Origin of the sequence: Corynebacterium pygosceleis, assembly GCF_016595275.2 — a bacterium.
Taxonomy (GTDB): domain Bacteria; phylum Actinomycetota; class Actinomycetes; order Mycobacteriales; family Mycobacteriaceae; genus Corynebacterium; species Corynebacterium pygosceleis.
In genome coordinates, this window is the sequence record NZ_JAENIQ020000002.1 from 461,374 (window position 1) to 692,059 (window position 230,686).

Sequence of the window (230,686 nt, forward strand, 5' to 3'; positions counted from 1 at the left end):
AGGCCCAGGCCACATCCATCATCGGCGCATACGGCGGGCTCGTGTACATGGCATCCCTCGTCGCGGCCCTCGTCGCCGACCGTTTCCTCGGTTCGGAGCGCACGCTCTTCTGGTCCGCCGTACTGGTCATGGCGGGCCACATCTCGCTCTCCGTGCTCCCCGGTGTCATCGGCCTCGCCGTCGGCCTCATCGCCATCGCACTCGGATCCGGAGGAATCAAGACGAACGCGTCCGTGGTGCTCGGCCAGCTCTACTCGCGCAGCGATCCGCGACGTGACGCCGGCTTCTCGATCTTCTACCTCGGCATCAACATCGGTGCGCTCGCCGGCCCGATCCTCACCGGCTGGCTGCGGGTGTCCAACGGCTTCCACTGGGGCTTCGGCCTCGCCGCGGTGGGCATGGCCATCGGACTCACCCAGTACATCCTGATGCGGAAGACGACCATCGGCGCAGCCGGACACGAGGTGCCGAACCCGCTGCCCAGACGCCAGTACCCGCTGTGGTTCGGCGCTGTCATCGCCATCGTCGTGGTCTGCGTGCTGCTCATCGGAACCGGCACGGTCAAGGTCCAGTGGCTGTCCGACATCGTCACGGTCGTCGCGCTGATCTCGGCCGTCGTGCTCTGGTGCCAGATGTACTTCTCCCCGCTGACCACCGCCACCGAGAAGTCCCGTCTCATCGGTTTCATCCCGATCTTCATCTCCGGATCGCTGTTCTTCGGAGTCTTCCAGCAGCAGTTCACCGTCATCGCGATCTTCGCCGAGACCCGCCTCGACCGAAACGTCCTCGGTGTGGAACTCGCCCCGGAATTCGTGCAATCGATCAACCCGACCTTCATCATCCTGTTCTCCGTCGTCTTCGCCACTCTCTGGACGAAGCTGGGTGACCGCCAGTGGTCGAGCCCGGTGAAGTTCGGTGTCGCCAACGTCATCATCGGCGTCTCACTGTTCTTCTTCCTGCCGTTCGTCGGGGGCGAGGAGAACTCGACGCCGGTCTACGCCATCGTCTGGATCCTGTTCCTGTTCACCATCGCGGAACTGCTCCTGTCGCCCATCGGCAACTCACTCGCCACCAAGCTCGCACCCGAGGCGTACCCGTCCCGGATGTTCGCCGTCTGGATGATGGCCCTCGCGACCGGCACCGCACTCGCGGGCAGCCTCGCCGGTCACTACCACCCGGACGACCCCTCCTCCGAGCCCACCTTCTTCCTCGTCATCGGTGTCGGCTCGGTCATCCTCGGTGTCCTGCTGATCGCGGCGAAGAAGTGGATCACGGCGAAATTCGTCGACGTCCGCTAGAAGCCAGCACCCGGGCAACGCTCCCGGCCCCACTACTGTGCCCCGGTATCTTCTCACCTGAGATACCGGGGCACATCCGTGTCACCCGCCATTTGCCGTGGGCACGGGACACCCACGGAATCGGCCCCCGGGTACGGCACCTCTTCCACACAGAAGTCCTCCAGTGCAAAATACTGGACAGTGAACGAAAACACGCTGAGAGGATGACAATGGGAAACAAGGCATGGGGGCACGGAAATCGTAAGGGTCTCAAGAAGGGACGTATCGAGGGTGCCGTGAGCGGGCTGGTGGTCGGAATACTCGTGACCCTGCTTCTCCTGGTCCTTCTCTAGGCCCGGAAAAGCGCCAGAGTCAGCTCAGGCGACCGGTCGCAACGACTACACCAGGATTTTTCTGCACGCGTGGACGGTCCCGTCAGGTACACCGTCACCCCCTGCCGGGCAAAACCTGACAGTCCCCTACGCAGTGGGGAACGGTCGCTGCCCTGTGGACACTCCCGCCCCGTCGTCACATGCGCCACCGGCCGGGTGCGTCCCGCATGCCACCGGGAACGGGAAAAGCCCGCCGCCACCGGTATTCGGTGGCAACGGGCTTCCGGCGCTCCGCCGGACAGGCGGAACAGGGGACGGCAGATTTACTCTGCGGCAGCGTCCTCGGACTTCTCTTCCGCCTCGTCCTCGGCCTTGACCTCGTCAGCGGCGGCCTTCTTGGCTGCCTCCTCCTTCTCGGCGCGGGACTTGCGCTTCTTCTCCGTGATGGCCTCGGCGGAGGGGCCCTCGTTCGCCTCGGCGAGCGCGGCGTTGAACAGGTCCAGCTTGCTCGGCTTCGGCTCAGCGACCCGCAGGGTGCCCTCGGCGCCCGGAAGACCCTTGAACTTCTGCCAGTCGCCGGTCACCTTGAGGAGGGCGAGAACCGGGTCGGTCGGCTGTGCACCGACGGACAGCCAGTGCTGTGCACGCTCGGAGTCGATCTTGATGACGGAGGGGTCAGCCTTCGGCTCGTAGATGCCGATGTTCTCGATGACCTTGCCGGAACGGCGGGTGCGGGCATCGGCGACGACGATGCGGTAGTGCGGGGTGCGGATCTTACCGAGACGCTGAAGCTTGATCTTGACGGCCATGTGAGGCTCCTTCTTGTAGTACGGTCACCGGGCAGTACGGACGCCCGCCGGATCGGCGGGCCGGTTCAGCCCTTGGATTTAACCTGCGCGTGACCACCGGCCGACCGGGGTCGGTGACGGTGTGACGCAGGAAAGTCATGTGTTCATCGCCCGGACCCGCCCCGCCACCGGTGACGACCAGCGACGACCGGATGTTCTGACAGATGTTCCGGGGACGGTCCCGACACCGGGGTACGGTGCTGCGACAACCCGTGAAACTATACCAGTTGTCCGGACAGGTATCCAACGGATACCGGAGGATGTCGAGCGAGTCTCCCCCGATGGTGCCCGGGGCTCTGGCAGAGTTGGCCGCATGAACACCAGTGAACGTGTGGCCCGGGATCTGCTCCGGGTTCAGCGGGCCAGCATCGAGGAGGTCGAGGCCGTCGAGCGACTCCGGCAGGCGGTCAGCGGGGCGATCAGAGCCGGGGCGTCCTGGGCGCAGGTCGCGACGCACCTCGGGGTGACGGAGCGGGCGGCGCGACGGCGTTTCGGCTCGCCGCCCGCTCCGGAGGACCAGACCGCACTGTTCTGACCCGCTCCCCGCACACGGGACGCTACTTCTTTCCCCCCTGGCCGAAGTCCAGGTTGTCGAGGTCGATGTTTTCCATCCCCTTGGGCATCTTCGGCATTCCGGGGAGTTTACCCAGCCCGCCGAGGCCGGGCAGCTTACCCCCGCCACCCATCTGTTCCTGCAGCGCCTGTAGTTCCTCCATGCTCGGCATACCGGCGCCACCCATCCCGGGCATTCCGGGCATGCCGCCCGGCATCTGCGGCTGCGAGGGGCCCTTCTTCGGGGGCTTGCGCTTCCCGTTCTTCTTCCGACGCCCCTTGGGCTTCTTCTTCGTCGCCTTCCGGCCCATACCGGGCATACCGAACTGGCCGGCCATCTGGCCCATCATCTTCTTCGCCTCGAAGAAACGCTCGACGAGCTGGTTCACCTCGGAGACGGTCACACCCGAACCTGCGGCGATCCGCTTGCGGCGTGAGGCGTTGAGAATCTTGGGGTCGGCCCGTTCCGCCGGGGTCATGCCCCGGATGATGGCTTGGATACGGTCCAGGTGCTTCTCGTCGACCATGTCGGCCATCTCGTTCATCTGCTTGCCGCCGGGCAGCATCTTCAGCAGATTGCCGATCGGCCCCATCCTGCGGATCATCAGCATCTGGTCGAGGAAGTCCTCGAGGGTGAGTTCCCCGGAACCGAGCTTCGCCGCCGTGGCCTCGGCCTTGGAGTGGTCGAGCACGGACTCGGCCTGCTCGATGAGGGTGAGCATGTCGCCCATACCGAGGATCCGGCTGGCCATGCGCTCAGGGTGGAAGACATCGAAGTCCTCGAGCTTCTCACCCGTGGAGGCGAACATGATGGGTTTGCCGGTGACCTCACGGATCGACAGTGCGGCGCCACCACGGGCGTCACCGTCGAGCTTCGTGAGCACGACGCCGGTGAAGTCGACACCGTCGCGGAAGGCTTCGGCGGTCTGGACGGCATCCTGACCGATCATGGCGTCGATGACGAAGAGGACCTCGTCCGGGTTGACGGCGTCACGGATGTTCCGGGCCTGCATCATCAGGGTCTCGTCGATACCGAGCCGACCGGCGGTGTCGACGATGACGACGTCGTGCTGCTTCGCACGGGCCTCCTCGATACCGCGACGGGCGACGTCGACGGGATCACCGTGGGATGTTCCCATCTCGTGGTCGGAGGAATCCACGGCGGTACCGGGGTCGGGTGCGAAGCAGGGGACGCCGGCGCGTTCGGCGACGATCTGAAGCTGCTGGACGGCACCCGGGCGCTGGAGGTCACAGGCGACGAGCATCGGGGTGTGCCCCTGCTTGCCCAGGTGGTTGGCCAGCTTGCCGGCGAGGGTGGTTTTACCGGCACCCTGGAGACCGGCGAGCATGATGACGGTCGGAGGGGTCTTCGCCAGCTGGAGACGACGGGTCTCACCACCGAGGATACCGACGAGTTCCTCGTTGACGATCTTGATGACCTGCTGCGCGGGGTTGAGCGCCTCGGAGACCTCCGCACCCGCCGCACGTTCCTTGATGCGCTTGACGAAACCACGGACGACGGGCAGGGAGACGTCGGCCTCGAGCAGGGCGAGCCGGATCTCGCGCGCGGTGGCGGCGATGTCGGCTTCGCTCAGTTTGCCCTTGCCCCGCAGCCCCTTCAGGGCTCCGGTCAACCGGTCAGACAGAGACTCAAACACGTTCCACTCCCCTATTGGGCGGCTCGACAACACTGGTAGTTTCACCATGGTAGCCCACCGGGTCACTGCACCCTACCTGCAGGTGACGGTCACGGTGCACCGGACTACGCGGCGTTGAGCACCCGGTTGACGTCCCGTTCGATCCTCGCCCGGTCCGCGTTCCCGCCCCGCAACCGGAATCGCGCGACCATCGTCGCCCCGGGTGTCGCGGCCTCCATCCAGTCGATCTCCGGCAGGACCCCCATCACGGCACCGATCACCCCGGGGCGGTCGATCGTGCGGACCTCCAGGGTACGGCCGGTCCAGGCGGTCGCCGTCGCCGCCGGCCGAACCTCCGGAAGGGTGGAGAACACCCCCGAGGCGTAGGCCTGGATGAAGGCACGTTCATCCACGTCCGCGGGACTTTTCGCCGCACGGGGCCGGACATCGAACTCGGCGCGGCAGCTGCCGTCCGATGAATCGGTGACCATGCGGGACCCCTGGATGTTCCAGCCCTTCGCCGCGATGAGCGCCAGTACCCGGACGATCTCCCGCTGGTAGCTGCCGCGCCAGTGCACCCGGAGTTCCCCGTTGTCCCGGACCGTCAGCCCGAGGGGGCTCGGGGCGGTGACGAACGGGCGGGTGGCGACGACGGCCGTGAGCGCCCGCCGGGCGCCGGCCGCGAGTCGGTTCACGGCCTGCTCCGCACGGGGCGTCCAGACACCGGGACCGGTGGACAGCGCGTCGGCGCGGGTGAGCTGCTGCAGCAGGTCGAGTGTGAGTAGGTCGTAGCCGACGGCGTCGAGAAGTGCCCGGACCGTGTCGGGATCGGTCGGGTCCCGTCGCAGCGCGAACTTCATCAGGGTCGTGTGCTGGGCGACGATGTTCTGCGCGCAGCATCGGTCCCGGAACCCGAGGCCCATACGGGCGGTCATCCGGGCGATGATCTCCGCCCCGACCTGGGAGTGGGGCCGGGAACCACCTTTTCCGATGTCGTGGATGAGTGCGGTGAGCAGCAGCAGATCGGGTCGGGGTACGTCGACCGTGGATTCGGCGCACCGGCGCACGGTGGCGATCAGGTGCCGGTCGATGGTGTGCACGTGGCTGCGTTCCCGGGGCATGAGCCCCCGGATCCGGGACCATTCCGGTACGAGTGGGGTCCACAGACCGTGCCGGTCCATGCCGTCGATGATGGTCTCGGTGTGTTCGGGGGACGACAGGAGTGCGACGAAGTCGTCGGCGGCGTGGGCGGGCCAGGGGTCAGGGAGGGGGGGAACCTTGCGCAGCCGCTCCCAGATCGCGTCCGGGACGGGGAGCCCGGTCCGGGCGGCGGCGGCCGCGACCCGCAGCACGAGGCAGGGGTCCTCCATGTCCGGGGAGCGCGAGAGCGTGATGTAGCCGCCCCCGTCGACGACGTCGACGTCGAGAGGGCGGCGGGGGGTGCGACGGATCCCGCCGGGGGTCGGGAGGATCGAGCGTGCGGTGGCGAGAGCGTTGGTGAGCGCGTCATCGGTGGCACGGGCGGCACGGGCGATCGCCCGTGCGAGTTCATAGCGGTCCGGGTAACCGAGGCGGAGGGCGATGTCGTGGGCGAACTCGGGGTCGAGGACGTCCCGTGGTCGACGGGACTCGTCGTGGAGCAGGGTACGGATGTCGAGGAGGAGACCGCGCTGGTCGGCCAGCGGCGGCGCGTCGCACAGGTTGCCCAGTGCCAGTGCGGCTATCAGTTCCCCGTCGCGCAGACCCCCGCGCCCGTGTTTCAGGTCCGGGTGGGTCATCGCGACGACGGATCCCGACCTGCGCCACCGGTCGATGGCGGTGTCGGTGATGTGGTTGAAACGTTTCGGCAGGGTCCGGCGCCACTGCTGGAGAACCCGGTTCCGGGTGTCGGCGACGAGATCCTCGTCGCCGGCGAGGTGGCACAGGTCGAGGAGCCCGAGGGCCGCGGTGGTGTCCTCGTCGACGATGTTCACGCAGTCGGTCGGGGTGCGCACCGAGTGGTCGAGTCGGATGTGGGCGTCCCACACCGGGTACCAGATGTCGGCGGCCTCGGCCGGTGCAGGACCGGTGTGCAGGAGCATCAGGTCGATGTCCGACTGCGGCGTGAGTTCACCGCGGGCCAGTGACCCCGTGGCGGCGAGGGCGCAGCCCGCGGGGATGTCGATGTCCGCGATGATGCCCAGCGCCCGGGTGAACGCGGTCTCCCGGAGCTGCGGGGCATCGGGCTGCGCGGGGTTGCCTGCGGAACCGTCCTGCATCGGTGATCTAGACCGCGTCGGTGCCGCGTTCGCCGGTACGGACGCGGATGATCTCCTCGACCGGGGTGACCCACACCTTTCCGTCGCCGATCTTGCCCGTCCGGGCGGCGTCGACGATGGCGGTCACGGCTTCCTCCGTGCGATCCTCCGTGGTGACGATCTCGATGCGGATCTTCGGGACGAAGTCGACGGCGTATTCAGCTCCACGGTAGACCTCGGTGTGCCCCTTCTGCTGTCCGAATCCCTGGGTCTCGGTGACGGTCATACCGTGGACACCGATCTGTTCGAGGGCCTGCTTGATGTCATTGAGGGTGAAGGGTTTGACGATGGCGGTGACGAGTTTCATCTGTTTCTCCTGGGATATCGCTGGGGAGCGTTTGGAGGGGCCGGCAGCTGGTTCTCCCGGCCACTCTACCGCCCGGGACAATCGGGATCGGTCGATCAGCGGATGGCGCCGCCGGCCTGCTCGTACGCCGACTCGCCGTGCAGGGCGAAGTCGATGCCGTTGTGCTCGGCCTCCGGGTCGATCCGCCATCCGATGGTCGCCCTGATCACGAGGGCGATGGCCGCCGTGACGGCACCGGAGAGCAGCATCGCGATGAGCGCGACGAGGATCTGGACGAGGAAGAGCCGGAATCCGTCCCAGCCGCCGCCGGTGAACCAGCCGGTGTCGGTGGCCAGCAGTCCGACGCCGACGGTACCCCAGAGACCCGCGACCAGGTGGACGCCGACGACGTCGAGGGAGTCATCGAACTTGAAGCGGTACTTGAGCCCGACCCCCAGAGCGGCGAGACCGCCGCCGACGGCCCCCAGTATCAGGGACGTGACCGGGGTGAGTGCACCGGCGGCCGGGGTGATGGCGACCAGGCCCGCGACGACGCCGGAAGCTGCGCCGAGGGAGGTGGCGCGGCCGTCACGGATGCGCTCGACGATGAGCCAGCCCCCGATACCGGCCGCTGCGGCGGCCGTGGTGTTGAGCCATGCGAGCCCGGCGATGCCGTTGGCGGCGAAAGCGGAACCTCCGTTGAAACCGCACCAGCCGAACCACAGGAGACCGGCACCGAGCATGACCATCGGGAGATTGTGCGGACGCTGGACGCTCCTGAGGAAGATACGCCGGTGCCCGACGATGACGGCGAGAACGAGGGCGGCCGTGCCCGCGGAGATGTGCACGACGGTTCCACCCGCGAAGTCGATCGGTGCGATGCGGGCGAGCGTCTCCCCCTCCTCGACGACGGTGCCGAAGATCCGGGCGGAGATGCTGCCGTCATGGTGGCTGAGCAGTCCCCCTCCCCACACCATGTGGGCGAGCGGGAAGTAGGCGAGGGTCACCCACACCCCGATGAAGATCAACCACGGGGTGAACTTCACCCGGTCGGCCAGTGCACCGGAGATCAGTGCGCAGGAGATGACCGCGAAGGTCAGCTGGAAACCGATGTCGATCACGTTCGCGTAGCCGGCGGCGCCCACGACGTAGGAGCCGTCCGGGTTCACGATCGAGTTCCGCAGCCCGAAGAACTCGAGGGGATCGGCGACGAAACCACCGAACGAGTGACTGCCGTAGGACATCGACCAACCGACGAGAATGTAGACGACGGTGACCACGGCGAGCGCACCGAAGGACATCATCATCATGTTGAGCACGGATTTCTGACTCGACATACCACCGTAGAACAGTGCCAGTGCGGGCGTCATGAGCAGGACGAGGGATGCGGAGATGAGGATCCACGAGGCATTTCCTGATGCTGCCATTGTCATGTCTGGGGTCACGGGGGCCTCCTGGTCGAACGCGGGTTCACTCGTTGGCGGAACCCTCGGTGTGTGGTCGGGTGAGAGGACGGACCTCCTCGACACAGAACTAACTATAGCGCGACAGGTTTAGTTTTCTATAACTGGACAGTTTTTACCCCCGTGCAGGTCACACCACTCCCGACACGGGTCCACCCGTCCCACCACCCACCACCCGGAAGTAGGCGGGGGGCCGCACACTTGCGACAGTGCACCAACAGGGCTAACTTGTGTCGTGTTTAGGTGAGGCTCATCTACATTCCGATGACCACTCAGACGCAACACATCATCCAAGCGACCCCCGGAGTTTCCTTTGACACACACACCGCTCCACACCCCCACCCGCCGGTTCGGACGCCGCGCCGTCGCCGCCGTCGCGGGCGCCGCCCTCCTCTCGACGGGAACGATCACCGTCACGGCACCTCAGGTCATCGCCGCAGAGAGCGAAGCCTCCGCGGCCACCGTCACGGTGAACAGCTCGTTCACCTACCCCGCCGGTGAACTCATCGCCTCCGTTTTCGAGGTCAAAGCCGAGAACCTCATCCCGGGCGCCACGGTCACCGCACTCATCGACGGCGAACCGGTCGGTTTCCACGGCGGCGGCCTGACCGTCAACCCGACCGCCACCGTCGCCGGAGACGGCACCTTCGAGGGACGTGTCGTGGGCATGGCGCCGGCGGTGGCCGGAGGCATCGACCACACCATCACGCTCTCCGACGGAACGAACAGCGTCAGCGCGGAGAGTCACCTCGATCCGCTCGTCAACTTCGGCAGCGCCGACGCCCCCGAGGTCAACAACACCGCGATCGGAACCACGGATCTCGTCGTCACCGTCGTCAACCTCAAACCGGGCTCCGTCGTCACCCGCATCGGCACCGACTCCGTCGACATCCTCCCCGACGGTGCGACCCCGACCGTCGACGCCAGCGGAAACCTCACCATCCCGGATCTCAAGATCCCGGACGACCCGTCCCTCATCGGCCGGGAACTCGCCGTCACCGTCAGGGTCGCCGGCTCCGACACCGACACAACCCTCGACAGCACCGCGACGATCGCACCCCGCTCGCCCCTGATGAACACCGACGGATACGCCCTGAAGACCGGGGAACTGGGCCCCGGCCTCTACCAGGTCAAGTACTCGGCCAAGCAGAACGCCCTGTTCGTGACCCGTTCCGAATTCGTCGGCTCCGACCCCACCTCCATCTACAAGGTCAACCCCGACACCCTCGCCATCGAGGCGACGTACACGCCCGCCACCGCCGACGGCACCACGGGAACCGACGCCACCAAGGTCTTCGGTCTCGGCATCGACGACACGCGCGACATTCTCTGGGTGACCAACAGCCTCAACAACTCCATCTCCGCCTACTCCTCCGTCACCGGGGAACTGCTCAAGGCGTTCCCCGCAGGCTCCGTCGCCCACCCCCGCGCCATCGCCGTCGATGAATCCACCGGACTGGCGTACGTCTCCACCCCGGTGTCCCCCGCGGAATCCATCGCGGTGTTCGACGGAAACACCCTCACCCAGAAGGAATCACTCGCGACCCCCGGATTCTCCGGCGCGATGGAACTGCTCCTCGACGCCGAGGGGAAGAACCTCTACACGGTCGGTTTCAAGAACGGTAAGGCCGCACGCATCGCCCTCCCCGACGGCACCACCACCGTCTACGATCTCCCCGGTGACGACGACCCCCGGGGTGGCGGCGTCGCCCTGGACACGAAACGGAACCACCTGTTCGTCGCCAACCAGAACCCCTCCACCGTCGATGTCGTCGACCTCGCCGACGGCTCCGTCATCTCGACGATCACCACCGGCGACACACCCCTCGACGCCATCTACGACGCGGTCCACGACCGGGTCTTCATCGCCAACCGGGGTAGCGGCACCGTCACGGTCATCGAGCCCGGGAACCTCGACATCGTCGGAAACCTCGACGTCGGTTTCTACCCCAACGACATGGCCACCGACGGAAAGGGCCACATCTACGGAGTGAACAAGCCGACCAGCGGAAACTACGGAGCCTCCGACTCCATCTTCATGATCGAACCGATCACCGAAGAGCCCGTCCCCGGCAGTACCGCACCCCACGGATCCACCACCGAACCGGGTGGTTCGTCCGGCGGCACACTAGGAATCATCGGGATTCTCGGGGTGGTCGGCGCGGTACTCGGCGGCCTGTTCCACCTCTTCATGTCCGGTGCGCTCCCCGATGAGCTCACCGCCCTCATCCCCGGGCTGAAGAGGTAGCCACCGCCACGAGTGGAGCACCCGCCCGGTCCCGCGACCACCGCCCCGGGCGGGTGGTTCCCACCCGTCTCCCCCCCGACACCCCAAAACGCCCGCGCCCCCTGTCCCCCGCTGTTACGTTGAGGTTCAACCGGCGGAAACAACCGGACCGGCCACCCGAACCAGCCCAGGGAGGACAGAACCATGAGCGACAAGATCCTGATCATCACCGGCGACGGCGGAGAGACCCTCGAGGTCCTCTACCCGTACGAACGCCTCCGCGAAGCCGGCTACACCCCGGTCGTGGCGGCCCAGACCACCGACCGCAAGATCCAGCTCGTCGTCCACGACTTCGCCGACGACTTCGACACGTACACCGAGAAGCTCGCCCACATGTGGCCCGCCGACATCGCCATCGACGACGTCGACCCCGCCGACTACGCCGGACTCATCATCCCCGGCGGGCGCGCACCCGAGTACCTCCGGCTCAACGAGAACGTCCTGAACATCGTCCGCGCGTTCTTCGACGCCGACAAGCCGGTCGCCGCGACCTGCCACGGCCCCCTCATCCTCGCTCGCGCCGGCGTCCTCGACGGCCGCGAGTGCGCCGCGTTCGGCATGTGTGAACCCGATGTCACCGACGCAGGCGCCACCTACGTCGACGCCGCCGACGTCACCTCCGGGAACCTCGTCACCGCACGTGCCTGGAACGACAACGGCCCGTGGATGGGCGCCTTCCTCAAGCTCCTCGGCTAGAGCGTGTCTCCTGTTCGGCGTAGCCGTGCCGGTGTGGCGCAGAGGGCAACGGCGCCGCGGTAGATGGCGGCATCTCCGCCACCACCGGCGGACACCTTGAACAACGAGAACCGCCCCGGGACTGTCCCGGGGCGGTTCTCGTTCGTCTGAGGCAGCGGTGGTCAGCCGAGCAGGGCGTCGACGAAACTCTCCGGTTCGAACGGCGCCAGATGGTCCGCGCCCTCACCGAGTCCGACGAGCTTGACCGGAACGCCGAGCTCCTCCTGAACCTGGAACACGATACCGCCCTTGGCGGTACCGTCCAGCTTCGTCAGCACCACACCGGTGATGTCGACGACGTCGCGGAAGATACGGGCCTGGGTCAGGCCGTTCTGTCCGACCGTCGCATCCAGCACGAGCAGGACCTCGTCGACGTGGGTCTTCTTCTCCACGACGCGCTTGACCTTGCCGAGCTGGTCCATCAGGCCGGTGGAGGTGTGCAGGCGACCGGCGGTGTCGACGAGCACCACGTCGACGCCCTCGTCGACGCCACGGGCGACGGCGTCGAAGGCGACCGACGCCGGATCCGCGCCTTCCTTGCCGCGCACCGTGCGTGCACCGACCCGGCGCCCCCAGGTCTCGAGCTGGTCCGCTGCTGCGGCACGGAAGGTGTCCGCGGCCCCGAGCAGCACGTTGTGGCCCATCGCCACGAGGACGCGGGCGAGCTTGCCGGTCGTGGTGGTCTTGCCCGTGCCGTTGACACCGACGACGAGAACCACGGCGGGTTTTCCGTCGGCGGGCATAGCGCGGATCGAGCGATCCAGTTCCGGCTTGCAGGCCTCGATGAGGGTCTCGCGCAGCATGGCGCGGGCCTCCGCCTCGCTGGACACACCGCGCGCGGCGATCTTGTCCCGGAGCTGGTCGACGACCCGCATCGTCGTGGGCGTGCCGAGGTCCGCCATGAGCAGCGTGTCCTCGATCTCCTCCCACGCGTCCTCGTCTAGGTCCCCGGCGGTGAGGATGCCGAGCACGCCCTGGCCGATGACGTTCTGCGACCGCGACAGCTTGCCGCGCAGTTTACCGAGCCGCCCCTCAGCGGGGGCGATCTCGTCGATGTTGCGCTGCGTGGCGGCGTCCACGGACTCCGACTGCGCGGGTTCCTCGGGGGCGGGAGTCTCGGCGCGCGCGACTTCCGCAGCCTCGGCGGCGGCCTGTGCGGACTCGGCCGCTGCGGCGGCCTCGATCACGCGCGGATCATCGTCGGTGGCTTCCTCGACGCTCTCCGGTTCCTCCGTTACATCGGCTTTCTGATCCTCGGCGGCGTAGGTGTCGGCGTCGACCGCATCGGTGTCGTCGGCGAGATCCCGGAAGATCGGGGCAGCGGGTTCAGTGTCGGACGGCTCATCGGTGGTCTCCTGATCAACGGGTTCCGTCGAATCTGGGACGGCCCCGGTCACGGATTCGGCCGTAACGGCGTCCTCGGCCCCGTTGTCGTCGGACGACCGTTCCGCCGCGCCGGTGGCCGTGCCGAGCTGGTCTACCGCCCTCTCGACGGGTTTCTGCTCAGCCGGAGCCGGAATCGGTGTCACGGACTCACCGGACTTCAGCGTCTCCGGGCGGCTATCCGGGATGACCGGAGGCTCTTCCGTGGCCTGGACGTCGGACACCGCCTCAGCTTCCACAGGTGGTGCTGGGGTCCGGTGCGGTTCATCGATGTTCTGCGCGGGCTCGACCTGCGCCTCTGTGTCAGGGGCGGGCTTCGTCCCGGTTCCGGGTGTGGTCTCCGCCCCCGGGGCGGGAATAGGGGTGACCTGACGTTCCGGTTCCCCTGCCACAGGCTTCTGCACTCCGGCCCCCTGTCCCCTTTCCGGGACCTGGGTGGGACGCGGGTCCTCCACCTGCTCCGTGGAGAGTTTTTCCGGAGTCGTCGAACCACCACGCTGAACCGGCTGCGGCTCAACCTTCTTCTCCTTCACCGCAGGGGTGAAGTTGAAGCCCCCCTGGGCGGTGTAGTTACCCGATTTCTCCGCCTGGGTGAGCTCCTTCGGCTCCTCGACCTCCCCCTCACCGAAGCTGATCGTCTTGGCCTTCTTGCGTTTCAGGCCCCAGACGATGAGGAGTATGACGAGGAGCAGCACCAGCACGACGCCGGCGATGATCTGGTAGGTCGGGTTCGTGGCGAACTGATCCATCACGTTCTGCAGGTTGTCCATGCATACATGGTTTCACATCCGGGAGACGTGCGCTCGTGGCGCTTCGCCGGAGAGATGTCGACCGATCACAGGCACCGATCATCTGATTCTGCGGATGGGGGAACGGCCCCTTCCGGATGCTTCAAACATCTCCCCGAAAGCACGTTCACAGCTCTATACTCTGCAAGGTGAGCACACGTGTACCCAGCAGGGACGATATTTACGACGCACTGCGAACAGGCAAAGCGCTGATCTGTGCGCCCGGCGAGAAACCCGATGTTGGGGCCTGGCTGGACTTCACCACAGCCCTGCTCAAGGTGCTCCGCGATCCCGACATCACACCCCACCCCGATGGGCTGATGATCCAGGGCGCCTATTTCGCCGACGGGCTGAAGCTAAATAACTACGCGATAAACCATGACCTCAGGTTCAAGGACTGCACTTTTCCACTCCCCGTGGAGGCGAAGTACGCGCAGCTTCATTCCCTATATTTCAGCGGATGCACAGTTTCATCAATCAGCCTGGAACTTTCCTGCGTCGATGGTTCATTCATCATTGAGAAAACCAACATCAATAGCGCAATCGAACCAGCACTCAATTTGACTGGCGTGAAGATAACAAAAGGACTACGCGCTTCAAATCTTCATATCTCCGGCGAGTTTCTTGCGTACCGGGCCGAAATTGACTCCTTTTTTATTGTCAAGCACTCAACATTGAGTAACCCGTTGCGGCGCGCCCTCTTACTCGACCACGCAACCATCACCGGCGGCCTGTTCGCCCAAAATCTCGAAACAGAAGGCGAAGTCCGCGCCCCTGGCGCCACCATCAACGGACAATTCAACCTCACCGGCGCAACACTGACCAACCCAGAAGGCGACGCCCTCTTACTCGACCACGCAACCATCACCGGCGGCCTGTTCGCCCAAAATCTCGAAACAGAAGGCGAAGTCCGCGCCCCTGGCGCCACCATCATCGGACAACTCGTCCTCACCGGCGCAACACTGACCAACCCACACGGCAACCCCCTCGGACTCGACGGCGCCACTATCGAAGGAGACTTGTTCGCCCAAAATCTCGAAACAGAAGGCGAAGTCCGCGCCCCTGGCGCCACCATCAACGGACAACTCAACCTCACCGGCACAACACTGACCAACCCACACGGCGACGCCCTCTTACTCGACCACGCAACCATCACCGGCGGCCTGTTCGCCCAAAATCTCGAAACAGAAGGCGAAGTCCGCGCCCCTGGCGCCACCATCAACGGACAACTCGTCCTCACCGGCACAACACTGACCAACCCACACGGCAACCCCCTCGGACTCGACGGCGCCACCATCACCGATCTGTTTCTTAACTACAAGACCGTTGATGGGACAATTAGCCTGGTGAATACCAGGATTTCACACCTTCAAACCCCCAACGTGATTGAACCCAGGCATGGAAAAATTCTGGCGACCGGCTGGAAGGTGGATTCAATAGAAGGAGCTCTACACACTAATCCGGAGACCGCCAAGAAGTGGCTCGACACAACACCGGACAATGAGTTCTCCCCTCAGCCGTTCATGGAGTTGGCGCGGTATTTCGATCGTGTTGGTCTCCCCCATCATGCGCGTCATCTTCGGGTGTATTCGCACAGTAAGGTGACGAACAATATGCCGCTCAAGTCCCGGCCGGGGCGGTGGATGCTGCATGTGACGAGTGGATACGGCGAACGTCCCTGGTGCGCACTGGCATGGCTCGTGTTTCTGTTCATTTTGACGTGGTTGTTGACGCGGTGGCAGGCCGACCATTTGGAGACTGCGGATCAGGTACGGGCCGTCTGCCGGGACGGGTGGCGGATCACCGAATACGCGGGAAAGAACGCGATCCCGAGTTTCCCCGGGGCGACAACCAAATGCTCGCTGGCTGATGACACCCCGATCTGGCTGCGCCTGAGTTTTGCGTTCACCGCCGGGCTCTCCTGGATCATGCTCACGATCTTCCTGGCCGGTGTCGCGGGTATCCTGCGCAAACCGGCGGATTCGTCCACGTCCTGACCGTGCACGAAGTGGTGGCGGTCAATTCTCGACCGCCACCACCGACACGGATGGACGTCCCTGCCCCTAGTCCCCGATCCCGGGGTTCGTGACGGCGAGGACCATCGCTTCGGCGGCGATGAGGTCTCCGGTGACGAGGTCCGGGGTGAGGTCGGCGAGTCGGCTCCATCCGGGGGTTGCCGCGGTGAGCAGTTTGGATTTACCCATCAGCCCGTGGGCGTGCATGCGGGCGGCGAGTGCGAAGACGAGGGAGACGACGGGGGCGAGTGCCCAGGTGTTAGCGCCGGAGTCGGTGTCCACGCCCTCGAGCTTGTCGAAGCGGACCCGGGCCGAGGAGTAGAGGCGCCGGTTCGCGCCGCGCATCGCCTTCATCAGGGCGGCGGCGGAGGTGACCATCTCGCGGTCGGCGAGCAGGGCGTTGAGTTCGTGGCGTTTGTTGAACGTCTCGAACACGGCGAGGAGTCGGGCGCTGTCGTCCATGATGGGTCCGGGGACGATTTCGGCCTGGGCGAAGAACATCTTGAGCAGTGATTCCTGCTGTGCCTCGTCCATCTGGGCGATCTGGACGGTGGACTGGTCGATGCACGCGGTGTCGAGGGTGGCGTCGCGTCCGGTGGACAGGGTCTCGACGAGTCGTTTTCCGGCGACATCCTCAAGCTGGTCGAGCAGGGCACGGAGCCTCGCGCGGGGTTCGCCCTCTTCGACTGCGGTGTGGACGGCGGGGAGCTGCGCCAGGAGTTCGAGGGTGCCGATCCAGGCGGTGCGGTGGATCGCGACGTCGGTGTCCCGGCCTACGGTTGTCCCGTTGTCCTCGCCGTCGGTGCTATTCTCCGTGTCATCGGTGGCGGGGGCGGCGAACGGTCCGTGGACGAGTCCGGAGACGACGACCTTGCCGGGTTGCGCTTCGCCGGGGACGAGGGACGCGGAGAGTCCGGCGAGTGCGGCCGCCGGGTTTGCCGCGAGTGCGGTGCTGACGGCTCTGCGGAGCTGTACGGCGGCTGCCTCGGCTTCCGTCTCCGTTTCGGTGGTGATGCCCGTCTCTGGGGTGAAGCCCGCGAGGAAGTCCCAGAGGACGGGCATGACGGAGGCGTCGGTGGGCGCGGTCTCCGAGTCACCGGAGAGGAAGGCGGAGAGGTCGTTGAGCGGGCCGCTGCTGCCGGTGTAGTGGCCGGACTGGGACGCGGTGAGTGCGGTCGGTCCGGGGACGACGGGGGCGCGCAGGACGGAGAACGGGTCGGCGGAGTGGAGTTGGACGGTGAGGTCGCCTGCGTCGATGAAGTCGGCGGGGAGTTCGGTGCGCTGGCCGGTGACGGGGATGGTGCGGGCGAAGACCCAGGGCGCTGCGGCGGGCCAGACCCACGCTCCGAGGGCCCGGTCGCGGGCGAGGCCCTCGAACACGAGGTGGCCGTCGTCGACGGTCACGCCGGTGGCGTGGGGTGTGGGGTCGATGAGCGCGAGGTTGACCGACACGCGGCGGTCACTGCGGGGGTCGGTCCACTCGAATTCCATGCGTCCGCCGGGCAGGACGGCGGTGGATGCGGCGAGCTGTGTCATGGGTGCGGTGTAGGTCAGTCCGTCTTCGGCGGTGAGCCGCACGGTGCGCAGTGGTGCGCCGTGGTGGTTGCGGACGGTGACCTTCGGGTCGCCGAGTTCCCCGGTCGCCCGGATGCGCAGTGTGCCGTCGGCGTCGAACTGGCGGGCGCCGCAGACGAGTCGGGTGGTCCGCCACATCGGGGGTTGGGTGGTCAGCGGTACCTCGAAGGTGAGGCGCGGTGGGGTGAAGCGCAGTGGCATGGCGTCACCCTCGTCGGTGGTGATGGTGGTGCCTGCACCGGCTTCGTCCGGGGCGACGTGGATGGTTTTCGGCTGTGCGGTGAAGGGTTTGTGCCCGGGGCGTACGGTGCAGCTGGCTTCGCTGAGGCCACCGGTGGCGGGGATGCGGACGGAGCGGCAGGCCCCGTGGATGTCGGTGCTGGCGGTCAGACCCTCGACGATGGCGTATTCGTGGCGGAAGGACTCGTTGCGGGGGCCGCGGAGGCGGACGAGGTACTCCCCGACCCACGGTGCGTCGTAGAGCTCGGGGTCGAAGATGTCGAAGACGCCACCTTCGGCCGGGATGATGAGTGGTTCGGCGGGCGCGACCTCGTCTCCGGCGTGTCCGGTGCCCGCGTACGCGGAGATGGACAGCCACCAGGTTTCCTCGCCTCCCGAGACCGTGGGTGGGAACTCGGCGAGCAGGGAGGCGGAGTGGACGGGGAGTCCGCCGAGGCTGCGGAGGTCGGCGACGGGTTCTCCGGGATCGCGGAACATGACGCGCTGCCGGGGGTCGACGCAGCGCACGTTGTGCATCGGCGAGGGGGTCTGCCCGGGGCGAAGAACCTGGAGGGAAGCGACCTGTGAGGTGTCGACGCGGCGGGCGGTCCAGCTGGCCCATCCGTCGACGGGGCAGGAGGCGATGACGGGGATGTCGTCGCCGGTGACGACGTCGACGAGCCGGGAGTCGTCCGGGGTGACGACGATCAGTTCGGGGTGGTGCAGGGAGGCGAGGTCGGTGAGGTTCTGTCCCTTGACGGAGAACACCAGGACCGGGTCGTCGGAGTCGACGACCGGGACGACCCAGGTGGTGTCGTTGGTGATGTCGGCGACGGTGACCTCGCGGAGCTGCCGTTCGACGTGGAGGTCGAGCAGCTCCGAGAATCCTCCGATCTCCCCCCAGCTGCGTCCGGTGCGGTAGATCTGGGTGGTTCCCTCGACGGAGACCCGCCACTGGACCTCCGCGTCCTGGCCTTCGGGCAGTGCCTGTTCGGGCAGTCTCAGGCACACTTTGCCGCGCGGCGCGTCGAAGATGATCCGGGGTGTGTGTTCCCGGGTGGCCACGCCCACGGCGGAGCCCCGGTTCGGGGTTCCCGCGGGGCGTTCCCTGAGTTCCGCCGCGACCGCACCGCGCAGGAGTACCGGCAGTGCCCCGGTGATCCGGTTGCCGGGGCCGGTGACCAGGGCCCGCCATCCGAGTGGGTCGGTGCGGGTGAGCTCCCGCAGCTCGATGACACGGGTGATGACGTCGGCGAGGATCCCGGGGGCTGCGGCGGCGACGGCAACGGTGACGGGCAGGAGGGTGTCGGTGTCGTCCGCGGGTTCGTCCCCCTCGTCCACCGCCGGGAGATACCCGGTGTGACGTCCCTCGGCGAGCATCGTGACCGTGTCCGGCCCGGTGATCTCCTGCCCCTCGGCGTCGAGGACGTCGAGGAGTTCGAGGAGGCCGGGGACCTCGTTGCCGGTGATCCCGGCGTGGGTGGCGAGCAGCAGCACCGGGTCGTCGAGGCCGTCCGGGACGCGGAGCCCGACGCGGCGGACCAGATCGACGGTGACGTCGGCGAGGTCGCCGGCTATGCCTTCCGCGGGAGCCAGGCCGAGACCGTGGAGGTACTCGTCGAAGAAGCTGGAGCGGTCGGTCATCCGGGCGGCGCGGGCGACGAGGGTGACCACGGCGACGGTGGGGGTGACGTCGACGAGGGCGGTGATCGTCGCGCCGGCGGCCATCTGGCGGGAGAGGAATGTCCCGTAGAAGCGTTCGATGCACTCGATGTCATCGGATTTCAGCCCCGTTCCGGTGACCCGGTCCCGGCCGGCGAGGACCTGTGCAAGTTTCAGTTCGGTCTGGGAGGCCCAGCCGAGGAGGGAGTCGTTCAGGTCCGCGATCGGATTGGCGCTGCCGCTCATGACGTGGTGTTAGCCCCTTGGAGTGTGTGTGCCGGTGTTGACTGGTTGGCCTGACGAGCAGACCGTTCGATTCTAGCGCCCCCGCCCGTGAGACGTGCGGGCACCGTCAAAACCCAGGGGTCACACCCGTATCCTGCGGATTCGTCCGCTCAGTCGAAGGTGTCGGCGGGCCCGCCGGTGTCATCCCGTGCGCGCGTGGTGGGGGACATCCGTTGGCTGATGACACGGGTGACGCCGTCACCGCGCATGGTCACCCCGTAGAGCACGTTGGCGACGTCCATCGTCGGCTTCTGGTGGGTGATGACGATGAGCTGGCTGGATTCGCGCAGTTCCTCGAAGAGGTTGATGAGGCGACGCAGGTTGACGTCGTCGAGGGCCGCCTCGACCTCGTCCATCACGTAGAACGGGCTGGGGCGCGCGCGGAAGATCGCCACGAGCATGGCCAGGGCGGTGAGGGACTTCTCCCCGCCGGACAGCAGCGACAGTCTCTTGACGCGCTTGCCGGGGGGCCTGGCCTCGACCTCGATGCCGGTGGTGAGCATGTCGTCCGGTTCGGTGAGCACCAACCTGCCCTCCCCGCCCGGGAACAGGGTGGAGAAGACCCGGGGGAACTCGTCCTCGACATCACGCCAGGCGTCCGTGAACAGCTGGAGGATCTTGGCGTCGACCTCCTCGATCACGCCGGTCAGGTCACGGCGGGCCTGTTCGACGTCGGAGAGTTGCGTCGAGAGGTACTCGTAGCGTTCCTCGAGCGCCTTGAATTCCTCGAGGGCCAGCGGGTTGACCTTGCCGAGGGAGGCGAGGTCCTTCTCCGCGCGTTTGAGTCGTTTCTGTTCGGCGGCCCGGTCGAAGTCCTCCCCCGGTGCGTGGTCGGCGAGGATGACTTCCACCGTCAACCCGAGCTGCGCGGTGATCTGTTCCTCGGCCTGTTCGATGCGCACCTGTGCCTGACTGCGGGCAATGTCGGAGGCGTGCGCCGTGTCCGTCAGCCGGTTGAGCTGTGTCCGGGCGGCGTTGACCTCGTCCCTGGCCCGGGAGAGTCGGGTGACGACGCCAGCGCGCGTGGTGCTGAGTTCATCTCTCTCCGCGGCGGCCCGGGCGGTGGCGTCCGCTGTACGGTCGGCGACCTCGCGGGCGCCGCGTTCCACTGCTGCGGCGAGTTCCGCCGCTGCCCGGCGCGCGGCCATCGCCTTCTCGTGGCGGGCCTTGGCCTGCCGTTCGTGTTCGGCCTGACGGCGCAGTGCGTCACCTTTTCCGCGCAGTTGTCCCGCGCGTTCCTCGGCGGTGCGCAGTGCGAGGCGGGCCTCGACCTCCATGGCCTTGACCTGCGCGAGGGCGGATGTGGCCTCGTCCCGGGCTGCGGTGGAGGGTTCATCGGGTTCGTCGGTGTCCTCGACGCGGGACAGACGGTCGAGGGTCTCCTCGAGTTGTTCCGCGAGTTCGGTCCGGCGGAGTTCGGCGGCGGTGACGCGTGAGGCCATGCGCTGGTGTTCGGCGCGGGCCGCGTCGTGGCTCCTTGCCGCTCGTGTCGCGTCGCGGTTGAGGGTCTCCAGGTCACGGTCGTGTTCGCGGAGGGCGGCTTTCGCGGCGGCCGCGTCGACGCGGGCCTCTTCTGCGGCGGTCGCGGCACCGGAGAGGGTGCCCGCCAGTTCGGCGAGTTCCGCCTCGGCGGTGGTGAGTTCGGCCCTGGCGGCGTCGATCTGCGCGGTGATCTCCACGGCGGTGCCGGTCCCCTGCCCGAGTGTGAGCCATCCGTGTCCGCGCAGGGTTCCGCCCCGGGTGACGGCCTTCAGTCTGGGGTCGTCGCCGACGGCCCGTCGTGCGGCCGTGTCGTCGTCGGCGAGGACGACGTCCACGAGAAGTCGGACGAGGGCGGGGCGGACACGTGCGTCGAGGTCGAGGTGGTCGAGGAGCCAGGTGCAGCCGGTCGGCAGGTCGGTGTCGAGGCGCCAGTCCCCGATTCCGGTGCCGGTGGTGTCGATGAGTGTGGTGCGGGGGATGTCCGCGCCGTTCAGTTGCCCGAGGACGGTGTCGTCGATGTCGCCGGCGACGGCCTCCGCCACGGATCCGAGTGCGGCGGCGACGGCCTTCTCCGTTCCCGGGGCCGGGCGGATGAGGGCGGCGAGTGGTGCGAATCCGTCACCGAGGATCTCCGCGGCGTCGACCGTGGGCACGGTGGATTCGAGGGTGTCTATCCGGGAGGTCAGTGACGAGACGCGGCGTTCCAGGGCACGTTCGGCGTCGCGCAGCTGGTTGAGCCGTGCCTCGGCGGCCTGTGCCTCTGTGGACGCCCGGGTGTGCGCCTGCTCCAGTGGCTCCCGGTCGGTCGATGAACTCTCCATGCGGGAGGCGATCGCCTCGGCCTCGGCCCGGGCCGCGTCCGCGCGGCCGAGGGTCTCCTCCAGTTGCTCGGTGAGCCGTTCGATGTCGGCGTCGGCGGCGGCGATCTGGCTGCGCTGGGATTCCTCGGCCGCGAGAAGCCTGACGACGCCCTCCCTGCGGTCGGCGATGGCGCGCATCTGTGCGAGGTGTTCCCGTTCGAGCTCGCGGGCGGTGTTTTCCCGTTCCTCGACCTCACCCCGGATGGATTCGAGCCGTTCGGCCGCCATCTCCACCGTTTCCTCGAGGCCCGCGAGTTCCTCGTCGGCACGCTCGGCGCGGCGGGCCAGCTCGTCGGGGTCGGGGCCGGAGTAGCTGATGTCCGCTCCCCTGTTCGCGGCGCGGTCGGCGGCGATGCGCACCGTCGCGGACACCCGTTCCGTGAGGGCGGACAGGGTGAACCAGAGGTTCTGCGCGGCCTCGACCTCGGGCGTGATCCGGGCGAGTTCCTCCTCGAGTTCGAGCTGCCTGCCGGTGGCCTCCTCCAGTCGTTCGGTGACGTCGCGGACCCGCGCGGCGAGCATCTCGGCCTTCGCGTCGGCGTCCTCGGCCTCGGCGCGCAACCGGACCAGGCGGTCCCCGGCGAGCCGGAGTCGGGCGTCGCGGAGTTCGGCCTGCACCGTCGCCGCCCGTTTCGCGGCCTCGGCCTGCCTGGCCAGTGGTTTCAGCTGACGTTTGAGTTCGCCGGTGAGGTCGGTGAGCCGGTCGAGGTTGGCCTGCATGCCGACGAGTTTGCGGTGCGCCTTCTCCTTGCGTCGCCGGTGCTTGAGCACGCCGGCGGCTTCCTCGATGAAGGCGCGCCGGTCCTCCGGTTTCGCCTCGAGGATCTGGGCGAGCCGCCCCTGGCCGACGATGACGTGCATCTCGCGGCCGATGCCCGAGTCGGACAGCAGCTCCTGGATGTCCATCAGACGGGCCTTCGCGCCGTTGATCTCGTATTCACTCGCGCCGTCGCGGAACATCCGGCGGGTGACGGACACCTCGGAGTAGTCGATGTCGAGGGCGCCGTCGGCGTTGTCGATGGTGAGGGTGACCTCGGCGCGGCCCAACGGTTTACGGTCACCGGCGCCGGCGAAGATGACGTCCTCCATCTTCCCGCCGCGCAGGGTCTTCGCACCCTGCTCCCCCATCACCCAGGCCAGAGCATCCACCACATTGGATTTACCGGACCCGTTCGGACCGACGACGGCGCAGATGCCGGGTTCGAATTTCAGGGTCGTCGCGGACGCGAAGGACTTGAATCCCTTGAGCGTCAACGATTTCAAATGCACCGGAAAATAGTAGCACCGGCTCCGGTCAGTGGTTTCGGGCGAGTTCCCCCGGGTCCAGCTCGTCGAGGAGCACGATCTTCCGGTCCCCCAGATCACGGGTGAGCGGGACATCGACGGCGGCGAACCTGGCCTCCCGGGTGCAGGGACCGTCCGTGCCCGGGAGAGTTCCGGCGACGAGTGCGAGCCGGACCTCGGTGTCGGTCTCGTCCACGACGGGTCGGACTCCGAAGCACCGCGTGGTTCCGGTCATCCCGGCGATCCGGATGGTCCGCCGGTCGACGACCGCATGGTCCCCGATGCGGGTGACGTACTCGTCGTACATGCCGTCGGTCGGCCCGTCGACGGGGTACTCCTCGAGGGGCACCGCACCGGTTCCCCGGTCACCGTCTTCGGCCGGGATCTCCGCGGTCGGGGCGTCCGGTGGTGCCGGATCGGTGACGGCACCCTGCGGCGAGCATCCCGTGAGCACCGCGACAACCGCAGCCGCAGCGGGAATGAACGGGCGCGTCAGTGGCCTCATCGTTCGGTGAAACCCGATTCCCCCCTGGGCTCGGACCACTGTTCGACCACCGTGTCGACCCGCCCGGGACGTCGGGTGGTGCTGGGCTGTTCGCCGAGTCTGCGCAGGAGAGTCAGGCACGCCTCCTCCGGTCCCTCGGCGACGACGAGGACCCGGCCGTCCGGGTAGTTCGTCGCCGACCCCGCGAGTCCCAGTTCCTTCGCCCGGGAACGGGTCCACCAGCGGAAGCCCACCCCCTGGACGTGCCCGTGCACCCACGCGGTGAGTCGCGTCCGGTTGTCCTCGCCCATCGCCCGCCGCCTTTCGTGATGATCCGTCGGAGAATCTGTTCCGCCGTTCACTGTACCGGGGTCCGGACGCACGTCAGAGGGGCACCGCCCGATGTCCCGGACGGTGCCCCTCTGACGGAGATCCCTGCGCCTACCTCACGCGGCGGGAGACCTCGTCGTAGCGCTCATCGCGCTGGAGGATCGCGTCGGTGCCGTCCCAGCACTCCATGTTCTCCCAGCCACGGAGCTTGGGCAGGTCGTCGCGGTGGAAGACGGGGTTGAGCCCCTTGGCGCGCTGCTCGGCGAAGTGCCTGAGCAGTGCGACGGCGACCCCGCCGAGCGGGATGATGGCGATGAGGTTGACGGTGGCCATCAGACCGGAGAACGTGTCGGCGAGCGACCACACCAGCGGAACGGATCCGAGTGCCCCACCGAAGACACAGAGGACGACGAGACCACGGAAGATGTTGAGGACCATCTTGGACCCGGTCATGAACTCGATGTTCGCCTCTCCGTAGTAGTAGTTGCCGATGACGGAGGAGAACGCGAGGAAGATGATGATGACGGTGAGGAAGTGGATGCCCCAGGTGCCGACGCTGTCAGCCAGGGCGTTCTGCGTCAGTTCCATACCGCCGTGTCCCTCACCGTACTCGGGCTTGGACAGCAGGATGATGAACGCGGTCACGGAACAGACGACGACGGTGTCGAAGTAGACGCCGAGGGTCTGGATGAGCCCCTGCTTCGCGGGGTGGGAGACCGTCGCGGTCGCCGCCGCGTTCGGGACGGAGCCCATACCGGCCTCGTTGGAGAACAGGCCACGACGGACACCGTTCATGATGACGGTGCCGATCGCGGCACCGGAGACCGAACGGAACCCGAAGGCCTCGGCCCAGATGTTGCCGATCATCGCGGGAACCTGACCGATGTGGATGAACACGACGATGAAGCCGACGATGATGTACGCGACGGCCATGATCGGGACGATCACCTGGGTGACGGAACCGATGCGCTGGATGCCGCCGAAGATCACCGCTGCGGTGACCAGCGCGAGGACGGCACCGACGACGACCTTGATGACGGTCGGGTTCGAGCCCTCGAAAGAGGTGCTCATCGACGCGGCGATGGAGTTCGACTGCACGGCGTTGAACACGAAACCGTAGGTGAAGGTGATGAGCACCGCGAAGACGAGCGCCAGCCAGCGCCAGCCGAGGGCCCTGGTGATGTAGTAGGCCGGACCGCCACGGAAGGAATCCTCGTCGCGCACCTTGTAGACCTGGGCGAGGGTGGACTCGACGAAGGAGGTGGCTCCGCCGATGACGGCGAGTGCCCACATCCAGAACACCGCACCGGGCCCGCCGATCGCGATGGCGATGGCGACACCGGCGACGTTGCCGGTACCGACGCGGGACGCCGCGGAAACGGTGAACGCCTTGAAGGCGGAGATGTTCTTCTTGCCCTTTTCGGCGGGGGCGCGCTCGGTGATCGACCGGAACATGTCCGGGATGAACCTCAGCTGGACCACGAGGGTGGTCCAGCAGAAGTAGAGTCCCGCTCCGACGAGCAGAACGAGGACGAATTGCCAGTAGATGTCGTTGAACTTGCCTATGAAGTTCTGAAGTTGTTCCATGCGGAGAAACGTTAACCTAAAACTAGGGAAAAAGTCAGTATCTGCGTTGACAATTTCCGCAGAAGTGGCTGGAACGGTTCATGAAGTGCTCGCGCTGAATGGGAAATCCGCAGCGTGGACATTCTTTTCCGGCACGACCGTAAACCATGAGCGAACGGTCAAAATAACCTGAATCACCGTTGACGTTCACGTACAGGGCATCGAAGGAGGTTCCGCCCTGAACCAGGGCCTCCCGCATGACCTCGCTCCCGGCGCACAGCAGTTCCCCGATGCGCCGCGACGACATCCGCGAGGCGCGCTGCCGGGGATGGACGCGGGCCCGCCACAGCATCTCGTCGGCGTAGATGTTGCCGACACCGGAGACGAGGTCCTGCGCGAGCAGCAGTCGTTTGATCTCCGTGTCCCGGCTCTTCAGTGCGCGGACGAGCGAGTCGTCGGGGTCGAGGTCGGTTTCGAGCAGATCCGGGGCGATGTGGGCGACCCTGAGGGGGACCCTGCGGGAGGTCCGCCCGGGTGTGGTGGCCCTGCCCTCCACCAGTGGCCCGGTGTTCCAGTAACCGAAGGTCCGTTGGTCGACGAACCAGACCTCACGTCCGTCCTCCAGTACGGCCCGTGCACGGAGGTGTCGCCGGTTGGGGTCGTCCGCCCCCGCACCGGGATCCTTGATCAGCATCTGCCCGCTCATGCCGAGATGGACGAGAAGTGCGTCGTCCCCAGGCGACAGGACCAGCCAGAGGAACTTTCCACGTCGTTCGACGGAGACGATCCCGCGCCCACGGAGGGCGGCCGACACCTCGGTGGCACCACCGGCGTTGTTGCGGGCGGCCCGTGGATGGAACACCTCGGCCCGGTCGATCCGGGAGGAGGTCACCAGGTTGGCGAGGCCCGCCCGGACGGTCTCGACCTCGGGGAGTTCAGGCATCGACGGTTCTCAGGACCGTTTCCGACCGGAGGCGGCCTCGCGGGCGATGGTCTCCGGGGAGTCGGGCCCGAAACCGAGTTCATCGCGCAGTCGTGCGTAGGCGACGGCGGCGGCGTCCTGCTCCGCGGTCTTCTTACTGGTTCCGTGGCCCGCGCCCAGGTCACGCCCGGCGACGGTGACGGTGGCGGTGAACTGGCGGTCGTGGTCCGGCCCCTGCGAGGTGACGGAGTACTCCGCCATCGGCAGCTTGCGCTCCGCGAGACGTTCCTGGAGGGAGGTCTTCCAGTCGTTGTGCATACCGGTGGCCGCGGCTGTCTCGATGAGGTGGGAGAACAGTCGGAGCACCACGGACCGCGCGACCTCGAAGCCGTGCTCCAGGTAGATCGCCCCCAGCAGCGCCTCCGTCGTGTCGGCGAGAATGGAGTCCTTGTCGTCGCCTCCACTGCCCTGCTCCCCTTTACCGAGGAGAATGAAGCGGCCGAGTCCGATCTCCCGTGCGACCTCCGCGAGCCCGTACCGGCTGACGATGGAGGCCCGCATCTTGGAGATGTCACTCTCCGATCTCGTCGGGTGCAGCTGGTAGAGCCGTGCGGCGACGGAGAGACCGAGAACGGAGTCCCCCAGGAACTCCAGGCGCTCATTGTTCGGAAGATGGCCGTTCTCGTTGGCGAATGACCGGTGTGTCAGCGCGAGGCGGAGCAGTTCCTCGGGGAGATCGACGCCGAAACTGGCGAGCAGCGGGGCGTGGTCGACCGCGTTGAAGGATTTCTGGAGGGCCGCCGCACCGGTCAGACGTTTCCGGGGGCTCACAGGAACTTCTCCAGACCGGCCCACCTGGGGTCCGGCAGATTCTTCTCGTCCTCACCGGAGACGCCGTCAGGTTCCGGGGTACGGTCCGAATCACACTCACCGATACCGAAGTATCCGCAGGTCGGGGAAAACGGCAGGTTGAGCCCGACGACGTCGGTGAGGCTCTGCTGGATGTCGAGTTCCGTCCCCTCGATACGGGGCGGATTCTCCTCCGCGTCATCGTCCGCGGCATCACCGCTGATGAAGTCGTCGGAGGCGGCGAAGACCTCGTTCACGTGAAAGGAATGCTCGACGTCCAGGGGGCGCAGGCACCGGGCGCACTCGCCGCTCAGGGGCGCGGTGACCGTCGCATCGACGAGGACGGCGTCACCGAGGGGGGACAGGAAGGCCTCTACGGTGACATCGGCACCCTCGTCTATGGCGACCAGCGGAAGCCCGATCCTCAGGGGACTGGGTCCTGTTTGGGTGCGCTGGGTCGGCGTGGCCGAGGAGCGCAGCAGGGTTGCGACATCAAATACAAATGGTGAGTTCATGGCGCCCCACAGCCTACCCTCTGGGCGGGTCACCGCCCAGATCACCTCACCTGCGGCCGCTACTCCTCGTAGCCGCGTGCGGAATAACGGGTACCGCGTTCCGGGCGTTCCGTCCGCTCGCGGTGCTCGGCACGGTCACCACGACCGGCGGCCCCGGCACCGCGGCGGAGAGCGGCACGGTCCTTGGACACGCTCCGGAGGGTGGCGGACAGTGATTCCTCGAACTCGGCGAGCTTCGTGTCGACGAAGGCGTCACACTCACCACGGAGCCGGTTGGAGTCGGCGTGGGCCGAATCGACGATCCGGTGGGCCTCCTCGTTCGCCCGGCGGACGACCTCGGAGTCACTGACCAGGCGGTGCTGCTCCGCGAGCCCCTCATCGACGCTGCGCTGGTAGGTCTCGTTGCCCTTGGCCACGAGACGCTCAGCTTCGGCGTTGGCCCGGTCGACGGTCGCCTCGGCCTCCCTGCGGGCGTCGACCACGAGACGTTCGGCCTCCTCCTCGGCGCGGGCGACGAGGAGATTGGCGTGGTTCTCGGCGTCGGCGACCATCGCGTCAGCGTCCGTGCGCGCGGCAGAGACCAGGGCGGACGCCTCATTCTCCGCTTCGGTGACCAGGTATTCGGCCTGTTCCTCGGCGCCGCGGATCAGGTCATCCCGTTTGTCGAGGACGTCCTGCGCGTCATCGACCTCCTGCGGCAGTGCCTCGCGGAGGTCATCGAGGAGGCGGAGCATCTCCGTCCGGGGCACGAGACAGTTGGAGGACATGGGCACGCCGTAGGCCTGCTCCACGGTGGCGTTGAGCTCGTCAAGGGATTCAAATACGCGGTACATGCCCCATACGGTACCCAACAATCGGCACTCCGGCGGGATGACACAGTACCGGATGTCCTGCACATCCCGACCCGGGAAAGGGCGACGACCCCGCCCCGGTTCCCGTCCATCACTGGCGGGTCGGGGCGGGGTCGTCGGACCACCGTGGGATCACAGAGGGGGTGTCCCGCTGAAATGATCCGGACTGCTAGATGACACCCTGGGCGATCATCGCGTCGGCGACCTTCTTGAAACCGGCGATGTTGGCGCCGATGACGTAGTCACCCTCGTGACCGTACTCCTTGGAGGTCTCGTCGCAGAGACGGAAGATGTTGCTCATGATCTCGTGCAGACGCTTGTCGGTGTACTCGAAGGTCCAGGAGTCGCGGCAGGCGTTCTGCTGCATCTCCAGAGCGGAGGTCGCGACGCCACCGGCGTTCGCGGCCTTACCGGGACCGAAGTGGACACCGCGCTCGCGGTAGACCTCGACGGCGTCGGCGGTGGAGGGCATGTTGGCGCCCTCGGCGACGTACTTGCAGCCGTTGTCGGCGAGCTTCGCGGCGTGCTCACCGTCGAGCTCGTTCTGGGTGGCGCAGGGAAGGGCGACGTCACACGGGAGATCCCAGATGGAACCGTCGGTGTGCAGGACCGCACCCTCGACCTCGTCGACGTAGGAGGAGATGCGCTCGCGGCGGACCTCCTTGATGTCCTTCAGCTTGGCGACATCGACACCGTTGGGGGTCTCGACCCAGCCGGAGGAGTCGGAGAAGGCGATGACGGTGGCGCCGAGCTCCTGCGCCTTCTCGATGGCGTAGATGGCGACGTTTCCGGAGCCGGAGACGATGACCTTCTTGCCCTCGAAGGACTCACCGTGGGCGGCGAGCATCTCCTTGGTGAAGTAGACCAGGCCGTAGCCGGTGGCCTCGGTACGGACGAGGGAACCGCCCCAGGTCAGGCCCTTACCGGTGAGGACACCGGACTCGTGCTGGTTGGCGAGACGCTTGTACTGGCCGAAGAGGTAGCCGATCTCACGGCCACCGACGCCGATGTCACCGGCCGGGACGTCGCGGTACTCACCGATGTGGCGGTGCAGCTCGGTCATGAAGGACTGGCAGAAGCGCATGATCTCGGCGTCGGACTTGCCCTTGGGGTCGAAGTCGGAGCCACCCTTGCCGCCGCCGATGGGCAGACCGGTCAGGGAGTTCTTGAAGATCTGCTCGAAGCCGAGGAACTTGATGATGCCGACGTTGACCGACGGGTGGAAACGGAGACCACCCTTGTACGGGCCGAGAGCCGAGTTGAACTGGACGCGGAAACCACGGTTGACGCGGACCTTGCCCTCGTCGTCGGTCCACGGGACACGGAAGATGAGCTGACGCTCCGGCTCGCAGAGACGCTCGATGAGACCTTCAGCGGCGTACTGGGGATCCTTCTCGAGGATGATCTTCAGTGAATCGAGGACCTCGGCGACAGCCTGGTGGAACTCGGATTCACCGGGGTTACGGTTGAGCACCGTGTTGTAGTACTGGGAAACCTGCTCGTCAACGTTCATGTGGCCATATTCCTTGTCTCCGCGACCCTGCTACGACAGGGACGGACGATGCCGTCCCGAGACCGGGCCCCGGTTCGCGGTGTGCGATCCGGGGAATCTCCGGAACCCCGTGGGTCGCGGTGGTGCGACGGGGTTTACTCCAGTCTTGACCGGCAATACCTGTCACGCAACTCAAAATTGTGTGTCATAGATCACACCCTGCCCATCATGTGGCACACCCTGCACTTTTCCCCGATCTGTCTCCACCACAGCAGCCGCCACCGACGCCCCCAGAGGCACCGGAACACGGTAAATCTCCCCCTCGCCACCCCCGGCCTGCCAATCGACCAACAGGTATTTGATGAGCGTCACCACGGTGGGGTTGCGGGGCATGTGCATGTGCCGTCCGAGATTCTCCCGACAGAGATCCTGAAGCACGATGTTGCGGGTCCGCCTTCCCCGGATCGGCTGGAGGTCCGACCTCCACGTCATCTCGTCGAAACGCGTGGACACCGTCACGTAGGCGGGCCCGGGAACCGTCTCCCCCGCCCCGTTCAGTTCCGCCTGGAACCGCGACCCGACGAGCAGATCCTGCAGCGCCGGAGAGAACACCGCGTCCCGGAACGGCTCCGGCAGCAGCGCAACCAGGTGGATCAGACCGTCCGGACCGCCGCCCCGGGGGTGAGGCCAGACCGATCCAGGTCGCGGTCCGCCTCCCGCCGTCGACGACGTTCGTCCGGTACCTCGTCACGGTCGCCCCCTGCGAGAACCCGATCAGGGACACCGCCCGGGCACCGGATGACCGGAGCGCGGCGGTGACCGTCGCGTCGAGCTGGGCCGCGGATTCAGCGATCGGACACCACCCGAAACCGTCGTCCGCACCGGGTCCCCTCCCGTAGTCCAGCCCGTAGACGCACCACCCCTCGTCGGCCAGCTCGGCACCGAGGAGCGAGTAGTCCGCGTAGAGCGTCGAATCCGTGCCGTGGACCTGTGACACCGACGCCGCCGGGAGCCCCGGGGACCCCGGCGGTGTCCGCCACCCCACCCACTACACTGACGACACCGGCGGTCAGTGCCGCAGCGACCATCCGCACCCAGACGCCGTCCAGTTGAGTCCCATGGATCCCACAGTGGTGCCCGGGCAGCTGGACCGGACCGATCCGAAGAGGTAGAAACCGTGGACACCACACCGAACACGCCAGATGCCCGCACCCCGCACCCCACCGTCGTCCTGGCACCCGACTCCTTCAAGGGAACGGCCACCGGCAGCCGGGCCGCGGAGTGGATCGGCGCCGGATTCACCGAGGTGTGCCCCGACTCCGAGGTGATCCTGGCCCCCATGGCGGACGGCGGTGAGGGCACCTCCGCCTGTTTCAGCGGCGAGGTGTGCACGCTCCCCACCGTCACCGCAGCCGGCCGACTCACCGAAGCCTCCTACGTCTTCGACGCCGACGGCGGCGGAACGGGCGTCCCGCAGGCCTACATCGACATCGCCGCGGCATCCGGGCTGCCCGCTGTCGCGGACTCGCCGGTCCCCGGGACCGGGGACACCTTCGGAACCGGTGTCCTGATCGCCGACGCGGTCTCCCGCGGGGCGGCCCACATCATCCTCGGTCTCGGTGGGTCCGCGACGGTCGACGGCGGAACCGGGATTCTCATCGCCCTCGGTGCACAACCCCTCGACGGCGGCGGACGCGCACTGCCCCAGGGCGGTGAACACCTCACCGAGCTGGCGGACATCGACACAGCGCAACTGAACGTACGTGCCGCCGCCGTGGAATGGACGCTCCTCGCCGACGTCACCGCCCCCGCCACCGGTCCGGAGGGCGCGGCGACGGTCTTCGGCCCGCAGAAGGGCGCGGATCCCGAACTGGTCGGTCGACTGGACGCCGGTCTGGCGCACCTCTGTTCCTTCGCCGGGATCGACCCGCAGACTCCCGGTTACGGTGCCGCCGGAGCGGTCCCCGTGGGACTGCACTGGCTCAGTTCCGTCGTCACCGGCGGAGAACCCCGGCTCCGTCTGCTCCCGGGTGCCCGGACCGTCGCGGAGTCGGTCGGGCTCCCCGGACTCATCTCCGGGGCGGACCTCGTGGTCACCGGCGAAGGTCGGGTCGACGGGCAGAGCTTCCGTGGAAAGGTCGTCGGCACGGTCCTCGACATCGCACGTGACACGGACACACCGGCGGCGGTGATCGCGGGACGGATCGACACCGCGCTACCGGACGGTGTGACCGGAATCCAACTGCGCTCTCCCGGAGCCGACGGCCACGACCGGACCGCGGAGCAGCTGCGGGAGGCGGGCCGACGCCTCGCGGAACGCTACCTGGAGACCCGCACCGACCACGGGTAGGTGGCCGGGAGCTCGTACAGTGCCTCCTGCTCCAGCATGACACGGTCACGCGGCAGGACCGCCGGTGGTGTCAGCAGCCGGGACAGGGTCATCGCCAACTGGTTCACCGAACCACGCACCCCCTCCAGCTGAATCCGGTACCGGCACACCGACGCGTCGTCCATGTCGAGGTCCGAGTGCTCCACCCGGTAGATCCTCCGCAGTTCGGTCTCCAGCTCCGGATCCACCCGTGGGGACGTGTCGACGGCGACCCGTGCACGCTCGACGTCACCGGCGACGATGAGCTCATCCGTCGCACGGGTGAACCGCTCGGACAGGCCTGCGACCTCGGCGTCGGGGACCAGACAGTCAAAATCAATCGTGGGCATGCCGCCACACTAGCGAATAATCTGGAGAATTATGACCCCCTCATACCCCACCCGCCGGGCACCGCTCACGACAATGGCCGACGGAACGATCAAGCAGGTCAACCCCTTTACGGGGACCGAGGTCTGGACGGTTCCCGGACGCGGCAACAGACCCCTGTCAGTTCCCGCGGCCGCCACCACCCCACTCGCCGACATCGACGTGGACCACCACTGCGCCTTCTGCCCCGGCAACCTCCTGCTCACCCCTCCGGAGAAGGCACGCATGGTCCGGCACGGGGGTACGGCCGGGGACGGAGGCGGCGGACAGCGGCGCGGCGGTGACGACTGGCGGATCATCACCGGGCTGCTCCCCCATCAACTGCACGACACGACAGCGGAATTTCGCCGTGTCCCCAATCTCTTCGAGATCGTCTCCTACGACTACTGGCGCGCGAACTACGGATTCACCATGGACGCCGACACCTCCGCGCGGATGGCCGCCTACATCTCCGATGACGACGGCCGCGAGCACGTCCGCCGGACCGTCGAGACCCGGCTCCGGGCGTCCGGCGCGCCGGACGCCGACGCGACCGCCGACCTGACCGAACCGGAACTCATCGAACGGGCCGGTGGTTTCTTCGCGGGCGGCCACGACATCATCATCGCCCGGAACCATTTCGCCCCCGGGGCCACCGACACCGGACAGCTGGCGTCCTCCGGGACGTTCACCCCGGAGGAGCACGCGGCGCTGATCCGCTTCACCGTCGCCGCGACGGCCGATCTCTACGGACGCAACCGGTACACACCGTATGTCGCGGTGTTCCAGAACTGGCTCAAACCGGCCGGAGCCTCCTTCGACCACCTGCACAAGCAGCTCGTCGCCATCGATGAACGCGGGGTCCAGGCGGACACGGAGATCGCCCAGCTGCGGGCCAACCCCAACATGTACAACGAACTGGCGGTGGACTACGCCGGGTACCACAACCTCACGATCGCGGAGAACGACCACGCGATCTGCTTCGCCGGGATCGGGCACCGGTACCCGACGCTGGAGATCTACTCGAAGTCCGCCACCCCGGAACCGTGGTTGCAGTCCGATGAGGAGGTCAGGGCGATGAGTGATCTCATCCACGCCTGCCACGCCGCGGCCGGACCGGAGGTCCCGTGCAACGAGGAGTGGCACCACAAACCGATCGACCTGGACATGCCCATGCCGTGGCGGGTGGTCATCAAGTGGCGGGTGTCCACGCTCGCCGGATTCGAGGGCGGCACGAAGATCTACCTCAACACCATCTCCCCGCAGTCGATCAGGGACCGGATGGTGGCCGCGATGTACCGGCTGCGTGACGACGGGGTGATCGCCCGGGATCTCCGGATAGCCACCGAGTGCCGTCTGGAGCGCAACAGTCTCCGGTACAACCCCTTCCTGACGGGCCGCTGATTCCCGGCGCGGCGCGGGCGCCCGGTTCCTCGACCGATACCCCCGGTGGCACCGGGTGCGGACGGAGGAAACGTCATTCCCCGCCCCACGCGGGTTGTTCCGGTATATCTGGACTATCGGGGACCGGCCGCTGTTCGGCCGGGCCCCCTAGCGACCATTCCCAGTTTCCGGCGTCGCCCGGGTCCGTCCCGGTTGCGGGCGGACACGACCGACACCGGCAGATTTCGATAGGAGCACTCCACACATGGCGGAGAACACGGAAAACGACTTTCCCACCACCACCGCGGCCCCGGCCTCGGTGGCTGCGCTCCTCGAGGCACACCGCAGTGACCTGTCGTGGCAGCGGGACTTCTACCGCGAGATGCACGCGCATCCTGAGCTCTCCGGCCACGAGAAGGAGACCGCCGAACGCATCGCCGCCCAGCTGACCCGGTTCGACGCTCAGGTGACCACCCACATCGGCGGGTACGGCATCGTCGCCGTGTTCACCAACGGCGAGGGGCCCTGCGTGCTGATGCGGGCCGATTTCGACGGTCTGCCCGTCAAGGAGGAGACCGGCGTCGACTTCGCCTCCACCGACATCCACACCCAGGACAACGGCTACGTCAGCCCGGTCATGCACGCCTGCGGGCACGACATGCACACCACCGCGCTACTCGGTGCCTGCCAGATCATGGATGAGCACCGCGACGCGTGGCGCGGGACGTTCATCGCCCTGTTCCAGCCTGCCGAGGAGAATTCCGACGGCGCGATCGCCATGGTCAATGACGGTCTCATGGAGGTCATCCCCCGGCCGCAGGTGTGCCTCGGACAGCACATCGTGCCGGGACCTGCGGGAACGGTCATGTCCATGCCCGGTGCCGCACTCGCGGCCTGCGACACGATCACGGTGACGATCCACGGCCGCAGCGCCCACGGTTCGATGCCGCACAACTCGATCGATCCGACGTTCATCGCGGCGATGGTCGTCGTGAGGCTCCAGGGGATCGTCGGCCGGGAGGTGTCCCCGGAGGATTTCGCGGTGGTCACGGTGGGGACGTTGAGCGCCGGGCACACGAACAACACCATTCCGGGTACCGCGACCCTGGTACTGAACTGCCGGTTCTACGACAACGACGTCAAGGACCGGGTCTACCGGGCCATCGAGCGCGTGGTCCGGGCCGAGTGCGCGGCCAGCGGCTGCGAGAGGGAACCCGACTTCGTCTACTCGGCGCACGGCGAACTCACCGACAATGATCCGGGCGTGTTCCGTCGTGTCAGGGCCACCTTCGACGCGGTGTTCGGTGAGGATTCCGTCGATGCCCGTCGGTGGACCGCGTCCGAGGACTTCTGCGACATCCCGAACGCGTTCGGGGTTCCCTACCTGTTCTGGACGGTGGGGGTCACCCCACGGGAACAGTGGGCCGCCGCCGCGGCCGCCGGCCGGATCAGCCGGGACATACCGACGAACCACTCGGGCACCTTCCTGCCCGACTACGCCCCCTCTGTCGACGCCTCGACGAGGGCGGCGACAGCAGCGGTGCTGAGTTACCTCGGACGCTGAGGTGGCCGGTGCCGCCCACGACGGCGCCCCACGGACCTCTCCGGTTCATCCGGATGGGGTCCGTGGGGCGCCGTTCCCGTCTGTGCCGTGGCGGAGTTCCCCGCCACCGGCGCGGGCGTCCGATCAGGGGTGGTGGGTGATCAGTCCGAGTTCCGCGGGGCTGACGAGCAGCGGATGCGCGGGGATCACACGGGCGGTGAACCCGATGTCCCCGGGGCGGTCACTGGGCAGCGTGACGGTGTAGCCGTCGTCGGACGGGGTCATGTCGAACACCTCGGGGTCGACGAGGGTCCCGTCCTGTCCGCGTTCACCGGTGATCAGCTGGACGGCGACGTCCTGCCGGGACAGACCGCCGAGGTCGGCGGTGACGGTGAACGTCATCGGTTCACCGGCCAGGACCCTGGCGTCGGCCTGCGTGGGGACCCCGTTGACCCTCAGGTCCCGCAACTGGACGGCGTCCCAGTTTCCACGGACGTGGGCCATCCAGTCCACGAACGCGGCGGCGTCACCCTCGCTCTCCATGATGCGGCGGGCGGAGGCGTCGGTCGGACGGTAGTACTCCTCCGTGTAGTCACGCACCATGCGGAAGGAGGTGACCATCGGCGACAGGGTGGTCAGCGAGCGGCGCACCATCTCGAGCCAACGGCGCGGGACTCCGTCGGTGTCCCGGTCGTAGAACATCGGCGCGATGTCGTGCTCGAGGAGATCGTAGAGCGCCTGTGCCTCGAGGTTGTCCCGGTACTCGAGATCCCCGGTCTCCACGGTCGGGATCGTCCAGCCGTAGCCGTCCTGCGGCATCTCGTCCCACCAGCCGTCGGAGACGGACAGGGTGAGGCAACCGTTCATGACGGCCTTCATGCCGGAGGTACCGGACGCCTCCTGCGGGCGGACCGGGTTGTTCAGCCAGATGTCCGCGCCGGAGACCAGGTAGCCGGCGAGTCCGATGTCGTAGTCGGGCAGGAAGATGAACCTGTCCCGCAGGCCCGCGTCGTCGGCGAACTGGATGATCTGCTGCATGAGCTGCTTACCGCCCTCGTCGTGCGGGTGTGCCTTACCCGCGATGACGAACTGGACGGGGCGCTCCGGGTTCGTGAGGATCCGACGCAGACGCTCCGGGTTGCGGAGCATGAGGGTCAGCCGCTTGTAGGTGGACACCCGACGCGCGAACCCGACGGTGAGAACCTCGGGGTCGAGGACGTTGCGGGTCCAGTACAACTGGGCCTCCTGCTGCCCACGGATCAGGCAGGAGGAGTGGACGGCTTCCCTGGCGACGGCGACGAGGTCATGCCGCAGTCCGTTGCGGGCGGCCCACAGTTCATCGTCGCTCACGGCGTCCGGGTGCTCCCAGACGTCCGTGGAGGTGAGGTCGGCGTCACCGGAGATCTTCGCGATGATCTCCGCCATCTCGGGTTTGACCCAGGTCGGAAGGTGCACACCGTTGGTGACGGAACCGATCGGCACCTCGGATCCGGTCCATCCCGGGTAGAGGGAGGCGAACATGCCGCGGGAGACCTCGCCGTGCAGCCTGGCGACGCCGTTGGCGTGCTGGGACAGTCTCAGGCCCAGGTGGGCCATGTTGAATGTGCCGGGGGCGTCCTCCGCACCGAGCTCCAGAGCGCGTCCGATCGGGACGCCCGGGCACAGGTGGCGGGAGGGCTCCTGCCCGTCGCCGAGGTAGCGGCGGACCAGGTCGACCGAGAAACGGTCGATGCCGGCGGGGACCGGGGTGTGGGTGGTGAAGATGTTCGCGGCACGGACCTGCGCGAGCGCGGCGTCGAAGCTCACGCCCTCGGCCATGCGTTCACGGATCCTCTCGAGTCCCAGGAATCCGGCGTGTCCCTCGTTGAGGTGCGCGACACGCGGACGGGCGAGTCCACGGGCGTCACAGAAGGCGTTGACGGCGCGGACGCCACCGACACCGAGGACGAGCTCCTGCTTGATCCGGTGCTCACTGTCACCGCCGTAGAGACGGTCCGTGACCTCCTGCATTCCGGGCGGATTGTCGTCGATGTTCGTGTCGAGCAGGAGCAGCGGGATCCGGCCGACGTGCGCGATCCACAGGGCGATGACGATGTCCCGGCCGTCGGGGTAGGCGACCGTCACCTTGATCTGCTGACCGTCGGCGTCCGTGACACGCTCGATGGGCAGGTCCTCGGGGTTGTGGTACTCGTAGCGCTCCTGCTGCCACCCGTCGGCGGACAGTGACTGGGTGAAGTACCCGAAGGAGTACAGCAGACCGACACCGATGAGCGGCACCCCGAGGTCGGAGGCCGACTTCATGTGGTCTCCGGCGAGGACACCGAGGCCACCGGAGTAGATCGGCAGCGACGGGTGGATACCGAATTCCATGGAGAAATAGGCGGCGACCGGGTCCGTGGAGGTGGCGGAGGTGTCCGCCGGATGTGTCTTCTGGTACCAGAAGTTTCCTGCGAGGTAGTCGTCGAGATCCGCGCTTTCGGCGTTCATCCGCGCGAGGAAGTCCTTGTCGACGGCGAGTTCCTGCAGCCGGGAGTTGTTGACCCGGTGCAGCATCATCTTCGGGTTCTCGCCCAGTTCCTCCCAGAGCCGGGGATCGATGGACTCGAACAGTTCGCGCGTCGAATCACGCCAGGACCAGCGCAGATTCAGTGCGAGACGACGCAGGGGCAGCAGCGCCGTCGGGGTGTTGTGGGATATATGGACGTTTCCTGAAGAAATCACCTGTTCAACCTTACGTTAGCAATCGTGTTTCCATGGGTGTCCGGGGTGGCGAGGGTGTCCCCGGGGCGCAGCGGCGGTGCCCTGACACCGAAGACCCGGCACCACTGTCAGCGGGCCGGGTCTTCGGTGTCGGGGTGACTCAGGAATTGGTGGCGGAGGTGTTCTCGCCGAGCAGGTGCACCTGGATCATGTTGGTGTTGCCGCGGATTCCGGGAGGGGTACCGGCGACGACGACCATCATGTCGTCCCGCTTGTACTCCGGCATGGCCAGAAGCGCCTTGTCGACCTCGAGCATCATGCCGTCGGTGTCCTTGACCTCGGGGCACAGGAACGTCTCCGCCCCCCAGGTCAACGCGAGCTGGGAGCGGACCGCCGGATCCGGGGTGAACACCAGCAGCGGCAGCTGCGAGTGCAGACGGGCCACCCGCTTGGCGGTGTCACCGGAGGACGTGAACGCCACGAGAGCCTTCGCGTTGAGCCGTTCCGCGATGTCACGGGCGGAGTAGCTGATGACGCCGCGCTTGGTGCGCGGTATGTGGCTGAGCGGCGGGACGCTGCCCGCGGATTCCGCGGTGCGGACGATCCGCGCCATGGTGCGGACCGTGTTCTGCGGATCCCGGCCGACCGAGGTCTCACCGGAGAGCATGACGGCGTCCGCGCCGTCGAGGACGGCGTTGGCGACGTCGGAGGCCTCAGCGCGGGTCGGGCGCGAGTTCTCGATCATGGAGTCGAGCATCTGGGTGGCCACGATGACGGGCTTCGCGTTCTCGCGGGCGATCTGGATGGCGCGCTTCTGCATGAGCGGCACCTCCTCCAGCGGCACCTCGACGCCGAGGTCACCGCGGGCGACCATGATGGCGTCGAAGGCGAGGATGATCGACTCGAGGGCGTCGATGGCCTCGGGCTTCTCGAGCTTGGCGATGACCGGGACGCGGCGTCCGACCTCGTCCATCACCTCGTGCACGAGTTCGATGTCGGCCGGTGAGCGGACGAAGGACAGGGCGATGAAGTCCACGCCGAGCTTCAGCGCGAACTTGAGGTCCGCGATGTCCTTCTCGGAGAGGGCGGGCACGGAGATGTCCATGCCGGGCAGCGAGACACCCTTGTTGTTGGACACCTCACCGCCCTCGACGACCTCACAGACGACATCGTTTCCGTCGACCTCGACGCAGACGAGACCGACCTTGCCGTCGTCGACCAGGAGACGGTCACCGGGCTGGGCGTCCTTGGCGAGGTTCTTGTAGGTGGTGGACACGCGGTCGTGGGTACCGACCACATCATCGACCGTGATCCGCACGGTTTCGCCGGTCGCCCACATCTGCGGTCCGTCGGCGAAGCGGCCGAGCCGGATCTTCGGCCCCTGGAGGTCGGCGAGAATACCGATGGCCCGCCCGGAGGCGTCGGTGGCCTCGCGGACCCACCTGTAGTTCTGCTCATGGTCCGGGTAATCGCCGTGCGAGAAGTTGAGTCGGGCGACATTCATGCCCGCGTCAACGAGGGACTCGATCCCCTCCTTGCTCGCGACGGCAGGTCCGAGGGTGCATACAATCTTGGTTCGTCTATCCACGACCCCGACTGTAGTCCCCCACGGTCTGAAGCGCCGCCGGAAAAGCCCCGAGAACCGGCGCCTCCGCACGTCACGGAGGGTCTGTGAGGCCTACCACAACGGCCCGGAAGCAGCTCCGAAACCCCGACAACCAGGCACGAACAGACATGTTCGGACACAAACGGTGGGTCAGGTCGACGCCGAATCCCGTTCTCCGCGATACTGCTCACACCACCTCATCGGGGGAAGAATTCATCTTCCCGCCACCCCACCGTCATCTCGGGGACGGCTCCGCGACGTGTCCGCACCGGTTACCGGGGTCGTCATCTCCGCGTCCCCGGACACCCGCACCGCGTTCCCACCGGGTTCGACCACGGCGCTCCCCGGCCGGGGAGCGTGCGGGTTGACCTCCTCCGGAGTCTCCCTCCTCCCGCGCAGGAGGAACAGCAGAGCGACACCCCCGAGGAAGAGCAGCGTCGACGTCACCGTGTTCACCCGGAGACCGAGAATGTGGGTCGCGGGGTCGGAACGCATGAGTTCCACCCAGAACCGCCCCGCCCCGTACGCCGCGACATAGAGGGCGAACACCCGGCCGTGTCCCATGCGGAACCGCCTGTCGGCCCAGAGCAGCAGCACCACGACACCGAGATTCCACAGCATCTCGTAGAGGAAGGTCGGATGGACCACGGTGAGCACCTCCCCCGTGGAACGACCGTTCAACGGCGCGACCGCCCCCGATTCATCGACCCTCCGGTAGATCTTCAGTCCCCACGGAACATCGGTCGGACGCCCGTAGAGCTCCTGGTTGAACCAGTTGCCGAGCCGGCCGATGGCCTGGGCGAGAATGATGCCCGGCGCAGCCGCGTCCGCGAGCGGGGCGAAGGGAAGACCCTTTCTTCGCATCATGATCCAGACACCCAGCGTCCCGAGGGCGACGGCCCCCATGATCCCGAGACCACCGTTGGCCACCTTGAAAGCGTCGACCGGATCACAACCCCGGCAGAAGTAGGAGTCGTGGTCGGTGATGACGTGGTAGAGCCTGCCGCCGATGATCCCCAGGATCACCGAGATGACGGCCGCGTCCATCACGACCTCGGGGTTTCCTCCCCTCGCGGCGTACCGCGCGCGGGTCAGGAAGATCGCCGCGATGATCCCGGTGACGATGCACAGTGCATAGGCACGGATCGGCAGGTACCAGACCCCCTGCGGCGGCGACGGGATGGTGGCGAGAAGTGTGGTGGTCACGAGAGGAAAACCTGTCTTCCGGTCCGAAAAACTGTGACGGCGGGGGTACCTCCGGCAGAAGGGGCCGCCTGGTTGACCAGACCAGTGTGCCTCATCCCACCCCGGTCCCCCAACAGGAGGAGGGCACGTCCGTCACCGGACGTGCCCTCCTCCTTCCACGGTGTCGTGGGCTAGCGCTGTGTCTCCTGCTCCGGCTGCGCCTGATCCCCCATGAGTTCGTCGAGGGTCGCGTCATTCGGCACCGGCACCATACGGACGGCGCGGGCCGACGCAGTACCCGACTCGAGCGCGGCACTGATGAGCGCGTAGAAACTCTCCTCGTCGGGATTCTCAGCCATCTCCGCGGCGGCGTCGGCTGCGGCGCGGTAGGTGTCCGCCAGCCTCGGGCGGTGCCAGACGAGCGGGCCGAGGGCACGACGCTCACCGTCGGTCGCGTCCTCCGGGATCTCCCACCGGTCGAAACCGTCGGCGATCTCGCCGATCGCCTCCGCGATCGCGCGGTAGTCCTCTGCCGTGAGGTCGGGCAGTCCCGAGCCCGGAAGCGGCGGATTCCCCAACGGGAGGAGTTCGATCGCCCGGGAGAACGCCTCGTTGTCAAGGGTCGTATCCCCCTGCGCGAGCCTCATGAATTCGACGTACGGGGTGACGACGGTGTCCTCGTCGACCTCGGGCGCGGCCTCGAATGCCCCGCACACCGGTACCGCCTCGAACGTCTCACGCTGCTTCCCCTCGAGATTCCCGGCGTAGGTGAAGAACGCCTCGACACCCTCGACGGCCCCCTCGTCCGCCATCGGCGGGAACTCCTCCTGCGTGGTCAACTGCTCCTGGATCGTCATGTCCGGCGTCGTGTCGACCGCCGCGTCGATGAGTTTCCTGGCGGTGTCGTACTGTTCGGTCTCGTCTCCCTCGGCATCACCGTCCACCGACTTCAGCGCATCCTGCGCCTCGACCAGGTAGGAGTGGGTTCCGGAGAGGAGCGGGCCACCGTCGGCGTCGATCCGCGCGGCGGCGAGACTGTAGTAGGCGTTGCAGAGGACACCGATGACGGTGTCCCCGCCACCGGTGGCCGCGGCGACGGCCGGGGAATCATCGCCGCTGTCCGGCGTCGAACACGCGGTGAGCGCCAGGACCGCGACCGACACCGCCGCCACGCGGGACCGGAGCGCCCTCCCGCTCGAACGACGTGGTGACATGGCTGGTTGAGGTGAAGTTGTCATGCGGTCCAGTGTGACCGTCACCGGGCCGGGCGGCAACCGCCGTCCCCGATCAGGGCCACCACGCCGAGGGGCAGGCGGGGTGTTGGCCAGCGGTGACGAGCTTGCGGCACATCCCGGCGGGATCCTCCGCTGTGACGAGTTCCTCACCGATGACGACGGCGTCCGCCCCGGAACCGGCGTAGCTCATCAGGTCCCGGGTCGTGCGAACCCCGGACAAGGCGACCCGGATCGTCCCGCGCGGCAGTCCGGGGGCTATCTCGGCGAAGGCCTCCCGATTGATGGTGAGCGTCCGCAGGTCACGGGCGTTGACACCGACGACCCGGGCGCCGGCCTGAATGGCGCGTGAGGCCTCCTCGGGGCTCCGTACCTCGACCATCGCGGTCATGCCCAACGACTGCACCCGGTCCAGCAGCGACTCCAGGCGGGGCTGATCCAGGGCACTGACGAGCAACGGAACCATGTCGACCCCGTAGTAGCGGGCCTCGTGGATCTGATAGGGGTCGATGATGAAGTCACGGCACATGACCGGCACCCCCACGGCGCTACGCACCGCACGGACGTCCTCCAGGGACCCGTGGAAACGCCTCCGCTCCGTCTGACAGCCGATCAGACGGGCACCACCCGCCTCGAACGCGCACGCCAGCTCCGCGGGTGACTCGATGAGCGCGATGGGTCCACGGACGGGATTGGCGCGCTTCAGCTCGGCGATCACCCCGCAGCCCGGCTTCGTCAACGCCGCGATGGCGTCGCGGGCGGGTTCGACGTCACGGGACCGTGCCTTCATCTCCGCGAACGGAACGACGGCCTCACGCGCGGCGACGTCCTCGACGACGCCGGCGATGATCTGGTCGAAAACCGTGGTCATGTCTGATCCGTCCGCCTGCGGTCCACCCGACGGGGCCTCCCGCCGCTGTTCAGGCACCAGGCTAATGGCTGTCCCGCTGTCCGGTGAAATTGGTGAGGTCCGCACAAGGATCGCCCGCACCCGGGATCACCCCCGTCACGGCGGAACCGACCATACGTCACCGTGCCGGGGCACCCCCGCCGTCCCCGTCCCGCCGATCCGTCGGATCGATGTCCGCGTCGAGTGCGTCCCAGAGCACCCTCCCGGAATCCGGGGACCTCTCGAGATCGTCCTCCAACCGTGCCAGCCTGGCACCGGGGGTGACGTAGCGGCTCGACACCGTCCCCGTTCGACCGCCGGGCCGCAGGACGAGGAGGACTCCCCCGACCAGGGCAAGGGCACAACCGAGGAAAGCCACGACAGGTCCGGCGACGTGCACGTCGAGTCCGGTGACCGTCGCCCAGTCACTCAACGTCACCGGGGAATCCGCCTTCTGCGTCGCCGCTCCCGAGGTGAGCAGCTTCCGGGCCCGCTCCGGGTCCGGGGTTCCGGCGAGCAACGACAGCGGAGCCCAGCTCGCACCGACCGCCGCCAGCGCGGTCAGACCACCGACGCCCCTCCGCGCGTTGCTCCGCAGGGCGAGGGCCCCGAGGGTGCCGGCGACGAGGACCAGTGCGATCACGGTGACCTCGGAGGCCCACACCGCACCCGGCAGACCCCGGACCGCGTCACCCGACTTGTCGTCGAAGGCCGTGACGGTCACCCACCGCAACCGGGAGGACAGCCACAGGAGCACCGCCCCCGCACCGACGCCCAGTGCCGCCACGCGGGGGAGTCGTCCCGCCGTCACAGCAGTTCGTCCGCGTCGAAGCAGGTGCGGTCACCGGTGTGGCACGCACCACCGGTCTGCCGCACGGTCACCAGGACGGTGTCCCCGTCACAGTCCAGCCGCACGCCGGTGACCTCCTGGACGTGTCCCGAGGTCAGGCCCTTGATCCAGTACTCCCCCCGGGAGCGGGAGTAGTAGGTCCCCCGGCGGGTCGCCAGGGTGTACGCCAGGGCGTGGGTGTCCATCCACGCGAGCATCAGCACCTCGCCACCGCCGTCCTCCTGGACGACCGCGGGCAGGAGTCCCGAATCGTTGAGTTTCAGCCTGTCCGCGATCGCGGGATCCAGATCGAACAGGGCGGGGTCGTCGGCCGGGTCCTGTGCGGGGGGCATCGTCGCGGTCATCGGCGCACCTCACATCCGGCGTCGGCGAGAGCGTCCTTGACCTCACCGATGGTGATCTCCCGGAAGTGGAAGATCGTCGCCGCCAGCACCGCATCGGCACCGGCGGCGACCGCCGGTGGGAAGTGCTCCACGGAGCCGGCGCCACCGGAGGCGATCACCGGGACCGACACCGCGGAGCGGACGGCCCGGAGCAGTTCGAGGTCGAAGCCGTCGCGGGTGCCGTCACCGTCCATGGAGTTCAGCAGGATCTCCCCCACACCGAGCTCCTCACCGCGCCGGGCCCACTCGATCGCGTCGATCCCGGCGGACCGGGAACCACCGTGGGTGGTCACCTCGAAGCCGGAGGGCTGGGGAGTTCCCCCCTCGGGGACGCGGCGGGCGTCGACGGACAGGACGATGCACTGCGCGCCGAAGCGTTCGGACAGTTCACGGAGGAGTTCCGGGCGGGCGATGGCCGAGGTGTTGACGCTCACCTTGTCCGCCCCCGCGCGCAACAGCTGGTCGACGTCCTCGACGGAGCGCACCCCGCCGCCGACGGTCAGGGGGATGAAGACCTGTTCCGCGGTACGTCGCACCACATCGAGCATCGTGCCCCTGCCGTCCTTCGACGCGGAGACATCGAGAAACGTCAGCTCGTCGGCTCCCTCCGCGTCATAGCGGGCGGCGAGTTCCACGGGATCCCCCGCATCACGGAGATTGGTGAAGTTGACGCCTTTGACGACACGGCCGTCGGCCACGTCCAGGCAGGGAATGATACGGACAGCTACGGACAAGTTCCGTCCGCCTCCTTCTCAGGTCGGGTGAAGCGTTGTTCAACGGTCGATGCCGAGGGTCTCACTGATCGTACCGAGGATCACGTCGTGCACGCCCTTCGCCCCGGCGACGACACCGAAGGAACCCGGGTGCCAGTCGGCTCCGGCGAGATCGGTCACCACTCCCCCCGCCGCGCGGACGAGCAGGACACCGGCGGCGTTGTCCCAGACATGGGGACTGAACGTGACCGTTCCCCCGAAGATCCCGGCTGCGGTGAAGGCGAGATCCAGGCCGACGGATCCGGTCACCCTGAGCCTGGGGTGCTTGGCGCCCAGCCGGTCGAGGAGTTCATGACGCGCCGAGGTCGGGAAGGTCGAGTGCGCGGGTGAGATGATCGAACCGAATCCGATGTGGCTCATCCACGGATCGCGCTCGGTGACGGGCCGTCGGGGCCGCCCGTTGCACATCAGCGGCGAGCCGGTGTACGCGGTGAAGCGCTGGCCCGTCGCGGGTTGGGAGGTCAGCGCACAGACCGGCTGCCCGTCGACCAGCAGGCTCAGCAGGAAGGCGCACATCGGGTTGCCTGCCGCGAAATTGGAGGTTCCGTCGACGGGGTCGACGACCCAGACGGCCCCGTCTCCGAGTTCTCCCCCGGTCTCCTCCCCGAACACCGGGATACCGGTGAGAAGGGTCAGCTGCTGCCGGACGGTGCTCTCGACGGCAAGGTCGACCTCCGTGGCGATGTCCCCCTTCCCCTTCTCCACGACGGCGGCCGCACCGAGGGAGGAGCGGATCATCCGCTCCGCGTCATCGGCGACGGCCTCGGCGACGGCGAGCAGTCCGCGTGCGTCCAGATCACCGGACACGGTCAGTCGCGTCCCGTCCGTGCTCCACCGGACACCGCGTCGAGGGCCTCCCCGAGGGTGAACCGCCCCTCGTAGAGGGCCTTGCCGATGATGACCGAATCAATCCCCTCCTCGACGTAGGGCACCAGCCCGGTTACGTCCGCGAGTTCGGCGATCCCGCCCGAGGCGGTGACCGGGGCGTCGGTCGCCGCGGCGACGTCACGCAGGAGTTCGACGTTGGGACCGGTCAGCGTACCGTCCCGGGAGACGTCGGTGACGACGAACCGGCTGCACCCCGCGCGGTCGAAACGTTCGAGGATCTCCCACAGGTCGCCGCCGTCCGAGACCCAGCCGCGTCCCCGGGTGCGCCACTGGCCGTCGATGAGACGGACGTCCAGACCGATGGCGACACGGTCCCCGTGGGTGGAGATGACCTTCTCCGCCCAGTCGGGGTTCTCCAGGGCGGCGGTGCCGATGTTGACCCGTCGTGCCCCCGTGGCCAGTGCACGGTCGAGTGACGCGTCATCGCGGATACCGCCGGTCAGTTCGACGTCGATGTCGAGTTTCCCCACGACCTCCGCCATCATCCCGTGGTTGGATCCCCGCCCGAAGGCGGCGTCGAGGTCCACGAAATGGAGCCACCGCGCACCCTGCGACTGCCAGTTCAACGCGGCGTCGAGGGGACTGCCGTAGCTCTTCTCACTGCCGGCCTCCCCCTGGTGCAGGCGGACGGCCCTACCGTCCACGACGTCGACTGCGGGCAGAAGTGTCAGACTCATGGGGCCAATCCTAGCGGTGCCGGGACGGCGGTGTGTCACCCCCGTCGGTGGATGGACGGTCAGAGTGTCCTGACCCAGTTGCGCAACAGCTCGGCACCCGCGTCACCGGATTTCTCCGGATGGAACTGGGTGGCCCACAACGGGCCGTTCTCCACCGCGGCGAGGAACCGGTCCCCGTCATGCTCGGCCCAGGTGAGGGCGGGTGGGGTGAGGATGTCGTCCTCCGGCAGATCCCAGCTGCGCACGGCGTAGGAGTGGACGAAGTAGAAACGCTCATCGCCGATCCCCCGGAACATCTCCGAGTCCCCCGGGGCATCGACCGTGTTCCATCCCATGTGCGGCAGGATGTCCGCCTCCAGCTTCTCGACCCGCCCGGGCCATTCCCCGCATCCCTCGGCGGCGATCCCGTGTTCGACCCCGCGCTCGAAGAGAATCTGCATGCCCACGCAGATTCCCAGCACCGGGCGGGACCCCGCCAGCCGTTCACCGATGAGTCGGGCGCCGTGCACGGCACGCAGTCCCTCCATGCACGCGGCGAAGGCGCCGACACCGGGGACGAGGAGCCCGTCCGCGGCGAGCACGGTCTTCGGGTCGCTGGTCACGGTGACCTCGGCGCCGACCCGTTCAACGGCACGGTGCGCGGAACGGAGGTTCCCCGACCCGTAGTCGAGGAGGGCGACGGTGGGTTTCCTGCGGCTGTTCATCTGCTGCTCCCGGTGGTGTCGGTGTCTCTGTCGGTTTCGGTGCCGGTGCCGGTCTCGGTCTCGGTGCGCCCGGGTGTGTGGGGCGTGGTCCCCGCGCCATCCGGGCCTCCCGGTGTGGCCGTGTCCGTGCCACCCCGACCGAGATCCACCGGGGTGATCGACGCCTTCTTCACGGGCCGGGACGGACCGGGGGCCCGGGCCGGTCGGGGGAACGGAGTTCGGAGAGACGTCGGCGTTCCATCTCCCGGGCCTCCTGACGGGCGCGTTCTATGTGTGCCTGTGCCTCCTGCCGGGCGCGCTCGACGTGGGCGCGGGCGTCCGCCCGGATCTCCCGGACCTGAATCTTGTACTCACGCTGGTCGGATTTCCGCTCGGCCTTCAGTGCACGGCGCTCGGCGGCCTCGGCACGCAGCTCGGCGTTGAACTCCTCCCGGCTCATGCCCTCCGGGCGACGCCGGACGTGCGGGCGGGGGGTGCTCTTCGCGAGAAGCTCGGCGACGTGCACCGGCTTCATGCCCGCACGACCGATCGCCCGGGCACTCCGGACGGCGGTGCGGGCCATCGGGACCCGGCGCAGGGTCGCCCGGGTGTTGTTGTGCTCCGCGATCCGGTGGCGTCCCATGGTCCGGTCCGCGAGGACGACGGCGAGTCCGAGGAGGACGAGCCCCGCGGCAGTCCCGAAGGATCCGGAGTAGGCGGCGCGTGCCGCGACGACACCGAGGACGACCGAGCCGAGGCCGGTACCGGAGTCGAAGGCGATGTTCCACATCGCCGACGCTTCGGTGACCTTGGAGCGGGGCAGCCGGGCGAACATCATCAGCAGGGCCTCGTTCTGGACGGCACCGAAACCTGCACCGAACAGCAGAGCGGAGATGAGCAGCAGCCACGGGTTCAGCCCGAGGGCGAGGACGAGGGTGGCGAGCGCCAGACCCGCGACACCGGAGACGAGCGACGGGACGACCAGTCGACCGGCCTCACCGCGCCGGTCCGCGATGATGCCGGCACCGTAGCGGCTGAGCATCTGGGATCCGCCGACGACCGCGAGAACGAGTCCACCGACGACGGCTCCGCTGGCCGGGTCGAGGTCCTTGACCGCCGCGGGGAGGAAGGAGGAGATCGCACCGTAGCCCATGGCGATCGTCGCGATCGCCAGTGCGGGAACGGTGATGAGCTTCCAGGTCGCCACCGAGTAACCGGTCTCCGTGACCGAGCCCGTTCCCCGCAGGGATTCCCGCTTCTCCGGTGAGAGTCGTGGAAGGGACCAGCACAGTGCCGTGGCACCGACCCCGATGACGGAGGAGATGATGTAGACGGCGGTGAAACCGATGGTCTCGGCGAGATAGAGACCGGTGGGGAGGAAGAGCATCTGGAGGAGCCCGACGACGAGCCCCAGTGCACCGGAGGCCTTACCGAGGAACCTGCGGGCCACGAGTTCCGCCATGAGCGCGGACTGGGCGACGGTCAGTGCACCGAAGCCGACCCCCCGGATCGCGGAGATGGTCAGCACCGGGACCGCGTCCACCGAGAACACGTACAGCGCCGAGGGCACACACAGCAGGAAGGCCGAGACGACCATGACGGGGATGTACCCGAACCTCCGCAGTGCCCTCGGCGTGAACATCTGTGTGAGGACGGTGCCCGCCATGAACACACCCGTGACGGAACCGGCGAGACTGTCCGATCCCCCCGAACTGATCACCGCGAGCGGGACCACCGGAAGCATCAGCGACCAGGAGGCGAAGGCGAAGGCGACGGCGATCAACGTCGTCTTCAGCGCCGGACTGCTCCACATGTTGTCGAGCTTCTCGAGTTCATCGCGTGACAGCAGCCGCGCCGAAGTCTTCACCTATCTAACCCACCTCTCCCAGTAGCCACAGCAGCGCCGCGGTGAATGCCACGGCCGCCGCCAGAGCGCCGATGAATGTCATGACCCGGTTCTCGGCCTGGTAGGCCGCCCAGGTTCCGCCGACCAACAGGCCCGCGACGATGAACAGCAGGTAGATGAACCAGTGTGCGGATCCGTCCTGCTGCCCGGCTGCCACTTTAACAAGCTCCGACATCGCTTACAGAGACCCCTTGGTGGACGGGATACCGGTGACCCGGGGATCGGATTCCGTGGCGGCACGCAGGGCCCGGGCGACGGCCTTGTACTCGGCCTCGGTGATGTGGTGCGGATCGCGGCCGTAGTGGCAGCGGACGTGCAGGGCGATCTGTGCGTTGAACGCCAGGGTCTCGAAGAAGTGACGGTTGATGACGGTGGCGTAGTGCCCGCCGATCACGGCGGTGACCATCTGGTCCGGTTCCCCGTCCATGACGAAGTAGGGACGACCGGACACGTCCACGATCGCCTCGCACAGGGTCTCGTCCATCGGCAACTGGCAGGAACCGAACCGGCGGATACCGGACTTGTCCCCCAGTGCCTCCCGGAGTGCCCCGCCCAACACGATGGCCGTGTCCTCGACGGTGTGGTGCGCATCGACCTCGATGTCCCCGGAGGCGTGGACGGTGAGATCGAAGCTGCCGTGGGTGCCGAAGGCGGTGAGCATGTGGTCGAAGAACGGCAGGCCGGTGCTGATCTCGCAGTTGCCTGTGCCGTCCAGGTCGATCTCCACCGCGATGGTCGATTCTCGGGTGGCACGCTCGACGCGGGCCCGCCGGGAGCTGCCGGATCGCGCGGATTCGTTGGTGGTGGTGTGGTTCAGGTCAGCCATGGGTGGTCGTCTCGTTCCTCGTGGTTCGGTGCTGGAAGTCGGATGTTCTCAGGGGGTGGATGTGCCGTCCGGGGTGATGCCGGTGGTTGCGGCGATGTCCCGGGCTGCGGCGATGAAGGCGTCGTTCTCCGCGTCCAGGCCGATCGTGGCACGGAGGCGGTGCGGCACACCGACGTCGCGGATGAGAACCCCGGCGTCGAGGAAACGGCGCCAGACGTCGGCCGCGTCATCGAAGTGCCCGAAGAAGATGAAGTTCGACCGGCTGGGCACGACGTCGTACCCGATCTCCTCCAGGGCGGCGACCACGCGGTCACGTTCAGCGGCTATCCGGGCGACGGTCGCGAGCGTGTCCTCCGAGTGCCTCAGCGCGACGATCGCCGCGGCCTGGGACAGTGTGGACAGGTGGTACGGCAGCCGGACGAGCATGACCGCCTCGATGAAGGCGGGGGCCGCGACGAAGTAACCGAGCCGCCCGCCCGCGAAATCGAAGGCCTTGCTCATCGTCCGGGAGACCACGATCCGGGCGGGGAACTCCTCGATGAGTTCCACGGCGGAGGGCCCGTCGTTGAACTCGGCGTAGGCCTCGTCGACGATGACGATGCCGGGGGCGACCTCCGCGATCCGGCGGATGTCGTCCAGGGAGGTCACGTCCCCGGTGGGGTTGTTCGGGGTGGTCACGAACACGACGTCGGGCCGGAGCCGCTCGATCTCCGCGAGGGCGAGGTCCGTGTCGATGCTGAAATCGGCGCCGCGTTCGCAGCGGAGGAACTCGGTGTGCGTACCCGTCGACAGGATGGGGTGCATCGAGTAACTGGGGACGAAGCCCAGGGCCGTGCGGCCCGGGCCGCCGAAGGCCTGGAGCAGCTGTTGGAGCACTTCGTTGGAGCCGTTGGCGGCCCAGAGGTTGTCCCGGGTGACGGCGACACCGGTCTGCGCCGAGATGTACGCGGCGAGGTGGTCGCGCAGTTCGACGCAGTCACGTTCGGGGTAGCGGTTCAGATCCCCGGCGAGCCGGCGTACGGTCTCGACGAGTTCCCCGACGAGCGCGTCCGACGGCGGGTACGGGTTCTCGTTGGTGTTCAGCCGGACGGGGACGTCGAGCTGAGGCGCACCGTAGGCGTGTTCGCCGCGCAGTGCCTCCCGGAGGGGCAGGTCCGCGAGCGTGGTGGAAGCGGCGAGTGGTGTGGTGGCGTCGGTCATCGGTTGTCCTCGGTGGTTGATTCGGTGGGGAGGTTCTCGAAGCGGGCGCGGATGGCCTCACCGTGGGCGGGCAGGTCCTCGGCGTCGGCGAGGGCGACGACGGTGTCCGACACGCCCTTGAGCGCGGATTCGTCGTAGTCGATGAGGTGCACGGCCTTGAGGAAGGTGCGGGTGTTCAGCCCGGATGAGTGGCGGGCAGTCCCCGAGGTGGGCAGGACGTGGTTGGAGCCGGCGGAGTAGTCACCGAGCGGGACGGGGGCGTACGGGCCGACGAAGATCGCTCCGGCGTTCCGGATGCGGCGGGCGACACCGGCCGCGTCCCTGGTGTGGATCTCCAGGTGTTCGGCGCCGTAGGCGTCGACGACGCGGATGCCGGTCTCGAGGTCGTCGACGAGGATGATCCCGGACTGGGGCCCGGTCAACGCCTGTGCGACCCGGTCGGCGTTGCGGGTCACCCCGTAGCGGGCGGCGACCTCCCGGTCGACGGCTTCGGCGAGTTCCCGGGAATCGGTGACCAGGACACTCGCCGCCATGACGTCGTGCTCCGCCTGGCTGATCAGGTCGTAGGCCAGATGGACCGGGTCAGCGGTGTCATCGGCGAGGACGGCGATCTCCGTCGGTCCGGCCTCCGAGTCGATTCCGACGACGGAGCGGCACAGTCGCTTGGCCGCGGTGACGAAGATGTTGCCCGGGCCGGTGATCATGTCCACGGGTGCCAGGTCCGCAGCCTCCTCATCGCCGTACGCGAGCAGTGCGACCGCCTGTGCACCACCGACGGCCCACACCTCGTCGACGCCGAGCAGTGCGCAGGCCGCCAGGATGGTGGGGTGCGGCCAGCCGCCGTGGTCGACCTGCGGGGGCGAGGCGACGACGAGGGTGTCGACGCCCGCCTCCTGCGCGGGGATCACGTTCATGAGGACGCTGGACGGGTAGACGGCGTTTCCACCGGGTACGTAGAGGCCGACCCGTTCGACGGGGATGAAGCGTTCCTCGACGGTCCCGCCCGGGGTGAGTTCGACGGTGTGCCCCTCGGGGACCTGGGCGCGGTGGACCTTCCGGATCCTGCTGATGGACTCCTCCAGCGCGGCCTTCACCTGAGGGTCGAGGGTGTCCACCGCGGCACGAATGACCCCGGCGGGAACCCGGACGCCGTCCGGTGTGACCCCGTCGAACTTCTGTCCGTGGGCCAGGGCAGCGGCGGCACCGTTGGCACGGACGTCGGCGACCAGCGGCGCGACGACGTCGAGGACCGAGTCCACGTCCGTGCCGCCCCTGGGCAGGGTCCTCCGCAGATGGCTGACGGTCGGGTTCTGGCCGGTGAGGTCGGTGAGCGTGAGCATGGGCATTCCTGCATCATCCCGTCGTGTGTCTGCGTGGGTGGTGGCACCACGGTCATCTCGTTCCGTACCCCGTCCCGACCGCATGTGACTGCGGGAGAGCACGGGAGGGCACGGGAGACGGTGGCGCCGTCTGCGGTCATTGTATTCTGCCCCGGTTCCGGCCACCGCAGGGGGACACCGGAGCCCGGCGGGGACGGGTGGCACCCGCGTATATTGGCGGAGAGGTCCGGGAGCGGTCCCGGAGACCGTACGGTGCACACGGTGAGGAGTGAAGCGGATCATGGGCGACCACAGCGGGGGTCAGTCGGGGCCGTCGCGGGTCGACATGGACGACGTGGCTGCGGCCGTCACGGCCTGCGGCTACCGGTTTCTCCGTGGTCCCGGACGCCTGCTCCTGCCGTGGGAGGCGCACCGGGTCCTCATCCACGTGGGCAGGGCCGACGCCCGGGTACTGATCGCGGAGACGGAGCTGCGCCGCACTCTCGATCTCTCCGAGATCAACGCGCTGGCGCGCACGATCACCGCCTGGAACGCCGGGCGGATCAACCCGACCGCGCTGCTGAGCGTCACCGATTCGGGTGAGGTCTCGGTCCGGTTCCGGGTGTCACTGCCCGTCGACGCGGGGGCCACGGAGGAGCAGCTCCGGTCATTCATCCGCTCCGCCATGCAGGCCACGGAGCTCGCGGTCGACCACATGCTCAACGAGTTCCCGGGTTTGCGGACGGGTGGTGGGACGGAGCCCGCCGAGGACGTACTCGATGTGGAGGCACTTCACCGGCCGTTCCCGTCGCGGACCGCGGGGAACGGACCTGACGACGGACACGAGGGAGCGGAGATCATGGCGGAACCGGACGAACCGGGTGAACCGACGGAGGACCGCGACATCAGTGACGGGGTCAATTCGAACGCCGGCGGTGACATCGATCTCCCGGACCCGGATTCCCCCACCCCGGTCGATCTCGCCCGGCTCGAGTCCACCCTGGAGGATCTCGGCATCCACGGCATGCACAGGGGTGAGAGCTGGCTGGCGACGACGGTCAACCGGGTCCTCATCGGGTTGCACCTGGACAACGGGCCGTCGCTGATTCTCCGTGGCCTCTGGGACCCTGATCTTGATCCGGAACAGGACTTCATGCGGCTCTTCCTGTGCTGCAACACCTGGAACGAGAGGTCCGCACTGACGAAGGCCTACTGCCACACCGACGATGACGGGCTCCAGGTGCGGGTGGAGATGTCTGTCCCGACCGTTGCCGGATTGACGCCGACCCAGCTCCGGCACACCGTGTCCCTCGGGTTGCGTCGTGTCCTGTTGGCGGTGGGGTCGATCAGTGAGGACGTCACCGGGGACTCGGTGGTCGATTGGCCGGAGGACTGATCCCGTGCCGTCCTCCGCCGCCGACCGCGATCCCCTCTCCGGAGGTGTCCCGGGCGACGCGTCCGAGTTGTTCTCCGACGGCTGCGACACCGTGTTCTCCGGGGAGACACCACCCGGCAGAATCAACCGGGGGCTGCGGTTGACCCTTCTCCGGGTCCTCGGTTCCGCGCCGTTGCGTGTCCTGGGCCGTCGCCGGCGGGACTCGGCAGGACCGGTGCGCCCGCCCGCTCTCGGTACCGTCGCATCGATGTTGGGGGATCTCGGTGTCCGCTGCGCCGTGCTGTCCGACCGCGTCACCGTCGCCTGGCCGAGCGTCCGGGGGGAATTCCTGATCATCAGGGACAACGGTGGACTGCACCTCGTTTTCCGGGGACGTCTCCGGGGTCGGACGGGCGTGGAGCAGCTTCCCGTCCTCCAGGACGCACTGGCTCTCGGTGGGGAGCGTTCCCTGGCGGTGTGCTTCTATCCGGCGGTGGCGGCGGACGCGACACTCAGCGTCCGTTTCCACACGGCGGTGTGCGTGGACGCGGGAATCACCGACGATCAGCTCCACGTGTTCCTCGAACGTGCACTGGTCCTCGTGCTCTCGGGGTGTCTCACCCTCATCGCGGAACTACCGGCCCTCGCCGGCCCCCGGGTCGACCATCCGGAGCTGCTCCGGGCCGACGCCGTGGAGGCCACCCAGCCGGTCGAGGGGATGGTCGTCCCCCCTGTTCCGGTCACCTCGGACGACGTTTCACCGGATGTTCCGGAGCCACTCGACATGTACCGGCTGCGGCTCATCCTCGAACGGCTCCGGGCGGACGTGCAACCGCATCCCCGGTTCCGGGCCCTCGCGCTCACGGTCGACGGTGTCGACGTACATGTCACGGTCGACGGTTCCGGCACGGCCCCCACCGGTGATCTCATCGTGATGTCCCGGTGGGAGGTTCCCACGACGAGGACCGCCACCGACGTGTTCGGGGAGGCGGCGTTGGCGTGTGCGGCCTTCGACCGCCGGTGCCCCACCGTGAACGTGCGGGCGGCGCTCGTGGAGGGGGCGTCCGGGGCCGGAGGGGAACGGGTGGTGGTGTGTGCGGTGGTGCTGTTCCCGGTCTCTCCCGGTGCGAGCGACGCCCAACTGGTCGCGGCACTCGACTGCGGCATCACCGGTGTCGTTGAGGCGGTCACCGTGGTCCGTGAGGTGCTGACCGGGTGCGGTTAGACGGCACTTCCCGGGATCGTGGGGACCGGGTCCCCGGTACCTTCTTCGGGCACCGGTGAGCGTCCGGGTCTGATGAGCACCGCCGCGGACCAGTACGTGAGCAGGGCGAGGTAGGGGGCGATGACGACACCCCAGTGCAGGGTCACCTGGGGAACGAAGGCGTACTCCTCACCTATCTCCAGCGCGTCGCCGGCGGGTACCGGATGGACGAGATGTGCCACGACGTCACTGATCCCGACGATGGTGAAGGCGCCGAGAAGCGAGCAGAACGTCACCCACGCGAGCATCCTGGGTCCGAGGAGTTCGGGGGCCCGGAAGAACGCGATCAGTGCGACGACGATCGCGAGGATCGAACTGCCGGTGATCATCCCCAGCCAGGTGTCGAATTCCTGCGACCCCGGAGACACGAGGATCACGGAGGCGTCCTCCATGACGCGACCGGTGTAGACCGGCCGGAGTCCCCCGGAGAGCACGCCCGCGACCAGCGCCAGGATGAGGGAGAGCGCGAGGATCCCGGCGTAGGAACCGGTGGCTCTGCTCACCCGGGGCAGGTGACGGAACACCGGCCGACCGGACGTCCCGGAGACCGGGGCCCGGTGGCTACACGGAGGTGCGGCCCCCTCCGGCACGTCCGGTGGACCGTCAACGACGTCAGGATGGTTCATGGACGTCCAATCTACGCGGAAGGCACCGACGGATCCCAGTCCGCTTCCCCCGTGCGGTCATCCCCGCCGGGACAGGCTTCAGCGCTGGACGAGATAAGCCGAGTCGACGCGGCCGTGACGTGAACACACCGCGTCCCATCCGTCGGGGCGTACCTGCACGACCATGCGACGACCGCAGATCTGGCAGTACCGGGGGGCCTCCAGCCCGGCGCGTGCGGAGGGCGACAACCGTATCTCCTCCCCCTCGCTGATGCACTGACCGGTGTTGGGGTGGTAGATCGGCGCGGCACCCGTCATGAGCGCCTCCAGAAGGTCGTTGTTGTCCGCTGCGCGGGCCATGGCTCCAGGTCTCCGGGTTCTCTTCTAGCAGGTGGAGTTCAGTGCCTTGATCGGCAGCCGAAGTTTACCCATCATCTCGAGGTCCTGCTCCTGTGGGCGTCCCAGGGTGGTGAGGTAGTTGCCCACGATGATGGCGTTGATGCCCCCGAGGAGTCCCTGTTCCGCGCCCAGGTCGCCGAGGGTCAGTTCGCGACCACCCGCGAAACGCAGGATCGTCTTCGGCAGCGCGAGACGGAACGCACCGATCGCGCGCAGCGCATCCTGGGCGGGCATGACCTCGTAGTCCGCGAACGGGGTTCCGGGGCGCGGATCGAGGAAATTCATCGGCACCTCCGTCGGATCGAGGGCCGCGAGGTCCTGGGCGAACTCGGCACGCTGTTCGAGTGTCTCACCCATGCCGAGAATTCCGCCGCAGCAGACCTCCATGCCCGCCTCCTTGACCATCCTGAGGGTGTCCCGGCGGGTCTCCCAGGAGTGGGTCGTGACAACCTGCGGGAAGAAGGACCGGGCGGTCTCCAGGTTGTGGTTGTAGCGGTGCACGCCGGCGGCGGCGAGACGGTCGACCTGTTCCTGCGTGAGGATCCCCACGGAGGCCGCGACCTCGATGTCCACCTCCGATTTGATCGCGGCGACGGCCTGCTCCAGCTGTGAGAGGAGGCGCTCGTCCGGTCCCTTGACGGCGGCGACGATGCAGAACTCGGTGGCTCCCGTCTTCTGGGTCTGTTTCGCGGCTTCGACGAGTGCGGGGATGTCGAGCCACGCGGAGCGGACGGGGGACTCGAAGAGTCCGGACTGCGAGCAGAAGTGGCAGTCCTCCGGGCACCCGCCGGTCTTCAGGGAGATGATGCCCTCCATCTCCACCTCTTCACCGCACCACTTCAGCCGGACCTGGTGGGCGAGTTCGAGCAGCTCCGGCAACCGGTCGTCCGGTAGCTTCAGCACGGCGAGAGTCTCGTCCCCGTCGAGGCCGACCCCACCGTCGAGGACCTTCTTCCGGGCGACCTCGAGAATGTCGTCCTGCGCTCGCTCGGACACGTCATTGCCGATGGTTGCCTTGGTCATGGGTCGGTCCTCCTGGGGGATGGGCTCCGGACGGGGTTCCGGGGCCTCGTCAAGCTCGGGCTGGTTGTTGTCGGAGAACCAGGTTACCGGCCCGGCTGAACAGTGTTCAAGAAACCGTCGCGGCAGTTCCCCGACTGACCCGATCCGGGGGTACACTCCACCACGAACACACAGGCATGAGAGAACCCCGCCCGGGGAACCCCTGAGGGCCCGGACGGGGTTTCGGCGGATGGCCGCCGAAGACACCGTGTCCCCGGACAACACAACCGTCGCCGGACGGAAGCACGGTGCACCGCGACCGTCAGTCGCACAGCTTCCAGGCGCCGCCTTCCTTCATGAAGCGCATGGTTCCGGTGTCGACACGGTCACCGGCACTGGCGGTCACCGTAGCGGAGGCCGTGTTCCCCTCGACCATGATGTCGGTGACACTCTTGACCTCGGCCTTCCGGCCCTGCAGCTCAGGGATCAGCTCCATCGGGATGTCCGGAAGTTCGTTCAGGTCATAGGCCTCACGCCCACCGTTCGCCTGGAGCGAGACACTGCACGTGTTGTCGAGGATGTTGCTCAGGTAACCCCGCAACGTCGGCGCCCACGCGACCCGCCGGACGAGATCCTCGATCGCCTGCGCCTCCTCGGGGTTCGCCGGGCGACCACCCTGAACCGGAGCAGCGGGCTTCGGGGAGGGCAGGTTCGCGGCCGCCGCGGCGATCGCCGCAGCCTGGTCCTGCTGCGGAGCCGGGGCGGGAGCCGTCACGCTGGTCTCCTCCGACGTCGGCGCCGGGGACTCCTCGGACTCGGTGGACGTGGTGCTGCTCGTCGTGGAAGTGGAGGTCTCGGTCGATGTGGACGTCGTCGTGGACGTGGAGGGGGACGTGGACGTCGTGGATGACGTTGATGACGTGGACTCGGACGCAGCATCCTCCCCGTTCGAACCACACGCCACCATGCCCATGGAGAGCGGGGCGATCAGTGCGGCTGCTGCAATGGTCTTCTTCGCGAGACTGAGACTCGGCACGGGTGGTACTCCTGACTAATTCTGTTGACGGCACGGAGAAAACTCCGCCCCCTGATCTGATGTTTCACAAGTTCTAGCGCCTCCACCCTAACAACCGCATCCCAGATTGCCCGTTGTTTTTCCTTAAACTTGGGCAATCTTTGACTGACCATCAGATGTGCGGCACCGAAGGGAGGCCCCTCCGTGGAGCAAACTTACTGCGCCCTCCCACGGGCATCCACCCTGCAGCGGACGGGGCGACACCCCGGACACTCCCCCGTCGCCCGTCGCCGCCGTCGGCGGCTATCGTGGCGGTGTGCAGTTGTCCCGTGAGTCCATCATCAGCGCCAGCCTAGAGATCGCAGACACCTACGGACTGGCGGACATGACCATGCGCCGGGTGGCCCGTCACCTCGGTGTCGCGCCCGGCGCACTGTACTGGCATTTCCCCAGTAAACAGGCGCTCATCGCCGCCATCGGACAATCCATCTGCGCCCCGGTTCTCGACGACGCCGCCGACGTCACGGACACCGACTCCGACACATGGGTGGAGGCGACCGTCGCGGTGTGCGACCGACTCCACCGTGCGCTCCTCGACCACCGGGACGGTGCGGAGATCGTCTCGGCCGCCCTGTCCGACGAAGATCTCAGGAACCGGCTGACCTCCGTGATCGCCACCGCCCTCGGCACCCGGAGCGACCTGGCCCCCGGAGAGTGCGGAACCGGGGCCGTCACACTCATGCACTTCATCATGGGGGCGACGCTCCACGAGCAGTCGGTGGCGGCCCTCCGTCTGGCGGAGGGCGTGGTCGAGAGCGGCGGGGAGGACGCGGACACCCGCGCGGAAGAGGCCGGCGCCGGGGAAACCACATTCCGGCGCGGGGTGGCGGTTGTGCTGAAGGGACTTGGCGCACCGCAGGCTATATGATTGCTCACCATGACTAGTTCCACCGCAGACGCCCACCAGGTTTGGCCCGGCGACGCCTATCCGCTCGGCTCCACGTATGACGGAGCCGGCACGAATTTCGCCCTCTTCTCCGACGTCGCGGAAAAGGTCGAGCTGTGCCTGCTCGACGAGGACAACAACGAGACCCGCATCCCGATCGAGGAGGTCGACGCCCACACGTGGCACTGTTACCTCCCCGGGGTTCAGCCCGGTCAACGTTACGGCTACCGGGTCTACGGCCCCTATGATCCGGCCAACGGCCACAGGTGCGACCCCAACAAGCTGCTCGTCGACCCCTACGCGAAGGCCTTCGACGGTGAGTTCGACGGACACCCCTCCCTGTTCTCCTACGACATCACGGACCCGGAGGACCTGAGCAAGCGCAACACCGAGGACTCCCTCGGACACACGATGACCTCCGTCGTCATCAACCCCTTCTTCGACTGGGCGAACGACCGTGCCCCGAAGACCCCGTACCACGAGACCGTCATCTACGAGGCCCACGTCAAGGGCATGACGATGACCCACCCCGATGTCCCGGAGAACCTCCGCGGCACCTACGCGGGTCTGGCGCACCCCTCCATCATCGAGTACCTCCAGGACCTCGGTGTGACCGCCATCGAGCTGATGCCGGTCCACCAGTTCCTCCAGGATGACCGGCTCCGGGAGCTCGGCCTGCGCAACTACTGGGGGTACAACACCTTCGGGTTCCTCGCCCCGCACCAGGATTACGCGGCCGCGACGAAACCGGGTGGAGCGGTCAGCGAGTTCAAGGGTATGGTCCGGGCGTTCCACGACGCCGGGATCGAGGTCATCCTCGACGTGGTCTACAACCACACCGCCGAGGGCAACCACATGGGCCCGACGATCGTGTTCCGCGGTATCGACAACGCCGCCTACTACCGGCTCGTCGAGGACGACAAGCGGCACTACATGGACTACACGGGTACGGGCAACAGCCTGAACGTCCGGCACCCGCACACCCTTCAGCTGATCATGGACTCACTGCGGTACTGGGTCACCGAGATGCACGTCGACGGCTTCCGTTTCGACCTCGCCTCGACCCTGGCCCGCGAGCTCCACGACGTGGACCGGCTCTCGGCGTTCTTCGATCTCGTCCAGCAGGACCCGGTGGTCAGCCAGGTCAAGCTCATCGCCGAGCCCTGGGACATCGGTGAGGGCGGGTACCAGGTCGGTAACTTCCCGCCGTTGTGGACCGAGTGGAACGGCAAGTACCGGGACACCGTGCGCGACTTCTGGCGCGGCGAACCCGCCACCCTCGGCGAATTCGCCTCCCGTCTGACCGGTTCCTCCGATCTCTACGCCAACAACGGTCGGCGCCCCACCGCGTCGATCAACTTCGTCACGGCCCATGACGGATTCACCCTCAACGACCTGGTGAGCTACAACGAGAAGCACAATGACGCCAACGGTGAGGACGGCCGCGACGGTGAGAGCCACAACCGGTCCTGGAACTGCGGCGTGGAGGGGCGTTCCTCCGATCCCGAGGTGCTCCAGCTCCGCGCGCAACAGCGCCGCAACTTCCTGACCACCCTTCTCCTCAGCCAGGGCACGCCGATGATCGCCCACGGCGACGAGATGGGCCGTACCCAGGAGGGCAACAACAACGTCTACTGCCAGGACTCTGAGTTGTCCTGGATCGACTGGGATCAGGCCGAGGACAACAAGACCCTGGTCAACTTCACCCGACGTCTGCTGCGTATCAGGGCGAATCACCCGGTCTTCCGCCGCCGCCGTTTCCTCGCCGGTGGCCCGCTCGGCGACGATGATCTCCGTCAACGTGACATCGCCTGGCTCGTGCCGTCCGGCAAACTGATGACCCAGGCGGACTGGGACTTCACCTTCGGCAAGTCACTGATGGTCTACCTCAACGGCGACGCCATCGCGGAGCCGGGTGAGCGCGGTGAGCGCATCACCGACGATTCCTTCATCATGTGCTTCAACGCGTACCACGAGCCGCTGGAGTTCACCCTGCCGGGGAAGCGCTTCGGCGTGCGTTGGCGACTGATCGTCAACACGGTCGAGGAGACCGGCTACCCGCTGGAGGAGGAGGTCATCGAGGCCGGGGGACAGATCACCGTTCCCGCGCGCTCGACGATGATCCTCAAGCAGATGGAACCGCCCGCCGAGGACCTCGACGAGGACGCGGGCGCCGCCCGCACCGCCCCCGGCTGCGTCCACGGAACGGATGACGAGATGCCCGAGTCGAAGACTCCGGAGGCGGGCCCCCGGCGTACGGGTGCCACCGAGGACGACTACCGCGACCGGACCGGCGACTACGTGTGACCGGAACCTGATTCCGCGCACCGGCAGTATCGAGAGGTGAACCCGACGTGATCATCGCAGCCCACGGCAGCACCGTCACCGTGTCCCGGGACACGGTGACGGTGCACCGCGATCCCCTGCTGACCGCACTCCACGGCCCCGGCCCGGAGATCCCGCTGGCATCGGTCACCGGGGTCTCCGCGACCCCGGGGGACCCGGTCACCTGTGGTCTCGTCGTCCTGGAGGGACCGGGTACCGAGATCGTGTTCAGTCCCAACCAGAACACCGAGCTCGAACAGTTCACCACCGCCCTCGAAGCGGCACTCAGCGGCGACGCCCCCACCGTGACGGTCCCCGGACTGAACTTCACCGCGGTCCACGTGGACCACGACCCCGCATGGGACACGGTCGACGCGATCGGTGTCGCCAGGGTCCGGGACGGGGTCGTCGTCGACGGCACCGGGTGGACCGGAACCGGTGACACCGCCCCGCTCGACGGTTTCCTCGACTACATCGGTGACGACGGGGAGATACTCGTCGCACACAACGCCTACCGGCAGATCACCGCCCTCCACCGCGCGATACGCGGGTCCGGTGCCACCCGGCTCCCGGATCTCCCCCTCGGCTGCACACTCGCTCTCGCACGCCGGGAACGCCCCCACGACGACGACCACTCACTCGTCGGACTCTGCCGCGCCCTCGGACTCCGGGAACCGGACTCCCCCGCGGCCGCCGCCGAGGTCACCGCCCGTCTTCTCGTGCTCCTCAACGGGGACACGACCCGTGACACGGTCACCGGGATTCTCGCGGGTTCCGGCCTGACCCCCGGACGGTCCGGTGGTGAGCGGGTGTGGCCCGTCCTGGACACGGTGCCGGAGCCCCCCGCGCAACCCGCCCCCTCACGTCGGGGCGGAGAGCGCGGGAAAACCGGGCGCCCCGTCCCCTGGGCGAAGGTCGCCGTCCCCGACACCGTCCCGGAACCGAACCCGGACGCCGACCGCGACGGACTGCTCTACGGTCAGAACGTGACCCTGTCCGGGGACTTCGGCCCCTTCGACAAGGGCCAGCTCTGGCAGCGGATCGCGGATGCCGGCGCAACGGTCGGGAAGAACGTGACCAGGAAGACCACCGTCCTCGTCTGCGGCGAGTGGGGGAAACCGACCTCGAAACAGAAACGCGCCGAGGAACTGATGGAGAAGGGGCAGGACATAGCGCTCTGGTCCGCGGAACAGCTCTACACGACGCTGGGCCTCGATCCCGCGGAGGAAGAGGACGTGCAGCCACCGTTCTGATCTCCCATCCCCGGGAATCCGGGGCCCGGTCAGGAGGTCAGACCGGATGTGGGTGTCATGCCCCCACACCGTCCCCGGTTCCGCCCCGCCGGGGATCCCCGGCGCGGCACCCGCGTGTTTCGCCCCGTGTCCCGACGAACTCCGTGCGGTGTCCGGCACCGCTCCCCCGTCTGCCGGACCGGGTCGACGGGCGGGTTCGGGCGCGATCGGTCCCGCTCCGATCCGGTGGAACGCCGGCTTCCCCCGCAGCTCCGGAGTTGATCCGCCGGCACCGGCCGCCACCGACTGCCGTCTTCCCCGGCTGCACCTCCGCCACGGGTGCGCCGTCGACGGCGCGGGTTACAGTGGTGGCGCATGGACCTGTGCCCGTGAACAGTGACCAACCCAGGAGAATCATGACCCGCCGTCCCATCACCGCCACCTACCGACTGCAGCTGCGTGGGCCCGAGGCCGATCCGTCCGGCCGGGCGTTCGGTTTCGCCGAGGCAGAAGCGGTGGTTCCCTATCTCGCGGAACTGGGCGTCAGCCACCTCTACCTGTCCCCCATCCTCACCGCCCCCGCGCATTCGACGCACTCCTATGACGTCACCGATCCGACCGAGATCAATCCGGCGTTCGGCGGTATCGCCGGGCTGCGGAGCCTCGCGGACACCGCCCGCGGACACGGTCTCGGAATCATCATCGACATCGTCCCGAATCATCTGGGGGTCGACGATCCGCGCGAGAACCCCTGGTGGTGGGATGTTCTGAAACTCGGTCGGGACAGTGAGTACGAGAGCTACTTCGACATCGACTGGCACGACGACAACGGGGCCGGCGGGAAGCTCGGTCTGCCGGTTCTCGGCGCGGAGGGTGACGAGGACAAACTCACCCTGGACGAGGTCGACGGCGAGACCGTCCTGCGCTACTACGACAACGTGTTCCCCGTGCGTCCCGGTACCGGGGACGCCGGCGACCCGGCAGCCGTCCATGACGCCCAGAGCTACCGGCTGATGTACTGGAAGTCCGGCATCATCGGCTACCGCCGTTTCTTCTCCGTCAACGGGTTGGCCGGTGTCCGCCAGGAGGATCCGGTGGTGTTCGAGCACACCCACCGGGTGCTGTCCCGTCTGATCGCCGAGGATCTCATCGACGGGGTCCGTGTGGACCACCCGGACGGCCTGTCCGACCCCTTCTCCTACCTCGGCCGGCTCCGCGCCCTCATCGGCGACGACCGGTGGCTCGTCGTCGAGAAGATCCTCGGTGTCGACGAGCCCCTCGATCCGCGTCTCGCGGTCGACGGCACGACCGGCTACGACGCACTGCGGGAACTCGACGGTGTCTTCATCTCCCGTGAGGCCGAGGACGCACTGTCGATGCTCGCCATGCAGCAGTCGGGGTCCGCCTGGGACGAGGCCGCGGTCACCGCCACCGAGCAGGCCCTGAAACGCTCCGTCGCCGCCGATGAACTCGCCGCCGAGGTCCGCCGTCTCGCCCGGGCCGTGCGGCGCGACAACTTCTCCACGGCCGGCGACGGGGTCAGCGAACGGATGCTGACGGACACGATCATCGAACTCGTCGCCGCCATGCCCGTCTACCGGGCCGACTACATCTCCCTGTCCCGTGTCACCGCCTCCGTCGTGGCGGAGATGACCCGTCGGTTCCCCTCGAGGCGTGACGCCCTCGACCTCATCACCGCGGGCCTCCTCGCCGACGGTGAGGCCGCGGTCCGTTTCGCCCAGGTGTGCGGCGCCGTGATGGCCAAGGGGGTGGAGGACACGACGTTCTACCGGGCCTGCCGTCTCGTCGCACTCCAGGAGGTCGGTGGGGCACCGGGACGTTTCGGTGTCGGTCCCGCCGAGTTCCACCTGCTCCAGCAGGAACGCAGCGTGCTGTGGCCCCGGACCATGACGACCCTGTCCACCCACGACACGAAGCGCGGAGAGGACGTCCGGGCCCGGATCATCGAGGTCACCGATGCCCCCGGCGAATTCGCGGAGATGGTCCGTGAGGTCACGGCGATCACTCCCCCGCCGGACGGTGCCACCGGGCACTTCCTGCTGCAGAACCTCATCGGGGTGTGGCCCGCGGACGGGGAGATGACGGATGCGGTGCGGGAGCGTTTCCACGCCTACGCCACCAAGGCCGTCCGCGAGGCCGGTGTCCACACCACCTGGACGGATGTGGACGAGGGCTTCGAGCAGTCCGTGTCGGACTGGATCGACGCGCTCTGCTCCGGCCCCGCCACCGAACGTATCGCGGCATACGTCGGGCCGATCGCTGCCGCCGCGGTGCAGATCACCCTCGGCAGGAAGCTGCTGCAACTGATCGGTCCGGGCATCCCGGACGTGTACCAGGGCACCGAGTTCCTCGATGATTCACTGGTCGACCCGGACAACCGACGTTTCGTCGACTACACGGCACGGAGTCAGACGCTCTCACTGCTGTCGACCGCACCGGACCCCGTCGCCGCGGTCTGTGAGTCGGCGGTCGCCGCCGGTGTCGCGGTCCCCGCACACGTCGCCGGAGACGATCTCGAGATCACCCCGGAGGAGGCCGGAGAGACGTACCCGCATCTGCGGGTCCGGGCGGACATGGCGAAACAGGCCGTCGTCCACGCGGCGCTGAAGGTACGGCGTGAGGAACCCGCCTCCTTCGTCGGGGGCGACTATCAGGCGGTGTTCGCGGTGGGGCCGGCGGAGTCCCACGTCGTCGGCATCGCACGTGGTCCGGAACAACGGGACGTGCACGTGATCGCCCTCGCCGTCCGTCGTCCCCTCCGCCTGGCGGCGTCCGGAGGGTGGCGGCACACCACGATCAGTCTCCCGGAGGGGGTCTGGAAGGACCGCCTGACGGGCAGGACATTCTCCGGGGCGCAGGAGGCCGCTGACCTCTTCGCGCTCCTTCCCGCGGCACTGCTCGTCCGGGTGGACGGGGAGAGCTGATGGGTGAGCAGAACAGACGGATCTCGGCGCTCGGCCAGCGGTACGCGGAGTGGGTCCGTCTGCATCCGCACGCGGCGACGGAGTTCCGGGATGTCATCGAGGAACTGCTCGCCGAAGCCGGTGTGACCTATGACCGGGTGTCCGTACGCGTCAAGGAGTGGCGTTCCCTGAAGGCAAAGGCCTACAAGACGGACGACACCGGAAAACCGGTGTACCCCGATCCGTGGGCCGACATCCACGATGTTCTCGGTGTCCGGGTGACGGTGTACCACTCCACGGAGATCCCCCAGGTGATCAGCGTGCTTCGGGAGGCGTTCACCGTCCACCGGTCGGTGGACAAGACCGCCGAGACCCGCGTGTCCGGATCCTTCGGTTACGGTTCGCACCACCTGATCGTCGGGGTCGAGGGCACCAGTGACGCCGCCGCTGAGCTGAACGCGTACACGGGGCTGCGGTTCGAGGTTCAGGTCCGTACCGTGCTGCAGCACGCGTGGGCGGAATTCGAGCATGACATCCGGTACAAGGGCGGCGGGAAGACCCTGGACCCCCGGGTAGACAGGGCGTTCACCCTGACCGCCGGGCTGATCGAGCTCGCCGACCAGCAGTTCGACATGATCGCCTCGATCCAGGGAGATGCCCCGGGTGAGGCGGGTGATGTCGAGCTGTCCGCGGAAACTCTCCCCGGGGTGCTCGCGGTGCTGGTCGGCAACAGATTCCCCCGGTCCAAGTCGGAGTACTACGTATGGTTGGAGGAGATCCTCGCGGCGAACGGCATCACCACGGTCGGGGAACTGAAACGTCTCCTGGACGACTCCGACATCGACGCGGTGCAGCGGTCCATGCGGTACCGGTTCACCCCCGGCCAGGTGCGGATCATCGATGATCTGCTTCTGCGCCGTTTCGGCGGGGATCACATCGCGAGAACAAAAAAGACGGGCAACCGTGCGGCGAGCCGGGCCGCACGACTCAGACAACGGCTTAAGGTAATGGAAGCTGATCACATCATCGGCTGACCCGGCACCCACTGCCACGACGACACCGCAGAACCCTGCGGCATCGGATACAAGGAGTAGATGAAGACCATGAGTTCCATCCAGAATTTCCCCGACCTCGCCGACGCCGTCCACGTGTGGGCGCTCTCCGTCGCGGACTTCTTCCGCGGATTCGGCGTCAACTTCCCGCCCGCGGGCTCCGGCATGTGACCTTCGGTGTGAGGTGATCAGGGTGACCGACCGAGCAACCGGTCTGTCTCCCGCCGTTCCCGTTTGGTCGGACGCCCCGCCCCACGGTCCCGTCTCGGTACCGACGCGAGTATCTCCTTCGGGGGTGGCGGCGGCGAATGGTCGATGTAGCAGGTCCTCGCGATCGCGGCACCGACCCTTTTCCGGATGGTGCGGGTCACCTCCACCTCGTGCAACCGGTGGTTCACCCACACCCGGACGCGATCACCGGGCACGATCTGCTGGGCGGGCTTCACCGCCCCACCGTTGACCTTGACATGACCCGCCTTGCACGCCTGACCGGCTGCCTGGCGGGTTTTCAGCAGTCTGACGGCCCACACCCACGCGTCGACGCGGACCGGACCCGTCTCCTCCGTGAACTGTGTGTCACCGGCCATCGTCAGTAGTCGTCCCGGTGACCGGTGATCGCCTGGATACGTCGCCAGTTGTACACGCCTCCGGCGACCGCGATGACGAGGCCCAGGATCAACCAGAACCAGCTCGACGCGACGAGCGCCAGCACGACGCCACCGACGACACCGCCGCCGACACACACCACCCCCGCCCGGGCGTGTCTACGGACCGCCTGCTTCCGCTGCTCGATCGGGTTCCTGGGATATTTTTCGATGCTCATGGGGAACAAGTCTATCCGGGCGGGCCGATCAGGGCAGTTCGATCCACTCGACACCGAGCCGCTCCGGTTCCACGGTCCCCTGCGTCACGGCCGCCAGTGTCCCGCCCAGTGCATCCCCGTCACCGGGGGCGACCGCCACACGGATCGTCGCCCGAACCCCGTAGTCGGTTCCGGTCACGTCGATCCCCCGGTTGCGCAGCTCCGACTCCAGACGGCCGGCGTCGGCGTGCCCGACGGTGACCGCGTACAGCTCCCGGCGCGCCCGGGTCACGACCGGTACCCGGTCCAATGCCCCGGACACCGCGTCCGAGTAGGCGCGCACCAGCCCTCCGGTCCCCAGCTTCACGCCGCCGAAATAGCGGACGACGACCACCGCGACGTCGAGCAGACCCGATCCCCGCAGCACCTCCAGCATCGGTGCACCGGCGGTACCCGACGGTTCCCCGTCGTCACTGGACCGTTCGACCGGGTTCGCGCCGTCCACGTGGTGGATGTAGGCGCTGCAGTGGTGACGGGCGTCCGGGTAGGCGCCACGGACCTCGGCGATGAACGCCCGCGCCGCCTCCTCGTCCACGGCCCTGGTGACCAGGGTGATGAACCGGGACCGTCTGATCTCGAGTTCGGTGGTGGTGACCACATCTGGGGCGGGGCGACGGTACATGCACACCATTGTGCCGGATACGGCGGACTCGCCTAGCCTGGGGTGCATGCGAAACTTCTCAGTCTGGGCACCCCACGCCGACGACCTCCAGCTCATCGTCGATGACACCACCCACACCATGAGGCGGGCCGATGACGGTTGGTGGGCTCCGGAGACACCGTTGTCACCGGAACCCGGGATGCGCTACGGATACCGTGTCCGGAAGGACGGCGGGTGGGTCGGCCCGTGGCCGGACCCGCGTTCACGGGAACAACCGGACGGTGTCCACGGACTGTCCCGGGTCCCGGACGACGACCACAGCTGGTCCGATGACTCGTGGACCGGTCGTGATCTCCCCGGCCAGGTGATCTACGAACTCCACGTGGGCACCTTCTCCCCCTCCGGTGATTTCGCCGGTGTCATCGACAGGCTGGACCATCTCGTCGATCTGGGTGTGACCACCATCGAGCTCATGCCGGTGCAGCCCTTCGGCGGCGACCGCAACTGGGGCTACGACGGGGTGCTCTGGCACGCGGTGCACGCCGGATACGGTGGCCCGGACGGCCTGCGCAGGCTCGTTGACGCCGCCCACGCCCGTGGCGTCGCCGTCATCCTCGACGTCGTCTACAACCACTTCGGCCCGGACGGAAACTACAACGGTTTCTTCGGCCCCTACACCGCCGGTGGCTCCACCGGTTGGGGGGATGTGGTCAACCTCAACGGCCCCGACAGCAACGAGGTGCGCCGGTACGTCATCGACGCCGCGCGCGCGTGGTTCGAGGACTTCCACGTCGACGGCCTGCGCCTCGACGCGGTGCAGGCCTACCACGATCCCGGTGCGCTGCACCTGCTGGAGGAACTGCAGATCATGGCCACCGAGGTCTCCGCCGCGACGGGGATCCCGCGCAGCCTCATCGCCGAGTCGGACCAGAACGACCCCCGTCTGGTATCCGCGCGCCAGGCCGGCGGCTACGGTATCGCCGGCCAGTGGGACGACGACATCCACCACGCGCTGCACACCCTCGTCTCCGGGGAACGGCACGCCTACTACGCGGACTTCGGTACCACGGAGGTTCTGGCGAAGACGCTGCGGGAGGTGTTCCTCCACGACGGGACGATGTCGACGTTCCGCGGCAAGCGGCACGGTCGCCCCGTGAACCGGGAGTTCACTCCGGCCAGCAGCTTCGTCACCTACACCACCACGCACGACCAGGTGGGCAACCGGGCGACCGGCGACCGACCGAGCATGCATCTCTCCCCCGCCCAGCAGGTGCTCAAGGCGGCGACGATCCTCACCTCGCCGTACACCCCGATGCTGTTCATGGGTGAGGAGTTCGGGGCGACGACGCCGTTCGCGTTCTTCTGCTCCCACACCGACGATGAGCTGAACCGGCTCACCGGTGAGGGCCGGAAACGGGAGTTCACCCGCTGGGGCTGGGATGAGCAGGAGATCCCGGAGCCCTCCGATCCCGCCACGTTCGAGGCCTCGAAGCTGGACTGGGACTTCACCGACGGGCAGCGGGACATTCTCGACGCCTACCGCACGCTGCTCCGGTTGCGCCGGGAACAGCGTCTCGCGCGTCCGTGGCTGTACGACATCGACGTCACCCACGGTGAGCGGTGGGTGGCGGTGGACCGGGGCGACGTGGTGTTCGTCGGCAACTACTCCGACGAGCCCGTCAGGGTCGATTTCGGTGGCGAGCTGATCTACTCGTTCACGGAACCCGAGGTCGGTGCGGACACCACGACGCTGGACCCCTGGGGCTTCGCGCTGATCCGGCGCTGACACCCGGGCCGCACGCCCGGGTGCCGTTCAGTCCCGGGTGCGCAGGGTCCGGTTCGCCACGATGACGGTCAGGAGCGCCACGAGCGCGGCCACGACGCTGGCGGCTACGACCCCGTGCCGGAACGCCAGGTCCGCCGCTGCGATCAGGTCGGCGTCCCCGCCCGCCAGCTGGTGGGCACGCACGAGGGAGTCCCCGGCTCCCTCGGGGAGATCGGTCGTCGCGGCCAGCCGGTGGCCGAACACACCCATCACCGTCGCGCCGAGCCCCGCGGTACCGAACGCCCCGCCGAGTTCGTAGCCGGTCTCGGACAGTGAGGCGGCTGCACCGGCGCGCCTGGGGGGCGCGGCGGTGAGGATGTAGTCGTTGCTGACGGGGTCGATCATGCCGCAGCCGACGCCGAGGACCGTGAATCCGACGGCGAGCCACAGGCCCGACCCACCGAGGTGCTCACCCATGCCGAGGGCGTCGGCGGCGAAGATGACACTCGCCACGGCGGCGAGGATCAGCGCGGCGACGAGCAGCGGGCGGGGCGGGATCCGCACCATGAGCCGGCCGGTGATCAGCGTCGCGACGACCGAGGCGATGAGCCCGGGGAACATGAGCAGGCCGGCGGCGAGCGGGGTGTATCCGAGCACGGTCTGCAGGTACTGGGAGAGGTAGAAAAGGACACCGATGTAGAGGAACATCGACACCCCGTTGATGACGACGACCGTCGCGTAGACGCGGTTGCGCAGCAGTTCGACGTCGATCAGCGGTGTCTCCGTGCGCCGGAGGTGCCGGACCAGCAGCCGTGCGGAGACGACGCACACCACCGCACACGCGATGACCCGGACGTCGATCCCCTCGACGGGCACGACCTTCACCACGTAGACGAGGGTGAACAGCGCGAGAATGCTCAGCACGGCACCGGGGCCGTCGAAGGCCGCGCCGCTCTTGCCCGCGGACGCCGGGAGTGTCACCAGTCCGCCGATGATGATGACCGCGACGAGGGGCACGTTGATGAGGAACACGGACCCCCAGTGGAAGTGCCCGAGCAGGTAGCCGCCCAACACGGGGCCGACGGCGGCACCCACGGCGTACACCGACACCCACACCGACACCGCACGTGCCCGTTCCCGGGCGTCGGTGAACATCGACCGGATGAGCGACAGCGTCGACGGCATCAGCGTCGCCCCGGCAGCTCCCTGGAGCGCCCTCCCTACGATCAACCATTCGGGGTTCTGGGCGGTGGCGGCGAGCACCGAGGCCACGCCGAACAGTGCCGCCCCGATGAGCAGCACCTTCCGGCGCCCGACCCGGTCGCCGAGCGTCCCCATCGTGATGAGGAGCGCGGCGAGAACGAAGGCGTAGACGTCGATGATCCACAGCAGCTGCGTCGCGGACGGATCGAGGTCCGCGGCGATCGCCGGTACGGCGAAGTTGAGCACGGTGGTGTCGATGGCCAGAATCGCGATGGCGAAACAGAGGACGGTGAGCCCCCACCAGCGGCGTGGGTGGGCCTGAACGGTATCAGTCACGGGTTCTTCCGGGGTCGGTACGGATGTTGCCATCAGATAACACGATCGTTTCCGACCCCGACAAGCCGGTGAAGTGCTACGTCAGGAAGTGGTACTCCGGGGTCCCGGGCTGCAGCTGACGGCACCCGATCCGGGACTGCGCCATGCGCTCGAGCAGCGGGTCGAGATCCGTGGCGGCACCGAGCTGGAGACCGACCAGCGCGGTACCGGTCTCCCGGTTGTTGCGCTTCAGGTACTCGAACAGGGTGATGTCGTCGTCCGGCCCCAGGATCTCCTCGAGGAACATGCGCAGCTGGCCCGGTTCCTGCGGAAAGTCGACGAGGAAGTAGTGCTTGAGCCCGCGGTGCACGAGGGAGCGTTCCACGATCTCGTTGTACCGCAGCACATCGTTGTTGCCACCGGAGATGATGCAGACCACGACCTCCCCTCTACGGTTCCGGAACTCCCCGAGACCCGCCACGGAGAGCGCGCCGGCGGGTTCCGCGACGATCCCCTCGTTCTGGTAGAGACCGAGCATCTCCGTGCACACGGCCCCCTCACTGACGCTCATCATGTGCACCCGGGACCGGTTCCGGTCGATCACCCGGTAGTTCAGGTCACCGACCCGCTTGACCGCCGCGCCGTCGACGAAGGGGTCGATGGTCTCCAGGGCCACCGGGCCGTCGGCCGCGAGTGCCGCCTGCATGGACGCGGCACCTGCCGGTTCGACACCGACCACGGCGGTGCGCGGTGCCATGTCCGCGAGATAGCTGGTCACACCCGCGATGAGCCCACCCCCACCGACGGGGATGAAGATGGTGTCGGCGGTCTTGCCCAGGGACGTGAGCTGGGAGAGGATCTCCGCGGCCACGGTTCCCTGACCGATGATGGTGTCCCGGGCGTCGAAGGGCTCCACGACGGTCGCCCCGGTCTCCTCCGCCGCCGCACGGGCGGCGGCGGAGGCCTCGTCGAAGTTGCGGCCGGTCACGACGACCTCGACGCGGTCCCCACCGTGGACCCGGATCCGGTCGAGCTTCTGCTTCGGGGTCTGGTCCGGGACGAAGATCCGGCCGTCGATGCCGAGGGTGCGGCACACGTAGGCCACCCCCTGTGCGTGATTGCCCGCCGACGCGGCGACGATCCCGGCGGCCCGCTGCTCGGCACTGAGCTGGGCCACGTTGTTGTAGGCCCCCCGGATCTTGTACGAGCGGACATCCTGCAGGTCCTCCCGCTTGAGGTACACCTCGGCCCCGGTTTCCTCGCTCAACCGGGGACAGTACTGGAGCGGTGTCGGGGCGATCACCGTGGAGATCCGCGCCTGCGCCATCTGAATGTCCGCCGCATGAATCGGCGTGACCGCCGTCGCTGCGGAGTCGGATGAGACGGTGTCTGTGCGGTGATCGGTCATGGCCGTCAATTGTAGTGCACCGCACACCTTCTCCGTTCCTTCGGGTCCCGGGCCACCGGAACGCGTCACACATTTTTCAGCCCCTGTTGTCCGCACCGTCACCTTCCGTGCACCACGCCCCCGTAAAAGTGGTGAAAACCCGACCCCGGCCCAGGAGATACGCCGTGTCCCGACGCACACTGAACCACCGCGGTGCACTCGCACTGTGCACGACCACCGCACTCACCGCCGCATTCCTGGCGACGCCCCCTTCCGGCGCGGTGATCGTCGAGAATCAGATCGTCACCCGGGCACCCGGCGCCGCGCTGTCCCTGGCACCCCTGGGAACGTACGAGAGCGGCCTGATCGGCGAATCAGCCGCCGAGATCACCGCCTTCCACGCGGCGAGCAAACGCCTGCTCACCGTCAACGCCCACGCCGGGGCCATCGACGTCATCGATCTCGCCGACCCGACGAACCCCGTCAAGCTGTTCTCCGTCGGCGCCGGGGCGGATGTCACCATCAACTCCGTCGCCGTCCGCGCGGACGGTCTGGCCGTCGCCGCGGTCGAGCCCTCGACCGCGACGGATCCGGGCACCGTCGTCTTCTTCGATGCCGCCGGCGACGGAGCGATCCTCGGCTCCGTCGGCGTCGGTGCACTGCCCGACATGGTGACCATCACCGCTGACGGCCGCCACGCCCTCGTCGCCAACGAGGGCGAACCGAACAAGGACCACACCATCGATCCCGAGGGCAGTGTCAGCGTCATCGCACTGCCGGACGGACTCGCGGCGGCCACCGACGCCGATGTCCGGACCGCTGACTTCACCGCATTCACGGAGGAGAACCTCCCGGCGGGCGTCCGGGTGTTCAACCCGGAGGGTGTCACGGGCACCGTCGCGCAGAATCTCGAACCCGAGTACATCACCACCCACGGTGACACGGCCTGGGTCAGCCTGCAGGAGAACAACGCGCTCGCGGTGGTCGACATCCCGTCCGCGACCGTCACCGAACTGCTTCCGCTCGGCACCGTCGACTTCCGCGAGGTGCCCACCGACGTCTCCGACAGGGACGACGAACTGAAGCTCGGCAACTGGCCGGTGAAGGGACTCCTCCAGCCCGACGCGATCGCCTCCTACGAGGTGGCCGGAGCACCGTACATCGTCACCGCGAACGAGGGGGACGCCCGCGATTTCGAGGAGGCCAGGGTCGGTGACCTCACCCTCTGCCCCGGATTCGAGGGTCTCGACACCGACGCGATCGACAAGCTGCAGAAGAAGAAGCGGCTCGGACGTCTCACCGTGACCACGACCATGGGGTACGACCCGGAGGGATCCTGCCACGACGAACTGTTCGCCTTCGGCGGTCGCGGGTTCAGCATCTTCACCGCCGACGGGACGCGCGTCCACAACTCAGGTGACGATTTCCTCCGTACCGTCGCGCAGTTCCCGGAGCTCGCCGCCGACATCGACGGCCGCTCGGACAACAAGGGCACGGAGCCGGAGGGCGTCACACTCGGCGAGATCGGCGGAAACACGTACGCCTTCATCGGACTGGAGCGTGCCGGCGGGATCATGGTCTACGACGTCACCGACCCCCGCTCCCCCGCATTCGTCACCTACGTGAACAACCGCGACCTCGGCCAGCCGGCCGACAGCCCGGCCGCGGGCGACATCGGCCCCGAGGGACTGGAGTTCATCCCGGCGGCCGAGTCACCCAACGGTCGGAACCTGCTGGCCGTGGCCAACGAGGTGTCGGGGACCACGACGATCTGGGAGATCACGACCGGGACCGACGGTGAGGACGGCGGAGACAACGGGAACGACAACGGAGAGCAGCTCCCCGTACCCGGAGGTTCCTCCCACGGTTCGTCCGGCGGCGGGATCATCGGCGCGATCCTCGTGATCCTCGGCCTGGTGTTCGGGGCCGTCCCGGCCCTGGGCGGTCACCTGCACGCCGCGCTCCAGCACCTGCTCCCGCGCCAGCACTAGAGGGCGGGGAGGCGTCGGCGGACAGCCGGGGACTATCCGGTCCGGTGGAAAACCGGGGCTGGAACCGATCCGACGACGGTCGATGCCGCGCAAGGCTTCCTGTGCGACACGACGCACATCGGGGCCGTGGTCGCGTCCATCTTCCCGTCCGGTCCGGCCCGGACCAGCTGCACCGGCATGACGACCGCGGAGTACCCGCCTCCCTGGGCCCTGCGCGCCCGATAACGGGTCTTGTCGTCCTGCTCCCCGGAGCTCAGCCACGGGGCACCCGGTACCAGAACGCCGACAGCAGGCCCGCGCACCCCGGGGACCGTCACCGCGTCCGGTACACCGGCGCTGGGTGGGTTCAGAGCGCGACACCGGCAGCGGTCATCGCTCCGCCGGATCTGCATCGACAACCGGCGCCCCACGGACCATCGCCGGCTAGCCCAAGATCCCCGGACCCATGGTGGCCTTCAGATCACCCATCAGATTTCCGTCGCGGTTGACCCGTAGATGCTCCCCGAGGATCATCACCGTCGATTCATCGCCGTCGACCAGGTTCAGGTACACGTCCGAGTCGCCCTTGTTCGCCATGAGCACCTGCTTGAGCTTCGCGATGGTGGGCATGGTGCACTGATCGGTGCGGAGCGTGAGCCGCAGGGGAAGCCCGGCGCCGTTGCCCGGCCCGAGGTCCGGGGTCTTCAGGTCGTCGCAGAACAGGCTCGTGCGGTCGTCCCTGATCGAGATGTGGGCCTTGGCGAGGATGATGTTGTCCTCCACGATCTGGGGCGCGACCAGGGCGTAGACCTTGTTGAAGACGAGCAGCTCCACGGAGGCGCCGTTGTGGTCCTCCACGGTGACGATCGCCCACGGGGAACCGTCCTTCTTGGAGAAGCGCCGGTCGACGGCGGAGATGATCCCGCCGATCTTGACCTCGGCCTTGTTCTTCAGTTCCCCGGCGAGGATCGTCGTGATCGGGGTGTCGGTCTGTGCGGCCAGGGCCTGCTCGAACCCGTCGAGCGGGTGCCCGGAGACGTAGAGACCGAGCATCTCGCGTTCGAGGGCGAGTTCGTGCTTGCGGTCCCACTTCTCGTCCGGAACCTGCACGGCGAAGGCGTTGGCGAGAGTCTCGTCCTCGGCTCCGAGACCGGCGAAGAGATCGAACTGCCCCTTGTCCGCCGCTTTCTTCGTGGTGATGACGGAATCCACTGCCTCCTCGTGGATCAGCATGAGCCCCTTGCGGGGGTGCCCCAGGGAATCGAAGGCTCCCGCCTTGATGAGGGATTCGGTGACGCGCTTGGAACACGGCCCGGTGTCGATCTTGTCGAGGTAGTCGGAGAAGTTCGCGAACGTGCCCTTCTCCCTGCGTGTCTTCACGATGGATTCGACGACGTCGGCGCCGACGTTACGGACCGCGCCGAGACCGAAACGGATGTCATCGCCCACGGACTGGAAGGTCAGCTGGGACTCGTTGACGTCCGGGGACAGCACGCGGATCCCCAGGTGCCGGCAGTCGGAGAGGTAGATCGCGGACTTGTCCTTGTTGTCCGCGACGGACGTCAGCAGGGCCGCCATGTACTCGGCGGTGTAGTTCGCCTTGAGGTAGCCGGTCCAGAAACTGACCAGTCCGTAACCGGCGGCGTGCGACTTGTTGAACGCGTACGCGGCGAACGGTTCGATGGTGTCCCAGAGCTTCTTGATCGCCTCGTCCGAGTAGCCGTTGGACCGCATCCCGGCCTGGAAGTTCACGAATTCCTTGGCGAGCACCTCGGGCTTCTTCTTGCCCATGGCCTTCCGGAATCCGTCGGCCTGGCCGGCGGTGTAGTTCGCGAGTTTCTGGGAGATACGCATGATCTGCTCCTGGTAGACGATCAGACCGTAGGTGTCCTCCAGGATCTCCCTGAGCGGTTCCTCCAGCTCCGGGTGGATCGGCGTGATCGGCTGGCGGCCGTTCTTCCGGTCGGCGTAGTCCCAGTGCGCGTTCATCCCCATCGGGCCCGGGCGGTAGAGCGCGAGGGCGGCGACGATGTCGTCGAAGCCGGTGGGCTCCATGCGTTTGAGCAGTTCACGCATGCCGCCGGAGTCGAGCTGGAACACCCCGAGGGTGTCACCGCGGGCGAGCAGCCTGTAGGTCTCCTCGTCGTCCGTGGTCAGTGCCTCGAGGTCGATGTCGACACCCCGGTTGGTCCTGATGTTGTCGATGCAGTCGCCGATGACGGTGAGGTTGCGCAGACCGAGGAAGTCCATCTTCAGCAGGCCGATGGCCTCGCAGGAGGGGTAGGGCCAGCCGGTGATGATCGCGCCGTCCTGGGCGCGTTTCCACATCGGGATGCAGTCGAGCAGCGGGACGCTCGCCATGATCACGGCGCAGGCGTGGACGCCCGCCTGCCGGATGACCCCCTCGAGACCGCGGGCGGTGTCGTAGATGGCGCGCACGTCGGGGTCGTTCTCGATGAGGGTGCGCACCTCCTGCGCCTCCCCGTAGCGCTCGTGCGACGGATCCGTGATGCCGGACAGCGGGATGTCCTTGGCCTGCTGGGCGGGCGGCAGGGCTTTGGTGATGCGGTCGGCGATCTGGTAGCCGGGCTGGCCGAACTGCACGCGGGCGGAGTCCTTCAGCGCCTGCTTCGTCTTCACGGTTCCGAAGGTGATGACCTGGGCCACCTTGTCCTCGCCCCACTTGTCCGCCGCGTAGCGGATCATCTCACCACGACGGCGGTCGTCGAAGTCGATGTCGATGTCGGGGGCGGAGGGCCGTTCCGGGTTGAGGAATCTCTCGAAGAGCAGGTCGTGCTCGATGGGGTCGATGTTGGTGATCGTCAGGGCGTAGGCGACGAGCGAACCGGCCGCGGAGCCACGGCCCGGGCCGACCCGGATCCCGACGGAACGGGCGTACTTGATCAGCTCGGCGACGATGAGGAAGTAGGACGGGTACCCCTTGCCGTCGATGACCTCGATCTCGTAGGTCGCGCGGTCGAGGTACACCTGCGGCACCTGTCCCCCGTTGAACCGTTCCTTCAGCCCCTCCATCACCTCGTGGGTGAGCCAGGAGGTGGGGGTGTGTCCGTCTGGGACCGTGGCGATGGGCATGCGGTCATGGGTGTGCGGTGTCCACAGTTCGCTGTAGTCCTGCACCCGCTCCGCGATGAGCAGGGTGTTGTCGCAGGCCCCCGGGACGGTGCTGTCCCACATGGAGCGCATCTCCGCGGCGGACTTGATGTAGTAGCCGTCACCGCCGAACTTGAACCGGTCCTCGTCGTGCAGGGTCTTGCCGGTCTGCACGCAGAGCATGGCCTCGTGGGCCTTGGCCTGGTCCTTGACGACGTAGTGGCAGTCGTTCGTCACCAGCGGCGGCAGATCCAGGCGCTTGCCGATCTCCAGCAGCTCGCTGCGCACCCGGGTCTCGATGTCGATCCCGTGGTCCATCAGCTCGAGGAAGTAGTTGTCCCTGCCGTAGATGTCCTGCCACATCGCGGCCGCCTCGAGCGCCTGGTCGAACTGCCCCAGGCGCAGACGGGTCTGGACGTCACCGGACGGACACCCCGTGGTGGCGATGATTCCGGTGGCGTTCTCCGCGATGAGATCCGCGTCCATGCGGGGCCACTTGCCGAGCTGCCCCTCATAGGAGGCCATCGAGGACAGGTAGAAGAGGTTGCGCAGCCCGGTGGCGTTCTCGGCGATCATCGTCTGGTGCAGGTACGCGCCGGAGGCCGAGACGTCGTCGGACTTCTGGTGGGGTTCACCCCAGCGGATACGCTGCTTGTTGAACCGGGATTCGGGGGCGAGGTACGCCTCGATGCCGATGATCGGCTTGACCCCCGCGTCGGTCATGGCGTGGTAGAACGCGTCCGAACCGAACATGTTGCCGTGGTCGGTCATGCCGACCGCGGGCATCTTCTGCCGGGCGACCTCCTCGGCGAGCAGGTCCACCTTGGCCATGCCGTCGAGCATGGAGTATTCCGTGTGGTTGTGCAGGTGGACGAAGGAGGAGCCGCTCATGGCCGCTTAGTCTATCCGCCGGACCTGAACCCCGGCGAGGTCGCAGGTCACGGACCCGACACCCGGGTGTCCGGGACCGGCCGGGCGGCACGGCCCGGGGAGACGGACACCATCGGGCACGGGTAGTGTGTTGCCAATGATATTCGGGGTTCTCGCCTACCTGCTCTGGGGTTCCTTCGCGGCCTACTTCCCGCTGCTCAAACCGGCCTCGCCGCTGGAGATCCTGGCGCACCGCATCATCTGGACCGCGCTCGTCATGTTCCTCGTCCTCGGGGTGACCCGCGGCATCCCGGTTCTGCGCCGGGCGGACCGCCGGACCTGGGGAACCATCGCCGCCGCGGCGGTTCTCATCGCGTTGAACTGGCTGGTCTACGTCATCGCGGTCACCACCGGTCACGTCTCGGAGGCGGCGCTCGGCTACTTCATCAATCCCCTCGTCAGTGTGGCGATGGGCATGATCTTCCTGAAGGAGCGGCTGCGCCCGGCGCAGAAGATCTCGGTGGGGATCGCCGTGGTCGCGGTGCTGATCCTCACGGTCATCGGTGGGGAACCGCCCCTGCTCGGTCTCTCGCTCGCGGTGACGTTCGGGGCGTACGGCCTGCTGAAGAAGCGGGTCGGGGTCCCGGCGACGGCCTCCCTCGCCGGGGAAACCCTCGTCCTCCTCCCCCTCGCCGCCGCGTATCTCGTGTTCCTCGGTGTCCGTGGCGGGGGAACCTTCACCGGATACGGCACCGGACACACCCTGATGCTGATGAGTACGGGGATCGTCACCGCCGTACCGCTGCTGCTGTTCGGAATGGCGGCCAGCCGCATCCCGCTGGCGACGGTCGGAATGCTCCAGTACATGACGCCGTCGATACAGATGCTGTGGGCGGTGCTGATCGTCGACGAGACCCTGTCACCGGTCCGCTGGGTGGGGTTCTGCATCATCTGGGTGTCGGTGGCGATCTACCTCGGCGACCTCGTCGTGCAGCAGCGTTCCCGGCGACGACGGGAACCCGCCGTGGAGGAAATCACTCCGGTCTGATGACCGGCTGGACACCGATGCGTCCCCACGCGGCGTCCGGGGGCAGGACCTCGACCGCGAGGACCTCGGGGACGGTACCGAGTCCCCGCAGCGCGGTCCCGTCGTCCCAGACGACCACACCCCGCAACCGTGGGTCGAAAAGCCCGTCCGCGGTACCGAGAGAGTTCCCGATGCGGGTCAGCGTCCGGTCGAAGACCTCCGCCCGCCCCTCGTCACCCGTGGGTTCCGGGAGCGCCACCGGGACCGCCCCCTCCAGCACGAGCGCACTGACCCGTCCGATGTCCGCCTGCTCCAGGACCTCCGCAGCCGCCGCCGCGGGCTGCGGGTCACGGAACGTCACGAGAGCGAAGCCTGCATCCCCGGCCGGGGCCGACACGAGACTCGCGGCAGCCCGCTCCCGGTAGTCGTCCAGGGATTCACCGTGGTCCCGACCGAGTACGTCACCGTTGACGGGCATCGGTTTCGCCACCCGGTCAGAGGTGGACAACCATGCGACGGCGCCGACGAGTGCGGCGACACTGACGACGGCGACACCGGTACGCACCCGGTCCACGTCCATGTCCGCTCCTCCCGTCACGCCTGCCGCAGGACGTCCAGTGCGTGCTGGAGATCGTCGGGGTAAGGGGAGACGATCTCCATGGACCGGCCGTCCGACGGATGGGTGAAACCGAGTGAGACGGCGTGCAGCCACTGGCGGTCGAGGCCGAGCCGTCTGCCGAGGTTCGGATCGGATCCGTACATCGGATCACCGCAACAGGGATGGTGCAGCGCGGAGAAGTGCACACGGATCTGATGGGTGCGGCCGGTCTCCAGGTGGACGTCGAGGAGCGACGCCTCCCGGAACGCCTCGATCGTCGAGTAGTGGGTCACCGAGTGCTTGCCGTCACTGCGCACGCAGAACCGCCAGCCTGCGGACGGATGCCTGCCGATCGGCGCCTCGATGGTGCCCGTCGACGGATCGGGGTGCCCCTGCACGAGAGCGTGGTAGGTCTTGGTCACCGTCCGGTCCCGGAACGCGCGCTTGAGATGGGTGTAGGCGCGTTCACTGGCCGCGACGACCATGACACCGGAGGTACCGACGTCGAGACGCTGCACGATGCCCTTGCGTTCCGGGGGACCCGAGGTGGAGATCCGGAAGCCGGCGGCGGCCAGGCCGCCCACCACGGTCGGCCCCTCCCAGCCGACGGTCGGGTGCGCGGCGACCCCGACGGGCTTGTTCACGGCGATGACGTCGTCGTCGGAGTAGAGGATGTCCATGCCCTCGACGAGTTCCTCCCTGGGCAGCAGGGGGCGCTCGGGTTCGGGGAGGGTGACGTCGAGCCAGTCCCCGGCGGTCAGCCGGTCGGATTTACCGACGGCGCGACCACCGACGAGGACGTCACCGGCGGCGGCCAGGTCGGCGACCACGGTGCGGGACAGGCCGAGCAGCTTCGCCAGCCCGGCGTCGACGCGCATCCCGGCCAGGCCGTCGGGGACGGGAAGTTGGCGGGAGGGGCGGGTCATGCGGCCACCTCCGTGCCCCGGGACTCGGCGCGGGCGTCGAGGAACGCGGAGAGCAGGAACACCGCGACACCGACCGTGATGCAGGAGTCCGCGATGTTGAACACCGCGAAGTCACCCACCGAGATGAAGTCGACGACATGCCCGACGAAGAAACCGGGCTCCCGGAACAGCCGGTCGATGAGGTTCCCCGCCGCCCCACCCGCGACGAGCGCGAGCCCGAGTGCGGCCAGTCGACCGTCCACGCGGGGTGCGTGCCAGAGGATGCCGACGACGAAGATCAGCTGGATTACGGTGAACACCCACGTGAACGAGGTGCCGAAGGAGAACGCCGCCCCGGGGTTGAACACCAGGTGGAACCGGAACCAGTCACCGATGAGAGGTACGACCTCCCCCGGATCCATGCCCGCCAGCACCAGGGCCTTGCCCAGTTGGTCAACGGCGGCGGCGACGACGATCACCACGACCGTGAACACCAGATACCCCTTGTTTCGCCTCACCTTGTCACTCGCCTTGTCAGTCACGGTGACCATCTTCCCCCAAATCCTCCGTAAAACCCACTTGATCGCCGCGTGAACGGACGACCGGTAGCGTGGACGGGGTGAGATCCTCCCCAAGCAGAACCAGCCACCGCATCCGTATCGCCTGCGCAGCCGCCGCGACGGCACTCACCCTCACGGCCTGTTCCGGTGCCGGCCCCACTCCGGAGCAGACACCGGCGGCCGGCGGATCCGAAGGAGACACCGTACGCATCGACCTCGATCCACCCCGGGTGACGCTGCTCGACCCGGGGACCGCCGAACAGGTCCTGACCTACGGGGCACCCGGAACCGATCCGGAGGTCCGGAACCTCCCGGTGACACTCGTCACCGGATTCACCACGCTCGTCGACCGCGGCACCGGCGCCGATCCCCGCCCACCCGTCGACCCCGGTGGTCTTCCCTCACTGGAGATCGACGCACGGACCACGGTCCGCGCCGTGGACGGCGAATCGGTGACGGCGGGCGACACGGGTGCCACACGCGAGGTCACCGTCACCGCCCGGTCCCCGATTCTCACGGGCGCTGACACGACCACGGGCCCGACGAACGGGGATGACCCGGACGTCGACTGGAATGCGGAGCTCGCGGGAGCCGACGGATTCACCGTCAGTTATGCGACGACCCCGTCCGGCAGACCCCTCACGATGACACTGCACGCCCCGGACGCGGCCTCTGACATCGGCCGGGCCGCGATGGAGACCAGACTCGGCGGTCTCGTGACTCTCGCGGTGATGTTCCCCTCCGAGCCCGTGGGACCGGGTGCCCGGTGGACCGTGGAGAGCAGGATCACCGGTTCGACCACCATGCTCCAGACCGTGACCTACACCCTCACCGGGATCGACGGCCGGACCGTGGGGCTGGACGTCGAGGTGGACCAGCGCCCCAGCATCGGAGCCCTGTCGCTCGACGCGATCGCCCCGCAGGAGGGGGAGCGCGGCGGGGAACTGCGTGTGGAGAGCGCGGAAACGGCGTCGGAGGGGCATCTGGTCGTCGACCTCGACGAACCCCTCCCACGTTCCGGTGACGTCGCCTTCACCACGAGGACCGTCTACGCGGGTGACGGTTCCGACATCCGGGTGGTTCAGGACAGCCACACGGCGGCCCGTTTCAACTGACATCCGGCGAAAGGAGGGGCCGGCCCACCGTGTGGTGGGCCGGCCCCTCCCCTTCTGCGCGGGTTCCGGTGGAACTACTGCGCGGGAGCTTCCCCTGCGGGGGCTTCCTCTCCGGCGGGGATCTCCGCCGGAGCGTCGGCGGGGAGCGCGTCAGCGCCGTCCTCCAGGCACATCGGGGGAACCTGCTCCGGGGGAACCGTGTTCGTGATGAGGGTGCACGCCCAGCTCTGGGAGAGCTGCCAGGTGCCGTCCACGTAGACGAACTCGACGTTCTCGGAGACCTGGCTCGGGCGATCCGGGAGGGTGAAGTTCACCGTGGCGAGAACGGTGCCGTTCTCGTATCCGGGAAGCACCGGGGGGACCACCTGGAAGTCGGCTCCCGACTCCTGCTTGGAGCGGGTCATCGTCTCGAACAGTTCGGGGGCGTTCTCCGCGCCCTGGACGGTGCGGATCTTCTCCTCGACGGACGCCTCGGGGTTGGTCGCCGTCGCGAGAATGGCGTTGAGTTCCTCGGCCGTCGGCTGCTCCGGCGTCGGGGCCGCCGCCGTGCTGGAGGTCGCGGTGCTGGAGGACGTCGGAGCTGCGGTGGTGTCCGCCGTCTCCTCGTCACCGGAACAGGCGACGAGCGACAGAGCTGCGACCACCGCTGCTGCGGGGGCCAGATGGGTACGAATGTTCACGTTGTCTCCTCATGGGTAGGACGCCCGGTTTCCTCGTTCGGTGTCCACACCGGGATACGACGGGGCCGGTTCTCACGGCTGCGGTCGCGGCTGCACTGTGTCAGCACGGTACCGTGTGGCGGGCGTACGCGGAACCGATCTTAACAGTGTGCCTGATGTAAACAGAAGTTACTGGCGTTACGGTGACCACCGGGACACGAAGGCCACCGGGTGGCATCCGGTCTTCCCGACGGAACAGTAGTGTTGTGTCCATGAGCGAGTCGCAGAAGCAGTCAGCCACGCAGGACACACCCCCGAAGAAGATCGTGGTGATCACCACCGGCGGAACGATCGCGTGCACCGCGGGACGGGACGGCGCCCTGCTCCCCACCGTCGCGGGTGCCGATCTCCTCGCCCCGGTCGCCGCCCGGTTCGACGCGGCCGACGTATCCTTCGACGTCCGCGAACTCAACCGCCTGGATTCCTCATCGATGACATTCGCCGACATCGACGAGATCCGACGTGCCGTGGAGGAGGCACTGGCCGATCCGGAGGTCACGGGAGTGGTCGTCACCCACGGCACCGATTCGATGGAGGAGACGGCCGTCGCCCTCGACACATTCCACACCGACGACCGCCCCGTGGTACTCACCGGGGCACAGCATCCGCATGACCATCCGGACGCCGACGGACCACTGAATCTGCTGGACGCCATCAACGTGGTCACCTCCCCGACGGCCCGCGGAATCGGCGTTCTGATCGTCTTCGGTCGCGCGGTCCTCCCGGCGCGGGGCGCCGTGAAGTGGCACACGAGTGACGAGCTCGCCTTCGCGACCAACGCCCCGGAGGAACCGACCCGTGCCGATCCGGTGCCGGCGGTGGACCTCGCGGACGTCGTCGTCCACATCATCCACGCCTACCCGGGCGCACCACGGGATCTCGTCGACTCCGCCCGTGCCGCGGGCGCGGACGGACTCGTCATCGAGGCGATGGGGTCCGGGAACATCGGTACCGGCCTCGCGGCCGGCGTCGGGGACGCCCTCCGCGACGGCGTCCCCGTTGTCATCAGCACCCGGGTGCCACGCGGCGAGGTCTGCGGGAGCTACGGAGGAGCCGGTGGCGGTGCGACACTGAACTCCCTCGGCGCGGTCGGATCAACGTACTTCCGCTCCGGACAGGCCCGGGTTCTCCTCGCCATCGCACTGGCGTCGGGACGGCATCCGGCCACATTGTTCTGAGCTCTGGCCTACCCCCTGCCACCGGAGAAAGGTCGGGGCGGGGTTCCCGCCGCCCCCACCCGGGTCAACGCTGCAGCGGCACGCCCTGCGCGTCGGTGCTGACGGCACCCGTCAACAGCTTGAACAGGTCGATGAACTTCCAGATGACCGACGGCAGCAGCAGGATGAAACCGATGCCCAACGTGAGGACGCCGATGAGGAAGGCGACGCAGTACACCACGAGCTGGATGGTGCCCGTCTTCTGCTGTCCGATGTAGAAGTTGTGGACACCCAGTTCACCGAGGAAGAAGCACAGCAGGACGGTGACCAACCACGACTTCTGCTCACCGGCGGGTCGCTGGGTGTACGCGGATGCGGAAGCATCGTAGCCCGCGCCCGTCCCGTAGGCCGACGGAAGCGGGGCACTGACCGTGGAGCCGTCCGGCGTGCCGGGGGTGGCGGCGTCGGAGGTGGGGGTGTTGTACGGATCGTTGCCGTTGGTCTGTCCGTGACCGGCGGCGGACGAATTGTTGTCGGACATTGTTGTGGGTCTCCTCGTTGATGGGCTTGTCCGTGGGTGACTGGACGGGCGGCCACCCACACGAACTCTGCTACCCGGAAAACCCTACTTCATTTCGGAGGTAAATCAATCCCGTTCCCCTCCCCACCAGCCCCGGATCCCGTTCACTCCGTGTCGTGGTCCCGTTCGGCGAACCAGTCGTCCCAGTCCAGTGAATCCAGGGGCTCGGCGGCCGTCAGGAGGGGATCATCCTCGTCGAAGGTACGGGTGCGGCCGCGTGCGGTGGTCCGTGTCTCGAACCGCACCGAGACGATTCCGTGCCCGGCCCCCTGCACCCACCCGTGCCCGTATTCGGGGTGGTGGACGTCCTGGGTGGCGCTCCACCGTGATTCCGGGGCGGGCTCGCTGACCGTCAGGACCGGGGGGCCGGTGCCGGAGCCCCGGACCCCGACCTCGTAGTCGGCGTCCGGCTCCGGGACCGTGATCTTCTGGTCGAGCTCCGGGAAGAGGACGTTCTGCCGGGCGTGCTCGAGACCGGAGAAACTCACCCCGACCAGTCTGATCGGTCCCACCTCATCCGGGTACCGGGCGAGGTTGTGTGCCACAGCCACCAGTGTGGCCTTCTCGTCTGTCGTGTACGGCAGGGACTGCGACCGGGATTCCGTCCGGAAGTCCGCCATCTTCAGTTTCACGGTGACGGTCCGGGCACCGCGCCCGTCGGCGAGCAGCCTCCGGTGGGCACCGGCCGCCGCCCGGTCGATCGCGTCATCGACCTCGGTCACCGAGGTGAGATCCTTCGGGTAGGTGTGTTCCGACGAGATCTGCTTGGCGACGGCCCGAGGGGCCACCGGGCGATCATCATGCCCGCGGGCCAGGTGCCACAGGGAGACCCCGACGGTGGAACCGAGACTGATCCGGACCTCGGCCTCCGTCATCGCGGCGAAGTCCGCGATGGTCCGCACACCGAGCTGGTGGAGTTTGGCTTCCGCGACGGGACCGATCCCCCACAGTTTCCGGACCGACAGCGGATCGAGCATCTCCCGCTGTCTCTCCACCGGAATGACGCAGACCCCATCGGGTTTCGCCTCGCCCGAGCCGATCTTCGCGTACTGCTTCCCGGAACCCGCGCCGATCGAGCACGGCAGTCCCGTCTCGGACTTCACCTCCGCCCGGAGTTTCTCCGCCCACACCCGCACCTGCTCCGGGGCGGCACCGACGAGTTCGGGTGGTTCCATGAACGCCTCATCGATAGAGAGTTGCTCGATGACACCCGCGTGCCGGCGGATCACCTGGAAGACACGACGTGACGCGGCGGAGTACACCTTTCCGCGCGGAGTGACCACGACGGCACCGAAACCGACGAGCTTCTTCGCCTGATGCATGGGCATCGCCGAGTGCGCCCCGAACGCACGCGCCTGATAGGACGCCCCGGCCACCACCCCCCTGCCCGAGACACCGCCGACCAGCACGGGACGGCCACGCAGTGTCGGCCGGGTCAGCTGTTCGACGGAGGCGTAGAACGCATCCATGTCGACGTGCAGCACCCACCGTTGCATACCGACAGGGTAGCGCGAAACGAACATACGGTCGAATGACCCGGTCGTCAGACGGCCAACGCCCGGGCCGGCGCCCGGGCGTTGTGGCTGTCATGCGACGGACGGCGTCACTCAGACCCTGGTGACCACCGCGGTGACCCCGGGAACCACCTCATGGGTCTCCCCGCCGAGTCCGTCGGTGACGATCGAGAAATCCGACGCGAGGACCTCTCCCGCGATGAATGCACGGTGCCGCTGCGCCCACTCCAGTTTCTCCTCGGGGACCGACAGTTCGACGGTGATCCGGTCGGAGACCTCGAAGCCACTGGCCTTCCGGGCGTCCTGGAGACCCCGGACGATGTCCGCGGCCCATCCCTCGGCCTCGAGCTCCGGGGTGACCGTGAGGTCGAGGACGACCAGGCCCTCCGCACCGTCAACCTGGGCGGTTGACTCCGGGTCGGCGGCCTTGAGGCGCTCGGTGTACTCGTTCGCCTTCAGCTCGATGCCGTCCGCGACGACGGTGTCCCCCTCGCGGGTGTAGTTGCCGGACTTGACCGCCCTGATCACGCGCTGCACGTCCTTCCCGAGACGGGGGCCGGCCTCACGGGCGTTGACGACGACCTCGAAGCGTCCGACGGAGTCGACGTCGTCGGTGAGCGCGACCTCCTTGACGTTGACCTCGTCCCGCAGGATCGAGGTGAACGGCGCGAGCAGACCGGACTCCGGCATCGCCACGGTGAGTTTCGGCAGCGGCAGCCGGTTGCGCAGCTTGTGGGACTTACGCACCGAGCTCGCGGCGGAGCAGACGCCCCGGATCTGGTCCATGGCACGGACGAGGTCCTCGTCGACGGGGAAGTCGACGGGCTCCGGGTAGTCGGTCAGGTGGACGGAACGCCCACCTGTGAGTCCCCGCCAGATCACCTCGGTCGCCATCGGGAGCAGCGGCGCGGCGACACGGGTGAGGGTCTCGAGCACGGTGTAGAGGGTGTTGAACGCCTCCGGGTGTTCGGTGTCACCGGCCCAGAACCGTTCCCGGGACCGGCGCACGTACCAGTTGGTCAGTGCGTCGCAGAACCAGCGCACCTCGTCGCAGGCGCGGGCGATGTCCGTGCCGTCGAGGGCGGCGCGGACATTGGCTACGAGATTGTGCAGCTTCGCCAGGATGTACCGGTCGAGGACGTTGTCGGAGTCGGTGGACCACTCCGCGGGCTTCGACGAGTACAGCTGCAGGAAGCTGTAGGCGTTCCACATCGGCAGCAGCGCCTGCCGGACGCCCTCACGGATGCCCTGCTCGGTGACGATGAGGTTTCCGCCGCGCAGGATCGGCGAGCTCATGAGGAACCAGCGCATCGCGTCGGAGCCGTCACGGTCGAAGACCTCGTTCACGTTCGGGTAGTTGCCCTTCGACTTGCTCATCTTCAGTCCGTCGTCGCCGAGCACGATGCCGTGGGCGACGCACTTCCGGAAGGCGGGCTTGTCGAACAGCGCGGTGGACAGCACGTGCATGGTGTAGAACCAGCCCCGGGTCTGACCCGAGTACTCGACGATGAAGTCCGCCGGCCAGTGGGTCTCCACCCAGTCCTTGTTCTCGAAGGGGTAGTGCTTCTGGGCGAAACTCATCGACCCGGACTCGAACCAGCAGTCCAGTACCTCGGGAACACGACGCATGGTGGACTTCCCCGTGGGGTCGTCGGGGTTCGGGCGCGTCAGTTCATCGATGTGCGGCCGATGCAGGGATTCGGGACGGCGACCGAAGTCCCGTTCGAGCTCGTCGAGGGATCCGTAGACGTCGACGCGCGGATACTCCTCGGAGTCGGAGACCCACACGGGGATCGGGGAACCCCAGTAGCGGTTGCGGGAGATGTTCCAGTCCCGGGCCCCCTCGAGCCACTTGCCGAACTGGCCGTCCCGGATGTGGGACGGCATCCACTCGATCTCCTCGCGGTTCAGCTCCACCATACGGTCACGGAACTTCGTGACGGCGACGAACCAGCTCGGCAGCGCCATGTAGATCAGCGGTTCCCCGGAGCGCCAGGAGTGCGGGTAGGAGTGTTCGATGGTCTGGTGCCGCAGGACCCGTCCCCGGGCCTTGAGATCCCGGATGATGTCCTTGTTCGCGTCGAACACCAGTGTGCCCTGGTAGTCCGGTACCTGTGAGGTGAATTTACCGTCCATGTCGACGGGGACGACGACCTCGACGTCGTTGGCCTGACAGATGATCATGTCGTCCTCACCGAAGGCGGGTGCCTGGTGGACGATGCCCGTACCGTCTTCCGTGGTGACGTAGTCCGCCGCGAGAATGCGGAATCCGTTCTCCACCGGGAAGAACGTGAAGATCGGCTCGTAGGTGAAGCCCACCAGGTCCGAGCCCGCGAAAGTCGCCAGCACCTCGTGGTCCTCGCCGAGTTCCTTTGCGTAGGCACCGACGAGTGCCTCGGCGAGGAGGATCGTACGACCGGTGAAATCGGCGTGTCCCGACTCCCCGATGCGCACCAGGACATAGTCGACGGCGGGGTTGACGGCGAGAGCCGCGTTGGAGGGCAGGGTCCAGGGTGTCGTCGTCCACGCGATCGCTGCGGCATCGGCGAGTTCGGGATGCGCGGACAACGTCTTCTCAGCCGCCGAGCCCTCGAGCGCACCGGTCAGCGGCATGGTGACGGTCAGGGTCGGGTCCTGGCGCATCTTGTAGGAGTCGTCGAGACGGGTCTCCTGATTCGACAGCGGCGTGTGTTCCGCCCAGGAATAGGGCAGGACCCGGAATCCCTGGTAGATCAGCCCCTTGTCGTACAGCTCCTTGAACGCCCACATGACGGACTCCATGAAGTCCGAGTCCATCGTCTTGTAGCCGTTGTCGAAGTCGACCCAGCGTGCCTGCCGCGTGACGTAGTCCTTCCACTCCTCGGTGTACCGCAGAACGGAGGACGCACAGTACTCGTTGAACTTCTCGAGGCCCATCGACTCGACCTCGCCCTTGTCCTTGATGCCGAGCTGCTTCTCGGCCTCGAGCTCGGCGGGCAGGCCGTGGCAGTCCCAGCCGAAGACCCGCTCGACGCGCTTCCCGCGCATCGTCTGGAAACGCGGCACGATGTCCTTGACGTAACCGGTGAGCAGGTGTCCGTAGTGCGGCAGACCGTTGGCGAAGGGCGGGCCGTCGTAGAACACGTATTCCGGTGCCCCGTCACGTTGATCGATGGACTGACGGAAGGTGCCGTCCGCACGCCAGAAGTCGAGTACGGACTTCTCCATGTCGGGGAAACGGGTGGATCCACCGGTGAGATCCACCTTCGGGTAGACACCGCCAACTGGGTTGTTCATGGGCGTTCAACGCTCCTTGCTTCGAGGACAATCATGAGGTGCTCCAACATGCGCGGGGACGCCCCGGAACACCCGGCACGCGGTACCACCCTGCTTGGGCACCCCACGGGCACCCCACTTGATTGTCGTCGAGAAGGTCTGTCACGGTCCCACCCGTCCGGTTCTAGTGGGTCCCCCACGGAGCGGGACCGTTCTTCCGGATGACTCCCCGGTGATGGCCGGATCACTGTCTGGCGTGACCCCCGTTTCCGGGGTCCACAGCGTGTGCAAAGTATAGCGCACACCACCCACCGGTCAATCCTCCGACGGATCCTCCCCGGCATCCCCCACGGTCACGTCCCGGTTCCGCCGCTTCACGACGACGTCCGCGACGAGCAGCCCCAGCCCCACGACGGTGACGACGATGAGAAGCCAGGAATAGACGTCCGAACCGGACTGCACGGTCATCACCAGGAGACCGAACCCGACCAGTGCGGCGATGAGAGCGGCGATCAGCATGGATTGTCCTTCTCGATGGATGGGTGTGGGACACGAGAACACGACAGGCCTCCCCGGAACGTCCGTCGTCCGGGAGAGGCCTGTCGTCTGGGTGGAACCGGGGCGGTTTCTTAGGCCTTACCCTCGTTGTCGCCACCGTTGGGAGCCGCGAAACCACGGCTCGAGAGCTCCTCGAGCTGGCTCTCGAGGAAGGTCTTCATGCGGGTACGGTACTCCCGCTCGAAGGTCCGGAGCTCCGCGATACGGGCCTCCAGGACGGACTGCTTGTTCTTGACGGTCGCCATGATCTCGGTGTGCTTGCGCTCCGCATCGGACTGCAGCGCATCCGCCTTGTCCTTCGCCTGCTTCAGCTGAGCCTCCGCCTGCGCGTTGGCGTCGGCGACCACGGACTCGGAGGTCTTCTTGGCCTCCGCGACCATCGTGTCGGCCTTCTTCGTCGCCTCGCTCACCAGCGTTTCCGCGCGGGAGTTGGCCTGACTGAGCTTCTGCTCCGCCTCGGTGTTCGCCTTCGAGAGCTTCTCCGAAGCCTGCTTCTCGGCATTGGACACCAGGGACTTCGACTTCTGCGTCGCCTCGGACAGTTCCTTCTCCGCGGCAGCGTGAGCCTCATCGAGCATCGACTTGGACTCGGCACGGGCATCGGCCTGGATCCGGTCCGCGACCTCCTGCGCGAGCCCGAGGACACGCGCGGCCTGAACCTGACTGTCGGCGCTGGAGGCCGTCGCGGTGGCGGTTGTCGCCGCAGCGGCGGCGGGGGCGGCTGCGGAGGCACCTGCCGCCTTTTCCGCCTGAGCCTTCGCTTCCTCGGCGGCCTTCCGTGCCTGCTCCGCCTCGGTACGAGCCTTCCTGGTGGCTTCGTTCGCCTCGGCGAGCTTGCGCTCGTAATCCGCGCGGATCTCCTTCTCAATCTTCGAACGGAGTGCACCCTCGTCCACACCGGTGGCGCCGGAGCCGGACTGCTTCAGTTCGTTGTTCGCCTCCTCGACCTGCTGCTGCAGGTCCTCCTTCTCGTCGATCAGACGACCGAGGGTGTCTTCGACCATGTCGAGGAACTGGTCGACCTCGTCCTCGTTGTAGCCACGCTTTCCGATCGGCGGTTTGCTGAAAGCGACATTGTGCACGTCGGCTGGAGTCAGCGGCATGGACGGTTCCCTTCGCTCGTTGGTGGACCCTGGTGAAACTGTTTGAATCGGGCCCCTGGTGCCCACAGTGGTCATCTGTGGCTCATTGACTGTCCCAATATTACTTCTAATTATCGGGAAAGTGTACCTGGGCCTTTCCCCCGGCGTTTTGCCGGGTGTTCCGCGACGCCCGAATAGCCCGGAGTTCTTCAGCCGGTGACATTCCCGCGATCACGGCCACCGACCTCAGCCGACCAGCAACATACCCAGGACGATCCTGGCCAGCCAGAGAATCAGGAAAAGAACGATGATCGACATGTCGAGTGCGACATTTCCCATCCGGAGCGGGGGAATAACCCGGCGCAGTGCTTTAACCGGAGGATCGGTCAACACGAAAAGGGGTTCGGCCACATACGCGAACCACCTCGGGGGACGGAAATTCCGGGAGAAGGAGTGGATCATCTCCACGATGATCCGCAGCACGAGAATGTAGCTGTAGATCTGGATGAGCATCAGCAGGAGCAGGATGAAAGAGTTCACCGGACCGAGACTATCGGATACGACCCGGGACACGCGACACCCCCGTCCCCCGGTTCACCGCGGAACCGGGGGACGGGGGTGTCGGGCGTACGGTGCCCCGTCGGATCGGCCCGCGACACGGACCCGGGGCGGAAGATCAACCGGGGATCAGCGCAGGCCTGCGGCATCCTCGAGTTCAGCGAGGGAAACCTCGACGTCGTCGGGGATCAGCGCGAAGGTCAGCGGGGAGAGCTTGCGCATCTCACCACGGAGAGCGAAGACGAGACCCGCCGCGAAGTCGATGACACGACGTGCCTCCTCCCGGTCCATCGAGTTCAGGTCGATGACGACGGCGTCACCGGCACGGAAGGGCTCACCGATGCGGGTGCACTGCTTGAAGCTGACGAGACGCACCGGGACGATGGTCGGCGCGTACGCCTGCGGCTCGTAGCCCGGGCGGGCGGTCCCGTAACCGTAGCTGCGGCCCGCGCCACGGGACAGGGGGCCGTAGCCGTCCTCCGGGCCACCGGCGGCGACATCACCGTAGTCGGCGTCATCGCGGTAGTACGCGGCGTCGTGCGCGCCGTCCTCGTAGGGCGCGAGTCCGAAGAACTCCTTGAACTTCTTGACACTCGACATGTAAATTCCTTTGCTTCTCAAGGGACGTCGACCAGCGCGTCCTCGGTCATCTCCCACTGTGGTTTGCCACCACCCTATCGACGGGGACCCAGAATCGCGGTACCGACACGCACCATCGTCGAACCCGCCGCGACAGCGTCCTCCAGATCACCCGACATCCCCGCGGACAGTTCCATCGGGCGTTTCTCCGCCGCGGCGAAACGGTCCCGGAGTTCCGCAGCCGCGGCGAACACATCCGCCGGGTCACAACCCAACGGCGGGACACACATCACCCCGGACAACCGGAGATGCGGACAGTCGGACAGGGTGTCGAGAAGCTCCCCCATCCCGGCTTCGGGCACTCCCCCGCGCGCGGGATCCCCGTCGGCGCTGAACTGGACGAGGACGGGCAGCTGGGTGTCGGGGCGGTGTCCGCGGTCGACGGCGAGTCCGACGCCCCGGTCGAGCGCCACCGCCAACCGGGTGCTGTCCAGCGAGTGCACCACGGCGGCGACCCGTGCCGCGGCATTGGCCTTGTTCGTCTGTATGCGCCCGATGAGGTGGACCGGGACATCCGGGTACAGCGCCGCTTTCTCCAGGGCGTCCTGAACCCGGTTCTCCCCCACCGCGGTCACACCGAGATCCCGGAGCCTCCCGACATCGGACGCCGGATGGAACTTCGTCACGGGAAGCAGGAGGATGCTCCCGGGATCACGCCCGCAGGCCTGCGCCGCGGAACGGATTCTCGACCGGACGGCGTCCAGGCGTTCCGCGAGTTCGCTCCCGCGGCTCATGCCCCGGCCTCCGCGGGCATCCAGATCAGACCGGCCTGCCGACCGGTCCTCCCCTCCCTGCGGTGGGAGAAGAACGACGGATCTGCGACCGTGCACCGGATGTCGGCGTCGATGTGCGTGACCCCGAGTTCCTCCAGTTGCCTGGCTAGACCGATCCTCAGATCGGCCCCCCAGGTACCCCGGGCGGTACGGGTCCGGACCCCGGGGAGCCTGGATTCGAGGTCGGCGAGCATCGCCTCGGGAAGCTCGTAGTTGGCGCCGCTCACGGCCGCCCCCATCCACACGTGCAGACGCCCGGGGCGCGCCCCCAGCTCCACCATCCGTGCCACCGCGCGCGGGACGATCCCGTTGCGCGCACCGATCCTGCCGGCGTGTACGGCCGCGATGACACCCGCCTCATGGTCACTCAGGAGAAGGGGGACGCAGTCGGCGGTGAGGACGGCGAGCGCGAGATCCCTGCGCGTCGTCACCAGTGCATCCGTCGCGGGCACCGGCCCGTCGTGGGGGCCGTCGACGACGGTGACCGTCGGGGTGTGCAGCTGCTCCATCCAGACGATCCGGTCCACAGGCAGACCGATGGACCGGGCGAGCCGTTCCCGGTTGGCGGTGACCGCGGTGATGTCGTCGCCCACGTGGTCGGCGAGATTGAAGGAGGCGAACGGGGCCACGGAGATCCCCCCGGAACGCGTCGTGAAGACCTTCCGCACGGGCCGCTCCGCCCCCGGATCCCGGGGGCGGGCGGAATCAAACTCCATGTCGGTCATCCGTCAACGCAGGAAGTCCGGCACGTCCAGGTCATCGGCGTCGTCGAAGTCGTCACGGCGCCCCCGGGAGCTGGTGAACATCCCGCCGGCGGGGCGGTCCGCCACGGGACGGTCGGAACCGAGCCGATGCCGTGCGGAATCGGCGCGCTGGGTGTAGTTGGAGCTCTCCGCGCGCTCGACGGACTCATGACGGACGGTGTCCTCGTCCTCCCGGTGGTCATCCCGGCCGAAGAGTGACTGTCCACGCGACGGTTCCGGGGTGGGGTCGGAGGCGGGGGCCTGGGTCTGGTTCACCTGCGGCGCGGCCTGACGGTTCCTGTCGGCCGTGTTGGAGTTCGATTCGAAGTCGAATCCGGCGGCGATCACCGTGACCCGGACCTCGTCACCGAGATTGTCGTCGATGATGGTTCCCCAGATGATGTTCGCGTCCTCGTCGGCCTTCTCCTCGACGAGTGCCGCGGCCTCGTTGACCTCCTGCAGGCCGAGGTCGGAACCACCGGCGAAGCTCAGCAGGACCCCCTGCGCACCCTCCATGGTGGACTCGAGCAACGGGGAGTTGATGGCCTGCTCGGTCGCCTCGACGGCGCGATTGTCGCCGCTGGCGGAGCCGATGCCCATGAGCGCGGAACCGGCGTCGGCCATGACGGAGCGGACGTCCGCGAAGTCGACGTTGACCACGCCGGGCGTGGTGATGAGGTTGGTGATGCCCTGGACACCGTTGTGCAGGACCTCATCGGCGGTACGGAAAGCCTCCATCATGGAGAGGTTCAGGTCGCCGAGCTGGAGCAGTCGGTCGTTCGGGATGACGATGAGGGTGTCGCAGACGGCACGCAGCGCCTCGATGCCCTCCATGGCCTGCTTGGTGCGGCGACGTCCCTCGAACCGGAACGGGCGGGTGACCACGCCGACGGTCAGCGCCCCGGCCTTCTTGGCGATGTTGGCCACGACCGGGGCGGCACCGGTACCGGTGCCGCCGCCCTCACCCGCGGTGACGAAGACCATGTCGGCGCCCTTGAGGCAGTCCTCGATCTCGGACTTGTGGTCCTCTGCGGAGGTGCGTCCGACATCGGGGTTGGCTCCGGCACCGAGACCACGCGTGGCTTCACGTCCGATGTCGAGCTTGACGTCGGCCTCGGAGAACATCAGCGCCTGCGAGTCGGTGTTCACGGCGATGAACTCGACGCCCTTGAGCCCCTCCTCGATCATGCGGTTGACGGCGTTGACGCCGCCACCGCCGACACCGACGACTTTGATGACGGCGAGGAAGTTTTTCGGTGAGGTCATGGTCTTAGGCACTCGCCTTTCAGGTTGTTGGATCAGTTCGAGAGGGCCACACAGCTACGGCACCGTGCGCACGGGGAAGTTGTTGTCCTCCATCATGTGCGAAAGACACCCCGATGTGGCGGACATTCGCGCGGCGTGTCGGCAGTCTCAACCTCAGCTTTAAGGTTTCTGACGTGCATAAATGATGACCGTGGCGCCGCTACCGACAGCTACTGACGTACGGTGACCTGCACGGGATCGGACACGTTGTAGACCCGTCCCTCACGGCTGAGTGCCGCCGCCGCGGCGCGGGCCTTGTCGTGGTTCCGTTCGGGCGCTCCCCAGTACACCTCACGACCGTCCATCAGGACGAGTGTGATCTCGTACGGGCCGGGGGCGTCGACCCGGGCGATCTGGCTGCGCAGTCGCTCATCGAGGCTCGCGATGATCTCCGCGACACCGCTGAACAGCTCACGGTCGTCTTCCCGGGTGCCGGTGATCTCCACCGCACCGACGGGCGGGGCGTCGATGATGAAGGGGAGCCCCGTCGCATCGATCAGGTGGTCACCGTCGGACCGCGTCGCGTACAACACGGCCTCACGTTCAGTGACCTCGACGGACACGGTTCCCGGGAAGTGCCGCTCCACCCGTGCGCGCTCGACCCACGGTAGCGCGGCCACGTCCCGTGCCGCCCGTCCCGCGTCGACCCGCACCATGTTGGCACCGGTGACGATACCGGTGGCGGCGACGATCTCCTCCCCGTCCGTCCGCCCGGCACCCGTGACGGTGACCTCGCCGACCTTCGCCACGGGCACGAACCAGACGAGCAGGCCGACGCTGACGAGGAGCACCGTGACCCCGAGGATCCAGGAGATCCGGTTCTTCACTGGCCCAGCTCCGTGAGGATCTCCTCGGCGAGGACCGTCACGCTGCCGGCCCCCATCGTGAGCACGATGTCGCCGCTTCCGGCGAGTTCGGCGACCGCCGCCGGTACCCGGTTGAACTCCGGGACATAGACGCACCTGTCGGCACGGACGCGATCGGCGATGATCCGCCCGTCGACGCCTTCCACGGGTTTTTCCCGGGCACCGAAGATGTCGAGCACCACGACGCGGTCCGCGAGTGACAGTGCGTCGGCGAACTCCCCGGCGAACTCGATCGTCCGGGAGTACAGGTGCGGCTGGAAGACCACGATGATACGGCCGTCGCCGGGCTCACTGTCGAGTTTCTCCCGCGTCGCGCGGAGAACGGCCGTGACCTCCGTGGGGTGATGGGCGTAATCGTCGTAGACCCGTACCCCCGCGTGCGGACCGTCCGCCCCGGCGGGTACCTCACCCCGGAGCTCGAACCTGCGCCGCACACCGGTGAAACCGGACAGGCCCACGGCGAGTCGTCCGGGGTCGGCACCGAGCAACGTTCCGGCGAGGAGCGCCGCCGTGGCGTTGAGCACCATGTGTTTCCCCGGGGTGTGCATGTTCACGGTCACCGTGTGACCCGTGACGGTGATGGTCGCCCGTGAACCGAAGGTCTCGGTGACGATCTCCGTCACCTCCGCGCCGCACTCGACCGACGGATGTGCCGCGACGGCGGCGGTGGTGCCGTAGCCGAGGACACGGATTCCCGCGGCCGTGCACCGCTCCCCCAGTGCTGCGGCGTGCTCGTCGTCGAGACAGACGACGAGGGTGCCGTCCGGGGTCAGACGACCGGCGAAGTCGTCGAAGACCTTGAAATAGGCGTCCGGGGTCCCGAAAAAGTCCAGGTGGTCCGGTTCGATGTTGGTGACCACCGCCACCGTCGGCTCGTAACGGAGCAGCGACGCATCCGATTCATCCGCCTCGGCGACGAAGATGTCACCGGTGCCGTGGTGGGCGTTCGTCCCGGCTTTGTTGAGTTGTCCACCGATCGCGAAACTGGGGTCGCAGCCCGCCGACTGAAGTGCCACGACGGCCATCGACGTCGTGGACGTCTTGCCGTGGGTTCCCGCGAGGAGCAGCTGCCTGTGGTCCGTCATCAGTTCGGCGAGCAGATCGGATCGACGGATCACCTCGATACCTGCGGCACGGGCACCGGCGAGTTCGGGATTGTCCTCGGGGATGGCCGCGAAGGAGGTCACGACGACGGTGGGGCGTTCGTCGAGCAGATCCAGGTTCTTCACGTCGTGACCGATCGCGATCTTCGCCCCCATGGCCCTGAGAGCGAGGACGATTCGGGAATCCTTCATGTCGGAGCCGGAGACCTGCATGCCGCGGGACAGGAGGATGCGGGCGACGCCAGACATCCCGGCTCCGCCGATGCCGATCAGATGGACACGGGACAGGTCAGTCATCGTCTACCTCGTTGTTTTCTCGGTGGGAGGGTCAGTTGGTGCGGGCGGCGTCAGCCACCAGGTCAGCGATGGTCTCCGCCGCATGCCCGAGGCCGCTGCCACGGGTCGCCGCGGACAATCTTGCGAGGGTGTCGTCGTCGCCGAGGAGGGCGGTGACCCGTTCCGCGAGCGCGGCACCGGTGAGGTCCGCGTCCCGGATGAGTTCCGCACCACCGGCGTCGATCACGGGCCGGGCGTTGAGTTCCTGCTCACCGTTGCCGTGCGGGAGGGGCACGTAGATGGCCGGGAGACCGGAGGCCGTGACCTCCGCGACGGTCATGGCGCCCGCCCGGCAGACCACGAGGTCGGCCACCGCGAGGGCGAGGTCCATCGTGTCGATGTACGGCAGTGTGTGCCAGCCCCCGCAGGTCTCGGGCGCGGGGTTCTTCCGGCCGTGGGCGTGGAGGATCTGGTGTCCGGCCGCGGTGATCTCCGGGGCGGCCTCGGCGAGTGCCGCGTTGATCGACGCCGCCCCCTGCGAACCGCCGGTGACGAGGAGGGTCCTCTTCTCCGGGTCAAGTCCGTACCGGGCGACGGCCTGTGCCTTCCGGGCGGCCCGCCCGGATTCACTGAGTTCCTCACCGGACAGACCGGGTCGGATGGGGACCCCCACGACCTCACCGCGCAGACCCGAGTCCGCGACGGCGTTCAGCCCGGTCCCGCCGCACCACACGCCGAGTTTGTTGGCGAGTCCGGCACGGGCGTTGGCCTCATGGACGAAGAAGGGGATGCCGAGCCTGCGGGCGGCGAGATAGGCGGGTGCCGCGACATATCCACCGAAGCCGATGAGCACGTCCGCTTCGACCTCACGGAGGACGTCGACGGTCTGCCCGACCGCGCGCCACACCCGGAGCGGCAGCCGGAGGAGGTCCATGCCCGGTTTCCGCGGCACGGGCACGGGATCGATGAGGGCGAGTTCATAGCCGCGTGCGGGAACCAGGTCCCGTTCGAGCCCACGGGTGGTCCCCAGAGCGGTGACACGGGCGTCGTGGCGGCTCCGCAGCGCATCGGCGACGGCGAGGGCCGGCTCGATGTGGCCGGCGGTTCCGCCCCCGGCGACGACGACGGACAAGGGGGTGTTCATGGTTGATCAGCCTCTTCTGCGGGTGTGGTGGTGATCGGGTCGGACGGGTCCCCCGGGACGTGGCCTGCGGCGGCGTGATCCCGCTCCGCCAGTGACGCTACCACCGCCCGGCCCCGTGGGCCGGGGCGGCTGCCGTCCCTCCGTGGACGACGGGGCGGACGAACGGGGACCACGCCGGTGGGTGACCGGTTCGGTGGATTGACGCACGGGACGGGCCCGGCGGCGTACCGCCCCCCGTGATCCGGCCGGATCGGGTTCCCGCAACCTCAGCAACCTGTCGATCGCGGGCCGACCGTAGGACTGCATCGTCGAGACCGCCTCGGGTTCATGCCGTGCCGCGCTCGCGAGCAGTCCCATCGACCCGACCGTGATGATCGCGGAGCTGCCCCCGGAGGAGATCATGGGCAACTGGATGCCGGTGACCGGCAGCAGGCCGACGACGTAGCCGATGTTGACGAACGCCTGCGAGACGACACCCGCGGTGAGCGTCGCGGCCAGCAGTTTCAGGTACGGGTCGGTGGAACGCATGGCGCACCGCAGGCCGACGAGCCCCAGTGCACCGAACAGCAGGATCACGAGGGTCCCGCCGACCAGGCCGGTCTCCTCCCCGATGATGGCGAAGATGAAGTCGTTCTTCGCTTCCGGGAGATAGAACCATTTCGCCCGGGACTGTCCCGGGCCGACGCCTCCCGTTCCACCTTCGGCGAGCGAGAGGAAACCCTGGTAGGACTGGAAGGCCTTGCCCCGGACATCGTCGAAGTCGCCGAGGAGGGCGTCCTTGTACACCTCCAGCCGGTGGGTACGGTAGTTGCCCTCACCACCGCCGAAGGTGGAGACGAGTGCGTACCCGACGGCCAGGACACCGCCGGCCGCCACCATCCCGGTGATGAAGCGTCCGGGGATACCGGCGAAGACGAGCACGAGCCCGGCGACCGAGAGGCAGACGACCGCCATGCCGACGTCCGGCTGGCGGAGGATCAGACCGACGATGAGGACCGTCACACCGCAGTAGTGCATGTAGTGGTTGTTGAGCCAGTGCCGGACGGGGCCGCGATCGCTCAGGTAGTGGGCCCCCCAGACGGCGAGGGTGACCTTGGCGAGTTCGGAGGGCTGGAAGGTGAAGGGACCGAGGGCAAGCCAGGATCTGGCTCCCGATTCCACGAGGCCCGTCCCGACACCCGGTATGAGTACCGCGCAGAGGAGGACGATGGTGAGCAGGAGGAGCGGGGTCGCGAGGCGTCGGATCATCGACGGCCGCATCCACAGGGCCAGCCAGAGAACGACGTAGCCGACGAAGAGGAAGACCATGTGCCGGAGTCCCTGTGTCCACACGCCGCTGTCCAGGGCGGACCAGGTCGTGGAGGACGACAGGACCATGACCGCGCCGACGGCGGTTATCAGCGCGACGACGGACAGGATGAGGAAATAGTCGAAGAACGGGCGCGACAGGTAGTCCCGGATGTGTGCGCGGAGCCGGTCCGGTGCGGACTGTCCGCGTGCCGTGGTGTCCTGGGTCATTGTCTTCGGGCCTCTCTTGGTCAGGCGGTCAGGTCCCGGGCGGCCCGGGCGAAGCAGTCCCCGCGGTGCCCCATGCCCCGGTACATGTCGAGGGACGCGGCGGCCGGTGCGAGCAGGACGATGTCTCCCGGGGCGGCGATGTCGACGGCGCGGGCCATCAACTGTGTCATCGCCTCCTCCGGATCGGTGGAATCCGTGCAGTGGACCAGCGCGTCGGGGGCATGGTGTTCCACGGCGGCGGCCAGCAGGTTCCGGTCCACCCCGAGAAGAAGTGCCGCCTTGATGCGTCCGGCGTGGCGGGCGACCAGCTCATCGACCTCGGCTCCCTTGAGTTGGCCACCGGCGATCCAGATGACCGATCCGTGGCCGGTGAGCGCGGCATCGGCCGCGTGCGGATTGGTGGCCTTGGAATTGTCGACGTAGTCGACCCCGGCGTACCGGTGCACCACCTGACCACGGTGTCCGGAGACCTCGTAGACCGCGAGCGCCTCCCGGATCGCTGCGGGGTCCAGTCCCTGGGAGCGGGCCAGGGCCGCAGCGGCCAGCGCGTCGAGGATTCCCGCCGGCCCCGCCGGGGAGATCCCGTCGGCCGGGGCGAGGACGATGTTGTCCCCGAAGGCGTTGTCGACGAGGTTGCCGTCGACGACACCGAGCTGACCGGTCTCCGGCACCCCGAGGGTGAAACCGACGGTCGTGGTCCCGGTTCCCCCCGCTGCCGGGACACGGGACACGACCTCGGGGTCGTCGGCCCCGATGACCGCGTACGTTCCACGCAGTGCCCGGAGTTTCGCGTCCGCGTATCCGTCGAAGGATCCGTGCCAGTCGATGTGGTCGTCCGCGAGGTTGAGCAGCGCACCGGCGTCCGGGCGGAGGGTGGGGGCCCAGTGCAGCTGGAAGCTGGAGAGTTCCGCGACGAGGACATCGACGCGGGGTTCCGCGGTGAGCGCGTCACCGACGGAGACGCCGATGTTGCCGACGGCGGCGGCGGTGCCCGGGCCCCGGTCCATCATCGCCGCGCACATCGCTGTCGTCGTGGTCTTGCCGTTGGTGCCGGTGACGACGAGCCAGGTCCGGGGCTCACCGAAATGGCCCTCCTGATCGAGGCGCCAGGCCAGTTCCACGTCACCGATCACCTCGACGCCCCGGTCCGCCGCCGTACGCAGGAGCGGGGCGTCGGGGCGCCAGCCCGGCGAGGTCACCACCGTACGGTAGTCACCGATACGTTCCAGGGCGGTCGTGACATCGGTGGTGTCGCATCCGGTGGCCTCCGCGACGCGGAGCCGGGCGGTCTCATCGTCGTCCGCGACGGTCACCCGCGCCCCCAGGTCGCGGAGCATGCGGGCGCAGCCGGCACCGGATACACCTGCACCGGCGACGAGGACGGGGCCATCGAGAGAGATCATGTTCCTACACTCCGGAGGTTGTGAGCCACTCGCCGTAGAACAGCGCGATACCGGTCATGCACGCCATGGCGGTGAGCAGCCAGAAACGGATGACTACCGTCGTCTCGGCCCACCCGCCGTTCTCGAAGTGGTGGTGGAAGGGGGCCATGCGGAAGAAACGGGTTCCGCGGGTCCGGAAGACGACGACCTGGATCACGACGGACGCCGCCTCGATGACGAAGAGCGCACCGATGACGATCATCAGCAGCTCGGTCCGGGACGCGACGGAGATGCCTGCGACGAGTCCACCGAGCGCGAGGGAACCCGTGTCCCCCATGAAGATCTTGGCCGGTGCGGCGTTCCACCAGAGGAATCCGAGGCAGGCGCCGAGTCCAGCCGAGGCGAGGATGGCGAGATCCAGCGGATCCCGCACCGAGTAGCAGCCGGGTTCGACGGACACGGAGCAGGAGTTCCGGAACTGCCAGAAGGTGACCAGCGTGTAGGCACCCATGACCATGGCGGTGGCTCCGGCGGCGAGACCGTCGAGTCCGTCGGTCAGATTCACCGCGTTCGACCACGCGGAGATGAGTATGTACATGAAAACCAGGAACAGGACCAGGCCGATGATTCCGCCGCCGAAGGCGATGTTGAAGGTCTCGATGTCCCGGATGAAACTGAGGTTGGTGGTTCCGGGGGTCAGCCCGTCACCGTTCGAGAACCGCAGCACGAGCCACCCGAAGGCGAGGGCGAGAACGAGCTGGCCGATGAGTTTGGCCTTCTTGTTCAGACCGAGGTTCCTGCCTTTGGCGAGTTTGATGTAGTCGTCCGCGAACCCGAGCAGTCCCATGCCGAGGGTCAGCCCCAGGACGAGGAGACCGGAGGCGGTGAAGCCACCGAAACCACGGGCCACCCCGATGAGGGAGGTCAGGATGTAGGCGACGAGGATCCCCGCGATGATGGCGACGCCACCCATCGTCGGGGTGCCGCGTTTGCGCATGTGGGAGGCCGGGCCGTCCTCGCGGATGTGCTGGCCGAGTCCTTCATCGCTGAACCAGCGGATGAGTACCGGGGTGAGGAAGATCGCGACGAGAAAGGCGATGGCTCCACTGATGATTATCTGGGTCACTGTTCTGCGTCCTGCTCCTCGAGAGATTCCGTCACCGGTAGGGCCAGCAGGGTGTCCGCCACCCGCCAGAGCTGCTCGGAGGATGAGGCCTTGACCAGCACCACATCCCCCGGTTCCAGTGCCGGTTGTACAAAGTTGATCGCCGCGTCGACGGAGTCGGCGGTCACGACCCTCGTCCCCGCGGTCTCCGCCGCCTGTGCCAGGGCGTGTGTGTTCACGCCGGTGCCCACAGCGACGAGACGCGGGATCCCGCTCTCACCGAGCAGTCTCCCGGTCTCCGCGTGCCGGTCGGCGGCGTCGGGGCCGAGCTCGTTCATCTGTCCGAGCACGGCCCACGCCGTACCGCCCGTCGCAGCCGCACTGTGCGCGAGGGCCCTGATCCCGGCGGCCATCGAGTCGGGGTTCGCGTTGTAGGAGTCATTGATCACGGTGACGCCGTCGTCCCTCCGGGTGACCTCCATCCGACGTCCCGACACCGGCTCGTGCGCGGAAACCGCGGCGCAGGCGCTCCGGGGGTCGAGGCCGGCACCGACGGCGGCGGCGATCGCCGCCAGGGCGTTGGACACCTGGTGGTCCCCGACGAGATTCAGGCTGACCGGTTCCGAGAGACCGTCCGGCCCCTCGACCGTGAAACTGGCCCGGCACGCCTCGTCGAGTCGCACGGCGTCGGCGCGGTAGTCCGCACCGGGGTCACCGGCTGCGCTGAAGGTGACGACGCGGGCGCGGGTCCGGCCCGCCATCGCGGCGACGAGCGGATCGTCGGCGTTGAGTACGGCCACTCCCCCGTCGTCGGCACCGGGCAGAACCTCGACGAGTTCCCCCTTGGCGCGCGCGATGGTGTCCCGGTCGCCGAACTCACCGATGTGTGCGGTACCGACGTTGAGGACCACACCGACGACGGGAGGGGCGATGGCGGCGAGTTCCGCGACGTGTCCCACTCCCCGGGCGGACAGTTCCGCGACGAGGTAGTCGGTGTCCGTCGAGCACCGCAGCGCGGTGTACGGATGGCCGATCTCGTTGTTGAACGAACCGGGGGGTGCGACGACGTCACCGCCACCGTCGTTCTCCCGCAGCACCGAGGCGATGAGATCCTTGACGGTGGTCTTTCCCGCGGATCCGGTGACCCCGACGACGCGCATGCCGTGGCCGGCCGCGACGTCGACGTTGTGCCGGGCGAGTCTCCCGAGCGCGGCGATGACCGCGGCACCGTGTCCCGAGGGATCATGCTCGTAGGCGGCGGCGTTGCTCTCCGGACGGGGAACCTCCGGGACGATGATCGACGGCGCGCCGGTTTCGCGGGCGGCCAGGGCGACGGTGGCGCCTGACTCGACGGCCCCGACGGCGTAGTCGTGTCCGTCGACCTGCGCCCCCGGCAGACAGACGAACAGTCCGCCCGGTTCGATACGGCGCGAATCGAACTCGACCGACCCGGTGACGATCGCCTCCGGGTCGGCGCCGTCGGCGAGATAGCCTCCCGTGACGCCGACGATGTCACTGACAGACATCCGGATCATGCCGGTTCCTCCGTTTCCGGTCGCTCGGTCACCCGGGCGTCGATCGCACGGGTCAGGGATTCCGCGTCATCGAACGGATGCCGGGTGTCCCCGATCAACTGACCGGTTTCATGTCCCTTACCCGCGATGATGACCGCGTCACCGGGTCTCGCCCACGCCACGGCCTCCCGGATCGCCTCGTCACGGGAGGCGATCTCCCGGATGTCGGCCAGACGTTTCTTCTTTCCGGCGCTCTTCCGTTCGCGGACGGCTTCCCGCGCGCCCCGGAGAACGGCCTTCCGGATCTCCGCGGGATCCTCGCTCCTCGGATTGTCATCGGTGACGATGACCAGGTCAGCCGCGCGCGCCGCCGCTGATCCCATGAGCGGACGCTTCGCGCTGTCCCGGTCCCCGCCGGCCCCGATCACGATTCCGACACGGCCCTCGGTCTGGCTCCGCAGTGTCTTCAGTACGGCGGACACCGCCGCGGGTTTGTGGGCGTAGTCGACGACGGCGAGGAAATCCTGCCCCCGGTCGATGTTCTGCATCCGTCCCGGTACGACGACCCCGGCCATTCCAGCGGCGATGGTCTTCGCGTCCTCACCGGCGGCGACCGCCATGGTCAGTGCGAGCGCGGCGTTGGCCACGTTGAACCTGCCGGGGAGCGGAACCTCGCAGATGATGTCCCGGTCGTCGATGCGCACGGGGAAACGCTGAGTCCCGGCGGCACCGACCTCGGGGTCCCCCACCGTGACCGATGCGGGGCGCGAACCGGTCGAGACGGTGACCGCCGCCGGACCGGCCAGCCTCGACAGTTTCTGTCCGTGGTCGTCGTCCACGCAGATCACGGACCTTCTGGCACGGATGGTGGAACCGGGCCGGAAGAACCGGGCCTTCGTCGCGAAGTAGTCCTCCATCGTGTCATGGAAGTCCAGGTGGTCCTGCGAGAGATTGGTGAATCCGGCGACGTCGAACTCGGTGCCGACGATCCTGCCGAGCGCGATCGCGTGGGAGGAGACCTCCATGACCACGTGCGTGACCCCCTCCGACCGCATCCGGTCGAAGATCTCCTGGAGAACCGGGGCTTCCGGGGTGGTCAGCTGGGTCGGTACGGGCTCTCCGTTGATCCGGGTGCCGTTGGTTCCGATCACGCCGACCCTGTGCCCGGCGGCGAGGAGCCCCGCCTCCAGCAGGTAGCTCGTCGTCGTCTTACCCGACGTACCGGTCACCCCGAAGAGGGTCATGTCCCGCGACGGGTGACCGTGGACGGCGGAAGCGACCGTCCCCAGGACCTCCCGGACATCGTCGACGACGATGACGGGACGCTTCTCGTGCCGGTCCTGGAGGATACGTTCCCCTTCCGCGTCGGTGAGGATGGCGGCCGCCACCGACTCCCGCGCGTATCCGGCGCCGTGTGTCCGGGTTCCGGGCACCGCCGCGAACAGTCCCCCCTCAGGCAGTTCCTGGGCGTTGATCCCGACCGCGCTGATGCGCACCGAACCGGCGGCGTCCTGGTTCAGACTGCCGCCGCTCAACTCGGCGATGGTATCCAGTGTGATGGCCACTGTCCTGGCACACTCCTTATTGCTCTCAGATCGGTACTGCCTCGGTTACGGGGCGGAACGTGATTCTATCTGTGGACACCGGCGGGAGACATTCCCGGGCCGGTGGCCGGACGAAGTTCCGGTCGGGCGCGTCATTGCGCCTGGAGGATGAGATCCTCCTCCCGTGTCGGCGACAACGGTACATTGTCACGGTTGAGCAGCCAGGCCGCTATGTCGTGGAACAGCGGCGCGGCCGACTGACCGCCTTCACCGTGCACACCCCGCTCGGGGTCGTCGAGCATGAGCGCGATGACGAACCGGGGATCATCGGCCGGCGCGATCCCGGCGAAGGTGATCCAGTAGTCGGAATTGGAGTAGCAGTTGCAGTCCGGGTTCACCTGCTGGGCGGTACCCGTCTTACCCGCGATCCGGTATCCCTCGACGGCGGCCTGCGGACCCGTTCCCTGCTGCACTCCCGACGGATCACTCTGGGTGACGGCCTGGAACATTCCCCGGACGGTACGGGCGGTCTCCGGGCTGACGACCCGGATCCGCTCCGGTTCCGGCTGTTCCATGACGTCACCGTCAGGTGTGGTCACCGTACGGATGATGCGCGGTTGGATACGTTCACCGTCGTTCGCGATCGCCTGGTACACGCCGGCCATCTGAAGCAGGGTCAGGGACATGCCCTGACCGATCGGCAGATTCGCGAACGTGCCACCGGACCACTGTGACCGGTCCGGGAGCAGCCCCTGGGATTCGCCGGGCAGTTCGATACCCGTGTAGCGGCCCACACCGAAGAGGTCCAGCATGTTCGCGAACCGGTCCTGTCCGACCCGGTCGGCGAGCATCAGGGTGCCGACGTTGGAGGACTTCCCGAACACACCGGTCGTGGTGAAGGGGACGACCCCGTGCGGCCACGCGTCCTTGACCGTCACACCCGCCATGTCGATGGCACCGGGCACCTGGAACACCTCGTCCGGTGTGGTGACCCCGTCCTCGATCGCTGCGGCGGCGGTGATGATCTTCGCCACGGAACCGGGTTCGAACGGTGCCTGGACTGCGGGGTTGCCGAAGAACCTGCCCCGCGCCAGTTGTCTCTCGATGTCACCGGTGGGGTCGATCGTGTCCGTGTTCGCCATCGCCAGGACCTCACCGGTCGCGGAGTCGAGGACGACGGCCGAGGCCGACTCCGCCCCCGAGTTCTCCTTCGCCTGCTCCAGCTGTTGCTGGACGTAGGTCTGGAGGTCCAGGTCGAGAGTCAGTTCGATGTCGGACCCGTGCACCACCGGTACCTGGTCCCGGAGCGTTCCGGGGATGATCTGGCCGTCGGTGGACACGTCCTCCGTCGATTTGCCGTTGATCCCGGAGAGGACGCCGTCCGAGGCCGCCTCCAGGCCGAACTGCCCCTCACCGTCGATGGAGATCTTGCCGATCACGTTCTCGGCGATGGCCCCGTTCGGGTACTGGCGGATGTCCTGCCGGTCCGCGGCGACACCGGGAAAACGCTCGGCTATCTCCACCGCGACATCGGGATCGACGTTCCGGACGAGCACCGTGTAGGAGTTGTCGGCCCGCAGTTTCCGGAGAATCTCCGCCGGCTTGACCTTCTGCGCCGATGCCCCGGATTCCCGGACCATCTCGGGGATCACCACGGACATCTCCTCAAGGACGTCCTCGACCGGCGGGTACTTCTCGAGGAGTTCCGGATCCCCGGAGTTGACGGCCATGTCGTGACGTTCCCCGATCTCCTTGCGGAGCACCAGTGGGGCTACCGTCAGCGACCGTGCCTGCATGGTGTACGCGAGTTGCTCACCGTCACGGTCCGTGACCGTCCCACGTCGCGCGAAGTCGATGTACTCCCGGGTGCGTTGATTCTGCGCCTGCGCGGCGAGTTCGGGCCCCCAGACGAGCTGAACGCACGCCAGTCGGACCGTCAGCAGTACGACACCGACGATCACGAGCGTGCGGACGATCTTCATTCTGCGGGCGATCTGCTCCCTCCCGACAGCGTCGCCGGTCGGTTTCCGTCGCCCGGGTACACCGGTGGTCCCTGATCTCGTCGGGGTCTCCGCCGGTGGGGGTGGGCCGGGCCGTGAGGTCCGGGCCACCGGACGACGGTTCCCCTTCCCACGGTCCGGAGGGGTCACCGTGCGCTCCCGCCCGTCCGGTCGGAGCGGACATTCGGGGCGTAGGGCGCGATGGCCGGGACGTCACTGTTCGCCCCGGTCACGGGTTCGACCTGTTGACGGCCCTCGTTCGGGACCCCCTGGTCGGTCCGCGGAAGTGGCTGCACCCGGCCTGACACGGCGTCGGTTTCCGCCGGATCGCTGCTGGCCGGTCGGGGGAGGACACGCGACCCGTTGACGTCGATGATCGGCCGGACCGCCGCGGGGTCCGCTTCGCGGATCTCATCGACACCGCCCTCCGGTCCGACGGAGAGAACACCGGGCTGATCGGGGACGATCATTCCCAGTTCCGCGGCGCGTCGGGCGACCTCGGCTGCGGAGGTCGCGGACTGGCGGTCACGGTTCAGCGTCTCCAGCTGGTTGCCCAGTCGACTGTCGACCCGGGACAGCTCCTGGATCCGGAAGGTCTGCTGCGTGGTGACACCGGAGAGATACATGGTGAGCATGACCCCGGCGAGGAGAGTCATCACCAGAACAGCGGCGAACCGGACCCGAACCGGGTCCGCCTTCGGCGCGACGATCCGGCGACCGCGGACGGACACGACCTGTTTCGACCCCGGTGTCCACTGGAACCGGCGTCGCTGCGGCGTCGGGGCACCGGGGACCCGCCTGGCGGGAGGGGTACTACGTGGGGTCGGGTGGAGATCGACGATCTCCGCGACACCGGTACCCGCACCGCGGGAAGCACGCCGCTGGTCGGCCGGTCGGATCACACGGGTGGAACGGCGTTCGGGGGTGTGCGTCCCCGGGTTCATGTGGTCCGTTCCGGGGTTCGCCCGGAGGCGTGCGGTGGTGCTCATCGGGTTTCTCCGTTCGACTGTGTTGTCCGTTCCACGGCGCGTACCCGCACCGGTGCTGCCCGGGGATTGTCCTCGATCTCCTCCCGGGGCGCCTTCTCCGCCCCCCGGGTCACGAGCCGGAACTCAGGTGCCGTTCCGGGCAGGTCGACGGGCAGGCCCCGCGGGGTCTTCGAGGTGGTGAGTTCGGCGAGTTCCTTCTTGACTATGCGGTCCTCCAGCGACTGGTAGGCCATGAACACGGCCCGTCCCCCGACACGGAGTTCCCGGGTGATCGCCGGAACCATCGCGGCCACCGACTCCAGTTCGCCGTTGACCTCGACACGCAGTGCCTGGAAGGTACGTTTCGCGGGATGTCCCCCGGTCCGCCGTGCGGCGGCCGGAATCGTGGCGTAGAGCAGCTCGACCAGCCTCCCGGAGGTGGTGAAGGGTTCCTTCTCCCGTTCACGGAGCACCGCCGACGCGATCTTCCCCGCGAAACGTTCGTCCCCGTAAGCCTTCAGCACGTGGGCGAGTTCTCCGTGACCGTAGGTGTTGAGGATGTCCGCCGCCGTGATACCGGAGGTCGGATCCATCCTCATGTCCAGGGGTGCGTCCTGTGAATAGGCGAACCCACGGTCGGCCTGGTCCAGCTGCATGGAGGAGACACCGAGATCGAACAGTGCACCCGCGACACCGTGCTCCCGCATCAGCATGCAGGGCTCACTGTCGTCCGTCTCGACCGCGGAGACGAAACGGTCGAATCTCGTGTGCAGTCCACGGAACCGGTCCCCGAAACGCTCCAGTCTGCCGCGGGCCTGTTCCAGGGCGATCGGGTCCCTGTCGAGTCCGATGACCCGGACCTCGGGAAAGACGGTGAGGAAATACTCGCTGTGTCCACCCGCACCGAGCGTCCCGTCGATGATCACGGCCCCGGGGCCGGCGTCCAGGATCGCGGGACGCAGCAGATCCGTGACACGCTCCCGCAGGACGGGGACATGTCCGTGTCCACCGTTTCCGGTCATCGTCTTCATCCCTCCTGGTCGATCGTCGAGGGCTCCGGGCCCGGGGTTGCTGTCATCTTCCGAGGGGGTGAATACAGGGCCCTGTCCGGTGTGCCTATCTGATGTCGGGGAAGTACACCAGAGCGACACCCCGGACAGAGTCCGTGCACGCACTCCACTCGATTCGGTTGTGTCGTACCCTGCCCCGTCACCGGGTCAGATCAGTCCACTGAGATCCGGGTCCTCCGCGGACGAGAACATCTCCTCGTTCTGCTTCTGGTACTCGTGCCAGGAGTCCGCGTCCCAGATCTCGAGGGATTCGACCGCTCCGATGACCACACACTCCCTGGTGAGCCCCGCATACTCGCGGTGCGCTGGGGAAAGGGTGATCCGACCGTGTCCGTCAGGCCGCTGTTCGACCGCACTGGCGGCCAGACTGCGGATGAAGGCACGGGCCCTCGGATTGGTCCGCGAGATCTCGGCGGCACGACGGGTACGCGCCTCGAACTCCTCCCGGGGAAAGACCGCCAGAGAGTGGTCCTGCCCCATTGAGACGACGAGACCACCGGCCAGCTCCTCGCGGAACTTCGCCGGAAGGGTCAGCCTCCCCTTGTCATCGAGTTTCGGGGTGTAGGTGCCGAGAAACATGTCCGACACCACCTTTCACTCGCGTGCCCTGGGGAGATCAATCCGTCCCGGGTGGTCCAACCGGGACATGTGCACCCGATTCTCCCACCACTGGGCACCACACTACCCCACTTTCTCCCACCCACAACACCCGGACAGTGGAATTAACCGGAAAGAACATGTGCTGAAAGTCACTGACCAGTGGTTTTTATCGAATTTCCAGGTGGGTGACCCCACCACACCAACCCCACCAACTCCCCCAAAAGAGATACAGAAACACTCTTTCCACACCAGAAACACCACCTCTACCTTTCACAGTGGACGTAATGACCTGCACCTTTGGGAGATCCTCACACCCACCCCAATCCAGTGGGAGGAAGTGGGGAGAAAAAGTGGGACAAAGTGGGGAACACACCGCACCGCCCCGACGGGACGGAGAAAACAGCGAGGGACCCCACCGGCGGAAAACGCCGGTGGGGTCCCTCAACCCCGCCACGGACGGGGGAACCGTGCCGCTACTCCTCGAAACGCCGGCGGAAACGTTCCTCCATGCGGGACCCGATTCCACCCCCGGAACCATCAACCCCACCCGTCCGGGACACACCGATGGAACCCCCCGGATACCCGGCCCCGGACTCCCCGATTCCGTCACCGCCGCGCAGCATCCAGACCCCCGCGGCAAACATGATGAGGAACCCGAGAACGCTCAGGGCGACAAACCAGAGACTCTGGAGACTGAAAGCCACCCCACCGACGAGCAGCAGCAGCCCGACCGAGGCGACGGCGAGCCCCCGCAGCGACACGACGGCACGGGAGGACCCCCCGGCCACACCGGCACCGAGACCCGCACCGAATTTCGGGTCCGCCAGGAGAGACTCCTCGATCTCCCGGAACATCCTCTGCTCCTGCTCAGAAAGCGACATGGTGGTGATCCTCCCGGAATGTGGCGCCAGACTCGTCGTGGAGACTGTTTGTCATGCTGTCAATAAGGATAACGCCCAGATTATCCGGAAAGTTCCCGCGCCGTCACCGATACCGCACACCACCGGACACCACGGCGACAACGCCGACCCGGCACGGGGAACGGCCGTCCGGTCAGGCCGCCGACGGAAGGATCCCCCTCCTCCGCTCCGCCGCACCAATGAACTGTTCGACCTCGTCCAGGAACTCATCGACCACCACCCCATCGGGGAACCCGGACATGTACATCGCCCGGTCGCGCAAACGGGAGTAGCGGGAGAGCCGGGCGGACCACCGCCCTGCATCGGCATCGAGCAGCGCGAGCTGATCCCAGGCACTGGAGGGCAGGCGACGGCGACGGGAGACCGGACTGTCGATCACGAGGGCACCGGCCGTCCGCAACGCGGCGCGGTACCCCTCCTCCACCGCGGCGTCGAGAGCACCCTCGGACTGCCGGAGCCGGGCCTCGGCCAGCAGGGCCGCGGCGCGACGCAGGTACTCGCCCCGTCGGCCGTCAGCCCCGGAGAAGCGCGTCGTCGCGGAAATGACAGTGGACATGATCCGACTCCCTTCACCCATCGATACCCCGGACCCCTCCACGGGCCCGCCGCGACCGTCCCCGTCCGGATCCGGCCACATACGCAGACTAGGGTGCGAGCGGGACACGACCCGGACGTGATTAGAACACCTGTTCGACATCGTTCCCGTCCCGCTCTCCGGGTAGACGGGAATCACACCCCGGAAGACACACCCGTCCCCCCGGCCGTGGTTCGATTGATTCCGTGAGTACCGCCATATGCCCCATGTCACCCCTCGAGTTCGTGCACCACTGCCCGGAACTCGTCGACGTCTACTGGACCGCGATGGACCTCGACGCCCAGGGACTCGGCGGACACTCACGGTCAAGCAGGGTCCGCCACTGGCGGAGCCTGGTCCACAATCCGGGATTCCGGGCCGTCTGCGCGGTGACCGACGGCCGGATAACCGGGATCGCCTACGGCATGGACGGCGAGATCCGGCGGAACTGGACCAGAGCCATCGCCGACGGACTGGCGAGATCCGGGGGCCGGGATCCACGCTGGCCGGACATGCTGTCGGACTACTACGAGATCAGTGAACTGCACGTGCTGCCTGAACTGCAGGGGCGGGGGATCGGCAGGAAACTGCTGACACAGCTTCTCGATGACGCCACCCAGCACTGGGCCCTCCTGTCCACCCCGGAGGTCCCCGACGAGGCGAACCGGGCCTTCGGTCTCTACCGGTCGCTGGGATTCACTGATGTCATCAGGTACTTCACCTTCTTCTCGGATCCGCGCCTGTTCGCGGTCCTCGCCGCCGAACTGCCCCTGCCGTCCGACCGTCCGACCGTCAACCGGCCGACAGACTCCCGCTGAGGGGAACGTCACGCCATTCCGGGGCCATCCCGAGATTGTGCAGGACCTCCTGCGTCGCCCGTGCATTGTTGAGCGTCATGAAGTGCAGGTCGGGAGCCCCCTCCGCGATGAGCCGCTCGGCCATCGCCGTGGTCCACTCGATACCGACCTCACGGACAGCTTCCGCATTGGCCTTCTCGTCCCCGCCGGCGGCCCGGACCATCCGCCGTTCAAGTTCCTTCGGCAGCCGTGCGCTGGACAGTTCTATCTGCCGGCGGAGGGAACGCAGGGAGGTGATCGGCATCAGTCCGGGTATGACGGGCTTGGCGCCGTGCTCCGGATCTGCGGCGAGGAGACGGTCACGGAGCCGGAGATAATGGTCGCAGTCGAGGAACATCTGGGTGATCGAGTAGTCGGCTCCGGCCCGGAGTTTGTTGAGCGTGTGCGTGGTGTCCGATTCCTCGGACACCGCGCGGTAGTGCCGTTCCGGGAAGGAGGCCACCCCGATCTGGAAGTGTCTCGTCTCGGGCAGTGCCCGCGTCATCTCGATGAGGTCGAGGGCATAGGTCAACCCGCCCGGTGTGGGCTTCCACTCCCCCGTCGGATCCCCCGGCGGATCCCCGCGCAGCGCCAGCAGGTTGGTGAGGCCGACCCCCGCGTACGTCCACAGAATGTCCTCGAGTTCCTCGACGGTGTGGTTGACCAGGGTGAGGTGGACCAGCGTCGGCAGCGGACGGCGGGCCAGCTGTCGGGCGATGCGACTGGTCCGTGAGCGGGTCGACCCACCGGCCCCGTAGGTCACGGAGACGAAGGCGGCCCCCAGTCCGTCGAAGGTGTCCACCGCATGCCACATCCGCCGCTCGGCGGCGTCATCGCGGGGCGGCATGAACTCGACCGAGAACGGGACACGCCCCGTGGTCGAGCGGGCGATCGCTTCGGTGACCGAGGTCTGATTGACGGCAGGTGTATGTGATGGAGACATCTCTGGGTATCTTGTTGGTGTGACGGGAACGGTTGTCCAACGAACCTACCTCGAAATAGACCGCTCTGTTCATATTTCGGTCTACAGTCCCCCCTCAATAACCCCCCGAGGATCAGCATGACCAGCACAGACACCCACCACGACCTGGGCGACATCCCAGCCCTCGTCGAGGATCACCTCGCAGCGTTCTTCGCGACGCGCAAGGAGTCCCTCGAGGCCATAGACGATCATGTCGTCGGGGCGACGGCTCTCCTCGAGGAATTCGTCCTCGGCGGCGGGAAACGGATCCGTCCGCTCTTCGCCTGGGTGGGTTGGCTCGGCACCGAATCCACGACGGAGGACCCCGATTCCGTCCTCGACGCCGTCAGTTCCCTGGAACTCATCCAGGCCTGCGCTCTCCTGCACGACGACATCATCGACTCCTCCGACACCCGGCGCGGCAACCCGACCGTGCACAGGATCGTCGAGAGGAGGCACGGGGACGCGGGCTGGGCCGGCGACCCCGCGCATTTCGGTGTCTCGACGGCGACCCTCCTCGGCGACCTCGCGCTCGCCTGGTCCGACGAGATGCTGCTGGGCGCGGACCTCCCGGCGGAGCGTCTCCGCGCGGCGCTCAGACCGTGGTGGGACATGCGCACCGAGGTCATCGCCGGACAGATGCTCGACATCTACGTGGAGTCCTCACGGGATGAACGCATCGAGGCGGCCGAGAAGATCAACCGCTACAAGTCGGCGGCCTACACCATCGAACGCCCCCTCCATCTGGGTGCGGCGCTCGGTGGGGGCTCTCCCGAACTCATCGCCGCCTACCGTGGTTTCGGGCACGACATCGGGATCGCCTACCAGTTGCGCGATGACCTCCTGGGGGTGTTCGGGGATCCGGAGGTCACCGGGAAACCCGCCGGGGACGATCTCAGGGAGGGGAAGCGGACGGTACTCGTCGCCGAGGCGCTCCGCCACCTGGACGAGCACGATCCCGCGGGCGCAGCCCGGCTCCGCGAGGGAATCGGTGCGGTGACCTCATCCACCGGGATCTCCACACTCACGGATCTCATCGCTTCCACGGGGGCGGCGGACCGGGTGGAACTGCGGATCAGTGAGCTGACGGCATCGGGGCTCGCGAAACTCGATTCGGCCGCGATCTCCCCCGAGGTCCGTTCCATGCTCCACGACCTCGCGGTCCGGGCCACCTCGCGGCGAATGTGACGCCGTGACCGTTCAACTTCTCCGGCCACTCGACCGGCTCGCCGACCGTCACCCCGACGCGCGCGCCATCGGCGCGACCGCCGCGATCGTCATCACCCTCGCGTCCTTCGGCGGCGGAGCGATCCGCTACCGGGGAGGGGTCCTCGACGCACTCGGCCTGTCCTTCCTCTCCTACGGCCACGGGGCTGCGGTCTCGAACGTCTCCATGTGGCTGGGGCTGGCGTTGATGACCCTGGCCTGGCTGGTGCTCGGACGTGGCGTCCTCCGGGGACGGGTCGGCGCCCGGGAGGTCACGAGGTCACTCGTCTGGTGGGTGTCCCCGCTCGTGCTCGCCGCGCCGATACTCTCGCGTGACGTCTACTCCTATCTCATGCAGGGGGCGATGGTGCGCGACGGTTTCGACCCCTACTCACAGGGTGCCGCGGTCAACCCCGGCCCGATGCTGCTCGAGGTCTCACACGACTGGCGCAACACGACGACACCGTACGGTCCCCTGCATCTCTGGCTCGGCGACGCGGTGACGGGCGTCGCCGGCGACAGCGTCACCCTCGGGGTGTTCCTCTACAAACTCATCTCGCTGGTCGGATTCTGGGGAATCGTCTGGTGCGTCCCCCGCATCGCGACCAGGATCAACGGGGACGGGGGCCTCGCACTGTGGCTGGGCGTCGCCAACCCGGTGACCGTTCTCCACCTCATCGGGGGAATGCACAACGAGTCCGTCATGGTGGCACTGGTGTCACTGGGGATACTCCTGGCCCTGGACGGGCGTTTCACCGCCGCAATGGCGCTCGTCGCAGTGTCCGTGGCCTTCAAGGCGACGGCGATCATCGCACTGCCGTTCCTGGTCTGGATGATGCACCGACACCTCCTCCGGCGGGGACTGCCGCTGGGGCCGGTGGGGGCGTTCCTCGCCGCGGGATCCTGGTCCGCCGCCACGACCTTCATCGTCGTCACCGGCTGCACGTGGCTCTCCGGTGCCGGATGGGGTTGGGTGGCGCAGTTGTCCGGGAACTCGAAGGTCATCAACCCCCTGGCTCTCCCGTCACTGGTCGCGGGAATCGTGACCCCGCTGTTCGGGGTCACCGGTTCCGGGGTGAGCTACAACGCGGTTCTCGTGGTGACACGTCAGATGGGCATGATCGGTATGCTCATCGGGCTGATCGTGGCGTGGTGGGTCTTCCGGCACGACGACAGACGGAACATCATGGGCATCGCGGCCGCCTACACGGTCGTCGTGACCCTCAACGCGGTGACGCTCCCCTGGTACTACGTCAGCCTGATCGTCCTGGTGGGGACGTTCAGTCCCTCCCGGAGGATCGTGGGCTTCACGGTGTGGTGCTCGGTCGTCGTGGCGATGTCCTTCACCGGGAGCGGAAACCACCAGATGTACAACCTCGTCTGGATGGGTGTCCTCGCGGTGGTGGCGTGGTACCTCACGGGCTGGCTGTCACGGAGCGTCGCCGATGCACCCTCCGGACGGACGGTCCCCCCGACCCCCGGGGCCGTCGGGACGCTCAGAGACCGGCGGCCTGCGCCCGGCGCATGACCTCCCGGGCGAGATGTCCGTGGAGACCGTCCACGGGACGCCCGGGCAGGGAGTCATCCGGGGTGAAGAGCCAGTCGAGGATCTCACGGTCGTCGTAGCCGCCGTCGGACAGCAGCGCGATGACACCCGGCACGAACCGGTTCACACGACCACTCTCGTCGAAGAACACGGCGGGCAGCATCCGCTGTCCGTCGACGGTGACCGCGATGAGCTTGTGCTCTCCCAGGAGATCGTAGACACGGGTGACGACGACCCCCATTGTCTCGGCGGCTTCCGGGACACTCAGCAGAGGTTCATCTGTGGACAGGACTTCACGGGCTTCTGGGGAACTCACACCACACAATGTAGCGTGTCGACGCGGTCGGTACGGCACCGACCGGCCGCGCGCCCCGTGTTCCCGGCGGATCGCCCACCGGGGCTTCCGGCTGGAACCGTGGGCGACCATCGACCATACTGGGGCCATGACACAGCTGGACGTCGGCCAGGTCCTGGAGGGCCGCTACCGAATCGACACCCCGATAGCCCGGGGAGGCATGTCCACCGTCTACCGGTGTGTGGACCTGCGGCTCGGGCGGAGTGTCGCCGCAAAGGTGATGGACGAGCGTTTCTCCGGTGACCCGGTGTTCCGGAACAGGTTCCGGAGGGAGGCCCGTTCCATGGCCATGCTGTCCGACCCGTGTCTCGTCAACGTCTACGACACCAGCGCCGACGGCGGCCACGTCTTCCTCATCATGGAACTCATCACCGGGGGAACCCTCCGTGAGCTCCTCGCCGAACGTGGCCCCATGCCACCGCACGCCGCGACCTCGGTGATGCGCAGTGTCCTCACCGGACTGTCGGTCGCGCACACCGCCGGCATGGTGCACCGGGACATCAAACCGGACAACATCCTGATCAACTCCGACGGCCAGGTTAAGCTGGCGGATTTCGGTCTGGTGCGGGCGGCTGCCGCGTCACCGGCCACCGGAGACACGATCATCGGCACCGCCAGCTACCTTTCCCCCGAGCAGGTCGAGAACACCGGGATCGGACCGGCCAGCGACGTCTATTCCGCGGGTGTCGTCCTGTTTGAGCTCCTGACCGGAAGAACACCGTTCACCGGGGAGAACGACACGGCCCGCGCCTACGCCCGGCTCACCGAGGACGTCCCGCCACCGAGTGCCTGGATCGACGGCGTACCGAACCTGTTCGATGAGCTCGTCGCCACGGCGACCGCCCGGGAACCCGCCGACCGTTTCGCGGACGCCGGAGAGTTCCTGGAGGCGCTGGAGGACGTCGCGACCGAACTGCGCCTGGCGGCGTTCCGGGTTCCCGCCCCGACGAATTCGGCGGCGCACCGGGCGACCGGTTTCATAGACACGCCCACGGACATGTTCACGTCGGCGATAGAGAAACCGGGTGGTCCGGACGCCTCCGTACCCACCACACCTCCGGGTGCCGGAACAGACACGACGCAGCTCGGCGACGGAGACCCCGCGGCAGGGGAAACCCGTGTACTCCAGGCCGTCGACGGAGGAACCGGTACCGACGACACAGCGCTCCTCCCGCCGCAGGAGGCCCCCGCGCAGGTCTGGCCCACTCCCCCGACGGAACCGGAACATGAGGCGGCGCACCACGACCCGCACCCCGGGTACCGGGCCGAGCCGCATTTCAGACCGCCCGTGACCAGTGGTTCAGGACTGGGGCTCATCATCTGGCTGACGGTCGTGGCCGTCGTCACCGTCGCGATCGCCGTGGGCGCATGGTGGTACGGCTCAGGCCGCTACGGAGAGGTTCCCCAGGTCCTCGGCATGGACCCGGCGACCGCGACCGCGACCGTCACCGAGGCCGGCTTTGAACCGGTCTCCCGGAGTGTGTACGACGATGACGTCCCTTTTGACCGGGTCGTCGGGACCGATCCCCCGGGTTCCCGACGTGTTCCCAGGGGCGAGCCGGTGTCGGTGCTCGTCTCGCTGGGATCCCCGACGGTGCCCGCACTGCCGACCGACCGTGACCCCGGTCGTTTCCGGGCGGCGCTGAGCCAGCGGACCCTCGACTGGGTCGACGGTGACAGTGTCTACTCCGATGATGTTCCCGCAGGTGGGGTGGCCCGCACCGATCCCCCGTCCGGGAAGACGGTGCAGGTCGGGGGAAGCGTCACCGTCCACCTCAGCAAGGGGCCCGCACCGGTGGAGGTCCCCAAGGTCTCCGGGATGTCCGGGGACGAGGCACGGACCGCCCTCGAACGTGCCGGATTCACCGTCTCCGGCACGGACGAGAGGTTCGATCCTGAGGTGGATGCCGGCGACGCTGTGGCGACGACCCCTGCCGCGGGCACCACACTCGCACGCGGGTCCGACGTGACCCTGATCGTCTCCAACGCCCTCACGGTTCCGGATGTCGTGGGATTGAGCGAGTATGACGCCCTGAATGAACTCTCCGATGCCGGTCTCGCGGCCGGGGAGATCACCCGGACGGATCTCGTGGGGGCCACCGCTCACGCGGTGATGGATGTCTCCCCCAAGCCCGGTGACCGTGTCGATCCGGCGAACCCCGAGGTCAACCTCCTGGTGGCGGAGAAGGTCAATGTCCCGTTCCTCATCGGGAAACGCGCGGATGAGGCCCGTCGGCTACTGGCGGATGCGGGACTGACGCACACCGGCCTGGACGGCACCTCGGACGGGGCCCGCGTCGTCACGCAGTCCCCCGCCGGCAACAGGGACATCGACCCCGGGACGACGGTGAAGGTCCGGACGGTGGGCTGAGACGCCCTCCCCGTGACATGACGGTGCCCCACGGTGATGAACCGTGGGGCACCGTCATGTCACGGGCGTCAGCCGCGTGGTGTCACTGGTTGCGCAGCATCTCCGCGACGAGGAACGCCAGTTCCAGCGACTGCTGCGTGTTCAGTCGGGGGTCACAGGCGGACTCGTACCGGCCCGGGAGGTCGATGTCGGTGATGTCCTCGGCTCCGCCGAGGCACTCGGTGACGTTCTCACCGGTCAGCTCGATGTGGATGCCACCGGGGTGGGTTCCGAGTTCACGGTGCACCTCGAAGAAGCCCTGCACCTCGTCGATGACGTGGTCGAAGTGACGGGTCTTGTAGCCGTTGGACGAGGTGGTGGTGTTTCCGTGCATCGGATCGCACTGCCAGATCACACGGTGTCCGGATTCCTCGACCGCGCGGATGATGTCCGGCAGAACGGTACGGACCTTGTCGTGGCCCATGCGGGCGACCAGGGTGAGGCGGCCGGGTTCACGGTCGGGGTCGATGCGCTCGGCGTAGGCGACGGCCTCCTCCGGGGTGCAGCCCGGCCCGATCTTCAGACCCACCGGGTTGGCGATGAGAGCGGCGAAGTTCACGTGGAAATCCTCGATACCTCGCGTACGTTCACCGATCCACAACTGATGCGCGGACAGGTCGTAGAGCTCGGTCCGGCCGTTCTCGTCCTCAGCCAGCCGCAGCATCGCCCGCTCATAGTCCACGAGAAGTGCCTCGTGGGAGCAGTAGATGTTCGCGGTGTGCAGGTTCTGGTCGTTGACGCCACAGGCGGCCATGAACTTCAGACCGGCCTCGATCTCCTCACCGAGCTGCTCGTAGCGGGCACCCGCGGGAGAATTCGCGACGAACTCTCGGTTCCACTCGTGCAGCTTGTGCAGATCGGCCGTACCGGACCCCGCGAGGGCGCGGACCAGGTTCAGTGCGGCTGAGGCGTTGGCGTAGGCCCGGATCATCCGCGCCGGGTCGTGACGGCGCGCCTCCGGGGTGGCCTCGACACCGTTGACGATGTCGCCCCGGTAGTTCGGCAGGCCGTTCTCGTCCAGATCGGAGGAACGGGGCTTGGCGTACTGGCCGGCGATACGGGCCATCTTGACCACGGGGGTCGAGGCACCGTACGTCAGGACCACAGCCATCTGCAGGAGCGTCTTGACGTTCGCCCGGATGTGCGGTTCGGTGTTCGACTCGAAGGTCTCCGCGCAGTCTCCCCCCTGGAGGAGAAACGCCTTGCCCAGGGCCACGTCCGCGAGCTGTTTCTTCAGCCTCCGGATTTCAGGCGCCACGACGACGGGCGGTACGGATTCCAGGATCTTGCGCACATTGTCGGCCTGGCGTTGATCCCAGGTCGGCTGCTGTTTCGCGTCCCTCGTGACAACGCTGTCGAAGCGCTGCTGGATGCCGTCAGGCAACGGGGGAAGATCGGGAAGTTCATCTACGGGGAGGTCTACTGTCCAACTCACGCTACATTCATACCACGTGCGCTTCACCCCACCTGCCTTTGCCCCCTGAAAGTAACCGCCGAAGCGGCAGGTGGAACATCATGTCAGTACGCGGAGCGGACACGGTTGAGGTTGTCCGTCGGGAGATGGCGCTGACACAACCTGAACTTGTCGAGATTGTGCCGCGCGTCGACGAGCGCATCGTGATTACCCGCGGGAAGATCCGGGAGTGTCGGGCATCCCGCGGCCTCCCAGTACTGACGGAGTTCATGCGTGAACCGGGGCAGGGAACGGGGCAGCGAACGCATGTCCCCGAACAGCTGGGCCAGCACCACATGGTCGTAGGCCCCCACCCACGCCCACAGTTCCGGTTTGCCCGTCCCACGGGTGAGGAACTCCCGGACCTCGTCGCGGATCGTCGCCAGATCCCGCCAGACCGGGGAGCTGATGTTCGGCAGCTGCGACAGTACATGGCGCTTCACCCAGTCATTCGCGCGTCTCGGATCGAACTCGGTCGACACCGCGTAGTACTCGCGCCCGTCCTCGGCGACGATCCCGATGGAGACGAGTTCTATGGTCCGACCGTCCTCGATGAATTCGGTGTCGTAGAAGAAACGCACGGAAGAGAACCTCACTGTTCGTCGGTGGCCCGGCCGTATCGGTGGCGGCACCCGGACCCAGCGCCACCGGGTCCAGCCTATCCGGCCGCACCGTTTCCCCCGGGGGCCGGGGCGGATAGAATCCCGGGTCATGTCTGATTCCGTCCCCGGCACCGCCCCCGAACGCCACCTCCGCACGATACCGGCGTCGCTCCGGGCCACGGCACTTCTCGCCGCGGTCGTCTCGGTCCTCCCGATGGTTCTCAACGTCTCCCACCCGGACAACGGGCAGTTACTCCGCTACCACATCGACTTCGACGTGTACCGCAGCGGCGGCCGTTCACTCCTCGACGGTGTCGCCCTCTACACCGGTTCCTTCCCCGTCGGCGGTATCGAACTCCCCTTCACCTATCCTCCGCTCGCGGCGATACTCTTCGCTCCGACCGCCCTGCTGGACCGGGATCTCGGGGCCTCACTGCTGAACCTCGCCGGTGTGGTGGCCCTGTGGTGGTGCCTCGTCATCGTCATCGAACGACTCCGGCCCGACTGGTCCAGATCGACGGGCCGGACCGCGGCGCTCGTTCTCCTCCCTTTCCTGCTGCGGCTGGAACCGGTCACCGAGACACTGAACTTCGCACAGGTCAACATCCTCCTGATGGCGGCCGTCATCATCGACACCGTGTCCCGCCGGACACGACTCCCCCGGGGCACCCTCATCGGTCTCGCCGCGGCGATCAAGCTCACCCCGGCCGTGTTCGGCCTCTATTTCCTGGTCCGCCGGGACTGGCGCTCCGCCGCGGTCTGCGTTTCCTCCGGGATCGGGTTCACCGTCCTCGCCTGGCTGATCACCCCGGCGAACTCGAGCGAGTACTGGCTGCACACACTGTCCGACCCTGACAGGATCGGGCAGTTGTCCTACACCGGCAACCAGTCGATCCGTGGGGTCGTCGCCCGACTCCTCGGGGACGGGGCACAGACACCGGTGTGGTTCATCTCGGTTCTGTTCGTTCTCGCCGCCGTCGTTCTCGCGATGCTCCGTGCCGTACGTCACGGGGCCTTTCTCGGGGCGGTCCTGTTGAACGCGACGGTCGCGCTGCTGTGTTCACCGGTGTCCTGGACCCACCACTGGGTCTGGGTCGCCCCGTTGATCGTCGTCCTCGGTGCCCGGGCGGTGGATCTCAGAGGCACCCGGGCCGGGGCGCTGGCACTCTGGCTCGCGGGATTCTTCGCGACGGCCGGTGTTCTGGCCCCCCACTGGACCCTCCCCTACCGGGGGGCGGAGGAGGACTGGTCCGTGGCCGCCCACCTCACCGGGAACACCTATGTACTACTCACTCTGGTGCTGCTCGGTGCCGCGACCGTCGCCCCCGAGATTCTCGGGGGCGGGCCGGGCCGGTACGGTTCCCGCCCGGCCCGGGTCCCCGCCTGGCCCGGAGCGGTGCTCGCCGCCCTCGTGGTCCTCATCTCCTCGGGGGCCGTCGGCGGGACGGTACCCGGGGTTGTCCCGAACGACGTCAGTCAGGAGGCCGCCGCCGTGATCGACGGGATCCTCTCCGGTGCCGGAGGTGCGGTCGGCCCCTGGCCGGTCATACCCGTCGTCACGGTGCTCGGTGTCCTCATCGGACTCTTGGTCGTCCCCGTGGTGGGGTGGCGGGTCGTCGGATTCACGCTTCCCCTCCTCGTGCTGTGCCTCCCCGTCCGCTTCGGGGTGTCCGCAGCCCCGTTGACGCTCCTCGCGGTGGGGCTGCTGGCACTGGACGCCTTCGCTCCACGGACCGGGAAACTACCCCGCGGGGTGCTGTCCGGGGTGGCCGTCGGACTGTCGGGGTGGCCGCTCCTCACGCTCGGTGCGATCGCTCTCCGCGGTGGCCGCCGTGCGGTGACGACGGCACTGGCGGCGGGCCTGGTGACCCTGGTGGCGGTGTGGCACCTCGCGGGACCGCTGCCGGGGTTGAACGGGATGGCGCTGGCATCGGCGATGAACGCGTCTCCCGCCGGTGCTCTCGCCCGGGCCGCCGGAACCACGAACCCACTGGTGACGGTCCTGCCGACACTGATCACCGCAGGTTTCCTCACCTGGGTCCTGCACCGGTTGCGGGACTCCGGTGCCACGACGTCGGAACGGATGGCCGTCTGGCTGACCGTTCCGCTGCTGGTTCTCCCGATGGTCCCGGTGCAGCGGTGGGCTCTCGCCGTACCACTGATCGTGGTGCTTCTGCTCCGGATGCGCGCCGGACGTGACAACGGTGCCACCGGGTTGACGGGCGCAGCGGTGTTCGGTGGGTGGATGACGGTGATGTTCTGGCCCCCAACAGCCCTGGAACACGCGTTCCCCGGGGTCCCCGGGGCATGGCATCCGTTGGCCGAACTCCTCGCGCTGTCGCCGGTGATCTACCTGGTGGTCACGCTGATCATGCTCGCCCGGTCACCGCGTCCGGTCACGGCAGGATAGCGAAGACCCGGGCCGGGAACCCGGTTCCGTCCTTCGGCTTCGCCCAGGTGGCGACGACGAGGGCCCCTGTCTCGGGGACCTGGTCGAGGTTGGCGAGCAGCTCGATCTGCCACCGGTCCTGCTGGAGCAGGAACAGCTCCGTCGGCAGCGCTCCCCCGCTGACCACCACGCCGGGGTCGGTGTCCGTCGTCTCGTGGCCGATCGCGGTGATGCCGCGTTCCTCGAGGAGGAACCGGACCACCTCGATGTTCCAGGCCGGGTAGTGGAACACCCCGTCGGCGTCGGCGTTGAACATGGCTTCCGCGTCGGGCCAGCGTTTCGACCAGCCCGTACGCAGCGCGACGAATCCACCCTCGGGGATACGCCCGTTCCGGTCCTCCCAGGCGAGCACGTCGTCCACGGTCGGGGTGTAGTCCGGGTTTCCGACGACCTGTTCGGTGACGTCCAGGACGGCGAGCGGGAGGATCATCTCGTTGACGGGCAGTTCATCGAGGGTGCGTGCGTCGTTGACGAAGTGGATGGGCGGGTCGACGTGGGTGCCCCACTGCCCGACGAAGCGGTACTCGTCGACGGTGAAACCGTGATCGGTGACGGTGAACAGTCTGGTGCGCTCCTCGTCGGGAAGTGCGGAGAACTTCGGCTGTCCGGCATGGAAGGCGTGCGTGAGATCCACGTAGCGGTGGTCGGTGCGGAGCCGGGTGGCGAGATCCCAGAGGGAGTTGTTGTCGGTCATGGTGTGTCCTCGAAAAAGGGTGTACGGGAAAGGGAGACCCCCACGGTCGTCGTGTGTCTCGACGGCCGCGGGGGTCTGATCTGGGGGTTACGGGCCGTGGATCAGACGGCCGAGCGGGCGTTCTTCGCCGCGGCGACGAGAACCTCGATGCTCGCGGTCGTCTCGGGCCAGGCGCGGGTCTTCAGACCGCAGTCCGGGTTGACCCAGAGCTGCCGGGGATCGACGGAGTCGAGAGCGGCGGCGAGCAGTTCGTCGACCTCTCCCCGGTCGGGGACGCGCGGTGAGTGGATGTCCCAGACACCGGGGCCGACACCCGCGTGGAAACCGGAGTCCTTCAGCGCGGAGAGCACCTGCATGCCGTTGCGGGCGGCCTCGATGGAGGTGACGTCGGCGTTGAGGTCGCTGACGGTGCCGATGAGCTCGTTGAACTCCGAGTAGCACATGTGGGTGTGGATCTGGACGTCCGCCGCGATACCGGAGGTCGCCAGTCGGAAGGATCCGACGGCCCAGCGGAGGTAGTCGGCCTGCTGCTCGGCCTTCAGCGGGAGGAGCTCACGGATGGCGGGCTCGTCGACCTGGATGATCTTCGCGCCGGCGTCGACGAGATCGTCGATCTCGTCGCGCAGGGCCAGGGCCACCTGGTCGGCGGTCTCGCCGAGCGGCTGATCGTCGCGGACGAAGGACCAGGCGAGCATGGTGACCGGACCGGTCAGCATGCCCTTGACGGGCTTGTCGGTGAGGTCCTGCGCGACACGGAACCAGTCGACGGTCATCGGGTTGGGCCGGGTGACGTCGCCGAAGAGGATCGGCGGGCGGACGCAACGGGAGCCGTAGGACTGGACCCACGCGAGATCCGTGGAGTGGTAGCCCTCGAGCTGCTCGGAGAAGTACTGAACCATGTCGTTGCGCTCGGGCTCACCGTGGACCAGAACGTCGAGCCTCAGTTCCTCCTGACGGCGGATGACGTCGGCGATCTCGTCCTTCATCGCCTGCGTGTACTGCTCGTCGGTGAGTTCGCCCTTCTTGTGGGCCGCGCGTGCGCGCCGGATCTCGGTCGTCTGGGGGAAGGAACCGATGGTGGTGGTGGGCAGCGGCGGCAGGCCGAGCGCCTCACGCTGGGCGGCGACACGGGTGTCGTAGTCGTCGCGGTCGCGGTCGGCGTCCGTGACGGCCGCGGTCCGTGAACGCAGCTGCTCGTTGTGGGTGCGGGCGGATCCGCGGCGGGAGGCGACGGCCCCGGCGGACTCCTCGACCGTCGCGCGGTCGGCGTCGTCGTCCGCACCGGTCAGGGTACGGGCCAGGAGTGCGACCTCGGCGGCCTTCTCCGCGCCGAAGGCGAGCCAGGAGCGCAGCTCGGCATCGTCGTCGAGGGAGGTCTCCTGGGCGAGGGAGTAGGGGACGTGCAGCAGGGAGCTCGACGTGGACACGGCGACGGGACCACGGGCCTTCAGCGCCTTCAGGGTGTCCAGCGCGGCACTTAGGTCCGTGCGCCAGATGTTGCGGCCGTCGACGACACCGGCGACGAGCAGCTCCTCACCCTTCCAGGACGGGAGGAGTTCCGCGTCCGGGGTGGCGGTGGCGTCGGAGCGACGCTCGTCGGTGCGACCGGTGACGAGATCGACGCCGATGGCCGCGACGCCGGTTCCGGTGAGGGTGCGGACGGCGACGTCGCCGTCACCGAAGTAGGTCTGGACCAGCAGCTCGGGCGCGCCGGGGGCGGCGGCCGCGGCGGCGGCGAGACGCTCGTAGGCGGCGCGGGTGCGGGCGAGCAATTCCTCACGGCGGGCGGCGTCGGCGGCGATGTCGGTGACCAGCCAGGGCTCGTCGAACTGGATCCAGGAGACGCCCGCCCCGGCGAGGTGACCGATGAGGGTGACGTAGGCCTCGGTGACCGTGTCCAGGTGGTCCAGTGCGTCGGAACCGTCCGTGGTGCGCGCGAGCGCCAGGTAGGTCAGCGGGCCGACGACCACGGGGCGGACCGGGAACCCGCCCGCGGCCAGTTCCTTCACGTCGGCGACGAACGCCGCGTCGTCGAGCTCGAACCGGGTGTCCGCGGCGAGTTCGGGGACGATGTAGTGGTAGTTGGTGTCGAACCACTTGGTCATGGCCGACGCGGGGAGCTCGGCGGTTCCGCGCGCCGCGGCGAAGTAGCGGTCGATGTAGGCCGGCAGATCGTCGCCGTCACCGGTGCTCTCGTGGTCCGCGATGTCGCGGACCCGGGCGGGGAGCACTCCGAGCAGCGCCGAGGTGTCGAGAATCTGATCGTAGAAGCTGCGTCCGACGGTGGGGACGGAGTCGAGTCCCGCGGCGACGAGGTCCGCCGCGGAGTTCCGGGCCAGAACACGGGCGGTCTCCGCGAGATCGGTGCCGGTCGACGAGTCGCGCCAGTAGGTTTCCAGTGCCTTCTTCAGCTCGCGCTTCGGTCCGATGCGGGGCACACCTGCGACGGTGGCGGTAATCGAGTTGCTCATGATGGGTGGAGGGTCCTTTGTGTTCGTCTGGAACAGATGAGATGTTCGACCGCCGGGGCGGCCCGTGATGGCCTACGGCCGTGAAAACAAGCCAATACTAGACCGCTTAGTCTGTCAAGCGTCAACATCGTTACCCGGTTCGACAATGGGCCACACACCACCATGTGAACACCCTCCACCAGAGCCCCCAAAATCCCCCTCAACAGCACAGATGCTCACATCTTCCACAGGTGTCGACCATCCCCGCCGCCCACCGCCGGACCCCCACAGAAACCACCCCCGCCGAGACCTCACCCACCCCGGGCCGCCATACACCAACGGACCGGTCTGTCTAAGGGCCGCACGGGGAGCGTCGGCCGCATCACCGTTGGTGCGGCCGCATCTCCGGTGCGTATCATGTGCACCATGAATGAAGCCCCCGGGGGAACCCGACCTCAGCTCCGCACGGCACTCTCCCTCCTCGGGGCACTCCTTCTCGTCGTCGCCGTCGCCGTCGCACTCGTCACGGCGACGGGCGCCCGGACGACCGCCCCCGAGGCCATCGGACAGGCACCCGCCTCCGGGACAGTGCCGGACGACCGGGCCGTCCCGGCGCATGCGGCCCCACCCGCATCCGTCACCTCCCGGAGCGTCTCACCGACGAACCCCGTCGAGACGTCCGTCCCCGTGGCAGCTGCGGCAGCGACACCGTCGGATCCGGTCACCGCCACCCTCTCCACCACGCCCCGGATGTCCACCTCCGGGACCGCGCCGACGCCGGATGCCACGGCCTCCGAAGGCCCGGAGGTGGCCGAGGTGGTGGCGCAACCGCTGCCCGCGCCACCGCACATCCCCACCCCTGCCGCGATCGGCGACCTCATCGGCGGAAATCCGAACCGTGGTCCGGCCCCCGGAGCCGACGGTGTCTTCCGTATGACCGGACCTGCCCCGGTGAACGGCGCCGACTACGGACCGATGGCCTACGTCCTGCCGCTCAATCCCCCCGGCCCCCAGAACAGCACCGTCCGCTGGGTCGACGGAATGGGGGTCTCCCCCACCGCCGCCGAACGGGGGACCGTCTACGTTCTGGGGCACGCCTGGGCCCGCCAGTGGCTGGTCTTCAACGGTTTCTCCGAACTCGCGACACGGTCCGTGAATCTCGGGGCCCCGCCCCAGCGGGTCGCCGCATACGGGGGCGGAACCGTACGCCGCTGGTCCACTCCGGTGCTCAACGGGTCCCGCATCACCATGGCCGACGCCTCGGGAAGGCAACGGGTGTGGTCGGTGGACAACACCTGGCTCGTCCCCAAATCAGAGGCGATCAACGACGTGGAACTCAATTCGACGGGAATTCCCGGACGAATCATCCTCATCGCCTGTGCGGTCGGCGACGGACGGGACCTCGACTACAACGTCATCGTGTCCGGCCACCTGGTCTGAGCAGCCGGCACGGTCAACCGACGGAAAGACCCGTGAAGGATCCCTCGCCGTTCCTTCACGGGTCTTTCCGCGTCATCGGGATGTCCCCGGCCACCTCTACGCCTTCCGGACGACCGAGGACTTCAGCTGCATGGACCCGAATCCGTCGATCCGGCAGTCGATGTCGTGGTCGCCGACACCATCGACCAGCCGGATCCCCTTGACCTTCGTACCCGCCTTGATCGGCTGTGTGGAGCCCTTGACCTTCAGCGTCTTGATGACGGTGACGGTGTCCCCGTCCTGCAACGGATTTCCCACGGAATCGACGATCACGGAACCGTCCGTCGCCTCCGTCTCCCGGTTCTCCTCCGCGGGGGCCCATTCATGGGCGCACTCCGGGCAGATGACGAGAGCGTCCATCGGATAGGTGTACTCACAGGTGCATTCGGGGCACGGGGGTGTGGTGTCAGTCATGGTTCCATCCAACCATGTCCCGCCGCTACCTCCATCATCGGAACGAGACCGGTGCGCCCGTCGAACCGGGGAGCCTGGATGCCCCACCGCTCCCGGGTTCCCGCAACCGGCCACTCATCCGGGTGCTCCACACACGTGCGGAGTCACCCGACAGTGCAAGCAGGAGGATGATGTTCGCCCCGACAGCCGCGACCGTCGCCATGCCGCCGAACCGGTCTCCGGCCAGCTCCACGAACGCCCCGTCGACGAGAAGGTTGAACAGCGCGAAACCGAGCAACCAGATCCTGGCTCGACCACTCCCCCACCAGGTTCGCCACCCGCAGTGGAGCAGGCCGAGATAGGTGATGACCCGGACCGCCTGAAAGGCGATCGCCGCCCACAGCCCCGTCTCCCCGATGAACTGGCCCAGTGTGCGGACGTCGACGACGATGTCCGCACAGACCCCGAGAACCGCGAGAAGTACCCCGGCCACGATGGAGAGGGGACGCGCCGTCCCCTCCGCCTTCTCGTCCCGGTACAGCAGTTCCGCCGGGACATCGGTGTCCGGACTCGCTGCCGCACCGGCCGTGGGGTCACTGATGTCCGGGTATCCCCGTGCGGCCCGGAGCACGGCACGGGGAAGATCGTCCAGGTCTGTCCGCGGGGTGTACCCGGTCAGGTCGATCACCGGGAGATTACCGTCCGTCCGAACCTCATCTCCGCCGCCGTTCCGTGAATGGTAGCCGGTGGAGAAGTTCTCGATCATCCGGTGCCGGATCCCCGGACCGGTGCGTTCCAGGGAATTGACGATGTAGTCCCGTTCCACGTCGATGTCCGCATCGACCTTGTGGGTGATCTGCAACGTGAACAGGGACAGTCCGACAGCCCGGTCGTAGGTTCCCGCCGCGAGCCACTGGGCCCGGACGCCGCCGGGCAGGTACCACCCGTCGGGGCATCTCCAGAAACGCACGTGATGACGCTGCGACGCGTTTCCGTCGACCTCCTGCTGGTACGCGAGGCACTGTGTACGCCCGAACACCAGGAGCGGACTGACGGGGGCATGCGGGTAGCTGGTCCGGAACACCGCCGAACGGATTATTCCCAGGGAGCTGCGCAGCGTGACGTCATCTGCGAGGATCCACCCGGCGTCCGTCATCGCCGAGTGGATCTCCAGGGCACTGCCGTCCAGTGCCAGGTTGATCGGGTCGCCGAGCAGACCGTCGGATGTCCGGGCCCGTCCGATGAAGTAGTCCGGGACGTAGACCGCGGTGAGGAGGGTGTGTATGCGCGGAAGCACGAGATAGGCCACGATCGCCCAGAACGGCAGCAACAGGGTCAGATGCAGCAGCCGGGTACTGAACGAGGCACGGAAGATGTCGACCGCCAACGCCACCGCGGCGAGCGTGGCGACGATGAAGAAGAAGACGTCCACCGCCCGGCCGGGGTGCGCGACCCAGGTCGGTTTCGTGTGGATCTTGCCGGGTCCCGGACCCGTACGGGAACCGTGCACCCGTCAGCGTCCGGGATCGGGGGCCGTACCCTCGGGATATCCGCGCCCGGCGGCCAGTGACGCCTTGACGTCCGCGGCGTAACGGTCGACGTAGTCGTTGCCCGTCATCTCGACGAGAGTCTCGATGATCCTGTCGGTCAACGCCCTCGCGGCTTCATAGCTGTCCCTGTCGAGACCACGGGACGCGATGAATTCGAGGGGGTCGATGGCTTTCCCGATGTGCATACCGACCTTCGCGGGGCGCGGAATCCACGTCCCGATGGGATTCGCCTTCCGGGTACCGAACATCGCGACGGGTACCACCGGGGCGCCGGTGGCCAGCGCCATACGTGCCACCCCCGTCTTGCCCCGGTAGATCCTTCCGTCCGGCGACCGGGTCCCCTCGGGGTAGATCCCCAGAACCTTGCCCTCACGAACGAGACCGATACCCGTCTCTATGGCGGAGCGTGCCGCGTCCCCGGAGCTCCGGTCGATCGGTACCTGCCCCACGGAGAGGAAGAAGGCGCGCTGGAGCTTACCGATGATCCCCTCACCGGTGAAGTACTCCTGCTTCGCGAGGAACGTGACACGGCGGGGAATGAGCAACGGGAGGAAGAAGGAGTCCATCACGGACTGGTGGTTCGAAGCCATGATCGCACCACCTGTGGCGGGAACATTCTCGACGCCCCTGACCTGCGGACGATTGTAGACACGCAGGAACGGTCCGATCACCACCTGCTTGAACAACCAGTACCACTTGATCTTCATGGCGTCATACGCTCCTTCAGCGGGATGAATCGACGATGAATCGACACTGTACACGGCCCCCGGCCACCGACTCACCGTGTCCGACCGCCGGAATCCGGGGTCTCCCCCACCAGACACGGGGACATTCATCAGCTCTCACAGCGGGCGAGGTCCGCCACGCCGATCATACCTGCGTCCGCACCGAGTTCCGCCGTCGTCAACCTGGACACCGGGCGATGGCCCGCTCCGACGATCGACTCCGAGAAATGCGTGCGGGCGTCGTCCAACCAGAGATCGGAATCGGTGGACACCCCACCTCCGATGACGATGAGCTCCGGGTCGAGGACATCGGCGACGACGCTCAGCCCCTGTCCCAACCAGGCCGTGTAGTCCGCGACCGCCGCAGCGGCCACGGGATCCCCGACCCTCGCGGCATCCATGATGGCGCGACCGGTCAACTCAGCCTCACCGTTCTCCCGGTACGCCGCGGACAACCCGTAGGTGCCGTCCGCGCCCCCGTCGATGATCTCCCGTGCGGTCTCGACGAGCGCCGTCCCCGAGCAGTAGCGCTCGAGGCAGCCGGATTTCCCGCAGGAACAGGGGCGACCGTCCCGCACGACGGTGAGGTGACCGAACTCGGGAGCGGTACCGTACGCACCACGGTAGAGCCTTCCGTCGATCATCAGCGCACCGCCGATACCGGTCCCCACGGCGAACAGAACCCAGATCCGTGCACCACGGGCGGCCCCGAAACGGTACTCACCCCAGGCTGCGGCATTCGCGTCGTGTTCGAGCGTCACCGGAACCCCGAGCCGGTCCCGCAGGATGTCCCGGACGGGGGCGTCGCGCCACGGGAGGTGCGGGGCGAAGCGCACGGTGGTGCATTCCGGGTCGAGGAAGCCGGCGACGGCGAGCCCGACGCCGGTGACCTCATGCCCGCGACGGTGATGGGCGACGATCTCGGCGACCGCCGACTCGAGTTCGTCCGCGGTCGCCGGGGTGGGGACCTGAGCGGAGTCCACGATACGGCCCGCGGTGTCCACCGCGGCCCCCCGGAGGTTGGTCCCACCGATATCGAACCCGACGGTGACCGAACCCGATGGGAGTGGCATGAGCGCACCTTGTTTCCTTGACGTCTTGTTCAACAACCCCGCCATTATATCGGGAGGAAACCGAAACACCGCACTTGCCGTCCGGTGGACGGGTCTCTAAACCGATGCAGTGCCCGCCAGCACCGACCTCAGACGCGCCCCCATGATGTCCCATGTCCAGCGTTCGAGTACATGACGCCGACCCGCGACGCCCATCCGTTCCCTGAGGTCGGCGTCGTCCAGAAGACGGTTCACGGCGTCGGTGAGGGCGATGGTGTCCCTGCCGCCGACGACGATCCCGGTCTCAGGGGTCACGGTTTCCGGTGCGCCCCCCGAGTCACCGGCGATGACCGGGACACCACTGGCCTGCGCCTCGAGATAGACGATCCCGAGACCTTCCACGTCCAGGCCGCCACCGCGGGTCCTGCACGGCATCGCGAACACGTCGGCGGCGGCGAGCAGCCTCCGCATCGCGTCGAACTCCAGCTTTCCGGTGAGACGGACGTTGTCCGCCGACTCTTCCGGGATCATCGCCGAGAGACGACGCCGGTAACCTCCCTCGCCGACGATCAGCAACCGCACGTCGGGATGCCGGGACAGTATCCCCGGCAGGGCACGGATCAGCTGGTCCTGCCCCTTCCGCGGGACGAGACGGGAGATGCAGACGATCAACGGGGCTCCGACCGGAACGGAGAACTCGTCCCGGGTCTCCCGTATCCGCTCCGCGGAAGCGGGTCGGAACAGCTCCGTGTCCACACCTGACGGCAACGGGCTGAATGCGACGTCACGACCGAACGCCTTCCGGAACCGTCCGAGTGTGTAGCCCGAGATGTAGGTGATGTGGTCACAGTGGGTGCCGATGCGGCGGAGTGCACGTCTGGCACCGGGAAGCATGGACCAGCCGACCTCGTGCCCGTGGGTCGAGGCGACGATACGGCTCGCCCCGGCCCGTCGTGCGGCCGGAGCGAGGAGCCCGAGCGGGGCCGCCGCCCCGAACCAGACCGTGTCTATCTTCTCCCTACGGATGATGCGGCTCATCTCCCTGGCGGTGGCCGGTGTCGGGAGCATGACCGCCCGGCCCCACCGGTACACGCGGTAGGTGACCCCGGCGTCGTGTGCCGCCGCGGCCGCCGCGTCCTGCGTGGAGGCGAACACGACGACGTCCTCGGGGGCCAGGGTGTCCACGTAGTCCCTGAGGTACGACTGTATGCCCCCGAGGGTCGGCGGGAAATCGTTCGTGACCAGTAGTGTCCGCGTCATCGCCGGCGGGGGTTCCGGGTCAGTACCGGCGGGCACCGACGAACGGCATGGAGTCCATCGGCACCACCTGCACGGGGATGCCGTAGTCCGAGGCGTGGACCACCATGCCGTCACCGGCGTAGATGCCGACGTGGGTGGCACCCGGGTAGTAGCCGATGACGTCGCCGGGCTGCAGCTGATCGCGGCTCACCGGCGTCCCTCCGGCCATCTGGGCCTGGGAGGTCCGGGGAACGTGCTTGCCCTGCTGGGCGTAGGCCCAGACGACGAGACCCGAGCAGTCGAAGGAGTCGGGACCCGTCGCGCCCCAGACGTAGGGCGCCCCGATCTTCGTCATCGCCTGTTCCACCGCCGACATACCGGAGGGGTTGAGCCCGATGATCCCGTCCAGTGAATGGTCGACCGGGCCGTTCTTGTTGATCCAGGCGAGTTTCTCCGCGGCGGACAGATTCTCCACCCGGTCCCTTATCTCCGCGGTACGCCGGTCGAGTTCCTCACGCTCCTTCTCCAGTTTCTCCCTGCGCACACGAAGGTCGCCCGCGCGGAACTCCGCCTGCGCCTGCGCTCTCGAGACCGCACTCCGGGCGGCCCCGGCCTCAGCCTGCGCCGACCGGAGGACCGCGAGGGAATCGGAGTACTGGCGTGACAGGGCGTTGAGGTAGGCCGACCTGTCGATGGCCTCCTGCGGTCCGGAGGCGTCGATCAGCATCGTCAGCGGGTCGACGGTCACCCCGCGGTAACGGGACTGGGCGATCCGGTTGACCTCGGCGCGCGCCTCGGCGACAGCCCGCTCCGCCTCATCGGCCCTCTCCCCGGCCTCGACGGCACGGTGCCGGAGATCCTCGACCTCCCGTTCCCGTTCCGCCAACTGTTCCTCGAGCCCCTTGACCTCCTCGGTCCGGGCCTCGGCCTCGTGGGACACCCGGTCGAGTTCCTCGATGAGGGAACCCAGATCCTCCGGAACGGGTGCCTGCACCTGATCCGGAACCGGGTCAGCGGACGCGGACGCGACCGGAAACAGAGTCATGCCCACTGCAGTGACACCGGCCAGAACGAGCTGCTGACGACGGAACCTGGGGAAATGCACGGGATTTACTCACCTTCGGAGGAGAATGAACGGGAAGACGCGGACCGGTCGGGGGACCTGCACCGAATCGACTATAGAACGATCGGCGGAGTTCGGGAAACAACTGTCCTCCGGGGGCGCGACGCCGCCAACCACGGATGTGGCCGGTGTTTCTGGTGTTCAGGGCGGGAAGAAATGAAACGACCGCCACCCGGGTCATCCCGGGCGACGGTCGCGGTTCGGACGTCTCACTCAGATTCAGTAACGGACCGCTGAATGGAAGGGCATGTAGTCCATCGAGGTCTCGGACAGCGGCGTGCCCGACTGGATGGCGTGGATGACGGTGCCGTGTCCCGAGTAGATACCGACGTGCGACGCACCGGAGTAGAAGGCGATGATGTCACCCGCCTGGAGGTTGTTGAAGGAAACGGGGGTCCCGCCGGCGGCCTGGGCGTAGGAGGTGCGCGGGATGTGCTTACCGACCTGCGAGTAGGCCCATGAGGTCAGACCGGAGCAGTCGAAGGCGTTGGGCCCGGTCGCACCCCAGACATAGGGCGAACCGATCTTGGAGCGGGCGGCGTCCACGACGCGCTGCCCCTCCGCGACGGGCGGTGCGAGCGGTGCCGCCGCGATGGCGGAGTAGTCGGCCTGTGCAGCCTGTCCGGCGAGGGACGGAACCCACTCGGCGATACCGGGGACGGCGGCGATGTTCGGGACGTTCTCCAGTCCGGCGACCTCGAAGGAGAGATCCGTGTTGGGGACGTGAACCTCAGCGGCCTGCGCCTGACCGGCCAGGGCCGCGGTTGCGCCGAAGGTGACGGCGGATGCGATTGCTGTGCGCTGGACCGTCTTGTTGCTGCGGCGGCTGTGCTTACCCACGAATGAATCTCCAAATCTTCCAGTGTTTTCACCTGCCGGGTTAGCTGTCGGGCTCGGAAGCGGAAGGCTCCTACCCCACTCCACACCGACCGGGTGACGGTCGATGTTCTCGTGCGGGACTCGCCCCAGAAGGAACGCTGGGTTTCGGTTCCCCGGCTCGCATGCCACCACCGGACGGAGGTCCCGTCGGCGACGACGTCGCGAAAAGGTCTTTATTTCGGTTTTCATTGGCGGTGCTCCCGGGTCTCCCCGTCGCCTGCCGCAATGTCTCGATCAGATTACGAAACGGATAACTTCATGTCCACTCGAGCAACCGAACAGGGCCCGTTATCTGACCGTTATCGTTTCTCAATCACCCCGCCACCATTTCACAGAAACCACACGCACACCACGAACAATCGGGAACCGTGGCCACAAAACAGGTATTTACCTGGCACTTTTCAGCATTCCCCGACGGTCGGGGCGGGCGTCACACGACAAACCGAACCACGGAAGAGGGAATCGGAAATTGACTATGTGTTCCTCGTCACATAGTGGGGAAAGGGTCGTTCACCACCGGAGCCGGACCCGGTCGGACACCCCGCCGCCGATCGGACCGACGCCGGGTGTCACGGGACGAAGGGCCCCGGACCGGCCCGTTGTCATGCGCGTCTGTCTCCGTGTCCGTGCAGCCTGTCCGGGGACACCGGTGGGCCGCCCGCCTTCGCCGGAATCCGCGGCTCGCCGGTGGCCGTGGTCGGAGGGACGCCGCACGCTCACCCCTTACGTCATCCGCCGGCTGTCCGAATCGGAGACGGGACCGGGCTTCCGTCCCTTCGCGCAGAAGTCCCCGACTGCTCAGGGATCACCGGGCGGGAGTTCCGTTCCCGCGTTTCCGGAACTACTTTCGTACCGTCCGACCATTCCGGCATGAGATTACGGCACCGCGACCGCGTCGACATCCGATCCGCTTCCGAGGGCTTCCCGTACCGGCGCAACTGGCCGCCGACACATGCGGAAGCCCCGCTCTCCCGGTCGCCTCTGGGGCGGGGAAAGCGGGGCTCTGTCGACGGTGACCACCGTCAGATCAAAACACGGTCAGTTGTCGAAGCCGCGGGCCTTGTCCTCGGCCCTGACCGAGTCCTGCAGACGTCGGAACATCTCGACCTCTTCATGGTGGTTGGATTCCTCGATTTCGCGCGCCTTGGCGGCGAGCTCATCGGGATCCGCCTTGAAGAATCCGCCACGTCCGGGAGAACCGGCGTAGCCGAGCTCGTTCATCTGCTTCGGAACCTTGGCCCCGGCGTACTCGAGCGGGACCGGATGTCCGTGCTCGTCGACCGGGCCGAGGGGCTGGTGGACCTCGACGAAGGCGCCGTTCGGCATCTGGTTGATGATGCCGGTCTCGATACCGTGCTCCAGAACCTCGCGGTCGGAGCGCTGCAGACCGATGCACAGCCGGTAGGTGAGGAAGTACGCCAGCGGCGGAAGGATGATCAGACCGATACGACCGATCCAGGTCATCGCGTTCAGCGAGATGTCGAAGTGGAGCGCGAACAGGTCGTTACCGCCGGACAGGGTCAACAGGAAGTAGAAGACCATGGCCATGACACCGATGGAGGTGCGGACCGGAACGTCACGGGGACGCTGGAGCAGATTGTGGTGCGCGTCGTCACCGGTGATCTTCTTCTCGATGAACGGGTAGGTGAAGAGCAGCGCGACGAGGATACCCAGCATGACCGCGACCCAGAAGACCGCGGGGATGGTGTGGTTACCGAAGTAGAGCTCCCACGCCGGCATGACACGGGCCGCACCGTCCGTCCACAGCATGTAGATGTCGGGCTGGGAACCTGCGGAGACCTGGGAGGGGTTGTAGGGCCCGAGGTTCCAGATGGCGTTGATCTGGGTGACACCGGCGAGCAGTGCGAGCAGACCGAACGTGATGAGTCCGAAGGCGACGGACTTGACGGCGAAGACCGGGAGAATCCGGACACCGACGACGTTGTTCTCCGCACGACCCGGTCCGGGGAACTGGGTGTGCTTCTGGAACCACACCAGTGCGAGGTGGGCCGCGATGAGGGCGAGGAGGATGCCCGGAATCAGCAGGACGTGAGCGATGTAGAAGCGGTCCAGCATGAGTTCCGAGGGGAAGTCCCCACCGAAGATCAGCCAGTGCATCCAGGTGCCGACGACCGGCAGCGAGATGACGATGGCGGACATGATCCGCAGACCGACGCCGGAGAGCAGGTCGTCGGGGAGGGAGTATCCGAAGAATCCCTCGGCGACCGAGAGCAGGAGCAGGATGCAGCCGATGATCCAGTTCGCTTCACGCGGGCGACGGAACGCACCGGTGAAGAAGATGCGCATCATGTGGACCATGATGGACACGGCGAACATCAGCGCCGCCCAGTGGTGCAGCTGGCGGATGAACAGGCCACCGCGGACCTCGAAGGAGATGTTGAGGGCCGTCTCATACGCCCTGGACATCTCCATGCCACGGAGCGGCGCATAGGTGCCGTCGTAGATCACCTTCGTGATCGACGGGTCGAAGAAGAGTGTCAGGTAGATGCCCGACATCAGCAGGATCACGAAGCTGTACAGAGCGATCTCACCGAGCAGGAAGGACCAGTGTGTCGGGAAGACCTTGTTGATCTGGGTGCGCATGACACCGGAGATCGTGAGCCTTGAATCGAGGTTGTCGGCTACTTGGGCCAATTTCTTGTTACTCATGAGCGACGCTCCCAGAAGGCCGGACCAACCGGCTCGATGAAGTTGCCAGCCGCGACGAGGTAGCCCTCATCGTCGACGGTGATCGGCAGCTGAGGCAGGGCACGGGCGGCGGGGCCGAAGACCGGCTTGCCGTACTGCAGAGCATCGAACTGCGACTGGTGGCACGGACAGAGAATGCGGTTGGTCTGCTGTTCGTACAGCGAGGTGGGACAACCGATGTGGGTACAGATCTTGGAGTACGCGTAGTAGTCACCGTAGTGGAAGGCCTCCTGGCCTGCCCGCTGCACCGCACGGGCGGCGTCGGCGCTACGGAGACGGATCAGCATGACGGGGTTGCGGGGGCCGTGGATCGAGTGCATCTGCTCCTCGTACACGTCCAGCTTCGGATCGTAGGACTCACCGTCGTTGACGTAGTCCACGGGGAGCGGGTAGACCGTCTCCATACCTCCGGCCTGCATGTCCTCGGGGCGCATGCGGACCAGGCGGGTGACGCCCTGGGTCGACATGTGACCGTGGTGGTCCTCGGCGATGGCGCCGGTGTCACGCCCGAGGTAGAGCTTTTCGCCGTGGTCGAAGAGCGTCCATCCGGAGGTCCAGAGGGTGCCGTCACCCTGGATCCCCAGCGGACCCTTCTTCCAGGGGTTCTTGATCATGCCGCCGAGCGGGACGAACATCGCGATGCCGGCAAGCACGGCGCTGCCACCCATGATCCCCATGAGCACCTTGCGACGACCGAGCGTCGAGGTCTCCCAGGAATCGTTGAGCAGGGCCACGATCGTCTTGCGGTCGATCTCCTCGGAGGGACCGTCGTGACGGCGCTGGACCGCGACCTCCTCCGGGATGAACCGCTTGACGAACTCGACGGCACCGAACCCGAGGGAGAGCACCGACAGCCCGAGCGTCAGTCCGACGAGCGGGGTGTAGAGCGAGTAGGTCCACAGCCCCTCCTGACCGAGGTACTTGTACTCCCACGGCCAGGCGATGTAGATGATGATGCAGGCGAGCGCCATGATTCCGCCGAGACCGAACCAGAAACCGACCGTCCGGACGGCACGCTTCTCGGCCGGGTCGTTCTCGAGGGGGAAACGTTCCTTGCGATACGCGACCGTGACTTCGTCGAGCTCGGTTCCCAGACGGGCGAGCTCCTCGTTGGTCATCGCGTTGAGTTCCTGCGTTGTGTACTTCTTGTCGGTGTTGCTCATGAGCGCGATCCAATCCACAGAGCGGCGGCGACGAGAACCACGATGCCGAACAGCCACATCAGGAGACCTTCAGCGACCGGACCGACACCGCCGAGACCGTAACCACCCTGGTCGGGTGTTTCCTTGACTGACTTCAGGAAGGCGATGATGTCCTTCTTCTCGTCCGGTGAGAGCTGCCGGTCGGAGAACTTCGGCATGTTCTGGGGCCCGGTGAGCATGGCCTGGTAGATCTCCTGCTCGTTGGCGGGCGCCAGCGGGGGGGCGAACTTACCGGAAGACAGTGCGCCGCCCTTACCGGTGAAGTTGTGGCACGAGGCGCAGTTCAGCCGGAAGAGCTCCGAACCACGGGCGACGTCGGCGGGATCGATGTTCCCGTTATAGTTCGCTCCACGGAGGCTGTCGAGCGCGACGGAGCCGTCCTCGTTCCGGACGATGCCGGGGCCACCGCCGTTGGCGTTGACGTAGGCGGCCAACGCGAGGGTCTGCTCCTCGTTGTAGCGGGCGGGCTTCCGCTCGGCCTGCGCGTTGTTGGACATCATCGGCATCCGGCCGCTGTGCACCTGGAAGTACACGGCACCTTCGCCGACGCCGATCAGCGAGGGACCACGGTCCTTCACACCCTGGAGGTTCGCTCCGTGGCAGGTGATGCAGGCGGTGTCATAGATGTCCTTGCCCTCCTGGATCAGGGACTGTTCATCCTTGGCCGCGGTGGCGGTCTGAACATCCGGGGTCAGAGCGCCGGCCAGGAGGCCGGTACCGGTCAGACCGACGGTCAGTGCGACGGCACCGGCCACGGTGCGCCGAACCTTGCGGCGGTTCTTGACCTTCTTGGCCGAGTCGGCTGCCGGAGCAGCGTTCCCGGTGGTCTGTGGGTTGGTTTCCATCATTTTCCTTATAACGTGTGCTCGGAAAGTGAAGGGCTGTAGGCCTGTGCGCGGATACCCGGGGGTGAGTCCGTGATCGCGTCGGCGGCTACGGCCTACTTAATGAAGTAAATGGTGATGAACAGCGCGATCCAGACGACGTCGACGAAGTGCCAGTAGTAGGACACCACCATCGCGGCCGTCGCCTGGGCGGGCGTGAACTTCGACTTGGTAACACGGATGAGGACAACCACGAAGGCGAGGACACCCGCGAGAACGTGGGCGGCGTGGAATCCGGTCGTGATGTAGAAGACCGAACCGTAGACGCTGCTCTGGATGGTCATGCCCTCGTGCACCGCGTGGTAGTACTCGAACATCTGGCCGCCGAGGAACGTCAGCCCCATGAGGGTCGAGATGGTGTACCAGATACGGAGACCGAATACGTCACCCCGCTCCGCGGCGAAGACGCCCCACTGCGCGGTGAACGAAGAGGCCACCAGAATGGTGGTGAACACCAACGCGTAAGGCACGTTGAGATGGCTGGTCCAATGGTCCCAGCTCTCTCCCTGACCGTTCGCGCGCGACACGAAGTACATCGCGAACAGGCCAGCGAAGAACATCAATTCCTGCGACAGGAACACAATGGTGCCGACACTGACCATGTTGGGTCGGTTCAGTGCCGCAACACGTTGCGTTGCTGCCATTCCTGGGTTTCCTACTGCGCTCGTCACGTGAACCAGTATGGTCGGTTTTCAGGTTCAAGTCATCTCACGCCCCCCGACTTAATTAGCTGTAGGTCGAAACGAGCAGGTGTGTCACGACCCTCCTTAAATTTTCAGAAATTTTCCGGACCCCGTGGAACTTTCCGCCCTTTCCATCCGACGCGGGATTGTCGCAGGTAACAGGGCCACACCCCCTCCGCCCCTCCCCCACCCACCGCAGACCCCGGACACTGCCGGGCACCCCCGACAGTCCAACGCTCACCCGTCCACGAAATCAACTGTGCCTCATCTCACATTTTGAAACCGGCGGAAAAGCACCGTTTACAACTTTAGTTTGACCCCCGATAACCTGGCTTTTTCCACGAAAAACGCGCCCGGACCCCTCCGCCGAACCGTGTCACGGCCACCACACGGGCACGCCGGGAAGTTCCGGACTGTTTTCAGGTCCCGCTTCCGACGCCCCCTCCGGGGAATGGACCACAGACCGTCTCCCCGCTCCCCCACATGAAGCGTCAAGCGACAACCGCCCCGTCGTCCCCGCCACCCGTTCCGCCCCGGTCCGTGAGCGAGGACGCGCCTCCCGGCCTCTCAGGAAAATGCGGGACTCTCTTCATGCGGCGCGTGAACCCGTCCCACCTCTCGGCGCGACCGGGATTCCCGGGTTCCGGCGGAACAGCAACCAAGAGGCGCCCCATCCCGTGACGGGATGGGGCGCCTCTTGGTTGTCCCCCGGAAGGCTGGAGGTTCTTTTACGTCAGTGCTTCTCGCGCGGCACGCCGTACTGGAGGTTGAGCAGGGTGGCGAAGAGGATCAGCAGGACCGCGCCGATGGCGATCAGCCAGTAGGCCATGAAGACGATGCCGTAACCGAGAACCGCGATGGAACAGGTCATGGCGAACGGCCAGATCGATGACGGGCTGAAGAAACCGAGCATTCCGGAACCGTCCTCGACCTCGGCCTCCTCCCAGTCCTGCGGAAGGATGTCCATGCGCCGCTCGGTGAAGTGGAAGTACGCGCCGAGCATCAGGGCGAGGCCGGCCGACAGAGCGAGGCCCGTGGCACCGGCCCACTCGAGACCCTGGACATTCGCGGAATCGTTCAGGTGCATCGTGGCCACGACGTAGATCACGGCCATGATCGCCATGAAGACGGTGATCCCGTAGAAGATCTTGGAGGCATTCCTCATTGTTGGTCAGCTCCCTTTAGAGTGCGGTCTTGTTGAGGTCGACGGTGTTGCTTCCGGGGCTGACGGAGCGGGTGTCCGTGCGTCCGGGAAGGAACGGGCTGGTACTGGTCGCGTAGGGAGCTTCGCCGATGGCCTTCAGTGCCTCGGAGTTCGGGGCGTCCGGGTTGTCCATGCGGTACCGCAGGTACTCGGTGAAGCGCTCGGGCGAGACGACGCGGATCTCGAGGTTCATCATCGCGTGGTAGGTACCGCACATCTCGGCGCAGCGTCCGACGAATGCACCCTCCTCCTCGATCTTCTCGACCTGGAAGCGACGCTCGGAGAGGTTCGCCTCCGGATGCGGGAAGGCGTCCCGCTTGAAGAGGAACTCGGGGATCCAGAAGGAGTGGACGACGTCAGCGGAAGCCAGGTCGAACTCGATGGCCGTCTGCGACGGGAGAACCAGGACCGGAACCTCTTCGGTGGAACCGACGGTCTCGATCTTGTTGAAGTGCAGGTAGCTCAGATCGGAGGCGGGCTTGCCGTGGATCGGTCCGGCCTCCCCCGACTGGTGGGCCTCACCCTCGGCCCCACGGGTCGTCTCGAACCCCTCGTGCTGCTCGGCGGCAGCCTGACGGGCCTGATCGGTTCCGTCGTAGAGGCTTCCGGTCGGGGACAGCTCCGCGGCGACCTCGCCGTAGCCGAACTTCCAGTTCCACTGGAAGGCCGTCACGTCGACGGTGACCTTCGGGTCCTTGTCCAGGGCCGTGACCTTGTCCTGCGTCTGAACGGTGAAGAAGAAGATGGTGAGGACGATGAGGATCGGCATCACGGTCAGCACGAGTTCAACCGGGACGTTGTAACCGACCTGCTTCGGGAACTCACCCTTGCCCTGCTTCTCCGCACGCTTCGCGGAGAACACGAAGAGCGAGTAGAGCATGAGGCCCCACATGACGGCACCGATGATCCAGGCCGCGACCCAGATCCAGACCCAGAAATTACCCATGGCCGTCGCCTCGGGGGTGATGCCCTCCGGCCACCCGAAGCGCAGGAGATGACCGATGGTGCCGCCGGGTGCCGCGACGTCACAGCCGGTCAGTGCAAGACTGCCCGCACCGATGGTGCCTGCGAGCATCGCCTTGCGCCTGAAACCACGCTTGTTTCGCTGTTCCACGTGTGTCTGCCTTCCTGTCCACACTAAAAATGTAAGGACGTCTACGCCCTTCCTAACTTCGCAGACTATCGCATCCGGCCATGGAATCCACGCCGTCCGCGTTCGCTGCACCTGCGCGACCTTCGCACGCCTGATAAAACAGTCAGGATTTTACTGCATGCGCCATGGTCAGACCCAACACGAACCCCTTTTCCTGTTAGGCAACTCACACAGCGTCATCCTTGTGGATACCCTCAAATGGGCGAATCGGTCGCCCCATCACCACTTGTGTCACCTTGCGCGTTCAGATGACGTGAATTCTCCACCCCCATCAGGAAACAGGGTTCATCGCCCCCCGCAGCCACCCCCGACCACCATTCCGTCATTCGTCGTCCCCACCCGGGAGGAACGCGGTGCGGACAGCGACCCGCACCGGCGGGAGTACTGCACGAAACATGTGGCGCCACACCCAAGTACAGTGATCCCAGTGAGTCCGGCGCTTGCCCCGGACACCCGAATACCCCGGCCCCAACAGGAAGAAGGACAACCGGCAATGTGCGGTCTACTTGGAATGCTCACGTCAGGCGGAAACGCCGGAGCATACGTGACAGCTGTCGAGCGGGCACTGCCCTGCATGCGGCACCGCGGCCCGGATGAGGACGGTACCTGGCACGATGGGTCGGCCGTCTTCGGCTTCAACCGACTGTCGATCATCGACATCGCGCACTCGCACCAGCCGATCTCCTGGGGGCCGGAGGGCGAGGACGACCGTTACACGATGACCTTCAACGGGGAGATCTACAACTATCTCGAGCTACGGAGGGAACTGGAGGACGCGGGTTACTCGTTCGCGACATCCGGCGACGGCGAACCGATCCTGGTCGGGTTCCACCACTGGGGTGCGGATGTCGTGAACCATCTCCGCGGCATGTTCGCCATCGCCATATGGGACACGGTCGAACACGAACTCTTCCTCGCACGTGACCCCTTCGGCATCAAGCCCCTCTTCTACGCGACGACCGATCACGGGACGGTGTTCGCCAGCGAGAAGAAGTGCATCCTCGAGATGGGTCCGGCGATCGGTCTGGATCCGGCACTGGACGACCGGGCCATCGAACACTACGTCGATCTCCAGTACGTTCCGGAGCCGGAAACCCTCCACACCGGGATCCGACGCCTCGAATCCGGCTGCACCGCGACCGTGACACCGGGGGGCGAGGTCTCCCAGACCAGATACTTCCGCCCCCAGTTCCCCGCACGCCCCGTCACCAAGGACCGCGAGCAGGACCTGTTCGACCGGATCGCCGCAGCCCTCGAGGACTCCGTCGCGAAGCACATGCGTGCGGACGTCACCGTCGGCTCATTCCTGTCCGGGGGAATCGACTCCACCGCCATCGCCGCTCTGGCGAAGCGACACAACCCGAACCTGCTGACCTTCACCACCGGATTCGAACGGGACGGGTACTCGGAGGTCGATGTCGCCGCGGAATCCGCGGAGGCGATCGGGGCGGAGCACATCGTCAAGGTCGTGTCACCGCAGGAGTACGTCGAAGCGGTACCGAAGATCATGTGGTACCTCGACGACCCGGTGGCCGACCCGTCCCTGGTGCCCCTCTATTTCGTCGCGGCCGAGGCCCGGAAGCACGTCAAGGTCGTCCTCTCCGGGGAGGGCGCGGACGAACTGTTCGGTGGCTACACCATCTACAGGGAACCTCTGTCACTGGCCCCCTTCGACAGGATCCCCGGGCCGCTGAAGAAGGCTCTGGCGATGTTCTCACGGACCCTGCCGGACGGAATGAAGGGAAAGTCACTTCTCGAACGCGGGACCACGCCGATGGAGCAGCGGTACTACGGCAACGCGCGCTCCTTCAACTGGGAACAGCTCCGGCGTGTGCTTCCCGACGCCCGCCGCGACTGGGATCACACGGACGTCACGGCCCCCATCTACGCGGAGTCAACGCACATGGATCCGGTGGCCCGGATGCAGCACCTCGACCTGTTCACCTGGATGCGGGGAGACATCCTCGTCAAGGCCGACAAGATCACCATGGCGAACTCGCTGGAGCTACGCGTCCCGTTCCTCGACCGCGAGGTCTTCGCCGTCGCCGAAACCATCCCGCACGACCTCAAGATCGCCGAGGGAACGACGAAGTACGCCCTGCGTCGGGCCCTGGAACAGATCGTCCCTCCCCATGTCCTGCACCGCAGGAAACTCGGTTTCCCGGTCCCCATGCGGCACTGGCTCGCCGGTGAGGAACTCCACGGCTGGGCACTGGACACCATCAACGCCTCGGGTACGGAGCACATCTTCAACATCCCCGCTGTCCGTGAGATGCTCGCCGAACACCGCCGAGGAGTCTCCGACCATTCCCGCAGACTGTGGACCGTCCTCGCCTTCATGATCTGGCACGGCATCTTCGTCGAGGACCGGATCCACCCCGACATCGAGGAACGCGACTACCCGGTCGAGCTCTGACACAGCGGCCTCGAAGGAGGACCCCACCAGGGCGGTCCCCGGCCCCGTGCCCGGGGACGTCAGCCGCTGCCCCGTCGTGCGTTCCCTCCGTCCGGGGACGGAGGGAACGCACAGAGAACGCCCCCGACCCGGAAACAACGGGTCGGGGGCGTTCTCTGTGCGTTCCCGTGATTGAACCGGGAGTCAGTTGAATGAGTCCCCGCAGGCGCACGAGCCGGAGGCGTTCGGGTTGTCGATGGTGAATCCCTGGGACTCGATCGTGTCGGCGAAGTCGATCCGGGCACCGTTGAGGTAGGGCACGCTCATCTTGTCGACGACGAGTCGGACACCACCGATGATGTCGACCTTGTCCCCGTCGAGGTCACGGTCATCGAAGTAGAGCTGGTAGCGCAAACCTGCGCAGCCGCCGGGCTGCACGGCGATTCGCAGGGACAGGTCATCGCGACCCTCCTGATCGAGCAGCGCCTTGGCCTTGGCTGCCGCAGCGTCAGTGAGGATCACACCGGTGCTGGTCTCGGGTGCGGTCATGTCGGTGTCTCTCCTTGATAGGTGGCACCCGTTGCCGGGTGACGTAGAACTCGTGTGCACCACCGTACTACTGCGTCGGGTGCCGGTGCATACGGCGGGGTACCGCGGGGACGGACGGCACGGCACCCGGGCCGCTGATCCGGGTGCCGCTCCCCCGCACCCTGTCACGCGTCCGTGGCCGTCGATCTCCGGGATCGGTGGTGTACCCGGTGTCAACGCATCCGGGTCCGCCCGTATTCCCGGTCGCCGAATGGCCCCTGTACCCTTGAACGCGTGAAACTACCCTGGCAGAAAACCTCGAGCACCGACGCCGACGGCTCGACGCGGTCCAACCCCACCGGGGCGGGTTCCGCCGACGGGCACGGCACATCCCCGTCCTCCTCAGACTCCGGTTCCGAACATTCCGCGCTCCCCAAGGGGTACACGCCCCCCAAGGGGCGCCCGACGCCGAAGCGCAGGGAGGTTGAACGCGAGAAGGGCATCATCCGGGAATCCCCGGACACCCCGCAGACGCTCCGGCAGATGCGGGAACGGAAGAAGGCCCTGAAGGCCTCGATGTCGAAGGAAGAGTACAAGGCGTACAAGAAGCGTGAGCGTGACGAGCGTGCCGCCCGGAGACGCGAGGTCCAGAAGCACATCGATGCCGGCGACGACCGTTATCTCCAGGACCGTGACAAGGGCGACGAACGACGTTTCGCACGGGACTGGGTGGACAGTCACCGTTTCCTCAACTCGATGTTCATGCCCGTGGCGCTGGTTCTCCTCGTGGTGATGTTCACCTCCCAGTACTATCCCGCACTAGCGAACGTGCTCTCACTGCTCGCCATGGGCGTGATCCTGATGTTCTTCATCGAGGGTTTCATCATCGGCCGCCGGGTCAACCGCGCCACCAGGGAGCGTTTCCCGGGTAGCACCGCGCCCGGCGCATCCCTCGGTTTCTACGCCTACACGCGTTCGACGCAACCGAGGAAACTGCGCAGCCCGAAGCCGCGCGTCAACGTCGGCGACGAAATCTGACGGGGCGGCGCGCCGTGCGTACGCTCGTTCTCGGGGGAGCGCGATCGGGTAAGTCCGCTCACGCGGAGGGTCTGGTGCCGGATGACGCCGCCGGGGTGACCTATGTGGCGACCGCACGTCCCTTTCCCGGTGACCGGGACTTCTCGGAGCGGATCCGGGAACACGTGGAACGACGCCCGGCGCACTGGCGCACCGTGGACACCGTTGACGCGGTCGATGTCCTGACGGATCCCCCTCCGGGGTGGATCATCGTCGACGACGTGGGAACCTGGTTGACGCACACCATCGACGCCGCGGACGCCTGGGAGGCACCCCGTGGCACAGTCTCACCGCGGTGCCGGGACCTGGTGTCCGCGGTGGACCGGCTACCGGACGGCTCTGACCTCGTACTCGTGTCACCCGAGGTCGGGATGGGCGTCATCCCGGAGCATCGTTCAGCCCGGTTGTTCCGGGACGAGATCGGAAAACTGAACGGTGAACTCGCCCGGGTCTGCGACCGGACCGTGCTGGTGGTCGCCGGGATCCCGCTAGTCTTGGGGTGAAGGGCGCGGGCGGTCCCACCGTGGAACCGGGACACCCCGGAGACAGTTCCGCCTCCCCCTCCCCACCGTTTCACCATGCCCGCACGAGGAGACACCCCAATGACCGGAACCCCGCTCTTTCCACCGGTGAGTCCACCTGACGCAGAAAGCCGTGCCACGGCTTTCAGTCATCAGCTGACGCTCACGAAGCCCGGTGGCTCCCTCGGACGTCTCGAGGAGATCGGGGCATGGCTCGCGGCGTGCCAGGGGTGCTGTCCCCCGGACCGGATCACCGATCCTTCGGTCGTCGTGTTCGCGGGTGACCACGGTGTCGCGGCACACGGTGTCTCCGCGTTCCCCGCGGAGGTTTCTCTCCAGATGGCGCAGAACATCGGGGAGACGGGGGGCGCCGGGGTGAATGTACTGGCCCGTGCCGCAGGAGCCCGTGTCCGCGTCGCCGATGTGTCGCTCGACCATGACGCGGACGGCCCGGACAGGGTCCGGCGGAGCTGCGGAGCCATCGATGTCGAGGACGCGATGACCGCCACGGAGACGGCGCAGGCGATTCAGGTGGGGACACGGATCGCCGACCGGGAGATCGATTCCGGCGCGGATCTGCTCATCGCGGGTGATCTGGGTATCGGCAACACCACTCCGTCCGCCGTGTTGATCGGGTTGGCCACCGGCACGGAGCCGGTCGTCGTGGTCGGACGTGGCAGCGGTATCGACGACGAGGGCTGGAAACGGAAGACGGCCGCCGTACGGGACGCGATGTTCCGGGCCCGTGACCTCAAACATGACCCGGTTGCGGTTCTGCGCGCCGTGTCATCACCCGACATCACGGCGATGGCCGGTTTCCTCGCCCAGGCCGCCGTCCGACGGACCCCGGTGATTCTCGATGGTGTCGTGGTGACGGCCGCGGCACTGTGGGCGGAACGTCTCGCACCCGGGGCCGCGGAGTGGTGGATGGCCGGCCACCGCAGCGTCGAGCCCGCACACGGTATCGCACTCGCGCATCTGGGCAAACAGCCGATCCTGGACCTGGGGATGCGTCTCGGGGAAGGATCCGGGGCCGCTGCGGCACTGCCGTTGGTACGGGTCGCGGTCGATGTGATGCGGGACATGACGACGTTCGAGTCGGCCGGTGTCTCCGGTGCGAACTGACCGTGTCGGGTAAAGCGGTCGGGACCACCGGTGAACACGGTCCCGCGGTGCGGGAGGGTCTGTCGACGGCGTTGAGCTGGCTGACGGTGCTGCCGTTCAGAGGGGCGGAGGTCTTCGACCGGACGACCGGAAGACGTGCGATGGCGGCGCTCCCCGTCCCCGGTCTGATCCTGGGACTGACGGCCGCCGTCCTCGCTGTCGTGTGCCACCGGGTGGGATTCAGCCCGGTGCTCACCGCCGTCCTGTGCGTCGTGTCCTGGGAGCTGCTGACCCGGATGATGCACCTGGACGGTCTCGCGGATGTCGGGGACGCGCTGGGGTCCTACGCCGCACCGGAACGGGCCAGGGAGATCATCGCGGACCGCTACACGGGTGCACTGGGCATGGGCGCGGTGCTCCTGGCGCTCGGGCTCCAGGTCGCGGTCCTGTCCGACCTCATCGCTCTTCCCCACCCCGGCGCCGGGCCACTGGTCACAGCTGTGCTCCCGGCGCTGTCCAGGATGTCGGCGATGGTGGGGTGCAGCCGGTTGTTCCGACCGTTCTCCACAACCGGATTCGGTGCGCTGATCATCGGCACCGTTCCCCTGCGGTGGATCATCTTCTGGTGGGTGGGCCTCACCGCCGCCACCGGGGTCGCCGGTGCGGTTCTTCTCCCCGGGGGGATCGCCCGGGCGGTCACCGCCGGGGTGGCTGCAGGAGGTGCCGGGGGCGCGCTGTTCGCGTGGTCCTTCGCCCGGCACCTGAGTCGCCGCCTCGGCGGATTGAACGGGGACTGCATGGGTGCGCTGATCGAACTGACCACGGCGGTGTGTGGTCTGACCACGCTCGCCGTCGTGCTGTGGCTGCCGTGAGGGACATCCAGCGCACCCGCACCGTCGAGACGAACGAGCGGAGCAGCATCTAGTCGACGAGCGTGTGCAGCCAGCCGTGGGTGTCCTCGACCTCCCCCTTCTGGATGCCGGTGAGGATCGCCCTCAGCTTCATCGTGATGTCGCCGGATCCGCCGTCCGCTATGTCGAAGTCCCCCTGCGCACTCTTCACGTGGCCGACCGGGGTGATCACGGCCGCGGTTCCGCAGGCGAACACCTCCTTGAGCTCACCGGAGGCCGCATCGTTGCGCCACTGCTCCGTGGAGATACGGAACTCCTCGGTGCGGTAGCCCTGATCCTTCGCAACCTGGAGCAGGGAACGCCGGGTGACGCCCGGGAGCAGTGAACCGGAGAGCGCCGGGGTGGCGACGGTGATGTCACCGGGTTCGGTCGCGCCGTCCGCACCGTAGACGAAGAAGAGGTTCATGCCCCCCATCTCCTCCACGTAGGAGTGCTCGATGGCGTCGAGCCACACGACCTGGTCGCAGCCCTTCTCCGCGGCCTGTGCCTGTGCCTGGAGGGAGGCGGCGTAGTTGCCGGCGAACTTCGCCGCCCCGGTGCCACCGGGGCAGGCCCGGACGAAGTCCTCGCACAGCCAGACGGAGACGGGGTTGACGCCGCCGCTGAAGTACGCGCCGGCGGGTGAGGCGATGACGGCGTAGGTGTAGCTGTCGGAGGGGTGCACACCGAGGGTGCTCTCGGTCGCGATCATGAAGGGGCGGAGGTACAGGGATTCCTCCCCTCCGGCGGCGGGAACCCAGTCGCGGTCGATGTCGACCAGCTGGCGGATGGATTCGACGAACAGCTCGACCGGCAGTTCCGGCATGGCCATCCGGGCGGCGGACTGCTGCAGTCGCACACCGTTTTCCTCCGGTCGGAACGTACGGATCGAGCCGTCGGCGTGCCGGTAGGCCTTGAGCCCCTCGAAGATCGCCTGCCCGTAGTGCAGGACGGAGGTTGAGGGATCGAGGGTCAGCGGGCCGTAGGGACGGACGCGGGCATCGTGCCAGCCCCTGTCGGCGCTCCACTCGATGGTGACCATGTGGTCGGTGAAGTAGCGTCCGAATCCGGGGGCGGCGAGGATCTCGGCACGGCGTTCGGCACTGGTCGGATTATCGGTCGGGGTCACGTCGAATGTCAGGGAGTTCATGCCGATCAGGGTACACCCGGACTTTCGCGGGAACACAGGGTTCCGCCCCGTCCGGGGATCCCTCACCGGACGGGGCGGGAGAGGTCGGACTAGGCTGGTTCCGGAACCCGGAGGGGCCGTGGCCCCCGTTGCCGGCCCGACTCCCGGGTGTACCCGTCCGACGACGTCATTTCTGGAGGAATATCACTGTGACTGCCACTTTCACACTTCCCGCCCGGGGCAGTGTCCCTGCACTCGGCCTCGCGAAAAAGATCCCCGATGACACCGATGCACTGCTCGTCGCTGTTTTCGAGGGCGAGGAGGGACTTGAGCTGGCGGCCACCGGTCTGTTCGACGATGAGGTCGAGATCGCCGTGTGGCAGCAGCTCACCGCGGTCGGGGCGACCGGGTCCAGGGAGGAGATCACGAGGGTTCCCGGGCTGAGCGCCACGGGTGTGGGTACCGTCGTCGCCGTCGGTCTCGGAAGGTCCGATGATCTCGATGACGATGTACTCCGCAGGGCGGCGGGTGTCGCCGCGCGGAGTCTCCGGGGTTTCAACCGGGTCGCCACCTCCATCGGCGCTTTCGGGTTGCGTGCCGCGGTCGAGGGAATCACCCTCGGTGCCTACGACTACCGTGGCCTGAAGACCGACGAGGTCCCCGCCCGCAAGCGGACCGTCGGCGAGGTCACGTTCCTCGGCGGTGACAAGAAGGAGTTCGTCGCCGCCCAGATCACCGCGGAGGCGGTGATCCTGGCACGGGATCTCGTCAACACCCCCTCCTCCCACCTCTATCCGGAGTCCTACGCGGAGATCGCCGCGAGGGAGGCCAAGGAACACGGCGTCAAGGTCGAGATCCTCGATGACCGGCGCCTGCTGAAGGACGGGTACGGCGGCATCATGGCGGTGGGCCAGGGCTCGAGCCGCAAACCACGACTGCTGCGCCTGACCTGGTCACCGCGCAAGGCGTCGAAGTCCGTGGCACTCGTCGGTAAGGGCATCACGTTCGACACCGGCGGCATCTCCATCAAACCGGCGTCGAACATGGACCACATGATCTCCGACATGGGTGGATCGGCTGCGGTCATCGCCTCCGCCATCGCCGCCGCCCGACTGAACCTGCGGGTGAACGTCACCGCGACGGTGCCCCTGGCGGAGAACATGCCCGGCGGGGAGTCCTACCGTCCGGGTGACGTCATCACCCACTACGGTGGCACCACGTCGGAGATTCTCAACACGGACGCGGAGGGACGTCTCATTCTCGCCGATGCGATCGTGCGGGCCTGCGAGGACGAGCCCGACTATCTCATCGAGACCGCGACACTCACCGGCGCACAGTTGGTGGCCCTCGGCGTCCGGACGTCCGGCGTCATGGGGTCGGCGGAATTCCGTGACCGTATCGCCGCCCACGGCCGTGCGGTGGGTGAGAACGCGTGGGCCATGCCGATTCCCGAGGATGTCGCGGAGGGGATGAAGTCCACCGTCGCCGATCTCCGGAACATCGATCCCTCCCGCCACGGCGGAATGCTGGGGGCCGGACACTACCTCGGCACATTCGTGCCCGAGGGGGTGGAATGGGTTCACATCGACGTCGCCGGCCCGGCCTTCAACACCTCGGGTGTCTGGGGCTGCACACCGAAACGGGCGACGGGTGTTCCCGTCCGGACGATCGTCGATGCACTCACCGGAATCGCGGGAGAGTAGGTCCTTCCCGTAGGAATGACACCGGAGGGGCCCGGCCACGGTCGTGTGGCGCCGGGCCCCTCCGGTGTCTGCCGGGAAGCTGTGACGGGTTCAGGGGCGGGGGTTCTCCCCCCGTTCGAAGCGTGCCCGCCGTTCCTGTTGCTCCCGACGTTTACGGAGCAGGCGTTCACGTTCGATCCGTTCACGCATCCGTTGGGGGTATCCGGTCTCCTCCACGTCGAAGACCGGGACGCCGAGTCGCCGGGCGACGACGTCGATCCCCCTGGGGCCGCCGATGCTCCGGCGGATGAAGTCGCCGTCCGCGTCGACGAGGACCACGGACATTTCGTTGACCACGGTTTCCGGTTCAATGAACCCCTCGATGAGGGACCTCCCCTCCACCCATTTCACCAGGTCGGAGAGATCCTCTTCACGGATCGTGTCACCGGGGGCGCGCGGAGGCTTCAGCCCCGGTTTTGATTTGCTGCGACCGAATATGTTGAACACAATCAACGATTGTAGGGGGAAAATCCGGTTGTCTGTGGCCCGGAGGCCACACCTCGCGGGTCGAACCGGTACTCTCAAGTTACTAAGAGCTTTACCCGACACGACGTTTTTGAGGAGTCTGACACAATGGCGTTCTCTGTAGAGATGCCCGAACTTGGTGAATCCGTCACCGAGGGCACAATCACCCGCTGGCTCAAAGAAGTCGGTGACACGGTCGAAACCGATGAGCCGTTGCTGGAGGTCTCCACAGACAAGGTCGACACCGAGATCCCGTCCCCGGCCTCCGGTGTGCTGACCAAGATCCTCGCGGAAGAGGATGACACGGTCGACGTCGGCGCGGTCATCGCCGAAATCGGCGATTCCGCCGATGAAGCGGATGATTCCGGGTCCTCCGACGAGTCCTCGGACGAGCAGGAAGAGAAGGACGCCTCCGAGGCGACGGAGAAGACGTCCGGGTCCTCCACGAAGAGCGGCGGTTCCGGTGAGGCCACCGACGTGGAGATGCCGGAACTCGGCGAGTCGGTCACCGAAGGCACCATCACCCGCTGGCTGAAGTCCGTCGGCGACACCGTCGAGGTCGACGAAGCCCTCCTCGAGGTCTCCACCGACAAGGTCGACACCGAGGTCCCCTCCCCCGTGGCCGGCACCATCGTCGAGATCCTCGCCGAGGAGGACGACACCGTCGACGTCGGCGCGGTCATCGTCCGCATCGGCGACGGTTCAACCACCTCCGACGATTCCGGGGACTCCGATGATGAGGTCCCCTCCGAGAAGGAGATCGAGGCGTCCGAGTCCAAGGAGGACGACGACACCGTCGAGGAAGCCGCCGACGATGACTCCGACTCCGGTGAGGCCACCGACGTGGAGATGCCGGAACTCGGCGAGTCGGTCACCGAAGGCACCATCACCCGCTGGCTGAAGTCCGTCGGCGACACCGTCGAGGTCGACGAAGCCCTCCTCGAGGTCTCCACCGACAAGGTCGACACCGAGGTCCCCTCCCCCGTGGCCGGCACCATCGTCGAGATCCTCGCCGAGGAGGACGACACCGTCGACGTCGGCGCGGTCATCGTCCGCATCGGCGACGGTTCTGCGAAGTCCTCCCCGAAGAAGGAGGAGAAGCCGAAGCAGGAGAAGCCTGAAGCCGAGGAGAAGAAGCCGGAGCCGAAGCGGGAGGAGAAGCCGGAGCCGAAGCAGGAGAAGCCTGAAGCCGAGGAGAAGAAGCCGGAGCCGAAGCAGGAGAAGAAGTCCTCCGGCAACGAGTCCGTTCCCTACGTGACCCCGTTGGTGCGGAAGCTTGCCGACAAGCACGGTGTGGATCTCAATTCCGTCGAGGGAACCGGTGTAGGTGGCCGTATCCGCAAGCAGGATGTCCTGGCGGCAGCTGAGGGCGGTTCCTCCGCGGACGCAACCCCGGCGAAGGCGTCCCGCGCCTCGACCAGGTCGGTTGATCCGGAGAAGGCGAAACTGCGTGGCACCACCCAGCGGGTCAACCGGATCCGTGAGATCACGGCGAAGAAGACCCTCGAGTCGTTGCACTCCGCCGCCCAGCTGACCCAGGTCCATGAGGTGGACATGTCACGCGTCGCGGAACTGCGTAAGGCGAACAAGGCCGCGTTCCAGTCGAAGCACGGTGTGAACCTCACCTACCTCCCCTTCTTCGCGAAGGCCATGGTCGAGGCACTCGTCTCCCACCCGAACGTCAACGCCAGCTACAACGCGGAGACCAAGGAGATGACGTACCACGAGGACGTGAATCTCGGTATCGCCGTCGACACTCCCCGTGGTCTGCTGTCTCCGGTCATCCACAAGGCCCAGGACATGTCGATCCCCGAGCTGGCGAAGGCGATCGTCGATCTGGCCCAGCGTGCCCGCGACAACAAGCTCAAGCCGAGTGATCTGACCGGCGGCACGTTCACCATCACCAACATCGGTTCCGAAGGTGCCCTGACGGACACCCCGATCCTCGTTCCGCCGCAGGCCGCGATGGTCGGCACCGGTGCGATCGTGAAGCGCCCGGTCGTGGTGACCGATGAAGGGGTCGACGCGATCGCCGTCCGCCAGATGGTGTTCCTCCCGATGACCTACGATCACCAGGTCATCGACGGGGCCGATGCCGGCCGTTTCATGACGACCGTCCGCGACCGTCTCGAGACCGGTGACTTCGTGGAGGATCTGGAACTCTAGGTTCCCCCGTCCCACCACGTAGCCCCTGAAAGCCCCCACCCGACACCGGATGGGGGCTTTCCCCTTTCCGACTCCACCGGAAACCCCCCGATCTGGGGTACGCGTCAGCCTGTGTAGTTACTGAGTGAACCATGAGCAATAACTGTATGCTCATTTAGATTATTACAACCTATTTAAAGGCTTTACTCATCACTGCTCGACTTCAGCTTATATTTTCACATTTTTTGGTGCGTCACGAGTGATACATTCGGGCGTGTGAACATCCCCGCCCCTGCACTACCCTCACGCACCGCGCGAGCCGAGCAGATCATAGCGACCGCCCGAGAGATGACCGAGTCCGGTGGGTGGGATTCCCTGACGATGAGGGGTCTCGCGGAGCGAATCGGCATCAAGGCCCCCTCCCTCTACAAGCACACGGCCAACAAGGACGAGCTTCGGGCGATGCTCACCGTCGACGCCATCGAGATCATCGGCAACGTCCTCTGGGAAACACGCGACAAGAACGGACGCTTCCACCTGTCGGACCTCATGGTCGCGTTCCGGCGCGTCGCAACCGAGCAACCCCAGCTGTACCGCCTGGTGGCCAACGGAACGACCCACTGCGAGACACTCCAGTCGGACCCGTGGCGGACACTGCTGGAGGACATGCAGGAATGGGCGGGGAGCCCGGTCGCGACGATCGCGGACAATCAGCTCATCGCCATCACACTCTGGTCCTCCGCACACGGGATCGCCTGCATGGAGACGGACGGCCGGTACCCGGACACGGCGTTCGCGGACACCGTCTGGGAGACACTGATCTCCACCTTCGAGCCGTACTGCGGGCAACAGCGCTCGACCCCGTTGCCGTTCTGTCCCTGATTCAGAATCCCCGCGAAGCCGGTTGTACTGTTGTAGCCACTATGACTGCCCCCCGCCCCCCGTTCACTCCGGCCGATTCCCCCATCCGTGACTGCGGCGTTCCGCTCGAGATGCGCAGACTCGGCGAGGTGGACTACCTGGAGATGTGGCACGAGCAGGCCGCCCTCGCCGCAGCGCGGGCGGTGGATGACGTCCCGGATCAGCTGCTCATGCTGACGCACCCGTCGACGTACACCGCCGGAAAGCGGACGCAACCGTCCGACCGTCCGACCAACGGCATTCCGTGCGTCGATGTCGACCGTGGCGGCCGGATCACCTGGCACGGCCCGGGACAGCTGGTCTGTTACCCGATCATCAAGCTCTCCGAGCCGATCGACGTGGTGGATTACGTCAGGCGTGTCGAGGAGGCGCTGATCCTGGTCGTCCGTCAGCTGGGCCTGACCGACGCCGGACGCATCGACGGGCGCTCCGGGGTCTGGCTCCCCGCCTGCGGCGATCTACCCGCCAGGAAGGTCGCCGCGCTGGGCATTCGTGTCACACGGGGGGTGACCATGCACGGTCTCGCCCTGAACTGCTGCAACACACTCGAGTACTACGGACACATAGTTCCCTGCGGCATCTCCGACGCGGGTGTCACCACCCTCACGGTGGAACTCGGCCGGAGGGTGACCCCGGATGAGATGATCACCCCACTGGCGGCGGCGCTGGATGACGCCTTCTCGGGCCGCCTCACCGTCGCCGACCATTCACTGGGTAGCGCACCGGATCCGTGTGCCACCACTCCTCCGGGGCCCGCCGACCCCCCGTTTCCGGAGCGCTGACGGTACTTTTCACCGTGCCCGTTCCCCCGGGTAGGGTGGGGGCCGTGACTGTCGCACCAGAAGGACGCAAGCTGCTCAGGGTCGAGGCCCGCAACGCGCAGACCCCGATCGAGACCAAACCGCGGTGGATCCGTACGACCGCCAAAACAGGTCCCGAGTTCAAGGACATGAAGAAGCGTGTCGCCGGCGCCTCCCTCCACACGGTGTGCCAGGAGGCCGGCTGTCCCAACCTGCACGAGTGCTGGGAGTCCCGTGAGGCCACCTTCCTCATCGGCGGTTCCCAGTGTTCCCGCAGGTGTGACTTCTGCCAGATCTCCTCAGGTAGACCCGATCCCCTCGACAGGGATGAACCCCGTCGTGTCGCGGAATCCATCCGCGAGATGAAACTCAATTACGCGACCATCACCGGCGTCACCCGTGATGATCTCCCCGATGAGGGGGCCTGGCTGTACGCGGAGGTCGTCCGCAAGATCCATGAGCTCAATCCGAACACCGGTGTCGAGAACCTGACCCCGGACTTCTCCGGGAAACCCGATCTGCTCCAGGAGGTCTTCGAGGCCCGCCCGGAGGTGTTCGCGCACAACGTGGAGACGGTTCCCCGTATCTTCAAGAGGATCCGCCCCGCCTTCCGCTATGACCGTTCCCTGGACGTCATCCGGCAGGCCCGCGACTTCGGCCTGGTGACCAAGTCGAACCTGATCCTCGGAATGGGCGAGACCTACGAGGAGATCACGCAGGCGATGCAGGACCTGCGCGATGCCGGTTGCGACATCCTGACGATCACCCAGTATCTCCGGCCGGGTCCGATGTATCACCCCATCGAACGGTGGGTGAAGCCGGAGGAATTCCTCGAGCACGCGGATGCGGCGAAGGAGATGGGGTTCACCGGGGTCATGTCCGGTCCACTGGTCCGTTCCTCCTACCGTGCCGGACGTCTCTACGCCCAGACCATCGAGGCCCGCGGCGAGGAGCTGCCGGAGAATCTCGCGCATCTGAAGGAGACGACGGAGGGCACCACGGCACAGGAGGCGTCCAGCCTCCTCGGCAAGTACGGGGCCTCCCAGGACACTCCGGTGCAGAGCTTCGCGCCGTTCCAGCGCACCGGCTGCTGAGTCTTCCGTCCGGTCTCCACGGGGTCGGTGGTCACGTTTCCACCGACATAACCTATTGTTGAGGCCATGGCAGACGAGAAGAAGGCGGCCGCCAAGGCCGCGATGAAGGAAGAGAAGGCCGCGAAGCGCGCCAGGCGCAGGGAGACACGCACCCAGCTGTGGCAGGCGTTCAACATGCTGCGGAAGCAGGACAAGATGTTCCTGCCCCTGGTACTGCTCGCCATCCTCGGGCTCGGCCTCGTCGGATTCCTCATCGGTCTCCTCTGGGGTGGACAGTGGTTCATGCTTCCCATCGGGCTCATCTTCGGTGTGCTCGCCGCCCTGTGGATCTTCACCAACAGGCTGCAGAAGTCGGTCTACAGCCGTGCGGAGGGCCAGCCGGGCGCCGCCGGATGGGCGCTGGAGAATCTGCGCAGCGGTGTCGGCATGGTGTGGAAGACCCACACCGCGGTCGCCGCCACCACGCAGATGGACGCCGTGCACCGTGTCGTCGGTGTCTGCGGCATCGTTCTCGTCGGGGAAGGCGAGAAACGGCGTTTGAAGCCGCTCATCGCCCAGCAGCGCCGGCGTCTCCAGAGGATCGCCAGCCAGTATCCGGTGTACGAGATCTACGTCGGTGACGGTGAGGACGAGGTGCCCGTCGGCAAGCTCCAGCGTGCGCTCGTCCGGCTTCCGCGCAACATCAAGAAGGACGAGGTTCACTCGCTCTACGCCCGCCTTGAGGCGATGGACAACCAGCAGGGAAACCCGGGACTGCCGAAGGGCCCCATTCCGAAGGGTGGTTCCATGTCGGGACTCAACCGTCGGGCCCGCCGCGCCGCAGACCGCAAGAACAGGTAGCCACCGACGGTGGACAGGCCCCTTCCCCGATCAGGTATCCGGGGAAGGGGCCTTCGTTTGTCCCCCCGGACCGGACGGGAACCACATGTCCGCAGAACCGCCCTCTTTCAGTCGGGTGACCCCACAGCTGGACCCCACCATATGTCCGAATATGCCCGAACGGCACCCCTCGGACATAACCCCAAAGAGATGTCTTTTCCCGGGTAACTCCATTATGTGCAACTACCTGCGGATTAATGTGATACTTCCCCTAGTGAACCCGGTTGCAGACCGGACATGACCGGCGGGATCATGGAGTTGTGCAACTACTCGTCGACAATCAGCTCCTGGCCCTCCTCGTCATCATGTCGATCGGACTGGTCCTCGGCCGGCTCCGGATCGGCGGATTCAGTCTCGGTGTCGCCGCCGTCCTCTTCGTCGGCATCGGGTTCTCCACCGCCGAACCCGGGATCCAGCTCCCGCCGATCGTCTTCATCATCGGACTCTCCCTCTTCGTCTACACCATCGGACTGGAGGCCGGACCCGGTTTCTTCCGGTCCATGCGGACCACCGGTGTCCGGCACAATCTGCTCGGCGTCGGCGCGATCCTCCTCGTCTCACTGATCGCACTCGTCACCGTCCCCCTCCTGGGGATCGGCGGTGCCTCCGGAGCCGGTATGTTCACGGGCGCGATGACCAACACCCCGGCGATGGCGGCCGTCGTCGACGCGATACCCGGCATGATCAGTGATCCCGCCCGACTGGTCGAGGTCGTCGAGCTGCCCGTCGTCGCCTACTCCCTCGCCTACCCCATCGGTGTTCTCGGCGTGATCCTGTCCGTCGCCATACTCGGCAAAGTCTGGAAGGTCGACCACGACGCCGAGGCGCGGAAAGCCGGTGTGGCCCCGCAGAAACTCATCACCCGTCGTGTCCGCGTCGAACGGGACGATCTCCCCGAGGTCACCAACCTCAGAAACCGTCTCCACCTCCAGATCATCGTCTCCCGGATCGAACACAACGGAAAGCTCTTCCTCCCCGAGCCCGGCGACACGGCGGGTCCCGGTGACATCCTGTCGATCGTGGGGACGACCGAGGAGATCGAACGGGCGGCCTCCGAAATCGGCGAACTGCTTCCGGGCGACCCCACCCACGACGAACGCCTCGACTACCGCCGGATCTTCGTCTCCACGAGTTCGATGGTCGGCATTCCCCTGTCGAAACTGAACCCACGCATGCCGGGCATGCTGGTCACCCGGGTGCGACGGGGCGACGTCGACATGGTCGCCACCCCTGACACCGTTCTCCAGCTCGGAGACCGTGTCCGGGTGGTCAGCACCCACGACCGGATCGACCAGGCGACCAGACTGTTCGGTGACTCCTACAAACGACTCTCCGACATCAACCTGTTGCCGCTCCTGGCCGGTATGGCGATCGGTGTCCTCATCGGCATGATCCCGCTCCCGTTGCCCGGCGGCATCACCCTGCGGCTCGGTAGCGCCGGCGGCCCACTCGTCGTCGCACTGATCCTCGGGGCCCTCGGACGGACCGGCCGGATCGTCTGGCAGGTGCCCTACGGCGCGAACCTCGCGCTGCGCCAGTTCGGCATCACCCTCTTCCTGGCCGGAATCGGCACCACCGCGGGCGCCGGATTCAAGGAGGCCCTCGGGGACCCCGCGACACTGAAGATCATCGCGGGCGGCGCCGTACTGACTTTCGCTCTCTCCCTGTTCACCCTGTTCATCGGGCACCGGGTGATGCGGATCCCGTTCGGACAGACCGCGGGAATCGTCGCGGGGCTCCAGACACACCCCGCGGTACTGAGTTACGTCTCCGACCAGACCCGCAACGAGCTTCCCTCCATGGGGTACACCACCGTCTACCCCATGGCGATGGTCGTGAAGATCATCGCCGCCCAGGCGGTGCTGTTCATCCTGTTGTGACCCCTGCCGCAGGCACCGCCCGAAACATGAGGGGCGTGTTCCCGCCTCCCCCGGTAACGGGGGAGGCGGGAACACGCCCCTCTGTCGTCGCTGTTCTCCGTTTTCCCCGTCAGCCGAGAATCACCGCTGTTCCGGTCACCCGGTCGTGGAGCCCGCGACCGTCGGAATCGACGAGCACCGGCGGGAAGATGAACACGGTGAGAACCGCCCGGACCAGGGCCCTGACGAATCCGACACGCTGGTCGGGGCGGTCGATGCGGGCCACCCCCATCTTCATCATCGCCTGCCCCGGGGTACGGGCGAACAGGGTCACCGAAATGACGCTGATGATGAAGAACATCAGCAACTCGACGGTGGCGAACCCCCCGAGCTCATCCGTCATCGAGGTGACGATCACGGTGGTGAGCATGGCCACGATCCAGTCGAGGGCGATTCCGCCGACCCGGCGCATGACGCTGGCCAGTGCACCGTAGCCCTCCTCGGGCAGGCCGAGGCGCTCACCGGGCCATTTCGCCGGTGAAAGCGGGTCTTCGTTCTCTGCGGGAATCTGCGGTCCATCGAGCCAACTGTGTTTGTCGCGTGCCATGCCCCTAACTTAGCGCCCGCACGGTGCACCTGCGCACAGGGTGTGGGTTATGGTCGCGCGACAGATACTGGGTACAGTGGGGGCATATGTGAGCAGCTTCCGGCAGTGACTGCCGTTCAACCTGTCGTCCAGAACCACGACAGCCACCCCGGTTTCCGTTCATGTCAGAGATCATCCGAGACGATCACGCACCCGGTACCCTGAACCGGCCCGCTATTAGGAGTCACCGTGGCATTTGAAACCACAGAAGACGTCACCAAGTTCATCGCCGACGAGAACATCGAGTTCGTCGACATCCGATTCACCGATGTTCCCGGAATCGAGCAGCACTTCACCATTCCGGCCTCGATGTTCGATGAAGACGCGGTCGAGGAGGGCCTCGCCTTCGACGGTTCCTCGGTCCGTGGATTCACCACCATCGATGAATCCGACATGAACCTCCTCCCGGATCTCGCGACCGCCGTGGTCGATCCGTTCCGCAAGGCCAAGACGCTGAACATGAAGTTCTTCGTCCATGACCCCTTCACCCGTGAGCCGTTCTCCCGCGATCCGCGTAACGTCGCACGCAAGGCCGAGGAGTACCTCACCTCCACCGGCATCGCCGACACCTGCTTCTTCGGCGCCGAGGCCGAGTTCTACATCTTCGACAAGGTGTCCTACGCCACCGACACGAACTCGGGCTTCTACCACCTCGATTCCGTCGAGGGCTGGTGGAACCGCGGTGAAGAGGAGAATCTCGACGGCACCCCGAACCTCGGGTACAAGACCCGCATGAAGGGCGGCTACTTCCCCGTCGCCCCCTACGACCACGCCCAGGACCTCCGCGACGACATGTGCCGGAACCTCGCGAAGTGCGGGTTCTCCCTGGAGCGCGCACACCACGAGGTCGGCACCGGTGGACAGCAGGAGATCAACTACAAGTTCAACACCCTCCTGCACGCAGCGGATGATCTCCAGAGCTTCAAGTACATCATCAAGAACACCGCGTTCCAGCAGGGCAAGTCCGTGACGTTCATGCCGAAGCCCCTGGCCGGCGACAACGGTTCCGGCATGCACGCCCACCAGTCCCTGTGGAAGGACGGCAAGCCGCTGTTCCACGATGAGTCCGGGTACGCCGGCCTCTCCGACATGGCCCGCTACTACATCGGCGGCATCCTGCACCACGCCGGTGCCGTTCTCGCGTTCACCAACCCGACGCTGAACTCCTACCACCGTCTGGTCCCGGGCTTCGAGGCTCCCATCAACCTCGTCTACTCACAGCGCAACCGGTCCGCCGCCGTGCGCATCCCGATCACCGGCTCGAACCCGAAGGCCAAGCGCATCGAGTTCCGCGCACCGGACCCGTCCGGCAACCCCTACCTCGGATTCGCGGCGATGATGCTCGCCGGCCTCGACGGCATCAAGAACCGCATCGAACCGCACGCACCCGTCGACAAGGACCTCTACGAGCTGCCCCCGGAGGAGGCCGCCAGCATCCCGCAGGCACCGACCTCCCTCGAGGCCTCCCTGAAGGAGCTGGAGCGCGACCACGACTTCCTCACCGAGGGCGACGTGTTCACCGATGATCTCATCGACACGTACATCAAGTTCAAGTACGACAACGAGATCACCCCGGTCCGCCTGCGCCCCACCCCGCAGGAATTCGAGATGTACTACGACTGCTAGACCACACAACCCCTGGACATAGCGTTTTCGCTGGTCCAGGGGTTGACCATGTAGTTCGCATCCCCCCACTTCTCACCGGAATGATACGGGGCGAAATGCGGGCCAGAGCGCTGTGCTCTGGCCCGCCTTCTGCCTCTGGTCCCGGCCTCGCACGAGACGCGGTGTGTGGCTCCCGTGGGGTCCGGACTCGGACAGTACGGGTGAACACCGACTGTCCTCGACGGAGTCCGGACACCGGTAGCCTGGCGGGCATGGTGACCTACACGCACTCGTGGAAGCCACGGAACCAGGATGCCGTCATCGCCACCAGCCGGATGATCACGGCGATCGACGGCTGCTCCCCCATCTCGTCGGCGGACGGGTCCGCCGAACGGGTCTCCGATTTCGCCGCGACCTTCGCGGAGAACCTCGCCGCCGCGGTGTCGGATCCGGACGATGTGCGAGGAGAGATCGCGACGGCCCTGCGGACCACGCAGAACCGGTGCGGCGACCACGGGGTGACCGCCACGCTGGCACTCGCCGTCTGGGACGCGGAGAACCTCGCGGTGGCGGTCATCGGCGACAGCCCGGTCGTCATCGAGCTGGCCGGGGAGCACACCGCGGTGATCATCACCGACCCCGCCTATGACGGCCACGAGGACGCGGCTCTCACCCGGGTCAGGGAGGCTCTGGACCAAGGCCTGCCGGCTTCCCGGGCGTACACATCGGCGCGACCGCTCCTGGCCGCTGACAGGGCGGCCAGGAACACCCGCGGGGGGCGGTGGATCATCTCGGACTTCACCCCCGCGGAAGACATCGCCGCGCGGATCACGGTGCGCACGTTCCCGACTGGATCGGTGTCGCGGGTCTCCGCGTGCACCGACGGCATGAGCCGGATCGTCGAACTACTCGGGGCGCTCACCTACCCGGAGCTCTTCGACCGGGTGCAGGCCGGCGCCGGGGACGAACTGGTCTCGATCATCGATGAACTGGAAGATGACGACCCGGAAGGGGCGAGGTTGCCCCGATTCTCCAGACGCGACGACATGAGCGCCGCGATCGGTGTGCCGGGCACGACCTAGTTGGTGATCGGGTCGGGGATATGCCCACCGATGTCACCGATCTCCACCCTGCCGTCGTTCCCCAGATCGTCGAAGATATCCATCCCGGAAGGCCCACCGCGATCATCAACCAGCCGACCGCGAGCCGACCCTGGGCAGCCATGACAACGGCATCTCCCGGACTCACGTGGCATACCTCGCGGACGAACGGATCCCCGGTCCCCGGCGGACGCCCGGGGCCGCCGGATATCACCGACTCATCATCCACGAATTCGGAGAACGGGCCCGGGCACCGGTCAGCTTCATTCGAAGTGCCGGAGCCCGACATCACCCTCCCCTAACCTACGGTGCCGTATCCTGGGGGTGTGCCCGGCACGGGCGCACCGACCCACACACCCCAGGTTCAAGGATTGATGACGACATGAACACCCACGAAGCGCATGTCACCCAGCGGATTTCCGGGGAAGAATGCGCCACCCGCGGCATCGACTTCGACTTCACCACCGAGACCCGCGACCGGGCCGCCGCACTGAGGGACGCCACAGCGGCGGCGGCCGCCGCCCGGGGTGTCGAACCGTCGGAGCTGGCGCTCAGGATCTTCGACGAGACTCCCCTCGACGACTCGGGTTCGGTGGTGGTCCGTGTCTACCGTGATCCCGAGGACGACCACCTGGACCTGCGGAACCTCATGGTTCCACGTCTCACCCGGGCACTCGGCGACCGGGGACTCGTCGCCGCACTGCGTGAGGTCAGCGGAGCCGGTGACGGGGAACTCATCGTCACGATGGCACTTCCCGATGACCGGCTGTCGGACTGCCTCGCACAGATCGCCGACGGCGCAGCGGTCGTTTTCGCCATGCTCGACAACGGGCGTGTGCGGTGGCGCGTGTTCACGGACGAACCCGGCGCGCCCACCGTGGAATCCCTCGATCTGACTCCGGCGCATCCTCTCGGTGAGTTGGTCCGGGTCACGGCCCGGGCCGAGGACGGGCGGGGGCTGCTGGCGGTTTCCGGGCGCTGACCCGTCTCCCCCACGTACCATCGGGGATCAGGAGGCGGGGTGATGGCACACCCCACCGATGCTGAGCTGCGACAGACAGGGTGGAACACCATGGCACGAAAAATCATCCTCGACTGCGATCCCGGACACGATGACGCGGTTGCACTGGTACTCGCGGTCGGTGACCCGGGCATAGATCTCGTCGGTGTGACCACCGTCGGAGGTAACCAGACACTGGACAAGGTGACGCGCAACGCTCTCGCCGTTCTCCAGGTCGCCGGTCGACCCGAGATCCCGGTGTACGCGGGTTGTGCTCGACCGCTGGTGCGGGAGGGTGCGGTCGCGGCTCACGTCCACGGCGAATCCGGTCTGGACGGGGTCGAGCTGCCCGAGATCACGGGGGAGGTCGCGGACGGGCACGCCGTCGACTTCATCATCGACACGGTCATGTCCTCGGATCCCGGCACGATCACCCTCGTCCCGATCGGCCCCCTGACGAACATCGCGATGGCGGTCCGCAAGGAACCGCGGATCGTCGGACGTGTCCGTGAGGTGGTGCTCATGGGTGGTGGCTACAGGACGGGCAACTGCACGGCGGTCGCCGAATTCAACGTGCACACCGATCCGGAGGCCGCACACATCGTGTTCAACGAGGACTGGCCGGTGACGATGGTGGGGCTCGACCTCACCCATCAGGCGCTCGCGACGTCTGAGATCGAGGAGGAACTCCGGGCACTCGACAGTGACACCGGGCGTTTCCTGCTGGGGCTCTTCGGTTTCTTCCGCCGGGCGTACCGGGACAATCAGGGATTCGATGACCCACCGGTGCACGACCCCTGTGCGGTCGCGTATCTCATCGACCCCGAGGTGATGACGACCCGGACGGTTCCCGTCGATGTGGAGTTGAACGGATCGTTGACCGCCGGAATGACCGTCGCGGATTTCCGGGAGCCCGTTCCGGAGGGATGCAGAACGAAGGTCGCCGTGGACCTGGACCACAGGAGGTTCTGGGATCTCGTGATCGCCGCGGTCGCCGCCGTCGATTAGCAGTTCCGTGTCCCCCTGAAGCTCCCCCTGCACACCCCATCCGGAACCGGTGCGGGGTCTCCTCGCTCTATTGTCTTCCCTATGGCCGGAAGCGGAGACGAGACGACACGTGTGACCCGCCGGGCTCTGCTGGTCTGGCTGGCTGCGGTCGCCGTCTACATCACCGCGACCACGGGAAGGACGTCCTTCGGAGTCGCGGGTGTCGCGGCACTGGATCATTTCCAGATCGACGCCTCCAGGGTGGCGGTGTTCACGGCCGTGCAGGTCGGGGTCTACTCATTGATGCAGATTCCGATGGGGCTCGCCGTCGACCGGTTCGGGCCACGCAGGATGCTCGTGATCGGGGCCGTCATCATGGCCGTCGGGCAGATCATCCTCGGATTGACCGACAGCTACGCCATCGCCGTCTCCGCGCGGGTCCTGATCGGTGCCGGTGACGCCACGGCATTCCTCTCGGTGCTGCGGATGCTGCCGAACTGGTTCCCGTTGCGTCGGGCACCGGTGATGATGCAGCTGACCTCGGCACTGGGCCAGTTGGGGCAGGTCCTGTCGGCGGTTCCCTTCGCGGCGATCCTCTATTCACGCGGTTGGGTCACGGCGTTCGTCTCCCTGGGCGCGACCGGTCTGATCGTGGCGGTGGCGGCTACCCTCGTCATCCGTGATGCACCGGACTCCGTCCGTGGGACATCACCCGGTCCACCCGTCCGACTCGCGACGGCGCTACGTTGTGTGCTCACCCACCCGGCCTGCTGGCAGGGCTTTTTCACGCACTTCACCTGCATCTTTCCGCAGATCGTTTTCACGCTCATCTGGGGTGTTCCCCTGATGTCCCTGGGACTCGGTCTGGATCAGGCCCAGATCAGTACCGCGCTGGTGGCCAACATGGTGGTCATCATGCTCGCCAGTCCCCTGGCGGGGTTGGTGTCCGGGAGGGCGGGGCGGAGCCGGGATCTCCTCGTGGTAATCTCCGCGGCGATCCTCGCCGGTATCTGGGTGTGGTTCCTCCTCCCCTCCGAGCCACGCACCTACATCGCGTTGATGGTGGTGAATCTGATCATGGCGATGGTCAGCCCGGCGGGGAACTTCGCCTTCGACACGGTGCGCGAGCACCTCGACCGCAGGGTGCTGGCGGCGGGCACCGGACTGGCGAACATGGGCGGATTCACCGGCGGGATGATCGCGACACAGGGCATCGGGGTCCTGCTCGACGTCGCACACACGGGTGGTGGCCCGGACTACGTGTGGTCGGACTTCCGGCTGGCGGGCTGGGCGGCTCTCGCCGTGTGGACCGCGGGAATCATGGGATTCCTCCTCAGCCGTCGGGCACTCCGGAAACGTCGCGGGGACCACCACCAACCGGTTCTCCGCACCGACTCCGCTGCCGGAAAACCGTGATTCCTCTACGGTGGTCGGTACCTACCGTCGACCAACCAACAAGGAGATCTCCCATGGAGAACATCTACACCGCAGAAGCACTCGCTACCGGAGGCGGCCGCGACGGACACGTCCGTACGACCGACGGCCTGGTTGACACGGACCTCGCGCTGCCGAAGGCGATGGGTGGCGCGGAGAACGCCCCGAACCCGGAGCTCTTCTTCGCCGCCGGCTACGCCGCCTGTTTCCACGGCGCCCTCCAGCTCGTCGCGAAGAACGAGGGGGCGTCCATCGACGGTTCCTCCGTCGGTTCCCGGGTGAGCCTGGGAAAGGATGATGAGGGATTCGCACTCGCCGTCGAGATCGAGGTCCACATCCCGGACATGGATCTCGGGGCCGCCCAGAAGCTCGCCGACACCGCGCACACGGTCTGCCCGTACTCCCGCGCGACGCGAGGCAACATCGAGGTCACCGTCACCGCCGTCGAGGACTAGCCCCCCCCCTGCACCCGTCGCACCCCGGTGTCGCGGGTGCGACGGGTGGTTCAGGACGGATATTCGTGTCAACGGCCCCGTCGACCACCACGGATCGACCGACCGGATCACCGTTCTCGTGGTGGTCTTCGTCGGCACCACCGTCGCCACCGCGGCGACCGTCTGGGATGTCGTGTCCGGGTGGACGGGGCCGGCTCGACGCCGACGGCCCCCTACGGTACGCCCGGGCGTTGGAGGTTTCCCGGAGCACCCACCCGGTCCCGCCCACTGTGGCGACCGTCGCCGCCACGGTGACCGTGGGAACGCTGATCTACGACACGACCCGTGTCCACGGTGACGCGCGGATCCTGTTGTCCCTGTTCGGGTCGCTGACGGTGTTCGCGACGTGGGTGTCCGTCCGTCTGCTGTTCATGCTGCGGTACGCCGCCCGGACTACGCGGTGCAACCGACGGAGACACGGCCGACCGGCGAATCGACTTCACCCAGCCGGAGGCACCGCAGTACACCGATTTCACGTACACCGCCTTCACCTCCGGTGATGCCCTACGCGGCATCGGACACCTCATCCACCGCCCCGGAGATCCGGCGAACCGCACTCATCCACGCCCTCTGTTCCTTCTACTTCGGCACGGCGATCACCGCGACGACGGTGAACCTCGTTCCGGGATCGGTCACGCCGGGACGCGGTAGACACCGTCGGCATCGACGTTCCGGGCCTGCTGCACGACCAGATCGAACCCGTGGGCCGCGACCAGCTCCCTCAGTTCACCGAGGTTCCGGTCCACCACCCCACCCGGCCAGACGGTGGTGCGTACCTGCACCTCCATTCCGGTACGGGCCGCCGTCTCAGCGACCAGACCGAGCGCCGCGGCGGACCGTTCCGCCACGGCCGGGGTGCAACCGACGGCGGACGGCAGATCCGCCGGGAGCGCCTTGACGTCCAGGCCGATCCAGTCCGGTCGGGTCCGGTCATCGCCCAGGAGCGCCGCGAGTCGGGCCGGTGCGTATCCGCAGGTGTGCAACCCGACCGGAAACCCACGGCGGTGTGTCTCCCGGATCGCCGCGGGAAGTGACCGGTGCACGGTGGGTTCTCCGCCGCTGATGACCAACCCGTCGAGCAGGCCGCGGCGACGCTCCATCAACGCCAGCGCCTCCGCGAAATCACGGGAGCCGGTGCCCACGTCCTGCAGAGACGGGTTGTGGCAGTAGACGCACCGCCACGGACATCCCTGCGTGAACACCGTCGCGGTGAGACGGCCCGGCCAGTCCGTCGCCGAGAACGGGATGATCCCCGCGACCGGTAACCCGAGCCCCTCGCCCTCCGACCCCTCGGTCACAGCGCCGGTTCCGCGAAGTACGTCCGCTCGCGGAACTCCCCCTTCTTCCCGGTGTTGAAGCTCGACACCGGGCGGAAGTACCCCATGACGCGGGTCCACATCTCGGTCGTCTCCCCGCAGTGCCCGCACGTCGGGTGTTCTCCGGAGAGGTAGCCGTCGTTCGGGCAGATGGAGAAGGTCGGGGTGATGGTGATGTACGGCAGCCGGAACGTCTCCAGCGCCCGTCGCACCAGGGTGGAGCAGACGTCCCCGGAGCTCATCTCGGCTCCCATGTAGAGGTGCAGGACTGTACCTCCGGTGTACTTGACCTGCAGGTCCTCCTGCTGGGAGAGCGCGGCGAACGGGTCCGGTGTGTGATCGACCGGCAGTTGGGAGGAGTTGGTGTAGTACGGCTCGGCCGCTGTTCCGGCGTGGATGATGCCGTCGCCGAACCGGCGGATGTCCTCCCTGGCGAACCGGTGGGTGGCCCCCTCCGCGGGCGTGGCCTCGAGATTGTAGAGGTGACCGGTCGTCTCCTGCGCCTTCACCAGAAGAGAGTTGATGTGATCCAGGAGGCGCGCGACCTGCGCGTGTCCCTGGGGATCGGTGATGTCGTAGGCGTCACCGGTGAAGTTCCGGATCATCTCGTTGCACCCGTTGACCCCGATGGTGGAGAAGTGGTTGTCCAGGCTCGGCAGCCACCGCCGGGTGTGGGGGTACAGTCCGGCGTCGATGAGCTCCGCGATCGTCGCGCGGCGCCGCTCGAGCGTGTCGACGCCCAGATCGACCAGGCGTTCCACCTCGGCGATAAGTGATTCCTCGTCTCCCGCGAACCGGTGTCCGAGGCGTGCGCAGTTGAGGGTGACCACGCCGATGGACCCCGTCTGCTCGGCGGAACCGAACAGTCCGTTGCCCCGGGCGAGGAGTTCCCGGAGATCCAGTTGGAGCCGGCAGCACATCGACCGGATCTGGCCGGGGTCGAGCTCGGAGTTGATGAAGTTCTGGAAGTAGGGCAGGCCGTACCGTGCGGTCATGTCGAACAGCCGGCGGGCGTTGTCGCTGCCCCAGTCGAAGTCACGGGTGATGTTGTAGGTCGGGATCGGGAACGTGAACACCCGGTCGTCGGCGTCACCCTCCGCCATCACCTCGATGAAGGCGCGGTTGATCATGTCCATCTCCGCACCGAGTTCGCCGTAGGTGAAGTCCATGACCTCGCCGCCGATGAACGGGTGATCCTCGGCGAGATCCCCGGGGCAGGTCCAGTCGAAGGTGAGGTTGGTGAACGGGGTCTGCATCCCCCACCGGCTCGGCACGTTGAGATTGAACACGAACTCCTGCAGGAGTTGCTTCAGCTGCGGGTGATCGAGACCGTCGATACGCACGAACGGTGCCATGTAGGTGTCGAAGGAGCTGAACGCCTGCGCACCCGCCCACTCGTTCTGGAGCGTGCCGAGGAAGTTGACGATCTGTCCGCAGGCCGAGGAGAAGTGCTTCGGTGGCGCGGAACTGACCGATCCCGGCACTCCCCCGAACCCCTGTTCCAGGAGTTGCCGGAGCGACCATCCCGCGCAGTAGCCGGCGAGCATGTCGAGATCGTGGATGTGTAGGTCACCGTCGCGGTGCGCCGCCGCGGCGTCGGGGCTGAACACCTCGCTCAGCCAGTAGTTCGCCACCACTTTCCCGGTGGCGTTCAGCATCAGGCCGCCCAGGGAGTAGTCCTGGTTGGCATTGGCGTTGACCCGCCAGTCAGCGCGGGAGAGGTACTCGGTGACGGTGCTGACGGGATCGACCATGTCGGCGGCGTGACTCACGTGGGGAGGGAGAATTGTGCTCATGCCCGTCACTCTAAGCAGTTAATGACACTGGTGTCATTATTCGAACGCCATTGTGAGAAACACGATATGCACACCCGGAATGCGTCACAGGCACAATATGTGGGGTGCCGGATCGCCAGCCCGCCCTCGACGGATCTCCGATTGCCCAGCACGCGAGAACGGCGGCCGACCCCACCCCTTGTGGCTGCGCGACACCCGACCGGACCGACACCGACGAGGCCAACCACCACCCCGGAAGAAGCCGACCGACCGGCGGCCGGCCCGACGGGGATCAACGTCCGAGCCGTTTCCGCCGTCACCGGCGATGGCAGGAACGCTCGATCCGGGCGAGGACCGCGATCTCCGCACCCGTCACGGGTGCGCCACCGCCGACCGCCGGGCACGTCGTTCCGCAACAGACCCCCGACGCGTGTCCCCGACAGGAGCTGCGGGACGAACGTCGGTGATCGTGAATGCGGTGAGTGCGCTCGGGACGGATCGGTTCATCAGCGACAGTGGGGCAGAGATGAACACACCGCTTCAGCGGCTGTTTGTGGATCGTTACCGCAGTCCCCTGCCCCTCCTCTCGCCGGGGCACCTCACCGCCAACGCGGACCGGACGGTCCGGGCCGGGTTCTTCGCCGCGGCGGTGCGGCCGGTGACCGCCGTCCCCGTCTGACTGAAACGCCGTGGAGAAGGAACCCGACCCCGGGGTCCGGGGCCGGAGACCGGGTTTGGCGCCCGCACTTCCGCCGGGCGCGGCGGTCGACGGCACGCCGGGTGATCGCCCGGACCTCCACCGGAGGGTGTGCGACGCACGACCGCAGGCGACGGAGTTGATGTGGGGAGCACGCCGAGGGCCGCCTGGGTCCGGAAACCGGTCGAGGTACCGTGTGGCGGCACTACCGGCACACCCCGTCCCACGGGCGGTGGGGCGGTTGATCCCGTTCCTCGCACGGGGTGCGTGCGGGTGAGGTTCCCGGTGGACGGCCGTGTGGGGCGGGCACGGTGGCGGGGCGATCCATGCGCCCGCCTGCCGGCGGCGCACCGTTGAGAAACGGGGCCGCCGACAGGGACCGGGTCAGTCAACACGGGGCTGGCGCGTTGACCGGTCGGTTATGCGGCGGGTGAGCGTCGCGGAGGTTCTCCGGGGCCGTGGTGCGGCTGACGCGGCCTAATACGCGTCGGTGCACGTGAACGGGATGAAGGGTGGCATCGTGCCGCCGAGCTGCACGTTCCACACCTTCCGGTGCTTCCGTGCGATGGAATCGCCGGGGCCGGCGTTCCCGTTTCCGCCGTGTCGGAGCGGTTGGGGCATGCAACCGCTTCATCGGCTCCGGATGTCTGGTCGCCGTCCGGCGATTCCGGTACCACTGAGGCCACCGCGGGGCTGGCGCGGAAGCGGCGTGGATCCGGGGCCGGCGACGGGCCGGGGTCATGCAGGGTGAGAAGGAGTGAACTACCTGTTCAGACCTGTTTACCGGGTGGTGCGCCCGAGGTCGGCGAAGAGGTTGAAGTTGAAGAGGAACGCCTCGCACGCCTCATCGAGCAGACGCTGACGGTCACTGCCTTCGAGCGGCAGGGCGTCGAGGGCTGCACGGTAGTTGTCCTTGTACGGCTTGACCTTCGGGATCTCGGTGAAACGGTAGAAGGACAGGACCTCCGGGCCGAGACCGTAGTGGCGCTGCATCATGCGGGCGATGACCTGACCTCCGGAGAGATCACCGAGGTAACGGACGTAGTGGTGGGCGATCAGACCGGGGGCGTCGGCGTTCGCGGCGATCTCGTTCAGCCGGGCCACGTACATCGCGGTGGACGGCAGCGGCTCAACGTTTCCGCGCCAGTCGGTGTTGCCGTGGAGCGCATCGAGATCGGCCTCGATGGAGGGGACACGTTCCAGGGACGGATCCACGATGGCGGCGGCGATGGGATCGTCGGCCACGACGCGGGCGGCGTTCTCGAGTGCCTGGTAGAACAACCAGGACTGTTCCTGGAGGGCGATGAAGTCGGCGACCGTGAGGCTGCCGCCCATGAGATCCTGGGTGAACGTGGAGTACTCGGCGGACTCGTGGGCGTCCGCGGTGGATGCCTTGAGCTCCTTGGAGAGCGGGAGGGAATCTGCGCCGTTTCGCGGCTGGACTGCTGTCGTCATGTCTTCTTCTGCCTTCATGTGTGCGGAGCGGCTTCCCGCTCCGGTGTGTTCATCTGTGTTCTTAAACGGTTCACGTGCACCGTGCCGTGTCTCCGTCCTGCGATGACTCAACCGTAACTAAGGTGACCCTGACTTATCTATAGTCCGAATTGTTGATGTCCTATCGAACCTCCTACCTCTGCGGGTCCGATACCTCGGGATACGGGATCCGACAGAGGTCCTCCACCTTTCCACCGGGTTCGGGCCATCCGGCCGTCAGCGACCGTGGCGCCGCGGATGCCGCGTCCGGTCATCCGGCCGGGGTCCGGAATTTCGGCGGGGAACTGTGCGGCACCTGTGAGTTCACGACGAATGCCCCGGTCAGGGCTCTACGGATGTGTCCACCGTCCACCTGCCGGATTAGCATCTTCTGCGGTACCACCCCGGTACCGTCCGAGAGAAAGGAACGATGTTGCGCCACACTCACTGGCAGCGCCGCTGGGCGGGCCCTCTGGCTGTTCTCATCGCGGTCACGGGACTTGCGGGTCTCTGGGTGTCCGCCCTTCTGGTCGGCGACAAACAGTCGACGACCCCGACCGCGGTGACCATCTACGTGCTCCCCCTCATCACCACGGGGCTGCTGTACGTGATCCTGGGGAGGGTATCCACCCTCCGGGACACCAGGTTCAGTTTCACGAACATCCGGCGCGGCGGTTATCTCCTGCTGGCCGGAACGATCATCAGTTCCGTGTTCTTTCTCGCCCCGCCGCCCGGGGGACTCACGTCGCCGTCTGCGGCATCTGTCCTGTTCTTCGTCGCCGGGGCCCTGCTGACCGGTATCTGGGAGGAGCTCCTGTGCCGGGGCCTGATCCAGAACGTCCTGGTCGAGGCGTACGGAACCGACCGGCGACGCACCTGGTGGTCGATCGTCGCGGCATCGGCCATTTTCGCGGTGATGCATTTCGTCCATCTCGTCACGTCCCCGCACCTCGTGCTGACGGTGACGACACAGGTCCTGTACGCATTCTCGATCGGCCTTCTGCTGGGCGTCATCTACCACCTGACCCGGGATCTGGTCACGGTGATCATCCTGCACGCGACGTTCAACATGCTGGGTGGCATCGGTGATCTGTTCACACCCCCCACGACAGGTCCCACCCCGGACATGCCCGTGGCCGCCGTCCTGATCCTACTCGCCGTACTGATGCCCGCCATCTGGGTCGCGCGTCGCATGTACCAGCGACGGTCCCGGACCTCCGCGTAGTCTCGCCGGTACGGAATACGCCCCGTTTCCCGGAGGACGGAGATGCACCGGGCCCGAACGATCCATGTCCCGTCACCTGACCGGGGAGTGTCCTGTTCGCCGGTGAACGGGGACACGCGGCACACCGAAAGGTGAGCCTCGACCGATTTGACGCGGAACTGCTGCACCGCCTCAACCCCGATTCCCCGTCGTCCGGACAGGACCGGAGGCGGTCGACGGTTCCCCGCGTTCCACGGGATTTTCTCCGGTCACGGATGGATGCGACGGAAAGGACGCCCGTGGCCCCCTGCCGGAACGAAGCACGACCCTGATCCACGTCTACCGGGTGGTCGCCGCCATCTGCGCCTGATGTCCACGTCATTGACGCTCCTACTGTCCACGGCGACCGTCACGGAACTGACGGCTACGTCTCGGGGGGCGACGGTCGTTTTCACCGACATCCGCTCCCTGTATCTGCCGGCCGGAGGCTGGGGCCCGCGGAGTTTCAGCAGATCGGTGAGAGCGGTGTTGATCGTCGATCCGCTGATCATGCCGGCGACGACGGGGTCCGTCGCCGTGTCCACCGGGGTCCCGGTACACCGGATCATCTACGGCTCGAAGGTCGGTTCACCCCAGAAAACCTCGTCGACGACCTGCCTGGCCCTGCGCGTGACCTTGAGGTAGTACTCGAGGAACTCCTGGTAGCGGCTCGGTTCCCAGCCTGCGGCCCCGGCGACCTGAGCCAGTTGCGGCCCGGCGGGCGGGAGCTGGTCGGTCCGTTTCCCGCGCACCAGGACGAGGGCGTTGCGGGCCCGGGTGGCCGTCAGCCATGCGGTACGGAGTCGGTCCACCTTCACCTCGTCGAGGATGCCGTGTTCCCCGATGAGGTCGAGCACCTCCAGGGTGGAGGTGTTGTGCAGTTCGGGGACCTCGTGTGCGTGGAGCATCGTGAGCAGCTGGACGGTCCACTCGATGTCGGTCAGCGCCCCACGTCCGAGCTTGGTGTGCGTCTTCCGGTCCGCGCCACGGGGCAGCCGTTCATTGTCGACGCGGGCCTTCATGCGGCGGACCTCCCGGACGGTGTCCGCGCCGATGCCCTCCGGCGGATACCGGAACCTGTCGACGGTGGTGAGGAACCGTTCGCCGACGTCACTGTCACCGGCGATGGCGGCTGCACGGAGAAGTGCCTGGATCTCCCAGGTCTCACCCCATTTCTCGTAGTACTTCTCGTACGATCCGATGGTGCGGACGATCGCCCCGGAGCGCCCCTCCGGACGGAGTCCCAGGTCCACCTCTAGCGGCGGGTCGTCGCTCGGTTTCGACAGGCGTCGTCGTAGCCGGTCACAGATGCCTATGGACCACTTGACCGCCTCGGAGTCACTGACACCGTCCGCCGGTTCGCACACGAACATCACGTCCGCGTCGGATCCGTAGCCGAGTTCGGATCCGCCGAGCCGTCCCATCCCGATCACGGCGATACGGGCGAGGGGGCCGTCGACGGAGTTCGCCTCCGCCGCGGCCACCTCGACCCGCAGTGCGGCCTCCAGCACCGCGTCCCAGACGAGGGACAGGCTGCGGCAGACCTCCTTGACGTCCATCATGCCGAGGAGATCCGCCGCCGCCACCCGGGCGAGTTCTGCGCGACGGAGGGACCGGGCGGTGGCGATGGCTTTATCGGGGTTGGCGTGGCGGCAGGCTGCGCTGACGAGGGACTTCGACACCGTGTCGGGGTTCGTGTCCAGCAGTTTCGGCCCGTTCGCCCCGTCACCGAGTCGTTTGACCGTGTCCGGGGTCGAGAGGATCAGGTCGGAGACGTACGGCGAATTCCCGAGAATCCGCATCAGCCGTTGCCCGACGATCCCCTCGTCCCGGAGCATGCGCAGGAACCACTGCTTCTCCGTCGCGGCCTCCGACAGTTTCCGGTAGTTCAGGAGGCCGGCGTCGGGGTCGGCGGTGGTCGACAGCCATTCCATGAGGGTGGGCAGCAGCATCGCCTGGATCTTCGCCCGCCGTGACCCCCCGGACGCCAGGGCCTGAAGATGCTCGTACGCCCGGTCGGGGAACTGGTAACGCAGGGCCGCCAACTGCAGTTTCGCCGATTCAGCGGACAGCCGGAGGGTCTCGACGGGGAGGTTCACCACCGAGTTCAGCAGCGGGCGGTAGAACAGCTTGGCGTGCAGTGAGGAGATCTGGCGGACGACCCGGCGGTGTTCCTCGAGCATGGCGGCGGGAAGTGAGGTGTGCCCGGATCCGCGGATACCGGAGGTGCGGGCGAGCCAGCGCAGTGCCGCCTCATCGTCCGGTTCGGGCATCGTGTGGGTGCGCCGGACCCGCTGCAGCTGGAGCCTGTGCTCGAGCAGCCGCATGAACTCGTAGGCACCGATCAGTGTCTGCCCGTCCTCGCGGCCGATGTAGCCCGCCTCGATGAGGGCTCCGAGGGCGTCGACGGTGGAGGTCACCCGCAGCGTCTCATCCGATCTGCCGTGCACCATCTGGAGGAGTTGGACCGCGAACTCGACGTCCCGGAGTCCACCACGACCCAGTTTGAGTTCCCTGTCCCTGAGGTTCTCCGGAACGTTGTCGATCACCCGGCGGCGCATCGCCTGGACGTCATCGACGAAGCTCTCCCGGCGGCTGGCGTCCCACACCATCGGGTTGAGTGCGTCGAGGTAGGAGTAGGCCAGCCCCCGGTCGCCGGTCATCGGGCGTGCCTTGAGCAGTGCCTGGAACTCCCAGGTGTGGGCCCAGCGCCGGTAGTAGGCGATGTGGGAGTCGAGGGTGCGGACGAGGGCACCGTGTTTGCCCTCCGGACGCAGTGCGGCGTCGACCTCGAAGAAGGCGCGGCAGCCGATGCGGATGAACTCACCGGCGAGCCTTGTCGCGCGACTGTGCGCGGGTTCGGCGATGAAGATGACGTCGACGTCGGAGATGTAGTTCAGTTCGCGGGCCCCGCACTTGCCCATCGCCATGACGGTGATACGGGCGTCGAGGGGCCTGTCCCCGTAGACTCCCCTGACCGCGACGGCGAGGGCTGCGGTCAGGGCGGCGTCGGCGAGATCGGTGAGCAGCCCCGCGACGACGGTGAAGGGGACCTCGGGCTGCCCGACCCGGCGGGGTGACTCGGGATAGGTGCCGGCGAGATCGTGTGCCGCTATCCGCATGAGCAGTGTCCGGTAGGTGCGGCGCAGTTCCTGTTCGGCGTCGGTCCCGCCCTTCCCCGCCCGGTAGGTTCCCGCCGCCGAGAGATAGTCATTGGCGGCGTCGTCGGCTTCCTCCCCGTCGGGGAGATCGAACGTCGCGGGGGTGGCGTCCACGCAGCCGAGCATCGCCTGCATCATCTCCGCGCGGTCCGGCGCAGGCTTCGCGAGGAGCGTCCACAGCTCCGGGTTGGCGACGAGGTGGTCGCCGAGTGCGGTGGAGGCACCGAGCAGGGAGATCAGCCTCACCCGGAGCGGGATGTCCGCGCGCAGCTGCCGGTCGAGTTCGCGACGCGATTCACCCGTCTCCCCCTTCGGGACCCCGTCGGCGGCGTCGAGTGCCTCCATGAGTCGGACCAGGGAGTTCAGGGCGAGGTCCGGGTCGCCTGCGCCGGACAGGGCCCAGAGAAGGTCGACGGATTCCGGGTTCATCCATCCGAGCCAGTCGAGGTCCCGCGCGGCCCCGGGGCCGTTGAGGCTGAGGCCTGCGGGGGTGGGCAGTGTTCTGCGGGTGGATCGGGCGTGCTTCATCTGGCGGATGGTCCTCCCTGGGGGCCGTTCCCCGACCCCGGAGACGTCGGCGGTCAGTAGTCGAGGTTGGTGCGCAGCTCCCACTGCGTGATCTGGGCCTGGTAGTCGTGCCATTCCCGCCACTTGTTGCGCAGGAAGAACTCGAAAACGTGCTCTCCGAGGGTCTCGGCGACGAGCTCGGACTGTTCCATCAACCGCAGTGCCTGGTCGAGCGAGGTGGGCAGATCCTTGTATCCCAGGGCGCGGCGCTCACGGCGGGTCAGCGAGGAGATGTCGTCCTCGGCCGGTTCACCGAGTTCATACCCCTCGCGGATCCCCTTGAGACCCGCGGCGAGCAGAACCGAGTACGCGAGGTAGGGATTGCAGCCGGAGTCGAGGTTACGGACCTCGATCCGACGGGAGTCGACGTTGCCGGGCCGGTAGTTCGGCACCCGGATCAGCGCGGACCGGTTGGACAGTCCCCACGTCGCGGCGGTGGGGGCCTCGGATCCGAAGACGATCCGCTTGTAGGAGTTCACCCACTGGTTGGTCACCGCGGAGACCTCCGGGGCGTGCTCGATGATGCCCGCGATGAAACTCCGGGCGGTCCGCGACAGGTTGTACGGGTCATCCGGATCGTGGAACGCGTTCGAGTCGCCCTCGAACAGGGACATGTGTGTGTGCATGCCGGAACCGGCGTGGTCGGTGAAGGGTTTCGGCATGAACGTCGCACGCACGTTGTTGAGCAGCGCGACCTGCTTGATGAGGTACCGGAAGCTCATGATGTTGTCGCTCATCGTCAACGCGTCGGCGTAACGGAGATCGATCTCCTGCTGTCCCGGCGCGGTCTCGTGGTGGGAGAACTCGACGGAGATGCCCATGTATTCCAGGGCCTCGATGGCGTCCCGCCGGAAGTTCGGGGCGTCGTCGTGGACGGCCTGGTCGAAGTATCCGCCGTTGTCCGTCGGAACCGGCGGCTGACCGTCCGTGTCGAGGGATTTGACCAGGAAGAACTCGATCTCGGGGTGGATGTTGCACACGAATCCCTCATCGGCGGCCGCGGTCATCTGGCGGCGCAGAACCTGACGGGGATCGGCCCAGGACGGCTGGCCGTCGGGCATCGTGATGTCACAGAACATCCGGGCCTGCCTCGGGGACGGTTCATCCCGGTCGAACGGGAGAACCTGGAACGTCGAGGGATCCGGTCTGGCGATGGTGTCCGCCTCGCTGACGCGGGAGAAACCCTCGATGGCGGAACCGTCGAACCCGATGCCGTCCGCGAACGCGGTCTCGAGCTCCGCCGGCGCGACCGCCACGGACTTCAGGTAACCGAGGACATCGGTGAACCAGAGCCTGACGAAGCGGATCTCCCGCTCTTCCACGGTGCGCAGGACGAATTCCTGTTGACTGTTCATGACATCCAACTGTAGCGGTCCGTGACCGACCGGGTCAGGGGTATACTCGCCGGCCACCCGGCGCATCCGCCCTCTCCCGGCGGGACGCCATCCGACGACACCGCGAGGAGGGCATTCCGTGCCGACAGAACTCCACCCCCAGACCGACGCACACGACAGTGGCCGTCTCGATGTCGGTGACGGGCAGCTGATCCACTACGGGGTCCACGGCAATCCGGAGGGTCGCCCGGTCGTGGTGGTGCACGGTGGTCCCGGTGGAGCCGGTGATCCCGCTGCGGCGCGGTTCTTCGATCCGGGGCGCTACCGGGTGATCATGTTCGACCAACGCGGCTGCGGACGTTCCACCCCGCACCTGGCCGATCCCGGGACCGACACCGTCCGGGCGCTGGAGACGAACACCACGGCGCACCTCATCTCCGACATGGAGAAACTGCGTGAGCACCTCGGCGTGGAGAGCTGGCAGGTGTTCGGGGGCTCGTGGGGGTCGACGCTGTCGCTGGCGTACGCGCAGACCCACCCGGAGCGGGTACGGGAACTGGTCCTGCGGGGCGTGTTCCTGCTGCGTCGCAGTGAACTCGACTGGTTCTACAACGGCGGGGCGGACCACATCTTCCCCGATCTGTGGGAGGGGTATCTCGATCCCGTCAGGCAGGCTCACGGCGGTGACGTCGCGGGCCTCGACCTGATCGCCGAGTACCACCGTCTGCTGTCCTGCACCGACCGGTCCACGGCACTCCGTGCGGCACGGGCGTGGACGACCTGGGAGAAGTCGACGTCGACGCTGAGGGTTCCACCGGGTGTCGACGACGGTCTGTCGGACGACTACGCCCTCGCTTTCGCCCGGATCGAGAACCACTACTTCATGCACGGTGCGTTCCTGCGGGACGGACAGCTGCTGGAGAAGACGAACATCGACCGGATCCGCCACATTCCGGCCGTGATCGTCCAGGGCAGGTACGACGTCGTGTGTCCCGTCAGGAGCGCATGGGACCTGCACCGTGCGTGGCCGGAGGCCGATCTGACGATCTGTCCCGCGTCGGGGCACTCACAGATGGAGAGGGAGATCTCCCGCGCGCTCGTGGCTGCGACGGATCGTTTCGCCGACGGGTCCGCGACGGGCAGCTGATCTGCGCCTCCCCCACTCGGCCCGGGCCTCTGTGCAGGGGAGATAAAGCTGGTAGAAACGGTCTCATGCCCACTAGCGAGTTCTTTGAGGTCGAAGCGAAGTTCGCCGTCACCGACGGCACGGAGGTACCCGACCTCACCGGGATTCCGACGGTGTCCGCGGTCACCGGGACCACGGTCCATGAACTGTCCGCCGTCTACTACGACACGGGGGATCTCCGCCTCACCCGCTCGAGGATCACCCTGCGGCGGCGGACCGGTGGGACGGATGCCGGATGGCACGCGAAACTACCGGGTGACGGTGGCCGCAGGGAGCTTCACCACGAGCTGACCGACGGGGATGTGAACGCCGTCCCCCGGGCACTCATCGACCCCGTGCGGGCGATCGTCCGCGACCTTCCGCTCATCCCGATCGCCAGGGTGGACAACGAACGTCACGGGTCGGTGCTCGTGGATTCCTCGGGGACGGTGTGCGCCGAGTTCTGTGATGACCATGTCACCGCCTGGTCGCTGCTCCCGGGGGGTGAACGGACAACGTGGCGGGAATGGGAGATCGAGCTCTCGGGTGACTACGCCGGGACCGACGCCGGAGTGACCCTGATCGAATCCGCGGCCGAACTGTTCGGTACCGCCGGTGCCGGTCCCTCCGAAAGTCCCTCGAAGCTGGTGGCCGCGCTGGGGGACTCCATCGACGACGCTCCGCATCCGCCGGGCGTCGCGGAACCGGCCCCGGGGTCGACGGAAGCCGGTGTGCTGTCGGCGCTGGAGTACAACTACCGCAGGTTGCTGGACCACGACCCCAGGGTCCGGCGGGACGAGTGGGACTCGGTGCATCAGATGCGGGTCGCCACACGTGAGCTGCGCAGTCATCTCGAGACCTTCGACGGGGTCATGGACGGTGACAGTTACCGGGACACCGCGCGCGGCCTCCGGGAGCTGGCGGCTGTGCTGGGCACCGCCCGCGACGCCGAGGTCGTCGCCGAACGCTTCCGGGATCTCACCGCCGGCGAGCAGTCGGGGATCGTCTCCCCCGCGTCGGCTGCGGCGCTCGTCGATTCGGTCCGTGCCGACTACCGCGACGCGCACGCACGGGTGGTGGAGTACCTGAACTCCCCCGGGTATCTGCGTCTGCTGGCCGAGTTGGAGGAGCTGCTCGCCGACCCGCCGTTCCGGCGGGACACCGTCACGGACGCGGGGGAGAAGGATCCGGGGGAGACCGGGGACACGACCGCCGAGGTTCTGCTGGACCGTCTCGGTCACGCGTACAGGAAACTGCTCACCCGGCACGATCACGCGATGGCCGTCTGGGAGGACCGCTCCGTTCCCCTGCGGGAGCGGGAGGAGAACATCCACCGGATCCGCAAGGCGGCGAAGAAGCTGCGCTACTCGGCCGAAGCGGTCGGTGCCGCCACCGGGTTGAAGACGAAGCACCTGTACAAGGCCTGCGGCAGGATGCAGTCGGTCCTGGGTGACTTCCAGGACGCCGTCACCTCACGTGACATTCTCCTGGCCAAGGCGGAGCAGGCACGGGCCGCCGGAGACGGAACGGACACCTTCCTCCACGGCCTGCTCTACCAACGGGAACTGAACAACGGTGACGACGCGCTGGCCGGTTACCGGAAAACGATGGATGCCGTCGTCGACGCCTATTCGGAGCTGGACAACCAGCGGAGGAAGAACCGACGGAAGGCCGGGGACACGTCCGGGAAGAAGGGGAGGAAGCACTGAGCCTCCTCCCCTGGGCCGCTCAGCTGTCCGCGCCGCTCCCCCAGGAGGGTGCCGCCCCCCAGGAGTCGTCCTCCCTGTCGAGGGCGTCCGCTTCGCGGTTGCGCTGCTTCGCCGTGTCCATGGCGTGGCGGGCCTCATCCTCGGAATCGTAGGGCCCCATGCGGTTGGTCCAGCTGCCCTGTTTGCCTGCCAGCACCTCACCGGTCTCCGGGTTGTAGTACCACTTCTGGTCGTCGGGGGTCACGGGGTCCATGGTCGGTGTACTCCTCGCATCTGTTCGGCGGATGACCGGTACCGGCTGTCCCGGTTCCGGTGACAGGCGTCGCCCGTCGGTGCCACGGTCGCCAGGCTACCGGCACGACACCGGGGCCGTTGCGCGAACGGTTCCCCGTCCCGCACCGGCACCGGTGCGGCGGACTACAGTGGGACTGTCCGTCACCGATCCGAGGAGCCGAGTTCTTGACCAGTCTGATGTGGCCGATCGCCGGAAACGACGTCCGTGAGACCGCGCTCGGGGAGCACCGGGCCGTCTACGGCCGTGACCCCGGGCTCGTCGCCGTGGCGCCCGCCACCTTCTCCGTGATCGGTGAGCACACCGACGTCTACGGCGGGATCGTGCTGACCGGGGTGTCGGCCCGACGGGTCGTCGTCACCGCGTCCCGCCGTCCGGATGACGCGGTACGGGTCCGCGTCCTGCGTCCCGGCGTCGACGGGGAGACGGTGACCGTCACGGCATCCACGACGATGGAGGATCTCGCGGCACACGCGAACCGGCACCAGGCCGCGCAGGACACTCCCGGCGGGGAGAATCCACCGTCACCGCTCCGGGCCGGCACCGACGACTGGGCCAACCGGCTCGGTGGTGTCGCCTGGATGATGATCCACCGTCAGCTGATCAGCCGGGAGATCCCCGGATTCGACGTCACGGTGGTCTCCGACATCCCCCCGGGCTGTGGACTGGGGGGCCGGGCTGCGGCTGAAGCGGCGTTCGCTCTCGGACTCGCGGATCTCTCCGGGCATCACCCGGATCCGCCGTTGCGGGCCCGGGTGGCCGACATCTGTACACAGGCCGCCGCGTTGTTCGGTGACACTCCCCCGCTGCGGGCCCGGCACACGACGGCGCTGCGGGGCGGAACCGAACAGGTCCTCTCCGTCATCGACTACGCCGACGGATCCGTCACACACGCCCCCTCCCCCGCGCCCCTGAGTCATCGTCCCTACCTAATCACCGTGCCCCGGCCGGTCCCCGGTTCCCCGGACGACCGGGTTCCTGAACTCCGGCGCCGGGAAGAGTTCATCACGCTCGCGTCCCGGATCTACGGGGTGGAGTCCCTCCGGCTTCTGCCGGACGCGGAGGAGAGGGTGATCGACTGGTTGGAGACCGTGCACGAGGTGAAGGGGGGAGACGGTCAACCCGCGGTCGCCGAGGCCTCGGGGTGGATGGGGTTCCTCACCTCGGAAACCCGCCGGGCGGCCGATTGTGCGGCGTTCCTGCGGTCCCGGAGAACATCAGAGGCGCTCGACAGGCTGGCGCGGTCCCAGTCCCAGACGTGCGCGGCCTTCGGTCTCGGTGCCGGGACCGAAGCCCTGGTGCGGTTGTGCCTGAGCCGGGGCGCCGCGGTGGCCAGGGCGGCGCACGCCGGGGCCTCCGATGCGGTGATCGCCTGGTTCCCCGCCGACGGCGGATGCGACGCCGATGATGCGGCACTGCGGCTCGCCGACGACGGACTGCTGGTCATCCCTCTGTCGGGGGGCGGTCCCGCCACCGTCGACGACGATCCGGACAACTGGATGTGACCGGGGCCGGCCGCACCGTCAGCGGATCCAGCTGAAGGAGACCTCACGTCTCGTGACGTCGACACCGTCGAGCCGCACGGTGACACGGGTCCCCTGGTCCGGGGCACCGGAGCACCGGGCCACCACCGGGGGCTCGGAGATGAAGATCCGTGCACTGTCGGAGCTCTCCGAGGTCGCGAGCACGACTGCGCGGAAGGTCTCCCCCACCCAGGGCTCGAGGACGGTGGCCTCCGCGAGGTTGAGGCACGCACGGTCCACGCCGCCCGCGAGCGGTGCCGTCCGGTGCATCGTCCCGACGACGTCCGGGGCACCGTCCTCCGCCCAGTCCGGAACCGCTTCACCGTTGTGCACCGCCAGACAGAATTCTGTGGCGTAGCGGTCGACGAGCCGCCGCAACGGGGCGGTGACGTGCGCGTAGTACCCACCGACGCCGGCGTGCGTGTACTCCTCCGGGATGGTTTCACCGTCTTCACCGGTGAGAAGTTCGTAGCCTGCGCCGCGCAGCAGTTTCTGGGCTTCACGCATGACCGCCATGCCCCGGGGACCGGTGGCGTCGATACCGTCGAGGAAGGTGCCGATGGGCTCGTCCGGGTCGTAGCTGTGCCCGAGTGCCGCGACCTCGGCGGCGAACTCCCAGAGATCGGCGGGGTCGGCGGGGGTGAGGGTCCGTAGGATCCCGACGCCGGCCGACGCCATGATCTGTCCGGCCACCATGCCGGTGAGCAGGGAGATCTCGGAGTTGTGGTCCATCATGGCCAGACGCGGCTCGATGTCCAGTCGATAGCGTCCGTCGTCCTGTCTCTCCACGCTCTGGGCGGGGGTGCTCAGAGACACCGCCCGTCTGCGCAGCGCTGTCCGGGAACGCAGTTCACCCACCTCGGGGAGGAGCCGGATCGACGGGTGCAGCGTCCCTTTCTCCATGTCCCCGGTGGCCTCGACGTAATTGAATCTCGCCCGGCTGCGGACGAGTGCACGCGTGAGGTCGTATCCGGTGACCTCACCACGGGCGTCGAGCCGCATGCTCCAGAGGACGGCGGGCCTGTCGACGGCGGGGAGCAGGCTCGCCGATCCCTCGGACAGTACCGGGGGATGCAGGCGCGCCGGACCATCCGGAAGGTAGATCGTCTGGCCCCTGCGCAGCGACTCCGCCGCGACCGCACCATCGGGGTCGACGAAGGCCGCGACATCCGCGATGGCGTAGTGGACCAGGTATCCGTCCCCGTCGGGGAGAATGCACACAGCCTGGTCGAGATCCATGGACCCTTCCGGGTCGATGGTGACCAGCTCGATGTCGCGCCGGTCGACCCGTTGCGCCGCGTGGCGGTCGGTGGCGGCGGCCGCCTCCCGGTTGACGTCGTCGTCGAAGCCACGGACGATCCCGAATTCCTCGGCGATACCACTGAAATCGAGGGCTGCCGCATAGAGTCTCATGTGCACCGATTGTGGCACACCGCGCTCCCGTGGACAGCGAAACAACCGGGGAGGACCGGCGACGGCCGGGTGACGCACCCCGCGGGCGCGGTCACCGGCCCGGGAAGAATGGGGCGAATGAGTCGACCTGTAAGCCGGATTCTGTACCGCGCCGTCTGACGGGCACGGCGGCGGCCATCCATCTGGACGCACCATCACTGGGCGCCTCGAGCGGTTGACCCGCGAACTCGGGCGGGCAGCCCTCGAACGTCCGCGCAGGCACACCGGCCCGGTCCGTGGGGACCGGGCGGTGCGCCCTCTTACCTTGCTCCGGGTGGGGTTTACCTAGCCACCGCAGTCACCTGCGGTGCTGGTGCGCTCTTACCGCACCGTTTCACCCTTACCCCGTGCGCCCGGTTTCCCGGGAGCGCGGGGCGGTTTGTTTTCTGTGGCACTGTCCCGCAGGTCACCCTGGGTTGCCGTTGACAACCACCCTGCCACTGTGGAGTCCGGACTTTCCTCGGCGCGGTGTCAGCGCGGACAGGGTGAACCCGCCCGCCGTTTCACCGGCCGCGACCGCCCGGTCGGCTCATTCGCACCCGTCACTGTACCGTGTCGCGGCACCGGCGCAGGAGACGGCCGGTTTCCGCCGGCATCACCGCAGGTGGGCGGTCTCGTTGACGAGTCGCACGGTCGTCGGACCGTCCGCGTAGAATTCCGCGACCGACACCGACGCGAGATCGAGATGCATGCGGTGGAAGATCCCGGGCCCTGCGTCCAGGGCGAGCCGGAGCATCCCCTTGATCGGGGTGACGTGGCTGACGACGAGGACATTCGCCTCACCGTAGGTGTCCACGATGTTCTTTTTCGCGCGTTTGATGCGGCGGTACGCCGCCTGGAGTGACTCCCCGCCGGGCGGCGAGGCCGAGGTGTCCCCCATCCATTTCGCGTGCAGCTCCGGGTCCGCCTCACGGGCCTGGCCGAAGGTCAGTCCGTCCCAGGCACCGAAATCGAGTTCCGTGAGATCGTCGAGGATGTCGACGGTCATCCCGAGTGCGGTGGCGCACGCCTCCGCGGTCTCCCGGGTACGGGCGAGCGGCGAGGACACGATGGCGTCGATGCCTCCCCTTGCGGCGAGCATCGCGGCGGCACGTTCCGCCTGTTTCCGTCCGACGGAGGTGAGTGCCGGGTTGCTGCGGCCGGAGTAGCGCCGCTGTGCGGACATCTCCGTCTGCCCGTGGCGGAGCAGGATCATCCGGGTCGGCCGGGTCGTCGCCCCGTTCCAGGAGGTCGGCGCAGCGGGAACGGCGGTGGTGTCTCCCCCGTCGGGGGCCGCGGGTACGGCGGCGACCGGCATGTCGCCGGAGCGCTCCCCGAGATCGATCTTCCCCGGTTCCGCACCGCCGGCACCGGCGTCCATCGCGAGGTTCGCCAGTTCATCGGCCCGGCTGTTCTTCCGGCGGGGAATCCAGGTGTAGTTGATCTCCTCGAACCCGGCCGCCAGGTCCCGTGCCTCGACGGCGAGTTTCTTCATGTCGGGGTGCTTGACCTTCCAGCGACCGGACATCTGCTCGACGACGAGTTTCGAGTCCAGCCGCACCTCGACGTGCGTGGCACCGAGCTCACGCGCCGCGACGAGACCGTTGATGAGTCCCCGGTACTCCGCGACGTTGTTCGTCGTCTTCCCGACGTACTCCGAGACCCTGCGGAGGATCGTCTCTCCCCGTCCATCGAGGATCAGGGTGCCGCTGCCGGCGATACCGGGATTGCCCCGGGATCCCCCGTCGGCTTCGATGGTCACCTTCACGGCGTGTCCTTACGTTTCGTCGTCGGGGTCGGGTCAGCCGCGGATCAGCCAGGTTCCGCACTCGGGGCAGCGTGGGACACGGTCCTCCGGGGTGGAACGGATACCGGAGATCCCGGCTGCGGGCAGCACCAGGTAGCAGGCCGTGCACGAGTTACCCTTGAACCGGGCGGCACCGACCCCGAAGGAACCGTGCTGCTCGTCGTAGGCGTCGAGGGCCCCGGGGACGGTCTCTGCCAGTTGACGGCGGAGATCCTCCCGCTTCGTCCGGAGATCGGTGTACACGGATTCCCGTCCGTGGAGTGCCGCGTCACGGGCACGGGTCGCCGCCGCGATGCGCTCCTCGATCTCGTCGAAGAGTGCCCCGTCGGTGTCGTGGTTCAGGTCCGTGGCCTCGATGCGGCGGCGCATGCTCTCACGTTCGCCGGTGACCTCCCGGATCCGACGGCGGGTCGATGCGAGATCGTGCTCGAGGTCACGACGGTCCTCCCTGTCCGTGGCGGCACCGAGACCGTCGAGATCGGCCTTCTGCCGACGTTCGAGTTTGGCGAGGTCGTTGTCCAGTCGCACGAGATCACGCCGCAGATCCTCGACACCCATCTTGGACACCGCCGCGCCATCGCGGAGTTTCGCGCGCTCCGCGATGAGGGCATCGAGTTCCTTCTGCTCGTCCAGGATGGGTTCTGCACGGTCGGCGACGAGTGCCGCATCGGTGTCGGCGAGCTCGAGAAGAAGACGCTGATGGTCGGGGGCGAGTTTCACGGTGGTGCTTTCTGTTCTGCGGTCGGTGCGGCGGATCACGGTGTCGGGCCGTCACCACGGTACGGGAGAGTTCACGTTACCCTTCTTCGCGTGCGTGCCGGGAGATGGTCCACGGATCGGTGCGGATGTCGAGGACACGGGTCTCGACACCGGCCCGGTCCGCGATGAGACGCGCGGCCTGCGAACACCAGGGTGATTCACTCGCCCAGTGTGCGGTGTCGATCACGGCGGGTCCCCCGGCCCGCAGGTGCTCATCGACCGGGTGGTGCCGTAGATCGGAGCTGAGGAACACGTCGATGTCCCCCCTGGCGGAGACCGTGTCGAGGAAACTGTCCCCGGAACCGGAACAGACCGCGATCCGCTGCACCATCCGATCCGGATCCCCGGCCGCACGGACACCCCACTCGGTGACGGGGAGCCGGTCGGCGACCTGCTGCACGAACTCCGAGAACCTCATCGGTTCCGGCAGATCACCGATGCGGCCGAGCCCCGGCGCGGTGTCCGGGTCATCGGCGGATTCGGTCGCGGTGATGTCGAAGGCGGGTTCCTCGTAGGGGTGCGCGTCACGCAGTGCGGCGGTGATCGCCGCACGACGGGACCGGGGCGCGACGAATTCCACACGCACCTCCGCGACGTGCTCGAGATCCCCGACGGTGCCGAGCGTCGGGTTCGCGCCGTCGACGGGCCGGAACTGGCCTTCTCCCGGAAACTGGAAGGAGCATTCGCGGTAGTCCCCGATCGCCCCGGCACCGGCCGCGAACAGTGCCTCCTTCACCGCCTCGACATCGGCCGCCGGGACATGGACGCCCCACTTGTCCGGACCCGTGCCGTACTTCGGGGCGACCGCCGGCCCCGGGGTGATGCCGATGGTCTCCGCGAGCACGTCGTTGACTCCGGGACGGGCGGAGTCCGCGTTGGTGTGGGCGGCGAACAGTGCCACTCCACCCCGGATCAGGGTGTGCAGCACCCTGCCCTTCGGCGTGTCCGCCGCCACACTGTCGACGCCGCGCAGCAGCAACGGGTGGTGGACGATGAGCATGTCCGCCCCCGCGTCGACCGCTGCCCGGGCGACCTCGTCGGTGCAGTCGAGGGCGAAGACCACCCGGTTCACGGGGGCGTCCGGGTCACCGCAGATCAGTCCGACGCTGTCCCAGCTCTCCGCGAGATGCGGCGGGTAGGCGGTGTCCATGATCCGGCGGATCCCTGCGACGGTGCTGGTCATTGTCGTCCTCTTTCCTCGGCGTTGTTCACGGTGTGTCCGGCGACTGCCTTCACCAGTGTGGCAACTTCCCGGGCGCCGCGCACGGCGAGCCGCCAGTAGGTGTCGTCCAGTCCCGGGAAGGTGTCGCAGCGCCGGACGAGGATACCCCGCGCAGCGAGCGCGGAGCGGGTGCGCTCCGGGTCGTCACCGGGTGGGGTGACCAGAAGGTAGGGTGCCCGTGACCGGGTGCGGACGGTGAACCCGGCTGCCCGGAGCTTTTGTTCCATGTCCGTGCGCTGCCGTTCCACGGTCCGGCGTTCCTCCGCGACGAACTCCGCCCCGTCCCGTAGCGCCGCCCGGATCGCGACCGCCTGGAGGGTCCCCAACGGCCAGTGCGGCCGCCGGGACGCGAGTCTGCGCACCAGGTCCGGGGAGGCGAGCAGGTAACCGCATCTCAGCCCCGCCAGGGAGAAGGTCTTGGTGAGGCTGCGCAGCACCACCAGCCCCGGGTGCCGCGGCACCTCACCGGCGAGTGAACGGGTCTCATCCGTCAGGTCCATGAACGCCTCGTCGACGACGGTGATCCGGCCCGGTCTGCACCACCCGCGGATCACCTCCGCCGGATGCAGTACACCGGTCGGGTTGGTGGGGTTGCCGATGACCACCAGGTCCGCCTCGTCGGGGGGTGTTCCACCGCCCAGGGTGAACGGGGCATCCAGGATCATGCGGCGCACCGGTGCGCCGGCCGCACGCAACGCCACCTCCGGCTCGGTGAAACCGGGGTGCACCACCACCGGGTTCCGCGTACCGAGCCCCGCGATGAGGGAGAATCCCTCGGCGGCACCGGACAACAGCAGCACGCACCCCGGGTCCACTCCGTGGTGCTCCGCCACGACCTGACGCGCGGAATCTACGACCGCTTCCGGCGGGTAGGCCCCGAGCCCCGCGATCTCCGACCGCAGTTCCGCGGCCAGCCACTCCGGTGGCCCCGGGGCACGGACGTTGACGGCGAAGTCCACGACCCCGTCCACGTCACCGCCGACGCCTGCGCCCGCCAGATCACCGTGGTACCGCAGCAGATCATCCTCAGTCACGCACCCCAGGTTACGTTCTGCCACACTGGAGGACGTGAAAACTCTGCTGATAGACGTAGACGGCACACTCATCGACTCGTACCCGGGTATCCGGGCCAGCTTCCTCCACTCCCTCGACCAGATGGGGCATCCGCGCCCGGGAGAGGACGTCCTCTCCCGGATCGCGGGCCCCCCGATGGAACTCACGATGCGCTCCATCGGAATGGACCCGGACGAGGCCCGGAAGGCGGTGGAGATCTACCTCCGCCACTACGGCGCGGGCTCGTGGGCCGACGCCGACCCGTACCCCGGCATGCGGGAGCTCCTCGTACGGTGGAAGGAGAAGGGTTTCCGGGTCTGCACCGCCACCTCGAAGGGTGAGCGCTTCGCACGGAAGTCCCTCGAACGGTACGGGATGATAGATTCCATCGACTTCCTCGGTGCCGCCGAGGAGAACGGCGCCCGCAGGTCCAAGGAATCTGTCATCGCGTACGTGCTGGACTCCCTGGATCTCCGCGGGACCGAATCCGATATCCTCATGATCGGCGACCGCATCCATGATTTCGACGGAGCCGCCGCCTTCGGAATCGATGCAGTCGCCTGTGCCTGGGGTTACGGTGACGCCGACGAACACGCCAGGGCACGCTGGACCGCCACCAACACCCGACATCTGGAGGACATAGTCGATGAGTGGAACGAGCAGGGTTAGGGAACGCACCGAGGACGTCTATATCGTCTTCGTGTGCACCGGGAACATCTGCCGCTCCCCGATGGCCGAGGTCATCATGCGTGATGCCGTCGAGGACGCCGGTCTCACCGACCGGGTGCTGCTGGGGTCCTGCGGCATGGGCGGCTGGCATGTCGGCCAGCCCGCCGATGACCGGGCCCTGGCTGAACTGAAGTCCTCGGGGCACGACGGTTCCGATCACAGGGCCAGCCAGTTCGGTGACGAGCACCGGGACGCCGACCTCCTGATCGCCCTCGATTCCGGGCACGTGCGTGCACTGCGTGGCGCAGGGGTGCCGCGCGAACGGATCCGCCTGTTGCGCAGCTTCGACCCGACCGCCGGTGACGTGGACTGCGCGGACCCCTACTACGGCACCTCCGACGATTTCACCGTGGTCCGGGAGCAGATCGATGCCGCGGTGCCCGGTCTGATCGACTGGGTGCGGGAGACCTGCGCCGATATGTCGGATCGGTGATTTTCTGTTGTTCCACCGCCGGGCACTAGACTGGCCGGTGTGAACGCCGAAGCCGTACGCCCCGGAGGATCCAAGGGTCCGATGTCGGTGCTCCGGGGGTTTCTCACACCGGGTTGGGTCATCACCGCCGTCGTGGTGATCGTCTTCGCGTACACCGCCTTCACGGTTCTGGCACCGTGGCAGCTGGGGAAGAATGAGGCCACCAGTGCCCGGAACCAGCGCATCGAGGAAGCCTTCAACACGGATCCCGTCCCCCTGGGGACCCTGGTGGGCACGGACGGCGTCGTCGATCCGGATCTCGAGTGGCGTCGGGTGACCCTCACCGGACGTTACCTCCCGGACGAGGAGGTTCTGCTGCGACTGCGTCCCGTCGACCACCAGCCCGCGGTCCAGGGACTCGTCCCCTTTGAACTGGACGACGGCACCGTTGTCCTGGTCAACCGTGGTTGGCTCCCGGTCTCAGCGGGGACGATCCCGGAGGTCACCCCGGCTCCCGGAGGAGAGGTGACAGTCTCGGGGTATCTCCGCCGGGATGAGGCGGTACCGGAACGGTCACCCGTCACCGAGCAGGGACACACCCAGGTGCACGGCATCTCCACCGCCCAGATCTCGGAACTCACCGGGGTTCAGCTCGGCCGGGACTACATCCAGCTCGCCGAGGGATCCCCCGGCGGCCTGGACCCGATCCCACTGCCGAAACTCGACGCCGGCCCGTATCTTTCGTACGGGGTCCAGTGGATAGCGTTCGGTGTGATGGCACCGCTGGGACTCGGCTACTTCATCTGGGCGGAACTCCGGGAACGCCGCAGGGAGCGGGAGGAGAGGGCGTCCACCGCCGCCGTCGACACGGGTACGGGCACCTCCGCGGCCGTGGATCCGTCCCCTCGACCGGAACCGGAGGAACCGTCGGTGGACGGCGATCCGGCAACCGATGCCCCGGATGCCGCTCCCCCGCAGCGCCCCCGGCACAACCGTCCCCGCCGACGCGCACGCTACGGTTCCGGGCACACTGATTACTACCGCACCATCGCCGAGAAGAATGAAGAGAGGTTCTAGCCGTGGACAACACCATCCAGACCCTGGTCAGCCGCACCCTGCACCGTGAGGACGGAAGTTCCGTCACCGTGGAGATCGCGGCACCCGTCAAGCGCGGCGAGGATTTCTGGGAGACCCGCTGGCGCATCCTCGGTCTCCGGGAGGGCGACGTCGAATCCGCGTCGGGCGGTGTCGACTCCATGCAGTCGCTCCTCGCGGCCCTCGCCATGTCCGGCGACCGGGTCGCCGGCGACTCCGACCTGACCTTCCTCGAGGGGCCCGGAACCGGTCTCCTTCACTCCGGGAAACGCGAGGACGGTTTCTACACCGCCGTCCTCCGGATGCCGACGTAGACCCGGCTCACGCTCCCCGTGTCCGGCACCCGGCCACGAGAAACGCCCCGGCGACGACGATCGCCTGCGTTCTCCGGGACAGTCTGACGGCGTCCCGGAGCGCCCGTACGTCCGGTTCACGTCCGGTACCGAGGATCGGACGGTCCTCGGTGCCGTGCGCGTACACCGTCGGTCCGCCCAGTCTCACCCCCAGCGCCGCTGCGGCGGTCGCCTCGACGATTCCCGCGTTCGGACTGGGGTGTGCCGGGGCGTCCTCCCGCCAGGCGCGCACCGCCTCCCCACCGCGACCGACGGCGGCGGCCAGCCCCGTGTGGACCAGTGCCGTCACCCGCGCGGGAATCCACGCCAGGACGTCGTCGGCGCGTGCGGCCGCCCACCCGAAATTCCGGTAGCGGGTGTTCCTGTATCCGACCATCGCATCGAGTGTGTTGACGGCACGGTGCGCCACGACGGCCGGGGCGCCGCCCACCGCGGCCCACACCAGCGGAGCGATCGCCGCATCGGACGTGTTCTCCGCGAGAGACTCGACCGCCGCCCGGGTCATGCCCCCGGCGTCGAGAAGCTCCGGATCACGGGAACACAACCAGGGGACCAGGGCCCGTGCGGTGTCCGTGTCCCCCCGTTCCAGGGCGTCCGCCATCCGGGTTCCCGTCCGTTCCAGCATCGTTCCGCCGAGCGCACCCCACAGGCACACCGCCAGTGTGACACCCGGGGCACGTCGGGAGGCGGCCGCCGTCACCGCGACGAGGGGCGCGACCGCCGCCACCAGATACACGCATCCGGCGACCCGCGAATCCCGGTAGCAGTGTTTCTCGAGCCGGGTGGCCCCCGTCCCGAACACCGCTACGGGGTGTCCGCGTGGCGGATCCGGGATCACCCGGTCCGCGACGGCACCCGCGAGCATCCCGACGGTCACCGCGCACCGCCGCCGTGGGTCTCCCGGAGGAACTCCAGTACGACGTCCCGGGAACGGACAGCTGCGGCACCGGAGGAGGTCCGGTCACCTCCGAGCAGGACCGTGCCACCGTAGGCGGCGATGGTGTCCGGCACGGGAACACCGGCGGGTGTGAAGGGCCATCCCACACCGTGACCGGCCCCCTGATGGACGATGCCGTAGGCGTCGATCCCGGTCTCGGCCGCACGATGGGCCAGCGTCTCCGCCATCGTGCGGGAGTCCCACACCGCGTCATCGGTCCCCGCGCTCACCAGCAGTGGTCCCCGGATCCGCTCAACCGGTATCCGTGCCGCAGCGACGGCCTCCTCCCCCGCCCTCCGGCGGGCCCGCGCGTAGTAGTCGGCGAGTTCCAGCGGTCCGCGGGACACCGCGGGCCGGAACCTGGCCCGCAGTCTCCCCAACGCGGAATCCTTTTCCGGGGCGGGGAGATCCCGGGCGGGTCCCGCATCACCGAGATACGTCGTGGCGGTGGGGTCCGCGTGCGGATCGGTCGTGCGGATGTCACTCGGGGAATGCGCCGTCACCGGTCCGACCAGGTCGGGCTCCGCCACGGCGAGAATCAGGGCCAGCTCGGCACCCCGCCCCCTCCCGATCAGTGCGAGACGGTCACCGCTGACCGACGGATGCCGCACGAACGACAGCAGCGCCCGCCGGATTTCCCCGACATCGACCCCACGGGAACCTCCGGGGAACCAGTCCAGGGCGAGCGCGGACCAGCCCTGATCCGCGAGTTCCGCGGCGGCGGCCGCGGGAACCCCGCCCTCGGCACCGCCGAGCAGCACGACACCGGGGCGGGCGACACCGTCCGCGGGGACGAAGAGTCGTGCACCGGGGGCTCCGGGGACCGGGAGATCATCGACCTCCCGGGCGCGTCGACCGACCGTCCGGGACGCCCCCGCCCCGAGAGCCGCTCCCCTGGCCCGCACGCGGACGTCCAGGGCTATGCCGCCACCCGGTTCCAGGGCGAACACGTGACCGGATGAGCCGTGGTCGGGCCGGAGGGTCCACAACGGGCCGAGACTGTTCGCGGGGCTCCATTCGGCGGCTCCGGGAAGCGCTGAACCCGTGTCGACGTATCCGTCCCCGTCCGCGGTGAACTCGGTCGTCGAGGACCACAGGTCCCCCGCGGCATCGGTCGCCCGCACCGAGACACGGACGGCTCCACCGGGTGGAACATCCGAGACACGCACCGGGAACGGGTCACTGATCCCTGTCACGGGAGGTACATCGAGGAGCATGATCGCCATCCTAGTGCCGCCCCGGCCCCCTTATCATCAGCTGTGAAAACCTGGTGACCTGCACATTCCCACACCATCGATGAACAACGCACACACGAGGGAGGGCCCGTCCGACTTCCGCCGGGACGGGCCCTCCCTCGTCACCCCCCACTCTGGTGCGCCCTGACGGGCTCGAACCGCCGACCTGCTGGGTGTAAACCAGCTGCTCTTCCAGCTGAGCTAAAGGCGCGCGCACCGCATCCGGCAACACCGTTCACCGGGTACGTGAACGGCCGACGGTCGCGGTCAACAACGACGGCAACTCTAGCACGAGCGCCGCGAAAAAGACGAAGCTACCGCTTCTTGCCGCTCTGCACCAGGCAGGATCCCTGCCATGCGCCGAGACGCTCGGCCGATGTCTGCACCAGGCCCGCGAGCTGCGCGGACTCCGCGATGAGTCCGGGTTCAATGTGGCCCGGCTTACCGGCACCCGGCGTCAGCAGCCAGATACGGCCGTTCTCCGAGAGCGGGCGGATCGAGTCGACGAGTCCGTCGACCAGGTCACCGTCCTCCTCGCGCCACCACAGCAGAACGATGTCGCAGATCTCGTCGGTGTCTTCCTCGAGGAGGGCCTCCCCGATGACGTCCTCGACCGCTTCACTGATGTCCGTGTCGCAGTCCTCGTCCCAGCCGACCTCCTGAACGATGTGGTCCGGCTTGACCCCGAGAAGCATGGCGTAATCCTGGGCGCCTTCCTTGGCTGCGCCCGGAGCGTCGCTCACTGTGTGATTCCTCCTAAAATTGATCCGGGAATGCACCCCGTCCCCCTCTTTCCCGGACCGTGCGGAACAGGAGAGGGGTACCGGAGATTCCCCGGTTTATGTGATCTCGCTAGTACACGCTACCGGGTTTCTCCCCGCGGTGGACCATCACACGGTGTTTTTCCCGGTTTTCGAACGTCGACCATCTTGCCCACGAAACGATTCCGATGCGTCGCGACGGCACACGGACACCGCCCAAAACCGGTGCTCGCAGCGGGTTCACTCCGCCGGGCGCCGCCCGGAACACCCATATCCGGGTTGTACCCGTATCCTTGAGAGGACACGTGCGTTTTCCCGCTCACCGCGGGACGGGTGCATCTTTCCGGGCGGAGTCCCCCGACACGGGGCTCCGGTGCCCCCGGATGCGGAGCAACCCGAACACAGGCACCACATGATTGATCCACAGGAGGATTCGGTATGTCCCAGCAGAAGGACACCACGGCGACCCCGCCAGATGACAGCAACTTCGCACTCATCCGGGACGGTGTCGCCTCGTATCTGAACGACTCGGACCCCGAGGAGACCCGTGAGTGGATGGAGTCCCTGGACGGACTCCTCGCCGAAGCCACCCCTGACCGGGCCCGCTTCCTCATGCTCCGTCTGTTGGAGCGCGCGACGGCGAAGCGCGTCCCCCTCCCTCCCCTGACCTCGACGGACTACGTCAACACGATCCCCACGGACATGGAGCCCGAGTTCCCCGGCGACGAGGCCATCGAGCGTCGTTACCGCAAGTGGATGCGGTGGAACGCCGCGATCATGGTGCACCGGGCACAGCGCCCGGGGATCGGCGTCGGCGGACACATCTCCACCTACGCCTCCTCCGCTCCGCTGTACGAGGTGGGGTTCAACTACTTCTTCCGGGGCAAGGACCACCCCGGCGGCGGCGACCAGATCTTCTTCCAGGGGCACGCCTCCCCCGGAATGTACGCCCGTGCGTTCCTCGAGGGCCGGCTCAGTGAAGATGACATGGACGGCTTCCGTCAGGAGGTATCCCGTCCGCAGGGCGGCATGCCCAGCTACCCGCACCCGCACGGCATGCCCGACTTCTGGGAGTTCCCGACCGTGTCGATGGGGCTCGGCCCGATGGACGCGATCTACCAGGCGCGGTTCAACCGTTACCTCCACAACCGGGGCATCAAGGACACCTCACAGCAGCACGTGTGGGCGTTCCTCGGCGACGGTGAGATGGATGAGCCGGAGTCCCGTGGCCTGATCCAGCTCGCGGCGCTGAACAACCTGGACAACCTCACTTTCGTCATCAACTGCAACCTGCAGCGTCTCGACGGGCCCGTCCGCGGCAACACCAAGATCATCCAGGAACTCGAGTCCTTCTTCCGGGGTGCCGGCTGGTCCGTCATCAAGGTCGTCTGGGGCCGCGAGTGGGACGACCTGTTCGAACGTGACAAGACCGGTGAACTCGTCCACCTGATGAACACCACTCCCGACGGTGACTTCCAGACGTTCCGCGCGAACGACGGGAAGTTCGTCCGCGAGGAGTTCTTCAACCGCACCCCGGAGACGAAGAAGCTCGTCGAGGACATGACCGACGAGGAGATCTGGAAGCTCAAGCGTGGCGGCCACGACTACCGCAAGATCTACGCCGCCTACCAGCGCGCGATGGAGACCAGGGACCGGCCGACGGTCATCCTGGCGCACACCATCAAGGGCTACGGACTGGGCCACAACTTCGAGGGCCGTAACGCGACCCACCAGATGAAGAAGCTCACCCTCGACGACCTGAAGCTGTTCCGCGACAAGCAGCAGATCCCGATCTCCGATGAGGAACTCGAGAAGGATCCCTACCTCCCGCCGTACTACCACCCCGGCGAGGATTCCGAGGAGATCCGGTACATGCTGGAGCGTCGCCGCGAGCTCGGTGGTTTCGTTCCGGAGCGCCGCTCGTCCTACACGCCGCTCGAGGTCCCGGACATGGATGCCCTCAAGTCACTGCGCAAGGGTTCCGGCAAGCAGGAGGTCGCCACGACGATGGCGCTCGTGCGCACCTTCAAGGAACTCATGCGCGACAAGGAGCTCCGCCGTCGTTTCGTCCCGATCATCCCGGACGAGGCACGCACCTTCGGCATGGACTCCTGGTTCCCGACGCTGAAGATCTACAACCCGCACGGCCAGAACTACACCCCGGTCGACCATGACCTGATGCTGTCCTACCGTGAGGCCGTCGACGGTCAGATCATGCACGAGGGCATCAACGAGGCCGGTTCAATGGGCGAGTTCATGGCCGCCGGTACCGCGTACGCGACCCACGGCGAACCGATGATCCCCCTCTACATCTTCTACTCGATGTTCGGCTTCCAGCGCACCGGTGACTCCATCTGGGCCGCCGCCGACCAGATGGCCCGTGGTTTCCTCCTCGGCGCCACCGCGGGCCGCACGACCCTGACCGGTGAGGGCCTCCAGCACATGGACGGCCACTCCCCGATCCTCGCGTCCACCAACCCCGCCGTGATCACCTACGACCCGGCGTTCGCGTACGAGCTCGCGCACCTGATCCGCGAGGGCATCGACCGGATGTACGGCCCGGGCCGCGGCGAGAACGTGATCTACTACATCACGATCTACAACGAGCCGACCCCGCAGCCGAAGGAACCCGAGAACCTGGATCTGGAGGGCCTCCACAAGGGTATCTACCTCTACGAGGCCGCCGGTGAGGGCGAGGGCCACGAGGCCTCCATCCTCGCGTCCGGTATCGGCATGCAGGCCGCGCTCAAGGCGAAGAAGATCCTCGCCGATGAGTACGGTGTCCGGTCCAACATCTTCTCCGTCACCTCCTGGAACGAACTAGCCCGCGACGGTCAGGCCCGGGATCTCGAGCAGCTGCGCCACCCGGCGGAAGAGCTCGAGGACCCGTTCGTGCAGCGTAAACTCTCCGACGTCTCCGGACCCTTCGTCGCGGTCTCCGACTTCGCGACCGCGCTGCCGGAGCAGATCCGCAAGTGGGTCCCGGGTGACTACACCACCCTCGGCACCGACGGTTTCGGTTTCTCCGACACCCGCCCGGCCGCACGCCGCTACTTCAACACGGACGCCGAGTCCGTGGTCGTGGCGGTCCTCGCCGGCCTGGCGCGCGAAGGGGCGATCGACGTCTCCGTCGCCGACAACGCCGCCACCAAGTTCGAGATCACCGATCCGACGGTCGTCTGACCCGATCATCGACGCTTCCCCTGACGGGCCGTGTGCCCCGGAAACCTGTTTTCCGGGGCACACGGCCCGTTTTCATCCGTCTCCATGCGGTGCGGACGGGCCCGGCCGGTCGACAGGTTCGGAGACGGAAGAGTGCCGCCGGTACCGGGATCATGGGCTCGAGCACCGGATGGGCCGGTCCCAGTCGGAGCTCCGGGTGGTATTCCACTCCACCGGCGGCACGGCGAGACCGGGACGGAACCGATCGGGGTCGTGGGACGGGGCAGCTCGATCTCGGGGCTCCGCGGGTTGTCCGCCGCGAAACGAGCGACCGGGACCCCGGGGATCCGTGCGCCGACGCCCGGGGGTCCGGTCCCGTCCCGGGAACCACGGATCCGCACACTCATCGGGGATGCCCGCACCACAGCCGTCGGGTCGGTCCACCGGGTCCGAGAGCGAGATCGGGGCACCGTTTCTACGGTGCCCCCACCGTGGAGACCCCGACCCGGGGGAGGGCCACCGGGACAGGACGCTGATCGCGCCTGTTCCCGTGACCGTCAGTTCGTGTGCGGGACCGCCGGTCGGGTGGCGAGAATCGCCTCATCGATGATCTCGTTGATCGCCTCGGGCGCCTCGAGGATCACCATGTGCCCGGCGTCGGGGATGACCCGGAGTTTCGCCCCGGGCCAGAGTTCCACGGTGCGTTCCGCCTGTTCCACCGGGGTGACGTTGTCCTTGTCACCGACGACCACGTAACCGGGGACCTCACTCAGGTAGGCCACTGCGGCGAGCTCCTGGTGGCTCTGCAGTTCGGAGAAGAACCCGATGTACGTCTCGGCCGGGGTGGTGTGGATCTGGTCGGCGTGAAATTCGATGACGTCGTAGTCCGTGCCGTTGCGCTGGAAGATCGTCACCGCGAGGAGCGGGGCCAGCATCTCCATCATCTCCTTGCGGATCCTGTCGGATTCCTCGGGATTCCTGGAGATCACCCCGTGCACCTTGTCCGCGACCGGGTTGTCGATGATCTGGGCGATCCCGCCCGAGGCCATCGGTTCCATCGCGGTGGACACGGTGACGACACCCGCGATCCGTCCCCGCAGTGCGTCCCCGCAGCGTCGGACGACGCTCATCAGGATCATTCCCCCCATGGAATGGCCGACGAGGATGATCCGGCCGGTGGGGACCCGTTCCGCGATCACCGCGAGGACGTCGTCGGCGGCGCCGTTGACCGTGCAGCGTTCCGGCTCGACCATCCCGGTGGCGCCGTGTCCACGGAGATCGAGAAGCACCGAACGGACCTCCGGATGCGTGTGCCTGAGGTGGTCGACCTGGAAGAACCAGGACTCGGCGGTCAGGGTGAAACCGTGCACGAAGACGACGACGGTGTCGGCGTCGACCGGGCCGATCTCGTAGTAGTGCACGTCGATTCCGTCGTTGCCGACGATTCCACGACGGTCGATGTCGGTGAGACCGGGCCGAATTCCCTCGGTCTGGATACCGTCACGGACGGTGCGTAGACCGGAGCGTCCCCACGGGGTTATCCGGTGGGAGATACGGCGGAGCGCGTTCACTGCGCGGCCGGGATCCAGGACCATGACGGCCTTTCTGTGACAGGAGCGGACGGAGATGATTGATGACACAATACCGCTTGTGGGGCTGTTGGTCCGATACGGTCCCCAGGCAGTAACCTGGGCGGTGCCGACACCGCCCCGGGTGCGGCCGATCAACGCCGTTCACCGCCGATCAACGCCGAAGGACACCACACGAGATGTCACTCACCGAACCCATCACCCACGCCGCCGAACCGGGTGCCGGAACCCTGACGACCGTCGTGGACATCATCGCGACCGCGTCCGGTCTCGAACCGGACGAGGTGGGCACCGACGCCCGGATCGCGGATCTCGCGATCGACTCGCTCTCCCTCGTGGAGATCGCGGTGCGTCTGGAGGACGCGTTCGGTGTCCGTATCGTCGACAACGACATGGACCGTTTCAACACCGTGTCCGACATCGTGGCCCTCATCGACGAGCGCACCGCGGACGGCGCCTGACGGCCCGCCCCACCGTGGTCAGATCCGGTCGAGGAGGATCGGCCCGTCCGACGGACCACCGTCGAACACGGTCAGCTCGACCTCGAAGCCGTGGGTTTCCCCGAGGCCTTCGAGCAGCCTGGACAGCCTGAGAAACTCTCTCCGGGCACCGCTGAGCGGCTGATCGCAGTCGACCGCACGCGGCACGGCGGTCGACCGACGCCAGTTCGTGCACCAGTCAGCTGTGAGGGGGTCGGTTCCGGGCGGGACCGGTGCCCCGGGTGTCGCCAGGCACACCGCCATGGCGGATTCAACCACCGGGCGGAGCGCCACCGGGAGTCCGGTGACACTGAGACGTGCGTAGGCGGTGTCGGCGCTCACCGTGGGGTGACCCGGTTGTGCGGTGCCGGAACCGTCACGCAGGGCAGGCGCAGTGGAGCAGGATGATCGCTGTGTCACGGATGTCCTCGCAATGGGCAGCACGATGGAACACCGTGTCACCGTTCGGATACGCCGCCGATGTCTCCATCGGCCGTGTACCTCACGGTGGACGGTGCAAGACGAGGTTCGTCTTCCCCAACGGCCTCGGTCCGCGCCCCATACCCTCCACCCGAAGTCCACCGTCCGAACCCCGGACGACCGGAGGATCAGGGAGAGTGAAAATAACGGGTGGATAACGATGAGCTGTCCTGTCCCCAGTTTCAGGCACCACAGATCACACCGGCAACTCTCGACGACAACTTGATCCCCCCGTTTCATCAACCTCAACCTGAGGCTCAGGATTCAGCCAGCCCCGACCACACCGCGTCGTTGGTGTCAGCCCAGAGGGGTTTCGCCCAGTCGCCGAAATCCCTGTCCGTCAGCACGACCATCGCCCGACCCGTCCGTCGGTGCGCCCAGAGGTAGGTTCCGGACTGACCGAAGTGCCCAACGGTGTCAGCCGGCATCCCGGCCCCCGTCCAGTGCGGGTCCTTCCCGCCGCGGATCTCGAAACCGAGCCCCCACGGACACGGCTTCTGCATCCCGTAACCCGGCACGATCCCGTCCAGATCCGGGAACTGCACCTCCATGGCCTCCTCGACGGTGTCGGGGTGCAGCAGGGTCGGATCGAGAATCTCCCGGGCGAAGACGACCAGATCACCCACGGTGGACTCCGCACCGTGACCGGCGGACCCCTTCAGCACCGTCCGATCCATTCCCAGCGGCCCGAAAATCCCCTCCCGGAGGTACTCCGGGAAACCCATCCCGGACTCCTCCGCGACGACATCGGCGAGAACATCGAAACCCGCGGAGGAGTAGATCCGTCGGGTCCCGGGATCCCGTTCGGGTTCGCGGGAGGCGAAGCCCACTCCCCCGGCGTGGGAGAGCAGCTGCCGCACCGTCGCACCGCGTGGCCCGACCTCCGAATCCAACTCGAAGATCCCCTCCTCCACAGCCATGAGGACACCCCAGGCCGAGAGCAGTTTGGTCACACTCGCCAGCGCATGGGGACGCCCCGAGTCACCGACGGTACGGACGGAACCACCGTCGATCACCGCCGCGGAAACCCGTTCGACGGGCCAATCGCCGAGGGAATCGAGAATGTCGGGGACGCTGTTCTGCATATCTGTGATTCTATCGGGTGGTCAGGATGCGCTAACCACGACCCACCGGCCGCACCGGAGTTCAGGGAGTCCCCATGCCAGCAATTAAACCCCGCCTTCCGCTGATGGCCGTGCTCGCGGGCACCGTTCTCGCCGTAGCGGCCACCGTGACACCGGCCACCGCGGCGGCCCCGGATCCGTCTCCGGAACCGGGGCAGGATTCCGTCCTCTGGTCCGGTCCACTCCCCGAGCACGGGGTTCCGGGACCGGAGCACCCCACCCGTGTCTTCACCGACGGCACCCCACTCGACATCAGCGATGACACGATCTTCACCTACTCGACGCTCACGTCGGACAACACCCCGGTTCCGTCCACGGCACTGCTGATGCGGTCGCACCGGCCGTGGACGGGGACGGGCGGGCGCCCCCTTGCCGTGATCGCGCCCGTCACCCAGGGAATGGACGACGCCTGTGCGTTCTCCCGCGTCGTCCGGACGGGCGCGCTCCTCGACCCCGTGCACCCGGAACTGTCCGCGACGGCCCCGGACTACTTCCGTGCGCATCTGCTGCTCGACCGGGGTATCGATGTCGTGGTGACCGACTACCCGGGACTCGGCTCCCCCGGACTCCACCCGTACATGGACAACGTGGCCACGGGGCGTGCCACCGCCGACGCGGGTGTCGCCGCACTGGCTCTGCTCGGCCGTCCGGATGCCCCGGTCGTCGCCACCGGACACTCGCAGGGTGGAGCGGCGACGGGCTGGGTCGCGGAGAACGCCCACGGGTACACACCGCAGCTCAATCTCCGGGCCGTCGCGGTGTCCTCACCTCCCCACAATTTTCGCCGACTGACCGTGGACGCCGACGGCAGTCTGGCCATGGGGCTGATGCTGATGGCGACGGACACCCAGATGCGTCAGTCGCCGAGCATCCGGGCGGAGATGGAGCGGATCCTCACCGACGAAGGTCGCCGGATGATCGCGGACATGCGCCGGACCTGCACCCCCGGAGTCTTCCTCCCGACGGCTTTCCGACGGTCCTCCTCACTGACCACCACGGGCGAGAGTCTCGTCGACGTCATCGACCGGATGCCCGGGATACAGGCGGAGTTCCGCAGACAGGAACTCGGGACCCGCGCACCGGAGGTGCCCGTCCTCCTGACCTACCACATGTCCGATCCCCTGGTGAACGGTGCCGATTCAAGAGCCCTCGGGGAATCATGGCGGGAACACGGCGACGGCCGTGGGGTCACCGTCATCGAGGCACCCGATTCCCCCGTGGCGCGCTCACTGATGACCGGGCACCCGGACCCGGCCGTCACACACGTGCCGATGATCGTCGACTGGCTGGTCGGACAACTGGACGGGTGACGCCGGCGTCATGCCGGAGAACACACGGAAGGCCCCGGGGTGTCCCGGGGCCTTCCGTGCTCGTACCGGTCGTCAGCGCTCGGCGCTGGCCGCCGTCCGATCGGAGGAGAAGATCTCCTCGTCGAGGATGCCCTCACGCTTCGACACGATCGTCGGAACGAGTGCCTGTCCGGTGACGTTCACCGCGGTGCGACCCATGTCGAGGATCGGATCGACGGCGAGGAGCAGTCCGACGCCCTCGAGCGGGAGTCCCAGGGTGGAGAGCGTCAGGGTGAGCATCACGATCGCTCCGGTGGTTCCGGCCGTGGCGGCGGAACCGATGACCGACACGAAGACGATGAGCAGGTAGTCGGTCAGCTGGAGATCGATGCCGTAGAACTCGGCGACGAAGATCGCCGCGATGGCGGGGTAGATGGAGGCGCAGCCGTCCATCTTCGTCGTCGCCCCGAGCGGGACGGCGAAGGAACCGTAGGCGCGTGGAACACCGAGCGCTCCGACGGCGGTGCGCTCCGTGACCGGCATGGTACCCATCGAGGAGCGGGTGGCGAAGCCCAGCGAGGTCGCGGGCCAGACCTTGCGGTAGAACTGTGTGACGGACAGCCCGTTGACCTTCAGCACCAGCGGGTAGATGACACCGATGACGATGGCCAGGCCGATGTAGATCGCGAGCACGAAGCTGCCGAGGGAACCGATGGCCTCCCAACCGTAGACGGCGACGGCCTTACCGATGAGCGCGGCGGTGCCGATCGGGGCGAGGCGGATGATCCACCAGAGGACCTTCTGCACGATGGCGAGCAGCGAACGGGCGAATCCGATCACCGGCTCAGCGTCCCTGCCGACCTTGACCGCCGCGATACCGAAGGCGATCGAGATGAGCAGCAGCTGCAGCACGTTGAAGTTCGGGCTGGCCTCCAGCGCCTCTCCGGAACCGTAGAGACGGACATCGAGTCCGAGGATGTTGCTCGGCACCAGGGACTGGATGAAGGCGGACCAGCTTCCCACGAAGCCGGGATCCGCCGCCGAGGCCACGTCGATGCTGGCGCCCCGTCCCGGGTGGATCAGGAGCCCGACGCCGATACCGACGAGAACGGCGGCGAGGGCGGTGACCGCGAACCACAGCAGGGTCTGCCAGGCGAGGCGGGCGGCGTCGGTGACCTGTCGGAGGTTGGCGATCGAGGTCACCACCGCGGTGATGACGAGCGGCGGAATGAGTACCTTGAGCAGCCCGACGTAGGCCGAGCCGACGGCGGTGAGGGTGCCCGCCAGCCAGTTGCCGTCCCCCATCGGGCGGGAGACGAGACCGAGAATGAGACCGATGATCAGACCGTAGATGATCTGGGCGCCGAAACTCGTCAGCGGATTGGACCGCTTACCGGATTCTGCGGCCGCGTCGGGGTCCCGCGCATCGTCGGAGCGGGTCCGGGAACCGGAGATTGAAGTAGACACGTCAAATAGTCCTTAGCTGATGAAGAGGGGTGCGTTGATTCGAGGGGCGCGTGTCCCTGACACGCCGGCGCGTGGCCGGAGTTCTCCGGCTTCACGGTGCACCGGTGCAGTGCGGTGGGGCCGATCGTGGCGACGGATCCCCCACCGCGCCCCGTGAGGTGGTCAGCGACAGTTGCGCGGCATCCACATGCCCGGACAGCAGCCCGTGACCGGGCCGGTCACGGTTCCGGGGGTGATGTTCGCGGACTGGCGGAGGCTCATGCCGAAGACACTACTCCGAACCGATCTGTACGGTCAATACGTACAGATCGGTCTATTTTGGGATGGTTGATTCACCCCAGTTCACGGCACATTTTCGGTGAATCTCATTCCGCCGGACCGGGATCCTCGGCCCCCGAGGCCCGCCACCGCCTACGCTCCTCGGCGACACCTTCCGCATGCCCCTCACGGCGACCTTCCGCGATACCGTCGCGCTCACCCCTGTGCTCGGCGCGCTTCAGCGCCTTCACCAGCTGTGCCGCCGTCATGTTCACCGGCGCCCACTCCGGATTGGCGGGCAACACCCAGCCACGCCAGTACGCGAGAATCGCGAACCCCGCCCCGCAGACCGTCGCCGCGATCATGCCCACACCGTCATAGCCGGCCCAGTTGAACAGGACCATCGTCGTCGCCGCGGTGATCGCCGGGGTGGCGTAGAGCGTGTTCCCGCCGAAGATCGACGGAATGTCCCCGCACGCCACATCCCGGATCATCCCCCCACCGACAGCCGTCAGAACCCCCATGAACACGGCGGAGGCCGCCGGGAGACCGTAGCTGAGCGCCTTCGTCGAACCGGTGACCGCCCACACACCGAGAATCACCGCGTCCCCGTGCACCCGGAACAGCTCCCACGCACGCCCCTTCAGGTGGATGACCATGGCCAGCACACCACCGGCGACGGCGACCCCCATGTACATCGGCTCCGCGATCGCCGCAGGAGGCCCCTGCTGGAGCAGGGTGTCCCGGACCATACCTCCACCGAGGGCCGAGAGCAGGGCGAGCACCGAGAAACCGATGATGTCGAAGTTCCGTTGCCGGGCTATGGTCCCACCGATGGCACCGTTCAGCAGGACGCCGATCAGGTCGAGACTGCGGTATATCCCCAGAATTGAGGGGTCGACAGTGAGCATGTGCTCTATCCGACCACGAATCCACCCCTCATGTCACCCCACCAACCGGGGGTGTCGAACACCCCACCCCCGACACGGCCGAACGGCCCCATCCGGACACCCCGACCCCGTCGAGACGACACCCCACGCAACGACGTAAGCGGGGACCCCGCCACCTGTCGTGACGGGGTCCCCGCGTACATCTCTGTGGGGCCGCCGGGGCTCGAACCCCATTCGACGGCGTAAACGGTAGTAAACGAGAGTAAACGATATACATCGCTAGCAGGCGTTTTGACCTAATCTTCCCCCTTACCGACCCACCGTCGTTCACTACCGTTTACTACCGTTTGTCGTGGAAATGTCGTGGAAATGTCGTGGGATTGTCGTGGGATTGTCGTGGGATTGTCGTGGCCCAGACAGGAGTCACAACCATGCTCCGAAGCCTCGACAGATCAGCGTCCCCATAGAGAAGAGAATGCCGGGTTTCGAAGAAACTACCCCCGGGGCAGCGCCCTAAAACTGACCGCAAGGCCATGTGTTCCACACTCTCGGCGTCCCAAAAATCCAAAGTCGAAAGGCCCATCATGATGGACCCCATCGCGGATAACATCCGCACCAACACACTCAAAGTCTTCCCCTTCAGCTCCCATCCAGAGAAAGACTCGGCAGCCCTGCGGAGGTGGGCACTGGCAGTTCACAAGCGCGCTGCCGAAGGCGATGACGCTGCTCCCAGCCGCGCAGTGATAGTCGCCAAGGAGGGCACCATCGTCGGCGACATGGACCACAAGAACCTGGACGGCCGAGTTATCCGGTGGAGACACCATCGCCTGCAGATACTCCCCCTCGGCGACTGGAATACCGATAAAATGCGAAGCACGGTTGAATTCCGGCTTGAACAGCAGATCCGGATCATCTCCTGCCGCGACCTAAGCGACGTCTGGACAGATTGAGCCTAGACATGCGAAAACACCCCCACCCGGCCATAAAGCCAGATGGGGGTGTTCACCTACAACCACACACTACGGCGGCTCCTCATCACCAACCTCGCCACCGGTCTCCCGGCGGCCAATGTGCTCACACGGACGATGCAACCGAACCTGTTCCCGAGCCCGTCGATCACGCCGATCACGCCAATCCTGAAACGTCACCAACTTCCACGGCAACTCATGCCCATGATCAGCCGCCCACCGCTCGTTCTCCCGCGACCCCTCAACAATGTCGAGGATGTAGTCATGCTGATCCGAGTTGATCCGCTCCAGGTGATCAATCCGCTCCCCCTGCCGGTCAATCACCCGCCCCTGCCGGGCCACCTCATCACGAAGATCACCGATCTGTGACTCCGTAGCAAACCGGGTGGCCTCCACAGCACGCTTCTTGTTGTCCCGAAGCTTCTCCCGAACAGTGCTCACCGTTCCCACCGCCTTCTCCGCCGTACCCAACACAGCAGACAACGCCATGCCGAGAATCACCTGGATTCGCGCCCGAGCGGTTGACGATGTCGTCCCCGAACCTGATCCCGAACTGGTTGACGAGCTTCTCGAACTCTTTAAAGAAACCGACGGCTGCTTCGCCTTTGATGTAGACGGTGCACTTATCCGAGATCCGTTGAAGATAAAAGCCCTCCGCGGAGCTCCTACGCGTATCAACCCATACGAACGGGTGAAGTTCCCCCGACCCGACGGTGCGGGGTATGCATACCAACATTGGATTCCTCAGTTCTTTCCTGACGTTCCGTAAAATTTCTGTTCTTGGCTGACCCCCGATGCGGCTTTGCGCATGGGAGTATCGGTGTCATGAACGATCCCCAGTTCGACTCCGCGCGCGCCCGTCTCGAGAGAGCCCTCCGATACCGACAAGAGATGGGATCCATCGCGCGCCGCGAGTTCAAGGAACACCCGCCCATCGAGTGGATTCGTAATGAGCGAGACGCCGCAATCCTCTGTATCAAGGCGGCCAAGCCGGTGCCACTGGACATCGCGCTCGTTTTCAGCGACTGGCTACACGCTGTGCGAACAGCGCTGGACAACGCTTACTACACACTTGCTATCGTCGAGACCGGCCAGGATCCACCGACGAACCACGGGAGACGCCAGTTCCCGCTCGTGGCCGATCCGAACAAATTCGGAGGAAACAGACTGAGCGGATTCTGCGACGAGGCCCGGTCGATCATCGAGGACTTTCAGCCGTACAAGATGCGAGGTGGAAAAACCGGCAGTGCTTTGTGGTGGCTGCATGAGCTCGCCCGCATGGACCGGCACCGATCTGAGCACTTCTTCCAGTGGCGCATCGTGGACCTGGAGATAACTTTTCGCGGCCCTTACTTCGCCGGGTCTGGGACGGTATGTAGCCAACAAGCCGCTTTCCTGGAAACAGGCCAGGATCTCGAGCTCGCGAGGGGGCTCAAGAGCCCGTTCCAATCCGTTGACGATCACCCGGGAAGCCACGTAGATATCGACTATCGGGTTGAGCTCGATATACGCGATTGGTATGAGCGGTGCTTCTCCACATACCGGTGGCGTTTTGATCATCGCCTCCAGAGCTTCGAGTCCGAAGTTGCTGCTTTGATCAGCCGGTTCGACGAGCATTGTCAAACCTTCCACTGATCTATCGCTGTTCATGTAGATCTCCCTTCATGCTCAAACGGGACGTATTGTTTTGGCATGGATCTTGGAACGGTGTCATCGTGGGTAGCTGCAGCAATCTCGTTCGCCTCCGCCGGCGGTGCAGTCATTTGGTCCTGGTGGAGCCGACCTACAGTCGACTGGATAACTGAAGGTCTGATAGAAAAAACTTTTGTAGGCTCAGAGCTTTTGGTAGTCAGCGGGGAGTTCGGAAATTTCGGAGACGGCCATGCCCATTGCGTTTCTGTATGGCTTCGAACAACACCCGAACACGATGCACGTCGGATCGCTACCGCTCCGCTCCTGAAACCCGGAGAAACAGTCGAATTCGAGACGAATATCACCAAATCGGTTCTTGACTCCGCCGTCCTATTTGTTCGGTGGACACCGGCTCCACTACGTCGCCACAAAGAGCTCACCAGTTCGGAGTTTCCTGTGAAACACCATTTTCATTATTCGATATAACTCACGAATTACTTCATCTACCGCTATTCATGGAGATCTCCCCTTCATCTTGGACGAAGTAGCCAGTTCAGTCCCTGGCTCGTGTTTGCATAGGTCAGGTCCTGCCGGGTGATTTCAGTGATGACTTCCGGCAGTACGGACCACTCGATGTGGATTCCTTCCGGAGATCCATCAACATCGAGGTTCACACCGGACTTGTTGCTTCGAATTTTGAGCTTTTCGATCCTTGACGCTGCGCACTCGTCGATCTCCGGAGAATCCGTCTGTACAGACGAGGCCGGATCACAGTCCAAGCTCGGCGACGACCGTCTGATCGGAACTTCCTTCACAGACTGGATGGTCCGCACGAGGTCGTCTGCTGCGCCGTTCGTGAGCTCTAGGCCGTGGAGTTCGTCGCCGTCCGCGGCGAAGATCCAGAACCGCTCCTTGTCTCTTGCGACAATCGTCACGTTGTTCATTGCGATGAGAGATGGGCGGTTCCTCGTATCTCGCGGATCTTCGCAATGGCCTGCTCAATCGTCGATCGATCAGTCATGGTGTTCTTCCTCATCCTGCGCTCGACACGAATCCATCGCGGCTTCGACATCATGGGCGCTGCTCATCCTGATAGATTCCGGGTTATGGGAATCATCAGAATTGGAGGCCCCTGGCAGGGGATCGGTATCGAGGTCGACGACAAGCTCGCGATCAATGTCGCTAAAGCTGTGTTCGACTTCATCAAAGATGTCGGCATGGTCACGGTCATTGACGTGCAGCCCAGTACTGGTCGCTATGTCGAGGTCGAGGCGGCAAAGAAACGAGTGCTCTCCCCCGGTGATCTTGGCGAGGCGTCCCCAGACGGGGAGTTGATCTGTCGTCTCGGTTGCGCCCGGAGCGACAATCCGGAGGCCGTCATTGACCCGGTACTTGTGCAGGAGATCCTGGAACTCCTGCATGAAACGAACGGCAGACTCGCCTTCGACCGTGACGGTTCGCTGATTCGTGATCCTCTGCGAGTAAAAGAGATGGGAGATGCAGCCACTCGGGTTCGAGAGGACGGTTCCATCACCGACTGACTTGTCAGTGGTTTCTTCAGATTCCCCGGGTGTTGCATCGCCCGGGGTTTTCTTCTGTGCTGTGGTTGAGGCTCCTAGTTTGATCCAGGGCATGATGTTCCTCTTTCGTGTTGCCCGGCGCGGTCACGCGGCGGCGGGTACCTGTTCAGCAGTCTCGATGTAAAAGAGCGCATCGAACGGAGTCCGGAATGCAACGGTCGCCCCGGCGATGAAGCGAGCAGAGATGCTGCCACCATTGATTGCACGGTCATACGTTGCCCGGGTGACCCCGATCTCCTTTGCCATTCGGATATCCGAGTATCCGAGGATCTTCTGTAGGTCCCTGATCTTGTCGGTCTTGACCTTGATGCTGGTCTGCACGGCGGTTTCCTTTCTATCCGGCATGGCTCGATGGTAAACCATCGTGGATAGACTACAAACCATCCACCCCCGTTCGAGGTGGTTCATTTTCAAACCATCGCAGGTGATGTCCAGTTTTGTGGTTCGATTGTGTACCATCCCCTACATGGACAAACTGACCGCATGGATCGATAACATCACCGACGGAGCCTCGCTTCGACAGATCGCAGAGCGCCTCAACACCACCCACCCCACGGTGAATAGGCGAGTTGGTGCCGCTGATCCGAAGCTGGCCGTCGAACTCGCAGATGCATATGGTGCAAATCGCATCGATGGGCTTCTAGCCTTTGGATTTATCGAGCAGAGTGATGTTTCTGGCTATACGCGGAAGCTTTCACTGTCTGAGTTTTCCGACATCGAGTTAGCGGAGGATATTCTTCGACGCCTCCAATCACAGGAGGAAGCCGAGGAAGTCGCTCCCGTCGAGCACATCTTTGGCGATGTTGACCCGGCGGAGCTCGAGGGCCTGCCCTACGCGGCCGACTCATCCCCCGACGAGCCAGGACCAGGTGATCCGGGGTATCACGATGGACCATAAGCTCTACCGGATCGCCGATAATCTCGGCGTCCGTATCGGCGAACACGAGGGCGGCGAACGTGGACGCTGGTACGACGGCCCCCGAATCATCACGATCCGGCGCGGACTGACCTACATCGAGCACCGCTGCACACTCGCACACGAGATCGGGCACGCCATCCTGGACCACATCACCAACGCACCCGCATGGATACAGCGCAAGCAGGAGCGGGCCGCCGATCAGTGGGCTACCGGTTTCCTCATCACGCCGGAGGCCTACGCCGCGGCAGAAGAACTCCGCGGCAACCACCGGGGCGGTATCGCGTCGGAGCTCTACGTCACCCGCCATCTCGTCGATATATGGCAGCTCAGATGGCAGCGACGGACCGACGATCTACGAGTGCGTTAGCTTCTCGAAGCGGTAGTAGCACCCTGCCCCTTACTCTTCGAAGACGTGAGATCCGGAGGTCACCCGCGCGACGGCAACCTCACTTGCAGGTCACGACACATGATGGCATATTAACTGGTATGAATTACCCCGATTTCCCCACCTCCAAAAAGATCCTCGACCGCCTCGGACCTGAGTTCGTCAACGCATACATCAAAGCGGTTGACGCCGCCAGAGAAGACTATAAAAGCCTCCAGACCTGGCAGCCAGACTGGCTCCCCAGCTATGCAAAGCGCACCATCGCATGTTTTATCCACGACCGCATTTGGTATCACCTATGCTCCCAAATAGCCGAGTCCGAACAGACCACCATCACAGACAAAGACCCAACGCGGGAGATCCGCATTGGTCTGGGCTTGCGGCTTCGCATCAAACGACACACATACGATGACAAGATCTCCAACGTGCCGACTCAGACGGTAATAGACTACTTCGAAAACGCCATGCCAACTTTCGATGGCATGGAAGAAGTGTGCCTGGCATTGGGCTACTACTGGATTAAAGATCAACACGCCATTGGTGAGCCCGCCCTATCATTCCATAACAGGTTCAATGAACCTGTCTGGTCTGTGAAGCTTAAAACTGATGAAGAAGCATCTGTTGGCTATGTCTCGTGGCCCGGGGAAGTCCCCGAACTCCCCGACATGGACATCAACTCGATCGTCGCAGAATTTAAGGAAGAAAAAGAGTCATGAGCACGAGCGTCGGTGACGCTCTCGTAGTTCTCCGACGTTCCGCAGGGATCACTCAGGAAGAACTGGCGAAGCGCGTCAACATCACACAAGCCGCACTATCTCGTTATGAGAACGACCTTCGTGAGCCTGACACCGAGACGCTACACGCACTCAGCAAAGCGCTTGGCGTCACCCCGAAGTTCCTCACCCACGAATATAAGCACCTGGGTGCCATCGCATCCGATGCCCATATGCGCCGACAAAAAACCGCCAAGCCAACCGACTGGAAGCGAATCGAAGCACGCATCAATGTTCACCGGATGCACACATCATTCCTACTAGAGAAAGTCCCACTGAAGCCCTCAAATTACATTTTTCGTCTCGATCCGGCGGAGCACACTCCTACGGAAGCTGCCGAAATCTGCCGCTCAAATTGGAGAATGCCAATCGGCCCAGTCAAGAACCTCACCCGATGGATGGAATCATCTGGCATTATCATCATCGAAGAGGATTTCGGAACACCACGCATCAACGGGATGTCGCAATGGGCAGGCGAATGTGCCGTGGTCCTCATAAATAGCACGATGCCTACAGATAGAAAACGGCTCACTCTGGCTCATGAGCTCGGACACCTAGTGCTCCATACGGATTATCTCGATGGCGACGTAGAAGAACAAGCCAACGAATTCGCTGCAGCATTCCTCATGCCAGAAGTACACATAATCTACGAACTGAACAACCTGACACTGGGAAGGCTCTCCGATCTAAAAAAGAAGTGGGGTGTTTCTATGCAAGCGTTGTTCGAACGCGCGTACAGGTTGGGGAAAGTATCTGCCCAGGATCGAAGCCGCTTCTATCAACAGTTGAGTAAACGCGGGTGGAGGACCCGAGAACCAGGTAGTGATGAGCTTCCACGCGAGACCCCAGCGCTGACCGGATCAATCGGGCAACGCTTACAACAAGCCGGTCTGGATCGTTTCGAGCTATACCACCTCATTGGGATGCAGCCGGATCAAACCAGCCCGTTCATCCCTTCACGCTCCGCACGCGGCGGACTACATGTTGTGTAACAAGGTAGCTTCCTAGATAGCCGGAAAGCCCACGCTTGTGCTTTAAGGTGCAGGCGCAGGGATGCTGAAACAAAGGAGTCCCCATGAAAGACAAACTCTGGAGCACACCAGCCATCGCCATCGGCTTCACGCTCTTCATCCTCATCAGCGACCTCTCCCCCTGGTGGCTAATCTTCCCAACAGCAGCCGCCCTGTCGATGACAGCGATGAACATCCGAGGCCTGGTCACCGAGTGATCCAGCAATAACCTCCCGGGTTCGATGCGCTCCACCAGGAGCACCGTACTGTCCAATGCCCCGCGTTCTCCTCATCCCCCACCGAGTACGCCACCGTCGAGACGATGTACGGCCCCGACTACGCCGCAACCTCCCGTGAACATGGGGCACCATCAGCATCTGGCCAAACATCTACGAACGCTGTCCGCAAGCCGCGCTAACGAAAGGCCTCATCCCCATGACTACCGAGCCCCAGCCACCCGAGCTCGACAGAGACCAGAGCGGCGAGTTCATCATCTACCGCACCGAGGACGACCGCACCGAAGTCCACCTGCGACTCATCGACGGCTCCGTCTGGATGACCCAAGCCCAGATCGCAGAGCTCTTCGGCATCAGCCGGCAAAACGCCAGCGTCCACATCAGGAATATCTACGCAGATGGCGACCTGACCAGGGATCGAACTATCAAAAATTATTTGATAGTTCGATCCGAAGGAGACCGTGACATCAGGCGCAGGGTCGATCACTACAACCTCGACCTCATCATTGCCGTCGGCTACCGCGTCCGGGGCCCACGCGGTGCACAGTTCCGCAGCTGGGCAACCGAGGTACTCAAGGAGTACCTGATCAAGGGCTTCGCCATGAACGACGAAAAGCTCAAGGATCCCACCGGCAAGGACTACTTCAGTGAGCTCCTGGAGAGAATCCGGGACATCCGAGCATCCGAAGCCCGGTTCTACCAACAGATCCTCGACCTCGTAGCCACCGCCGTTGACTACTCACCAGAAGCAGCAGACAAACTCCATCTGTTCCAGAAAATCCAGAACAAGCTTCACTTCGCCATCGCCGGACAAACAGCACCCGAGATCCTAGCCACCCGCTCCGACCCCTCGAAGCCCAACATGGGGCTCCAGACTTTCTCCGGCTCCAAGGTCCGCAAGAAAGACATCACAGTAGCTAAAAACTATCTTGTCGAAGAAGAACTCAAGAAGCTCAACCGCTTCACCACGATGTACCTCGACTACGCCGAACAACAAGCGGAACGACGAGTCGAAATGACCATGCAAGACTGGATCACACAAACAGACAAGTTCATCCAGTTCAACGAATACCCCATGCTCGAGGACGCAGGTCGAATCACTCGAAAAAGCGCCCTAGACAAGGTGCATGAACGCTACACGGTCTTCGACCGGGCACGCCGAGCTGACCTCGACGAAAAGCAGCTCGAAGAACAGATCACAGCGCTCAAAATCATCGACCAACAAATCCTTGCTGACCAGAAGCGACTGAACCGTCGATAACAAGGGATTATCCCGTCTCACATGCGAAATTACCTCCAACTAATCCAGACAAATTCGTCCCGGAGAAATTGTGGTACATTTAGTAATGTCGCTTTTACCGGATTGCCGATGGACTCGGAATCCGAATAAGTGAGCGCCACAGAAGCGAGCGCGGACGTTGGTACGGCAACCCCTGGATCATCACGATCTGACACGGCCCGACCCAACCGCACACTCGCACACGAGATCAGGCAAACAGTCCTAGATCATTCCAGCAATGCCCCAGGGTGGATATACACCACCAGGAGCGGCATGCCGAACAATGAACAGCACAGCTACCCATCTCCCCCTCCGAGCAATTCACTAACGAAACGGTGCCCGGCCCAAGCCACACCGTGACCACAGTCGAACCCGGAGCTATTTTCGAATTTTTACAAATGTGACAAAACCTGCATGAACGCAGGCGGAAAGTCACCTAATGTTAGGAGAATAAAGTGAAAAAATCACAATCTAATAGACGTATCGTCACTGATCCGCAGCAAGCAATTAACGCAACTGTCGCAGTACTCAAAAATGAGTATCCACTGGGAACAGTAACCGAAAGAGACAAACGCGGAGTAGTTTTCGAGGTACCTGAAGGTTCCTCGAGGGGACCGCTGCGGGCAACCGCCAATGCAGAGGGCAAAATCCTAAAGATCGTCCTCACCTGTGACAAACCCACTACCAAAAAAACCAGTCTCTGCATCAACAACCTCAGTCTCTGCATCGACAAGGCCCTTGTCGATGCAGAAGTCATAGATGACCAAGGAGTCAAGGCTGCACTGGCCGCACTGTCTCCGATCGAGAGAGCCCACGGCCGCATAGCCGTGGGTCAAATCCTGGAACTAGTCGAGCTAGATGAGAAAGTGGATCTCGTCACGATCTGTCGTAATGGAGAGAATTGCAACGTGGTTTTTGTCTGCACGAATAGAAGACTCATCACGAAAACCGAAGGGATAAAATATCCCTCCGCACCAGATCTTTGCCAGTTGACTATTAAAAAGGAAGACGAAGGTGATAAATCCGTCGTGTTGTTTGATCTTCAAGGTTGTGAAATCAAAATATCTGGGCTGGATCCGAACCGAGCAGAACAAATCAGATGCTCCATCCAGAACCTGAAGGATCGGACTGCGCAAGCACCTGATTCCCAGCCAAGGGTGCAACCGAATTCCATCTAGTTAGACACCTAACACAAAGCGCCCCGCCCCCTAGAGCTTGCAGGCACAGGGGCGGGGCACAAAGACCAGCCGCGCAAGCGGCCAGACAGGAGAAGTCTATCCAATGGCATCCATCAAGCAGTACAAGACGGCCAAGGGCACGGCATGGCGTGTCCAATACCGCTCCCCCGACGGGCGGGCCCGCACAAAGCAGGGCTTCCGCACTAAGGGAGAAGCCTCATCGTGGGCCGCCGCGAATACCGTCGCGACCGACACCGGAGCGTGGATCGACCCCCAGGCTGGGAAACGCACCGTCGCCGAGATCGGAGACACCTGGATCCAGCACCGCACCCACCTCAAACCATCAACACGGGAACGCGAGAAAGGAATCTGGCGCGCAGTACGGCCAGTGTGGGGAGATCGACAGGTCTCGACCATCCGGCCGTCCGAAGTCCAAGCCTGGATCGCGGAGATGGACATGAGCGCGGCGACGATCCGACACCACCATGCACTCCTTGCGCAGATTCTCGATGCCGCGGTCGCCGACCGCATGATCCCCTCCAACCCTGCCCGTGGGCTCAAGCTCCCACGCAGAGGCCCCGCCGTCCGCGTCTACCTCACCGTCGATCAGCTCCGGGAGCTCGCCGACGAGTCCGGTGACCATGCCCCGCTGGTCTGGCTACTCGGAACCGTCGGGCTGCGGTGGGGTGAAGCCGCCGGCCTCCAGGTCGCCGACATCAACTTCCTGCGGGGCAGGATCGCGATCAAGCGGAACGTGGTGTAGGTCCGCGGCACGATGACCATCGGTACACCGAAGTCCCACGAGCGGAGGACGGTTGCAGTGACTCGGCACGTCCTGGACATGCTTGAGCCACTCACCCGTGGCAAGGGCCCTGACGAGTGGATCTGGACGTCCGTGGATGGGGATCCGATGAGGAAGGCTAACTCGCACGGGTGGTTTGCACAGGCCGTCCGGCGGGTACAGGCGAGGGATCCTGGTTTCCCGAGGATCACTCCTCACGGGTTGCGGCATGTCGCGGCCGGGCTTCTGGTGTCGAACGGGGCGAACGTGAAGGTTGTGCAGAGGCAGTTGGGGCACGCGTCGGCAGCGATGACGCTCGACACCTATGCCGATTTGTTCGACGGTGCCCTTGAGGACATCGTGTCGACGATGGACCGTGCACTGGCGCGACCTGCGTGAAGGTTCTCGTGAAATGTCGTGGGATTGTCGTGGCGTAGGGTTCTGAAATAGAGAAAAACCCCTGTTTAACAGGGGTTTTTCTCTGTGGGGCCGCCGGGGCTCGAACCCGGGACCAGCGGATTATGAGTCCGCGGCTCTAACCGACTGAGCTACAGCCCCCTACCGGTGACCGAGATCCTCTACTGGCGATCTCCGGTCGGGGGACAGTATAACCGGGCGGACACCTTCCGGTCACACCGGTGTGGCCGGATCACGGGAGAGACCCGGAACAACCCGTTGAAGTGGGAATTTGCCATCCCTGACGGGCGTCGATATAGTAACTTCTCGTTGCCCGGGGTTACGCCCCGGAAGCACGGCACATTCCCCCATAGCTCAATTGGCAGAGCATTCGACTGTTAATCGAAGGGTTACTGGTTCGAGTCCAGTTGGGGGAGCTCATCGAAGGGGCCGGGCGGTTTTTAACCGCCCGGCCCCTTTCTTTTCACGCCGTCAGGAATCCGTTCCGGTGGTCGTCGCGTCGACGAGTGCACGCATGAGCGCCCAGTCCTGCACGGCCACACCGACGGATTTGAAGACGGTGACCCGATCCGGATCGTGGGCCACGTCCCCCGCCGCGAGAGCCGAGCCGAGGGTCCGCAGATCGCCCGGTTCCAGTTCTCCGGCATCCACCGCCTCGATGATCTCCCCCGCTTCGGCGGTCACGGCCTCGACATCATCGACGAACAGCGCCGTGCGGGCGACATCGGCGCCGGACATCTCCCGCATCTCCGGACGGTAGGAGCCGATGAGGTTGACCTGTGCACCGGGTTTGAGATCGTCGAGGGTGAACAGGGGTTCCTTCGCCGGCGTGGCGCAGCAGATGATGTCCGCACCGGCGACGGCGGCGCGCGGATCGTCGGAGGCGGTGAACCGGACGTGCGGGAATTCGTCGGCGACCCGCGCGATGCACGCCTGGGCCGATTCCCGTCTCAGTGCCGCCACCGTGACGGAGCTGATGTCGCGGACGGCGAGCACGGCCCGGATCTGATCGGGGGCCTGTCCCCCGGCACCGACAACGGTCAGCGAATCAGCGTCGGGGGCTGCGAGCAGGTCTGCGGCGACGCCGCTGACGGCTCCGGTCCGCATGGCGGTGGCTTCGGCGGCGTCGGTTCCGACGTGTCGTTCCGTGTGCCACTCCTCCCAGGTGATGGTTCCGGAGAGCGCGGGTTTTCTGCCCGTGAAGTTCGCGGAGAGTGATTTGACGACCAGTGTCTCACTCGCGATGTGCCTGACCGGCATCACGAGGAAGTTTCCTGCACCGGGAGCGAATCTCAGCGGGATCTCGAAGTCTCCGCCGTGCAGGCCGACCAGTGCTTCGCGGACATGATCGACGACGGTGCGCATGTTCACCGCCGCACGTAGTTGTTCGGCGTCGAACCAGTCGGTACGGGACGCTCCCACGTTTCCTCCTCGGGTACCGGCGGAGCTTCGTGTGCCTGAACCGCCCCCGCGCTCCACCGGTCCCCGGGGCGCGGAACCGCCCCAAGACTAACAACATTTCCCCTCCTCCCCCGCCGACCACGGCCGCCGACCGCGGACCGCTGCCCGTGGTCGGCACCTTCGGTAGAGTGGGGACAACGACCCCAAGCCCCCAATCAAGGAGCATCCCCCTCACATGATCCAGTTCGTCGTCGGTGCGGCCGCAGGTTACGTCTTCGGCACGAAGGCCGGCCGAAAGCGGTACCACCAGCTCAAGAAGGGGTACACCATGGCGGTCGAGTCTCCGGTGGCCCGCGCCGCCGTCACCGCCACCCGGAAGGCCGTCGCCAACAAACTTGATCCGGAACCCCGGATGAAGGAGGTCAAGGATCTCCGCAGGGGCACCACCGGGTCCGGTCAGACGATCCTCGAACCCGACGAGGACTGACCCGGATCCTTCCGTCCGGAAAACCGTTCGAGCCACCGTTCCCCACTCCTGCAGAGCGGCGTATTCTCGCTGGTGCGAAGATGCGGACACGGTGGCTTTCTGCTGTGGCGGGCTCACACCGGAACCACCGACACCAGGTGAAAGGCGGACAAATGACCTCGACAGCGGACCTCTACGGGGACAACGTCGGCGCGACACTGGCGACCACGCTGTACTCCCGCGCCACGGCGGGTGAGCGCTACCGCATACCCGGGTGGCACGACGATCAGGCCCGAGAGGTGTGGGAGAGGCTGGTCGAGGTCGGCCGGGCCGCCGGATCCGACCCCAACGATCTCGTAATGACCGGTAAGTCGAACCTCGCGGGAACCGTGTGGCGGTCGTTGGCGATGGACACCCGCGTCCGGCAGTTCGCCGCCGACCACGGGGCGACGAAGATCCAGGTGGTCTCGCTCGGCGTCGGGCTGTGCAACCGCGCGTCCCGGCTCGCGGACCTCGACGCGTCCTGGTTCGGAATCGACAGGACGAAGGTGCTGGAGCTCCGGTCCAGACTGATCCCGGAGGACGAGACGCAGCTCATCGACGCCTCCGTCACCGAACCGGGGTGGATCGACGGTGTCGACGCCGGGGTACCCACCGTGTTCGTCGCGGAGGGGTTGCTCATGTACCTGACCCGCGACGATGTCACACAGATTCTCACCGACATCGGGCGGCACATGTCAGCCCCGGTGCGGTTCATCTGCGACTCCCACCACGCGAGCTTCATCCGGCGTCCGACCAGGTCCCAGATCACCAGGCGCACCGGCGCCGTCTACACCTTCGGTATCGAGGACTCCCGCCGTCTGGCGGCGCTGGCACCGGGCTGGCGGGCGGTCGGGGACGACGACACGTGCAGCCCGATCGGTGTCGGAATGAAGATCATGTCCGGGGTGTTCCGGATGCTCCGCGGCGGTGTCCTCTACGGGGTCAAGACCATCGAGTTGTCTCCCCGCTGACGGGATGACGCCCGGTGCCGGCGTCAGTTGGTCCTGAACGCCCGGTCCAGCAGCTCCCGGCGCGCCTGCTCGAGTGCGACGAGGTCGGCGAACATCGAGTTGTACGCCATCTCGTCATCCGAGGGACGCATCCGCTGCAGCTGCCCCTTGAGCTGCGCGATCTGGTTGCCGACGCGGACCTCCTGCAACCTGGAGAGCACGCTGTCGGTGTAGTGTTCCAGTTCCCCGTCCTCGCAGTGGATGGGTTCCACCGCGAGTCCGGAGACGAGATGCTGGCCGACGAGGTCATCCATTTCCCCGGCGACCCTCGACAGCCAGTCGACGCCGTCGTGGGCGTTGCCGCATCCGCCAGCTTCGCTGATCGCGCGCCGGATCGCCTGATAGGTGGGATGCGTGAACGCATCCACCGGCAGGCCGTCGAAGTAGGCGCCGGCGTATTCCGGGTACTGCAGCGCGAGTTTGAGGCTCTCCCGCTCGGGCCAGAGCCGGGGCGTGCGCTGGTCAGGCAGCTCGAGCGCCGGTTTCGACGGTGCGCCGGCGGGCGGTGTCTCCGTGTTGTCGAACCTGCGGGCGCGCCGCGGTTCCTGCTTCTTCTTCGGTCGTCTGGCCTCCGCGCGGACCTGCTCGAGCACCTCGGTCGGGTCCGCCCAGCCGACCCACCCGGCGAGTTGCCGGGCGTATTCGTTCCGGAGCGTCTCGTCCCTGATGCCCGCCACGACGGGTACTCCCCGCCGGAGCGCCTGGAGGCGACCGTCCGCGGAGTCGAGCGGGTGGTCGGCGATCATCGTCCGGACGACGAACTCGAACATGGGTACGCGCCTGGCGACCAGGTCGCGGACGGCGGCGTCACCGCGTTCGAGGCGGAGATCGCACGGGTCCATGCCGTCGGGCGCCACGGAGACGTAAGACTGGCCGGTGAACTGCTGGTCCCCCTCGAAGGCCCGCATCGCGGCTTTCTGGCCCGCCTCGTCTCCGTCGAAGGTGTAGATCAACTCGCCGCGGAAGTAGTTGTCGTCCAGCATCAGGCGGCGCAGTATCTGGAGGTGCTCCTCACCGAACGCGGTGCCGCAGGCGGCGACGGCCGTGGTCACCCCGGCGGCGTGCATGGCCATGACGTCGGTGTACCCCTCGACGACGACGGCCTGGTGCCCGGCGGCGATGGCCTTTTTCGCGTGATCGAGCCCGAACAGCACCTTGGACTTGTGGTACAGGAGGGTGTCCGGTGTGTTCATGTACTTGCCCATCTGGTCATCCTCGAAGAGCTTGCGCGCCCCGAAGCCGATGACGTCGCCCGCGAGATTGCGGATGGGCCAGAGCAGTCGGCGGTGGAAACGGTCGATGGGGCCGCGTTTGCCCATCGTGGTCACTCCTGCGGCGGTGAGTTCCTTGACGTCGAAACCCTTCCGCAGCAGGTGCTTCGTCGTCGTGTCCCAGCCGCCGGGCGCGTAGCCGCACCCGAAGCTCCGGGCGTGGTCGGCGGAGAATCCCCGGTCGGTGAGGAATGCGCGGGCGGTGGCGGCCTCCGGGGTCTCGAGCTGTTCCCGGTAGAAGGCGTGCGCCGCCTTGTTCACGGCGACGAGTCGTTGTCTGGTCCCGGGTTCCTCACGGCGTCCGGGGCCGCCGCCCTCGTAGTTGATGTGGTAGCCGATCTTCTCGGCGCAGATCTCGACGGCCTCCGGGAAGGGGATCTGCTCCATCTTCATCAGGAAACTGAACACGTCCCCACCTTCGCCGGTGGAGAAGCAGTGGAAGTAGCCCCGGTTCGGGCGGACGTGGAAGGAGGGGGTCTTCTCGTCCTTGAACGGGGAAAGACCTTTCATGGAGTCACTGCCGGCCGGTTTGAGCTGGACGTATTCCCCGACGATCTCCTCGATCGGGGTGCGTTCGCGGATCGCCGCGATGTCACTCTCCGGAATACGTCCCTTTGCCATGCCCTCCACTGTAGTGCCGGACCCGTGGACGGACGGATTCGATGTCCGGGTCGTTGGCGGCGATCGCGGCGGGGGCCGCACCGGATGTCCGCTCGACGTGCGATCATGGGGGAATGAACAATCGTCGTTTGATCGGCACTGCGGCGGCAGTCGCCCTGGCGGCCTGTGCCGCGTGGCTGGGGATAGACCTGACCGGGGACCCCTCTTCCGCCCCGGGATCCGGGACGGGGGACACATCGTCCGCCGCGCGGTCATCCGTCCCGTCGGACGGCCCGTCCGCGGCACCGGAGGAGGGGACCTGTCCCCTGGACACCCTCCCGGACCAGGCCGAAACGGTGGTCTCCGACATCCTCGCCGGTGGCCCGTTCGACCATCCGGCGCACGACGGAAAGCACTTCGGCAACTACGAGCGGCGCCTGCCCCGGGAGCACAACGGCTACTACCGTGAGTACACGGTGGACACGCCGGGCCTCAGGCACCGTGGTGAGCGTCGCATCATCACCGGCGGCGGCACTGACGGTGATCCGGACGTCTGGTACTACACGGACGACCACTACGACAGCTTCTGTCTGATCCCGGACGCGGAGGAGAACCGATGACCGCCCGTACCCTGACTCTCGGAGCGTCCGCCGCAGCCGACGAGACCACGTGGTTCGCCGCCCTGTCCCATGCCTGCGGCGCAGGGCCCGGTGCCCCCGTCCCGAGGAATCTCGATGCCCTCGCGGACTTCCTCGGTGAACGGACCGGGCTGCGGAAGGTGGTGAGCCCGGATCTCGCACACTGGCCCCGGGAGCGACGGATCCTGCTGTGCCGGGTGTTCCTCGACGCCGGGGTCGATCTGCAGCTGCACCGCGCTCCCGGGGAACACCTCTAGGGGTGCCGGGGTTCCCCGCTGATGACGTGGTCGGCGTGGTTGACGGCTTCGGTCACGAGCCGGACGAGGTGCCCGTCATCCATCCGGTAGATGACCCGCCGTCCGTCCTTCCTGGTCTGCACCAGGTTTCCGGACCGGAGTTTGGCCAGGTGCTGGGACACGGCCGTCCGGGAGATTCCCGTGGCCTCCACCAGATCGCCGACCGAATACTCGGCGCCGCTGAGCAGCCACAGGAGGCGGAGACGCGTCGGTTCGGCCAGGAGTTTCAGGGTGGCGGCGCCGGTGTCCAGTAGTTCGGCCGACACCGGCGGATCGTGCGCCAGGGAGACGGCGGGATCGCGCGGTTTCATCTTCATGGTCCCTCACGCTACCGGTTGCCGGGAGCTGAAAGCCCTGAACCCCGCACCGGTCGCCAGGAGGGTCATCGCGAGAAGCACCCCTGTGGCCGCGGGTAGTCCGAACCAGACCCCGAGGAAGCCCGCCGCCGGATACGTCGCGAGGTAACAGGCGTGGGACAGGGAGAACTGGGCCGCGAATATGTGGCCGTAGCTCCCGGGGCCGACGTTGCGCCGCAGCACCCGGGACATGGGGGTCTGCAGTGCCGACGTCGCGGAACCGAGGACGAGCCACAGGGCGATGACCGTCAACCAGACGCCGACGCCGTCGAGCTGACCCCCGGCGGTCAACAGCAGGAGGAGCCCGGTCAGCGCCACGGCTCCGGCGAGGGCACCGGCCGTCATCACCGCGCGGTCGGACACCAGGGCCAGGACCCGTGGAAGGGCGAGAGCGGTCAGCATGGACCCGAGTCCGAATCCCGCGAGGGTGATCGCGAGCGCGGTGTCGGTCCTGTCCATCTCCCCGCGGACGATCACGACGGTGTTGATCATGACCGTCGCCATCGGTGCGGCCACCGCGAGGTTCAGCCAGAGCACTCCCCGCAGTTCGGGTTCGGCCGCCATGATCCGGGCCCCGCGGAACACCCGGGACAGGAACCCGGACTGCTCCGATTCCGGTTCGGGACGGCCCGGCAGCCGTGTCCCTGTCACCAGCGCCGCGGACACGAGGAAACCGATCATCGTCCCGATGAACAGATTGTGGTGGCTCATCACCGCGAGGAACAGCGCAGCGACGGCGGGGCTGGTGATCTGTTCGACGTCGTAGGCCATGCGGGACAGGGACAGGGCGTTGGTGTACTCGTCCTCGTCGGGGAGCACCTGCGGTATGACCGACTGGAAGGTCGGGGTGAAGGTGGCGGATGCGGCCTGGAGCAGGAAGATCGCGGCGTAGAGCTGCCATTCGGCGTGGATGAACGGCAGACACACGGCGACGGCGGCCCGGGTGAGGTCCGCCGTGATCAGGACGGGCTTGACGGGGAGTTTCGCCGCGACCGCCGTGACGGTCGGGGCACCGACCACGTAGACGATGATCTTGATGGTCAACGCGGTGCCGAGCACGAGCCCGGCGTCACCGCCCGCGATGTCGAAGGCGAGGAGCCCGAGGGCGACGGTGAGCAGACCAGTGCCCACCAGGGCGACGACCTGTGCGGTGAAGAGTCGCCGGTAGGTGCGGTGCCGGAGCACACTCAGAAGTGGTGGGGCTGCGGGTGCGGGCACTCCGGTCTCGTTTCTGGTATCGCGGGGAGGCCCGGGGAACAGGGCCGGACGACATGTGGACATGTGCAAAGGTGCGCACAGGTCCACACATTAGGGGCTGTCACCGTGCGGCACAACCCCCGTGCGACATCAGATGTAGTAGCCCACCACGCCACTCGCCCGCTTGGCCGTGCGTTCCAGCCGGGATTCCGTCATCGACGCGATCTGGTCGATGATCACCCGGGAGCGTGCGGCGTCACTGTCGGCGTCGGCCCACCACGCCGCGAAGATCGGGTCCAGGGTGCCCGGCGCCCCGAAGGTGAGATAGTCGTGGACCCGCGCGATCCGCTCGCGCTGCCTGTCCTGGCGCTGCTGGTGCCTGCTCTCCTCCATCACGTAGAGGACCGCGATCGTCTTGAGCATCTGGACCTCGGCCGCCGCCGCGGGGGGGACGACGAGCCGCCCGTGCATCCTTCCCAGCGGGCGCCCACCGGCGGCCTCCAGCGTCGCGCCGACCGTCACCCCCACATACCGTCCGACGAGTTCACTGGTCAGTGCCTTGAGCGCGACGAGCGACGACAGGGAACCGTCGTAGTCGGCGGCGGCCGCGACGACCGGCAGCTGGCGCAGTGCATCCGCTGCCGCGATCATCTCCTCCGGGTCACCGCCGAAGGCCTCCGCCCCCTTCTCCGCGAGTTCCGCGAGTTCGAAGAGGTCCCACAGAACCTTCAGGCTGATCCGGCCGGAGCAGATGCCGTCCTCGACGTCGTGCACCGAATAGGCGACGTCGTCGGACCAGTCCATCACCTGCCCCTCGACCGATGACCTGGAATCGTCCGGACCGTGCCCCTCGCGGATCCAGGCGAGCAGATCCGCCTCCTCCCGGTAGGCGCCGTACTTACGACGGACCGTTCCGTCGGGGGAGATCCTCGTCCACGGGTACTTGCAGGCGGCGTCGAGGGACGCCCGGGTGAGATTGAGACCGTGCGGGGTTCCGTCCGGTGCGAGGATCTTCGGCTCGAGCCGCGAGATGATCCGCAGTGTCTGGGCGTTTCCCTCGAATCCGCCGCAGTCCGCCGCCAGTTCATCGAGCGCGACTTCACCGTTGTGCCCGTAGGGCGGGTGACCGATGTCGTGGCAGAGTCCCGCGAGGTCCGCGAGATCCGGGTTCACGCCGATGCCCGACGCGATTCCCCGGGCGATCTGCGCGACCTCGAGGGAGTGCGTGAGACGGGTTCTCGGGGTGTCCCCGTCCCGGGGGCCGACGACCTGGGTCTTGTCCGCGAGTCGGCGGAGCGCGGCGGAGTGGAGTACCCGGGCCCGGTCCCGTGAGAAGGCGCTGCGGTCGTCCACCGAGGTGGCGGCCATCTGACTGCCCTTCGGGGCTTCGTCGCAGTACCGTGCGGTGTCGGCATCGGTGTAGCTGTACTGGGCGGGACTGTCCACGGTCGGTCGGCGTCTCCTGGTCGGCGGGATGGGCGGGTCCTTCAGGCCCTGTCACGGCCGAGATGACGGTACCGAGTGCTTCTCGACGGCCGCAGTCGTCCCGCGACAGTGCGCAGTGTCCCCTCCAGCATATCGGCCAGCCCGGCGGATCCGGGGACGCGACGCAGGTCAGCTACGACGAGTCCGGCGGATTCGTGGAGCAGTGTCCAGACCCAGTGTCTCCCCGGGAAACGGGTCGGGGTACCGGAGGCCGGGACCGTCGTGACGCTCCGGAAGCCGACCTCCCGTGCGATCGATGCGGCACGGAGGCAGTGGTTCGGGTCGGTGACGATGATGGTCTCCCCCGGTTCACCGTGTCCCTCCGCAACCGCCGCGAGGGATCCCCGGGTGTCGTTCCCGACGGGAAACTCCGTGATCGCGGCGGCGTCGACACCGGCGTTCCGGAGGTACTCCGCCCCCACCCCGGCCTCCGTGTACCGGTCACCGGGGAGACGTCCCCCCACGGTGACCACCCGGAGGGAAGGGTTCGCGTGCCAGAGCCCGGCGGCACGGTCCAGGCGGGCCGCGAACTGGGCCCCCGGTCTGCCGTCGTACTGGGCGGTTCCGGGGATGATGAGGGTGCGGGCGTCCCGGTGGACGGTGGTGGGGCGGTGCGCGTGCAGGATGATCCGCAACGGCCAGATCACCGACACCACCGCGACCGCCGTCGCCGTGGCGGCCACCGTCCGGACTGTGGTCACGCGGTTCATGTGTGACAGTCTGCCATCCGTGCCGGACGGGGTCGCGGTACTCTTGGGACATGAGTTCCGCAGCACAGTCCCCCGGCCCGCGACCTTCCCGCCGACCCTCGGCTCCGACACTCCCGGGACGCCCGTCCCGCCGTTTCCCCGTGCGTGTCGCCGGGGCCGCCGCCGTCGGACTGTTTGCGGTTCTCGGTATCGGGGCGCCGGTCGCGTGGGCGGATCAGGAGGTGTCCGTCACGGCACAGCAGCCCGAGGTACTCACTTCAACGGTGACCGACAACGCCGGGGTCCTGGACGCCGGGCAGACCGCGGACCTGGAGGCGAAGATCCGGGACTACCAGAAGTCCTCCGCGAAGAAGATCTACGTCGTCTTCGAGCGTGACTTCGGCGGCACCGAGGGCTCCGAATGGGCGGAACGGGAGTTCCGGGCGAATGACGGCGCCAATGTACTCGTGTACGCGGTGGCGGTGGAGTCCCGGGACTACGGGCTGAGCTACGGGAGGGAGTTCTCCTCGTCCGAGGCCGAACGCATGCGTGACGCGGCGTACGACCGGCTGGTGGACTCCGACTTCGCCGGTTCAGCCTTCGCTCTCGTCGACGCCGCCTCCGGCTCCGGTTCCGGCGGCGGGATGTCCGGCGCCGGGTGGTTGTTCCTGCTCGGTGGAGGTGGTGCCGCCGCGGCGACCTTCGTCGGTGTGAAACGCTCCGCGAAGAAGAACTCGCGGAAGAAGCGCGCCGCACTGGTCACGGACGCCCGTGAGCTGCCACCCGAGCAGTCCGACCGGCTGGAGGACATGCCGCTCGACGTCCTGGAGGAGCTCGCCCGGGAGGAACTGGTGAGCACCGATGAATCGATCCGTGGTGCGCGTGAGGAACTCGATCTCGCGGTGGCGGAGTTCGGTGCGGAACGCACGCGACCGTTCACCCGGGCGATGAACGACTCGACGGGGACCCTGCAACGTGCGTTCGCGATGCGCAAGCGACTGGATGATGCCGTCTCGGACGATCCCGCGACGCGGCGCAGCATTCTGCTGGACATCATCACGAGCTGCAAGAGGGCGGACCAGGCGTTGGAGGCCCGGGCCGGGGAGTTCGGTTCCATGCGGAACCTGCTGCTGAACGCCGGTGACCGCCTGGATGAGCTCACCCGGAAGACCATCGCGCTGCGGACCCGCCTTCCGGAGGCCCGCGAGTCCCTGACCCGGTTGCACGACCGCTTCGACACGGAGTGGGTGTCCGCGCTGGACGACAACCCGGATCTCGCCGAGGCGCACCTCGACGAATCCGAGTCGACGATGGAGCGGGCACGCGAACTCGCGGCGAAGCCCGCCGGCCAACAGGGTGGTCTGGTGGATGACATCCGGCACATCGAGTCCGCTCTCCAGCAGGCCGAGAAGCTCATGGACGGGGTGGAGCACGGTGAATCCAACATCCGTGCGGCCCGCGCCAACCTCGGCCCGCTGGCGGAGGAGATCCGCGACGAGATCTCCGAGGCCCGTCGGATCATCTCCGACGCCGAGAGGGACGGCCTGGACGTCGATCACTCCGCCCTGGCCGAGATCACGGAACGGGCCGAGCGAGAGAGCGCGGAGGCCGTGGAGCGTGCCGGTGGGGATCCCCTGGGCGCATGGGACACGCTCCTCGCCCTCGACGCCGAGCTCGACGAGCATCTCGATGCGTTCCGTTCGGAGGCCGCTGACGCCGGGCGACGTCGGGACATGTTCAACCGGGCCATGGGAACCGCCACGAGCACGTTGCAGGCTGCGGAGGATCTCATCTCGACACGCGGCAGGGTGATCGGGGGAACCGCCCGGACGCACCTCGCGGCGGCGAAGCGGCTCCACGCCACGGCACTCAACGAGCGTGACGGTGATCTGCGGGCGGCCACCCGGGCTGCGGGACAGTGCGTGTCCGCCTCGAATGCCGCGCTCGCTGCGGCGCAGAGGGACATCCGTGACTACGAGCGCAGGATGAACCGGCGCAACGGCGGTGGGAACGGGGCGTTCGTCGCCGGTATGGTCCTCAACTCCATCCTCAGCAACGGTGGACGTGGCGGCGGCTTCGGTGGTGGCGGAGGCGGCTTCGGCGGCGGCGGGAACCTGGGCGGTTCCTTCGGCGGGAAGTTCTGATACCGCCGGTCAGACCCTGAGGTTGTGCTCGACTGCGTCCACCAGGACGCAGGCCCAGGACAGGACGATTCCCTCGAGCATCGTCAGGTCCGTGTGCCGGGGGCCGTCGTGCACCTCCAGAGCTCCGCGGAGGTCGGGGTGCGTCG

The 230,686-nt window shown here is 66.8% G+C and carries 197 protein-coding genes, 3 tRNA genes, 1 other RNA gene, 1 pseudogene and 1 riboswitch (2 of these 203 running past the window's edge); of the genes and pseudogenes, 76 read left to right on the forward strand and 126 right to left on the reverse strand.

Going from position 1 to position 230,686, the window contains the following annotated elements:
- On the forward strand, positions 1-1,298 hold the 3' portion of the coding sequence (locus JIM94_RS05380; protein WP_200255551.1) for a peptide MFS transporter. The gene continues 190 nt to the left of window position 1, outside the view; the window shows 1,298 of its 1,488 coding nt (coding positions 191-1,488); its start codon lies beyond the left edge, outside the window; it ends in the stop codon at positions 1,296-1,298.
- Positions 1,299-1,507: 209 nt separating this feature from the next.
- Positions 1,508-1,630, forward strand: a complete 123-nt coding sequence (locus JIM94_RS11300; protein WP_267173030.1) for a hypothetical protein — start codon at positions 1,508-1,510, stop codon at positions 1,628-1,630.
- A gap of 302 nt (positions 1,631-1,932) precedes the next feature.
- Here JIM94_RS11300 and rpsP read toward each other — a convergent pair whose 3' ends face one another.
- Positions 1,933-2,418 carry a 30S ribosomal protein S16 gene (gene rpsP, locus JIM94_RS05385; RefSeq protein ID WP_200255553.1) on the reverse strand — a complete coding sequence of 162 codons (486 nt, stop codon included), beginning with the start codon at positions 2,416-2,418 and terminating at the stop codon, positions 1,933-1,935.
- Positions 2,419-2,770: 352 nt separating this feature from the next.
- On the opposite strand from rpsP, the gene JIM94_RS05390 reads away from it, so the two are divergent.
- Complete coding sequence (locus tag JIM94_RS05390; protein WP_200255555.1) at positions 2,771-2,992, forward strand: hypothetical protein; 222 nt, start codon at positions 2,771-2,773, stop codon at positions 2,990-2,992.
- A gap of 22 nt (positions 2,993-3,014) precedes the next feature.
- Here the strand turns inward: JIM94_RS05390 and ffh are convergent, their stop codons facing one another.
- The 4 genes from ffh to JIM94_RS05410 all read right to left on the reverse strand — a co-directional run bounded on the left by ffh (position 3,015) and on the right by JIM94_RS05410 (position 8,674).
- A complete protein-coding gene (gene ffh, locus JIM94_RS05395; protein WP_200255557.1) occupies positions 3,015-4,667 on the reverse strand; it encodes a signal recognition particle protein in 1,653 nt (550 codons plus the stop codon).
- Positions 4,668-4,771: 104 nt separating this feature from the next.
- Positions 4,772-6,904, reverse strand: a complete 2,133-nt coding sequence (locus tag JIM94_RS05400; protein ID WP_200255559.1) for a [protein-PII] uridylyltransferase — start codon at positions 6,902-6,904, stop codon at positions 4,772-4,774.
- A 7-nt stretch (positions 6,905-6,911) separates the two neighbouring features.
- The gene (locus JIM94_RS05405) at positions 6,912-7,250 is read right to left on the reverse strand and encodes a P-II family nitrogen regulator (protein WP_200255561.1); all 339 of its coding nucleotides are present in this window, start codon (positions 7,248-7,250) and stop codon (positions 6,912-6,914) included.
- Positions 7,251-7,345: 95 nt separating this feature from the next.
- Entirely contained in the window at positions 7,346-8,674 is a 1,329-nt protein-coding gene (locus JIM94_RS05410; RefSeq protein ID WP_410170822.1) for an ammonium transporter, read from the reverse strand.
- A gap of 331 nt (positions 8,675-9,005) precedes the next feature.
- Between JIM94_RS05410 and JIM94_RS05415 the strand changes: the two genes are divergently transcribed.
- Entirely contained in the window at positions 9,006-10,940 is a 1,935-nt protein-coding gene (locus tag JIM94_RS05415; RefSeq protein WP_200255569.1) for a YncE family protein, read from the forward strand.
- Between the two features lie 183 nt (positions 10,941-11,123).
- Positions 11,124-11,675 (forward strand): DJ-1/PfpI family protein, encoded by a 552-nt coding sequence (locus JIM94_RS05420; RefSeq protein WP_200255571.1) that lies wholly within the window; start codon positions 11,124-11,126, stop codon positions 11,673-11,675.
- A 161-nt stretch (positions 11,676-11,836) separates the two neighbouring features.
- On the opposite strand, the gene ftsY is transcribed toward JIM94_RS05420, so the two are convergent.
- On the reverse strand, positions 11,837-13,867 hold the full coding sequence (ftsY, locus tag JIM94_RS05425; RefSeq protein ID WP_234040229.1) for a signal recognition particle-docking protein FtsY: 2,031 nt from the start codon (positions 13,865-13,867) through the stop codon (positions 11,837-11,839).
- 167 nt (positions 13,868-14,034) lie between these two features.
- Here ftsY and JIM94_RS05430 point away from each other — a divergent pair, with 167 nt between their 5' ends.
- Complete coding sequence (locus tag JIM94_RS05430; protein WP_248702991.1) at positions 14,035-15,882, forward strand: bactofilin family protein; 1,848 nt, start codon at positions 14,035-14,037, stop codon at positions 15,880-15,882.
- 66 nt (positions 15,883-15,948) lie between these two features.
- Here JIM94_RS05430 and JIM94_RS05435 read toward each other — a convergent pair whose 3' ends face one another.
- From JIM94_RS05435 to JIM94_RS05485, 11 genes are all read right to left on the reverse strand, one after another.
- Positions 15,949-19,602, reverse strand: coding sequence for a hypothetical protein (locus tag JIM94_RS05435; protein ID WP_200254303.1), 3,654 nt, complete (start codon positions 19,600-19,602; stop codon positions 15,949-15,951).
- Positions 19,603-19,751: 149 nt separating this feature from the next.
- Positions 19,752-23,252: a chromosome segregation protein SMC gene (gene smc / locus JIM94_RS05440; protein ID WP_200254305.1), complete on the reverse strand. Its 3,501-nt coding sequence runs from the start codon at positions 23,250-23,252 to the stop codon at positions 19,752-19,754.
- A gap of 25 nt (positions 23,253-23,277) precedes the next feature.
- Complete coding sequence (locus tag JIM94_RS05445) at positions 23,278-23,772, reverse strand: hypothetical protein (protein ID WP_200254307.1); 495 nt, start codon at positions 23,770-23,772, stop codon at positions 23,278-23,280.
- A complete protein-coding gene (locus JIM94_RS05450; protein ID WP_200254309.1) occupies positions 23,769-24,062 on the reverse strand; it encodes an acylphosphatase in 294 nt (97 codons plus the stop codon). The genes JIM94_RS05445 and JIM94_RS05450 overlap by 4 nt, the downstream gene beginning before the upstream one ends.
- A 130-nt stretch (positions 24,063-24,192) precedes the next feature.
- Positions 24,193-25,668: an alanine/glycine:cation symporter family protein gene (locus JIM94_RS05455; RefSeq protein ID WP_200254311.1), complete on the reverse strand. Its 1,476-nt coding sequence runs from the start codon at positions 25,666-25,668 to the stop codon at positions 24,193-24,195.
- A gap of 34 nt (positions 25,669-25,702) precedes the next feature.
- Positions 25,703-26,590: a bifunctional DNA-formamidopyrimidine glycosylase/DNA-(apurinic or apyrimidinic site) lyase gene (gene mutM / locus JIM94_RS05460; RefSeq protein WP_200254313.1), complete on the reverse strand. Its 888-nt coding sequence runs from the start codon at positions 26,588-26,590 to the stop codon at positions 25,703-25,705.
- A 9-nt stretch (positions 26,591-26,599) separates the two neighbouring features.
- The gene (gene rnc / locus JIM94_RS05465) at positions 26,600-27,400 is read right to left on the reverse strand and encodes a ribonuclease III (protein ID WP_200254315.1); all 801 of its coding nucleotides are present in this window, start codon (positions 27,398-27,400) and stop codon (positions 26,600-26,602) included.
- Positions 27,397-27,933: a YceD family protein gene (locus tag JIM94_RS05470; RefSeq protein WP_200254317.1), complete on the reverse strand. Its 537-nt coding sequence runs from the start codon at positions 27,931-27,933 to the stop codon at positions 27,397-27,399. The genes rnc and JIM94_RS05470 overlap by 4 nt, the downstream gene beginning before the upstream one ends.
- A 59-nt stretch (positions 27,934-27,992) precedes the next feature.
- Positions 27,993-28,766, reverse strand: a complete 774-nt coding sequence (locus JIM94_RS05475; protein WP_200254319.1) for a DivIVA domain-containing protein — start codon at positions 28,764-28,766, stop codon at positions 27,993-27,995.
- 187 nt (positions 28,767-28,953) lie between these two features.
- Complete coding sequence (gene gdhA / locus JIM94_RS05480) at positions 28,954-30,297, reverse strand: NADP-specific glutamate dehydrogenase (RefSeq protein WP_200254321.1); 1,344 nt, start codon at positions 30,295-30,297, stop codon at positions 28,954-28,956.
- 171 nt (positions 30,298-30,468) lie between these two features.
- On the reverse strand, positions 30,469-30,888 hold the full coding sequence (locus JIM94_RS05485; RefSeq protein ID WP_200254323.1) for a hypothetical protein: 420 nt from the start codon (positions 30,886-30,888) through the stop codon (positions 30,469-30,471).
- Between the two features lie 565 nt (positions 30,889-31,453).
- Between JIM94_RS05485 and JIM94_RS05490 the strand changes: the two genes are divergently transcribed.
- Complete coding sequence (locus JIM94_RS05490; RefSeq protein WP_200254325.1) at positions 31,454-32,626, forward strand: glycerate kinase; 1,173 nt, start codon at positions 31,454-31,456, stop codon at positions 32,624-32,626.
- Here the strand turns inward: JIM94_RS05490 and JIM94_RS05495 are convergent.
- Entirely contained in the window at positions 32,596-32,994 is a 399-nt protein-coding gene (locus tag JIM94_RS05495; protein WP_200254327.1) for a hypothetical protein, read from the reverse strand. The two genes, JIM94_RS05490 and JIM94_RS05495, sit on opposite strands and share 31 nt — an antisense overlap.
- A gap of 31 nt (positions 32,995-33,025) precedes the next feature.
- Here JIM94_RS05495 and JIM94_RS05500 point away from each other — a divergent pair, with 31 nt between their 5' ends.
- Entirely contained in the window at positions 33,026-34,414 is a 1,389-nt protein-coding gene (locus JIM94_RS05500; protein ID WP_234039851.1) for a DUF4921 family protein, read from the forward strand.
- Positions 34,415-34,658: 244 nt separating this feature from the next.
- Positions 34,659-35,957 carry an amidohydrolase gene (locus tag JIM94_RS05505; protein WP_200254329.1) on the forward strand — a complete coding sequence of 433 codons (1,299 nt, stop codon included), beginning with the start codon at positions 34,659-34,661 and terminating at the stop codon, positions 35,955-35,957.
- A 123-nt stretch (positions 35,958-36,080) separates the two neighbouring features.
- Here JIM94_RS05505 and glgP read toward each other — a convergent pair whose 3' ends face one another.
- From glgP to hisD, 16 genes are all read right to left on the reverse strand, one after another.
- Positions 36,081-38,654, reverse strand: a complete 2,574-nt coding sequence (gene glgP, locus JIM94_RS05510; RefSeq protein WP_248085798.1) for an alpha-glucan family phosphorylase — start codon at positions 38,652-38,654, stop codon at positions 36,081-36,083.
- 142 nt (positions 38,655-38,796) lie between these two features.
- Entirely contained in the window at positions 38,797-40,224 is a 1,428-nt protein-coding gene (gene pyk, locus JIM94_RS05515; RefSeq protein WP_200254333.1) for a pyruvate kinase, read from the reverse strand.
- A gap of 231 nt (positions 40,225-40,455) precedes the next feature.
- Positions 40,456-41,448: a prolipoprotein diacylglyceryl transferase gene (gene lgt / locus JIM94_RS05520; protein ID WP_200254335.1), complete on the reverse strand. Its 993-nt coding sequence runs from the start codon at positions 41,446-41,448 to the stop codon at positions 40,456-40,458.
- Positions 41,449-41,618: 170 nt separating this feature from the next.
- Positions 41,619-42,665, reverse strand: coding sequence for a hypothetical protein (locus tag JIM94_RS05525; protein ID WP_200254337.1), 1,047 nt, complete (start codon positions 42,663-42,665; stop codon positions 41,619-41,621).
- A gap of 49 nt (positions 42,666-42,714) precedes the next feature.
- On the reverse strand, positions 42,715-43,530 hold the full coding sequence (trpC, locus tag JIM94_RS05530; protein WP_200254340.1) for an indole-3-glycerol phosphate synthase TrpC: 816 nt from the start codon (positions 43,528-43,530) through the stop codon (positions 42,715-42,717).
- Positions 43,531-43,687: 157 nt separating this feature from the next.
- Entirely contained in the window at positions 43,688-44,359 is a 672-nt protein-coding gene (locus JIM94_RS05535; protein ID WP_200254342.1) for a TIGR02234 family membrane protein, read from the reverse strand.
- Positions 44,356-44,730: a phosphoribosyl-AMP cyclohydrolase gene (gene hisI, locus JIM94_RS05540; protein ID WP_200254528.1), complete on the reverse strand. Its 375-nt coding sequence runs from the start codon at positions 44,728-44,730 to the stop codon at positions 44,356-44,358. The genes JIM94_RS05535 and hisI overlap by 4 nt, the downstream gene beginning before the upstream one ends.
- Before the next feature lie 8 nt (positions 44,731-44,738).
- Positions 44,739-45,515 carry an imidazole glycerol phosphate synthase subunit HisF gene (hisF, locus tag JIM94_RS05545; RefSeq protein WP_200254354.1) on the reverse strand — a complete coding sequence of 259 codons (777 nt, stop codon included), beginning with the start codon at positions 45,513-45,515 and terminating at the stop codon, positions 44,739-44,741.
- Between the two features lie 39 nt (positions 45,516-45,554).
- Positions 45,555-46,349, reverse strand: coding sequence for an inositol monophosphatase family protein (locus JIM94_RS05550; protein ID WP_200254530.1), 795 nt, complete (start codon positions 46,347-46,349; stop codon positions 45,555-45,557).
- A 14-nt stretch (positions 46,350-46,363) separates the two neighbouring features.
- Positions 46,364-47,119 (reverse strand): bifunctional 1-(5-phosphoribosyl)-5-((5-phosphoribosylamino)methylideneamino)imidazole-4-carboxamide isomerase/phosphoribosylanthranilate isomerase PriA, encoded by a 756-nt coding sequence (priA, locus tag JIM94_RS05555; protein ID WP_200254356.1) that lies wholly within the window; start codon positions 47,117-47,119, stop codon positions 46,364-46,366.
- A gap of 59 nt (positions 47,120-47,178) precedes the next feature.
- Entirely contained in the window at positions 47,179-47,823 is a 645-nt protein-coding gene (gene hisH / locus JIM94_RS05560; RefSeq protein ID WP_200254358.1) for an imidazole glycerol phosphate synthase subunit HisH, read from the reverse strand.
- A 169-nt stretch (positions 47,824-47,992) separates the two neighbouring features.
- On the reverse strand, positions 47,993-49,669 hold the full coding sequence (locus tag JIM94_RS05565) for an MFS transporter (protein ID WP_336296538.1): 1,677 nt from the start codon (positions 49,667-49,669) through the stop codon (positions 47,993-47,995).
- A gap of 4 nt (positions 49,670-49,673) precedes the next feature.
- Positions 49,674-49,883 (reverse strand): hypothetical protein, encoded by a 210-nt coding sequence (locus JIM94_RS05570; protein ID WP_200254360.1) that lies wholly within the window; start codon positions 49,881-49,883, stop codon positions 49,674-49,676.
- Positions 49,884-49,886: 3 nt separating this feature from the next.
- On the reverse strand, positions 49,887-50,534 hold the full coding sequence (gene hisB, locus JIM94_RS05575) for an imidazoleglycerol-phosphate dehydratase HisB (RefSeq protein WP_200254362.1): 648 nt from the start codon (positions 50,532-50,534) through the stop codon (positions 49,887-49,889).
- A gap of 48 nt (positions 50,535-50,582) precedes the next feature.
- Positions 50,583-51,734, reverse strand: coding sequence for a histidinol-phosphate transaminase (locus JIM94_RS05580; protein ID WP_200254364.1), 1,152 nt, complete (start codon positions 51,732-51,734; stop codon positions 50,583-50,585).
- On the reverse strand, positions 51,731-53,074 hold the full coding sequence (gene hisD, locus JIM94_RS05585; RefSeq protein WP_200254366.1) for a histidinol dehydrogenase: 1,344 nt from the start codon (positions 53,072-53,074) through the stop codon (positions 51,731-51,733). The genes JIM94_RS05580 and hisD overlap by 4 nt, the downstream gene beginning before the upstream one ends.
- Before the next feature lie 280 nt (positions 53,075-53,354).
- Between hisD and JIM94_RS05590 the strand changes: the two genes are divergently transcribed.
- Positions 53,355-54,449, forward strand: a complete 1,095-nt coding sequence (locus JIM94_RS05590) for a YbjN domain-containing protein (protein WP_200254368.1) — start codon at positions 53,355-53,357, stop codon at positions 54,447-54,449.
- A 4-nt stretch (positions 54,450-54,453) separates the two neighbouring features.
- Complete coding sequence (locus tag JIM94_RS05595) at positions 54,454-55,653, forward strand: hypothetical protein (protein WP_200254370.1); 1,200 nt, start codon at positions 54,454-54,456, stop codon at positions 55,651-55,653.
- On the opposite strand, the gene JIM94_RS05600 is transcribed toward JIM94_RS05595, so the two are convergent.
- From JIM94_RS05600 to JIM94_RS05615, 4 genes are all read right to left on the reverse strand, one after another.
- Positions 55,650-56,195, reverse strand: coding sequence for a hypothetical protein (locus JIM94_RS05600; RefSeq protein ID WP_248167073.1), 546 nt, complete (start codon positions 56,193-56,195; stop codon positions 55,650-55,652). The genes JIM94_RS05595 and JIM94_RS05600 overlap by 4 nt on opposite strands.
- Before the next feature lie 201 nt (positions 56,196-56,396).
- Positions 56,397-56,657, reverse strand: coding sequence for a biotin synthase auxiliary protein BsaP (gene bsaP, locus JIM94_RS05605; protein WP_200254374.1), 261 nt, complete (start codon positions 56,655-56,657; stop codon positions 56,397-56,399).
- A 24-nt stretch (positions 56,658-56,681) separates the two neighbouring features.
- A complete protein-coding gene (gene bioB, locus JIM94_RS05610) occupies positions 56,682-57,719 on the reverse strand; it encodes a biotin synthase BioB (RefSeq protein ID WP_200254376.1) in 1,038 nt (345 codons plus the stop codon).
- A gap of 301 nt (positions 57,720-58,020) precedes the next feature.
- Positions 58,021-58,734 carry a hypothetical protein gene (locus JIM94_RS05615; RefSeq protein WP_200254378.1) on the reverse strand — a complete coding sequence of 238 codons (714 nt, stop codon included), beginning with the start codon at positions 58,732-58,734 and terminating at the stop codon, positions 58,021-58,023.
- 295 nt (positions 58,735-59,029) lie between these two features.
- Between JIM94_RS05615 and JIM94_RS05620 the strand changes: the two genes are divergently transcribed.
- From JIM94_RS05620 to JIM94_RS05640, 5 genes are all read left to right on the forward strand, one after another.
- The gene (locus JIM94_RS05620; RefSeq protein ID WP_200254380.1) at positions 59,030-59,641 is read left to right on the forward strand and encodes a TetR/AcrR family transcriptional regulator; all 612 of its coding nucleotides are present in this window, start codon (positions 59,030-59,032) and stop codon (positions 59,639-59,641) included.
- 9 nt (positions 59,642-59,650) lie between these two features.
- Positions 59,651-61,966: a glycogen debranching protein GlgX gene (gene glgX / locus JIM94_RS05625; protein WP_200254382.1), complete on the forward strand. Its 2,316-nt coding sequence runs from the start codon at positions 59,651-59,653 to the stop codon at positions 61,964-61,966.
- Between the two features lie 47 nt (positions 61,967-62,013).
- Complete coding sequence (locus JIM94_RS05630; RefSeq protein ID WP_200254384.1) at positions 62,014-63,237, forward strand: hypothetical protein; 1,224 nt, start codon at positions 62,014-62,016, stop codon at positions 63,235-63,237.
- 395 nt (positions 63,238-63,632) lie between these two features.
- On the forward strand, positions 63,633-66,161 hold the full coding sequence (gene treY, locus JIM94_RS05635; protein WP_200254386.1) for a malto-oligosyltrehalose synthase: 2,529 nt from the start codon (positions 63,633-63,635) through the stop codon (positions 66,159-66,161).
- Complete coding sequence (locus tag JIM94_RS05640) at positions 66,161-67,174, forward strand: GTP pyrophosphokinase (protein WP_200254388.1); 1,014 nt, start codon at positions 66,161-66,163, stop codon at positions 67,172-67,174. The genes treY and JIM94_RS05640 overlap by 1 nt, the downstream gene beginning before the upstream one ends.
- Positions 67,175-67,380: 206 nt before the next feature.
- Here the strand turns inward: JIM94_RS05640 and JIM94_RS05645 are convergent, their stop codons facing one another.
- From JIM94_RS05645 to JIM94_RS05655, 3 genes are read right to left on the reverse strand one after another with little or no spacing between them, the layout of a single operon-like run.
- A complete protein-coding gene (locus tag JIM94_RS05645) occupies positions 67,381-67,779 on the reverse strand; it encodes an RNA-binding S4 domain-containing protein (RefSeq protein WP_200254390.1) in 399 nt (132 codons plus the stop codon).
- A gap of 2 nt (positions 67,780-67,781) precedes the next feature.
- Positions 67,782-68,015 carry a hypothetical protein gene (locus JIM94_RS05650; protein ID WP_200254392.1) on the reverse strand — a complete coding sequence of 78 codons (234 nt, stop codon included), beginning with the start codon at positions 68,013-68,015 and terminating at the stop codon, positions 67,782-67,784.
- 28 nt (positions 68,016-68,043) lie between these two features.
- Positions 68,044-68,676, reverse strand: coding sequence for an IMPACT family protein (locus JIM94_RS05655; RefSeq protein WP_418904443.1), 633 nt, complete (start codon positions 68,674-68,676; stop codon positions 68,044-68,046).
- Positions 68,677-68,722: 46 nt separating this feature from the next.
- On the opposite strand from JIM94_RS05655, the gene treZ reads away from it, so the two are divergent.
- Positions 68,723-70,441: a malto-oligosyltrehalose trehalohydrolase gene (gene treZ, locus JIM94_RS05660; RefSeq protein ID WP_234039853.1), complete on the forward strand. Its 1,719-nt coding sequence runs from the start codon at positions 68,723-68,725 to the stop codon at positions 70,439-70,441.
- Positions 70,442-70,468: 27 nt separating this feature from the next.
- Here the strand turns inward: treZ and JIM94_RS05665 are convergent, their stop codons facing one another.
- A complete protein-coding gene (locus JIM94_RS05665; RefSeq protein ID WP_200254396.1) occupies positions 70,469-71,959 on the reverse strand; it encodes an MFS transporter in 1,491 nt (496 codons plus the stop codon).
- Between the two features lie 76 nt (positions 71,960-72,035).
- Complete coding sequence (ilvA, locus tag JIM94_RS05670; protein ID WP_200254398.1) at positions 72,036-73,346, reverse strand: threonine ammonia-lyase IlvA; 1,311 nt, start codon at positions 73,344-73,346, stop codon at positions 72,036-72,038.
- 164 nt (positions 73,347-73,510) lie between these two features.
- Here ilvA and JIM94_RS05675 point away from each other — a divergent pair, with 164 nt between their 5' ends.
- Positions 73,511-75,316, forward strand: coding sequence for a choice-of-anchor I family protein (locus JIM94_RS05675; RefSeq protein ID WP_200254400.1), 1,806 nt, complete (start codon positions 73,511-73,513; stop codon positions 75,314-75,316).
- Between the two features lie 423 nt (positions 75,317-75,739).
- On the opposite strand, the gene dnaE is transcribed toward JIM94_RS05675, so the two are convergent.
- Complete coding sequence (gene dnaE, locus JIM94_RS05680; protein ID WP_200254402.1) at positions 75,740-79,297, reverse strand: DNA polymerase III subunit alpha; 3,558 nt, start codon at positions 79,295-79,297, stop codon at positions 75,740-75,742.
- Positions 79,298-79,433: 136 nt separating this feature from the next.
- On the opposite strand from dnaE, the gene rarD reads away from it, so the two are divergent.
- A complete protein-coding gene (rarD, locus tag JIM94_RS05685; protein WP_200254404.1) occupies positions 79,434-80,324 on the forward strand; it encodes an EamA family transporter RarD in 891 nt (296 codons plus the stop codon).
- Here the strand turns inward: rarD and JIM94_RS05690 are convergent.
- From JIM94_RS05690 to lspA, 3 genes are read right to left on the reverse strand one after another with little or no spacing between them, the layout of a single operon-like run.
- Positions 80,311-80,883, reverse strand: coding sequence for a hypothetical protein (locus JIM94_RS05690; protein ID WP_200254406.1), 573 nt, complete (start codon positions 80,881-80,883; stop codon positions 80,311-80,313). The genes rarD and JIM94_RS05690 overlap by 14 nt on opposite strands.
- A 14-nt stretch (positions 80,884-80,897) precedes the next feature.
- Positions 80,898-81,827, reverse strand: coding sequence for an RluA family pseudouridine synthase (locus JIM94_RS05695; RefSeq protein WP_200254408.1), 930 nt, complete (start codon positions 81,825-81,827; stop codon positions 80,898-80,900).
- On the reverse strand, positions 81,824-82,357 hold the full coding sequence (lspA, locus tag JIM94_RS05700) for a signal peptidase II (RefSeq protein ID WP_200254410.1): 534 nt from the start codon (positions 82,355-82,357) through the stop codon (positions 81,824-81,826). The genes JIM94_RS05695 and lspA overlap by 4 nt, the downstream gene beginning before the upstream one ends.
- Before the next feature lie 68 nt (positions 82,358-82,425).
- Here lspA and JIM94_RS05705 point away from each other — a divergent pair, with 68 nt between their 5' ends.
- Entirely contained in the window at positions 82,426-83,481 is a 1,056-nt protein-coding gene (locus tag JIM94_RS05705; protein ID WP_200254412.1) for a hypothetical protein, read from the forward strand.
- A 74-nt stretch (positions 83,482-83,555) separates the two neighbouring features.
- On the opposite strand, the gene JIM94_RS05710 is transcribed toward JIM94_RS05705, so the two are convergent.
- Complete coding sequence (locus tag JIM94_RS05710; RefSeq protein WP_200254414.1) at positions 83,556-84,161, reverse strand: WKL family lipoprotein; 606 nt, start codon at positions 84,159-84,161, stop codon at positions 83,556-83,558.
- 251 nt (positions 84,162-84,412) lie between these two features.
- Between JIM94_RS05710 and JIM94_RS05715 the strand changes: the two genes are divergently transcribed.
- Positions 84,413-85,378 (forward strand): asparaginase, encoded by a 966-nt coding sequence (locus JIM94_RS05715; protein WP_200254416.1) that lies wholly within the window; start codon positions 84,413-84,415, stop codon positions 85,376-85,378.
- A 64-nt stretch (positions 85,379-85,442) separates the two neighbouring features.
- Here the strand turns inward: JIM94_RS05715 and JIM94_RS05720 are convergent, their stop codons facing one another.
- From JIM94_RS05720 to JIM94_RS05835, 24 genes are all read right to left on the reverse strand, one after another.
- The gene (locus JIM94_RS05720) at positions 85,443-85,898 is read right to left on the reverse strand and encodes a TM2 domain-containing protein (protein WP_200254418.1); all 456 of its coding nucleotides are present in this window, start codon (positions 85,896-85,898) and stop codon (positions 85,443-85,445) included.
- A gap of 143 nt (positions 85,899-86,041) precedes the next feature.
- Entirely contained in the window at positions 86,042-87,433 is a 1,392-nt protein-coding gene (locus JIM94_RS05725) for a DNA polymerase IV (protein ID WP_200254420.1), read from the reverse strand.
- A gap of 111 nt (positions 87,434-87,544) precedes the next feature.
- Positions 87,545-90,727 (reverse strand): isoleucine--tRNA ligase, encoded by a 3,183-nt coding sequence (gene ileS, locus JIM94_RS05730; RefSeq protein ID WP_200254422.1) that lies wholly within the window; start codon positions 90,725-90,727, stop codon positions 87,545-87,547.
- A 294-nt stretch (positions 90,728-91,021) separates the two neighbouring features.
- Positions 91,022-91,225 carry a hypothetical protein gene (locus tag JIM94_RS05735; RefSeq protein ID WP_200254424.1) on the reverse strand — a complete coding sequence of 68 codons (204 nt, stop codon included), beginning with the start codon at positions 91,223-91,225 and terminating at the stop codon, positions 91,022-91,024.
- A 110-nt stretch (positions 91,226-91,335) separates the two neighbouring features.
- Entirely contained in the window at positions 91,336-92,367 is a 1,032-nt protein-coding gene (locus JIM94_RS05740) for a DivIVA domain-containing protein (protein ID WP_200254425.1), read from the reverse strand.
- Between the two features lie 225 nt (positions 92,368-92,592).
- Positions 92,593-92,886 (reverse strand): YggT family protein, encoded by a 294-nt coding sequence (locus JIM94_RS05745; protein WP_200254427.1) that lies wholly within the window; start codon positions 92,884-92,886, stop codon positions 92,593-92,595.
- Between the two features lie 147 nt (positions 92,887-93,033).
- Entirely contained in the window at positions 93,034-93,504 is a 471-nt protein-coding gene (locus tag JIM94_RS05750) for a cell division protein SepF (RefSeq protein ID WP_200254429.1), read from the reverse strand.
- Positions 93,505-93,578: 74 nt separating this feature from the next.
- Positions 93,579-94,277 (reverse strand): YggS family pyridoxal phosphate-dependent enzyme, encoded by a 699-nt coding sequence (locus tag JIM94_RS05755; RefSeq protein WP_200254431.1) that lies wholly within the window; start codon positions 94,275-94,277, stop codon positions 93,579-93,581.
- A complete protein-coding gene (gene pgeF / locus JIM94_RS05760) occupies positions 94,274-95,032 on the reverse strand; it encodes a peptidoglycan editing factor PgeF (protein WP_200254433.1) in 759 nt (252 codons plus the stop codon). Before pgeF ends, JIM94_RS05755 begins: the two co-directional genes overlap by 4 nt.
- Positions 95,033-95,044: 12 nt before the next feature.
- Positions 95,045-96,325, reverse strand: a complete 1,281-nt coding sequence (ftsZ, locus tag JIM94_RS05765) for a cell division protein FtsZ (RefSeq protein ID WP_200254435.1) — start codon at positions 96,323-96,325, stop codon at positions 95,045-95,047.
- A 209-nt stretch (positions 96,326-96,534) separates the two neighbouring features.
- Positions 96,535-97,191 (reverse strand): cell division protein FtsQ/DivIB, encoded by a 657-nt coding sequence (locus JIM94_RS05770; RefSeq protein WP_200254437.1) that lies wholly within the window; start codon positions 97,189-97,191, stop codon positions 96,535-96,537.
- Complete coding sequence (gene murC / locus JIM94_RS05775; RefSeq protein WP_200254439.1) at positions 97,188-98,630, reverse strand: UDP-N-acetylmuramate--L-alanine ligase; 1,443 nt, start codon at positions 98,628-98,630, stop codon at positions 97,188-97,190. The genes JIM94_RS05770 and murC overlap by 4 nt, the downstream gene beginning before the upstream one ends.
- Positions 98,631-98,661: 31 nt before the next feature.
- Entirely contained in the window at positions 98,662-99,753 is a 1,092-nt protein-coding gene (locus tag JIM94_RS05780) for a UDP-N-acetylglucosamine--N-acetylmuramyl-(pentapeptide) pyrophosphoryl-undecaprenol N-acetylglucosamine transferase (RefSeq protein ID WP_200254441.1), read from the reverse strand.
- A 6-nt stretch (positions 99,754-99,759) separates the two neighbouring features.
- The gene (locus JIM94_RS05785; protein ID WP_200254443.1) at positions 99,760-101,271 is read right to left on the reverse strand and encodes a peptidoglycan glycosyltransferase FtsW; all 1,512 of its coding nucleotides are present in this window, start codon (positions 101,269-101,271) and stop codon (positions 99,760-99,762) included.
- 20 nt (positions 101,272-101,291) lie between these two features.
- On the reverse strand, positions 101,292-102,674 hold the full coding sequence (gene murD / locus JIM94_RS05790; protein ID WP_200254445.1) for a UDP-N-acetylmuramoyl-L-alanine--D-glutamate ligase: 1,383 nt from the start codon (positions 102,672-102,674) through the stop codon (positions 101,292-101,294).
- Between the two features lie 4 nt (positions 102,675-102,678).
- The gene (mraY, locus tag JIM94_RS05795; RefSeq protein ID WP_200254447.1) at positions 102,679-103,779 is read right to left on the reverse strand and encodes a phospho-N-acetylmuramoyl-pentapeptide-transferase; all 1,101 of its coding nucleotides are present in this window, start codon (positions 103,777-103,779) and stop codon (positions 102,679-102,681) included.
- A complete protein-coding gene (locus tag JIM94_RS05800; RefSeq protein ID WP_200254449.1) occupies positions 103,776-105,293 on the reverse strand; it encodes a UDP-N-acetylmuramoyl-tripeptide--D-alanyl-D-alanine ligase in 1,518 nt (505 codons plus the stop codon). Before JIM94_RS05800 ends, mraY begins: the two co-directional genes overlap by 4 nt.
- Positions 105,290-106,837 carry a UDP-N-acetylmuramoyl-L-alanyl-D-glutamate--2,6-diaminopimelate ligase gene (locus JIM94_RS05805; protein ID WP_200254452.1) on the reverse strand — a complete coding sequence of 516 codons (1,548 nt, stop codon included), beginning with the start codon at positions 106,835-106,837 and terminating at the stop codon, positions 105,290-105,292. The genes JIM94_RS05800 and JIM94_RS05805 overlap by 4 nt, the downstream gene beginning before the upstream one ends.
- Before the next feature lie 131 nt (positions 106,838-106,968).
- Positions 106,969-108,798, reverse strand: coding sequence for a peptidoglycan D,D-transpeptidase FtsI family protein (locus JIM94_RS05810; RefSeq protein ID WP_200254454.1), 1,830 nt, complete (start codon positions 108,796-108,798; stop codon positions 106,969-106,971).
- A gap of 164 nt (positions 108,799-108,962) precedes the next feature.
- Positions 108,963-109,805 carry a cell division protein FtsL gene (gene ftsL / locus JIM94_RS05815; RefSeq protein WP_200254456.1) on the reverse strand — a complete coding sequence of 281 codons (843 nt, stop codon included), beginning with the start codon at positions 109,803-109,805 and terminating at the stop codon, positions 108,963-108,965.
- Positions 109,802-110,815: a 16S rRNA (cytosine(1402)-N(4))-methyltransferase RsmH gene (rsmH, locus tag JIM94_RS05820; RefSeq protein ID WP_200254458.1), complete on the reverse strand. Its 1,014-nt coding sequence runs from the start codon at positions 110,813-110,815 to the stop codon at positions 109,802-109,804. The genes ftsL and rsmH overlap by 4 nt, the downstream gene beginning before the upstream one ends.
- Before the next feature lie 186 nt (positions 110,816-111,001).
- Positions 111,002-111,433 (reverse strand): division/cell wall cluster transcriptional repressor MraZ, encoded by a 432-nt coding sequence (mraZ, locus tag JIM94_RS05825; RefSeq protein ID WP_200254460.1) that lies wholly within the window; start codon positions 111,431-111,433, stop codon positions 111,002-111,004.
- A 494-nt stretch (positions 111,434-111,927) separates the two neighbouring features.
- A complete protein-coding gene (locus tag JIM94_RS05830; RefSeq protein ID WP_200254462.1) occupies positions 111,928-112,335 on the reverse strand; it encodes a DUF3040 domain-containing protein in 408 nt (135 codons plus the stop codon).
- A 172-nt stretch (positions 112,336-112,507) separates the two neighbouring features.
- Entirely contained in the window at positions 112,508-112,930 is a 423-nt protein-coding gene (locus tag JIM94_RS05835; protein WP_200254464.1) for an SAV_6107 family HEPN domain-containing protein, read from the reverse strand.
- Positions 112,931-113,154: 224 nt separating this feature from the next.
- On the opposite strand from JIM94_RS05835, the gene JIM94_RS05840 reads away from it, so the two are divergent.
- Entirely contained in the window at positions 113,155-113,766 is a 612-nt protein-coding gene (locus tag JIM94_RS05840) for a GNAT family N-acetyltransferase (RefSeq protein ID WP_248085971.1), read from the forward strand.
- On the opposite strand, the gene JIM94_RS05845 is transcribed toward JIM94_RS05840, so the two are convergent.
- A complete protein-coding gene (locus JIM94_RS05845; protein WP_200254466.1) occupies positions 113,741-114,727 on the reverse strand; it encodes a methylenetetrahydrofolate reductase in 987 nt (328 codons plus the stop codon). The two genes, JIM94_RS05840 and JIM94_RS05845, sit on opposite strands and share 26 nt — an antisense overlap.
- Before the next feature lie 117 nt (positions 114,728-114,844).
- On the opposite strand from JIM94_RS05845, the gene JIM94_RS05850 reads away from it, so the two are divergent.
- Positions 114,845-115,933: a polyprenyl synthetase family protein gene (locus JIM94_RS05850; protein ID WP_200254467.1), complete on the forward strand. Its 1,089-nt coding sequence runs from the start codon at positions 114,845-114,847 to the stop codon at positions 115,931-115,933.
- A gap of 67 nt (positions 115,934-116,000) precedes the next feature.
- Positions 116,001-117,479: an alpha-(1->6)-mannopyranosyltransferase A gene (locus tag JIM94_RS05855; RefSeq protein ID WP_200254539.1), complete on the forward strand. Its 1,479-nt coding sequence runs from the start codon at positions 116,001-116,003 to the stop codon at positions 117,477-117,479.
- Here JIM94_RS05855 and JIM94_RS05860 read toward each other — a convergent pair.
- Positions 117,448-117,813 carry an Rv2175c family DNA-binding protein gene (locus tag JIM94_RS05860; protein ID WP_248085968.1) on the reverse strand — a complete coding sequence of 122 codons (366 nt, stop codon included), beginning with the start codon at positions 117,811-117,813 and terminating at the stop codon, positions 117,448-117,450. The two genes, JIM94_RS05855 and JIM94_RS05860, sit on opposite strands and share 32 nt — an antisense overlap.
- A gap of 127 nt (positions 117,814-117,940) precedes the next feature.
- On the opposite strand from JIM94_RS05860, the gene pknB reads away from it, so the two are divergent.
- Complete coding sequence (pknB, locus tag JIM94_RS05865) at positions 117,941-120,223, forward strand: Stk1 family PASTA domain-containing Ser/Thr kinase (protein ID WP_200254469.1); 2,283 nt, start codon at positions 117,941-117,943, stop codon at positions 120,221-120,223.
- Positions 120,224-120,305: 82 nt separating this feature from the next.
- Here the strand turns inward: pknB and JIM94_RS05870 are convergent, their stop codons facing one another.
- Both JIM94_RS05870 and JIM94_RS05875 read right to left on the reverse strand, forming a co-directional pair.
- Positions 120,306-121,697 (reverse strand): class II 3-deoxy-7-phosphoheptulonate synthase, encoded by a 1,392-nt coding sequence (locus JIM94_RS05870; protein WP_200254471.1) that lies wholly within the window; start codon positions 121,695-121,697, stop codon positions 120,306-120,308.
- An 83-nt stretch (positions 121,698-121,780) separates the two neighbouring features.
- On the reverse strand, positions 121,781-122,296 hold the full coding sequence (locus JIM94_RS05875) for a polyadenylate-specific 3'-exoribonuclease AS (protein ID WP_200254473.1): 516 nt from the start codon (positions 122,294-122,296) through the stop codon (positions 121,781-121,783).
- A 130-nt stretch (positions 122,297-122,426) separates the two neighbouring features.
- On the opposite strand from JIM94_RS05875, the gene JIM94_RS05880 reads away from it, so the two are divergent.
- Positions 122,427-124,727 carry a glycosyltransferase 87 family protein gene (locus tag JIM94_RS05880; protein ID WP_200254476.1) on the forward strand — a complete coding sequence of 767 codons (2,301 nt, stop codon included), beginning with the start codon at positions 122,427-122,429 and terminating at the stop codon, positions 124,725-124,727.
- Here JIM94_RS05880 and JIM94_RS05885 read toward each other — a convergent pair.
- Together JIM94_RS05885 and metE are read right to left on the reverse strand one after the other, a co-directional pair.
- Positions 124,714-125,460, reverse strand: a complete 747-nt coding sequence (locus tag JIM94_RS05885) for a cyclase family protein (RefSeq protein ID WP_200254478.1) — start codon at positions 125,458-125,460, stop codon at positions 124,714-124,716. The two genes, JIM94_RS05880 and JIM94_RS05885, sit on opposite strands and share 14 nt — an antisense overlap.
- Positions 125,461-125,561: 101 nt before the next feature.
- Complete coding sequence (gene metE / locus JIM94_RS05890; protein ID WP_200254480.1) at positions 125,562-127,931, reverse strand: 5-methyltetrahydropteroyltriglutamate--homocysteine S-methyltransferase; 2,370 nt, start codon at positions 127,929-127,931, stop codon at positions 125,562-125,564.
- Between the two features lie 405 nt (positions 127,932-128,336).
- Here metE and JIM94_RS05895 point away from each other — a divergent pair, with 405 nt between their 5' ends.
- Positions 128,337-129,350 (forward strand): sortase family protein, encoded by a 1,014-nt coding sequence (locus tag JIM94_RS05895; RefSeq protein ID WP_200254482.1) that lies wholly within the window; start codon positions 128,337-128,339, stop codon positions 129,348-129,350.
- Between the two features lie 96 nt (positions 129,351-129,446).
- Here the strand turns inward: JIM94_RS05895 and JIM94_RS05900 are convergent, their stop codons facing one another.
- The 13 genes from JIM94_RS05900 to ctaC form a co-directional block, all read right to left on the reverse strand.
- The gene (locus JIM94_RS05900) at positions 129,447-129,803 is read right to left on the reverse strand and encodes a zinc ribbon domain-containing protein YjdM (protein WP_200254484.1); all 357 of its coding nucleotides are present in this window, start codon (positions 129,801-129,803) and stop codon (positions 129,447-129,449) included.
- 34 nt (positions 129,804-129,837) lie between these two features.
- Positions 129,838-131,292: an LssY C-terminal domain-containing protein gene (locus JIM94_RS05905; RefSeq protein ID WP_200254486.1), complete on the reverse strand. Its 1,455-nt coding sequence runs from the start codon at positions 131,290-131,292 to the stop codon at positions 129,838-129,840.
- 3 nt (positions 131,293-131,295) lie between these two features.
- On the reverse strand, positions 131,296-132,039 hold the full coding sequence (locus tag JIM94_RS05910; RefSeq protein WP_200254488.1) for a lysophospholipid acyltransferase family protein: 744 nt from the start codon (positions 132,037-132,039) through the stop codon (positions 131,296-131,298).
- Positions 132,040-132,167: 128 nt separating this feature from the next.
- Positions 132,168-133,130 carry an ROK family glucokinase gene (locus JIM94_RS05915; protein ID WP_200254490.1) on the reverse strand — a complete coding sequence of 321 codons (963 nt, stop codon included), beginning with the start codon at positions 133,128-133,130 and terminating at the stop codon, positions 132,168-132,170.
- Between the two features lie 96 nt (positions 133,131-133,226).
- Complete coding sequence (locus tag JIM94_RS05920; protein ID WP_200254492.1) at positions 133,227-134,369, reverse strand: glycosyltransferase family 4 protein; 1,143 nt, start codon at positions 134,367-134,369, stop codon at positions 133,227-133,229.
- A gap of 19 nt (positions 134,370-134,388) precedes the next feature.
- Positions 134,389-135,393, reverse strand: a complete 1,005-nt coding sequence (locus JIM94_RS05925; RefSeq protein ID WP_200254543.1) for a C40 family peptidase — start codon at positions 135,391-135,393, stop codon at positions 134,389-134,391.
- 297 nt (positions 135,394-135,690) lie between these two features.
- Positions 135,691-136,311: an NlpC/P60 family protein gene (locus JIM94_RS05930; protein WP_200254494.1), complete on the reverse strand. Its 621-nt coding sequence runs from the start codon at positions 136,309-136,311 to the stop codon at positions 135,691-135,693.
- Between the two features lie 14 nt (positions 136,312-136,325).
- Positions 136,326-136,498: riboswitch (cyclic di-AMP (ydaO/yuaA leader) on the reverse strand.
- Between the two features lie 890 nt (positions 136,499-137,388).
- On the reverse strand, positions 137,389-139,020 hold the full coding sequence (gene qcrB / locus JIM94_RS05935) for a cytochrome bc1 complex cytochrome b subunit (protein WP_200254496.1): 1,632 nt from the start codon (positions 139,018-139,020) through the stop codon (positions 137,389-137,391).
- Positions 139,017-140,222, reverse strand: coding sequence for a cytochrome bc1 complex Rieske iron-sulfur subunit (gene qcrA / locus JIM94_RS05940; protein WP_200254498.1), 1,206 nt, complete (start codon positions 140,220-140,222; stop codon positions 139,017-139,019). Before qcrA ends, qcrB begins: the two co-directional genes overlap by 4 nt.
- On the reverse strand, positions 140,219-141,109 hold the full coding sequence (gene qcrC, locus JIM94_RS05945) for a cytochrome bc1 complex diheme cytochrome c subunit (RefSeq protein WP_200254500.1): 891 nt from the start codon (positions 141,107-141,109) through the stop codon (positions 140,219-140,221). Before qcrC ends, qcrA begins: the two co-directional genes overlap by 4 nt.
- 92 nt (positions 141,110-141,201) lie before the next feature.
- Entirely contained in the window at positions 141,202-141,816 is a 615-nt protein-coding gene (gene ctaE / locus JIM94_RS05950) for an aa3-type cytochrome oxidase subunit III (RefSeq protein WP_200254502.1), read from the reverse strand.
- A 745-nt stretch (positions 141,817-142,561) separates the two neighbouring features.
- A complete protein-coding gene (ctaF, locus tag JIM94_RS05955) occupies positions 142,562-142,993 on the reverse strand; it encodes an aa3-type cytochrome oxidase subunit IV (RefSeq protein ID WP_200254504.1) in 432 nt (143 codons plus the stop codon).
- Between the two features lie 16 nt (positions 142,994-143,009).
- On the reverse strand, positions 143,010-144,146 hold the full coding sequence (gene ctaC, locus JIM94_RS05960; protein ID WP_200254506.1) for an aa3-type cytochrome oxidase subunit II: 1,137 nt from the start codon (positions 144,144-144,146) through the stop codon (positions 143,010-143,012).
- Positions 144,147-144,678: 532 nt separating this feature from the next.
- On the opposite strand from ctaC, the gene asnB reads away from it, so the two are divergent.
- Positions 144,679-146,601, forward strand: coding sequence for an asparagine synthase (glutamine-hydrolyzing) (gene asnB, locus JIM94_RS05965; RefSeq protein WP_200254508.1), 1,923 nt, complete (start codon positions 144,679-144,681; stop codon positions 146,599-146,601).
- A gap of 183 nt (positions 146,602-146,784) precedes the next feature.
- Here the strand turns inward: asnB and JIM94_RS05970 are convergent, their stop codons facing one another.
- On the reverse strand, positions 146,785-147,129 hold the full coding sequence (locus tag JIM94_RS05970; protein ID WP_200254510.1) for a HesB/IscA family protein: 345 nt from the start codon (positions 147,127-147,129) through the stop codon (positions 146,785-146,787).
- Between the two features lie 273 nt (positions 147,130-147,402).
- Here JIM94_RS05970 and JIM94_RS05975 point away from each other — a divergent pair, with 273 nt between their 5' ends.
- The 4 genes from JIM94_RS05975 to JIM94_RS05990 all read left to right on the forward strand — a co-directional run bounded on the left by JIM94_RS05975 (position 147,403) and on the right by JIM94_RS05990 (position 150,682).
- Positions 147,403-148,146 carry a DUF3043 domain-containing protein gene (locus JIM94_RS05975; RefSeq protein WP_200254512.1) on the forward strand — a complete coding sequence of 248 codons (744 nt, stop codon included), beginning with the start codon at positions 147,403-147,405 and terminating at the stop codon, positions 148,144-148,146.
- Positions 148,147-148,160: 14 nt separating this feature from the next.
- Complete coding sequence (locus JIM94_RS05980; RefSeq protein WP_200254514.1) at positions 148,161-148,688, forward strand: bifunctional adenosylcobinamide kinase/adenosylcobinamide-phosphate guanylyltransferase; 528 nt, start codon at positions 148,161-148,163, stop codon at positions 148,686-148,688.
- A gap of 99 nt (positions 148,689-148,787) precedes the next feature.
- Positions 148,788-149,831 (forward strand): nicotinate-nucleotide--dimethylbenzimidazole phosphoribosyltransferase, encoded by a 1,044-nt coding sequence (gene cobT, locus JIM94_RS05985; protein WP_200254516.1) that lies wholly within the window; start codon positions 148,788-148,790, stop codon positions 149,829-149,831.
- A gap of 2 nt (positions 149,832-149,833) precedes the next feature.
- Positions 149,834-150,682, forward strand: a complete 849-nt coding sequence (locus tag JIM94_RS05990; RefSeq protein ID WP_200254518.1) for an adenosylcobinamide-GDP ribazoletransferase — start codon at positions 149,834-149,836, stop codon at positions 150,680-150,682.
- A gap of 49 nt (positions 150,683-150,731) precedes the next feature.
- Here the strand turns inward: JIM94_RS05990 and JIM94_RS05995 are convergent, their stop codons facing one another.
- Positions 150,732-151,850: a branched-chain amino acid aminotransferase gene (locus tag JIM94_RS05995; protein WP_200254520.1), complete on the reverse strand. Its 1,119-nt coding sequence runs from the start codon at positions 151,848-151,850 to the stop codon at positions 150,732-150,734.
- 188 nt (positions 151,851-152,038) lie between these two features.
- Here JIM94_RS05995 and JIM94_RS06000 point away from each other — a divergent pair, with 188 nt between their 5' ends.
- Positions 152,039-153,532, forward strand: a complete 1,494-nt coding sequence (locus JIM94_RS06000) for a leucyl aminopeptidase (protein WP_200254522.1) — start codon at positions 152,039-152,041, stop codon at positions 153,530-153,532.
- Between the two features lie 90 nt (positions 153,533-153,622).
- Here JIM94_RS06000 and JIM94_RS06005 read toward each other — a convergent pair whose 3' ends face one another.
- Positions 153,623-154,018, reverse strand: coding sequence for an oxidoreductase (locus JIM94_RS06005; RefSeq protein ID WP_200254524.1), 396 nt, complete (start codon positions 154,016-154,018; stop codon positions 153,623-153,625).
- 144 nt (positions 154,019-154,162) lie between these two features.
- On the opposite strand from JIM94_RS06005, the pseudogene sucB reads away from it, so the two are divergent.
- The 6 genes and pseudogenes from sucB to JIM94_RS06035 all read left to right on the forward strand — a co-directional run.
- Positions 154,163-156,160 (forward strand): annotated as a pseudogene (gene sucB / locus JIM94_RS06010) (2-oxoglutarate dehydrogenase, E2 component, dihydrolipoamide succinyltransferase); the annotation flags it as partial.
- A 297-nt stretch (positions 156,161-156,457) separates the two neighbouring features.
- Positions 156,458-157,063 carry a WHG domain-containing protein gene (locus tag JIM94_RS06015; protein WP_200253016.1) on the forward strand — a complete coding sequence of 202 codons (606 nt, stop codon included), beginning with the start codon at positions 156,458-156,460 and terminating at the stop codon, positions 157,061-157,063.
- A 41-nt stretch (positions 157,064-157,104) separates the two neighbouring features.
- Positions 157,105-157,884, forward strand: coding sequence for a lipoyl(octanoyl) transferase LipB (lipB, locus tag JIM94_RS06020; protein WP_200253018.1), 780 nt, complete (start codon positions 157,105-157,107; stop codon positions 157,882-157,884).
- A gap of 44 nt (positions 157,885-157,928) precedes the next feature.
- Positions 157,929-158,996 (forward strand): lipoyl synthase, encoded by a 1,068-nt coding sequence (gene lipA / locus JIM94_RS06025; RefSeq protein WP_200253020.1) that lies wholly within the window; start codon positions 157,929-157,931, stop codon positions 158,994-158,996.
- A 66-nt stretch (positions 158,997-159,062) separates the two neighbouring features.
- Complete coding sequence (locus tag JIM94_RS06030) at positions 159,063-159,836, forward strand: DUF4191 domain-containing protein (RefSeq protein WP_200253022.1); 774 nt, start codon at positions 159,063-159,065, stop codon at positions 159,834-159,836.
- Positions 159,837-160,135: 299 nt separating this feature from the next.
- Positions 160,136-161,755, forward strand: a complete 1,620-nt coding sequence (locus JIM94_RS06035) for an aspartate:alanine exchanger family transporter (protein WP_200253024.1) — start codon at positions 160,136-160,138, stop codon at positions 161,753-161,755.
- 109 nt (positions 161,756-161,864) lie between these two features.
- Here JIM94_RS06035 and JIM94_RS06040 read toward each other — a convergent pair whose 3' ends face one another.
- Positions 161,865-162,341, reverse strand: coding sequence for an RDD family protein (locus JIM94_RS06040; RefSeq protein ID WP_200253026.1), 477 nt, complete (start codon positions 162,339-162,341; stop codon positions 161,865-161,867).
- A 228-nt stretch (positions 162,342-162,569) separates the two neighbouring features.
- Between JIM94_RS06040 and glnA the strand changes: the two genes are divergently transcribed.
- The 6 genes from glnA to JIM94_RS06070 all read left to right on the forward strand — a co-directional run bounded on the left by glnA (position 162,570) and on the right by JIM94_RS06070 (position 168,961).
- On the forward strand, positions 162,570-164,006 hold the full coding sequence (gene glnA, locus JIM94_RS06045; protein WP_200253028.1) for a type I glutamate--ammonia ligase: 1,437 nt from the start codon (positions 162,570-162,572) through the stop codon (positions 164,004-164,006).
- 251 nt (positions 164,007-164,257) lie between these two features.
- The gene (locus tag JIM94_RS06050; protein ID WP_200253030.1) at positions 164,258-165,067 is read left to right on the forward strand and encodes a PP2C family serine/threonine-protein phosphatase; all 810 of its coding nucleotides are present in this window, start codon (positions 164,258-164,260) and stop codon (positions 165,065-165,067) included.
- A 400-nt stretch (positions 165,068-165,467) separates the two neighbouring features.
- Positions 165,468-166,067 (forward strand): hypothetical protein, encoded by a 600-nt coding sequence (locus JIM94_RS06055; protein ID WP_200253032.1) that lies wholly within the window; start codon positions 165,468-165,470, stop codon positions 166,065-166,067.
- Positions 166,068-166,157: 90 nt separating this feature from the next.
- The gene (gene uriH, locus JIM94_RS06060) at positions 166,158-167,093 is read left to right on the forward strand and encodes a uridine-preferring nucleoside hydrolase UriH (protein WP_200253034.1); all 936 of its coding nucleotides are present in this window, start codon (positions 166,158-166,160) and stop codon (positions 167,091-167,093) included.
- Between the two features lie 81 nt (positions 167,094-167,174).
- Positions 167,175-168,488 carry an MFS transporter gene (locus tag JIM94_RS06065; protein ID WP_200253037.1) on the forward strand — a complete coding sequence of 438 codons (1,314 nt, stop codon included), beginning with the start codon at positions 167,175-167,177 and terminating at the stop codon, positions 168,486-168,488.
- Positions 168,489-168,541: 53 nt separating this feature from the next.
- Positions 168,542-168,961, forward strand: coding sequence for an organic hydroperoxide resistance protein (locus JIM94_RS06070; RefSeq protein WP_200253039.1), 420 nt, complete (start codon positions 168,542-168,544; stop codon positions 168,959-168,961).
- A 671-nt stretch (positions 168,962-169,632) separates the two neighbouring features.
- Here the strand turns inward: JIM94_RS06070 and JIM94_RS06075 are convergent.
- Both JIM94_RS06075 and JIM94_RS06080 read right to left on the reverse strand, forming a co-directional pair.
- Complete coding sequence (locus tag JIM94_RS06075) at positions 169,633-170,298, reverse strand: anaerobic ribonucleoside-triphosphate reductase activating protein (RefSeq protein WP_200253041.1); 666 nt, start codon at positions 170,296-170,298, stop codon at positions 169,633-169,635.
- Complete coding sequence (locus tag JIM94_RS06080) at positions 170,295-172,070, reverse strand: ribonucleoside triphosphate reductase (RefSeq protein WP_200253206.1); 1,776 nt, start codon at positions 172,068-172,070, stop codon at positions 170,295-170,297. The genes JIM94_RS06075 and JIM94_RS06080 overlap by 4 nt, the downstream gene beginning before the upstream one ends.
- 547 nt (positions 172,071-172,617) lie before the next feature.
- On the opposite strand from JIM94_RS06080, the gene JIM94_RS06085 reads away from it, so the two are divergent.
- On the forward strand, positions 172,618-172,770 hold the full coding sequence (locus JIM94_RS06085) for a hypothetical protein (protein WP_200253043.1): 153 nt from the start codon (positions 172,618-172,620) through the stop codon (positions 172,768-172,770).
- A 798-nt stretch (positions 172,771-173,568) separates the two neighbouring features.
- Here the strand turns inward: JIM94_RS06085 and JIM94_RS06090 are convergent.
- The gene (locus JIM94_RS06090; protein WP_200253045.1) at positions 173,569-174,243 is read right to left on the reverse strand and encodes a biliverdin-producing heme oxygenase; all 675 of its coding nucleotides are present in this window, start codon (positions 174,241-174,243) and stop codon (positions 173,569-173,571) included.
- Between the two features lie 448 nt (positions 174,244-174,691).
- Between JIM94_RS06090 and JIM94_RS06095 the strand changes: the two genes are divergently transcribed.
- Positions 174,692-175,486 (forward strand): CPBP family intramembrane glutamic endopeptidase, encoded by a 795-nt coding sequence (locus JIM94_RS06095; protein WP_200253047.1) that lies wholly within the window; start codon positions 174,692-174,694, stop codon positions 175,484-175,486.
- Positions 175,487-176,073: 587 nt separating this feature from the next.
- Here the strand turns inward: JIM94_RS06095 and JIM94_RS06100 are convergent.
- Together JIM94_RS06100 and JIM94_RS06105 are read right to left on the reverse strand one after the other, a co-directional pair.
- A complete protein-coding gene (locus JIM94_RS06100) occupies positions 176,074-179,193 on the reverse strand; it encodes a bifunctional [glutamine synthetase] adenylyltransferase/[glutamine synthetase]-adenylyl-L-tyrosine phosphorylase (protein ID WP_200253049.1) in 3,120 nt (1,039 codons plus the stop codon).
- Positions 179,194-179,246: 53 nt separating this feature from the next.
- Positions 179,247-180,587, reverse strand: a complete 1,341-nt coding sequence (locus tag JIM94_RS06105; protein ID WP_200253051.1) for a glutamine synthetase family protein — start codon at positions 180,585-180,587, stop codon at positions 179,247-179,249.
- Positions 180,588-180,705: 118 nt separating this feature from the next.
- Here JIM94_RS06105 and pip point away from each other — a divergent pair, with 118 nt between their 5' ends.
- The gene (gene pip / locus JIM94_RS06110) at positions 180,706-181,713 is read left to right on the forward strand and encodes a prolyl aminopeptidase (protein ID WP_200253053.1); all 1,008 of its coding nucleotides are present in this window, start codon (positions 180,706-180,708) and stop codon (positions 181,711-181,713) included.
- 65 nt (positions 181,714-181,778) lie between these two features.
- Complete coding sequence (locus JIM94_RS06115; RefSeq protein WP_200253055.1) at positions 181,779-183,440, forward strand: CYTH and CHAD domain-containing protein; 1,662 nt, start codon at positions 181,779-181,781, stop codon at positions 183,438-183,440.
- 19 nt (positions 183,441-183,459) lie between these two features.
- On the opposite strand, the gene JIM94_RS06120 is transcribed toward JIM94_RS06115, so the two are convergent.
- Positions 183,460-183,693, reverse strand: coding sequence for a hypothetical protein (locus JIM94_RS06120; RefSeq protein WP_200253057.1), 234 nt, complete (start codon positions 183,691-183,693; stop codon positions 183,460-183,462).
- Positions 183,694-183,899: 206 nt separating this feature from the next.
- Here JIM94_RS06120 and JIM94_RS06125 point away from each other — a divergent pair, with 206 nt between their 5' ends.
- Positions 183,900-185,237: a galactokinase family protein gene (locus JIM94_RS06125; protein WP_200253059.1), complete on the forward strand. Its 1,338-nt coding sequence runs from the start codon at positions 183,900-183,902 to the stop codon at positions 185,235-185,237.
- Positions 185,238-185,255: 18 nt separating this feature from the next.
- Here the strand turns inward: JIM94_RS06125 and JIM94_RS06130 are convergent, their stop codons facing one another.
- The 6 genes from JIM94_RS06130 to cobC form a co-directional block, all read right to left on the reverse strand.
- On the reverse strand, positions 185,256-186,668 hold the full coding sequence (locus tag JIM94_RS06130) for an RNB domain-containing ribonuclease (protein ID WP_200253061.1): 1,413 nt from the start codon (positions 186,666-186,668) through the stop codon (positions 185,256-185,258).
- A gap of 114 nt (positions 186,669-186,782) precedes the next feature.
- An RNA gene (rnpB, locus tag JIM94_RS06135) (RNase P RNA component class A) lies at positions 186,783-187,239 on the reverse strand.
- A 63-nt stretch (positions 187,240-187,302) separates the two neighbouring features.
- The gene (locus JIM94_RS06140; RefSeq protein ID WP_200253063.1) at positions 187,303-188,454 is read right to left on the reverse strand and encodes a bifunctional RNase H/acid phosphatase; all 1,152 of its coding nucleotides are present in this window, start codon (positions 188,452-188,454) and stop codon (positions 187,303-187,305) included.
- 33 nt (positions 188,455-188,487) lie between these two features.
- On the reverse strand, positions 188,488-189,252 hold the full coding sequence (locus tag JIM94_RS06145) for a zinc ribbon domain-containing protein (protein WP_248085931.1): 765 nt from the start codon (positions 189,250-189,252) through the stop codon (positions 188,488-188,490).
- A gap of 37 nt (positions 189,253-189,289) precedes the next feature.
- Positions 189,290-190,435 carry a Nif3-like dinuclear metal center hexameric protein gene (locus JIM94_RS06150; RefSeq protein ID WP_200253067.1) on the reverse strand — a complete coding sequence of 382 codons (1,146 nt, stop codon included), beginning with the start codon at positions 190,433-190,435 and terminating at the stop codon, positions 189,290-189,292.
- The gene (gene cobC / locus JIM94_RS06155; protein ID WP_248085930.1) at positions 190,432-191,508 is read right to left on the reverse strand and encodes an Rv2231c family histidinol phosphate aminotransferase CobC; all 1,077 of its coding nucleotides are present in this window, start codon (positions 191,506-191,508) and stop codon (positions 190,432-190,434) included. The genes JIM94_RS06150 and cobC overlap by 4 nt, the downstream gene beginning before the upstream one ends.
- 34 nt (positions 191,509-191,542) lie before the next feature.
- Here cobC and JIM94_RS06160 point away from each other — a divergent pair, with 34 nt between their 5' ends.
- From JIM94_RS06160 to JIM94_RS06175, 4 genes are read left to right on the forward strand one after another with little or no spacing between them, the layout of a single operon-like run.
- Complete coding sequence (locus tag JIM94_RS06160) at positions 191,543-192,196, forward strand: HAD-IA family hydrolase (RefSeq protein ID WP_200253071.1); 654 nt, start codon at positions 191,543-191,545, stop codon at positions 192,194-192,196.
- Positions 192,174-192,689, forward strand: coding sequence for a low molecular weight protein-tyrosine-phosphatase (locus JIM94_RS06165; RefSeq protein WP_200253073.1), 516 nt, complete (start codon positions 192,174-192,176; stop codon positions 192,687-192,689). Before JIM94_RS06160 ends, JIM94_RS06165 begins: the two co-directional genes overlap by 23 nt.
- A gap of 39 nt (positions 192,690-192,728) precedes the next feature.
- Positions 192,729-193,745 carry an SURF1 family cytochrome oxidase biogenesis protein gene (locus JIM94_RS06170; RefSeq protein WP_248085929.1) on the forward strand — a complete coding sequence of 339 codons (1,017 nt, stop codon included), beginning with the start codon at positions 192,729-192,731 and terminating at the stop codon, positions 193,743-193,745.
- A gap of 2 nt (positions 193,746-193,747) precedes the next feature.
- Entirely contained in the window at positions 193,748-194,077 is a 330-nt protein-coding gene (locus tag JIM94_RS06175; RefSeq protein ID WP_200253075.1) for a DUF6968 family protein, read from the forward strand.
- Positions 194,078-194,084: 7 nt separating this feature from the next.
- Here the strand turns inward: JIM94_RS06175 and JIM94_RS06180 are convergent, their stop codons facing one another.
- From JIM94_RS06180 to JIM94_RS06195, 4 genes are all read right to left on the reverse strand, one after another.
- The gene (locus tag JIM94_RS06180) at positions 194,085-194,993 is read right to left on the reverse strand and encodes a CobD/CbiB family cobalamin biosynthesis protein (protein WP_248085927.1); all 909 of its coding nucleotides are present in this window, start codon (positions 194,991-194,993) and stop codon (positions 194,085-194,087) included.
- Positions 194,990-196,270, reverse strand: a complete 1,281-nt coding sequence (locus JIM94_RS06185; protein WP_200253077.1) for an acyl-CoA thioester hydrolase/BAAT C-terminal domain-containing protein — start codon at positions 196,268-196,270, stop codon at positions 194,990-194,992. Before JIM94_RS06185 ends, JIM94_RS06180 begins: the two co-directional genes overlap by 4 nt.
- Positions 196,271-196,423: 153 nt before the next feature.
- Positions 196,424-196,499 (reverse strand) — tRNA-Val (locus tag JIM94_RS06190).
- Positions 196,500-196,602: 103 nt separating this feature from the next.
- Positions 196,603-196,983 carry a DUF3052 domain-containing protein gene (locus JIM94_RS06195; protein ID WP_200253212.1) on the reverse strand — a complete coding sequence of 127 codons (381 nt, stop codon included), beginning with the start codon at positions 196,981-196,983 and terminating at the stop codon, positions 196,603-196,605.
- Between the two features lie 504 nt (positions 196,984-197,487).
- On the opposite strand from JIM94_RS06195, the gene aceE reads away from it, so the two are divergent.
- Positions 197,488-200,232 (forward strand): pyruvate dehydrogenase (acetyl-transferring), homodimeric type, encoded by a 2,745-nt coding sequence (gene aceE / locus JIM94_RS06200; protein WP_200253079.1) that lies wholly within the window; start codon positions 197,488-197,490, stop codon positions 200,230-200,232.
- Positions 200,233-200,768: 536 nt separating this feature from the next.
- Here aceE and JIM94_RS06205 read toward each other — a convergent pair.
- Entirely contained in the window at positions 200,769-201,806 is a 1,038-nt protein-coding gene (locus JIM94_RS06205) for an alpha/beta fold hydrolase (RefSeq protein ID WP_200253081.1), read from the reverse strand.
- Between the two features lie 173 nt (positions 201,807-201,979).
- On the opposite strand from JIM94_RS06205, the gene JIM94_RS06210 reads away from it, so the two are divergent.
- Positions 201,980-202,261 (forward strand): acyl carrier protein, encoded by a 282-nt coding sequence (locus tag JIM94_RS06210; protein WP_200253083.1) that lies wholly within the window; start codon positions 201,980-201,982, stop codon positions 202,259-202,261.
- An 18-nt stretch (positions 202,262-202,279) separates the two neighbouring features.
- On the opposite strand, the gene JIM94_RS06215 is transcribed toward JIM94_RS06210, so the two are convergent.
- Both JIM94_RS06215 and JIM94_RS06220 read right to left on the reverse strand, forming a co-directional pair.
- Positions 202,280-202,699 (reverse strand): hypothetical protein, encoded by a 420-nt coding sequence (locus tag JIM94_RS06215; protein WP_200253085.1) that lies wholly within the window; start codon positions 202,697-202,699, stop codon positions 202,280-202,282.
- A gap of 317 nt (positions 202,700-203,016) precedes the next feature.
- Positions 203,017-203,844 carry a serine hydrolase domain-containing protein gene (locus JIM94_RS06220; protein WP_200253087.1) on the reverse strand — a complete coding sequence of 276 codons (828 nt, stop codon included), beginning with the start codon at positions 203,842-203,844 and terminating at the stop codon, positions 203,017-203,019.
- A gap of 74 nt (positions 203,845-203,918) precedes the next feature.
- Here JIM94_RS06220 and JIM94_RS06225 point away from each other — a divergent pair, with 74 nt between their 5' ends.
- On the forward strand, positions 203,919-205,193 hold the full coding sequence (locus JIM94_RS06225) for a lipase family protein (protein ID WP_200253089.1): 1,275 nt from the start codon (positions 203,919-203,921) through the stop codon (positions 205,191-205,193).
- A 72-nt stretch (positions 205,194-205,265) separates the two neighbouring features.
- Here the strand turns inward: JIM94_RS06225 and JIM94_RS06230 are convergent, their stop codons facing one another.
- Entirely contained in the window at positions 205,266-206,549 is a 1,284-nt protein-coding gene (locus JIM94_RS06230; protein WP_200253214.1) for a dicarboxylate/amino acid:cation symporter, read from the reverse strand.
- 455 nt (positions 206,550-207,004) lie between these two features.
- Positions 207,005-207,808 (reverse strand): trimeric intracellular cation channel family protein, encoded by an 804-nt coding sequence (locus JIM94_RS06235; RefSeq protein ID WP_200253091.1) that lies wholly within the window; start codon positions 207,806-207,808, stop codon positions 207,005-207,007.
- 563 nt (positions 207,809-208,371) lie between these two features.
- Here JIM94_RS06235 and JIM94_RS06240 point away from each other — a divergent pair.
- The 3 genes from JIM94_RS06240 to JIM94_RS06250 all read left to right on the forward strand — a co-directional run bounded on the left by JIM94_RS06240 (position 208,372) and on the right by JIM94_RS06250 (position 210,390).
- Positions 208,372-208,737 (forward strand): hypothetical protein, encoded by a 366-nt coding sequence (locus JIM94_RS06240; protein WP_200253093.1) that lies wholly within the window; start codon positions 208,372-208,374, stop codon positions 208,735-208,737.
- A gap of 48 nt (positions 208,738-208,785) precedes the next feature.
- Positions 208,786-209,124 (forward strand): hypothetical protein, encoded by a 339-nt coding sequence (locus tag JIM94_RS06245; protein WP_200253095.1) that lies wholly within the window; start codon positions 208,786-208,788, stop codon positions 209,122-209,124.
- A gap of 456 nt (positions 209,125-209,580) precedes the next feature.
- Positions 209,581-210,390, forward strand: a complete 810-nt coding sequence (locus JIM94_RS06250) for a hypothetical protein (RefSeq protein ID WP_200253096.1) — start codon at positions 209,581-209,583, stop codon at positions 210,388-210,390.
- Between the two features lie 527 nt (positions 210,391-210,917).
- Here JIM94_RS06250 and JIM94_RS06255 read toward each other — a convergent pair.
- Positions 210,918-211,322, reverse strand: coding sequence for a hypothetical protein (locus JIM94_RS06255; RefSeq protein ID WP_200253098.1), 405 nt, complete (start codon positions 211,320-211,322; stop codon positions 210,918-210,920).
- Positions 211,323-211,376: 54 nt separating this feature from the next.
- Here JIM94_RS06255 and JIM94_RS06260 point away from each other — a divergent pair, with 54 nt between their 5' ends.
- A complete protein-coding gene (locus JIM94_RS06260; protein WP_200253100.1) occupies positions 211,377-211,928 on the forward strand; it encodes a hypothetical protein in 552 nt (183 codons plus the stop codon).
- Between the two features lie 123 nt (positions 211,929-212,051).
- Here JIM94_RS06260 and JIM94_RS06265 read toward each other — a convergent pair whose 3' ends face one another.
- A complete protein-coding gene (locus JIM94_RS06265; RefSeq protein WP_200253102.1) occupies positions 212,052-212,288 on the reverse strand; it encodes a hypothetical protein in 237 nt (78 codons plus the stop codon).
- A 145-nt stretch (positions 212,289-212,433) separates the two neighbouring features.
- Here JIM94_RS06265 and JIM94_RS06270 point away from each other — a divergent pair, with 145 nt between their 5' ends.
- The 9 genes from JIM94_RS06270 (at position 212,434) to JIM94_RS06310 (ending at position 218,927) form a co-directional block, all read left to right on the forward strand.
- The gene (locus tag JIM94_RS06270) at positions 212,434-212,865 is read left to right on the forward strand and encodes a hypothetical protein (protein WP_200253104.1); all 432 of its coding nucleotides are present in this window, start codon (positions 212,434-212,436) and stop codon (positions 212,863-212,865) included.
- Complete coding sequence (locus JIM94_RS06275; protein WP_200253106.1) at positions 212,855-213,253, forward strand: ImmA/IrrE family metallo-endopeptidase; 399 nt, start codon at positions 212,855-212,857, stop codon at positions 213,251-213,253. Before JIM94_RS06270 ends, JIM94_RS06275 begins: the two co-directional genes overlap by 11 nt.
- Before the next feature lie 119 nt (positions 213,254-213,372).
- Positions 213,373-213,987 carry a hypothetical protein gene (locus JIM94_RS06280; RefSeq protein WP_200253108.1) on the forward strand — a complete coding sequence of 205 codons (615 nt, stop codon included), beginning with the start codon at positions 213,373-213,375 and terminating at the stop codon, positions 213,985-213,987.
- Positions 213,984-215,036 carry a helix-turn-helix domain-containing protein gene (locus tag JIM94_RS06285; protein WP_200253110.1) on the forward strand — a complete coding sequence of 351 codons (1,053 nt, stop codon included), beginning with the start codon at positions 213,984-213,986 and terminating at the stop codon, positions 215,034-215,036. Before JIM94_RS06280 ends, JIM94_RS06285 begins: the two co-directional genes overlap by 4 nt.
- Positions 215,037-215,119: 83 nt before the next feature.
- Positions 215,120-215,272, forward strand: a complete 153-nt coding sequence (locus JIM94_RS06290; protein ID WP_200253112.1) for a hypothetical protein — start codon at positions 215,120-215,122, stop codon at positions 215,270-215,272.
- Positions 215,273-215,489: 217 nt separating this feature from the next.
- Entirely contained in the window at positions 215,490-216,551 is a 1,062-nt protein-coding gene (rhuM, locus tag JIM94_RS06295) for a RhuM family protein (RefSeq protein WP_200253114.1), read from the forward strand.
- 473 nt (positions 216,552-217,024) lie between these two features.
- Positions 217,025-217,747: a hypothetical protein gene (locus JIM94_RS06300; RefSeq protein WP_200253116.1), complete on the forward strand. Its 723-nt coding sequence runs from the start codon at positions 217,025-217,027 to the stop codon at positions 217,745-217,747.
- 103 nt (positions 217,748-217,850) lie between these two features.
- Positions 217,851-218,510, forward strand: coding sequence for a tyrosine-type recombinase/integrase (locus JIM94_RS06305; RefSeq protein WP_200253118.1), 660 nt, complete (start codon positions 217,851-217,853; stop codon positions 218,508-218,510).
- Positions 218,511-218,522: 12 nt separating this feature from the next.
- Positions 218,523-218,927, forward strand: coding sequence for a tyrosine-type recombinase/integrase (locus JIM94_RS06310; RefSeq protein ID WP_200253121.1), 405 nt, complete (start codon positions 218,523-218,525; stop codon positions 218,925-218,927).
- An 85-nt stretch (positions 218,928-219,012) separates the two neighbouring features.
- Here JIM94_RS06310 and JIM94_RS06315 read toward each other — a convergent pair.
- Positions 219,013-219,086 (reverse strand) — tRNA-Ile (locus tag JIM94_RS06315).
- Between the two features lie 202 nt (positions 219,087-219,288).
- On the opposite strand from JIM94_RS06315, the gene JIM94_RS06320 reads away from it, so the two are divergent.
- Positions 219,289-219,361, forward strand: a tRNA-Asn gene (locus JIM94_RS06320).
- A gap of 55 nt (positions 219,362-219,416) precedes the next feature.
- Here the strand turns inward: JIM94_RS06320 and JIM94_RS06325 are convergent.
- Positions 219,417-220,367, reverse strand: a complete 951-nt coding sequence (locus JIM94_RS06325) for an ornithine cyclodeaminase family protein (protein ID WP_200253123.1) — start codon at positions 220,365-220,367, stop codon at positions 219,417-219,419.
- A gap of 214 nt (positions 220,368-220,581) precedes the next feature.
- Between JIM94_RS06325 and JIM94_RS06330 the strand changes: the two genes are divergently transcribed.
- Both JIM94_RS06330 and JIM94_RS06335 read left to right on the forward strand, forming a co-directional pair.
- Entirely contained in the window at positions 220,582-220,833 is a 252-nt protein-coding gene (locus JIM94_RS06330) for a hypothetical protein (protein WP_200253125.1), read from the forward strand.
- 152 nt (positions 220,834-220,985) lie between these two features.
- Positions 220,986-221,825: a class I SAM-dependent methyltransferase gene (locus tag JIM94_RS06335; protein WP_200253127.1), complete on the forward strand. Its 840-nt coding sequence runs from the start codon at positions 220,986-220,988 to the stop codon at positions 221,823-221,825.
- 23 nt (positions 221,826-221,848) lie between these two features.
- Here the strand turns inward: JIM94_RS06335 and dnaG are convergent, their stop codons facing one another.
- Complete coding sequence (dnaG, locus tag JIM94_RS06340) at positions 221,849-223,756, reverse strand: DNA primase (RefSeq protein ID WP_200253129.1); 1,908 nt, start codon at positions 223,754-223,756, stop codon at positions 221,849-221,851.
- Between the two features lie 113 nt (positions 223,757-223,869).
- On the opposite strand from dnaG, the gene JIM94_RS06345 reads away from it, so the two are divergent.
- A complete protein-coding gene (locus JIM94_RS06345) occupies positions 223,870-224,355 on the forward strand; it encodes a guanyl-specific ribonuclease (protein WP_234039469.1) in 486 nt (161 codons plus the stop codon).
- Positions 224,352-224,630, forward strand: a complete 279-nt coding sequence (locus JIM94_RS06350; protein ID WP_200253133.1) for a hypothetical protein — start codon at positions 224,352-224,354, stop codon at positions 224,628-224,630. The genes JIM94_RS06345 and JIM94_RS06350 overlap by 4 nt, the downstream gene beginning before the upstream one ends.
- Here the strand turns inward: JIM94_RS06350 and JIM94_RS06355 are convergent.
- From JIM94_RS06355 to JIM94_RS06370, 4 genes are all read right to left on the reverse strand, one after another.
- Complete coding sequence (locus tag JIM94_RS06355) at positions 224,627-224,986, reverse strand: ArsR/SmtB family transcription factor (RefSeq protein WP_200253135.1); 360 nt, start codon at positions 224,984-224,986, stop codon at positions 224,627-224,629. The two genes, JIM94_RS06350 and JIM94_RS06355, sit on opposite strands and share 4 nt — an antisense overlap.
- A gap of 6 nt (positions 224,987-224,992) precedes the next feature.
- Positions 224,993-226,243 carry an MFS transporter gene (locus tag JIM94_RS06360; protein ID WP_248085926.1) on the reverse strand — a complete coding sequence of 417 codons (1,251 nt, stop codon included), beginning with the start codon at positions 226,241-226,243 and terminating at the stop codon, positions 224,993-224,995.
- Positions 226,244-226,372: 129 nt separating this feature from the next.
- Complete coding sequence (locus JIM94_RS06365) at positions 226,373-227,668, reverse strand: deoxyguanosinetriphosphate triphosphohydrolase (protein WP_200253139.1); 1,296 nt, start codon at positions 227,666-227,668, stop codon at positions 226,373-226,375.
- 41 nt (positions 227,669-227,709) lie between these two features.
- Positions 227,710-228,417, reverse strand: coding sequence for a YdcF family protein (locus tag JIM94_RS06370; RefSeq protein ID WP_200253141.1), 708 nt, complete (start codon positions 228,415-228,417; stop codon positions 227,710-227,712).
- A 50-nt stretch (positions 228,418-228,467) separates the two neighbouring features.
- On the opposite strand from JIM94_RS06370, the gene JIM94_RS06375 reads away from it, so the two are divergent.
- On the forward strand, positions 228,468-230,540 hold the full coding sequence (locus JIM94_RS06375) for a TPM domain-containing protein (protein ID WP_200253143.1): 2,073 nt from the start codon (positions 228,468-228,470) through the stop codon (positions 230,538-230,540).
- Positions 230,541-230,549: 9 nt separating this feature from the next.
- Here JIM94_RS06375 and JIM94_RS06380 read toward each other — a convergent pair whose 3' ends face one another.
- Positions 230,550-230,686, reverse strand: the 3' portion of a protein-coding gene (locus tag JIM94_RS06380) for a hypothetical protein (protein ID WP_200253146.1). Its footprint extends 373 nt past the window's final position; only the last 137 of its 510 coding nucleotides appear in the window; its start codon lies beyond the right edge, outside the window — the gene reads right to left on this strand; it ends in the stop codon at positions 230,550-230,552.

Coding starts and splice junctions, on each gene's coding strand:
- JIM94_RS06260 (WP_200253100.1), top strand. CDS start 211,377: ATGGCCTGCTCAATCGTCGATCGATCAGTCATGGTGTTCTTCCTCATC.
- JIM94_RS05475 (WP_200254319.1), bottom strand. CDS start 28,766: ATGTACCGCGTATTTGAATCCCTTGACGAGCTCAACGCCACCGTGGAG.
- JIM94_RS06330 (WP_200253125.1), top strand. CDS start 220,582: ATGATCCAGTTCGTCGTCGGTGCGGCCGCAGGTTACGTCTTCGGCACG.
- JIM94_RS05580 (WP_200254364.1), bottom strand. CDS start 51,734: ATGACCGACGCCACCACACCACTCGCCGCTTCCACCACGCTCGCGGAC.
- JIM94_RS06270 (WP_200253104.1), top strand. CDS start 212,434: ATGGACAAACTGACCGCATGGATCGATAACATCACCGACGGAGCCTCG.
- JIM94_RS05715 (WP_200254416.1), top strand. CDS start 84,413: ATGAGCGAGTCGCAGAAGCAGTCAGCCACGCAGGACACACCCCCGAAG.
- JIM94_RS05895 (WP_200254482.1), top strand. CDS start 128,337: ATGAATGAAGCCCCCGGGGGAACCCGACCTCAGCTCCGCACGGCACTC.
- JIM94_RS05420 (WP_200255571.1), top strand. CDS start 11,124: ATGAGCGACAAGATCCTGATCATCACCGGCGACGGCGGAGAGACCCTC.
- qcrB (WP_200254496.1), bottom strand. CDS start 139,020: ATGAGTAACAAGAAATTGGCCCAAGTAGCCGACAACCTCGATTCAAGG.
- JIM94_RS06050 (WP_200253030.1), top strand. CDS start 164,258: ATGGTGACCTACACGCACTCGTGGAAGCCACGGAACCAGGATGCCGTC.
- aceE (WP_200253079.1), top strand. CDS start 197,488: ATGTCCCAGCAGAAGGACACCACGGCGACCCCGCCAGATGACAGCAAC.
- JIM94_RS06290 (WP_200253112.1), top strand. CDS start 215,120: ATGAAAGACAAACTCTGGAGCACACCAGCCATCGCCATCGGCTTCACG.
- hisH (WP_200254358.1), bottom strand. CDS start 47,823: ATGAACAGCCGCAGGAAACCCACCGTCGCCCTCCTCGACTACGGGTCG.
- JIM94_RS05910 (WP_200254488.1), bottom strand. CDS start 132,039: ATGAAGATCAAGTGGTACTGGTTGTTCAAGCAGGTGGTGATCGGACCG.
- JIM94_RS05880 (WP_200254476.1), top strand. CDS start 122,427: ATGTCTGATTCCGTCCCCGGCACCGCCCCCGAACGCCACCTCCGCACG.
- JIM94_RS05780 (WP_200254441.1), bottom strand. CDS start 99,753: ATGAACACCCCCTTGTCCGTCGTCGTCGCCGGGGGCGGAACCGCCGGC.
- JIM94_RS05455 (WP_200254311.1), bottom strand. CDS start 25,668: ATGGAACAACTTCAGAACTTCATAGGCAAGTTCAACGACATCTACTGG.
- JIM94_RS05720 (WP_200254418.1), bottom strand. CDS start 85,898: ATGTCCGACAACAATTCGTCCGCCGCCGGTCACGGACAGACCAACGGC.
- hisD (WP_200254366.1), bottom strand. CDS start 53,074: ATGCTCACGCTCACCGACCTCACCGGCCAGAACCCGACCGTCAGCCAT.
- JIM94_RS05655 (WP_418904443.1), bottom strand. CDS start 68,676: ATGTACCGTCGCCCCGCCCCAGATGTGGTCACCACCACCGAACTCGAG.
- JIM94_RS05445 (WP_200254307.1), bottom strand. CDS start 23,772: ATGAGGCCACTGACGCGCCCGTTCATTCCCGCTGCGGCTGCGGTTGTC.
- JIM94_RS05830 (WP_200254462.1), bottom strand. CDS start 112,335: ATGTCGCTTTCTGAGCAGGAGCAGAGGATGTTCCGGGAGATCGAGGAG.
- JIM94_RS06350 (WP_200253133.1), top strand. CDS start 224,352: ATGACCGCCCGTACCCTGACTCTCGGAGCGTCCGCCGCAGCCGACGAG.
- lipB (WP_200253018.1), top strand. CDS start 157,105: ATGACTGCCCCCCGCCCCCCGTTCACTCCGGCCGATTCCCCCATCCGT.
- JIM94_RS05495 (WP_200254327.1), bottom strand. CDS start 32,994: ATGCCCACGATTGATTTTGACTGTCTGGTCCCCGACGCCGAGGTCGCA.
- ftsZ (WP_200254435.1), bottom strand. CDS start 96,325: ATGACCTCACCGAAAAACTTCCTCGCCGTCATCAAAGTCGTCGGTGTC.
- treY (WP_200254386.1), top strand. CDS start 63,633: ATGACCCGCCGTCCCATCACCGCCACCTACCGACTGCAGCTGCGTGGG.
- glgX (WP_200254382.1), top strand. CDS start 59,651: ATGACTAGTTCCACCGCAGACGCCCACCAGGTTTGGCCCGGCGACGCC.
- JIM94_RS06120 (WP_200253057.1), bottom strand. CDS start 183,693: ATGGACCCCGTGACCCCCGACGACCAGAAGTGGTACTACAACCCGGAG.
- JIM94_RS05400 (WP_200255559.1), bottom strand. CDS start 6,904: ATGCAGGACGGTTCCGCAGGCAACCCCGCGCAGCCCGATGCCCCGCAG.
- JIM94_RS06205 (WP_200253081.1), bottom strand. CDS start 201,806: ATGGTCCTGGATCCCGGCCGCGCAGTGAACGCGCTCCGCCGTATCTCC.
- asnB (WP_200254508.1), top strand. CDS start 144,679: ATGTGCGGTCTACTTGGAATGCTCACGTCAGGCGGAAACGCCGGAGCA.
- JIM94_RS05800 (WP_200254449.1), bottom strand. CDS start 105,293: ATGATCCGGATGTCTGTCAGTGACATCGTCGGCGTCACGGGAGGCTAT.
- bioB (WP_200254376.1), bottom strand. CDS start 57,719: ATGACCAAGGCAACCATCGGCAATGACGTGTCCGAGCGAGCGCAGGAC.
- JIM94_RS06130 (WP_200253061.1), bottom strand. CDS start 186,668: ATGAGACTCTATGCGGCAGCCCTCGATTTCAGTGGTATCGCCGAGGAA.
- JIM94_RS05900 (WP_200254484.1), bottom strand. CDS start 129,803: ATGACTGACACCACACCCCCGTGCCCCGAATGCACCTGTGAGTACACC.
- JIM94_RS05640 (WP_200254388.1), top strand. CDS start 66,161: ATGGGTGAGCAGAACAGACGGATCTCGGCGCTCGGCCAGCGGTACGCG.
- ilvA (WP_200254398.1), bottom strand. CDS start 73,346: ATGACCGATCACCGCACAGACACCGTCTCATCCGACTCCGCAGCGACG.
- JIM94_RS05690 (WP_200254406.1), bottom strand. CDS start 80,883: ATGGACGTGGACCGGGTGCGTACCGGTGTCGCCGTCGTCAGTGTCGCC.
- JIM94_RS06065 (WP_200253037.1), top strand. CDS start 167,175: ATGGCCGGAAGCGGAGACGAGACGACACGTGTGACCCGCCGGGCTCTG.
- JIM94_RS05920 (WP_200254492.1), bottom strand. CDS start 134,369: ATGACGCGGACACTACTGGTCACGAACGATTTCCCGCCGACCCTCGGG.
- JIM94_RS06100 (WP_200253049.1), bottom strand. CDS start 179,193: ATGAAGCACGCCCGATCCACCCGCAGAACACTGCCCACCCCCGCAGGC.
- JIM94_RS05995 (WP_200254520.1), bottom strand. CDS start 151,850: ATGAACTCCCTGACATTCGACGTGACCCCGACCGATAATCCGACCAGT.
- uriH (WP_200253034.1), top strand. CDS start 166,158: ATGGCACGAAAAATCATCCTCGACTGCGATCCCGGACACGATGACGCG.
- JIM94_RS06185 (WP_200253077.1), bottom strand. CDS start 196,270: ATGCTCCTCGATGTACCTCCCGTGACAGGGATCAGTGACCCGTTCCCG.
- murC (WP_200254439.1), bottom strand. CDS start 98,630: ATGACTGACCTGTCCCGTGTCCATCTGATCGGCATCGGCGGAGCCGGG.
- hisI (WP_200254528.1), bottom strand. CDS start 44,730: ATGCCCCCCGCACAGGACCCGGCCGACGACCCCGCCCTGTTCGATCTG.
- qcrC (WP_200254500.1), bottom strand. CDS start 141,109: ATGATGGAAACCAACCCACAGACCACCGGGAACGCTGCTCCGGCAGCC.
- JIM94_RS05735 (WP_200254424.1), bottom strand. CDS start 91,225: ATGCTGATCGCCGCTCTCATCGCCGCACTGGTCGGGTTCGGTCTCCTG.
- JIM94_RS06095 (WP_200253047.1), top strand. CDS start 174,692: ATGTTGCGCCACACTCACTGGCAGCGCCGCTGGGCGGGCCCTCTGGCT.
- JIM94_RS06335 (WP_200253127.1), top strand. CDS start 220,986: ATGACCTCGACAGCGGACCTCTACGGGGACAACGTCGGCGCGACACTG.
- JIM94_RS05970 (WP_200254510.1), bottom strand. CDS start 147,129: ATGACCGCACCCGAGACCAGCACCGGTGTGATCCTCACTGACGCTGCG.
- JIM94_RS11300 (WP_267173030.1), top strand. CDS start 1,508: ATGGGAAACAAGGCATGGGGGCACGGAAATCGTAAGGGTCTCAAGAAG.
- JIM94_RS06310 (WP_200253121.1), top strand. CDS start 218,523: ATGACCATCGGTACACCGAAGTCCCACGAGCGGAGGACGGTTGCAGTG.
- lspA (WP_200254410.1), bottom strand. CDS start 82,357: ATGGTCACCGTGACTGACAAGGCGAGTGACAAGGTGAGGCGAAACAAG.
- rarD (WP_200254404.1), top strand. CDS start 79,434: ATGATATTCGGGGTTCTCGCCTACCTGCTCTGGGGTTCCTTCGCGGCC.
- JIM94_RS05500 (WP_234039851.1), top strand. CDS start 33,026: ATGACCCCCTCATACCCCACCCGCCGGGCACCGCTCACGACAATGGCC.
- JIM94_RS06370 (WP_200253141.1), bottom strand. CDS start 228,417: ATGAACCGCGTGACCACAGTCCGGACGGTGGCCGCCACGGCGACGGCG.
- JIM94_RS05505 (WP_200254329.1), top strand. CDS start 34,659: ATGGCGGAGAACACGGAAAACGACTTTCCCACCACCACCGCGGCCCCG.
- JIM94_RS05695 (WP_200254408.1), bottom strand. CDS start 81,827: ATGACCCGCCCCTCCCGCCAACTTCCCGTCCCCGACGGCCTGGCCGGG.
- JIM94_RS05755 (WP_200254431.1), bottom strand. CDS start 94,277: ATGAGCCGCGGGAGCGAACTCGCGGAACGCCTGGACGCCGTCCGGTCG.
- JIM94_RS06080 (WP_200253206.1), bottom strand. CDS start 172,070: ATGGTCGATCCCGTCAGCACCGTCACCGAGTACCTCTCCCGCGCTGAC.
- dnaE (WP_200254402.1), bottom strand. CDS start 79,297: ATGAGCGGCTCCTCCTTCGTCCACCTGCACAACCACACGGAATACTCC.
- JIM94_RS06115 (WP_200253055.1), top strand. CDS start 181,779: ATGCCCACTAGCGAGTTCTTTGAGGTCGAAGCGAAGTTCGCCGTCACC.
- mutM (WP_200254313.1), bottom strand. CDS start 26,590: ATGCCTGAACTCCCCGAGGTCGAGACCGTCCGGGCGGGCCTCGCCAAC.
- rhuM (WP_200253114.1), top strand. CDS start 215,490: ATGACTACCGAGCCCCAGCCACCCGAGCTCGACAGAGACCAGAGCGGC.
- JIM94_RS06355 (WP_200253135.1), bottom strand. CDS start 224,986: ATGAAGATGAAACCGCGCGATCCCGCCGTCTCCCTGGCGCACGATCCG.
- JIM94_RS06250 (WP_200253096.1), top strand. CDS start 209,581: ATGAACGATCCCCAGTTCGACTCCGCGCGCGCCCGTCTCGAGAGAGCC.
- JIM94_RS05525 (WP_200254337.1), bottom strand. CDS start 42,665: ATGACAACTTCACCTCAACCAGCCATGTCACCACGTCGTTCGAGCGGG.
- JIM94_RS05390 (WP_200255555.1), top strand. CDS start 2,771: ATGAACACCAGTGAACGTGTGGCCCGGGATCTGCTCCGGGTTCAGCGG.
- JIM94_RS06055 (WP_200253032.1), top strand. CDS start 165,468: ATGAACACCCACGAAGCGCATGTCACCCAGCGGATTTCCGGGGAAGAA.
- JIM94_RS05470 (WP_200254317.1), bottom strand. CDS start 27,933: ATGAACTCACCATTTGTATTTGATGTCGCAACCCTGCTGCGCTCCTCG.
- JIM94_RS06235 (WP_200253091.1), bottom strand. CDS start 207,808: ATGCTCACTGTCGACCCCTCAATTCTGGGGATATACCGCAGTCTCGAC.
- JIM94_RS06225 (WP_200253089.1), top strand. CDS start 203,919: ATGCCAGCAATTAAACCCCGCCTTCCGCTGATGGCCGTGCTCGCGGGC.
- JIM94_RS05785 (WP_200254443.1), bottom strand. CDS start 101,271: ATGACCCAGGACACCACGGCACGCGGACAGTCCGCACCGGACCGGCTC.
- JIM94_RS06090 (WP_200253045.1), bottom strand. CDS start 174,243: ATGACGACAGCAGTCCAGCCGCGAAACGGCGCAGATTCCCTCCCGCTC.
- pgeF (WP_200254433.1), bottom strand. CDS start 95,032: ATGGAGTTTGATTCCGCCCGCCCCCGGGATCCGGGGGCGGAGCGGCCC.
- JIM94_RS05810 (WP_200254454.1), bottom strand. CDS start 108,798: ATGAAGATCGTCCGCACGCTCGTGATCGTCGGTGTCGTACTGCTGACG.
- ileS (WP_200254422.1), bottom strand. CDS start 90,727: ATGAACAACCCAGTTGGCGGTGTCTACCCGAAGGTGGATCTCACCGGT.
- ctaF (WP_200254504.1), bottom strand. CDS start 142,993: ATGAGGAATGCCTCCAAGATCTTCTACGGGATCACCGTCTTCATGGCG.
- mraZ (WP_200254460.1), bottom strand. CDS start 111,433: ATGTTTCTCGGCACCTACACCCCGAAACTCGATGACAAGGGGAGGCTG.
- JIM94_RS06375 (WP_200253143.1), top strand. CDS start 228,468: ATGAGTTCCGCAGCACAGTCCCCCGGCCCGCGACCTTCCCGCCGACCC.
- murD (WP_200254445.1), bottom strand. CDS start 102,674: ATGATCTCTCTCGATGGCCCCGTCCTCGTCGCCGGTGCAGGTGTATCC.
- bsaP (WP_200254374.1), bottom strand. CDS start 56,657: ATGGCCCGCGCAGCGGACAACAACGACCTTCTGGAGGCGCTCATGACG.
- JIM94_RS06220 (WP_200253087.1), bottom strand. CDS start 203,844: ATGCAGAACAGCGTCCCCGACATTCTCGATTCCCTCGGCGATTGGCCC.
- JIM94_RS06030 (WP_200253022.1), top strand. CDS start 159,063: ATGGCAGACGAGAAGAAGGCGGCCGCCAAGGCCGCGATGAAGGAAGAG.
- JIM94_RS05590 (WP_200254368.1), top strand. CDS start 53,355: ATGGGCGACCACAGCGGGGGTCAGTCGGGGCCGTCGCGGGTCGACATG.
- JIM94_RS05645 (WP_200254390.1), bottom strand. CDS start 67,779: ATGGCCGGTGACACACAGTTCACGGAGGAGACGGGTCCGGTCCGCGTC.
- JIM94_RS06345 (WP_234039469.1), top strand. CDS start 223,870: ATGAACAATCGTCGTTTGATCGGCACTGCGGCGGCAGTCGCCCTGGCG.
- JIM94_RS06105 (WP_200253051.1), bottom strand. CDS start 180,587: ATGAACAGTCAACAGGAATTCGTCCTGCGCACCGTGGAAGAGCGGGAG.
- JIM94_RS05885 (WP_200254478.1), bottom strand. CDS start 125,460: ATGACCGACAACAACTCCCTCTGGGATCTCGCCACCCGGCTCCGCACC.
- JIM94_RS06305 (WP_200253118.1), top strand. CDS start 217,851: ATGGCATCCATCAAGCAGTACAAGACGGCCAAGGGCACGGCATGGCGT.
- ftsL (WP_200254456.1), bottom strand. CDS start 109,805: ATGAGCACCACCGCACGCCTCCGGGCGAACCCCGGAACGGACCACATG.
- JIM94_RS05435 (WP_200254303.1), bottom strand. CDS start 19,602: ATGAGCGGCAGCGCCAATCCGATCGCGGACCTGAACGACTCCCTCCTC.
- JIM94_RS06040 (WP_200253026.1), bottom strand. CDS start 162,341: ATGGCACGCGACAAACACAGTTGGCTCGATGGACCGCAGATTCCCGCA.
- JIM94_RS06285 (WP_200253110.1), top strand. CDS start 213,984: ATGAGCACGAGCGTCGGTGACGCTCTCGTAGTTCTCCGACGTTCCGCA.
- cobT (WP_200254516.1), top strand. CDS start 148,788: ATGACCGGAACCCCGCTCTTTCCACCGGTGAGTCCACCTGACGCAGAA.
- rsmH (WP_200254458.1), bottom strand. CDS start 110,815: ATGAAGACGATGACCGGAAACGGTGGACACGGACATGTCCCCGTCCTG.
- JIM94_RS05450 (WP_200254309.1), bottom strand. CDS start 24,062: ATGGGCGAGGACAACCGGACGCGACTCACCGCGTGGGTGCACGGGCAC.
- qcrA (WP_200254498.1), bottom strand. CDS start 140,222: ATGAGCAACACCGACAAGAAGTACACAACGCAGGAACTCAACGCGATG.
- JIM94_RS06070 (WP_200253039.1), top strand. CDS start 168,542: ATGGAGAACATCTACACCGCAGAAGCACTCGCTACCGGAGGCGGCCGC.
- JIM94_RS06280 (WP_200253108.1), top strand. CDS start 213,373: ATGAATTACCCCGATTTCCCCACCTCCAAAAAGATCCTCGACCGCCTC.
- JIM94_RS06210 (WP_200253083.1), top strand. CDS start 201,980: ATGTCACTCACCGAACCCATCACCCACGCCGCCGAACCGGGTGCCGGA.
- JIM94_RS06195 (WP_200253212.1), bottom strand. CDS start 196,983: ATGCTTCTCGGGGTCAAGCCGGACCACATCGTTCAGGAGGTCGGCTGG.
- pknB (WP_200254469.1), top strand. CDS start 117,941: ATGACACAGCTGGACGTCGGCCAGGTCCTGGAGGGCCGCTACCGAATC.
- JIM94_RS05850 (WP_200254467.1), top strand. CDS start 114,845: ATGACCAGCACAGACACCCACCACGACCTGGGCGACATCCCAGCCCTC.
- ftsY (WP_234040229.1), bottom strand. CDS start 13,867: ATGGACAACCTGCAGAACGTGATGGATCAGTTCGCCACGAACCCGACC.
- JIM94_RS05725 (WP_200254420.1), bottom strand. CDS start 87,433: ATGCAACGGTGGGTGCTGCACGTCGACATGGATGCGTTCTACGCCTCC.
- JIM94_RS05845 (WP_200254466.1), bottom strand. CDS start 114,727: ATGTCTCCATCACATACACCTGCCGTCAATCAGACCTCGGTCACCGAA.
- trpC (WP_200254340.1), bottom strand. CDS start 43,530: ATGACCACGGTTTTCGACCAGATCATCGCCGGCGTCGTCGAGGACGTC.
- priA (WP_200254356.1), bottom strand. CDS start 47,119: ATGAGTCTGACACTTCTGCCCGCAGTCGACGTCGTGGACGGTAGGGCC.
- JIM94_RS06150 (WP_200253067.1), bottom strand. CDS start 190,435: ATGACCAGCACCGTCGCAGGGATCCGCCGGATCATGGACACCGCCTAC.
- JIM94_RS05915 (WP_200254490.1), bottom strand. CDS start 133,130: ATGCCACTCCCATCGGGTTCGGTCACCGTCGGGTTCGATATCGGTGGG.
- JIM94_RS06240 (WP_200253093.1), top strand. CDS start 208,372: ATGATGGACCCCATCGCGGATAACATCCGCACCAACACACTCAAAGTC.
- JIM94_RS05740 (WP_200254425.1), bottom strand. CDS start 92,367: ATGCCGCTGACTCCAGCCGACGTGCACAATGTCGCTTTCAGCAAACCG.
- hisB (WP_200254362.1), bottom strand. CDS start 50,534: ATGGCTGACCTGAACCACACCACCACCAACGAATCCGCGCGATCCGGC.
- rpsP (WP_200255553.1), bottom strand. CDS start 2,418: ATGGCCGTCAAGATCAAGCTTCAGCGTCTCGGTAAGATCCGCACCCCG.
- JIM94_RS06275 (WP_200253106.1), top strand. CDS start 212,855: ATGGACCATAAGCTCTACCGGATCGCCGATAATCTCGGCGTCCGTATC.
- JIM94_RS06085 (WP_200253043.1), top strand. CDS start 172,618: ATGAACACACCGCTTCAGCGGCTGTTTGTGGATCGTTACCGCAGTCCC.
- JIM94_RS05925 (WP_200254543.1), bottom strand. CDS start 135,393: ATGACTCTGTTTCCGGTCGCGTCCGCGTCCGCTGACCCGGTTCCGGAT.
- JIM94_RS05750 (WP_200254429.1), bottom strand. CDS start 93,504: ATGTCGAGTGTCAAGAAGTTCAAGGAGTTCTTCGGACTCGCGCCCTAC.
- JIM94_RS06165 (WP_200253073.1), top strand. CDS start 192,174: ATGAGTGGAACGAGCAGGGTTAGGGAACGCACCGAGGACGTCTATATC.
- JIM94_RS05835 (WP_200254464.1), bottom strand. CDS start 112,930: ATGTCCACTGTCATTTCCGCGACGACGCGCTTCTCCGGGGCTGACGGC.
- dnaG (WP_200253129.1), bottom strand. CDS start 223,756: ATGGCAAAGGGACGTATTCCGGAGAGTGACATCGCGGCGATCCGCGAA.
- JIM94_RS05650 (WP_200254392.1), bottom strand. CDS start 68,015: ATGAGCATCGAAAAATATCCCAGGAACCCGATCGAGCAGCGGAAGCAG.
- gdhA (WP_200254321.1), bottom strand. CDS start 30,297: ATGAACGTTGACGAGCAGGTTTCCCAGTACTACAACACGGTGCTCAAC.
- treZ (WP_234039853.1), top strand. CDS start 68,723: ATGCGAAACTTCTCAGTCTGGGCACCCCACGCCGACGACCTCCAGCTC.
- JIM94_RS05405 (WP_200255561.1), bottom strand. CDS start 7,250: ATGAAACTCGTCACCGCCATCGTCAAACCCTTCACCCTCAATGACATC.
- metE (WP_200254480.1), bottom strand. CDS start 127,931: ATGAGCAACTCGATTACCGCCACCGTCGCAGGTGTGCCCCGCATCGGA.
- JIM94_RS05570 (WP_200254360.1), bottom strand. CDS start 49,883: ATGTCGGAGCTTGTTAAAGTGGCAGCCGGGCAGCAGGACGGATCCGCA.